The sequence below is a fragment of the Tahibacter harae genome (assembly GCF_024437735.1).
Lineage (GTDB): Bacteria > Pseudomonadota > Gammaproteobacteria > Xanthomonadales > Rhodanobacteraceae > Tahibacter > Tahibacter harae.
Window position 1 is genome coordinate 1 of the sequence record NZ_JANFQO010000010.1, and the last position, 209,495, is coordinate 209,495.

The 209,495-nt window shown below is 68.9% G+C and carries 159 protein-coding genes and 1 pseudogene; 96 read left to right on the plus strand and 64 right to left on the minus strand.

What is annotated here, in order from left to right; genetic code table 11:
• Positions 1 to 9,141 (minus strand): SDR family NAD(P)-dependent oxidoreductase (locus tag NM961_RS12045; protein WP_255914630.1); only part of this gene is annotated, 9,141 nt, incomplete at its 3' end.
• A 289-nt stretch (positions 9,142 to 9,430) separates the two neighbouring features.
• Here NM961_RS12045 and NM961_RS12050 point away from each other — a divergent pair.
• The gene (locus NM961_RS12050) at positions 9,431 to 9,604 is read left to right on the plus strand and encodes a hypothetical protein (protein ID WP_255914632.1); all 174 of its coding nucleotides are present in this window, start codon (positions 9,431 to 9,433) and stop codon (positions 9,602 to 9,604) included.
• 94 nt (positions 9,605 to 9,698) lie between these two features.
• Here the strand turns inward: NM961_RS12050 and NM961_RS12055 are convergent, their stop codons facing one another.
• From NM961_RS12055 to NM961_RS12115, 13 genes are all read right to left on the minus strand, one after another.
• Positions 9,699 to 10,931 carry an ABC transporter permease gene (locus NM961_RS12055; RefSeq protein WP_255914786.1) on the minus strand — a complete coding sequence of 411 codons (1,233 nt, stop codon included), beginning with the start codon at positions 10,929 to 10,931 and terminating at the stop codon, positions 9,699 to 9,701.
• A gap of 2 nt (positions 10,932 to 10,933) precedes the next feature.
• Entirely contained in the window at positions 10,934 to 11,707 is a 774-nt protein-coding gene (locus NM961_RS12060) for an ABC transporter ATP-binding protein (protein WP_255914634.1), read from the minus strand.
• Positions 11,704 to 12,909 (minus strand): efflux RND transporter periplasmic adaptor subunit, encoded by a 1,206-nt coding sequence (locus NM961_RS12065; RefSeq protein WP_255914635.1) that lies wholly within the window; start codon positions 12,907 to 12,909, stop codon positions 11,704 to 11,706. Before NM961_RS12065 ends, NM961_RS12060 begins: the two co-directional genes overlap by 4 nt.
• Before the next feature lie 9 nt (positions 12,910 to 12,918).
• Positions 12,919 to 13,632 (minus strand): YIP1 family protein, encoded by a 714-nt coding sequence (locus NM961_RS12070; RefSeq protein WP_255914636.1) that lies wholly within the window; start codon positions 13,630 to 13,632, stop codon positions 12,919 to 12,921.
• A gap of 3 nt (positions 13,633 to 13,635) precedes the next feature.
• Positions 13,636 to 13,887 carry a hypothetical protein gene (locus NM961_RS12075; protein WP_255914638.1) on the minus strand — a complete coding sequence of 84 codons (252 nt, stop codon included), beginning with the start codon at positions 13,885 to 13,887 and terminating at the stop codon, positions 13,636 to 13,638.
• 54 nt (positions 13,888 to 13,941) lie between these two features.
• Positions 13,942 to 14,676, minus strand: a complete 735-nt coding sequence (locus NM961_RS12080; protein WP_255914639.1) for an SDR family NAD(P)-dependent oxidoreductase — start codon at positions 14,674 to 14,676, stop codon at positions 13,942 to 13,944.
• Positions 14,666 to 16,105 (minus strand): class I adenylate-forming enzyme family protein, encoded by a 1,440-nt coding sequence (locus tag NM961_RS12085; RefSeq protein ID WP_343231914.1) that lies wholly within the window; start codon positions 16,103 to 16,105, stop codon positions 14,666 to 14,668. The genes NM961_RS12080 and NM961_RS12085 overlap by 11 nt, the downstream gene beginning before the upstream one ends.
• Before the next feature lie 55 nt (positions 16,106 to 16,160).
• Positions 16,161 to 17,084, minus strand: a complete 924-nt coding sequence (locus NM961_RS12090) for a beta-ketoacyl-[acyl-carrier-protein] synthase family protein (RefSeq protein WP_255914641.1) — start codon at positions 17,082 to 17,084, stop codon at positions 16,161 to 16,163.
• 24 nt (positions 17,085 to 17,108) lie between these two features.
• On the minus strand, positions 17,109 to 18,686 hold the full coding sequence (locus NM961_RS12095; RefSeq protein WP_255914642.1) for a GMC oxidoreductase: 1,578 nt from the start codon (positions 18,684 to 18,686) through the stop codon (positions 17,109 to 17,111).
• Between the two features lie 396 nt (positions 18,687 to 19,082).
• On the minus strand, positions 19,083 to 20,276 hold the full coding sequence (fabD, locus tag NM961_RS12100; protein ID WP_255914643.1) for an ACP S-malonyltransferase: 1,194 nt from the start codon (positions 20,274 to 20,276) through the stop codon (positions 19,083 to 19,085).
• 195 nt (positions 20,277 to 20,471) lie between these two features.
• On the minus strand, positions 20,472 to 21,314 hold the full coding sequence (locus tag NM961_RS12105) for a metallophosphoesterase family protein (RefSeq protein WP_255914644.1): 843 nt from the start codon (positions 21,312 to 21,314) through the stop codon (positions 20,472 to 20,474).
• Entirely contained in the window at positions 21,302 to 22,105 is an 804-nt protein-coding gene (locus NM961_RS12110) for a 4'-phosphopantetheinyl transferase family protein (RefSeq protein ID WP_255914645.1), read from the minus strand. The genes NM961_RS12105 and NM961_RS12110 overlap by 13 nt, the downstream gene beginning before the upstream one ends.
• A gap of 4 nt (positions 22,106 to 22,109) precedes the next feature.
• Positions 22,110 to 24,734, minus strand: coding sequence for a methyltransferase domain-containing protein (locus NM961_RS12115; RefSeq protein ID WP_255914646.1), 2,625 nt, complete (start codon positions 24,732 to 24,734; stop codon positions 22,110 to 22,112).
• Between the two features lie 679 nt (positions 24,735 to 25,413).
• Between NM961_RS12115 and NM961_RS12120 the strand changes: the two genes are divergently transcribed.
• From NM961_RS12120 to NM961_RS12135, 4 genes are all read left to right on the plus strand, one after another.
• On the plus strand, positions 25,414 to 26,370 hold the full coding sequence (locus NM961_RS12120; protein ID WP_255914647.1) for an ABC transporter ATP-binding protein: 957 nt from the start codon (positions 25,414 to 25,416) through the stop codon (positions 26,368 to 26,370).
• Complete coding sequence (locus tag NM961_RS12125; RefSeq protein WP_255914648.1) at positions 26,367 to 27,635, plus strand: ABC transporter permease; 1,269 nt, start codon at positions 26,367 to 26,369, stop codon at positions 27,633 to 27,635. Before NM961_RS12120 ends, NM961_RS12125 begins: the two co-directional genes overlap by 4 nt.
• A 154-nt stretch (positions 27,636 to 27,789) precedes the next feature.
• Positions 27,790 to 29,103, plus strand: a complete 1,314-nt coding sequence (locus NM961_RS12130; protein WP_255914649.1) for an aminotransferase family protein — start codon at positions 27,790 to 27,792, stop codon at positions 29,101 to 29,103.
• A gap of 29 nt (positions 29,104 to 29,132) precedes the next feature.
• Complete coding sequence (locus tag NM961_RS12135) at positions 29,133 to 30,707, plus strand: GMC family oxidoreductase (protein WP_255914650.1); 1,575 nt, start codon at positions 29,133 to 29,135, stop codon at positions 30,705 to 30,707.
• Positions 30,708 to 30,763: 56 nt separating this feature from the next.
• On the opposite strand, the gene NM961_RS12140 is transcribed toward NM961_RS12135, so the two are convergent.
• Both NM961_RS12140 and NM961_RS12145 read right to left on the minus strand, forming a co-directional pair.
• Positions 30,764 to 31,045 (minus strand): 2TM domain-containing protein, encoded by a 282-nt coding sequence (locus NM961_RS12140; protein ID WP_255914651.1) that lies wholly within the window; start codon positions 31,043 to 31,045, stop codon positions 30,764 to 30,766.
• A gap of 20 nt (positions 31,046 to 31,065) precedes the next feature.
• Positions 31,066 to 31,344, minus strand: a complete 279-nt coding sequence (locus tag NM961_RS12145) for a 2TM domain-containing protein (RefSeq protein ID WP_255914652.1) — start codon at positions 31,342 to 31,344, stop codon at positions 31,066 to 31,068.
• 269 nt (positions 31,345 to 31,613) lie between these two features.
• On the opposite strand from NM961_RS12145, the gene NM961_RS12150 reads away from it, so the two are divergent.
• Positions 31,614 to 31,874 carry a hypothetical protein gene (locus NM961_RS12150; protein ID WP_255914653.1) on the plus strand — a complete coding sequence of 87 codons (261 nt, stop codon included), beginning with the start codon at positions 31,614 to 31,616 and terminating at the stop codon, positions 31,872 to 31,874.
• 148 nt (positions 31,875 to 32,022) lie between these two features.
• Here the strand turns inward: NM961_RS12150 and NM961_RS12155 are convergent, their stop codons facing one another.
• Entirely contained in the window at positions 32,023 to 32,262 is a 240-nt protein-coding gene (locus NM961_RS12155) for an SDR family oxidoreductase (RefSeq protein ID WP_255914654.1), read from the minus strand.
• Between NM961_RS12155 and NM961_RS12160 the strand changes: the two genes are divergently transcribed.
• From NM961_RS12160 to NM961_RS12255, 20 genes are all read left to right on the plus strand, one after another.
• The gene (locus NM961_RS12160) at positions 32,249 to 33,733 is read left to right on the plus strand and encodes a glycosyltransferase family 4 protein (protein WP_255914655.1); all 1,485 of its coding nucleotides are present in this window, start codon (positions 32,249 to 32,251) and stop codon (positions 33,731 to 33,733) included. The two genes, NM961_RS12155 and NM961_RS12160, sit on opposite strands and share 14 nt — an antisense overlap.
• Complete coding sequence (locus NM961_RS12165) at positions 33,726 to 34,520, plus strand: tyrosine-protein phosphatase (protein WP_255914656.1); 795 nt, start codon at positions 33,726 to 33,728, stop codon at positions 34,518 to 34,520. The genes NM961_RS12160 and NM961_RS12165 overlap by 8 nt, the downstream gene beginning before the upstream one ends.
• 92 nt (positions 34,521 to 34,612) lie before the next feature.
• Positions 34,613 to 35,260 (plus strand): polysaccharide biosynthesis/export family protein, encoded by a 648-nt coding sequence (locus NM961_RS12170; RefSeq protein WP_255914657.1) that lies wholly within the window; start codon positions 34,613 to 34,615, stop codon positions 35,258 to 35,260.
• Between the two features lie 55 nt (positions 35,261 to 35,315).
• Complete coding sequence (locus NM961_RS12175) at positions 35,316 to 37,565, plus strand: GumC family protein (protein ID WP_255914658.1); 2,250 nt, start codon at positions 35,316 to 35,318, stop codon at positions 37,563 to 37,565.
• 12 nt (positions 37,566 to 37,577) lie between these two features.
• Positions 37,578 to 38,930: a DnaJ domain-containing protein gene (locus NM961_RS12180; RefSeq protein ID WP_255914659.1), complete on the plus strand. Its 1,353-nt coding sequence runs from the start codon at positions 37,578 to 37,580 to the stop codon at positions 38,928 to 38,930.
• On the plus strand, positions 38,930 to 40,189 hold the full coding sequence (locus NM961_RS12185) for a hypothetical protein (protein WP_255914660.1): 1,260 nt from the start codon (positions 38,930 to 38,932) through the stop codon (positions 40,187 to 40,189). Before NM961_RS12180 ends, NM961_RS12185 begins: the two co-directional genes overlap by 1 nt.
• Positions 40,190 to 40,290: 101 nt before the next feature.
• On the plus strand, positions 40,291 to 40,758 hold the full coding sequence (locus NM961_RS12190) for a FecR family protein (protein ID WP_255914661.1): 468 nt from the start codon (positions 40,291 to 40,293) through the stop codon (positions 40,756 to 40,758).
• Between the two features lie 6 nt (positions 40,759 to 40,764).
• Positions 40,765 to 42,222, plus strand: coding sequence for an O-antigen ligase family protein (locus NM961_RS12195; protein ID WP_255914662.1), 1,458 nt, complete (start codon positions 40,765 to 40,767; stop codon positions 42,220 to 42,222).
• The gene (locus NM961_RS12200) at positions 42,174 to 43,106 is read left to right on the plus strand and encodes an FkbM family methyltransferase (RefSeq protein WP_255914663.1); all 933 of its coding nucleotides are present in this window, start codon (positions 42,174 to 42,176) and stop codon (positions 43,104 to 43,106) included. Before NM961_RS12195 ends, NM961_RS12200 begins: the two co-directional genes overlap by 49 nt.
• 39 nt (positions 43,107 to 43,145) lie before the next feature.
• Positions 43,146 to 44,627, plus strand: a complete 1,482-nt coding sequence (locus tag NM961_RS12205) for an oligosaccharide flippase family protein (protein ID WP_255914664.1) — start codon at positions 43,146 to 43,148, stop codon at positions 44,625 to 44,627.
• A complete protein-coding gene (locus tag NM961_RS12210; RefSeq protein ID WP_255914665.1) occupies positions 44,624 to 45,442 on the plus strand; it encodes a glycosyltransferase family 2 protein in 819 nt (272 codons plus the stop codon). Before NM961_RS12205 ends, NM961_RS12210 begins: the two co-directional genes overlap by 4 nt.
• The gene (locus tag NM961_RS12215) at positions 45,439 to 46,338 is read left to right on the plus strand and encodes an FkbM family methyltransferase (RefSeq protein WP_255914666.1); all 900 of its coding nucleotides are present in this window, start codon (positions 45,439 to 45,441) and stop codon (positions 46,336 to 46,338) included. Before NM961_RS12210 ends, NM961_RS12215 begins: the two co-directional genes overlap by 4 nt.
• Positions 46,326 to 47,414, plus strand: a complete 1,089-nt coding sequence (locus NM961_RS12220) for a glycosyltransferase family 4 protein (RefSeq protein ID WP_255914667.1) — start codon at positions 46,326 to 46,328, stop codon at positions 47,412 to 47,414. Before NM961_RS12215 ends, NM961_RS12220 begins: the two co-directional genes overlap by 13 nt.
• Entirely contained in the window at positions 47,411 to 48,496 is a 1,086-nt protein-coding gene (locus NM961_RS12225) for a glycosyltransferase family 4 protein (RefSeq protein ID WP_255914668.1), read from the plus strand. Before NM961_RS12220 ends, NM961_RS12225 begins: the two co-directional genes overlap by 4 nt.
• The gene (locus tag NM961_RS12230) at positions 48,480 to 49,688 is read left to right on the plus strand and encodes a glycosyltransferase (RefSeq protein ID WP_255914669.1); all 1,209 of its coding nucleotides are present in this window, start codon (positions 48,480 to 48,482) and stop codon (positions 49,686 to 49,688) included. Before NM961_RS12225 ends, NM961_RS12230 begins: the two co-directional genes overlap by 17 nt.
• Positions 49,685 to 50,995, plus strand: coding sequence for a glycosyltransferase family protein (locus NM961_RS12235; protein ID WP_255914670.1), 1,311 nt, complete (start codon positions 49,685 to 49,687; stop codon positions 50,993 to 50,995). The genes NM961_RS12230 and NM961_RS12235 overlap by 4 nt, the downstream gene beginning before the upstream one ends.
• Before the next feature lie 6 nt (positions 50,996 to 51,001).
• Complete coding sequence (locus tag NM961_RS12240) at positions 51,002 to 52,177, plus strand: carboxylate--amine ligase (protein WP_255914671.1); 1,176 nt, start codon at positions 51,002 to 51,004, stop codon at positions 52,175 to 52,177.
• Positions 52,174 to 53,034 (plus strand): carbohydrate deacetylase, encoded by an 861-nt coding sequence (locus NM961_RS12245; RefSeq protein WP_255914672.1) that lies wholly within the window; start codon positions 52,174 to 52,176, stop codon positions 53,032 to 53,034. The genes NM961_RS12240 and NM961_RS12245 overlap by 4 nt, the downstream gene beginning before the upstream one ends.
• A complete protein-coding gene (locus NM961_RS24295) occupies positions 53,034 to 53,609 on the plus strand; it encodes an acyltransferase (RefSeq protein WP_305119148.1) in 576 nt (191 codons plus the stop codon). The genes NM961_RS12245 and NM961_RS24295 overlap by 1 nt, the downstream gene beginning before the upstream one ends.
• On the plus strand, positions 53,606 to 54,766 hold the full coding sequence (locus NM961_RS12255; RefSeq protein WP_255914673.1) for a glycosyltransferase family 4 protein: 1,161 nt from the start codon (positions 53,606 to 53,608) through the stop codon (positions 54,764 to 54,766). The genes NM961_RS24295 and NM961_RS12255 overlap by 4 nt, the downstream gene beginning before the upstream one ends.
• Positions 54,767 to 54,854: 88 nt before the next feature.
• On the opposite strand, the gene NM961_RS12260 is transcribed toward NM961_RS12255, so the two are convergent.
• Genes NM961_RS12260 through NM961_RS12275 form a run of 4 tightly spaced genes read right to left on the minus strand, consistent with a single transcriptional unit; the run spans position 54,855 to position 60,794 of the window.
• Positions 54,855 to 55,883: a hypothetical protein gene (locus NM961_RS12260; protein WP_255914674.1), complete on the minus strand. Its 1,029-nt coding sequence runs from the start codon at positions 55,881 to 55,883 to the stop codon at positions 54,855 to 54,857.
• 55 nt (positions 55,884 to 55,938) lie between these two features.
• The gene (locus NM961_RS12265; RefSeq protein WP_255914675.1) at positions 55,939 to 57,693 is read right to left on the minus strand and encodes an amidohydrolase family protein; all 1,755 of its coding nucleotides are present in this window, start codon (positions 57,691 to 57,693) and stop codon (positions 55,939 to 55,941) included.
• A 21-nt stretch (positions 57,694 to 57,714) separates the two neighbouring features.
• Complete coding sequence (locus NM961_RS12270; protein ID WP_255914676.1) at positions 57,715 to 59,766, minus strand: S8 family serine peptidase; 2,052 nt, start codon at positions 59,764 to 59,766, stop codon at positions 57,715 to 57,717.
• Positions 59,754 to 60,794, minus strand: coding sequence for a trypsin-like serine peptidase (locus NM961_RS12275; RefSeq protein ID WP_255914677.1), 1,041 nt, complete (start codon positions 60,792 to 60,794; stop codon positions 59,754 to 59,756). The genes NM961_RS12270 and NM961_RS12275 overlap by 13 nt, the downstream gene beginning before the upstream one ends.
• Before the next feature lie 499 nt (positions 60,795 to 61,293).
• Here NM961_RS12275 and NM961_RS12280 point away from each other — a divergent pair, with 499 nt between their 5' ends.
• From NM961_RS12280 to NM961_RS12310, 7 genes are all read left to right on the plus strand, one after another.
• The gene (locus NM961_RS12280; protein WP_255914678.1) at positions 61,294 to 61,536 is read left to right on the plus strand and encodes a hypothetical protein; all 243 of its coding nucleotides are present in this window, start codon (positions 61,294 to 61,296) and stop codon (positions 61,534 to 61,536) included.
• On the plus strand, positions 61,493 to 62,020 hold the full coding sequence (locus NM961_RS12285; protein WP_255914679.1) for a hypothetical protein: 528 nt from the start codon (positions 61,493 to 61,495) through the stop codon (positions 62,018 to 62,020). The genes NM961_RS12280 and NM961_RS12285 overlap by 44 nt, the downstream gene beginning before the upstream one ends.
• A 138-nt stretch (positions 62,021 to 62,158) precedes the next feature.
• Complete coding sequence (locus NM961_RS12290; RefSeq protein ID WP_255914680.1) at positions 62,159 to 63,598, plus strand: serine hydrolase domain-containing protein; 1,440 nt, start codon at positions 62,159 to 62,161, stop codon at positions 63,596 to 63,598.
• Positions 63,599 to 63,717: 119 nt separating this feature from the next.
• A complete protein-coding gene (locus NM961_RS12295) occupies positions 63,718 to 64,254 on the plus strand; it encodes a MarR family winged helix-turn-helix transcriptional regulator (RefSeq protein WP_255914681.1) in 537 nt (178 codons plus the stop codon).
• A 38-nt stretch (positions 64,255 to 64,292) separates the two neighbouring features.
• Complete coding sequence (locus tag NM961_RS12300) at positions 64,293 to 64,826, plus strand: arsinothricin resistance N-acetyltransferase ArsN1 family A (RefSeq protein ID WP_255914682.1); 534 nt, start codon at positions 64,293 to 64,295, stop codon at positions 64,824 to 64,826.
• Positions 64,827 to 64,840: 14 nt separating this feature from the next.
• Complete coding sequence (locus NM961_RS12305) at positions 64,841 to 66,289, plus strand: NAD(P)-binding domain-containing protein (protein WP_255914683.1); 1,449 nt, start codon at positions 64,841 to 64,843, stop codon at positions 66,287 to 66,289.
• Positions 66,286 to 67,233, plus strand: coding sequence for a sterol desaturase family protein (locus NM961_RS12310; protein WP_255914684.1), 948 nt, complete (start codon positions 66,286 to 66,288; stop codon positions 67,231 to 67,233). The genes NM961_RS12305 and NM961_RS12310 overlap by 4 nt, the downstream gene beginning before the upstream one ends.
• On the opposite strand, the gene NM961_RS12315 is transcribed toward NM961_RS12310, so the two are convergent.
• The 3 genes from NM961_RS12315 to NM961_RS12325 are packed head-to-tail and all read right to left on the minus strand — an operon-like array spanning position 67,230 to position 68,748.
• On the minus strand, positions 67,230 to 67,910 hold the full coding sequence (locus NM961_RS12315) for an aquaporin (protein ID WP_305119149.1): 681 nt from the start codon (positions 67,908 to 67,910) through the stop codon (positions 67,230 to 67,232). The two genes, NM961_RS12310 and NM961_RS12315, sit on opposite strands and share 4 nt — an antisense overlap.
• Before the next feature lie 5 nt (positions 67,911 to 67,915).
• A complete protein-coding gene (locus NM961_RS12320; RefSeq protein WP_255914685.1) occupies positions 67,916 to 68,410 on the minus strand; it encodes an arsenate reductase ArsC in 495 nt (164 codons plus the stop codon).
• Entirely contained in the window at positions 68,407 to 68,748 is a 342-nt protein-coding gene (locus tag NM961_RS12325; protein WP_255914686.1) for an ArsR/SmtB family transcription factor, read from the minus strand. Before NM961_RS12325 ends, NM961_RS12320 begins: the two co-directional genes overlap by 4 nt.
• Before the next feature lie 649 nt (positions 68,749 to 69,397).
• Between NM961_RS12325 and NM961_RS12330 the strand changes: the two genes are divergently transcribed.
• From NM961_RS12330 to NM961_RS12365, 8 genes are all read left to right on the plus strand, one after another.
• On the plus strand, positions 69,398 to 72,328 hold the full coding sequence (locus NM961_RS12330; protein WP_255914687.1) for a TonB-dependent receptor: 2,931 nt from the start codon (positions 69,398 to 69,400) through the stop codon (positions 72,326 to 72,328).
• 66 nt (positions 72,329 to 72,394) lie between these two features.
• A complete protein-coding gene (locus NM961_RS12335) occupies positions 72,395 to 74,122 on the plus strand; it encodes an IlvD/Edd family dehydratase (protein ID WP_255914688.1) in 1,728 nt (575 codons plus the stop codon).
• Positions 74,122 to 75,051, plus strand: a complete 930-nt coding sequence (locus tag NM961_RS12340) for a 2-dehydro-3-deoxygalactonokinase (protein ID WP_255914689.1) — start codon at positions 74,122 to 74,124, stop codon at positions 75,049 to 75,051. Before NM961_RS12335 ends, NM961_RS12340 begins: the two co-directional genes overlap by 1 nt.
• Positions 75,051 to 75,704 (plus strand): 2-dehydro-3-deoxy-6-phosphogalactonate aldolase, encoded by a 654-nt coding sequence (locus tag NM961_RS12345; RefSeq protein WP_255914690.1) that lies wholly within the window; start codon positions 75,051 to 75,053, stop codon positions 75,702 to 75,704. The genes NM961_RS12340 and NM961_RS12345 overlap by 1 nt, the downstream gene beginning before the upstream one ends.
• A gap of 3 nt (positions 75,705 to 75,707) precedes the next feature.
• On the plus strand, positions 75,708 to 77,267 hold the full coding sequence (locus NM961_RS12350; RefSeq protein WP_255914691.1) for a sodium/sugar symporter: 1,560 nt from the start codon (positions 75,708 to 75,710) through the stop codon (positions 77,265 to 77,267).
• An 8-nt stretch (positions 77,268 to 77,275) separates the two neighbouring features.
• Positions 77,276 to 78,139: an SMP-30/gluconolactonase/LRE family protein gene (locus NM961_RS12355; RefSeq protein ID WP_255914692.1), complete on the plus strand. Its 864-nt coding sequence runs from the start codon at positions 77,276 to 77,278 to the stop codon at positions 78,137 to 78,139.
• A complete protein-coding gene (locus NM961_RS12360) occupies positions 78,136 to 78,924 on the plus strand; it encodes a FadR/GntR family transcriptional regulator (RefSeq protein ID WP_255914693.1) in 789 nt (262 codons plus the stop codon). The genes NM961_RS12355 and NM961_RS12360 overlap by 4 nt, the downstream gene beginning before the upstream one ends.
• Positions 78,921 to 79,898, plus strand: a complete 978-nt coding sequence (locus NM961_RS12365) for a Gfo/Idh/MocA family protein (protein ID WP_255914694.1) — start codon at positions 78,921 to 78,923, stop codon at positions 79,896 to 79,898. The genes NM961_RS12360 and NM961_RS12365 overlap by 4 nt, the downstream gene beginning before the upstream one ends.
• Positions 79,899 to 79,928: 30 nt before the next feature.
• Here NM961_RS12365 and NM961_RS12370 read toward each other — a convergent pair whose 3' ends face one another.
• Both NM961_RS12370 and NM961_RS12375 read right to left on the minus strand, forming a co-directional pair.
• A complete protein-coding gene (locus NM961_RS12370; protein WP_255914695.1) occupies positions 79,929 to 81,242 on the minus strand; it encodes an aminotransferase class III-fold pyridoxal phosphate-dependent enzyme in 1,314 nt (437 codons plus the stop codon).
• Positions 81,243 to 81,264: 22 nt separating this feature from the next.
• Positions 81,265 to 82,272, minus strand: coding sequence for a phosphotransferase (locus tag NM961_RS12375; protein WP_255914696.1), 1,008 nt, complete (start codon positions 82,270 to 82,272; stop codon positions 81,265 to 81,267).
• 81 nt (positions 82,273 to 82,353) lie between these two features.
• Here NM961_RS12375 and NM961_RS12380 point away from each other — a divergent pair, with 81 nt between their 5' ends.
• Positions 82,354 to 84,501 (plus strand): beta-galactosidase, encoded by a 2,148-nt coding sequence (locus NM961_RS12380; RefSeq protein ID WP_255914697.1) that lies wholly within the window; start codon positions 82,354 to 82,356, stop codon positions 84,499 to 84,501.
• Positions 84,498 to 86,876: an alpha-glucosidase gene (gene ygjK / locus NM961_RS12385; RefSeq protein WP_255914698.1), complete on the plus strand. Its 2,379-nt coding sequence runs from the start codon at positions 84,498 to 84,500 to the stop codon at positions 86,874 to 86,876. The genes NM961_RS12380 and ygjK overlap by 4 nt, the downstream gene beginning before the upstream one ends.
• 30 nt (positions 86,877 to 86,906) lie before the next feature.
• On the opposite strand, the gene NM961_RS12390 is transcribed toward ygjK, so the two are convergent.
• Genes NM961_RS12390 through NM961_RS12400 form a run of 3 tightly spaced genes read right to left on the minus strand, consistent with a single transcriptional unit; the run spans position 86,907 to position 93,212 of the window.
• Positions 86,907 to 90,179, minus strand: coding sequence for a DEAD/DEAH box helicase (locus NM961_RS12390; RefSeq protein WP_255914699.1), 3,273 nt, complete (start codon positions 90,177 to 90,179; stop codon positions 86,907 to 86,909).
• Positions 90,172 to 91,938: a phospholipase D-like domain-containing protein gene (locus NM961_RS12395; protein ID WP_255914700.1), complete on the minus strand. Its 1,767-nt coding sequence runs from the start codon at positions 91,936 to 91,938 to the stop codon at positions 90,172 to 90,174. The genes NM961_RS12390 and NM961_RS12395 overlap by 8 nt, the downstream gene beginning before the upstream one ends.
• On the minus strand, positions 91,938 to 93,212 hold the full coding sequence (locus NM961_RS12400) for a DUF6361 family protein (protein WP_255914701.1): 1,275 nt from the start codon (positions 93,210 to 93,212) through the stop codon (positions 91,938 to 91,940). Before NM961_RS12400 ends, NM961_RS12395 begins: the two co-directional genes overlap by 1 nt.
• A gap of 225 nt (positions 93,213 to 93,437) precedes the next feature.
• Here NM961_RS12400 and NM961_RS12405 point away from each other — a divergent pair, with 225 nt between their 5' ends.
• From NM961_RS12405 to NM961_RS12435, 7 genes are all read left to right on the plus strand, one after another.
• The gene (locus tag NM961_RS12405) at positions 93,438 to 94,808 is read left to right on the plus strand and encodes a M12 family metallo-peptidase (RefSeq protein ID WP_255914702.1); all 1,371 of its coding nucleotides are present in this window, start codon (positions 93,438 to 93,440) and stop codon (positions 94,806 to 94,808) included.
• A gap of 152 nt (positions 94,809 to 94,960) precedes the next feature.
• The gene (locus NM961_RS12410; protein WP_255914703.1) at positions 94,961 to 95,665 is read left to right on the plus strand and encodes a hypothetical protein; all 705 of its coding nucleotides are present in this window, start codon (positions 94,961 to 94,963) and stop codon (positions 95,663 to 95,665) included.
• Positions 95,666 to 95,923: 258 nt separating this feature from the next.
• A complete protein-coding gene (locus NM961_RS12415) occupies positions 95,924 to 96,568 on the plus strand; it encodes a response regulator transcription factor (protein WP_255914704.1) in 645 nt (214 codons plus the stop codon).
• A 19-nt stretch (positions 96,569 to 96,587) separates the two neighbouring features.
• Positions 96,588 to 98,372, plus strand: coding sequence for a sensor histidine kinase (locus NM961_RS12420; protein ID WP_255914705.1), 1,785 nt, complete (start codon positions 96,588 to 96,590; stop codon positions 98,370 to 98,372).
• A complete protein-coding gene (locus tag NM961_RS12425) occupies positions 98,372 to 100,222 on the plus strand; it encodes a sensor histidine kinase (protein ID WP_255914706.1) in 1,851 nt (616 codons plus the stop codon). Before NM961_RS12420 ends, NM961_RS12425 begins: the two co-directional genes overlap by 1 nt.
• Before the next feature lie 247 nt (positions 100,223 to 100,469).
• Positions 100,470 to 102,056 (plus strand): hypothetical protein, encoded by a 1,587-nt coding sequence (locus tag NM961_RS12430; RefSeq protein ID WP_255914707.1) that lies wholly within the window; start codon positions 100,470 to 100,472, stop codon positions 102,054 to 102,056.
• Between the two features lie 46 nt (positions 102,057 to 102,102).
• Positions 102,103 to 102,495 (plus strand): hypothetical protein, encoded by a 393-nt coding sequence (locus NM961_RS12435; RefSeq protein WP_255914708.1) that lies wholly within the window; start codon positions 102,103 to 102,105, stop codon positions 102,493 to 102,495.
• 63 nt (positions 102,496 to 102,558) lie between these two features.
• Here NM961_RS12435 and NM961_RS12440 read toward each other — a convergent pair whose 3' ends face one another.
• The 3 genes from NM961_RS12440 to NM961_RS12450 all read right to left on the minus strand — a co-directional run bounded on the left by NM961_RS12440 (position 102,559) and on the right by NM961_RS12450 (position 107,167).
• Positions 102,559 to 103,890, minus strand: coding sequence for an MFS transporter (locus tag NM961_RS12440; protein WP_255914709.1), 1,332 nt, complete (start codon positions 103,888 to 103,890; stop codon positions 102,559 to 102,561).
• Positions 103,891 to 103,944: 54 nt separating this feature from the next.
• Positions 103,945 to 104,640, minus strand: a complete 696-nt coding sequence (locus NM961_RS12445) for a PadR family transcriptional regulator (protein ID WP_255914710.1) — start codon at positions 104,638 to 104,640, stop codon at positions 103,945 to 103,947.
• A gap of 325 nt (positions 104,641 to 104,965) precedes the next feature.
• Positions 104,966 to 107,167, minus strand: a complete 2,202-nt coding sequence (locus NM961_RS12450; protein WP_255914711.1) for a winged helix-turn-helix domain-containing protein — start codon at positions 107,165 to 107,167, stop codon at positions 104,966 to 104,968.
• Between the two features lie 125 nt (positions 107,168 to 107,292).
• Between NM961_RS12450 and NM961_RS12455 the strand changes: the two genes are divergently transcribed.
• Positions 107,293 to 109,554: a right-handed parallel beta-helix repeat-containing protein gene (locus NM961_RS12455; protein ID WP_255914712.1), complete on the plus strand. Its 2,262-nt coding sequence runs from the start codon at positions 107,293 to 107,295 to the stop codon at positions 109,552 to 109,554.
• Positions 109,555 to 109,678: 124 nt separating this feature from the next.
• Here the strand turns inward: NM961_RS12455 and NM961_RS12460 are convergent, their stop codons facing one another.
• Positions 109,679 to 110,620, minus strand: a complete 942-nt coding sequence (locus NM961_RS12460) for a M23 family metallopeptidase (protein WP_255914713.1) — start codon at positions 110,618 to 110,620, stop codon at positions 109,679 to 109,681.
• Positions 110,621 to 110,674: 54 nt separating this feature from the next.
• A complete protein-coding gene (locus NM961_RS12465) occupies positions 110,675 to 111,367 on the minus strand; it encodes a hypothetical protein (RefSeq protein ID WP_255914714.1) in 693 nt (230 codons plus the stop codon).
• A 215-nt stretch (positions 111,368 to 111,582) separates the two neighbouring features.
• Here NM961_RS12465 and NM961_RS12470 point away from each other — a divergent pair, with 215 nt between their 5' ends.
• The 3 genes from NM961_RS12470 (at position 111,583) to NM961_RS12480 (ending at position 116,533) form a co-directional block, all read left to right on the plus strand.
• Entirely contained in the window at positions 111,583 to 112,587 is a 1,005-nt protein-coding gene (locus tag NM961_RS12470) for a ligase-associated DNA damage response exonuclease (RefSeq protein ID WP_255914715.1), read from the plus strand.
• Positions 112,587 to 114,188 carry an ATP-dependent DNA ligase gene (locus tag NM961_RS12475; RefSeq protein ID WP_255914716.1) on the plus strand — a complete coding sequence of 534 codons (1,602 nt, stop codon included), beginning with the start codon at positions 112,587 to 112,589 and terminating at the stop codon, positions 114,186 to 114,188. Before NM961_RS12470 ends, NM961_RS12475 begins: the two co-directional genes overlap by 1 nt.
• A 161-nt stretch (positions 114,189 to 114,349) precedes the next feature.
• Complete coding sequence (locus NM961_RS12480) at positions 114,350 to 116,533, plus strand: fibronectin type III domain-containing protein (protein WP_255914717.1); 2,184 nt, start codon at positions 114,350 to 114,352, stop codon at positions 116,531 to 116,533.
• Positions 116,534 to 116,629: 96 nt separating this feature from the next.
• On the opposite strand, the gene NM961_RS12485 is transcribed toward NM961_RS12480, so the two are convergent.
• Complete coding sequence (locus NM961_RS12485) at positions 116,630 to 117,529, minus strand: hypothetical protein (protein WP_255914718.1); 900 nt, start codon at positions 117,527 to 117,529, stop codon at positions 116,630 to 116,632.
• A 349-nt stretch (positions 117,530 to 117,878) separates the two neighbouring features.
• On the opposite strand from NM961_RS12485, the gene NM961_RS12490 reads away from it, so the two are divergent.
• From NM961_RS12490 to NM961_RS12505, 4 genes are all read left to right on the plus strand, one after another.
• Entirely contained in the window at positions 117,879 to 118,271 is a 393-nt protein-coding gene (locus NM961_RS12490) for a hypothetical protein (RefSeq protein ID WP_255914719.1), read from the plus strand.
• 44 nt (positions 118,272 to 118,315) lie between these two features.
• The gene (locus tag NM961_RS12495; RefSeq protein ID WP_255914720.1) at positions 118,316 to 119,137 is read left to right on the plus strand and encodes a DNA-formamidopyrimidine glycosylase family protein; all 822 of its coding nucleotides are present in this window, start codon (positions 118,316 to 118,318) and stop codon (positions 119,135 to 119,137) included.
• A 277-nt stretch (positions 119,138 to 119,414) separates the two neighbouring features.
• On the plus strand, positions 119,415 to 120,356 hold the full coding sequence (locus NM961_RS12500; protein ID WP_255914721.1) for a hypothetical protein: 942 nt from the start codon (positions 119,415 to 119,417) through the stop codon (positions 120,354 to 120,356).
• Between the two features lie 466 nt (positions 120,357 to 120,822).
• Complete coding sequence (locus NM961_RS12505; protein ID WP_255914722.1) at positions 120,823 to 121,302, plus strand: VOC family protein; 480 nt, start codon at positions 120,823 to 120,825, stop codon at positions 121,300 to 121,302.
• Positions 121,303 to 121,657: 355 nt separating this feature from the next.
• On the opposite strand, the gene NM961_RS12510 is transcribed toward NM961_RS12505, so the two are convergent.
• The 4 genes from NM961_RS12510 to NM961_RS12525 form a co-directional block, all read right to left on the minus strand.
• Positions 121,658 to 125,236 carry a S8 family serine peptidase gene (locus NM961_RS12510; protein WP_255914723.1) on the minus strand — a complete coding sequence of 1,193 codons (3,579 nt, stop codon included), beginning with the start codon at positions 125,234 to 125,236 and terminating at the stop codon, positions 121,658 to 121,660.
• Between the two features lie 253 nt (positions 125,237 to 125,489).
• Positions 125,490 to 128,405 (minus strand): TonB-dependent receptor, encoded by a 2,916-nt coding sequence (locus tag NM961_RS12515; protein WP_255914724.1) that lies wholly within the window; start codon positions 128,403 to 128,405, stop codon positions 125,490 to 125,492.
• Positions 128,402 to 129,388: a FecR family protein gene (locus NM961_RS12520; RefSeq protein ID WP_255914725.1), complete on the minus strand. Its 987-nt coding sequence runs from the start codon at positions 129,386 to 129,388 to the stop codon at positions 128,402 to 128,404. The genes NM961_RS12515 and NM961_RS12520 overlap by 4 nt, the downstream gene beginning before the upstream one ends.
• Positions 129,385 to 129,957, minus strand: a complete 573-nt coding sequence (locus tag NM961_RS12525; RefSeq protein ID WP_343231916.1) for an RNA polymerase sigma factor — start codon at positions 129,955 to 129,957, stop codon at positions 129,385 to 129,387. The genes NM961_RS12520 and NM961_RS12525 overlap by 4 nt, the downstream gene beginning before the upstream one ends.
• 291 nt (positions 129,958 to 130,248) lie before the next feature.
• Here NM961_RS12525 and NM961_RS12530 point away from each other — a divergent pair, with 291 nt between their 5' ends.
• A complete protein-coding gene (locus NM961_RS12530) occupies positions 130,249 to 130,908 on the plus strand; it encodes a TetR/AcrR family transcriptional regulator (protein ID WP_255914726.1) in 660 nt (219 codons plus the stop codon).
• Positions 130,909 to 131,325: 417 nt separating this feature from the next.
• Here the strand turns inward: NM961_RS12530 and NM961_RS12535 are convergent, their stop codons facing one another.
• The 3 genes from NM961_RS12535 to NM961_RS12545 are packed head-to-tail and all read right to left on the minus strand — an operon-like array spanning position 131,326 to position 133,564.
• Positions 131,326 to 132,126: a LytR/AlgR family response regulator transcription factor gene (locus NM961_RS12535; RefSeq protein WP_255914727.1), complete on the minus strand. Its 801-nt coding sequence runs from the start codon at positions 132,124 to 132,126 to the stop codon at positions 131,326 to 131,328.
• Positions 132,126 to 133,265 carry a sensor histidine kinase gene (locus NM961_RS12540; RefSeq protein ID WP_255914728.1) on the minus strand — a complete coding sequence of 380 codons (1,140 nt, stop codon included), beginning with the start codon at positions 133,263 to 133,265 and terminating at the stop codon, positions 132,126 to 132,128. The genes NM961_RS12535 and NM961_RS12540 overlap by 1 nt, the downstream gene beginning before the upstream one ends.
• Positions 133,262 to 133,564: a hypothetical protein gene (locus NM961_RS12545; RefSeq protein WP_255914729.1), complete on the minus strand. Its 303-nt coding sequence runs from the start codon at positions 133,562 to 133,564 to the stop codon at positions 133,262 to 133,264. Before NM961_RS12545 ends, NM961_RS12540 begins: the two co-directional genes overlap by 4 nt.
• Before the next feature lie 139 nt (positions 133,565 to 133,703).
• Between NM961_RS12545 and NM961_RS12550 the strand changes: the two genes are divergently transcribed.
• Positions 133,704 to 134,099: a four-helix bundle copper-binding protein gene (locus NM961_RS12550; protein ID WP_255914730.1), complete on the plus strand. Its 396-nt coding sequence runs from the start codon at positions 133,704 to 133,706 to the stop codon at positions 134,097 to 134,099.
• Positions 134,100 to 134,205: 106 nt separating this feature from the next.
• Here NM961_RS12550 and NM961_RS12555 read toward each other — a convergent pair whose 3' ends face one another.
• Entirely contained in the window at positions 134,206 to 134,808 is a 603-nt protein-coding gene (locus NM961_RS12555; RefSeq protein WP_255914731.1) for a hypothetical protein, read from the minus strand.
• 221 nt (positions 134,809 to 135,029) lie between these two features.
• On the opposite strand from NM961_RS12555, the gene NM961_RS12560 reads away from it, so the two are divergent.
• The 7 genes from NM961_RS12560 to NM961_RS12590 all read left to right on the plus strand — a co-directional run bounded on the left by NM961_RS12560 (position 135,030) and on the right by NM961_RS12590 (position 143,247).
• Positions 135,030 to 135,608 (plus strand): hypothetical protein, encoded by a 579-nt coding sequence (locus tag NM961_RS12560; RefSeq protein ID WP_255914732.1) that lies wholly within the window; start codon positions 135,030 to 135,032, stop codon positions 135,606 to 135,608.
• Between the two features lie 722 nt (positions 135,609 to 136,330).
• The gene (locus NM961_RS12565; protein WP_255914733.1) at positions 136,331 to 136,561 is read left to right on the plus strand and encodes a hypothetical protein; all 231 of its coding nucleotides are present in this window, start codon (positions 136,331 to 136,333) and stop codon (positions 136,559 to 136,561) included.
• A gap of 36 nt (positions 136,562 to 136,597) precedes the next feature.
• The gene (locus NM961_RS12570; RefSeq protein ID WP_343231917.1) at positions 136,598 to 137,758 is read left to right on the plus strand and encodes a radical SAM protein; all 1,161 of its coding nucleotides are present in this window, start codon (positions 136,598 to 136,600) and stop codon (positions 137,756 to 137,758) included.
• A gap of 8 nt (positions 137,759 to 137,766) precedes the next feature.
• Positions 137,767 to 139,668: a RiPP maturation radical SAM C-methyltransferase gene (locus NM961_RS12575; protein WP_255914735.1), complete on the plus strand. Its 1,902-nt coding sequence runs from the start codon at positions 137,767 to 137,769 to the stop codon at positions 139,666 to 139,668.
• The gene (locus tag NM961_RS12580; RefSeq protein ID WP_255914736.1) at positions 139,665 to 140,831 is read left to right on the plus strand and encodes a radical SAM protein; all 1,167 of its coding nucleotides are present in this window, start codon (positions 139,665 to 139,667) and stop codon (positions 140,829 to 140,831) included. The genes NM961_RS12575 and NM961_RS12580 overlap by 4 nt, the downstream gene beginning before the upstream one ends.
• Entirely contained in the window at positions 140,828 to 142,420 is a 1,593-nt protein-coding gene (locus NM961_RS12585) for a class I SAM-dependent methyltransferase (protein ID WP_255914737.1), read from the plus strand. Before NM961_RS12580 ends, NM961_RS12585 begins: the two co-directional genes overlap by 4 nt.
• Positions 142,417 to 143,247, plus strand: a complete 831-nt coding sequence (locus NM961_RS12590) for a Rossmann-like domain-containing protein (protein ID WP_255914738.1) — start codon at positions 142,417 to 142,419, stop codon at positions 143,245 to 143,247. Before NM961_RS12585 ends, NM961_RS12590 begins: the two co-directional genes overlap by 4 nt.
• A gap of 226 nt (positions 143,248 to 143,473) precedes the next feature.
• Here the strand turns inward: NM961_RS12590 and NM961_RS12595 are convergent, their stop codons facing one another.
• Entirely contained in the window at positions 143,474 to 143,896 is a 423-nt protein-coding gene (locus tag NM961_RS12595) for a universal stress protein (RefSeq protein ID WP_255914739.1), read from the minus strand.
• A 475-nt stretch (positions 143,897 to 144,371) separates the two neighbouring features.
• Between NM961_RS12595 and NM961_RS12600 the strand changes: the two genes are divergently transcribed.
• The 7 genes from NM961_RS12600 to NM961_RS12630 all read left to right on the plus strand — a co-directional run bounded on the left by NM961_RS12600 (position 144,372) and on the right by NM961_RS12630 (position 152,271).
• Positions 144,372 to 144,779 (plus strand): GFA family protein, encoded by a 408-nt coding sequence (locus tag NM961_RS12600; RefSeq protein ID WP_255914740.1) that lies wholly within the window; start codon positions 144,372 to 144,374, stop codon positions 144,777 to 144,779.
• Positions 144,780 to 145,061: 282 nt separating this feature from the next.
• On the plus strand, positions 145,062 to 145,418 hold the full coding sequence (locus tag NM961_RS12605) for a DUF488 domain-containing protein (protein WP_255914741.1): 357 nt from the start codon (positions 145,062 to 145,064) through the stop codon (positions 145,416 to 145,418).
• 253 nt (positions 145,419 to 145,671) lie between these two features.
• Positions 145,672 to 146,064 (plus strand): hypothetical protein, encoded by a 393-nt coding sequence (locus tag NM961_RS12610; protein ID WP_255914742.1) that lies wholly within the window; start codon positions 145,672 to 145,674, stop codon positions 146,062 to 146,064.
• Positions 146,065 to 146,301: 237 nt separating this feature from the next.
• Positions 146,302 to 146,805, plus strand: coding sequence for a hypothetical protein (locus tag NM961_RS12615; protein WP_255914743.1), 504 nt, complete (start codon positions 146,302 to 146,304; stop codon positions 146,803 to 146,805).
• A 264-nt stretch (positions 146,806 to 147,069) separates the two neighbouring features.
• Positions 147,070 to 148,056, plus strand: a complete 987-nt coding sequence (locus NM961_RS12620) for a TetR/AcrR family transcriptional regulator (RefSeq protein WP_255914744.1) — start codon at positions 147,070 to 147,072, stop codon at positions 148,054 to 148,056.
• Positions 148,053 to 149,153 carry an efflux RND transporter periplasmic adaptor subunit gene (locus NM961_RS12625; protein ID WP_255914745.1) on the plus strand — a complete coding sequence of 367 codons (1,101 nt, stop codon included), beginning with the start codon at positions 148,053 to 148,055 and terminating at the stop codon, positions 149,151 to 149,153. Before NM961_RS12620 ends, NM961_RS12625 begins: the two co-directional genes overlap by 4 nt.
• A 28-nt stretch (positions 149,154 to 149,181) precedes the next feature.
• On the plus strand, positions 149,182 to 152,271 hold the full coding sequence (locus NM961_RS12630) for an efflux RND transporter permease subunit (protein WP_255914746.1): 3,090 nt from the start codon (positions 149,182 to 149,184) through the stop codon (positions 152,269 to 152,271).
• Between the two features lie 79 nt (positions 152,272 to 152,350).
• On the opposite strand, the gene NM961_RS12635 is transcribed toward NM961_RS12630, so the two are convergent.
• The gene (locus NM961_RS12635) at positions 152,351 to 153,211 is read right to left on the minus strand and encodes a hypothetical protein (RefSeq protein WP_255914747.1); all 861 of its coding nucleotides are present in this window, start codon (positions 153,209 to 153,211) and stop codon (positions 152,351 to 152,353) included.
• Positions 153,212 to 153,787: 576 nt separating this feature from the next.
• Between NM961_RS12635 and NM961_RS12640 the strand changes: the two genes are divergently transcribed.
• The 3 genes from NM961_RS12640 (at position 153,788) to NM961_RS12650 (ending at position 159,898) form a co-directional block, all read left to right on the plus strand.
• Positions 153,788 to 157,306, plus strand: coding sequence for an NHL repeat-containing protein (locus tag NM961_RS12640; RefSeq protein WP_255914748.1), 3,519 nt, complete (start codon positions 153,788 to 153,790; stop codon positions 157,304 to 157,306).
• Between the two features lie 13 nt (positions 157,307 to 157,319).
• Entirely contained in the window at positions 157,320 to 159,068 is a 1,749-nt protein-coding gene (locus tag NM961_RS12645) for a pentapeptide repeat-containing protein (RefSeq protein WP_255914749.1), read from the plus strand.
• Between the two features lie 152 nt (positions 159,069 to 159,220).
• Complete coding sequence (locus NM961_RS12650) at positions 159,221 to 159,898, plus strand: hypothetical protein (protein ID WP_255914750.1); 678 nt, start codon at positions 159,221 to 159,223, stop codon at positions 159,896 to 159,898.
• Between the two features lie 146 nt (positions 159,899 to 160,044).
• Here NM961_RS12650 and NM961_RS12655 read toward each other — a convergent pair whose 3' ends face one another.
• From NM961_RS12655 to NM961_RS12665, 3 genes are read right to left on the minus strand one after another with little or no spacing between them, the layout of a single operon-like run.
• A complete protein-coding gene (locus tag NM961_RS12655; protein ID WP_255914751.1) occupies positions 160,045 to 160,344 on the minus strand; it encodes a 2Fe-2S iron-sulfur cluster binding domain-containing protein in 300 nt (99 codons plus the stop codon).
• On the minus strand, positions 160,341 to 161,525 hold the full coding sequence (locus NM961_RS12660) for a hypothetical protein (RefSeq protein ID WP_255914752.1): 1,185 nt from the start codon (positions 161,523 to 161,525) through the stop codon (positions 160,341 to 160,343). The genes NM961_RS12655 and NM961_RS12660 overlap by 4 nt, the downstream gene beginning before the upstream one ends.
• Positions 161,526 to 161,529: 4 nt before the next feature.
• Positions 161,530 to 162,246, minus strand: coding sequence for a sterol desaturase family protein (locus tag NM961_RS12665; RefSeq protein WP_255914753.1), 717 nt, complete (start codon positions 162,244 to 162,246; stop codon positions 161,530 to 161,532).
• A 157-nt stretch (positions 162,247 to 162,403) separates the two neighbouring features.
• On the opposite strand from NM961_RS12665, the gene NM961_RS12670 reads away from it, so the two are divergent.
• From NM961_RS12670 to NM961_RS12700, 7 genes are read left to right on the plus strand one after another with little or no spacing between them, the layout of a single operon-like run.
• On the plus strand, positions 162,404 to 163,024 hold the full coding sequence (locus NM961_RS12670) for a YybH family protein (RefSeq protein WP_255914754.1): 621 nt from the start codon (positions 162,404 to 162,406) through the stop codon (positions 163,022 to 163,024).
• A 10-nt stretch (positions 163,025 to 163,034) separates the two neighbouring features.
• Positions 163,035 to 165,149: an Mpo1-like protein gene (locus tag NM961_RS12675; protein WP_255914755.1), complete on the plus strand. Its 2,115-nt coding sequence runs from the start codon at positions 163,035 to 163,037 to the stop codon at positions 165,147 to 165,149.
• Positions 165,149 to 165,748: a phosphatase PAP2 family protein gene (locus tag NM961_RS12680; RefSeq protein ID WP_255914756.1), complete on the plus strand. Its 600-nt coding sequence runs from the start codon at positions 165,149 to 165,151 to the stop codon at positions 165,746 to 165,748. The genes NM961_RS12675 and NM961_RS12680 overlap by 1 nt, the downstream gene beginning before the upstream one ends.
• Positions 165,741 to 166,508: a hypothetical protein gene (locus NM961_RS12685; RefSeq protein WP_255914757.1), complete on the plus strand. Its 768-nt coding sequence runs from the start codon at positions 165,741 to 165,743 to the stop codon at positions 166,506 to 166,508. Before NM961_RS12680 ends, NM961_RS12685 begins: the two co-directional genes overlap by 8 nt.
• Positions 166,505 to 167,551: an aromatic ring-hydroxylating dioxygenase subunit alpha gene (locus tag NM961_RS12690; protein WP_255914758.1), complete on the plus strand. Its 1,047-nt coding sequence runs from the start codon at positions 166,505 to 166,507 to the stop codon at positions 167,549 to 167,551. The genes NM961_RS12685 and NM961_RS12690 overlap by 4 nt, the downstream gene beginning before the upstream one ends.
• Positions 167,548 to 168,381, plus strand: coding sequence for an SDR family NAD(P)-dependent oxidoreductase (locus NM961_RS12695; protein ID WP_255914759.1), 834 nt, complete (start codon positions 167,548 to 167,550; stop codon positions 168,379 to 168,381). The genes NM961_RS12690 and NM961_RS12695 overlap by 4 nt, the downstream gene beginning before the upstream one ends.
• Positions 168,378 to 169,262, plus strand: coding sequence for a hypothetical protein (locus NM961_RS12700; protein WP_255914760.1), 885 nt, complete (start codon positions 168,378 to 168,380; stop codon positions 169,260 to 169,262). The genes NM961_RS12695 and NM961_RS12700 overlap by 4 nt, the downstream gene beginning before the upstream one ends.
• A 143-nt stretch (positions 169,263 to 169,405) precedes the next feature.
• Here NM961_RS12700 and NM961_RS12705 read toward each other — a convergent pair whose 3' ends face one another.
• From NM961_RS12705 to NM961_RS12730, 6 genes are all read right to left on the minus strand, one after another.
• Complete coding sequence (locus NM961_RS12705) at positions 169,406 to 169,804, minus strand: hypothetical protein (RefSeq protein WP_255914761.1); 399 nt, start codon at positions 169,802 to 169,804, stop codon at positions 169,406 to 169,408.
• An 84-nt stretch (positions 169,805 to 169,888) separates the two neighbouring features.
• Complete coding sequence (locus tag NM961_RS12710) at positions 169,889 to 170,386, minus strand: immunity protein RhsI2 family protein (RefSeq protein WP_255914762.1); 498 nt, start codon at positions 170,384 to 170,386, stop codon at positions 169,889 to 169,891.
• Between the two features lie 237 nt (positions 170,387 to 170,623).
• Positions 170,624 to 172,618, minus strand: coding sequence for an amidohydrolase family protein (locus NM961_RS12715; protein WP_255914763.1), 1,995 nt, complete (start codon positions 172,616 to 172,618; stop codon positions 170,624 to 170,626).
• 54 nt (positions 172,619 to 172,672) lie between these two features.
• A complete protein-coding gene (locus NM961_RS12720) occupies positions 172,673 to 175,123 on the minus strand; it encodes a hypothetical protein (protein ID WP_255914764.1) in 2,451 nt (816 codons plus the stop codon).
• A 112-nt stretch (positions 175,124 to 175,235) separates the two neighbouring features.
• The gene (locus NM961_RS12725) at positions 175,236 to 178,058 is read right to left on the minus strand and encodes a serine/threonine-protein kinase (protein WP_255914765.1); all 2,823 of its coding nucleotides are present in this window, start codon (positions 178,056 to 178,058) and stop codon (positions 175,236 to 175,238) included.
• 5 nt (positions 178,059 to 178,063) lie between these two features.
• On the minus strand, positions 178,064 to 178,639 hold the full coding sequence (locus NM961_RS12730; protein WP_255914766.1) for an ECF-type sigma factor: 576 nt from the start codon (positions 178,637 to 178,639) through the stop codon (positions 178,064 to 178,066).
• A 283-nt stretch (positions 178,640 to 178,922) separates the two neighbouring features.
• Here NM961_RS12730 and NM961_RS12735 point away from each other — a divergent pair, with 283 nt between their 5' ends.
• The 6 genes from NM961_RS12735 to NM961_RS12760 all read left to right on the plus strand — a co-directional run bounded on the left by NM961_RS12735 (position 178,923) and on the right by NM961_RS12760 (position 188,495).
• Positions 178,923 to 180,917: an esterase/lipase family protein gene (locus NM961_RS12735; RefSeq protein WP_255914767.1), complete on the plus strand. Its 1,995-nt coding sequence runs from the start codon at positions 178,923 to 178,925 to the stop codon at positions 180,915 to 180,917.
• Positions 180,918 to 181,105: 188 nt separating this feature from the next.
• A complete protein-coding gene (locus tag NM961_RS12740) occupies positions 181,106 to 181,564 on the plus strand; it encodes a (2Fe-2S)-binding protein (RefSeq protein WP_255914768.1) in 459 nt (152 codons plus the stop codon).
• A gap of 69 nt (positions 181,565 to 181,633) precedes the next feature.
• Positions 181,634 to 183,778, plus strand: coding sequence for a xanthine dehydrogenase family protein molybdopterin-binding subunit (locus NM961_RS12745; protein WP_255914769.1), 2,145 nt, complete (start codon positions 181,634 to 181,636; stop codon positions 183,776 to 183,778).
• A 9-nt stretch (positions 183,779 to 183,787) separates the two neighbouring features.
• The gene (locus NM961_RS12750; protein WP_255914770.1) at positions 183,788 to 184,366 is read left to right on the plus strand and encodes a hypothetical protein; all 579 of its coding nucleotides are present in this window, start codon (positions 183,788 to 183,790) and stop codon (positions 184,364 to 184,366) included.
• 480 nt (positions 184,367 to 184,846) lie between these two features.
• Positions 184,847 to 185,884, plus strand: coding sequence for a sialidase family protein (locus NM961_RS12755; RefSeq protein ID WP_255914771.1), 1,038 nt, complete (start codon positions 184,847 to 184,849; stop codon positions 185,882 to 185,884).
• A 217-nt stretch (positions 185,885 to 186,101) separates the two neighbouring features.
• Positions 186,102 to 188,495: a PAS domain S-box protein gene (locus NM961_RS12760; RefSeq protein WP_255914772.1), complete on the plus strand. Its 2,394-nt coding sequence runs from the start codon at positions 186,102 to 186,104 to the stop codon at positions 188,493 to 188,495.
• Between the two features lie 156 nt (positions 188,496 to 188,651).
• On the opposite strand, the gene NM961_RS12765 is transcribed toward NM961_RS12760, so the two are convergent.
• From NM961_RS12765 to NM961_RS12785, 5 genes are all read right to left on the minus strand, one after another.
• On the minus strand, positions 188,652 to 189,773 hold the full coding sequence (locus tag NM961_RS12765) for a hybrid sensor histidine kinase/response regulator (protein WP_255914773.1): 1,122 nt from the start codon (positions 189,771 to 189,773) through the stop codon (positions 188,652 to 188,654).
• The gene (locus NM961_RS12770; RefSeq protein WP_255914774.1) at positions 189,770 to 190,363 is read right to left on the minus strand and encodes a chemotaxis protein CheB; all 594 of its coding nucleotides are present in this window, start codon (positions 190,361 to 190,363) and stop codon (positions 189,770 to 189,772) included. The genes NM961_RS12765 and NM961_RS12770 overlap by 4 nt, the downstream gene beginning before the upstream one ends.
• The gene (locus NM961_RS12775) at positions 190,360 to 191,202 is read right to left on the minus strand and encodes a CheR family methyltransferase (protein WP_255914788.1); all 843 of its coding nucleotides are present in this window, start codon (positions 191,200 to 191,202) and stop codon (positions 190,360 to 190,362) included. Before NM961_RS12775 ends, NM961_RS12770 begins: the two co-directional genes overlap by 4 nt.
• On the minus strand, positions 191,199 to 194,618 hold the full coding sequence (locus NM961_RS12780) for a response regulator (RefSeq protein ID WP_255914775.1): 3,420 nt from the start codon (positions 194,616 to 194,618) through the stop codon (positions 191,199 to 191,201). The genes NM961_RS12775 and NM961_RS12780 overlap by 4 nt, the downstream gene beginning before the upstream one ends.
• A 216-nt stretch (positions 194,619 to 194,834) precedes the next feature.
• Positions 194,835 to 195,137 (minus strand): KGG domain-containing protein, encoded by a 303-nt coding sequence (locus NM961_RS12785; RefSeq protein ID WP_255914789.1) that lies wholly within the window; start codon positions 195,135 to 195,137, stop codon positions 194,835 to 194,837.
• A 762-nt stretch (positions 195,138 to 195,899) separates the two neighbouring features.
• Between NM961_RS12785 and NM961_RS12790 the strand changes: the two genes are divergently transcribed.
• From NM961_RS12790 to NM961_RS12800, 3 genes are all read left to right on the plus strand, one after another.
• Positions 195,900 to 197,234, plus strand: coding sequence for a sigma-54-dependent transcriptional regulator (locus NM961_RS12790; protein ID WP_255914776.1), 1,335 nt, complete (start codon positions 195,900 to 195,902; stop codon positions 197,232 to 197,234).
• A 264-nt stretch (positions 197,235 to 197,498) separates the two neighbouring features.
• On the plus strand, positions 197,499 to 198,113 hold the full coding sequence (locus NM961_RS12795) for a GIY-YIG nuclease family protein (RefSeq protein WP_255914777.1): 615 nt from the start codon (positions 197,499 to 197,501) through the stop codon (positions 198,111 to 198,113).
• Between the two features lie 334 nt (positions 198,114 to 198,447).
• On the plus strand, positions 198,448 to 199,182 hold the full coding sequence (locus tag NM961_RS12800) for a BON domain-containing protein (protein WP_255914778.1): 735 nt from the start codon (positions 198,448 to 198,450) through the stop codon (positions 199,180 to 199,182).
• An 83-nt stretch (positions 199,183 to 199,265) separates the two neighbouring features.
• Here NM961_RS12800 and NM961_RS12805 read toward each other — a convergent pair whose 3' ends face one another.
• From NM961_RS12805 to otsB, 5 genes are read right to left on the minus strand one after another with little or no spacing between them, the layout of a single operon-like run.
• Positions 199,266 to 200,252 (minus strand): putative bifunctional lysylphosphatidylglycerol flippase/synthetase, encoded by a 987-nt coding sequence (locus NM961_RS12805; protein WP_255914779.1) that lies wholly within the window; start codon positions 200,250 to 200,252, stop codon positions 199,266 to 199,268.
• Complete coding sequence (gene clsB, locus NM961_RS12810; protein ID WP_255914780.1) at positions 200,239 to 201,429, minus strand: cardiolipin synthase ClsB; 1,191 nt, start codon at positions 201,427 to 201,429, stop codon at positions 200,239 to 200,241. The genes NM961_RS12805 and clsB overlap by 14 nt, the downstream gene beginning before the upstream one ends.
• Positions 201,426 to 202,223 carry an endonuclease/exonuclease/phosphatase family protein gene (locus tag NM961_RS12815; protein ID WP_343231918.1) on the minus strand — a complete coding sequence of 266 codons (798 nt, stop codon included), beginning with the start codon at positions 202,221 to 202,223 and terminating at the stop codon, positions 201,426 to 201,428. The genes clsB and NM961_RS12815 overlap by 4 nt, the downstream gene beginning before the upstream one ends.
• Entirely contained in the window at positions 202,216 to 203,514 is a 1,299-nt protein-coding gene (locus NM961_RS12820) for a mechanosensitive ion channel family protein (protein ID WP_255914781.1), read from the minus strand. Before NM961_RS12820 ends, NM961_RS12815 begins: the two co-directional genes overlap by 8 nt.
• Positions 203,501 to 204,280 (minus strand): trehalose-phosphatase, encoded by a 780-nt coding sequence (gene otsB, locus NM961_RS12825; RefSeq protein WP_255914782.1) that lies wholly within the window; start codon positions 204,278 to 204,280, stop codon positions 203,501 to 203,503. The genes NM961_RS12820 and otsB overlap by 14 nt, the downstream gene beginning before the upstream one ends.
• A 147-nt stretch (positions 204,281 to 204,427) precedes the next feature.
• Between otsB and NM961_RS12830 the strand changes: the two genes are divergently transcribed.
• The 3 genes and pseudogenes from NM961_RS12830 to NM961_RS12840 all read left to right on the plus strand — a co-directional run bounded on the left by NM961_RS12830 (position 204,428) and on the right by NM961_RS12840 (position 209,371).
• Positions 204,428 to 205,891: an alpha,alpha-trehalose-phosphate synthase (UDP-forming) gene (locus tag NM961_RS12830; RefSeq protein WP_255914783.1), complete on the plus strand. Its 1,464-nt coding sequence runs from the start codon at positions 204,428 to 204,430 to the stop codon at positions 205,889 to 205,891.
• Positions 205,888 to 207,948, plus strand: a pseudogene (treS, locus tag NM961_RS24380) (maltose alpha-D-glucosyltransferase); the annotation flags it as partial. The gene NM961_RS12830 and the pseudogene treS, both read left to right, overlap by 4 nt.
• 1,210 nt (positions 207,949 to 209,158) lie before the next feature.
• Positions 209,159 to 209,371 carry a hypothetical protein gene (locus NM961_RS12840; RefSeq protein ID WP_255914785.1) on the plus strand — a complete coding sequence of 71 codons (213 nt, stop codon included), beginning with the start codon at positions 209,159 to 209,161 and terminating at the stop codon, positions 209,369 to 209,371.
• Positions 209,372 to 209,495 lie beyond the last annotated feature (124 nt).

Consider the following 209,495-nt stretch of genomic DNA (forward strand, 5'->3'; position numbering starts at 1 on the left):
GCTGCCGCGAATCACCGCATGGATCGCATCGCCTTCCGCCTGCGCCTGCGACAGCCGCTTCACCACCACCGCCACCACCGCCTCGCCCGGCACCATGCCGTCCGCCTTGCGGTCGAACGCCTGACAGCGTCCGTTCGGCGACAGCATCCCCGCCTGGCTCATCGTCCAGTACGACTGCGGCCGCAGCAGCAGATTCACACCCGCCGCAATCGCCGTCTCGCACTCGCCCGTACGCAGCGCCTGACAGGCCTGGTGCAGCGCCACCAGACCCGACGAACACGCCGTGTTGATCGCCATGGTCGGACCGCTCAGGTTCAGCGCATAGCTCAACCGCGCCGCCAGGATGCCGTCGTGGTTGCTCGTCACCGCCCCTTCGCCGCCCACCAGCTCCTGGTAGTCGCCCTGCTCCACGCCCACGTACATGCCGATGCGCTGCCGCGCCAGCGCCTCCGCGCCGTAACCCGCATCCTCCAGCGCCCGCCACGCTTCCTGCAGCAACAGCCGCTGCCGCGGATCCATCAGCTCCGCTTCCCGCGGCGAGATCTCGAAGAACAGCGGATCGAACTCCGCCACACCCGGCAGCACACCCAGCCAACACCCTTCGCCGTCGCGCGAGGCCCCCGACCACGCATAACGCGCCGCCGGCATCGGCGTCACCACATCGCGGCCATCTGCCAGCACCTGCCAAAATTCCGCCACATCCCGCGCACCCGGGAAACGCCCGCTCAGGCCGATCAGCGCGATCGGTTCGGCAGCACCGGTCGCGACCGCCGTCGCCGCCGCGGTCGCCGCACGCCGCCGGCGACGCGGCGCACTGACCGGCGCAGCCTCGTCGCGGTCCTCGCCATAGAACGCCTGCAAGGCCGCGCTCTGCGTGGCCGCCAGATGCGCCGCCAGCTTGCCCAACGTCGCATGGCTGAAAAACAGCGACGGCGTGATCGTCAGCCCGTAGTAGCGGCTCAGCGCACTCGCATAACTGGCCAGCGTGATCGAATCAAACCCGAACCCGGCCAGGTTCTCCTGCGCATCCAGCTGCGCCCGCGGCACGTGCACGATCTCGCTCGCCTGCGCCGTCACATCCCACAGCACGCACTGCTCCAGGCTCAGACCGCGCAACTCCGCCCGCCGCACCGCACCCGCCGCCACGCCGGCCAGCCGCCGCAGCCGCGCCGCCTCGCCGCGCAACACCAGACACTGCGCCGCGTCGCTGGCCAGCACCTGCTCCAGCACGCCCAGGCCGACCGCCGTCTCCAGCACCTGCTGCCCGCTCGTCGCCAGGTACAGCTGTGTGGCTGCGGCTTCCTCCAGTCCCATGCCCCCCTCGGCCCACAGCGGCCATTGCACCGCCACCTGCCGCACGCCGTCCTGCCCGTTGCGCCAGCTCGCATACGCCGACTGGTAGCGGTTGCCGATCGCATAGTCGCAGGACCCGAAATCCCCCAGCACCGCCGAGGACGACGAGAAATAGCAGACAAAATCCACCGCCCTTCCCGCCAGCGCCGCCTGCAGCGCCCGCGTGCCGGCCAGCTTCGGCTTCAGCACCTGCGCAAACCCCGCCGCCGTCGCCTGCGGCAGCGGCGCACCGGCACCCAGGCCCGCCGCGTGGAACACGCCGTTCAACGACGGCAGCGCGCCGATCAGCGCGCGCACCGCGGCCGCGTCGCTGATGTCCAGCGCCACGTAGCGCACGGCCGTGGCGCCGGCCGCTTCCAACGCGCGCAGCGCGGCCGCGCGGCTCGCGTCCTCGGGCGAACGCCCCACCAGAATCAGTTCGGCGGCGTACTGCGTCGCCAGATACCGCGCCAGATGCAGACCCAGCCCGCCGGCACCGCCCGTAATCAGGTAGACGCCCTGGCGGCGCAGCGGCGAACGCCCTGCCGCCGGCGTCCACGCGCGCACCCGCGCCACCTGGCGCACGCCGCCTTCGTGACGCTCGCTCTCCAGCCGCACCGATTGCGTCGCCGACCACAGCCGCGCGATCCAGCGCGGCCAGTCCACCGCGGTGGATGTGTCGCGCGCGGCGATCACTGCCACGGCCGTATCCGGCTGCACGCGCGGCAGCGACCGTGCAAACCCCACCCACGCATCGGTCAGGCAGCGGGTGTCCTCATCGGCGTACGGCGCGGCGAGCACGAGGCGCGCGCCGGTCACGCCCGAAGCCGCGAGGGTCTGCAGCACCGCGGCGATCTCGCCCGTTCCCGGCAGACCCCCGTCCAGCGCGCCGAGGTACCACAGGGCGTCAATGCGCACGCCCTCGGCCTGCAGCGCCGCCAGCTGCGTGCGCAGCGCAGCCGTGTCGACGGCAACCGGCTCGCAGGTGAACCACCGCGCCTCGGCCGCATCGTGGCTGGCTGCCCCCATGACCGGCGGCACCACCACACCGACCACCCGCGTCTGCGGCGATACCGCCCGCACGGCCGCCTCGACCGCCGCGATCGACGCCGGCTGCGCCAGCACGCACACCAGCGTGCCCACCGGCCGCGGGGTCAGCGGTGCAACCGCCGCTTCGGCTTCCCAGTGCTCCTGGAACAGCGCCGTCGCTACCGCGGACGGTGCCGCATCGGGAACGGCGTCGTCCCACAGATCCTCGTCCGTCAGCAGCTCCGGCGTATCGGCCGCCCGCACCGGCAGCGCCAGCGGACTGCGCGCACCGAGCGCCTGCTCGCCGCGCACCGCGACCCAATGCCGCTCCGCCGCGAACGCATACGTCGGCAGGCTGATGCGGCGTCCCCGGGCCAGGCCCGGCAATCCGCTCCAGCGCACCGGCAGGCCTTTCACCCACAGCTCCAGCACCTTGCCGAACTTGCCCTTGGCCGCCCAGGCGGCCACGGTGCCGTCCATGTCCTCGTCCAGAACGCCGAGCACGTCCTTGTTGCGCTTGACCTGGCCGTGGTGCACGCCGGCCGCTTCGCCGTGGTCGCACCAGGCCGACAGCTGGCCGATCGCTTCCGACAGGCTGGTCGCGATCAGCCCCAGGCGTTCTTCCATCGCATCGCGCCCCACCTGCAAGGTGTAGGCGATATCCGCCAGGGCCGCGTCGTCGTGGCGGCCCGAACGCAGCTCGCGCAGCAGCTGCTGCGCCTGGGCTTGCAGCCGCTCCGGCGTGCGCGCCGACAGCACCAACAGCGTCACGCCGCCTGCCGCGGCCGCACGGGTATCGCGGTATTCCTCCAGCACCACATGCGCGTTCACCCCGCCGAAGCCGAACGAGCTGACGCCGGCGCGCCGCGGCAGCGCCTGGCCCCGGGCATCGTGCAGCACCGGCCAGGGCTGTGCCTCGCGCACCAGCCGGAACGGCGTGCCGTCCAGTTCGATGTACGGATTTATCTCGGCACAATGCAGGCTCGGCGCCAGCTGGCCGTGCTGCAACTGCAGCAGCACCTTGATCAGGCCGGCCGCGCCGGCCGCCAGTTCCAGGTGGCCGATATTCGTCTTGACCGAACCCAGCGCGCAGTGCGCCGCGGTAACGTCAGCGCTGCCGCTGTCCAGGTACAGCGAGGCAAACGCGCTCTTGAGCGCGTTGATCTCGATGGGATCGCCCAGCGGCGTGCCCGTGCCGTGGGCTTCGATATAGCCCACCGTGCGTACGTCGATGCCCGCGTCGCGGTAGGCCTGGCGCAGCAAATCCGCCTGCGCGCGCGGATTGGGCGCCGTCAGCGAATTGGCGCGGCCGCCATGGTTTTCCGCGCTGCCGCGGATCACCGCGTAGATGCGGTCGCCATTAGCCTGCGCCGCACTCAGCCGCTTGAGCAGCAGCACGCCCACGCCTTCGCCGCGCACATAACCGTTGGCCTGCGCCGAGAAGGTCTTGCAGCGGCCGTCCTCGCTCAGCATGCCGGCCTTGCTGAAGCTGATATGCAGCGTGGGTGTCAGCAACAGCTGCACACCGCCGACCAGGGCTTGTTCGCACTGCCCGGCGCGGATCGCCTGCACGGCGCGATGCACGGCGACCAGCGCGGATGAACACGCCGTCTCTATCGGTTCGCTGGGGCCGTGCAGATTGAGGAAATAGCTGATGCGGTTCGGCCCTACCGAAGGCACGGCCCCCGTGGACGAATAGCCTTCGATCATGAGTTCGGACTGCGCGATCAGCTCGCCGTAGCCGCTGCTCGCGGTGCCTATGAACACACCGGTCGCCGTGCCCGACAGGCTGCCCGGCGCGTGCCCGGCGTCTTCGATCGCGGCCCAGGCATGCTGCAGCAGCAGACGCTGGTGCGGGTCCATCAGCATCGCCTCGCGCGGCGAGATGCCGAAGAACAGCGGGTCGAATTCGTCCACGCCGGCGATGAAACCGCCCCACTTGGACTGGCTGCGGTTGGCTTGTGCCTGTGCGTCGCCGTAGATCGCCTGCCAGTCCCAGCGCGAGGACGGAATTTCTTCGATGCTGTCGCGACCGGAAATCAGGTTCTGCCAGAACGCCGCCAGATCGTCCGCCTGCGGGAAGCGGCCGCTCATCCCGACAATCGCGATGCCTTCGTGCTCGGCAGCGTGAGGCGCGGCGGCGGCCGGTGCCGCCGCGCTCAACGGCCAGCGGCTGCGGCGGCGCGGTCTGTCGGACAGCGCCGCCGTTGAAAAAACCGAAAGCGGTTCATCGGCGGCAGTGCTCGCATTCGCTGCATCGGCAGCCTGCACCGCGGCCGAGGCATCGTGCTCAGCCGGCGCGGCGACCTGCTCCGGCGGCGCGACCCAGCGCTGCGCCCAGCGCCCGCCGTCGATCCGGGCCAGATGCTGGGCCAGACTGCGCAGGCTCGGGTATTCAAAGAACACCGTCGGCATCAGGCTCAGGCCGAACTCGCCGTTGAGGCGGTTGGTCAGTGCGGTCAGGCTGATCGAATCGAAGCCGTATTCGCTCAGCTCCGCATCGGCATCGAGATCGCCGCGCGAAACACGCAGCAAGGCTGCCACTTCGTCGAACAGGCGGCCCAGCAGCCAGTCCGCGACCACGGCGGCGGGTGCCGCATCCGGCGCCGCTGCGGCGCTGGTTGCGGCAGCTGTTGCGGCGATTGCCGCAGCGGCGGCTACTGCGGGGCGTGCCTGGTCCGGCGCCTCGGCGCCCGCCGGCATTGCGCGTTTGCCGGCGGAACCCTCCGTCGCCGCGCCACGGAAGGCACCATCCCGCCAGCCCTTTACCGCCGCGCGCACCAGCACCTGCGCGGCACCGCTGGCCAGCGCCTGGTACAGCGCGACCCAGCCCTGGGCTGTAGAAAGACTCAGCGAACCGTGGCGTTCTTTCAGCAGGACCTGCGTCGCCGCATCGATGCGCATGCCGCCGTCGGCCCAGTACGGCCAGTTCACCGACACCGTACGGCCCCACCGTTCGCCGCGCGCCACGCGCTGCTGGCGCTGCTGCGCGAAGCCGTCCAGGTAACCATTGGCCGCGGCGTAGTCGGCCTGGCCCGCATTGCCCAGCGCCGACAGCGACGAGAACACCACGAACAGATCCAGGTCGACCGGGGCCGTCGCCGCATCCAGCGCCTCGACACCGGCGACCTTGGGCCGCAATACCTGCTGCCATTCCGCCGCGGTCTTCTTCAGCACGAAGCTGTCCTTGACCACACCGGCCGCGTGGATCACGCCGTGCAGCGCACCGTGTTCGGCGATCACCGCGGTCACCAGTGCCTGCACGGCCGCCGCATCGCCGACATCGACCGCGTGGTAGCGCACCGTCGCCGCGGGAATCGCCGCGCTCAACGCCGCCTGTGCCGCCGCATCCAGCATCGAGCGGCCGGCCAGCACCAGGGTCACGCCTTCGGCCTGCTGCGCGATTTCCTGCGCGAGCAAGCGGCCCAGGCCACCGGCACCGCCGGTAATCAGATACACACCGCCGGTTTTCCACGGCGTTGCCGCCGGCAGAGCCGGGGTAGTCGGCAGATCGCGCAGGACACGCTGCTGCACGGCACCGTCCGCCCAGCGCAACTCCACCGCGTAATGCGCCGCCGCATCCTGCAGCGCCGCGGCCACCTCGGCCGGTTCCAGCGACGCCACTTCGATCACCTGACCGCGCACCTGTGCGTGTTCTTCCTGCACCGTGCGCAGCAAGCCCGCCACGCCCAGCGCGGGCGCCGCTGCACCCGACAGCACCACCTGCAGCCGCAGCGGCACGCGCTCGCGCACCGCCGCCTGCGCCGCCGCGAACACGGCCAGCGCCACGTCTCCGAACGCCTGCGCCGCGCCGCCTTCCGTCGCCACGGCGGCGCAGTCCACATCGCCCAGTGCGGCCGATACCGCGGCCGCCTGCACCGCTGTCGCACCGACCAGCAGCACCTGCCGGCGGCCAGCGGCCTGATCCAGCGGCGCGGCAGCGGCGGCCGCCCACTGCGGCTGCTGGAGAACTATCTCGACTTCATCCACAGCAGGAGAAGATATGGACAAGGCGCGTTCCGCCGCATTGTCCATATGCGGCGATTCCGCCAACACCCGCGCCGTGAATCCGCCGAAGCGCACACAGACACGTCCTGAGTCGTCGCAGATGTCCACGTCCAGCACTTGCAGCACGGGGCTGCGGCGGCGCACATGCACGCAAGCCCAGGCCTGCGCCGGGCACGGCTGCAGGATGTCGACTGTTTCCACCGCGAACGGCAACGGCGGCCGGTCGGCCACGGCGCCGGGCTGGCTGACCGACCACAGCATGCCGGCCTGCAGGGCGGCGTCCATCAGGCTGGGATGCAGGACAAATGCATCCTTGTCCGCGGCGACAGCCGCAGGGATGCCTATGCGGGCGATCGCGCAGTGGGCGCCGAGCCAGACCTGCTCCAGGCCGCTGAAGGCCGCGCCGTAGGCGAAGCCGAGCTGGCGGAAACGCGCGTAGCAATCGGCGGCGGAAAAGACCGCCTGCCCGCACTGCGCACGCTGTCGGGCCAGGTCGATATCGGCAACGGCCGCCACATCGAGCGCGAGCACGCGCCCCTCGCAGTGCAGGATGCCGTCGGTGTCATCGCCGTCGCCGCCGGCAACCTCGAAGCTGAGTTCTGTTTCGTCTTCCGGGAACAGGGCCAGGCGCACGGCCGTTGCTTCGGAACCGACCGCGAGCGGCCGCGACCAGACCACGCGCCGCAAGGCCAGCCCGCGGCCGTCGCCGGCGCGCAGGCGCAGTACCCGCTGCGCCGCGGCACGGACCATTTCCAGGTAGGCGACACCGGGCAGGATGCGCTGCCGGCCGACGACGTGGTCGCGCAGGAAGAATTCATCGCCGTGGAAGCGGCTGCCGAACACCAGCCCGGCGATATCGGACAGGTTTTCCTGCAGCAACGGATGCAGCACGGCGGCGCCCGGCGGCGGCACCGGAGCAAGGACCGGGACGGCGGCTTTTGCCGGCGCGACCTGCAGCGGGAAGCGGCGCCGCTCAAACGGATAGGTTGGCAGGCGGATGCGGCGGCCGTTCCAGGCCGCGGAGAGTTCCGCCAGCGGCAGTTCCAGGCCGCGGCAGAACAGGTCGGCCAGCGCGACCAGCTTCTGCTTGTAGTCGGCCTCGGCCAACGGCGGCGTGCGCGCCAGCTGCTGCAGCAGATAATCGAGGAATTCGCGCAAGCCGACGCTGGCATCGCTGCCCCGGCGTGCTTCGGCGGCGACGAAGCAGTCGTCCGCGCGGCGTTTCTCCAGCAGCCGCGCGAGCTTGGCGCGCAGGTCCTGCGCATCGCGCACGACCAGCGCAATGCGCAGGGCAAAGCGGCTGCGCCCGCGGGCGAGCGTGAAGGCCAGGTCGGCCAGGTTCGGATCCGGCGTCGCCGCGCTCCATTCGGCGAGCTGGCTGACCTTGCGCCACAACGCGCCCTCGCTGCGCGCGCTGAGCAGCAGCAGATGCCAGGGCTGTGCCGCCGCCGGCGCGGCCGGCCGCGGCGGCGCTTCTTCCAGGATCAGGAAGGCGTTGGTGCCGCCTATGCCCAGGCAGTTGACCGCGGCGCGGCGCGGCTGCGTGCCGCGCTGCCAGTCCAGCGGCGCCGTGTTGATGAAAAACGGACTGGTAGAAAAGTCGATCTTGGGGTTCGGGCTGCTGAAGTTGATGCACGGCGCTATGGTCGCGTGGTGCAGGGTCAGCGTGGCCTTTATCAGGCTGGCGATGCCGGCGGCGATGTCGAGATGGCCGATGTTGTTCTTGAGCGAGCCCAGCGCGCAGCTGCCCTGCTGCGGATCGTGCTCGCGGAACACGCGCGACAGGGCCAGCACCTCGATCGGATCGCCCATGGCGGTGCCGGTGCCGTGGGATTCGATATAGCCCAGGCTGGCCGGCGACACGCCGGCCGCAGCGAAGGCGCTGCGCATGCAGTCGATCTGGCCCTCGACGCGCGTGGCCATGAAGCTCATCTTGTTGCTGCCATCGTTGTTGATGGCGGAGCCCTTGATGACGGCGTAGATCGCGTCCGCATCCGCCAGCGCGTCGGCCAGAGGCTTGAGCAGCACGAAGCCCACGCCGCTGCCGAACACGACGCCGTTGGCCTGGGCATCGAATGCGCGCACGTGGCCGTCGGAGGAATAGATGTTGCCGCTTTCGTACAGATAGCCGACCCGGTGCGGAATGCGCACGCTGACCGCACCCGCCAGCGCCATGCCGCATTCGCCGCGGTGCAGGCTCTGGCAGGCCAGGTGTACGGCGACGAGGGCGGTGGAACAGGCCGTCTGCACGGCGACGCTGGGACCGCGCAGGTTGAGCTTGTAGGAGACGCGGGTCGGCGCGAAATCCTTGTCGTTGCCCAGGTGCCAGCTGCCGCCGGTCTTGCCGATGACGTCGTCGAAGTCGGCAGAGCGCGAGACCAGGTGGCTGGAGACCACGCCGCCGCTGCCGGCGAACACGCCGACCTTGGCCTCGCAGGCATCCGGCGCGTAGCCGGCGTCTTCCAGCGCGCTCCAGGCGGCTTCGAGCAGCAGGCGGTGCTGCGGGTCCATGATTTCCGCATCCTTGGCCTGGATGCCGAAGAACACGGTGTCGAAGCAGTCGTAGTCGGCCAGCACCGGCGCGGCGGGCACGTAGTTGGGATCGCGCAGCAGCTCTTCGCTGACGCCTTCGGCGCGCAGTTCGTCCGCGCTGAAAAAGCTGATGCTGCAGCGGCCGGCCAGCAGGTTGTGCCAGAACTCCTGCGTGGAACGGGCGCCGGGGAAGCGTCCCGCCATGCCGATGATCGCGATGTCGCCCTGCCTGATGTCCATGCCCGCGCCCCGGATGAGCCTGTTTTACGATGAGATCGCGCGCCGCGCCGCGACGCAGGGCATCGCTGCGGACACGGCGATACGGTTCGGCCGACTGCAGGCCGGCTGCCCCGCCGGACCGCCATCGCAGACCGGACATTCGTAGGCATTGGGCACACGACCGCACGCATTCACGCCGCGGCCTGCACCCGCCATGGCGCGCCGCGCGCCGCGACAGCGCCGACTCCGGCGCCGCTCGCGCCGTTCCCCTGTTCCTGCCAAGTCCGCCAACCCGCGCCCCCGATTGCCCATGGTCAGTCCCACCGCCAGCCACCTGCCGGAACAGGCGGCGACCGGCGTGATCGTGCCAGCCAGGCGCCTGAAAAAAGGCCGCACGCGCTACCTGCGCAACATGCAGCGAATGCCAACATTCCGCAACCTGTACAGGCGATTTCCAGGCCTGCAGCACGACCTTGCCCGATGATGCCACGACAAGGTCAACACTCGCCTACACGCCGGTGGCAACACGCAGCTGCCTGCGCACAGGCCGCACGGGACCGCGCCGCCCGGGCGCCGGATCACTCGTAGCGCAGCGCGACGATAGGATCGAGGTTGGCCGCCTTTGCCGCCGGCAGCATGCCGAACACCACGCCGACGACGCTGACGAATCCGAAGGCCAGGCCGATAGCCCAGGCCGGCACGCCGCTGAGCGGGAAGTTCATCGCATGGGCTGCGGCCGTGCCTATGCCGTAGCCGAGCAGGATGCCGATGAGTCCGCCAAGCAGGCACAGGATCAGGGCTTCCAGCAGGAATTGCAGCAGGATGTGGTGGCGCTTGGCGCCGATGGCCTTGCAGATGCCGATTTCGCGCGTGCGCTCGTTCACCGAGACCAGCATGATGTTCATGATGCCGATGCCGCCGACCAGCAGCGAAATGCTGACCATGCCGATCGTGAAATAGGTGATGGCGTTGATGAAATCCGAGAAGCTGGACAGCAGCTGCTCCGGGCTCTGGATCTTGAAATCGTCTTCCTGGTTGTCTTCCAGCTTGTGCGAGGCGCGCAGCAGCCGGGTGATTCTCTGGCGTATCTCACCGGCGGCGGTCAGGTCCTCCACCGTGAGCAGGATCTGGATATCGGACTGGTTCTGGTTGCCGATCAGGCTCTGCATGGTGTCGTAAGGCAGCAGGACGTAGTCGTCCTGGCTCACGCCGAAGGCGTCGCCCTTGGGCTCCATCAGGCCGACGATCTTCACCCACTCGCCGTTGATCTCGATGTATTCGCCGACCGGGTTGGCCGGCATGCCCATCTTCTGGCGCACTTCCTCGCCGACCACGGCGACGCGGCGGCGGGTGCGGTTGTCGCTGTCGGTCAGGAAGCGCCCGTGTACCGGCACCATCTGCGACAGCTTCTGGTAGGTGTAGGTGGTGCCCAGCACGCGGCTGTAGCCCTTCTTCGACGAATAGCTCAGCGCCGACATCGAGCTTGCGTTCGCCACCGAGATCAGTACCGGCGTGATCGCCGAGATGCCGCCGACCTTTTCCCGGATCAGATTCAGGTCTTCCGGATTCAGGCGCGCGAACTGGCCGCTGAGCTGCTTTTCGTTCGAGGTGAACGAGGTGATGGCGAGGTTGTTCGTGCCCAGGCCCTGGAACAGCCGCGTGACGCTGCCGCTGAGCCCCTGGATCACGCAGACCAGCGCAATGATGGACGCGACGCCGACGATGATGCCCAGGCTGGTCAGGAACGCGCGGAAACGATGTGCATTGATCGAGTTCAGCGCGGCGCGGATGCTTTCGACGAGGATGAACATGCTCAATGGGCGTTCTGGTAGTCCTGCACGATCCGGCCATCCTTGAGCTGGATGACGCGGTGGCAGTGGGCGGCGATGTCCGGCTCGTGGGTGACCACGATGATGGTCTGGCCGGCTTTGTGCAGCTCGTCGAACAGCTGCATGATCTGGTCGGCGGTGGACGAATCCAGATTGCCGGTGGGTTCGTCGGCAAGCAGGATCGACGGCGTGGTGACCAGCGCGCGCGCGATCGCGACGCGCTGGCGCTGGCCGCCGGACAGCTGGTTGGGCATGTGCTGCAGGCGGGCGCCCAGGCCTACGCGCTCCAGTGCCTGGGTGGCCAGGCGCTTGCGCTCGGCATGCACCACGCCGCGGTAGAGCAGCGGCTGCATCACGTTGCCCAGCGAACTGATGCGCGGGATCAGGTTGAAGCTCTGGAAGATGAAGCCGATCTCGCGATTGCGGATCTCGGCCAGCTCGTTCTGGTTGAGGCCGGTCACGTCGGCGCCGTTGAGCAGGTAGCGGCCGTCGCAGGGCCGGTCCAGGCAGCCCAGAATGTTCATCATGGTCGACTTGCCGGAGCCCGAGGCGCCGGTCACCGCGACGTATTCGTTCTGGCGTATGCGCAGATCCACCGCATCGAGCGCGCGCAATTCCTCGCCGCCCATGACGAAGCGCTTGACGACCCGGTCCAGCACGATGACGTCCTTGCGGCCCGCCTGCGGCGGCCTGTCGGCGCCCCGGGGTGTGTCCGGCGCGGGCGCGTCCGGCACGGCGGCATGACGCTCGGGATTCATCCGGAAACCGGCGCTGCCGCGGGCGCGGCCGGACGCTCCGGCGCGATGGCCTTGACCGGATCGCCCTGGCGCAGGCTCTGCAGCACCTTGTCCGGGCCGGTGATGATCTGCTCGCCGGCGCTGGCGCCCTTGGTGATCTCGTAATAGTTGTCGTCGGAAATGCCGGTCTCGACCGCGACCTTGGTCGCGACGCCGCCGCGGTTGACGAAGACGTGATGGCTGGACTTGTTGCTCTTGCTGTCGGACTCGACCAGCACGGCCTGGATAGGCGCGGCCAGCACCTCGCTCTTGCTGCGGGTGAAGATTTCCGCGCGGCAAGACATGCCGGGCTTGAGGTCGACCGTGGTATTGCTGCGGTCCAGGCGGATCTTCACCGCGAAGCTCAGACCCTGGCGGCCTTCCGCCACCTTGGCCGAGGTGGCCATGGATTCGATCTGGCCTTTGATCGGGCTGTTGCGGTAGGCGACGGCGACGACTTCAGCCTCGTCGCCGACCTTGACGTTGCCGATGTCGGCTTCGTCGACGTTGACCTCGGTGTAGATGCTGTCCGGGTTGGAGATCACCATGAGGGTGGAACCCGGGATGCCGCCGGCGCTGGGGATCGCCGTCTCGCCGACGCGCAGGTCCACCGAGGTGACCACGCCGTCGATCGGCGAATAGATCCGCGTCTTGCCGAGCTGGCGCTCGACCTGGGCGTACTGGGCGCGCGCCTGCAGCAGCGCCGCGTTCGCCGCACGCAGCTCGACCTGGGCCAGGTTGCGGGCCAGCTCGCTTTTCTCGTAGGCATCCTTGGCGACCAGCTTGGCCTCGATCAGGCGCTTGCTGCGCTCCCATTCGCGCTGTGCGTTCTGCACGTTGAACTTGGCGCGCTCGATATCGGATTCGCGCTGGCGCACCAGGGCCAGGCTCTGTTCCACTGCCGCGGCGTATTCCTCGTCGCGCAGCTCCATCACCAGCTGGCCCTTGGTCACGCGGCCGCCTTCGGTGGCATGGACGGTGCGCACCATGCCGACGATTTCGGAGGTCAGGCTGACCCGCTCGTCATAGGTGATCTTGCCCGAGGCCAGGATCGACGAGCGGATCGAATGCAGCGCAAGTTCCTGCACCTGCACGCCGACAGCATCGCGCCGCCCCAACCGGGTCATGAGACTGGCCAGTACAACCAGGGCGACTATGCCCAGCAGAACGAGCGCTTTCTTCATGGGCCGTGGCTACTTGAACAGTGCCCAGGCGATCCAGGCTCCGTAGATGATGGCAACAGGACTCAGCACGACCACGGCGGAGCTGACCCAGGAACGGCCGGTCCAGAGCTGGTAGCCGATGACGAGCAGCACCCAGGACCAGATGATGGTCAGGTCCAGGCCATCCGCCAGTCCCTTGAAGTTGCTTTCGCTGCCGACATGGAAGAACAGGTTGTTCAGGGTCAGCGGATTGAGCTTGTCCGGCGCAACCTGGTTGGTGCCGCCGACGACGAAGTTCACCGCCATCGCCAGCACCGTGACCAGGGCCGGCATCAGCGACCACACTGCCAGCGAGAACCAGTGCTTGAAGCGGTACTTGTCGTCGAACACCGCGCCGACGATCAGCAGGTATACCGCCAGCAGCAGCGAAATGCCGATCTGGATGACGCCGACCGAAGCGGTGGAAAGAAAGATGAAGGCGCCGGGACGCATGGCCGAAATGGCCTGGCCGGTGGCCTCGCGCTGCTCCGGCGCGACCTTGGCGGTTTCCTGCGCGACCAGCTGCGCCTTCATCCAGGCGAAGTCGACCGCATTGAAGTACCAGAACCACCAGCATACCCACACGACGAACATGACCAGCAGCGGCAGGAAGATCATCGGCCGCTCGCGCAGGTTGCGGAACGCGGCGGCCGGCGCCGCGAAGATGTTGAGCAGGTTGGAAGCGGCTTCGCTGGTATAGCTCATGGCTCAGCCCGCACCGGCATAGGCGTTGCAGAGGTCACCGACGGTGCGCACGTTCGTGATGGGCAGTTCGCCGCTGGCGAACGGATCGACGTCCAGCTCGATTTCGAGGATGGCGAGGATGCGGGCGATGTGCAGCGAGCGGAAGCCAAGTTCGTCGACGAGGCTCTTGTCGTCGGACAGCGGCGGCAGTTCGAGATGTTCGTCCTCGGCCACGCGCTTCAATGTATCGTAGATGACATCCCGGTGATCAGCCATTTCGCATGTCCCTGTATACAAAAGTGTTCATGAAGCGCACGCGGGCGGGAGAGCCTAGCACGAAAAGCCACCATCGACGACTAGGGTCTGGCCGGTGATGGAGCGCGTGGAAATCAGGAATCCGACGGTCGCGACAAGGTCTTCGATACTGCACAGCCGGCGCATCGGCGTACGCCGGATGATGCGCGCGCGCTGGGCGTCGCTGAGGTGTTCGACCATGTCGCTGTCGAAGAAGCCCGGCGCGATGGCGTTGACGCTGATGCCTTGGGGACCGACCTCGCGGGCCAGGCTCTTGGTGAAGCCGATCAGGGCGGCCTTGGTCGCGCTGTAGACCGACAGCCCGTTGTGTCCGAGCACGGCGTTGACCGAGGAAATATTGATGATGCTGCCGCGCCGCGCGCTGAGCATGCCCTTGAGACTGGCCCGGGTCAGCACGATGGCCGACTCCAGGTTCAGGGTCAGCGCCGCACTGATGTCCTTCTCCGGCGTCATCGTCAGCAGGCCTTCGATGCCGGTGCCGGCATTGTTGACCAGGGTGTCGATACGGCCGTAGCGGCGGATCACGTTCATGGCGAACTTGCGCACGGCGGCGAGGTCACGTCCGTCGACCGCCTCCCAGTAGAAACGGTCGCCGGACGGATCCTCGGCCCGGCGCCGTTCCACCCACGCGCCCGGACTGCGGCTGTAGGTGGCGACGATGTCGCCGGCGGCGAGCCGCGCTTCGACCAGGGCCTGGCCGAAGCCGCGGCTGCCGCCGCTGATCAGCGCAACCGGCGCCTCAGGCGACATTGGCTTCAGCCGCCGGCGCGGCTGCCGCAGCAGTACCGCTGCGCTTGCGCATCTTCTTGAAGCGCGAGCTGTGCATGGTTTCGTAGGTGACCTTGATCGCCGCCGGCACCTTGAACGCCGGCAGGTGCTGCTGGCAGTGGCGGCGCACGCGGCGCTCCACCGCAGCCGCCTCTTCCGGCGACTTCAGCAGCACGGTGGCGATGACCAGCTGGCCCGTGACGGCGCTCTTCTTGCCGCTCACCACCACGTCGCCGATGTTGCTGACGCCGAGGATGATGTTCTCGATCTCGGTCGGATAGACCTTCTCGCCGCCGACGTTGATGATCTCGGAATCGCGGCCGAGGATACGCATGAAGCCGTCGCGCATCTCGACACGGTCGCCGGTGTTGAGCCAGCCCTCCTCGCAGAACGGCGAGGGAGCGTTGAGATAGCCCAGCATGGCCGAGTCGGAACGGATGTGCAGGATGCCGTCGACCACCTTGGTCTCGTAGTTCTCGCCGCCGACCTTCATGAACAGCGAGCCCTGGCCTTCGGACTGGGTCGGCAGTATGCCCGCTTCGGTCAGGCCGTAGGTCTGCTTGCAGCGCACGTTCGGCAGGGCGATGTTCAATGCGCTCAGCGTGGCCGGCAGCATCGGTTCGGTGCCGTAGGTGACCATGCGCAGCGAGGACAGATCGTACTGACGGTACAGCTCGGAGATCAGCACCATGTTGAGGAACGTCGGCGTGGTCGGCAGCAGTTCGACCTTATGCTGCTCGATCGCCCGGCAGACGGTGTCGACGGAACGGTCCGGCACGAACACGGCGGTGCCGCCATGGCAGAGCGTGTGCAGCAGGGTATTCATGCCGCCGATGTGATCGAACATCAGGAAGATCAGCGCACGGAACGAACGACGGTCCTTGCGGGTGACATTGGAGATCAGGCGGGAGAAGCGGTGCACCGAGGCCTTGTTCTTGCCGGTCGAGCCGGAGGTGAACAGGATCAGGCCGGCTTCCGGCACGTCGCCGCGCAGCTGGTCCAGCAGCGGGTGCGCACGGCCGTGGCCACACGCGGAGAATTGCGCTTCGCCAGCGGCGTCGAATTCGATCAGGTAATCGACACAGGCGGCTTCCAGCGCCTCGCCGCGATCGACGTCGTTGGCGGAAAGAAACGGCACCACGATACAGGCATGCTGAACCAGGGCAATGACCAGGGCGATCATGTCAATGGAGATCGTTCCGGCCATCGCGACGCAGTCACCCGGCTGAAGGCCCTTCTGCTGCAGGTATGCGCTCCAGCTGTCGACCGTTTCGGCCAGCTCCGCATAGCTGAAAGTCTTGTCGTCACAAACAACTGCAAGGTCATCCTGACGTCCGCGCCACTGCTGAACAAAGTGCGAAAAACTCACGAAAAAGCCTCCCACGTTGAATTCAAACCAGTCGAAATGCACGGCCAGCTGGCGCAGCCCGTCGGGCTGACCCGCTGCTGGTCGAAACGCCTGTTACCTACCGCTTCTGGAGCATGATCAGGCCGAAGTGGCCATGGGCCGTCGATGCAAGCATTGATGTGCCTACATCGGCGTTCTCGGGCTGCGAATAGAAGTCGACCAGATTGATGATCGGATCCGCAGCGTAGCAATGCCCATAGCGAGCGGTGTTGCCCTGATAGGCAAGCAGGCCGTCGACAGGCATGACTGACAATTCAATCTCTTGGATAGGAATGAAGATGTTGCTGCCGAAAAACGCCGTGGTCTTCGCCAGCTCCGCCAATCCTTCGCGCTTGAGTTCATCGAAAACGGAATAGATCAGCTGACACTTCTCCTGGAAATTCGCGCCGCCGTTCTGCAGGGACGACGGGCAAGACATCACTTTCACGGCACGGATCGAGTAATCCGCCGCATCCGACCGCATGACGACAAAACTGCACGAACCGTCGCTGAGGACGCCGTAACGCTGGAAGCGCTCGACATCGCGTTCGATCTTGTCGACGGTCACCACCAGAACCGTGCGACTGGTGCCGCTCTCCACCAGGGCATTGGCCAGCTTCGCCGCCGAGAACAGCGAGGCACAACCCGCCCCGCCGACCCAGCTGACGAAGGTGTAGCCCAGCCCCAGCGTCGTGGTCAGCTCTCCCAGATAGCGATTCTGCGCGTGATAGTTGAAGCCACCGTTACAGCAAAGCACCAGCGCATCGACTTGCGTCGGCTGCAGGCCTGCCTTGTCCAGCGTTGCACGCACCGAATCGCACGCGAGCGCGGCCGCGCTCCTGTCCGATTTGCGATACGTGTCCCAACCCCACAGCTCCTTGACATCGGGCATTGCGAATTCATTGAGAACGGCGACCTTGTTGCTCAGCGTGTCGACGTCACCCTCGATTTCACCTACCACATAGCTCGGCGCCAGCAAACCAACACCACCCCGCATACGCATCCCACTCCTGCACCATTCGACTGCTCAGTACGCCGTGCTTCGCAACCACCGCGCCGCATAACTACTGCTTCGCCGCGCCAATGCCATCATTGTCAATGTCGGGTTCTGGAATGCCGATGTGGTCCAGCAGGCTCCGTCGGGGACGAACAGGTTCGGTAAATCCCAGCTTTGGGCGTAGGCGTTACAGAACGAACTCGCCGCTTCCTTCCCCATACGTGCAGTGCCGACCTCATGGATCATCGAACCTGGCAATCCGCCGACAGGCGGCAGCGCCAGTGTCATTCCAGCCGCCCGCGCCACCTCGACCAGGGTCGATTTCTGGTGCGCTTGCATCCGTTTTTCGTTGTCGCGCAGGGAACACTCGATCCGGGGCACAGGCAGCCCCCAGCGATCCACTTTCGCCGGATCCAGCGTTATCCGATTGTCGGCATAGGGCAGCATTTCGCCGACTGCGACCAGCAGCGCATTCGCGCCATTTCCCGCAGGCCGCCCCAGGGCGGCCCAGACACTGTAGCTGCGCAGGAAATCCGGTCGACCACAAGCGCGCTCGAAACGCGGCAGGAGCAGACCGTTGGCTCCCGCATGAAACGTCGATTCATCGCTGCCGCCCCCGGTCGGCACCGACCCGACGGCAAAACTGGCGGTGTGGTCCATCAGGAAGCGTCCGAGCGCTCCTGAGGAATTTCCCAGGCCTTCGGCGTGCCGCCGCGGGCTGCGGGAGTTGAGCAGAATGCGCGTCGATTCCACGGTCGACGCACACAACATCACCGCCTTGGCCCGGATCCGCGATTCGCGGCCAGTTGCGGCATCGATATATCCGACTGTCTCAACTCGCGCACCCGCCTGGTCGGTATCGATATGGGATACGACGGCGTTGTAGACAATCTTCAGACGACCGCTGGCCAAAGCGGCCGGCAAGGTGGATCCCAGACTCGATGAGCGCGGCCATTTGCCGGCACCGGGAAATTCGCAGCGCTCGCTGCTCGCCACCCGGCCCGCTATGGCCTTGCGTCCCCACCGTTGCTGCACTGCCTGGACCAGACCCCGCTCCGCATCGCTGAGTACAGCAGCGGAATGAACGATCTGATCCGGAATCTCGGCGATGCCGTCACGACTGCCGCTGAGCGCATGGAAGCGCTCCACCTCGTCGTAGTCAGCTGCCAGATCTGTATAACGAACGGGCCAGCGCATTCCGAACCCATCGAGATCCGGCGCAGCGAACTCACGTTCGCTTATTCGCCAGCTCTGCCCCGCCCAGAGATTGCTTCTGCCGCCGGCGCTGCGTGATCGCAGCCACACGAAGGGAGAACCATCTCCGGAAAGATACGGGTTCTCTACATCGTCGACCCACAAATGACTGTTGGATGTGCGGTAAGCAGGCTCGGTCTGCTGGACAAATTGCCGACCGTTCGGACTGGGCGCGCTTTCCAAGCGGCTGCCAGGTTCATACCACCAGTCCGCCGGACAATCCTGCGCCCTCGGTTGGGCGCCGGCCTCCAGCAGTATTACGTCTATGCCCGCTTCAACCAGCGTTTTGCATGCCCAGCCTCCCGTCGCCCCCGACCCAACGACTACGATTTCGGTATCGAATTCATGTTTCAACGGCAACACCGCAGGGACACGATGCTGTCCCTCCCCCTTGAAACTGCGGACATGAAAACCCCTGTGGCGGGAGTACCTCACAGTATACCGTCGCACAAACAAATTTCGTCAAGTAACCCACATTTTCGAAAAACAGGGGTTGACAGACGATTTCACATCCATGAATAAACGAAGTTGTAATTCTTACCGTGGAATTACTGAGCAGTGACTCAAGTTCTTGCAGGCTCCCGCGCAAGCGTCCCACGCCCTGCGACACCGCAGAAAAGAATACCGTACAGGACCCGCAGAACCCGGACCGACCGCCCGAAAGCACTAACTGCCTCACAAAATTCCGAGGCAGGTTCCTCTGCTTAGCCTTCGTCTCACACGCTACTCGTAATCACAAAGACCAACGGCTCACGTGTTACCGGCTGCAGCGCGAATTTCCTTGACCATCTTGGTCAGGATCGTGCTGCCGACCTCAACAAATTCGACCTCGCCTGCCTTGAGCACTTCGCTGATGCTGGCCGTCCAGAGCACGGGGCTGGCGATCTGGGACGCCAGGGTCGCGGCGATCGAGTCGGCCTCGTACGGGCGCGCGGTTGCATTGGCGATGACGGTTGCGCGCGGCGGCCGCAGGGTGAAGCCGTTCAGGAACGTGGCGAACTCGTTCTGCGCATCGCGCATGTAGCGCGAATGGAAAGCCGCGCTGACCTTGAGCGGCATGGCGAGGATCTTTTCCTTGCCGAGAATCTCCACCGCGCGGCCCATCGCATCGGCGGGGCCGGAGATGACCGTCTGCGTCGGCGTATTGAAGTTGGCCAGGTCGATCGCGTCGAGGCCGTTCGCCGCGAGCACCTGGCGGATGCGTTCGGCATCCACGCGCACGACCGCCGCCATGGCGCCGCCACTGGCGGCAGCCATGAGTTCGCCGCGCTTCATGACCAGGCGCAGGCCGGTCTCGAAATCGAACACATCCGCAGCGAGCAGGGCGTTGTATTCGCCCAGGCTGTGTCCGAGGTAGAACGCCGCGTCGGCGCTGGGATCGTTGGCGTCGCGGCGCTGGAAATAGCCGAGCGCACCGACCACGTACAGCGCCGGCTGTGTGAACTGGGTCAGATTGAGCTGTTCCTTCGGGTCGTCCAGGCACAGCGTCTGTATGGAATAGCCGAGGATCTCGCTGGCCTTGCGCGTTTCTTCCGGATACGCCTCGAACAGCGCCTTGCCCATGCCTTTGCTCTGCGCACCCTGCCCCGGAAAAAGCAGGGCGATGCGCTTGGCGGAGGCAGCGGCCGCGGGAGCCGGACTTGCAGCCGGAGCCGCCACCGCCGGCGCGGCGGGTGCGGCGGGTGCGGCGGGTGCGGCGGGTGCGGCGGCAGGAGCAGCGGCGGACGCCGCTTCATTCACCGGACGGACCTCGGCCAGATCGAAATAGCCGTTGAAGCCTTCCAGGTAGATCACGGCCTTCTGGTCGAAGAGGGTCATCGCCTCGGTCCGTGTCTTGAGCACCCGGTCCGGGTACAGCTGGCTGTTGACCGCGGTGCCGACCGGGTGCTGCCGGTTCCAGGCGCCGATCTCTGCCAGCAGCTTCTCGTGCGATGCCGTCTTCATGCTCCCCTCCTCAACCTCGGAAAATTACGTAATCAGCGGCCGGGGCGATGATTCCGCGCACCGGACGACGCCACCGGATTGTTCGTCGAACAATCGCAAAACTGCGAAGACCGATCAACTGCACCGTTGCCGGCTTTGTCCACTCCGTCTGCGCCGGCGCAGACCTGCACGATGAAACTGACAGGGCCATGATCGCTACCAATGTATCGGCGCGCGCCCCGGCCGTTGCGGTCCCGGCAGGATCTCGCGCAGACAGGAATCGATGCCGCCCCGGCGCCGGCGCTGGCGCGGATAGCCGAAGGAAACTTCCTCGAAGCGCACGCCGTCGATCCAGTGCGTCGAGGGCATGTGCAGATGACCGGTCACGACCACATTGGCGCGGTACAGACGATGCCAGTTTTCCGTGCGCGTGGTCCCGCACCACAGCGAGAAGCGCGGATACAGCGGCACATAGGCGAGATCCTGGCGCATCGGAAAATGGTTGACCATGACCAGCGGCGCTTCACGCGCCGCCTGTTCGAGCCGGGGCTGATGCAGCGCGCAGCGCGCCGCGCACCAGGCCTCGCGCGAGGGATAGGGCTCGTGGTGCAGGTACAGCTCGTCGGCGCACACCACGCCGGTTTCGCGCGCCCAGTCCACCGCCTGGGCCAGCGGCACCTGGGGCGGACGAAAGCTGTAATCGTAGAGAAGGAACAGCAGCGCAATGTAGTGCGCTCCGCCGGGGCCCGGCCACAGCACGAAAGGATCCTCCGGCGTGAGCACGCCGCGGGCGCGGCAGGTCTGCACCAGTTCCTGGTACTTGGCCTCGCCGCGCGCTTCGCCGGCCGAGATGCTCCACAGCTCGTGATTGCCCGGCACCCAAAACACGCGCGCGAAACGCTTGCAGACCAGGTCGAGCACCTCGCCCAGCTCCGCCGAGGTTTCGCAGATGTCGCCGCCGAGGATGAGCCAGTCGTCGCCATGGTCGGACAGCTGGGCCAGGGCTTCGCGGTTTTCCGAATGGCGCACGTGCAGGTCGCTGATGGCTAGCAGGCGCACGCAAACGTCCTGGCAGGCTCTGCCGCATGCGGCAACGATTCAAACAAAGTCACGCGGCAATCGGCCGCCCTGCCCCGGCGCAGCCCCAGCGCGAGCAGGTGGTTGGGATCCGGACGGAACAGCTCGAACTGCCAGTCTTCGGCCGTGTCGGGCAAGGCCGGTGCAAATGCGATACGGATGGGGCGCTCCAGCGGCGAGAACGAGAAATCCTTGAGCGGAATCGAGAGACCCATGCCTCGGGCCTTGATGTAGGACTCTTTCAGCGTCCACAGCTGGAAGAAATGATCGGTCTGCTCGGCCGAGGGGCGTGCGCGCAGGACCTGCAGCTCGTCGGGCGAAAAATAGTGATCGGCGATCGAAACCACGTCGCCGCGCCGGTCCAGCGCTTCCACGTCGACGCCGGCATCCAGATCCCGCGTGACCACGCAGGCGACCAGGCTTCGCGAATTGGACAGATTGAAGCGCAGGCCCGGCGCCATCGCAGCGTCGGCGATCTCCGGCCTGCCGTAGTCATTGGCGCGGAAGGTCCAGTGCGCCGGCGCGGTACCGGCATAGCGCGACAAGGTGTAGCGGCACAGCGCCCGCGTGACCAGGTATTCCAGTTTCAGATAGTCGAACGCGAAGCGCTCCAGCCGCGCGGCTTCCTCGGCCGAAAGCAGGCTGCGATAGCTGGCGCGCAACGTCTCGGAATCGCAATCGCGCGTCCAGCAATACCAGACATGCGCCTCGCCCGGCTCCAGGTTCAGGCGCGGCAAGGGCGCGCTGCCGGTCGGCGCTCGCTGCGGCAGCATCGCCTCAGCCCGGCAGGAACGAGGCGAGGAAGCGTTGCGCGATGCGCGGATCCAGCCCCTGCGCCGCCGGGTCTGCGGCGAACTGCGCCGCCAGCCGCGCGACCTTGGCGTATTCGTCGGCATTGCCATGGCAGTGCTGCATCAGCTGCTGGGTCTGCGCCTCCAGCTCGGTCACCTCCTGCCACCAGCGCGGGTCGAAACGCGGCAGGCGCGAGAATGCCTCCTTGGGCAGTTCGGCGTCCTTCCAGCGCAGGTTCAGCGCGCTGCCGTTGTGGCGCGCCAGCAGCGGCAGGAGCATGTCCTGCTCGACCCGCAGCTCGGCCAGAAACTGCAGGCCCTGCTTCCAGTGCAGCGAACTGCCCGGCGCGTTCGACAGCCAGGTATCGGCATCCATCTGCAGCTCGAACCAGAACAGCACTGCACCGGCCGTGCCTGCGGCGCTCGCCGGCACTGCCAGTTCCAGTTCCTGCGCCGCCGGCGTCGCCGTGGCGAAGTCGAAGGCGAAAAGATCGAACGGCTCGCTGAGCGGCCGGTAGTCCAGCCGGCGCGTATCGACATTGATGAACGAGGCGGAGAAACGATAGGGATTGAGCAGGTTGGCGTCCTGCTCCAGCACCTGTTCCAGGCGGTACTCGATCACCTGGGCACGCAGACGCGCCGCCAGCGGCAGGTAGCGCGCATCGGCCGTCGCCAGATGCTCGCGCACGTAGGCCAGGAAATGCAGCACACCTTCTCCGATCAGGCTGCAGTCGAACATCTCGAACAGGACCAGGTCGGCCCGCTGCGGCAGATCGGCCGGTACGCCGAGCTGGCGGCAATCCTTGTTGATGACCTGGATTTGCTGTGCCAGGCCGTTGTCGCCGATGACGGCCTCGGCAACACGGTGTATGGCCGGAGAGATCTCGCAGCCGACGACATGTCCGACGCCGGCCGCGGCGGCGTACATCGACAGCAGGCCGCAGCCGGCACCGATGTCCAGGGCCAGCGATACCGGCGCTTCCGCCGTCAGCCGCTGCAAGGCGCCGGCGTAAGCCGAGTTGCGCTCGGCATCGAGCAGCATGGGGATGTACCAGCTCGGCAGCAGCGCCTCGCGCAATTGCTGCGCCGCAGGCCGGGTGCGGAAGTGCAGGCGCGTGTCGCTGAGGCAGGCATCGATCTCCAGCACCTCGCCCGCGCGCACCGGCTGGGCATCGGTGTACTGCAGCGCCGGCGGCAGACGGCCGGCGCCGCGCTGCGGCGCGTTGCCGAATCCGGCACCGAGATCCAGCTCGAACCAGTAGAGCACGGCATTGAGCCGGCCCGATGCCGTGACGGGCAGCTGCAATGGATGGGTTGCCGCCGCGAAATCTGCGAAATCCACGGTGCCGACTTCCACCGCGGCGGTCAGCTCGCGCCAGCCGCCGGGGCCGAATTCCGGCGCTTCCGGTACCGCGCTCCAGCGCAGCGTGTCCAGTGCGTCGAGGTTGAACGGAATGTGCGGATAGGCCCATTGCACACCCTGGGCGAACAGCCGCGCGCGCGCCGGCAGCACCCGCGCGTCCGGCCGCAGTCCCTGCTCGCGATAGCGGCGCACCTGCGCGGCGATACCGGTGCCGAGGAGCGAGTGATCGATGCCCGGAAGCGCCACCACGTCGACCTCGGCGAGCAGTTCCGGCAATGCATCCGGCGGCGGCAGCTGGATGCGCTGCTGCAGCGGCTCGAACGAAGCCTGGCGCTCCTCTTCATTCATGGACGCCAGACGGTCGGCGAACTGTTCGCGCCACTGGCGCAACTGATTCTTCTGCACCATGCCGCCGCTGATGCGCGTCTCCAGCGCACCCGGCGCAACCACGTAGGCGCGTGCCGCGCCGTGGGCGATCGCGCGCAACGGCAGCAGGCCCAGTTCGGCGCCGTGAAAGAGTACGGTCGCGCCCGCAGTCTGCTTCAGGGCTTCGTCCCAGGCCGCGAGCCAGGCCGGATCATCAATGCGCTGTAGCGCATTGCGTACCGACTGGTGCGCGCTGTAGCGCAACAGATGCTGGCGCAGCCCGGCGCGCATGGCCTGCCCGGCTTCGGCCGCTTCCGGTACGACGGCAAACACCTGCGGGTCGAACGGCACCTGCGGCAGCGGCGGCAGTTCGATCGCCGGTTGCGGCGCGTCCGGGTCGGTCACGCGCTGCAACAGGGCCTGCCGGTGCAGCACATCCTCCAGCGCCGCGATGCGCGCCTGCAGCGCGGCCGCATCGCCGCCCAGCTGCAGCGCCTGCCGGGTCGCGGCCAGCGCCTGTGCGGCATCGCCCAGGGCTTCGTATACGCGCGCCAGCAGCGCGACGGCGGCGGCATCGGCGGGTGCGAGCACGGCGGCCTGGCGCGCATCTTCCAGCGCCGCGTCGGCGTCGCCGAGCTGCAGCAGAGCCTCGGCCCGCTGCCGGCGCCATTCGGCCGAGTCCGGCACACGTTCGATCAGCTGGCCGTAGTAGACCAGCGCCAGCTCCGGCTTGCCCTGCGCCAGCGACTCCCGCGCCATGGTCGCAATGGCCGGAAACGCCAGCTGCAGGATGTTTTCCGGCACATCGGCCAGCGCCGCGCGCATGTACTCCGGCTGACCCGAGGCGAGTGCCCGGCTCAGCGACTCCGACCAGTTGCTCATCCATCCCCCGGCGCGCGACGGCTCAGGGTTTCCGCCGCGCCGCGAATTCAACAAACAGGTCGGTGATGCTAGCCTGCGCCTTGCAAGGACAGCAACCGATGCCGGGCGCGATGCCGGCCTGTGCGGTCCGGACGGGGCATATTTTTTTCGAGAAAATAGCTAGTTGCATTCGTTATGCACGCGGCCTAGACTGCTTTGGATACGTCTACAAAATCGTCGGCGCCCGGTCGGACTGCCTACTGAACTCAATGAGCGCCCAGTCCCGCCACGTCCGCGCCGTACCGAGCCGTGTCACACAGACGCAACACGGCGCAGCGCCGCCACGGCATCACAGGACAGTCCTGCCCCCGGCCGCCGCCCGACGGCCTGCAGGGTTTCGGTCATCATCGCGGTCTAGACTCCCGCCCGGCGCCGCCATTCCCGGCGGCGGATCCGCCTGGACATACTGGACACCGGTCGCCAATTCGCGCGATAACATCCGGCGCAGCCGGTTCGCGAGCTTTCCACTTTGCGTTGTGCCCGGGAACCCGCCGACCTCCGTTCCTGGTAGCTGTTCCACGCCAGCCGGGGAGTCCATCTGGCGCAGGATCGGAGGGGAGTAACCGGTCCCGAATCCTCATCAAGCTGCCCTGGCCTGCCCCCGGGGCGAAAGACCGCGTATCTAGCTCAGGAGCAACACGTGAGGAAACTCGAGGTAAAGAATCTCAAGAAGATGTTTGGTGAGACCAAAGCCGTAGACGACATCAGTTTCTCTGCGCAGAGCGGCAAGGTGTTCGCCCTGGTCGGCCGCAACGGCGCCGGCAAGACCACCACGATCCGCATGATCACCGACATCTACGTGCCCGACTCCGGCGAGATCCTGTTCGACGGGGGCAAGCGCGGCGATGATTTCCACAAGCGCGTGGGCTACCTGCCGGAAGAGCGCGGCCTGTACAAGTTCATGAGCGTCATGGACAACCTGCTCTTCCTGGCCGAGATCAAAGGCATAAACCCGGCCACCTCGCGGCCCAAGGCGCTGCAATACCTCAAGCGCTTCGACCTGACCGACAAGGTCGACTTCCCGCTGGATGCGCTGTCCAAGGGCAACCAGCAGAAGGTGCAGTTCATCGGGACCATCCTGCACGACCCGGATCTGGTCATTCTCGACGAACCGTTCTCCGGTCTGGATCCGGTCAATACGAACCTGTTCAAGGACGTCATCCTCGAACTGCGCCAGGCCAACAAGATCGTCATTCTGTCCACCCACCAGATGGACATTGCCGAAAAGATCTGCGACCAGATGGCGCTGGTCAACCGCGGCAAGCTGATCCTGAATTCGACCGTATCGGAGATCAAGCAGCGCTATTCCGCCAGCATGGTCACGCTGCGCGCCGAGGGCGACCTGGCGTTCCTCGATTCGCTGGACTATGTCACCGCGGTCGAGCACTTCGGCGTGAACAAGACCATCCAGGTCAAGCACGACACCGACATCCAGCGGCTGCTGCAGGAACTGCTGCGGCACAACATCATCATCAAGCAATTCGTGGCCAATGAAATGTCCCTGCACGATATCTTCGTCAGTCTCACCCGTACCAAGGAAGAAATGGCTCTGGACGCCGAAGCCCGCCTGAAAGTCGCCACGGAGGATGCAGCATGAGTTCCAACCGCATCATTCCGGTCATCAAGCGCGAAGTCCGGGTCAAGCTCGGCCTGCGCTTCATCGTCGCGACCATCTTCATTCCGATGGTCATGGCGGCCATCGTCGGCATCCAGTTCGTGCTGACCAACATGAAGTCGCAGGACAAGGCCGAGGTCACCCTCGTGCTGGAGCAGAATCCCGCCGTCGAAGGCCTCATCAAGCAATCGCTGGAGCAGGCGGATTTCATGAAATCCGGCCTGTATACGGTCAATTACGAGCAGCTCGCCGGCGACAAGTTCCAGGAATACCTCAACAGCAAGACGCCGGAGCTGCTCAAGGATGACAACAAGAGCATCATCTACGTTCCCGCCAGCGCGCTGACCGACAAGAAGATCGGCTTCTACTCGGCCAACGTCGCGAATGCCGACGTCCGCACCAAGTTCGGTGGCATCGTCAGCAAGGCGCTGAACCTGAACTACTTCGCCCAGAACAATATCCAGAACGTCGACATAGGCTACATCCAGACCGACATCTTCATCATCGGCAACAAGGTGTCCGCGAGCGGCACCCGTACCGAGAGCTGGGGCCCGATCATCATTGGCGGCGTGCTCGCGCTGCTGCTGAACCTGGGTATCACGTTCAACGCGATGCCGCTGATGAACGTGGTGGTCGGCGAGAAGGCGAACCGCCTCTACGAGGTGCTGCTCACGTCGCTGCGGCCCACCGATATCCTCTGGGGCAAGATCATCGGCACGGCGATCGTCGCCACATTACAGATGCTGATATGGGTCGCGACCTTCGTCTTCTTCGTGTTCATCATGGACACGTTCAGCGAACAATCGGTCGCGTTCCGCATGGATTTCCAGCCCTTCGTGATCGGCTACTACCTGGTCAACTACGTCGTCGGCATCCTGATCTTCCTGACGCTCTACGCCGGCCTTTCGTCGATGTACGACAACCAGGGCGCGGCCAGCACGGCGCTGACGCCGCTGTACTTCCTGCTGCTGCTGCCGATGTATACGGTGTTCTCGCTGGTTTCCAACCCGGCCAACACGGTCGCGGCGATCCTCTCGATCACGCCGTTCACCTCGCTGTACGTGATGCCGGCGCGCATGTCGCTGATCGATGTTCCGGTGTGGCAGCCGCTGCTCGCGCTGGCGCTGAACCTGGCGGTGCTGTACTTCGCCAACTACGTATCGAGCAAGATCTATCGCGTCTCGGTGCTGGCCACCGGCAACAATCCTTCGCTGCGCCAGATCTTCACCTGGGTCAAGAACCACTGAGCACAGCTTCGGGAGTTTGCCCGCCGCCGGCCCGGGCCGGCGGCGGGGAGCAGCTCGCAGGGGCGATATGCACGCGCACATCGCCCCTTTTCGTTTCCGGCCGGGCCGGATCAGCGGCGGGGCTGACCTTGTCACCGCATCAGGGGAGTAGCCGATGGCCAGCGCTCTGGTTCGCGTAGGATTGCGCGAGAACAACACGCCGGTCGCCGTGCGCGGCCAGGGCGTCTACGTATTCGACAACACCGGCAAGCGCTACCTCGACGGCAGCGGCGGCGCACTGATCGTGACCATAGGCCATGGCGTGGCGGAGATCGGCGAAGCCGTGGCCGCGCAGATGAAGAAGCTGTCCTATGTGTTCCGCGCCCACTTTTCCAACGAGCCGGCGGAAGAACTCGCCCAGATGCTGGTGAGCGAGATGCCGGTGGGCTTTTCCCGCGTGCTGTTCACTTCCAGCGGTTCGGAAGCGGTCGAAGCCGCGATCAAGGCCGCGCGCCAGTACCACCACGAACGCGGCGATCATGGCCGCCACAAGATCATCAGCCGGCTGGACTCCTATCACGGCGTGACCCTGGGGGCGATGTCGGCCACCGGCATGCACGCGATGAAGGACGCCGGCAGCTGGCGCCCGCTGCAGATTCCGGTGCGCCATATCAACACGGTCCGCTGCGACGACTGCCCGTTCCATCTGAAATACCCGTCCTGCCAGACCTTCTGCGCCACCGAACTCGAACGCGCGATCATCGAGGAAGGCCCGGGCAGCGTCGCGGCCTTCATCGCCGAACCGTCCCGCGGCGAGGAACCGCCGCCGGATTACTGGCCGACCATCCGCGAGATCTGCGACCGCTACGGCGTGCTGCTGATCGCCGACGAAGTGGCCTGCGGCCTGTGGCGCACCGGCCGCGCCTACTGCGTGGACCACTGGAACATCGTTCCGGACCTGCTCACCTTCGGCAAGGCCACCGCCAGCGGCTACGCGCCGCTGGCCGGCCTGGCCATGAGCGACAAGGTGCTCGACGCCCTGGTCAACGGTTCCGGCGTGTTCCTGCACGGCCACACCCATTCCGCCAATCCCATGTCCTGCGCGGCCGGCCTGGCGGTGCAGCGCCACGTCCGCGCCAACGGCTTGGACCGCGGCGTCGCCGGCCGCGGCGAAATACTGGACCAGGCCCTGCGCCGCGTGGTCGCGAAACACGAGATCTGTGTCGCCACCAGCGGCCTGGGCCTGCTGCGCCAGCTCGCGCTGCGCCCGCCCCGCGGCACCAACCTGACCATCGCCAGTCTGGTACTCGAAGCGCTGTCGATGCGCTTCGGCCTGATTTCCCAGTACTGGAAAGCCGGCGACCGCGTCGGCTTCCAGCTCGCACCGCCCTACATCATCAGCGACAGCCAGATTCTTGAACTCGAAGAACGGCTGGACCGCATCATTCCGGCCTTCGCAGGCTGGCTCGCGGCCAACCGCACCAGTTGATCCAGCCGGCACAGCTCAAGTACACAGCGATGGAATCCAGCGAATACGACTACATCATCATCGGCGGCGGCAGCGCCGGCTGCGTCCTGGCCAACCGGCTCTCGGCCGATCCACAGACGCGCGTGCTGCTGCTGGAATCCGGCCCCACGTATCGGGACCACCTGCTCGGCGTGCCGCTCGCGAGCTATCTGCAGGTGTTCCGGCATGCCTGGAACTACAGCACCGTTGCGCAGCCCGGCTGCAACAACCGCGAGGTGTCCCTGCCCTGCGGCCGTGTGATGGGCGGTGGTTCCTCGGTCAACGGCATGCTGTACACGCGCGGCGAACCGCACTGCTATGACGGCTGGGCGGCGCAGGGCAATCCAGGCTGGAGCTACCGCGAGGTGCTGCCGTATTTCCGCCGCTCCGAAAGCTACGAAGCCGGCGCCACGCCCTTCCACGGCGGCGACGGCACCATCCATGTCAGCAAGGTCCGCTTCCGCAGCGCCTACGACGACGCCCTGCTCGCCGGCTTCCAGGACCTGGGCCTGCCGTACAACCCGGATCTCTGCGGCGAAAGCCAGTTCGGCGCCGGCTGGCTGGACGTGACCCAGCACAAGGGCTGGCGCTGCAGCGCCAGCCGCTTCGTCAGCGAGGTTTCCTCGCGCAAGAATCTCACCGTGCGGGTCAGCGCCCACGTCGGGCGCATCGAGCTGAGCCAGGGCCGCGCCACCGGCGTGCGCTACCAGTACGAAGGCAAGCCGCAGCAGGCCCGCGCCGCGCGCGAAGTGCTGCTCGCGGCCGGCGCCATCGCCAGTCCCAAGCTGCTGATGCTCTCCGGCATAGGCCAGGCCAACCACCTGCGCAGCCTGGGCATCGAGGTCGAACACCATCTGCCCGGCGTCGGCGAGAACCTGCAGGACCACCTGCGCGCGCCGCTGTACTACCGCCGCAAAGTGGATTTTGCGCCCGTGCCGCAGCAATTGCTCGGCAAGGGCAAGCACATGCTCGAATTCCTCGCCACCGGCAGCGGGCTGATGTCTTCGCCGATCATTGCGGCCGTGATCGCCTTCGCCAAGATCCTGCCCCACGGCGCCGGCGTCGACTGTCAGTTCACCCCGACCATCTGGGGCACCGACATCGAGAACCGCTACCTCGACTGCGTCAACCTGCAGCCATGCCTGGTCGGCACGCGCAGCGTGGGCCGGCTGCGCCTGGCCGGCACCGATCCGCTGGCCGCGCCGCGCATAGATCCCGGCTATCTCACCCACCGCGACGATGTCGCCGTGCTGCTCGGCGCATTCAAGCTGGCGCGCGAACTGGCGCGGACCAGCGGCCTGCAGGCGCTGCTCGGCGAAGAAGTGAAGCCGGGCATACAGATGACCAGCGATGCGGAACTGGAGAACTACATCCGCCAGACCGTGGAAACCTGCTTCCACCCGGTCGGCACCTGCCGCATGGGCCAGGACGACATGGCCGTGGTCGGCCCCGACCTGCGCGTGCGCGGCCTGGACGGCCTGCGCGTGATCGATGCGTCGATCATGCCCAGCATCGTGAACGGCAATACCAATGCGCCGACGCTGATGATCGCGGAGAAAGGCGCCGATCTGGTATTGGCCGGCTGAAACAGCAAGCGCCCCGGGCGGCGAGGCCCGGGGCGCGGATTGACGTCAGGGCCTGCTCACACCTCGCCCTTGCGCAGCATTTCGTCGATCTTGCGCCGTTCCCAGTCCTTGCTGAGGAACCAGACGCCGCCGAACACGCGCATCCAGTGCAGGAACAGGCCGAAGCCCCAGGTGAGCAGCGGGAATACGAACCAGATCTGGTCGCGCACGAACAGCAGGTTAATCAGGATCAGCAGCACATTGACGACGACGTAAATGATCAGGTGCTGGTAGAAACCACGCATCGCGGCCACGTAAAACTTGGCCCAGAGCAATCGGCTCTTCTCGTCCACGGTCATGACCTCGGCAAGGGCGGCGCTCAGGCCGACTCGGAATCGTCCAGGATTTCGCGAATCTTGCGCTTCTCCCACTCGTCGCCAAGGAAGCGGGCGCCGAAGAAGATGGACGCGCCGTGCGCCGCCAAGCCCACGCCCCAGCCCAGGATCGACCAGTGGAACCAGATCAGGTTGGGAGTCGTCAGCAGATTGACGACGATCAGGAAGATATTGACCAGCACATAGGCGGTCGCATGAATATAGAAGCCGCGCAGCAGACCTACCTTGCGCTTGGCCCGTGCATAACGTTCGGACTCTTCCACCGCAAACTCCTGTCGTCTGAAAAGATGCCCGCCGTTGCAGCGGTTCCGCCGGCGACTGGGGCGGGCGTATTGTCCGGCCCCGCGGAGCCCGGTGCAACGTCGCCTGGCGGCCTCGTCGGTGCTCCGGCGCGGCGCGCGCCGCCCGATGCTTCAGGAATGCCGGCAATTTGTTGCAAAGCCGTGAAAACCGGCCCGCCCCGGTCGCGAACGACTGCGCCCCGATGGTAGTCTGCCGCCCATTCCCCCCAGCGACACCGGCGGTTACTGCCATGAGCGACAACAAGCTGCTGCTGCTCCGCGGCCATATCGATGCGATGAAATGCATTGGTGGCGATATGGAGAAAATCTCCACGCCCGCCAAGGCCGTGGAATTGCTGCGTACCACCGAGCACGACGAAGCGCGCAGCGAGGGCAATGCCAAGCCCTACCGCGTGGGCTTCGAGACCACGGTGCTGGTCGTCTCCTGTTTCAACTACGTGGCCGGCGCGATCAAGGCCGCCTCGCAGAAGAAAGCCCTGACCAAGAACTGAGCCTCCCGCTGCATTGCGACGGAAGTCACGCTCGCCCAGGTGCGCCTCACCTGGGCGCCAGCCAGGGCCAGATCGTGATATGGCCTCTCGCTGAGCGAGAACACCGCACGTCCTGAAACATTGCATACGCCGGGCAGCGAGGGTGAAATCAGCCCGCCATCGACGCCGTGTTGGTACATGGCCACGGTAGCCTCCCGCGGCCGCTGCCGCCTCCTGCGGCAGCGGCACGGGGGACGCGCATGCGGGGCGTCATGCCTCCCAGATTCACGCCCAGGGTCCGGGTCCATTCCTGCACCGTGTTTTCCCGGGCCAGGCCGGCACTGCCGATCCCGGCCTTGTCGAGCACGTTATTCACGCCGCCGAAGCGATCCGGAGTGGCCGCCGCCAAGGCCTCTTTCCTCGTGCCGTGCCAGCCGGCTGCGGAAGCGGACTTCAGTGCCTCCTCTCCATCGAACTACGAACGCATTGACCGCTTCCTGCGTGCCCGGCACGGCGGGCAGGCATCCAGCAGCAGGGCTTCACGTCCTTGCATCCGAGTTCCTGCCGCGCGTCTCACGGCCCCTGCGCAGTCCACTCCGCCAAGCACAGTAGCAAGTCGCGGCGCTTGGCCATTGCTACGGCCGTGGGTTTCCCATACCGCAAGCTCGTACCTGATCACGGCATTGGGACCACCAGGCGCAACAGCGCCACAATACTTGGAACTGTTTACTTTTGGTGCTAAGTTCGATCCGCCCACATTGCAGCATCGGGAGGCGCGTCCAATGACGTTGACCGGCTTGATTTGCGCTGTCGCAGGTATCTTCGCAACGGCTGCGGTCGCCTGGCTGCTGATACCCTGGGCGCATGCGCACCGCCTCGTGGACAGGCCCAACGGGCGGCACGATCACAGCGCCCCCACGCCGGTGGTCGGCGGCCTCGCCATCTGGTTCGTGGTCACTGGCTTGGGGCTTGCCGGCGAAGGCGCGGACTCGCGCGGCTTTCTCGCCTACGTGGTTTCCGGCGCATTGCTGGTCGGTGTCGGCATACTCGACGATCTGCGCAACCTGCCCTGGCGGCTGCGTCTTTTTTTCCAGGCGCTGGCCGCGCTCATTCTTTTTTCTGGCGGCGCCTATGCGCGCAGCGTGGGCAATCTGCTGGAACTGGGCGTCTGGGCGCTGCCGTTCAGCGTCTTTGCCACCGTAGGCGTCATCAATGCGGTGAACATGATCGACGGCTCGGACGGCCTTTCCGGCACCCTGGTGGGAGTCGCCCTGGCGTTCTTCACGCTCGAAGCCGTCCAGGCCGGTCATCCGGTGTTGGCCGCGCAGCTGGCGCTGATGCTGGGCTGCGTTGCGGGCTTTCTGGTGCTCAACCTGCGGTACCGGGGCCAGCCTGCCGCGCGTGTCTTCCTGGGCAATTCCGGCAGCGCCCTGCTCGGCCTGACCATCGCGTGGGGCGCGTTCGAGGTGGCAAGGATTCCCGGACATGGCTCGGCCGGCATACTCGCGCCGTGGGTGATTGCCATTCCGCTGATCGACTGCGTAGTGCTGATGGCGCGGCGCCTGCTGGACGGACGATCGCCATTCAAGGCCGACCGCAACCATATCCACCACCTGCTGCGCGATGCCGGCTACAGCCCGCAGCGCATCGTCGCGTTCGCCGCGCTGCTGTCCCTCTCGGCCGGCGGCGCGGCGAAACTGTGGCTGAGCGCCGGCTGGCCGGAGCTGCCGCTGGTCGTTCTTTTCCTGGCTCTCGTGGCCCTGCATTTTCTCTGGAGCAGCAAGCGCGAACGCAGCGTGGCGCAATTGCGGCGCGAGCACCGCATGGCCTATCCCCGCCAGGGCGAGGTGACGTCCGTGGCGCGGGATTTCCATGATTGACCTGCACTGCCACCTGCTGCCCGGCATCGACGACGGCGCCGCGGACCTGGCGGCGTCGCTGGCGATGGCGCGGGCGGCGGTGGCCGACGGCATCCGCATCGTCGCCTGCACACCGCATATCTATCCGGGTCTGTACGAGAACACCGCTGCCGGCATACGCGCCGCGACGCGGCGCCTGGCGCAGGTACTACGCGAGCACGACATAGACTTGAGCCTGGTATGGGGTGCCGACATCCATTTAGTGCCCGGCCTGCTTTCCCTGCTGCGCGACGGCAGCGTGCCGACGCTGAACGACTCGCGCTATTTCCTGCTGGAACCGCCGCACCACGTGGCGCCGCCGCGGTTCGAGGAATCGGTGTTCGAACTGATGACAGCGGGCTACCTGCCGGTCATCACGCACCCGGAACGCCTGAGCTGGATAGAGACCCATTACGAAGTCATGCAGCGGCTGGTCCGGCGCGGTGCATGGATGCAGGTCACTGCCGGATCGCTCGCCGGCCGCTTCGGCAGGCGGCCGCGTTATTGGGGGGAACGCATGCTGTCCGAAGGACTGGTCCATCTGCTGGCCACGGATTCGCACGGCGTCAGCCCGCGGCCGCCCCATCTGGCCGAAGGGCGCGAGCTGGCGGCGCGGCGCATCGGCGAGGCCCAGGCCACGCTGCTGGTGCGCGACCGCCCGCGGGCGGTGCTCATGAACCTGCCGCCGTCCGCGGTGCCGGCGCCGCTGATTCCCGCCCGCGGCGAAAGCGCGTGGAAACGCATGCAGGAGATGCTGCCATGGCGCTGATGCCGCATCGGCTGATTTCGTGGCAACACTGTTTGCTCGCCCTCGCCGTTCTACTGTGCGTCTGCGCGCTGCACGGCTGCGGCAGCCCGAACGTGCGTCCGCACGAGGCCAGGCCGGTGGCCAAGGGCGGTGCCGGCACCCTGCCGCCGCCGGATTCCATCAACGCGGAAGGCGAATACAAGGCCGTCTCCGAATACCGCATCGGCGCCAACGATCTGCTGGAAATCAATGTATTCCAGGTGGAGGAACTGGCCCGCACCCTGCGGGTGAACACGCAGGGCCAGATCTCGCTGCCGCTGCTGGGCCAGATCCAGGCCGGCGGCAGGACCGTGAGCGAGCTGGAGCGGGAAATCGCGGCGCGTCTCGCGCAGAAATACATGCAGAACCCGCAGGTGAGCATTTTCGTCAAGGAGTTCACCAGCCAGCGCGTCACGGTCGAAGGCGCCGTGCGCAAGCCGGGCATCTACGCGCTGACGGGCAAGACCAGCCTGCTGCAGGCGCTGGCGATGTCCGAGGGACTGGATCCCCTCGCCAATCCGCAGGGCATCGTGATTTTCCGGATGATCGGAGGACAGAAGATGGGCGCGGTATTCGATATCGCGGCGATCCGCGCGGGACGCATGGAGGATCCGCTGATCTACGGCGACGACATCGTCGTGGTGGACCAGTCCGGCCCGCGCACCGCGCTGCGCCGGTTCGTCGAGTCGATTCCCGTATTCGCGTTGTTCAGGCCATTTTGACCCGCCTCCGCGCGGATGCGCCACGTTCACGCCCGGCGGCAGGGGTGAGGCATCCATGAGTAATCCGCAAGCCAGCAGTCCTCCCGGCGGCGCTATCGCCAAGCGCGCTTCCCCGCCGGTCCCGCAGCCCGCCGCCGCCGCCGCGCCGCCGCAGGCGCTCAGCGTACGCAGCGTCGAGGACGCCGAACCGGCCGAGGCCAGCCTGCTGAATTACTGGCATATCCTGGTGAAGCGCAAATGGCTGGTGTTATCCGTGCTGGTCACCATCATGACCGTCGTGCTGGTCGCGACCCTGCTCACGCCGCCGGTGTACCGCGCCACGGCGACGCTGCAGATCGACCTGGAGACAATCAAGGTCATCCAGACCGAGGGCATCACGCCCGGCGAGGGGATGAGCAGCCGCGACTACTACCAGACCCAGTACGAGCTGCTGAAGACCCGCGCCCTGGCCGAACGTGTCGCGGCCAGGCTGCCGGAGGAACTGCTGCCCTCGGTGCATGAAAGCCTCGCGCCGAGCGCGCTGGCTCGGCTGATGGGCATGCTGCGCGGCCGGCCCGCTGCCGACCCGGCCGCGGTCCCGCTCGACAAGGACCGGCTCGCGGCGTTCGTGCAGAACAACATGCGGGTGGAGCCGGTGCGCAATTCGCGCCTGGTGCGCTTGCATTTCGACAGTCTGCAGCCCGGCTTCTCGGCGACCATGGCCAACACCATCGCCGATGCCTTCATCACTGCCAACATCGACCGGCGCTTCGATGCCTCTGCCTATGCCAAGCAATACCTGGAGGAACGCCTGCAGCAGCTCAAGCTGAAGCTGGAGGATTCGGAAAAACAGCTGGTCGAATTTGCCCAGCAGGAAGGCATCGTGAGCGTGGACGAGCAGCAATCGCCCGCGGCACAGGAGCTGCAGCGCATCAACGAAAGCCTGGCAGCGGCCCAGCAGCAGCGCATCGAGGCCGAGGCGAAGCTGCACCGCGCCCAGCAGACGGCGCCGGAGGCGCTGCCGGAAGTCCTGCTCAGCAGCATCGTCAGCCAGCTCAAAAACCGCCGCACCGAGCTGATGAGCCAGTACCAGGACAAACTGCGCATCTTCAAGCCGGACTATCCAGCCATGACCCAGCTCCAGGGCCAGATCAACGAAGTGGACCAGCAACTGGGCCAGGAGATCAGCCGCATCAAGCAATCGGTCAAGGCAGAATACGAAAGCGCCCGCAACACGGAATCCATGCTGGCTTCGCGCCTGGCCCAGCTCAAGCTGCAGCTGCTGGACCTGCAGGGCCGCAGCATCCAGTACAACATCATCCGGCGCGAGGTCGACACCAACCGTCAGCTCTACGACGGCCTGCTGCAGCGCTACAAGGAAATTGGCGTCGCCGGCGGCATCGGCGCCAACAACATTTCGGTGGTGGACCGGGCGCGGGCGCCGCGCGGCCGCTACAGCCCCAGCCTGACGCGCAACCTGGCCCTGGGCCTTCTGGTGGGCCTGGCGGCGGGCTTGTTGCTCGCGCTGATGATCGAGCGCCTGGACGACACGATCAAGATGCCCGAAGACGTGGAGCGGCAGTTCGGCCTCGCCGTGCTCGGCGTGATCCCGCGCATCAGGCGCGGCTCGCCGCTGGCGGAACTGAAGAACCCGCGCTCGGCTTTCTCGGAATCCTACCGCTCCGTGCGCACGGCGCTGCAGTTCTCCACCGATACCGGCGTGCCCAGGACCTTGTTCATCACCAGCTCCACGCCCGGCGAGGGCAAAAGCACCACGGCGCTGACCTTGTCCATGCATTTTGCGCAACTGGGAAAACGTGTACTGCTGATAGACGCAGACCTGCGCAATCCCAGCCTGCATCATCTGCTGTCGGTGTCCAACGAGGCTGGCCTCAGCAACTACCTCTCCGGCGCGAGCCGGCCGCTGCGCAACCTCTGCCGCACGCGGGTGAAGAACCTGACCTGCCTGTGCTCGGGGCCACTGCCGCCCAATCCAGCGGAACTGCTGGCCGGGCCGCGCATGGTCAGCCTGCTGCAGCTAGCCGCCGCGTCCTTCGACCAGGTCATCATCGACGGGCCGCCAGTGCTGGGCATTGCTGATTCCGCCATCCTGTCCAATCTCTCGGGCGGCACCGTGCTGGTAGTCGAGTCCGGCAGCACGCGGCGCGGCTACGGACGGACCGTGCTGCGGCGCCTGGTATCCGCACGCGCGCGCGTGCTGGGCGTGGTGCTGACCAAGCTGGATCCGCGTTCGCAAGGAGCCGGCTACGGCTACGGCTACTACGCCTATGCAGAAGGCGCGCCCAAGAAACTCGGCCACGCCTGACGGAGACGCAGCGTGAGCGACGCCGTCGACCTGATGCTGGGTGTGTTCCGCTCGCCGGCGCGCTCGGCGGGGCTGCGCATGCGCGAACTGCCCGACGGCCTACTCGATGTAATCCGCATCGCCGCCGGTGACGAGGCCGCCACAGCCGCGGCAAGCGCCAGCACCAGCCTTGATGACGCCGACCTCCACCTCGCCGCCGGCCTGCTGCTGCATAACCTGTGCTTTTTCGACGGCGCTGACGCTTACCGCACCCTGGGGGTGCGCCCGCAGGACGACGCCGCGCAGATCAAGCAGCACTATCGCTGGCTGGTGCGCTGGCTGCATCCCGACCGCGACCCGGACAATCTGCACGGGGTGTTTGCCGACCGCATCAACCGCGCCTGGAATGCGCTGCGCACACCGGAGCGGCGCGCCCGCTACGACCAGGACCTGCACGCGGCCGGCGACGTAGGCACGGCCGGCATCCGGGTCGTAGACACCTCGGCGCTGCTGCGCGCATGGGCCGAGCCCTCGCCGGGGACGCTGCTGTCGGCCCGGGCGGTGCAGCGCCTGCCGCGGTTCGTGGCGGCCGGCGCGGGCGCCTTCGCGCTAGCTACGGTGGCCCTGGGCGCCTGGATGGCATCACTGGAAATGGAAACGGCGCCACCGGGACCGGCGACGCACTCCGCACCCGAGGCGCGCCCGGCCGGCGGGCTGGAACGCGCATCGCTCGCCGGCGCTGTCGCCACGTCGCCGGTGCCGGCTTCGACGTTCGGGCCGCCGAACGGGGCACCGCCGCCGATGACGCCGCCGATCATTGCCGCACCGCCGCGACAGACGGCTGCGGCCGGCACGCCTAGACCTGCGGCGGCGCCAGAACCGGCGGCACGGTCCCGCGAGCCGCCGCCGCGGTACAACCGCAATGCCGCGGTCGCAGCAGCGCCGCCCACGTCCGCAGCGCCGCCCCGCCCATCCGCAGCAATTCCGCAGCCTGCCACCGCACCGGCTGCCGCGGTCGCGGTTCTTTCCAGCAGCGAGCTGCGCGAGTTCGTCGAGCGCTTCGAGCGCCTTTACACGGCCGACGATGTCGAGCGATTCCTCGCCCTGTTCAGCCCCGGCGCGCGGGGCAACAAAGGCAACTATGCCGACCTCGCCGGCGACTATCGTCGCCTCTTCGAGCAGCGCCGCCACCGCCGGCTGTCCCTGTCCGACCTGCGCTGGGAAATTGACGGCGACCGCGCCGCGGGCAACGGCCGCTATGCGGCCTGGGTCGGCCCCGGCGTGGGCAAGCCCGAAAGCCATACCCACGGCCAGATCCTGCTGCAGCTCACGCGGGACGCACACGGACTGCGCATCACCCGGCTGCATCACACGGTGAGCCCGTAGTGGTTGCCCCAAGGCCGGATTTCCGCCGGCATCTGGCCAAGGCCGTGCTGCTCGCGGCCGCCGCGGCCACCGCCTGGAAAGCCCTCGTCCTGGGCCTCGGCGCGCTGTATCAGGCAGACCCCGGCCATGCGACGACGCTGGACCAGGGCAATGCCAGCGCCGCGCTGGCCCTGGCGAAACAGGCCGCTGCCAGACCGGACCTGCGTCAGCGTGCAGGCGACGCCGTGCGCCGCGCTCTCACGCAGCGGCCGGTGGACGGGCGCCTGTTCCGCGCACTGGCGCAGCTGGACCAGGGCGATGCGACAGCAGCGCGCCGGCGGTGGCAGGCTGCCGCGCTGCTGCGTCCCGCCGATGTGCAGGCACGCGCCTGGCTGGCGGACGAGGCCGTGGCCCAGGGCGATTTCATCGCCGCGCTGGAGCACACCGACGCGCTGCTGCGCGTCGCGCCCGCCCAGACCAAGAACCTGTTTCCCATCCTCGCGCAGTGGCTCAGCAGCGGCGAGCACACCGCGGCCTTCGCGCAAACATTGGAACAGCGCCCCCCCTGGCGACGCTCCTTCGCCGACTACCTGGCGCGGGAAGGCACCGCGGCGTCGCTTTATTCCTTTGCGCAGGTGGCACAGCGCCTGCGCCGCGGCCCCGCACCGCTGGATCCGCAGGAAGCCCGCGGCCTGGTCAACCGGCTGGTGCAGGAGCAGGATTTCGAGCGCGCCTACCTGCTCTGGCGTTCCGTGTTGCCGCCACTGCAGGAAAGCGCCGGCATGCTCTACAACGGCGGCTTCGAAATGCCGGCCAGCGCCGCGGCTTTTGACTGGACCCTGCGCTCCACTCCCGGTGCCGGAGTCTCGGTGGAGGATGGCGGGACGTCCCGTGGCAAGGTCCTGCGCCTACGTTTCAGCGGCGTGCCGGTGACCGGGATCGGCGTGGAGCAGACATTGCTGTTGCCCCGCGGCGTGTATCGCTTCCTCGGTCAGGCACGACAGCAGGACCGGCACGGTACACCGCTAGAGTGGCGTATCTATTGCCTGGCCGGATCGTCGCGCCTGGTCGCGACCGGACCGCTCGCGCAAGACGACCACGACTGGTCAAGCTTCGATTTCCGCCTGGCTGTGCCCGCCGAGGACTGTTCCGCCCAGCGTCTGCAGCTTGCCGCGAAACGCGACGCGGCCGGGCGGCCGCTTGCCGGCACAGTCTGGTTCGACGATCTCGCAGTCCAGGCGCAGGCCTCTCCCGGCGGCCCGCCACCCGCGCACCGCTAACCCGCGTCGCCTTGCCTGGGGTGCGGAAGCGGGTCTAGACTGGCGCCCGGTCGCTACTTTTTAGCGTTCTGGCTTATTGCCAAAAGCGACGGGAGACCTGCATGAAGTTCCATCTCGTTCTCGCGCTCGTCCTGCTCTGTCCGCTGGCCCATGCCCAGGCCGTTGCGCCCGATGTTCCGATAGCCACCATCGCCGCCGTCACCGGCGAAGTGATGCTGGCCCAGGGTGCCCAGATAGCCCCCGCCAAAGCCGGCGCCACGCTCCAGGCCGGCGACCGCGTCATGACCATGGACGACGCGGACGTGCTGATCGCCTTCGCCGACGGTTGCAACCAGCGCCTGCCTGGCCAGTCGCTGCTCGCCATCGGCGAGACCTCCGGCTGCGACCAGGGCCCCGGCCGGCTGCGTTCGTTCCGGCAAGCCATCGGCGAACCCGGCGGAGGCGCAGCCGCGCCGCCCCGCCTGAGCACCGGTGAAAAAGTCACCGTCGCCGCCGCCGTGCTGGTACCGCTGCTGTGGCTGTGGGATCACAACCGCGACGACGACGGGCGCGAGCCGGTCAGCCGCTGAGTGCCATTGACCGCCCTGCGCACGGATCGCACCAGTTCATGGGAAGCGACGCACCGCGCCGCTACGGCGCCGGTGCCGGTCCACCCACTGGAATACGCCTGCTGGCTGCTGCTCGCGCTGGGCGCGATCATGGGCGGCCTGTCGTTCTTTTCCTGGCGCGACGGCGCGCTGGCCCTGCTCGCGCTGCCGGTGCTGCTGCTGGCGCTGTGGCCGTGGCCGCCGCAGCGACCGGATCGGGCGCTGCGGCACCGGACAGCGGCCGCGCTGATGCTGGCCGCCCTGCCCCTGATCTACCTGCTGCCGCTGCCACTGGAACTAGCGGCGCATCTGCCGGGCCGCACCGTACGTCTGCAGGCGGCGATCGAGGAACTGGGACCGGCGGCCTGGACGACCGTATCGCTTGCCGCGGATGACACGTGGCAGGCCTGGCTCAAACTGGTTCCCGGCCTTGCCCTGTTCCTGGCGGCACTGCGCCTGCCGGATACGCGACAGCGGCGCCTCCTCGGCGCCATCCTCGCTATCGTGATGCTGCAGGCGCTCTGGGGCCTGGCTCAGGTATCCGGCGACACCGACAGCAGCCTGTTGTTCTACGGTGCCGCGGACGATCACCGCGCCAGCGGCAGCTTCGCCAACCGCAATCACTTCGCCAGCCTGCTGCTGCTCGGTCTGCCGCTGCTGGCCGTGCTGTCAGCCGGCGGCGGCTGGGATTGGCGGCAGGCGCCGCAGGCCGGCTGGCGCCTGATGGGCGCCACAGGGCTGCTGCTGGTGACGACGGCCCTGCTCGCGTCACGTTCGCGGGCGGCCGCAGGCCTGCTGGTGCTGGAGGCCGGTCTCTTTTGCTTGTGGCTACTGCGCCGGCGCGGCCTGTCGCCGCGGCTGCTGGGTGGAGGCCTGGCGCTGGGTCTGGCGGCGGGGCTGTATTTCGCGGCATATCTGGTGCCGGGCGGACTGGAGCTGGACAGCGCCGACGGGCGTCTGGGCGTGCTGCAGCGCTCGCTGACGGCGGCGCTGGCATTTTTCCCGCTGGGTGCCGGGCCCGGCACGTTCGGCAGCGTGTTTCCCGGCTTCGACACCCTGGCTACGCTGGACAAGGTCTACATCAACCACGCCCACAACGATCTGCTGGAGCTGCTGTTCGAACTGGGCATGGTAGGCGCGGCGCTCTATGCGGGCGCACTGGGGCTGCTGGCTGCGGCGCTCTGGCGCCATGTGGTCCGGCGCGGCGGCGACGCAGTGGAATGGGCCTGCGTGCTGGGGCTGTGCGCCGTGGCGGCGCATGGCGCGGTGGATTATCCGCTGCGCGTACCGCTGGTCGCGATGGTGACGCTGACATTTCTGGGCGTGGTGCTGCGGCCGGCCGCCACGCCGCCTCCGCGCCGGAATGGCGTGGACGCCAGGGCCGCGTCTGCCAAGGCGTGGCCCTGGCCCACGCAGGCAGGGCCCGGCCCACGGAGCGCCCCTTGAATCATTCCCGCTTCGGACCAGGGCCATGCGGGTATCTGCGCCGCCGCCTGCGCAACGCCTGCGCAGAACGGCTGGCGCGCAGCAATGCTGCCGTCGCGGCACCGCAGATCGCCTGCTTTCCCCGCGACTATATCGGCCGGCTCATCGTCGCGAACGGGTTCTACGACGATCTCGCCCTGCATTGCCTGTTCACGCGGACCTTCGCCGGCCGGCTGGAAACCTTCCGCGACGGCACCGCCCTGGACGTTGGCGCCAACATCGGCAATCACAGCCTGTGGTTCGCGCGCTTCTTCCGCCGCGTCATCGCCTTTGAACCCAATCCGGTCTGCGTACGCCTGTTCGAAGCCTCCGTCCTGATGAACCAGCTGCACCACGTGACCCTGGTGGCACAGGGACTGAGCGATCACGCCGGGCCGGCACTGCTGCACTCCAACCTACAGGGTAACCTCGGTGGGTCCAGCCTTTCCGCGGCGGGCCGCGCCGGCGCCACACAGTCGTTTCCGATACGCCTCTCGCGCGGCGACGATGCGTTGGCGCCGATCACGGATGTACCGCCCGTGCGCCTGGTCAAGCTCGACGTCGAAGGACACGAACACGCCGCGCTGCGCGGGCTCCAACAAACCCTGCGACGCGACCAGCCGCTGGTGCTGTTCGAGAGCATGCAGGCCTCCGGGCCCGACGGCAGTGCGGCGATTCTCGACACGCTGCGTCAGCTGGGATACCGGCACACCTACGTCATGCAAAGCGATACCGCGCCGCGCTCCAACGCGCTGTTCCGCCTGCTGCGGCGGCTGACGCGCGGGTACCAGCTCACCGTGCTGGAGGTGGACCAGCCGGACGACCGCTTTCACAGCCACATCATTGCCGCGGCCGATGCGCTCTGAGCGGGAAGCCCCCGTTTCCCTGCGGCGCGGGCGCGGACCGTGAAAGCGTTCGCCCGAGCGATCGCGCTGTTCTTCACCGGCTCGGTGGTCGGCACCCTGACCCAGGTCGCCAAGGGCAAGCTCGCTGCCATGGTGCTCGGCCCCGAAGGCACCGGCGTGATCAATCAGCTCACCAATGCGTGGAACCTGCTCTACGCGCTGACCGGCCTGGGTTTCTACAACGGCATCGTGCGCCGCGTTGCCGAAGCGCACAGTGGCGGCGACCGAGAAGCACTGGTACGGCAGCTGTCGACCTCGCTCCTGTTTCTCACCGCGGTCGCAAGCCTCGGCGCCGCGGCCAGCGTGGTGCTGGCGAGGCCGCTTTCCGAGTGTCTGTTCGCCGATGGCGGGCATCACGCCCCGCTGGTCGCCATCACCTTGCTCAGCGTGCCCTTCGCGATCGTGGCGCAAACCTACAAAGGACTGCTCAGCGGCTGCCGGCTGGTCCGCCCCATCGTCAGCGCCCAGATCGCCTCCGATGTGCTGGGCCTGGTTCTCTTCGTGATCCTGGTGCTGCAGATGCAGCTGACCGGCGCGGCACTGGCGTTCAGCGTGCTGCAACTGCTCAAGCTGGTGCTGCAGATCGCCACCGTGCGCCGCGCGGTGCCCGGCGTGGTCACTCTGCCCCGTGCCGCAGCGTTTTCCTGGCGCGAGGTCCGCATCAATGCAAGCTTCGGCATCAATGGCCTGTTCATGGCGGCGCTGGCCGTGCTTACGACCGTCGTCGTCTCGCGCTGGATCATCGCCACGCACGGGCTGGACGCCAACGGCATATTCTCCGTGGCCTGGAAAGTCGCCAGTGTCTACTTCGGCGCCATCTACGCATCCGCCGGCAGCTTCTATTTTCCCAGCCTGGTGGCCTGCCGCGACGACGCCGACCTGCGCCTGCGGGTCAACGAGGCAATCAGCCTGTATCTCTATCTGCTGCCTCCGCTGATCATCGCGCTGATGACCGCGGGCGAGAACCTGATGGTACTGCTCTTCAGTCCCGAGTTCGGCGCCGCGGCCGGCCTTCTGCTGCTGCTGCTGCCCGGAGACCTGTTCCGCGTGCTGGCCGAGGCCATGGGCATGGCCTTCCTGGCGCGCCGCAGGCTGCTGGCCTATACGCTGAGCTACGTGCTGTGGGCGGTAACGTTCCTGGCTCTCAGCCGCGCCGCACTGCCGCGCTATGCACTCACCGGCGTGGCAGGCGCCTATCTGGTATCGCAACTCATCAACGCAGCCGCGGTATACCTTTGCGCGCGGCGCCATTTTCGCTTCACCGTCGCCCGGCCTACCCTGCGGGCGCTAGGCGCAGGCGTCACCGCCGTGGCCGCGGCGGCGCTGTCGCTGGCGCAGGCGTCGGACTGGCCGCTGCGCTGTGCCAAGGGCGCAGTCATCCTGGCGCTGTGGTTCGGATTCGCCTGGACCGATCCCCGCTTCCGCACACTCGCGACGCAGGCCTGGTCGAAAGCGTTCCGGCGCGCGGAGCAGCGCACATGAAAACGCCGCGGCTGGCCATACTCACCGCCAGCTACAACCGACGCGACAGCCTGCGGCGGCTGCACCGCGCGCTGGCACGGCAGGCCTGCGCGCTGGACTGGCTCCACGTCGTCGTGGACGACGCATCCGATCCGCCCATCACCGAAGCCGATGTAGGCGCCCAGCCGGGGCGCCTCGTGTTCCACCGCAACACGCGCAACCGTGGTCCGCTGGTCACTCGCAACACCGGCCTGGACATAGCACTCGCGGAAAATGTCGAACTCATCGCCTTCGTCGACGACGACGACACGGTCACGCCGGATTTCTTTTGCTATGTTACGGACATGTGGACAAATCACCACGACGTGGGCTGGTATGTCAGCCGCTGCCGCTTCACGGGCGAGACGCCGGGCTCGGCCGTGTGGCCGGAGGCCGACGGCGTCTACGATTGGTTTGACGACATGCAGTTGCGCCGCCGGTTCGGGGCCGACGTAATGCACGTGGTTGCCGCGCGGCGCCTGCAGGGCGTGCGCTTCTCCACCTGGGGCAGGCATCAGCGCGAATGGACGCTGCTTGCCCGGCTCGCCCGCGGCGGCGGGTTCTACGCGACCGACCGAATCACCAAGATAGCCACGTATTCGCCCGACGGCCTGACCCTGCGCAAGCGCGGACCGGCGCCTGATCTGGCGACCTGCGCGGGCTACGTGGCCAAACCTGCGGTCATCGCCCTGCGCCGGCCGCGCTCGCTCACGGCCTGGCGCGCACTGGCGCGCCAGCTGGTCCGCTTTCCGCTGCGCCTGGGCCTGCTCGCGCTGCGGCGCCTGGGGCTGGCGTGACGCCGCGGCTCCTGCATCTGAAGCCCGCCGCCTACTTCGCGCGACTGGCGCGCGCCGCCCTGGCGCGCCTGCTGTCGCGCCACCGCCGCCGGACGGGCGCGGCACGCATCGCCTGTTTTCCCGGCGACGACATCGGCGACCAGATCATCGCCCACGGCTGGTACGAAGATCTGCTGCTGCCGGCGATCTTCGACGGTTTCCTTGGCGCAGAAGCGGACGCCTTCCGCCGCGGCGCGGCCCTGGACGTCGGCGCCAATATCGGCAATCACTCGCTGTGGCTGGCGCGGCGTTTCGCCCAGGTGTACGCCTTTGAACCCAATCCGGTCTGCCTACGGCTGTTCGAGGCGAACCTGCTGATGAACCAGGTGGACAATGTGCACCTGTTCGCCCAGGGCCTGAGCGACGCCGCGGTGGAGATGACCTTTCACGCCGACCTCGACCGCAATCTCGGCCGCTCGGGCGTGAGCCCGGCCCTGGCCCCCACAGCGACGCGCCGTTTTCCCGTGCAGTTGGAGCGCGGCGATCATCTCCTTGCCGGCAGAGTGCCGGAAACCTTGCCAATCCTGCTGGTGAAGCTGGACATCGAAGGCCACGAACTCCAGGCCCTCGCCGGCCTGGAGGAAACGCTGCGACGGCACCGGCCGCTGGTGCTGTTCGAGTCGCACCGCGCCGGCGGCCCTGGTGGCAGCGATGCCATCGTCGGCCTGCTCGGGCAATGGGGCTATGCCCATTTCTATGTGCTGGAGGCAAACGCCTCGCGCTGGCGCAACCGGCTGGCCAAGCTGGCCCATCGCCTGATCCGGGGCTGGCGGCTGAGCGTGCGCGCCGTGGCCCGGCCCGAGGACCGCCGCCACAGCCTCGTCATTGCCTCGGTGCGGCCGCCATGCGGGTATTGATCCTTGCCAAGCATCTCAGCCACGCCCTGGGCGGCATCGAGATCCAGTGCGAGCTGACGGCGCGCCAGCTCGCGGCACTCGGCCACGACGTGTGCTATGGCGCGGCCGGGGGTATCTGCGCCACGCTGCCCGCCGTCCCTTATGCAGTCGATCGCTGGACACCCGGCAATGCGGCGCAGACGGCGGCGCTGATCGCCCGCGCACGCCCCGACGTGATCTACCTGCGCCACAACAAGGTCGGCCTGCGCACTACCGCGCGCACTGCCGCGCGCGCCGGCGTGCCGCTGGTGTTCGCCGCGTCCAGCCTGCAGGACGTTCAGGCGTTCAGCTATCACGCCAAGCATGCGCGCTGGACCCCGCGGCGCTTGGCCTCGGTCGCTTGGCAATGCCTGCGCAGCCGCTGGAACTGGAGCGGCTTCCGCTGGGTATCCGCGGCCGTCTCGCTCAATGCGGACTACACGCGGCACCTGCCGGTGGCGCGGCGCTGCCATATCCCGGATTCGATGGAAGCGGCCGCGGAGCCATTCCGCTGGCCGCGCCGCTTCGTCGCCTGGGTGGCCCAGATCAAGGACTACAAAAACCCCGGCGCCTATGTCGAACTGGCGCGGCGCTGCGCCGATCTGGAGGTCGATTTCCTGATGGTCGGCGAGGTGATAAGCCCGCGCTACGCCTGGATCGCCCAGGGCAAGGACCTGCCGGCGAATCTCCGCTACCTCGGCGTGCGCACGCCGGCCGAAGTCAACGGCATCCTCGCCGCGGCCGCGGCCTTGGTCCACACCTGTGATCCGGAAGGCTTCGGCAACAACTTCATCCAGGCGTGGCTGCAGGGAACGCCGACGCTGTCACTGTATTTCGATCCGGGCGGGCTGATCACGCGCGAGCGTCTCGGCAGCGTGCCGGGCGACCTGCCCGGACTGGAGCGCGACCTGCGCGCGCTGTTGGCGGACGAGGACGTGCGAGCGCAGACGGGAGCGCGGGCGCAGGACTATGCGCGCCGGCAGCACGACCCCGCCGTCAATGCGCGCCGCCTGGCGCAGCTGCTGGAGGAAGTCGTCCACGGCGCGAGGGCACCGTGAAGGTGCTTTTCCTCACCAAGTACCCCCGCGACGGCGCGAGCAGCCGCTACCGCGTGTATCAATACCTGCCCTACCTGGAGGCAGCGGGCATCGCCTACCGGGTGCAGCCGTTCATGACGCCGGCAATGTACCGCGCAATCAACCGTCGCGGCGCTGCGCCCGCCAAGGCGCTGCACACGGGCTGCGCCGTGCTGCGCCGCGCTGCCGCCGTGCTTGGCGCGGGCAGCTACGATCTGGTTTTCCTGCAACGCGAGTGCCTGCCGTTCGGCACGCCCTGGCTGGAGCGCGCGCTGCGCCGTCGTGCGCCGCTGATCTTCGACTACGACGACGCCCTGTTCCTGTTCAAGCCGAGCACGCATACGCCGCTGGCCGACGCACTCAAGCGCCCGCAACGCATCATCGAGATCTTCCGCCTGGCCGATTGCGTACTGGCCGGCAACAGCTGGTTGTGCGCGCGAGCAGCCGAACACGGCGCAGACGCGCGCACCTTCCACGTGGCGGAAGACCTGCAGCGCTACACGCCCCGGCCCGCACCACGCGGCGACGGGCCGCTGGTGCTGGGCTGGCTGGGCTCGCCCAGCACGGAAAAATACCTCGACGCCATCCGCGAACCGCTCCGCGCGCTGTGCCGCCGGCATGAGCGGCTGCGGCTGCGCATCGTCGGCGGCGGGCATTTCTCTGACCCGGAGATCCCGGTCGAGCACGTGCCCTGGCACCTCGATACCGAAGTGGCGCAGTTGCACACCTTCGACATCGGCCTGATGCCGCTGCCGCTGGAGGAGTGGTCGCTCGGAAAATCCGGCGGCAAGGCACGCACCTACATGGCCGTCGGTCTGCCGGCGGTATGCACCGGCATCGGCTTCAACTGCGAACTGATCAACGATGGCGAGACCGGCTTCCTGGTGCGCGAGCCTCAGGAATGGCAGGCCGTGCTGCAGCGGCTGATCGAGGACCCGGGCTTGCGTGCGCGCGTGGGCGCGGCCGCGCGGCGCACCGTCGAAGCGCGCTTCTCCCTGCAGCAGCAGGGGCCGCGCTTCGTCGAAATCCTGCGCGAGGTGGCCGCCCGTGGCCGACGCCATTGACGTACTCTACATTTCGTACAACGGCATCGACGAGCCGCTGGTGCACTCGCAGGTGCTGGCCTATCTGCAGGGCCTGTCGCCACGCGGCTACCGCTTCAGCCTGCTGACATTCGAACGCTCTGCGGCCGCCGCCGCGGATATCGCGGCCACGCGCGAACGCCTTGCCGCGCAGGGCATCGACTGGCATTGCGTGACGGCCCACCGCGGCTGGGGCGCGCTGTCCTCCCTGCGCGACCTGTGCGCCGGCCTTGCCGTCGCGCGGCGGCTGCAGCAGACCCGGCCCGCGCGGCTGATCCATGCGCGCAGCTTCATTCCCGCGCTGATCGCCTGGCGGCTTGCGCGTCACGGGCCGCCGTTCCTCAACGACCTGCGCGGTTTCTGGATCGACGAAAAGGTCTATCGCGGCCGCCTGCGCGAAAACGGCCCGGCCTATCGCCTGGCCAAGCAGCTGGAAGCCCGTGTGCTGCACGCCAGCGACGCCATTGTTTCGCTCAGCGAACGCGGCGCGCAGGCGCTGCAGGAATCCGCTGCCTCGCGCGGCCAGCCACTGCCGCCGCTGGTCACCATCCCGACCTGTGTCGACACCGCCCGCTTCGTCCCGGCCGCCCGCCCGCAGACTCAGCCGCGGCTGTTCGGCTACGTAGGCTCGCTCGGGGCGGAATACCTGCCCGAACGCATCATCGGCTACTTCGCCGCTGCGCGGCGACATTTCCCCGGCTGCCGCCTGAAGCTCATCTCGCGCAGCAGCGCAGCCCCCCTGCGGGCACTGGCGGCGCAGCAGGGCCTGCCGCCGGACAGCATCGCCATCGTGGCGCTGCCGCCGGAGCAGGTGCCGGCGGAGGTCGCTCGCTTCGACGTGGCGATGTCCTTCATACGGCCGCATTTCTCCAAGCTGGCCAGCTGCCCGACCAAGGTCGGCGAGTACCTGGCCGCGGGCGTGCCGGTGGTAGGCAACGCCGGCATCGGCGATATGGACGCCCTGCTCGGCGACGGCCGCGTCGGCTTCCTGCTGCGCGACTTCGACACCGGCAGCCTGGAGGATTCGTTCCGCCACCTGCGCCGGCTCTGGGGTGATGCCGGGCTCGCGGCGCGCTGCCGCGCTGCCGCCCTGGCGCAGTTCTCGCTGCGCGAAGGTATCAATCGCTACGATGCGATTTATCGCATGTTGCTCGCCCGGGGCGGGCTGCCATGATCGAGACCGTGCTGGAGGTCGCAGCGGTGCTGCTGCTGTGCGCGCTGGGTGCGGCATGGGCGCTGGACCGCCGCGGCGCGCCGCGGCAGCTTGCGGCTGTCCTGCCGAACAACGCGCCGCCGCAGCTCACGGCGGCGGCGCGCCGCTTCCTGGGCCGGCTATTCGTCGCCGCCTTCCTGGTGCGGTTCGGCGGCGTGCTGCTTATCAGCCTCACCGACGCCATCCGCAGCTTGAGCCTCAGTCCCGACTCCCTGCGCTATCACGAGGAGGCGCTGGCCATCGCCGAAGAAATGCGCGGTGGATTTTTCAACGCACCCAACTGGATCGACAACGGTTGGTTTCAGTTCACCGGCCTCATCTACTACCTGCTCGGGCCCAATCCGCTCTATATCCAGCTGATCAATATTCTGTTCGGCGCGCTCACACCGCTGGTGGTGTTCCGCCTGGTGCTGGAGGTCTACGGAGTGGAGAAAATCGCCCGCGTCACCGCCATGCTTGTTGCATTTTTTCCTTCTTTCATTTATTGGTCCTGCCTCATGCTCAAGGACCCGCTCTCGATCTTCAGCCTGTCCCTGCTGGTGCTGGCCGTCGTGCGCCTGCGCCGGGACTTCAGCGCCGGCGCGCTCGCGGCGATGGCGTTCAGCCTGATGATGCTGCTTGGCGTACGCGAGTATTTGTTCTTCGTGAGCGTATTTCTGATCGTGATTTCGTACGTTCCGGTGGAGGGACGGCGCACGGCACCGCTGCTGGCGACCATGGCCGGCGTCGTCGTGCTGATCGGCGCGGCCACGTATTCCGCCGGCTTCGGCGTATTCGGTTCGGACTACATCCGCCAGTCGCATTACTTCGACCTGGAGTACATCAACCAATCGCGCATCAACATCAGCCACGGTACCGGCGCCTTCTTCGACGAGCCGGAAACCGCGGCATGGGGCGAGAGCGCGGACTCGACATTTCGCGCCCTGGCCGCAGCGATCTACTTCTTCTTCGTCTCCATAGACCTCACCCAGATCGGCAGTCTGCGCCAGCTGATGGCGCTGCCGGAGGTACTGGTCTTCCTGCTGCTGTTGCCCAGCCTGATGCGCGGCCTGGGCCAAAGCTGGCAGCAGGCGCGGCAGGCATCGTTGCCACTGGCGGTGTTTGCCTTCGGCCTGCTCGCGGTATACGGCTCGGCGGCCACCAACATGGGCGCGATGTTCCGCTGGCGCATGCAGGCATTGCCGCTGCTGCTGGCATTCATGGTGTACGGCGCCTTCGTCCACGGACGGGGGCCGGTGTTCAACGCGCTCAAACGCCTGGATTTCTAGCACCGCATGCCTGGCCCCGTCGATGCCATCGTGCTGGGCCTTTCGCCGACCGGGCTGTTTGCCTGCCGCGAACTGCACCGCGCAGGCCGGCGCGTGCTCGGGGTGGATTCGGGTCCGGCCTGCGGCGCGCGCTCGGCGACGCTGGCGGCACGCTGGCAGGCGGAAGATGACACGGACCTGCGGCATCGCCTTGCGGATCTCGCTGGCCGCCAGCCGCGGCCGCCGCTGCTGCTGCCGACGAACGACCGCTACATCGAATTCGTGGGCCGGCACGCAGCCACGCTTGCGCGGGACTTTTGCTTTGCCGATGCCTACCGCGGACTTGCCGAAACGCTGCTGGACAAGCGGCTTTTTCACCGGTTGTGCCAGGAACACAACCTGGCCACCCCCAGCGTCTGGGAACTGGCGGACCGGACGGCGCTGCCGGCGCTGGCCGGGCAGATCGCCTTCCCCTGCCTCGTGAAACCGGCGCTGATCCACCGCGCGCGACGCTACCTGCGCGGCCACAAGCTACTGCTGGCGCGCACGCCGGCGGAGTTGCAGGACTTTCTCACCGGCGTGCCCGACGATGTCGGCGGCTGGCTGTTGCAGGAGCTGATCCCCGGCGCGGAATCCCGCATCACGCTCTGCGCCGGCTACATCAACCGCGCTGGCGAACTGGTGCAGGCTTTCACCGCGCGCAAGCTGCGCCAGTATCCGCCGGGCTTCGGCTCGGCCAGCCTGGCCATGAGCGAGACCTGCGCGGAAACCGCAGCGCTGACCACCGATTTCCTGCGTGCGATCGGCTTCCGCGGCATCTTTGGCGCCGAATTCAAGCGCGATCCGCGCGACGCCCGGCTGAAGATCATCGAGATCAACCCCCGGCCTACCCTGTGGTTCCAGCTCAGCCATGCGGCGGGCAAGCGCATCGTCGACGCCGCCTGGCGCGACCTCGGCGGTGCCGAACCCGCGCCCGACCGGCCGCAGCGCAACGGCGTGCTCTGGCGCTACGCCCTCAAGGATCTCGCCGCCGCCCTGTTCTACCGGCGGCGCGGCGGCGATTTCGTATTCCCGCCGCCGGATCTCGCCGCGTCCGGCCCGCGCCGCAGTTCGACCTGGGCGGTACACGACTGGCGCGACCCGCTGCCGGCCTGGGCCGAGCCCCTGCTTTACCTGCGCAAATGGTGGAAGGAGCGGCGATGAAGACGCTCATTGTCAATGCCGATGATTTTGGTCTCTGCGACGGCGTGAACGCGGCCATCATTGATGCCTACGGTGCCGGCGGACTGTCCAGCGCCACATTGCTGGTCAACGGCCGCGCGGCCGCGGCGGCGGCGGCGCTGGCGCGGCACCATCCCGGCCTCGGCGTGGGCCTGCATTTCAATCTCACCCTGGGCCAGCCCAGCGCCGAGCCAGCCGAGGTGTCGGATCTGCTGGATGCCGCAGGAGCGTTTCCCTCGCGCACCGAACTGGCGCGGCGTCTGCTGCGGGGCCGCGTCAGCGCGGCGCAGATCGGCCGGGAACTGGAAGCGCAGCTGGCAGCATTCGCACGGCTGGGCCTGCGTCCCACCCATATCGACAGCCACCAGCACGTACATGCCTTTCCGCCGGTCTTCGACGTGCTCGCACGCGTCTGCGCGGAACGGTCGCTGCCGCTGCGCCAGCCCTGGGTGGCGCGGCCCGGCGGCGCGCGTGCGCGCCTTGGCCGGACTCTGCGCAGCGCCGCGCTGCGCTGGATGAACTGGCGCAACCGCCGGCACTGGCACGGCCGCCTGCGCAGCAACCGCGCCTTCACCAGCGTGTTCGACCTGGGCCTGCCGCCAGCGCGGCTGGATGCCGGCCACTATCGGAGCCTGCTGGGCGCCGTGAGCGCATTTCCCTGTGAACTCATGGTGCACCTCTCGCGCCGGCCCGAGGACGTCGACGGGCTCACCCGCATCGGCGGAGTGTCGTACGCGGAATGGCGATGTCTCGCGAGCGGGGCGCTCGCCGAGGTCATCGCCGAACAGGGATGGCACCTGCGCAGCTACGGCAACGCTTTCGACGGCGGGCCGGGCTGATGTACCGCGACATGCACGAAGGCCGGCCCTCGGCGCTGCGGCGCTGGGCTCTGCGCGAGATGGTGTTCCTGCCGCTGGCCAACCACCTGCCGCGGCTGTGGATACTGGATCGCTACCGCTACCTGCTCTACCGCCTGGCCGGCGTGCGCCTGGACGGGCGCTGCACTATCCATGGCCCGCTGAGCGTGCGCCCTTATGGCGCCTGCCCGCAGATCCGCATTGGTGACGGTACCTTTCTCAATGTGGACACGGCGTTCACCTGTGTCTACGACGGCGTACGAATCGGCGCGCGCGCGCAGATCGGCCCGCGCGTCAGTTTCGAGACCATGGGGCATGGCCTGTACTACGTGCCGGGCAAAGGGCGCGGCCGCACCTCGGCACCGATCGTCGTAGAGGATGAAGTGTGGATCGGCGCCAACGCCGTGATCCTGCCGGGCGTGACCATAGGCCGCGGCGCCGTGGTCGCAGCCGGCGCCGTCGTGCACCGCGACGTCGCGCCCTACACCCTGGTCGGCGGCGTGCCGGCTCGACTGATCCGGGCGCTGCAGCAACCCGAACCGGAGGGAAGCGAATGAAGATCCTTCTGTTTGCCAACAGCGACTGGTATTTGTACAACTTTCGCCTCGGCCTGGCACTGGAACTGCAGCGCCGCGGCATTGAGGTGGTGCTGGTCTCTCCCGACGGTCCGTACGGCGCGCGGCTGCGCGCGCGCGGCCTGCGCTGGATAGTGGCGCCGCTGCAGCGGCGCAGCCTGGATCCGCTGCGGGAAGTGCGCGTCATAGCCTGGCTGTGGCGCCTGCTGCGCCGGGAGAGGCCGGACCTGATGCACAGTTTCACCATCAAGTGCGTGGTATATGCCTCGGTGGCCGCACGCCTCGCGGGCGTGCCAGCCCGCGTGGGCGCGGTGACCGGCATGGGCTATGTGTTCACCAGCACCGACCTGCGTGCGCGCCTGCTGCGTCCGCTGGTCCGGGGGCTGATGCGGGTGGCGCTGGGCGGCAGTCACCTGCGTCTGGTGCTGCAGAATGCGGACGATGTGGCGCTGTTTCGCCACAGCCGGCTGGTGGATGTCCGGCGCATCCGTCTGATCCCCAGTTCCGGAGTGGATGTTTCGCGCTTCACCGGCTGTACCGCGCCGGCAGATCACGGCGACCTGCGCGTGTTGCTGGCGGCGCGGCTGCTGTGGGACAAGGGCATTGCCGAATACATCGGGGCGGCGCGCCAGCTGCGCGCCGCAGGCCGGCGCATCCGCTTCCAGCTCGCCGGCGCCCTGGACGAGGGCAACCCGGCATCCGTGCCGCACGCCAGCGTCGAAGCCTGGGCGGCGGAAGGCGTGATCGAGTGGCTGGGCCACGTGGAGGACATGCCCGGCCTGTTCGCCCGCACCGATGTCGTGGTACTACCCAGCTATCGCGAAGGCTGTCCAAAATCGCTGATCGAAGCTGCCGCCTGTGCCCTGCCCCTGATCACCACGGACGTGCCAGGCTGCCACGACGTGGTGCGCCACGCAGTGGACGGGCTGCTGGTGCCGGCGCGAGACGCTGCGGCACTGGCCGAGGCCGTCGCCCGTCTGGACGATGACCGCGCGCTGGCGCGCCGTCTTGGTATCGCCGCGCGGCAGCGCGCCCTGGCCGAATACGACGAACGCAGCGTGATCGCCCGCACCCTGGCGGTCTACCAGGAGCTGCTGCCGGCTGCCGCCACGGCGCGGCTCGCCGATCTCGTCCATTGAGCGCCACGCGTCGCATCGGAACGACGCGACTCGCCTGCGTACGGGCCTGGACGGCAGCGCATCGCCCGCCCGTCATCGAGGCAACGCCTCAGTCATCGTCATCCACATCGTCGATCGCATCGAGGAAGCAGGCATCGTCCGGGGCGTTCTTCGGCGGCACGATGTAGGCGTTTTCCCGCGCCGGAACACGCCAGGCCGGCGGCAGCGCCGGCGCCTTGCCGTTGAGCAGATCGTGTACCACGGTGCAAACGTAAGGATTTCCGTTGGCGCCTTTCTTGGTAAATACCCGGTGCCGTTCTCCCGCGGCCAGCTGGATGTAAGTGACGCCGGGCACCAGCGCCGGTGCATCGGAAAGCGACAGCGTGCCCAGGCGCGGCCCTGTTTCCGGCCTGCCCTCTTTGTCGCAGCGCGTCGAGCGGGCGAGCGTGCTGTCGTCGGGATTGGACAGGACATACGTGGTGCCGGCCGGCTGCGCGGGCAGCCACTGCGCGTGACCGGCCAGCGGCACGTCGGACTCGGAAACCACCCGGATATCGAACAGCCGGGCCATGGCTTCGTCGCCTCCCGGCTGGGCCATGGCACTGCGCAATACGAATCCGCCCATGCTGTGCACCAGCAGCACCACCTTGCGACCACGCCATTGGGCCGGATGCGCCTCGCGGTGCGCCGCCAGCGCGGCGGTCAGCCGGGCCAGCAACGGTCCGGCGGCGGCGGCCTTGTCGAATGGCCGGCTGCACAGCGGAGCCAGGAGCCGGGGCTTCGATTTCCAGTTCACGCCCAGCACGAGTACGCCGTGCTGTTCGATTTTCTCGATCACCCGGTTCTTGCTGCCCAGGAGCGAGTCCTCGAAGCTCTTCTTGGGTTCGTGCCCGCGGCCGTGCACGTAGACGACCAGCGGCCTGGGCGTACTGCCCGTATCCGCGGCGAAAAGCGCCTGCAGCACGGCATCGAGTTCGTTTTCCGCATGCTTGCGCAAGGCGGTATGCAGGCTGAGCAGCGGCCGCTGCGCATCGTAGTCGAGGCTCTCTTTCCTCGCGGCTGCCGGGGAAAACGGAAACCCGATGCCGACCGCCAGCAGCATCAGGCCTGCCGTACGCGCGCATCTCATCGTGTGCATGGCTGCTCCCTGTGCAGTATCTGGCCAATGGAAAAAACACTGCGCCGGCACCGTCTCAGCCGGCGGCGAACACAGGCAGCCGGGAAGCAGGCAGGCGGTGTGCGGCGTAGAAATCCAGGAGACGCCGGCGCGAGCTGTCGCCTTCGCGCAAGCCCAGGAAGCGTCCCGCATTCAGCTCGAAGATGCGGCGCAGCGGTTCGGCGCCGAGACCGACGCGGTCCCTGAAGAAGGCGTAGACGCTGCGCGCGTAGTCGGCATAGCCCGCATCCACGCCCAGCATGATCCAGTCGGTGCCGAACACGATATGCCGGCAATCCGGATCGAAGGCAGCGATCCAGGCGCGGAATGTTGCCGCGTAGGCATCGAGTTCCTGCGGCGACTTGTGCACGACTTCGCTCAGATAGCTGAAGTCGGCGAACACGGGCGCATCCGGATGGTCGCGGAAATGACGGCCCAGCGTCCATTCCCAGGTCCGCTCGTTACCCGTCGCGCCGGGCGGCGCAGCCTGCGAGACGAATTCGAAATTGCCGAAATGCGCCAGCATCACCGGCAACGTGGGCCAGCGCGCAAACACATCGAGCCAGAACGCGGGATCGGCCCTGGCGCCATAGCCGTCGCCCGAGCCGTTGCTGTTGTTGGCATGCGCCAGGATGCACACGCCCTGGCTGGCGCAGTAGTCGTAGAGCTGGGCCAGCGCCGTGTCCAGCCGGCGCCCCAGTCCGATGGCTTGCCCGGCACGGCGGGTTGCCTCGTCGGCCTGCGCGGTGGACTGGGCTATGGCCTGCTCCAGCCGCTCCACGGCGGGTTTCGGATAGGTCTGCGCCGGCGCCGTTCCATTGCCGAATGCGCGGAAGCCCATCGGCGGATACATCTTCACGCCGATGAACCCTTCCTGCTGTATGCCGCTGCGGACCAGTTCCAGCGGATCGAAACCCTCGCGCGAGACGTCGTAGATGGCCTTGCGCAAGGGATCGAACGCCACGTAGCCGTGAACCACCGGCCCCTTGGCGCGGCGTGCGATACGTCCCATCACGCGGATCTGCCTGGGCAGCGGCGTCTGGTACGGCCCGTCCTCGATGAACTGGCCCAGCCAGTGGTCGAAATCCACCGTCGCCGGACACAGCAGCCGCGCGTCCATGCCCTGGCAGCGCAGGTCCGCGGCCAGTTGCTCGGCCAGCGAATAACGGTAGCGCGTGAACAGGGAAAACCAGCGCAGCAGAACGCCCAGGTCGTACTTGGAACGGTAGGCCTTGGCCGCGACTTCGCGCGCCGCGGCCGGCTCCACCTCGGCGCTGGAAACCGCGATGCCGTCCTCCCCCGCGGCCCTGAAGATCGCCCCGCGGACCTTGCGCAAGCCGGCGGCACCTTCGTCGGCGGCGACAGCCAGGCCGTTTTCGCCGACGAAGCCGGCAAGGGCGTCGATGAAGAGCGACTCGTTCTGCGCCGGATCCGCATTGCCCGGCTGCGGACGGGCTTCCCGGTCCAGCACCTGGATTTCCGCATCCGCATTCGGTGTGCGCGTACGGCCCACCAGGCGCGTCAGCAGCTTGACGAAGCCGTCGAGCACGTCTTCATCCTCGATATCCAGCACGCTGACCGCCTGCCGCGGATAGTGCTTGAGCAGCACGACCTTGATGAACCGCTCCTGCGCCAGGTCGCTGCCGTTGAATACGTGGCAATGCGCGTCGACGACATGGGCGTATACCGGCGGCGGCGCCGTGCAGCGCACCATCGAATCGCGGCAGGCAGTCTGCAGCAGCGCCAATTGAGCGAGGCTCGCACTGGCAACGACGAACTCACGTCTTTTCATGGCTTCCCCCGGTGTGCGCACTCAGAACGATCGCAGGACGACCTCGCGGATCCGGCCTATGGCCAGCGGTTCGTCGAACAGCGCCACCGGCCCGGCGGGCTCGATGGCGCCATCGACGATGCGGAAATTCGCCGTGAACTCCAGCGTCGCCGTGCTGAAGTCATCCGCCTCGCAGGGCGCGAACATCTTTTCGTTGTTGCGCCCCTCGTACAGCCAGAGCTTTTCCGCGTCCCGCTTCAGCGACCAGACCACGGCGAGGTCCTTGCTGCTGCCGGCCATGTCGTTCTTGCAGCGGATGCCGTCCAGGCGCGTGATCTCGCCCAGATAGCGTCCGCCGTCCGGGCCGTCGACCTGCACGTAGTCGTCGAACAGGAACAGGGCCTTGGCCACATCCACGCTGACGCGGAAAGCAAGCTGGTCCTGGTCGGCTCTCTCCGCCAGCAGGTTGCCGCTGGCGATCAGCCGCGCCTTCAGCTGGCCCGGCTCCGCATCCGGCGCCACATGGCGCAGCAGCGATGCGGCGAACGTCACGATCGGCGCGGCCTGGGATGTGCCGTCCAGGCGCGCCACAGTGGCCGTGTTGTCCAGCCACGATTCGATGCCGCAGCCCGGTGCGGCCAGGTCCACCGACGATGCGCCGCGATTGCTGAAACCGGCCAGCCGCCCGCGGCCGTCCAGGGCTGCGACGGAAATGACGTTGCCGGCCGTGACACCGCCCAGCGACGCGGGAACGATGGATTTGTCGGCCGGGTTCACGCCGCGGTCGTTGCCCGCCGCCACGACGAAGACGCTGTTCTGGGATTTGCGGAACAGGCCGCGGAAGGTGGCGCCGATGTCGGGCGAGGCCTTGCCGTCGTAGGCGATGCTCATGTTGACGATGGCATCGCTGTATTTGGAATCGTTGGACAGGAAGGTCGCAAGCGTCTGCTCCGCGCCGCGCAGCAGCGTCTTGCGTCCCTCGGCGATATTGAGGATGGTCAGGCGCAGCCAGGGATTGCTCTCGTGCGCGCTGCGGAAGGCGGCAAAGCCGGGGCCGCCGAGCACTATGCCCGCGACATGGGTGCCGTGTCCGGCATCCTGATCGATGGCGGTCTCGCCGCGGCGATTGATCGGGGGAATCTCGTGTCCCACGGACAGCGAGCGGGCGATGCGTGAATTCGGATCCTGCTGGAAATAGCGGATATTGAACGCGCTGCCGGCAAACGGCGCCGCTGCATTGGCGATCAGGTCGGCGCCAAAGAAGCCATTGTCGACAATGACGACATCGGTGCGCGCCGGGCTGAGATTGTGCTCGGGCGCCTGCGCACGCTGCAGCGCAAAGCGCAGCGCCTGTTCGGTGGCCGCCGCATCGAAGGCCGTGTCGACCGGCGCGCAGGCAGCGCCGGCGCTGCCGGCCGGTTCAGCCACCACGATCCGCCCCTGCGACTCGTCGATGCGCCGCACCTTCGCATCGGCGTTGTGCGCCAGCAGCTGGTTCAGCTCCAGCAGGAACTGGTCTTTCGGCAGCAGCGGATAAACCGTGGTCGGCGTGGTCTGCGCCGCGCCGTACAGCACCTGGCCCGGCTGCAATGTGTTGAGCTTTGCCAGCGGCAGGCCGAAGAAATTTTCCAGATCATTGGCCTGCGCGGTCGCACCGGTGAGCCGCGTGAATATCTTCGCCGCGTTGTCCGTCTTTCCCACCACGACCGGCACGCCTTCGTCCACGGCCGCCGCGAACAGGCAGGCCGGAAAACGCAGGGTCTGCGCGCGTGCGCCCGTCGGCGTATCGAGGTCCAGTTGTTCCGGTTGCAGCGCGTTGATCTGCAGCAGCGCGGCGAAATAGGCCTCGTGCACCCTGCCGCAGCGCTGCTGGATCAGCTCCCTGGGCGTCTTTGCGGCAGCGGCGTCCACGTCCGCCGCATCCAGCGTCTGCGCCTTCGCCTTCGTGGCGATGAAATGGATGACATCGGCGTTGAGCTGATCGGTTCCCGCGCGCAGGATCACCGCTTCCTGGGCAATCGCTGCCGATGCCGCAAGGCCCAGCCCCGCCAGCGCGGCCAGGCGACGCAGCCAGGTGCTGCTCACGCGCGGCATGAGCGGCGTCCCGGCTCCGCATTCAGTCCGCAGATGACCGGTTTGTCGCCCTTGTTCCGGTTGAGCCAGGCTTTTGCCCAGTCATGGAAAGTCTTGTTGCCGGTGGCGGCGATGCGCGAAATGATGTCGTAGGCGCCGTCCTGCCGTCGCGCCACCGCGACGGACGAGTTGACGCCGATGATGCGCCGTCCGCTGTCGGGCGCCAGCACGCTTGCGTGCGAAAACAGGGGAGCGCCGGAGTCGCCGGGACAGACGGCCGGCGTCAGCCCCTGCGCCGACCGTATCGAGAGATAGGTCGGCTGTTCCGAACGCAGGTCGGCGGGCTGGTCGACGACGGCATTGCCTATGCGCAGGATCGCCGGCTCGTGCGAGTAATCCAGCGCACCGTCGACGATGCGAAGCTCCGAGCAGCCGTAACCGCTCATCAGCACCGCCGTGCCGGCCTGCGCAGGCCGCTGCGTATCCACCACGTCGAACTGCATCGTGCGCAGCCGCGGCGGCAGCGGCCCGTGGTAATCGACCAGGCACAGGGCGAAATCCTCGCTGCCGCGGGCATCGAAGAACTTCGGTTCGCGCTTGAGGTAGGCCGGGTGGATCTCGCAGCGCAGTTCGGCCTCGGCCCCGCCCGGCAGGGCCAGCGTCGCCTTGCGCGGCCTGGTGCCCAGCGGGTTGTCGACGCAGTGGGCGGCAAACAGGATGACATTGGGCCCGACCAAGGTCCCGGTGCAGGTGGGCGTGCGTTCCGGCGGCGTGTTCGGCCGGGGGATCTTCGCCACGATCAGCGTCGGCCAGTCGCTGGGCGTCACCTCGACACCGTTGGACAGCGTGGTCTTGCCGCCGAGGACATCGGTGGCAAAGGCGAAAACCGCCGGTTCGGCAGGCTCGTCGGCGGGCGTGGGTGCATCGGCGGCTGCCGGCGGCGGCGCCGCTGCCGCGCCGCAGCGTTCGTCCATCCGCGCCGCGAAGGCGGCAACGCCGCACAGGACGCCCAGGCACAACGCCAGTCCACACCTTGCGAATGCGTTCATCCCCACTCTCCCGTCAGCGGACGCGCAAGCGGTGCAGCCGACACCTGCTCAAGTGTCGGGAAAAACACGAATCTCTCACCAGCCGGGCGAGGTCCCGGTCATTGGTCCGCCGCGGCGGCGGGATGCTCCGCCCCTGCACGGTGGCAATCGGGCCTCCCCAAGCCCGGCAAGTCCTTTTCAGGCGCGGTGCAAGAGTAGCCGCGGCTCCTGCCGTTGCCAACTGCAATTCCGGCATTTTTCCAATCATCAGGCCAGGAGATCCGGGAAGCGGCTGCGGCGATACGGATGGCTTCCGCCATTTCTCGCCGGACGGCGGAAGTACATCCGTGCAGGTTGCGCCAATCGGCGCATCAGCACCTTTTTCCGGCCTGCCGATAGCGGCTTTGTACACAGTTACTTTCGGTTACAGGCCGTTGCAGCTGCGTTGTCGTGGCCGGGCGGACGATGGGTAAGGTGGCGCCATCCGGTCCTCGCGGGCTGGCACCTGCGGAGTAGCGCCATGAGCCTCGCCCTCGCCCTCGCCTATGCCGATCCGTCCGCCCGCCGCACCGCTGCGCCCACACTGCGCGCCGGTGCCCGGTGCGCCTTCCGCAAAACCCTGGCGCAGTGCACCGCTCCCTGGAACTGGCCGCCGATGCTGATACCGGACGTTTTCTTTCGCCTGCGTCCCGACGGCTGCGGCACCGGCAGGGACCTCCATGCGCTGGGCGCCCGCGACATTCCGCGGCTTCCCGCGCACTGAGCAGGCCCGCCGCGCCGCGGCGAATTCATCTGTTGCGCGACTGATCCCGACGCCGTGCGCGGCGCCGCAGGAGGGTCTCATGTCTACCCATGCCTTCGTTTCGCGGTTCGTGTATTGCCTCTTCCTCGCAGGCGTCGTGCCGGTCGCAACGCCGGCGGCCGCGCAGTCGGGCGGCGTGCGCCTCGGCATCCGCATCAGCGCGGATACGCCCGAAGCCTTGCAGGCCTGGCGCCGGGCCATCGGGCTGGAGGCGCCGGATCCGGCGGCCGATGCAAAGTGGCGCAACCAGGCCGCCCGGCAGCCCGGCGCCGATGCCGCGCGCGAACGGCGGCGGCGGCGGACACTGGAACTGATTCCGCGCGATGGCGTGGCGGCAGGCATCGGCGAGGCAGAGTGCCTGCCGCTGCCGGCCGTCAGCGATCCCTGCACCCGGGTTGTCTCCTACGATCCACAGGCGCGGATCATCTCCGTTACCGAACGCTGAGCCGCAGCAGCAGCGACGGCGCTGTTTCCGCGGCATTCCTGCCGCAGCGGAGCAGGCCATCCGACAGGCGAAAGCCGGCCGTGGAACCTCGCCGCGGAAACAGGGAAACTTCCGCCGCCTTTCTCGCCGAGAATCTGCGTGTCCATCCGACGTCACGGCTTTTTCCTGCTCTGCCTGCTCGCCAGCGTTCCCTTCGCCGCCGCCGCCGCGGCAGATGAGACGGCCGCGCGGCTGGCGCAGCAAGTACAGGCCAATCAGCAGCGCTACGGCATCGTCGGCCAGGCTGTCGCGATCAGCCACAACGGGCGCGAACTGTTCCGCGCCGTCGCCGGCCTTGCCGATGCGCAGAGCGGCCGGCCGGTCAGGGCCGACGACATCTTCCCGGTGTTTTCGCTGAGCAAGCTCTTCGTCAGCACACTGGTCATGCAACTGGTCGAACAGGGCAAGGTCGGGCTGGATCAGCCGGCCGGCCGCTATCTGCCGGACCTGCCGCAGCGCTGGCACGCGATCACGCTGCGGCAGCTGCTCGATCACAGCTCAGGGCTTCCGGAGTATTTCGACGACGCGCAGATGGCCGGCACCGCGCAGGCCAACGCCTCATTTGCGGCCGGCCTGCCGGCCGTGTACGCGCAGCTGGCGGACAAGCCGCTCGTATTCCCCGCCGGCAGCCAGACGCGCTATACCCAGACCAATTACCTGGTACTCGCGCACCTGCTGGAGACGCACTACGGCAAGCCCTACCCCGCCATCGCCGCCGAGCGCATCATCAAGCGGCTGCGGCTCAGGCACACCTATCTGGGTGACGAGACGCTGCCGCAACAGGGCGTGGTCACCGCCTACCTGAGCAGCAACGGCCAGCTGCAGCGGCAGCCGGATATCGCCTGGCCGCGCTATGCGCTGGGTCATGCGGGGCTGTACATGAGTCTCGGCGATCTGACGGCCTTCCTGCAGGCGGTGCGCAGCGGCACGCTGGTTTCCAAGGCCACGCTGCAGCAGCTGTGGCAGCCGCAGACCCTGGCCAACGGCCAGACCGGCTGGTTCGCCACCGGCTGGGAGGTCGGCGAAAGCGGCGGATACCGCATGGCCGGCCATGACGGCGGCGCGCGGGTGCGGGTGCGCCTCCTGTTCAAGGACACGCTGGACGGCGACAGCTACAGCGTGATTTATCTGACCAATGGCAGCCGCCGCGGTGTCTGGTCGCGCACCCTGGTGGACAGTCTGCTCGCCGCCGCGGCGCCGCAGCAGTTCCGTGCCGAGGCGCTGTCCGAGCAATTGATCCGCTTTGCGCTGCAGGCACCCGACGACACGGCGGTGCAGCAGTTCGCCGGCGCGCTGCGCGCGGGCGGCGGCTTGCAGGGGCCCGCGCTGGAGCGGGCCGTCAACAACAGCGGCTACGCGATCCGTTCCAATTTCGGCGTCGACCCTGCCCTGCCCGTCTTCCGCGTCAATACCCTGCTGTTTCCGGCATCGGCCAATACCTGGGACAGCCTGGCCGAAGCGTATGCGGCCAAGGGCGATACCGCCCGCGCCGCAGCGGCTCGCGCGACGATGAGTGCGCTTTCCGGCGGCCGCCGTTGAACGCGGTACGCCGCGAACAGGCAGGCGCCGCGTTCGCCGGACTGGCGCCTTGACGGCCGCCCTGGCGAAACGCCACCCGCGACTTGCACCGGCCGCGGCAGCGGGCATATAGTTGTCACATGCAACCTAAATCCTCCTCCGCGCGTTCGCCCCAGGCCGAGCTGCTGGCCGATGCCACCGCCCTGCATGCCGCGGTTTCGGATCTGGTGCGCATCTATCAGTTCCGCGATCGCGACAAGATCTGTTGCTACGACATTTCCGTTACCCAGTGCTATGCGCTGGAAGCCCTGGCGGGGCGGGGCCCCATGCGCAGCCAGGCGCTGGCGGAACTGCTGCTGCTGGACAAGAGCACGACTACGCGCGTGGTCGACGCGCTCGAACGCAAAGGCTATGTGGAACGCCGCGCCGACGCGGCCGATGCGCGCGCGCTGTCGCTGCAGATCACCCGCAAGGGCCGCACGCTGTACGAAACCATCAACCGCGAGCTGATCGCCCAGCAGGCCGAGATCGTCGCCGGTTTCGACCGCGAAGCCTGCGCGATGGCGACCGAGGTGATCCGGCGGCTGGCCCGGGCGGCCGAGGCGCGCTTCGTTTCCGGAATCAGTGTCGGCGACTGCGCCCCGGGCACGGGCTGCAGTCCCAGACGCCGCGACTGATATTTTTTTGTCCCTATAGTTGCAACTGACAACATACCATGCCAACTTCCATCCATATCAGAACCGCCGGCGTCGCCGATGCGCCGGCCGTCGCGGCGATCCACAACCAGGGCATCGCCGAGCGCTCGTCCACCTTCGAGACCACGCCACGCACGGTTGCCGAACTGGAAGCACGCCTGCGCGATACGCACTACCCCGTGCTGGTGGCCGTCGACGCCGACGGTCAGGTCGTCGGCTGGGCGGGACTGAGCAGCTACCGGCCGCGCGCCTGCTATGCCGGCATCGCCGAATTCTCGATCTATCTGGACCGCGCCGCGCGCGGCCGCGGCATAGGCCGCACGCTGCTTGCAGCCCTGATCGACACCGCCGCCGCGCGCGGATTCAGCAAGCTGGTCTCACGCATCTTCCCCGACAACAGCGCGAGCCGCCGCCTCTGCGCGGCCTGCGGCTTCCGCGAAGTCGGCGTCTACGAAAAGCACGGCCGGCTCGACGGCCGCTGGCTGGACGTGGTGATCGTCGAACGCCTCATTCCCGCCAACCTTGCCGGCGCTGCCGCCGGCGCTTCCTGCTGACAGCGAGGTTCCTCATGACTGCTCAATTGCCCGTCGTCGTCATCGGTGCCGGCCCGGTCGGCCTGGCCGCCGCTGCCCATCTGCTGGCCCGCGGCCTGGTGCCGCTGGTGCTGGAAGCAGGCCCGGAAGCCGGCGCCGCCATCCGCCGCTGGGCGCATGTGCGCCTGTTTTCGCCGTGGGAATTCAATGTGGACCGCACCGCGGCCGCGCTGCTCCAGGCACAGGGCTGGCAACCGCCCGATGCCACCCATTTCCCGACCGGCCGCGAACTCATCGAACACTATCTGCAGCCGCTCGCCGCGACGCCGGCGATTGCCGCGCAGCTGCGTCTGGGCGCGCGGGTCGTCGCCGTCACCCGGCAGCGCCGCGACCGCATGAAGAATACACAGCGCGAGCACGCTTCCTATGTCGTGCGCTACGAACAGGACGGCACGGAACATGAAGTGCTTGCGCAGGCCGTGATCGATGCCTCCGGCACCCTGGACCGGCCCAACCCGGTCGGTGCCGCCGGAATACCCGCGTTGGGCGAACGCGCGGCCCAGGCGCAGATCGCCTACGGCATACCGGATGTCGCCGGCAGCGAGCGGTCCCGCTATGCCGGCCGGCGTGTACTCGTGGTAGGCAGCGGGCATTCGGCGCTGAACGTCCTGGCCGATCTGTCCCGCCTCGCGCGGGACGGCAGCGGCACGCAGATCCATTGGGCGATCCGGCGTCCGTCCCTGCGCCGCGTGCTGGGCGGCGGCGAGAACGATCAGCTCAAGGAGCGCGGCCGGCTGGGATCGCGCATAGGCCGGCTGATCGACGCCGGCATCATCGCCGTCCACACCGGAACCCACCTCGACCGGATCGCGCGCACGGCGCAGGGCTGGGTCGCCAGCGGCGATGGCAAGACGCTGCCGCCGGTCGACGAGATCGTCGCGGCGACCGGCTTCCGGCCGGATCTCGGTTTCCTCGACGAAGTCCGCCTCGATCTGGATCCGGGCACCCAGGCGCCGCGCGCGCTGGCGCCGCTGATCGATCCCAACCTGCATAGCTGCGGCTCGGTGCCGCCGCACGGTGCGACTGAACTGCAGCAGCCGGATGCCAACCTCTACCTCGTCGGCATGAAGAGCTACGGCCGCGCGCCGACCTTCCTGCTGCTCACCGGCTATGAACAAGTGCGCTCCGTCGCCGCGGCGATCGCCGGCGACTGGGAAGCGGCGCGGCGCGTCGAACTGGTGCTGCCGGAGACCGGCGTGTGCAATACGCAGTTCAGCGACGAGGAAATTCCCGCCGCCCCGTCCGCATGCTGCGGCGGCCCGGCGCCGGCCCAGGCCGATGCCTGCTGCCGCGCCGATGCCGAGGCCAAAGCGGAAGGCACCGGCGGCTGCGGCTGTGGGCCTGCAACGGACGAAGTTCCCGCACCGGCGATCGGTGCCGCAACGGTCCGCCGCAGCGCGTGCTGCGATCCGGCGCGCCCGTGAGCAGCGGCAGATCCCGCCTGTGCCCTTGTCTCGTCGCCGGCTTGCAGCGCCTGAGTTTTCCGTTTCTGTTCGGCGGCGCGGGCTCCGCCGCCGCAGGGGCGTATACGCCGGCGAACAGCGGCTGGCTGATGCCCTTGGTCGTGGTCGCAGTCGGTTTGCTCACCTATGCCCTGGAACGTCTGCTGCCGTACGCGCCGGCCTGGAACAACGGCACCGGAACGCGATCCGATGCGGGCCATCTGGCCGCCACCGCGGTCTTTGCGCACCTGGGCGAGTCGCTCGCCTGGTCCGCCGCCGTCGCGATCGCCGGCACGCTGCCGTTCTCGCAAGGGGTCTGGCCGCGGGACTGGCCGCTGCCCGCGCAGATCGTGCTGGCGCTCGCGGTCGGCGACTTCCTGCCCTACCTCTACCACCGCGCCAGCCATGAAACGCAGGGGTTCCTCTGGCGCGTACATGCGATCCATCACGCGCCCGAGCGCCTCTACACGCTGAATTTCGCGCGGTTCCATCCGCTCAATGCCGCCCTGACGGCCGGGCTGACGCTGTTGCCGCTCGCCGCACTGGGCGCCGGGCCATTCGTGCTGTTCGTGGCCGGCGTCCTGCACAACGTGCACGGCGTACTGAGCCACGCGAATGTGGATTTCCGGCTGGGGCCCTTGAATGCCGTCTTCAGCATGGCCGAGCTGCACCGCTGGCATCATGCGCGTGATCCGCGCCTGGCCAACGGCAATTACAGTGCAACGCTGACCGTATGGGACTGGCTGTTCCGCACACGCCGCAATCCCGGCCGCGGCGTGGCGCGCGACGGTGTCGGGCTGTGGCACGGCAGCGCGCTGCCGCCGCGCCTGTTGCAGCAATGGATCTACCCGTTTGCGCAATTGCGCCTGCGGCGTGCGCAGCACCGCCGGCCGCCGCGACGCTGGCGCTGCTGCCAGCCGGCCTAGCGGCGCTCCGGTGCGCGCGCTGGCGCAAACAGCCAGCCGCCCAGCCCTAGGCCGAGGGCCGCACCGGCGCACTGGGCCAGGACGAAGCCCGGCACGTCCGCCGGGCGGATGCCGGCAAAGGTATCGGTGAGGCAGCGGGCCAGCGTGATCGCCGGATTGGCAAAGGAAGTCGACGCGGTGAACCAGTACGCCGCGCCGATCCAGGCGGCCACCAGCCAGGGCGCATCGGCGCTGCGCCGATGGCCGATCACGACGGACAGCAGGCCGAAGCTCGCCACCGCCTCGGCCAGCCATTGCGCCGGCCCGGTGCGGACATGGGCCGAGGTCTGCAGCAGCGGCAGTTCGAACATGGCATGCGCGAGTACGGCACCGGCGCAGCAGCCGGCGGCCTGCAGTGCGATGTAGACCGCACTGTCGCCGATGGCAAGCCGCCGGCGCAGCACCGCGACGGCGGAAACCAGCGGATTGAAATGCGCGCCGCTGACCGGCCCCAGCAACGCGATCAGCACCACCAGCACGGCGACTGTCGCGGCGGTATTGGCCAGCAGTGCGACGGCCAGGTTTCCGCCGGCAAGGCGCTCGGCCATGATGCCCGAGCCGATGACGGTCGCTGCCAGCAGCGCCGATCCCAGGGCTTCGGCCGCGCCGCGGCGCGCCAGCGAAGGCTGCGTGTGCATCGGGCTCAGGCCTTGCCGATGTCGCGCAGGCGGTCGTGCAGCGCCATGCGGTCCAGCGCAGCGAACGGCAGGCTGGTGAACAGCTCTATGCGCCGCTGCAGCGTGGTGAAGGCTTCGCGGAAGGCATTGGCTTTCTCCTGCCCGGTGCCCTCGACCGCTGCCGGATCGGGCACGCCCCAGTGCGCGGTAACGGGCTGGCCCGGCCACACCGGACACGCTTCGCCGGCGGCGTTGCCGCAGACGGTAAACACGAAATCCAGCGCCGGCGCGCCAGGCTGCTCGAACTCGTCCCAGCTTTTGCTGCGCAGGCCATCCGTCGCGATTCCCAGGCGCTGCAGCAGCGCGAGCGCGTGGGGATTGACTGCGCCGGCAGGATGGCTGCCGGCGCTGAAAGCGCGGAAACGGTCCTTGCCTATGTGCCTGAGGATGGCCTCGGCCAGGATGCTGCGGGCCGAATTGCCCGTGCACAGGAACAGGACGTTGAACACGCGATCGGTCATGCGGAGGCTCCAGGTTTCTGCCGGCGGGATACCAGCGCAGCGGGTGTGCACGGGCGCCCGCCGCAGCAGTTGTCGGTGAGGAAGGCGACCAGCGCGTTCATGCGCGCGAAATTGGCCGAGTAATAGATGAAGCGCCCCTGGGGCTGCGCCGACAGCAGATCGGCCTGGCTCAGCGTCTTCAGATGGAAGGACAGCGTATTGGCCGGAATACCCAGACGCTCGGCGATCGCCGTCGCCGGCAGGCCTTCGGGACCGGCTTCGACCAGCAAGCGGTAGACGGCCAGCCGGCTGTCCTGGGCCAGCGCGGCAAGGGCCTGTACGGCGGATTTCGATTCCATGGATCCAGAATAATCGAATCATGTGACGGATTGAAGACGGATTCCGGGGCCTCTACTGCGGCGTGCCGCGGCGTCGGCGGTCCCGCGGCGCCATTCGCTGCGCATCCGGACGACAACGCGCTTCGCCGCACGCACGCGCTGTCGCGGCACACCCGCACCATTGCGCGCGCAGTTTGCGCAATGCACCGCGACGGCCCGCCCCGCCGCGCGGCAATGCCGAAACGGGCAGTCGCGGCACCGAGAACCTTCTTTCACCGGCTTTCGCCAGGTTGCAGAAATTGCTGCCGCGACACGCGCTTGCGCCGCCGCAGCGCGCTCGCGGCCGCGCGTGCGCGATGCCGCAGCGCAGCACCCGCAGCGGACTGCGCGCAATCGGCGAATTCGGCGAATCACCCCGGCGTGCCGCAGGATTCGGTCAATACATATATATGATAAATCGACGAGCATCCCCGCCACTGGAAATGCGATCCGCGCGAGCGGCCTGTCGCAACCGTGACCCGGAGGGAAGCCGGGAGCCTGTGTCGCCGGCGCCCTGCGCCGGGCGGCCGGCTGCGCCAAAGCGCCGCACATCAATTGACGCCGATGTTCTGCAGCACGCGCTGCGGATCGGGCGTCGTCGTCTGCACCAAACCGTCAAGGGGAAAGCTGGGTGAACAACTTGCATCAGAAACTCGCGCTCGCGTCGCCGCGCAGCGTCCTTTTCCTGGCTCTCAGCCTGGGCCTGTATTCGCAGGCATACGCGCAAAGCAATACGGTCGGCTCGATCTACGGTTCGGGCAAGGCCGGCGCCACGATCAGCGTGGAAAGCATGGACACCGGCCAGAAGCGCGAGGTCTCGGTCGACGACAAGGGCCGCTACCGCGTCAACTCGCTGCCGGCCGGCCGCTACCGCGTATTCGATTCCGGCGCCAGCGGCGACGTCGACCGCGTGGTCACGGTCAGCCCGGGCGTTGGCACGGAGCTGAATCTCGACGCCAGCCAGGAAATGGAAACCATCCAGGTGACCGCGTCGGCGGCCGCCAACCCGGTGGACGTGACCAGCGTGGAACTGGTCAACGTGGTGCGCGCGGAAATGGTGAACAAGCTGCCGGTGGCGCGCGACATTTCCTCCACCGCGCTGCTCACCCCGGGCACGGTGCAGGGCGATTCCACCTTCGGCAACCTGGCCTCCTTCGGCGGCGCCTCGGTGGCGGAGAACGTCTACTACATCAACGGCTTCAACGTCACCAATATCCGCAACGGCATCCAGTTCACGCAGATTCCGTACGAAGCGGTGGAATCCACCACGATCAAGAACGGCGGCTACGGTGCAGAATTCGGCCGCTCCACCGGCGGTGTCATCGACATCACCACCAAGCACGGCACCAACACCTGGGAATTCGGCGGCAATGCCTACTGGCAGCCGCGCCAGCTGCGCGAAAGCTCGCCCAACGTGTATTTCCCGGACGGCCGCATCTACATCTACAACAAGGATGACGAAGCCTCCGACCTGTACTACAACGCCTACGCCAGCGGCGCGCTGGTCAAGGACAAGCTGTTCATCTACGCCCTGTACCAGGGCAACGAGGTCGAGGCGCGCAACTATTCCAACGGCAGCGTATCGCCGAGCAAGCGCACCGATCCGCTGGGCCTGTTCAAGCTGGACTGGTTCATCACCGACCGCCACCGCTTCGAACTGACCGCGCTGACCGACAAGCGCAAGACCGAATACACCGCCTACAAGACCAACGGCTACAGCACCGAGATCACCGGCAAGACCGGCACCGGCAGCACCACCCGCGGCGGCGAGAACTACATCGGCAAGTACACGGCCAATCTCACCGACGACTTCTCGCTGTCGGCTTCCTACGGCTATGGCAAGTACAGCCAGGCCGATGCGGCCACCGGCGCCGACTGCCCCTACGTGATTGACGCCCGCGGCGGCACCACGCAGAACCTGGGCTGCTGGGTCAGCTCCACCGCGCCCAGCAGCGAGAACGCCGATACGCGCAAGGCCAGCCGCGTGGATCTGGAATGGCACCTGGGCGACCACAGCCTGCGCGCCGGCCTGGACAACGAGACCATACTCACGGTCAACGAAGTCAATCTGTCCGGCGGCATAGGCTGGCGTTACATCGACGTGGTGCCCGGTGCCGTCCTGCAGAACGGCGCCGCGGTACCCGACGGCGTGACCCAGGCCGTGCGCACCCGCGTGCGCATCGAAGGCGGCTCGTTCAAGTCCAAGAACACGGCGCAGTACATCGAGGACAACTGGCAGGTCACCGACAACCTGCTCGCCTACATCGGCGTGCGCAACGAGACCTTCGACAACCGCAACGACCAGGGCAAGTCCTTCATCAAGGCCGACCGGCAGATCGCGCCGCGCCTGGGCCTGAGCTGGGACGTCAACGGCGACAGCAGCGCCAAGGTCTACGGCACACTGGGCCGCTACCACCTGCCGATCCCGACCAACATCAACTACCGCGTCGCCGGCTCGCTGACCGACCTGGCCAACTGGTACGTGTTCGACCCGGCCAGCTCGCGCATCGACCCGGTCACCGGCGTGCCGACCAACCTGGGCCCGCAGATCGGCGGCACCTATGCCTACGCCGACGGCGTGGCGCCGGATCCGCGCACCGTGTCGGCGCAGAACATCCGGCCCATGTATCAGGACGAGCTGACCCTGGGCTACCAGCAGATGCTGACGGACACCTGGTCGCTGGGCGTGCGCGGCACCCATCGCCGCCTGAAGTCGCTGATCGAGGACACCTGCCAGAGCGCCGGCATCGCGCGCTGGGCCGAGGACAACGGCTACACCAATTTCTCGCCCGACAGCCTGCCGCCCTGCATCCTGCTCAATCCGGGCTTCGATTCCACCATCTACCTGGACATCAACAACGACGGCAACCTGACCAAGCACACGATCCCGGCGCACTACTTCGGCCTGCCGCGCGCCAAGCGCAACTACAACTCGGTGGAATTTGCGCTGGAGAAAGCCTACGCCGACAACTGGTACCTGCAGGCCTCGTACACCTGGTCGCGCAGCTACGGCAATACCGAAGGCTTCGTGCGCACGGACAACGGCCAGGTCGACGCGGGCAATACCACGTCCTTCGACCGTCCGGGCCTGATGGACGGCAGCTATGGCCTGCTGCCCAACGACCATCCGCACTTGCTCAAGGCGCACGGCTTCCGCGACCTGAATGAAGAATGGCGCCTGGGCTTCAACTGGTGGTCGCAGGCGGGCCGCCCGCTCAACTGCTTCGGCGTGTATCCGGAAGACGGCAGCGATCCGGAAGCCGCCGGCTACGGCGCAGCCTCGTTCTACTGCGGCGGCAGGCTGCAGCCGCGCGGTTCCCGCGGCCGCATTGGCTGGGCCCACAACCTCGACCTGGGCCTGCAATACACGCCCAAGTGGGCCGACGAACGCCTGACCTTCTCCGCCGACGTGTTCAATGTGTTCAACTGGCACAAGGTGCTGGAGCGCCAGGAAACGGCCGAGACCGACGACCGCACGCCCAATCCGAGCTACATGCTGCCGCTCACCTACCAGGCTCCGCGCATGGTGCGCTTCTCGGTGCGCTACGAGTTCTCGCTGTAATCCACGCGGTCAATACGGCGGGCCGGCACAGCTGACTGTGCCGGCCCGCCGTCCATCGGAAACGGTATGAGCGAAAAGAAACGGCTGCGCAGCCAGCACAGTTACGGCGCGCGCAACAAGGACGGTTTCATCCACCGCAGCTGGATGAAGAGCCAGGGCCTGCCCGACGATGTTTTCGACGGGCGGCCGGTCATCGGCATCTGCAACACCTGGTCGGAACTCACGCCGTGCAATGCGGGCCTGCGCGAAATCGCCGACCACGTCAAGCGCGGCGTGTGGGAAGCCGGCGGCCTGCCGCTGGAATTCCCGGTGATGTCGCTGGGCGAGACGCAAATGCGCCCGACCGCGATGCTGTTCCGCAACCTTCTGTCGATGGATGTGGAAGAGTCGCTGCGCGGCAATCCCGTGGACGGCGTCGTACTGCTCGGCGGCTGCGACAAGACCACGCCGGGACAGCTGATGGGCGCGGCCAGCGTGGACCTGCCTACGCTGGTGGTATCGGCCGGGCCCATGCTCAACGGCAAGTTCCGCGGCCGCGACATAGGCTCGGGCACCGACGTATGGAAATTCAGCGAAGCCGTGCGCGCGGGCAGCATGCCGCTGCGCGACTTCTTCGCCGCCGAACGCGGCATGTCGCGCGGCCCCGGCACCTGCATGACCATGGGCAGCGCCTCGACCATGGCCTGCCTGGCCGAGGCCCTGGGCGTGGCCCTGCCCGGCAACGGCACGGCGCCGGCGGTGGACGCCCAGCGCCGCCTGATCGCGCATGAAAGCGGCCGCCGGATCGTCGATCTGGTACAGCGCGACGTGCGCCTGTCGCAGCTGCTCACCCGCGCCGCGTTCAGGAACGCGATCCGCGTACTGGCCGCCATCGGCGGTTCCACCAACGCCGTGCTGCACCTGCTCGCGCTGGCGCGCCGCCTCGGCGTCGAACTGCAGTTGCAGGATTTCGACACGCTGACCGCCGACGTGCCCCTGCTGGTAGATCTGCAACCCTCCGGCCGCTTCCTGATGGAGGAACTGCACTATGCCGGCGGCCTGCCGGCGGTGATGAAGAACCTCGCGCCGCTGCTGGATCCCGCCGCGCCGTCGGCGGCGACCACGACCATCGAAGGCCACTACCGTGATGCGGAATGCTACGACAGCGACGTCGTGCGCACGCTGGAAGCGCCGGTCAAGCCCGTTTCCGGCATCTGGGTGCTGCGCGGCAATCTCTGTCCCAACGGCGCGGTGATGAAGCCCAGCGCGGCCAGCCCGGCGCTGTTCAGGCATCGCGGCCGCGCCGTGGTGTTCAGCTCGATCGAGGATCTGCGCGCGCGCATAGACTCGCCCGATCTGGATGTGGACGAAAACAGCGTGCTGGTGCTGCAGGGCTGCGGCCCGCGCGGCTATCCCGGCATGCCCGAGGTCGGCAATATGCCGCTGCCGCGCAAGCTGCTGGAGCGCGGTATCACGGACATGCTGCGCCTGTCCGATGCGCGCATGAGCGGAACGGCCTTCGGCAGCGTGATCCTGCATGTGGCGCCGGAAGCCGCCGCGGGCGGACCGCTGGCCCTGGTGCGCGACGGCGACGAGATCGAATTCGACGGACCGGCACGGCGGCTGGACCTGCTCGTCGCGCCCGCGGAACTGGCCGCGCGCGCTGCGCAATGGCAGGCCGAAAAGGCCGCGGCGCCGCAGGTGCGCGGCTACGCCAAGCTGTATGTGGATCATGTGCTGCAGGCCGACGAAGGCTGCGATTTCGATTTCCTGGTCGGCGCCAGCGGCAGCGAAGTGACGCGGGAATCGCACTGATGCGCCGCGCACGTTTCATCGCCGGCGACTGGGGCACCAGCCATCTGCGCCTGGCCCTGTGCGCCGAGGACGGCGCCGTGCTGGCCGAGGCCCGCGGCCCCGGCGCCGCGGCCTGCAACAGCCGTTTCGCCGAGGTGCTGGCGCAGGCGGCCGCCCCCTGGGCGGAGCACGGTCGGCTGCCGGCGCTGCTTTGCGGCATGGTCGGTTCGCGCCTGGGCTGGAAGGAGGCGCCGTACCTGCCCTGCCCCGCCAGCCTGGAACAGCTGGCGCAGGGCTGCATCGCGCCGGGCATGCCGGACGTGCGCATCCTGCCGGGACTGCGCTGCACCAATCCGCTGGGCGCGGCGGATTTCCTGCGCGGCGAGGAAACCCAGGTACTGGGCGCGCTCGCGCTCGATGCGCGCCTGCGCACCGGCCGCCATCTGCTGGTACTGCCCGGCACGCACAGCAAATGGCTGCAGCTCGATGCGGCGCAGGTGCGGCAGTTCCAGACCTTCGTCACCGGCGAGATCTACGCCGCGCTGCACGCGCACAGCGTGCTGGTGACACCGGCGGCAGCGGCCGGCGAAATCGCCCTCGACGGCGCCTTCCTGCGTGGCCTGCAGCGCAGCGTGGCCGCGCCGCCGGATGCGCTGCTGGCGCAGTTGTTTGAATGCCGCGCGCGGCGCCTGGCCGGCGAGATGGCCGAGGACGAGGCTTCCGAGTTCCTCTCCGGCCTGCTGATCGGTCATGAGTTGCGCCAGGGCCTGGCGCAACACGCGGCCGCGGCGCATGCGCCGCCCTGCCTGATCGGCACGCCGGCGCTGACCCGGCGCTATGCCTACGCCCTGTCGGTGTTCGATATCGACAGCACCTGCATGGACGGCGGCGCGGCCGCCATCGCCGGACTGGCCGCCGTCCACCGGCAACGCTGTCTGGAGCAAGCCTGATGGGATTTGAGATCGACAACGGCATCATCGCCATCCTGCGCGGCCTGCGGCCGGAACGTGCGGTGCAGACCGCCGCGCTGTGCTACCGGCACGGCATCCGTGTCATGGAAGTGCCGCTGAATTCGCCCGAACCGCTGCGCAGCATCGAATATCTGGCCGCCGCCGGCCTGCCCGGCTGCCGCATAGGCGCAGGCACGGTGCTGAGCGCCGCCGCCGTGGACCGGGTGCGCGGTGCCGGCGCGGAATTCATCGTCACGCCGAACGTGGATGGCGCGGTGATCCGCGCCGCGCGGGATTCCGGCCTGGCGGCCATTCCCGGCTTCGCCACACCGACCGAAGCCTTCGCGGCCCTGGCGGCCGGCGCCGATATGCTCAAGCTGTTCCCCGCGGCAAGCTACGGCCCGGGCCATCTCAAGGCCCTGCGCGCCGTGCTGCCGCCGGCCGTGCGCGTGTTCGCAGTCGGCGGCGTGGTGCCAGCGCAGTGCGGGCTGTGGCGGAATGCCGGCGCCGCGGGCTTCGGCTTCGGTTCGGAGCTGTTCCGTCCCGACGAGGACGATGCGCAGCTCGATCAGCGCATAGGCTCACTCATGCAGGCCTACCGCGCAGCCGGCGGCGTCTGCTCCGATTCCACCCAACCCCTTTCCGCGGAGTAAGGCATGCGCCTCTCAACCCTGGACGCCGTCATACTCGCCGTCTACGTCGTGAGCATCTTCGGCCTGGCGCAGTGGGTTTCGCGCGAGAAGGCCGGCCATACCAAGGATGCGCAGGACTATTTCCTCGCCGGCCGCAGCCTGCGCTGGTGGGCCATCGGCACCTCGCTGATCGCGGCGAACATTTCCGCCGAGCAGATCATCGGCATGTCCGGCGCGGGCTATGTGATCGGGCTGGGCATCGCCTCCTACGAATGGATGGCGGCGGCGACGCTGATCCTGGTCGGCAAGTATTTCCTGCCGATCTTCCTGAAAAATCAGATTTACACCATGCCGGAGTTCCTGGAGCGGCGCTACAGCCCCATGGTGCGCACGGTAATGGCGGTGTTCTGGCTGGGCGTGTACGTCTTCGTCAATCTCACGGCCATACTCTGGCTGGGCGCCACCGCCGTGCATACGGTGACCGGGCTGGACCTGACCTGGGGACTGGTGCTGCTGGGCGTGTTCTCCGGCGCGTATACGCTCTACGGCGGGCTGAAAGCGGTGGCGCTGACCGATATCGTGCAGGTCAGCCTGCTGATCGTCGGCGGCCTGCTTATCACCTGGCTGGCGCTGGACAAGGTTTCCGGCGGCGCCGGCGTGATCGCCGGACTGAACAGCCTGTTCGCGCTGCATCCGGAAAAATTCCACATGATCCTGCCGGCCGAAAGCCCGCACTACAAGGACCTGCCGGGGCTGTCCGTGCTGCTGGGCGGCATGTGGGTGATGAACGTGTCCTACTGGGGCTTCAACCAGTACATCATCCAGCGCACGCTGGCTGCGGAAGACCTGCGCCAGGCCCAGGGCGGCATCCTGCTGGCGGCCTTCCTCAAGCTGCTGATGCCGCTGATCATCGTGCTGCCCGGCATCGCCGCGGTGGCGCTGGCGCCGAACCTGGCGCGGCCGGACGAAGCCTATCCGCACCTGATGGCCATGCTGCCGCCGGGCGTGCTGGGCCTGGTGTTCGCCGCGCTGGTCGCCGCCATCGTCGCGTCCACCGCGTCCAAGGTGAATTCGGTCGCGACCATCTTCACCATGGACCTGTACCGCCCCTGGCGCCCGGCCACTTCGCCGGAACGCCTGGTCGGCATAGGCCGCGGCTGCGCCATCCTGTCGCTGCTGATCGCCATGCTGTGCGCGCGGCCGCTGCTCGGCAGCTTCGACCAGGCCTTCCAGTACATCCAGGAATTCACCGGCTTCTTCACGCCCGGCATCTGCGTGATCTTCCTGCTCGGCCTGTTCTGGAAGCGCGCCAGCGCGGCCGGCGCACTGGCCGCGGCGATTGCCTCGGCCGTGCTGTCGCTGGCGCTGAAGCTGCTGTGGCCGGCGCTGCCGTTCATGGACCGGGTCGGCCTGGTGTTCGTGGCCTGCACGGCGATCGCGATGATCCTCTCGCTGCTGCGCCCCGGCGCCGGCACTGCGCTGGTGCACCACGCGCCGGGCGATTTCGTCACTTCGCGCGCCTACAACCTTGGCTCCGTCGTGGTGATCGCACTACTGGCCGCGCTGTACGCGATCTTCTGGTAAACCCGCCAATGCAGCCGCTCGACATCCTGCGCGCCGGCGACAGCCTCGGCGAAGGCCTGGTCTGGGACAGCCGGCGCCGCCGCCTGTGGTGGACGGATATCGCCGGGCGCCGGCTGCACTGCCTGCACGATGACGGCCGCCGCGAGATCCTGCCGCTGGCGCAGCGCGCGGCCTCGCTGGCGCTGGTAGAGGGCAGCGAGCAGCTGCTGGTGGCCTTCGCCGATCAGCTGGCGCTGTTCGATCCAATGGACGGACAACACCAGACCGTATGGAAGCTGCCGCAGGATTCCAGCGGCGTGCGCCTCAACGACGGCCGCGTCGATCGCGCCGGCCGTTTCTGCTGCGCCAGCATGGTCGAAGACGGCAGCGGCCTGGCCAAGGCCAGCCTGTACCAGCTTGAACGCGGCGCGCTGCGCACGCTGCGCGAGGGGGTGCATATCGGCAACGGCCTGGCCTTCAGCCTGGACGGCCGCACGCTGTATTTCGCCGATTCGGCGCGCCATGCGATCTGGCGCCACGCGCTGGACGAGGACGGCCGCCTGGGTCCGCCGGTACTGTTCGCGCAGACGCCGGCGCACAGCTTCCCCGACGGCGCCACGGTCGACAGCGAGGACTGCCTGTGGATCGCGCACTGGGGCGGCGCCCAGGTCGCGCGCTACACGCCGCAGGGCCGCCTGGACCGGGTAGTGAACGTGCCGGTGACCCAGCCCAGCTGTGTCTGTTTCGGCGGAACCCGGCGCGATCTGCTGTTCGTGAGCAGCGCCCGCATCGGCCTGGCGCCGGAGGTGTTGGCGCGGGAACCCCACGCCGGCGATGTTTTCGTCTATCGTGTCGGAATTTCCGGTGTGGAAGAGCCCGAGTACCGCCGATGACTGACCGCCGCGACGGCAAGAATCTCACCCATGGCATCGTCCAGGATCTAGGCACGGCCATCGTGACCGGCGTGTATTCGGACAAACGCCCCTTCCCCACCGAATCGGAGCTGTGCGAGCAATACCAGGTCAGCCGGCCGGTATTGCGCGAAGCGGTCAAGATGCTGACCTCCAAGGGCCTGCTCGCGGCGCGGCCGCGCCGCGGCACCTGGGTGCAGTCCGAGGCGCAGTGGAACCTGCTCGATCCGGATATCCTGGGCTGGATCCTGGAACGCAAGTTCTCCACCCGCCTGCTGCAGGAATTCACCCAGGTGCGCGCGGCGATAGAACCAGCCGCCGCGGCACTGGCCGCGCAGGTGACCGAGCCCGCCCAGCTGCGGCCCATCACGCTGGCGCTGGAGCGCATGCGCGCCGCCGAGCGCGGCAAGGACGATCCGCTGGAATCCGACATCGCCTTCCATGTCGCCATCTTGCAGGCCACCAACAACCGCTTCTACGCCCAGTTCACCGACCTGATCGCCACGGCACTGCGTTTCAGCATCCGCGCGACCAACCGCTACAAGGGCGTGCGCCAGGCCAGCATCCCCGATCACAAGGCCGTCGCCGACGCCATCATCGCGCAGCGGCCCCAGGCCGCCGCCAAGGCCATGAGCGCGCTGATCCAGGAAGTGCTGGATCTCACGGCGGCGGCGCAGACCAGACCCGCGGCGCCGCGCACGAAGGCACCGGCCAAACCGGCCGCAGCGCGTTCCGCCGCCAGGAGCGCCCCACGGAACAAACGATGACGCGCATAGGCCTGGCCCTGGTCGGCCTGGGCAAGATCGCCCGCGACCAGCACCTGCCCAGTCTTGCGGCAAATCCCGCGTTCCAGCTCGTCGCCACGGCCAGCCCGGCGGAAAGCCTCACAGGCATTCCGGCCTATGCCGATCTCGACGCGGCGCTGGACGCGCATCCGCAGATCCAGGCCGTCGCGCTGTGCACGCCGCCGGCCGTGCGTGCGGCGCTGGCGCGGCGCGCGCTGCAGCGCGGCTGCCATGTGCTGCTGGAAAAGCCGCCTTGCGTGGTTGCGCAGGATCTCGCGGCGCTGGACGGACTGGCCGCAACCCAGGGCCTCACGCTGTTCGCGGCCTGGCATTCGCGCTACGCCGCCGCGGTGGAAACGGCCCGCCGGATACTCGGCGCGACGCCGCCGCTGCGCGTGCAGGTGCGCTGGAAGGAAGATCATCGCGTCTGGCATCCCGGCCAGGCATGGCTGTGGCGCGAAGGCGGCTTCGGCGTGCTGGACCCGGGCATCAACGCGCTGTCGATACTCACGCATATCCTGCCCGCGCCGCTGGAATTCATCGACGCGGAACTGGACTGCCCGCAGGACAGCGCCATGCCGGCCGCGGCCCGCATCAGCCTGCGCAGCGGCGCCGCCGGCGTGGCCATGCAGCTGGATTTCCTGCATGCGGGCGAACCGTGCTGGGACATCGTCGCCGATACGGCGCAGGGACAGCTGGTGCTGAGCCAGGGCGGTGCGCAGCTGAGCCTGGACGGCCGCGCGCAGCGGATCCAGGAACAAAGTGAATATGCTGCCATTTACACTTATTTTGAAAACCTGATCCGCCGCGGCGCCCGCGACGCCGACGGCGCGCCGCTGGAAATCGCCGGCGCGGCGCTGCGGCACGGCCGCCGCCGCCGGCTGCCGTTGCAGGTATTGCCGCCGGCGCCGACCGCCGGCGCAGCCGCAACCGTGCCGGATCCGCTGCCCCGCTGAGCCGCGGATCCGCAATCCCGCCGCACCGCCTCAGGCCGGCCGCAGCAGCGCCAGCACTTCCGCCAGCTTGTGCAGGAACTCGGCCGCGTTGTCGCGGCTGAACACCAGCGGCGGCTTGATCTTGAGCACGTTGTCGTCGGGGCCGTCGGTGGACAGCAGCACCTGGCGGTCCTTCATCTGCTCCACGATGGCACGGGCCAGGGTGCGGTCCGGCGCGCGGCTGGCGCGGTCGGTGACGATCTCCGCGCCGATGAACAGGCCGCAGCCGCGCACGTCGCCGATGGGCTCGTACGCCTGCTGCAGCGAACGCAGTCCGTCCTGCAGGAACGCACCGACCTCGGCCGCCTGCTGCTGCAATCCTTCCTCGGCGATCACCTCCAGCACCGCCAGCGCGATCGCGCAGGACACGGGATTGCCGCCGAAGGTGTTGAAATATTCCATGCCGCTGACGAAGCTCGCGGCGATCTCCGGCGTGGTGACCACCGCGCCCATGGGATGGCCGTTGCCGATGGGCTTGCCCAGGGTGACGATATCCGGCACCACGCCCTGCTGCTGGAAGGCCCAGAAATGATCGCCGGCGCGGCCGAAGCCGACCTGCACTTCGTCGGCCAGGCACAGCCCGCCCGCGGCGCGCACGGCCGCGTAGGATGCCGCCAGATAACCCTGCGGCAGCACGATCTGGCCGCCGCAGCCGAGCAGGGATTCGCACAGGAACACACCGGCGCGCTGTCCGCGCCCGGCCAGGCGCGCGACGGCCGCGTCCACCGCGCCGGCGTAGTACGTGCCGGCCGCCGCCGCATCGCGGCAGGGGCCGCGGTAGCTATCCGGCATCTGCGCCACTTCCACGTGCGCCGGCTTGCCCTGCCCGCCCTTGCCGTTGAACTTGTACGGACTCAGCTCGATCAGCGAGGAAAGGTTTCCGTGGTAGGCATGATCGACTACCACCGCGCCGCGCGCCCGCACATGCGCCTGCACCAGGCGCAGCGCGAGGTCGTTCGCCTCGGAACCGGAATTGGTGAAGAACACCACCGACAGCGGCTCCGGCAGGGTCGCCGTGAGGCGCAGCGCGTACTCGACCAGGTTGTCGTGCAGATAGCGCGTATTGGTATTGAGCCGCGCCATCTGCTGCTGGCCCGCCGCGACCACGCGCGGATGGCAATGGCCGACATGGCAGACGTTGTTGACCATGTCGAGATAGCCGCGGCCGCTCTCGTCGTAGAGCCAGGCGCCGGCGCCGCGGACGATCTTGAGCGGCTCGCGATAAGCCACGCTCAAGGTGGGATTCACATGCCGCTTGCGCAGGCGCAGCAGTTCCTCGGTAGTGCGTGCAGGTATCGTGTCCAAAGCGGTTTCCGATGAGGTTCGATCAGGAGACAAGGGCATCTTCCGGTGCCAGCAGCGCCGCGGCAGGCACCGCGTCCAGCGTGCGCAGCAGGGCACGCACCCCGTTCTGCGACACCAGGACATAGTCGTTGTCCGGCTGGCGCCGGAACGCGCGCGTGGCCATCAGTATGCTGTGGCACAGACGCGCCACGATGAAGGCGTGCAGCTGCCCGCGTTCCTCGGCGAGCAGTTCGGCCTCGGCCAGGTAGCCGTGCAGTATCTGCCGCGCACAGCCGACCGGATCGTCCTCATGCTGCATCGCATAGGTGCAGGCGACGGCCAGCTCGGCCAGGCGGAAACCCGTGCACATGTCGCCGAAGTCGATCACCGCACTCACTTCGCCGCCGGCGCCGACGATGACATTCAGGTCGTTGGCATCGTTGTGCAGCACGCACTGCGGCAGGCGTGCGGCCAGTTGCGGCAGCGCCGCGCAGAACGCGGTGGCGCGGCGCTGCACGATCCCGCGCAGCGCGGCATCGTCGATATGCGCGATCTCGTCGAGCAGATCCGGCAGGTTCAGCAGGTTCCACGCCTGCGCGCGGCCGGCCGCGGGATGGTGCAGATCGGCCAGGCCGCGGTTCATGCAGGCGACGGCGCGGCCCAGGCTCGCCTGCAAGACCCGGCGCTGCGCCGGATCGAGACCCGCTACCGCGTCCGCATAGACCCGCCCCGGCACGTAGCTGAGCAGGCGCACATGACGTGCTTCGCCGTCGATGGGCAAGGTCAGCAGATACTGGCCATCGACGGCGGGCTGCACGCGCGGCCAGCCGTAGTGCGGCGCCGTGCGTGCGAGCTGCAGCATGGCCTGGTTTTCCAGATCCAGGTCGGCATGGCTCCAGGCCGGGTTGGCCAGCTTCAGCACGAATTCGCCGGCCTTGCCGCGGATCAGGAAATTCTGGTCCGCATACGAAGGCAGCGCCTTGATCGTGCCGTCCAGTTGCCAATGTTGCCTGGCCAGTTCCAGCGCATCCTGCATGGCCAAAAGCTTCATGGGTACGATGCCATATGCATAGCGGCTGCACTGCGCGGCGGGGTATGTTCGCGGGGTCGTTCGTACCTGGAGTGGCGTTTCATGCGGGTTTTCCCGGGGTTGCTGGCTTTTATCATACATATTTCCGTGCTGGCTGCGGCCGCCGGCGGCAGCGCTGCCGCGGCGCCGGCCAAACCTGCACCGGCGCCGGCCGCGGCGGCCCGCGTCGATCTCGATGCGGCCCTGCCGGCGACCGGCATGAGCGTCGGTGCGTTCTACTATCCCGAGCAGTGGCCGCAGCAGCAGTGGTCGCGCGACCTGAACAATATCGCCAGGCTGGGCTTCGACTTCACCCATTTCGGCGAATTCGCCTGGACTTATTTTGAACCGGAGGAAGGCCGCTTCGATTTCGCCTGGCTGGACCAGGCCATAGCCCTCGCCCACCGCGCCGGCCTCAAGATCATCCTGTGCACGCCGTCGGCCGCCGTGCCCAGCTGGATGGGCGAACGCTATCCCGAAGTGTACCGGGTGGACGAAAACGGCAAGCGCCACGAACACGGCATCCGCGCCGACCTGTCGCTGGCCAATCCGCGCTACCAGGCATTCGTCAACCGCATCGTCAAGGCGCTGGGCGAACGCTACGGCCAGGACAAGCGCATCTGGGGCTGGCAGCTGGACAACGAGCCGGGCAGCTTCCCCGACTACAGCCCCAGCGCGCAGCAAGCCTTCCGCACCTGGCTCAAGCAGCGCTACGGCACGATAGACGCCCTGAACGCGGTCTGGGCCGGCTCGTTCTGGAGCACGCGTTACGGCCATTTCGACGAAGTGCGCCTGCCCAATCCCACCCTGGCCGCGGAAGACAAGCTCAGCCCGCACGCCTTGCTCGACCTCGCCCGCTTCCAGGCCGATACCACGGCGCAGTTCCTCGACGGCCAGGCCACGCTGCTGCGCCGGTACACGCGCAACCAGTGGATCACCACCAACTACACCAATGTCACCACGGGCACCGACCCGCGCCGCGCCAAGGCGCTGGATTTTTCCACCTTCACCCTGTATCCCGTGGCCGGCGCCAATATCCTCGGCGGCGACAGCTACAAGCTGGGCAATCCCGCACGCCTGATGGAAGCCATCGGCTACTACGGCAGCCTGGGCAAGCGCTTCGGCCTGATGGAGCTGCAGCCGGGTCAGGTGAACTGGTCGGAAGTCACGCCGCAGCCGGGCGTGGGCGCAATCCGCATGTGGATGTGGCATGCCTATGCGGGCGGCGTCTCCCTGCTCGGCACCTACCGCTACCGCCATCCGCTGCGCGGCAGCGAGATGTATCACGAAGGCATCGTCGGCACCGACGGCGTGACCTTGTCGCGCACCGGCAAGGAATTCACCGACACCCTGCGCGAGATCGGCCAATTCAGCGCCAAGGCGCAGGCGCGCGCCGTGCCCGCGAAGATGGCCGCGCGCAGGACCGCCCTGCTGTGGAGCCACGATGTGTACTGGGACCTGGAAATCCAGCGCCAGACCACGAAATGGCAGACCTGGCCGCACCGCAACCTCTACAGCCAGGCGATCAAGAGCACCGGCGCGCCGCTGCAATTCGTCAGCGAGGCGGATGATTTCTCCGCCTATCCCTTCCTGGTGGCACCGGCCTACCAGATGGTCAGTCCGGAGCTGGTGCAGAAATGGCGCAGCTACGTGGAACACGGCGGCCATCTCATCCTCACCCCGCGCACCGGCCACAAGGATGCCAACGGCCATTTCCCCGAAACCCGCTTCGGCGGCCTGATCGCGGAGCTGATCGGCGCCGATATCGACGCCTTCGATGTGCTGCCGGGCAGCGTCACCGCCACGGTGAAGATGGGCGAAGCCACGCACGTCTGGCAGCGCTGGGCCGATCTGCTGGCGCCGCGCGAGGGCACCGAAGTGCTGGCGCGCTATGCCGGCGGCGATCACGAAGGCAAGGCCGCCGCGGTCACGCGCAAGCTGGGCCGCGGCAGCGTGACCTATATCGGCGTATGGACCGACGAAGGCGCGCTGGAGAGAAGCGTGGTGCGCGAGGTCTACCGCCGCGCTGGCGTGGCGATAGAAGACCTGCCGCCGGGCACCTATCTCGAATGGCGCGACGGGCGGTATGTCGCGGTCAACTACAACCCCCGGCAAACCCGCCTGGCGCTGCCGGAAAACGCGAAGATCCTGCTGGGCAGCAATCCGCTGGCCCCGGCCCAGGTGCTGGTATGGGAAGAGAACACGCGATGAGCCGGCGCCTTGCAGCGGTACTGCTGTGCGCGCTGGCGGCGGCCGGCCCGGCCTGCGCGGAATCCACTTCGCTGCAATGTAACGCAAGCGGCATAGACCGCAGCGGTACGCCGCAGGCGCTGCAGGATTTCGACGCCGCCGGCAACCAGCGCTACAACCCGCTGTTCGACGCGGGCGCCTGGCATGGCTTCCTGCTGCCTGGCGATGCCGCCGGCGAAGGCGGCTTCGCCGGACCGCTGGTAGTGGCCGAGGAATACGCCGTTTTCCTGGCGCAGGGGCTGGACAGGCTGGAATTGCGCGATGCCGCCGGCCAGCGCATCGATCTCGCCGCCGGCAAAACCGAACGCTGCGCGGCGCCGGGACGGCTGCAGTTGCGCTATCGGCTGCCCACGCTGGAACTCGATCTGGAACTGCGCTTCACCGGAGCGCGCAGCGCCGCCGTGCGCACGCGGCTGCACAATACCGGCACGCAGGCACTGCAGCTCACGCCGAGCTGGCACGGCGCGCTGCTGCAACGTTTCAGCACGCGCAGCGGCGAGACGGTGCAGGCACGCTATCCGCAGTGGCGGCCGCGCTGGTCCGCCAGCCCCGGCGGCGTACAGCTGGCGCTGGAGGGTGTGAGCGATCCCGCCGCGCTGCGCTTCGGCATCGGCGCGGCCTATCGCATCGCACGCAGCGAAGCGGCCGAAACCACCGTCGAAGGCCAGGTCTATGTTGCCACCGGCACGCCGTGGCAGATCGCACCGGGCGCGGCGCATACCGTGTGGACCGTGCACAGCTACTACCTTGCCGGCGACAAGGCCGAAGACCTCGCACCGGCCGCGGCCGCCGCAGCCTTCGACGCCAGCGCGCAACGCTGGCAGCGCTACCTCGGCGCCATCGGGCGCAAGGTCGCGCCGGGCGAACGCCCGATCGCGATCAAGGCGGTGGAAACCCTGATCGGCAACTGGCGCGCACCCGCCGGCGCGCTGCGCCACGACGTCATCGTGCCCTCGACCACGGCGCGCTGGTTCAACGGCGCCTGGTCCTGGGACAGCTGGAAGCATGCGGCCGGCGTGGCCCTGGTCGATCCGGCGCTGGCACGCAACAGCGTACTGGCCCTGTTCGACTACCAGATCGGCGCCGACGATCCGCTGCGGCCGCAGGACAGCGGCATGATCGGCGACAACGTCTTCTTCCGCCGCAGCGCCGAGCGCGGCGAGGACGGCTACAACTGGAACGAACGCAATTCCAAGCCGGCCCTGGCCACCTGGGCGGTGTCGGAGATCGAGCGCCAGGCCAGCGATCCCGCCTGGCTCCAACGCATGTATCCCAGGCTGCTGGCCTATCACCGCTGGTGGTACCGCAACCGCGACAGCGACCGCGACGGCCTGGTGGAATACGGCGCCACGCGCCATCCCGCGCACGAAGACGAACACGGCCGCCTGCGCTTCAGCGTGCTGCAGGCGGCGCAGGCGCCGGATCCCGCCTGCACGCCGGGCGAAGCCGCGCAGAGCTACGACTGCGCAGGCTACGACCTTTACCGCCGCCTGCTGCAAGGCCGGCCCGGCCTGCAATTGCAGGTGCCGGTGATCGAGGCCGCCGCCTGGGAATCGGGCATGGACAACGCAGCGCGCTTTTTCCCCGGCGATGCGCAGGGCCTGCCCACGGCCGTACTGGAAAACCGCGATGCCCAGGGCCGCCTGCTGGGCTGGTCCATCAACCAGGTATCGGTGGACCAGAACAGTTTCCTGGCGCAGGAAAAAGTCCTGCTCGCCGGGATCGCGCGCCGCATCGGCCTTACGGACGATGCGGCCGTGCTCGAACAAGAAGCGCGCCAGCTGGGCGAGCGCATCCGCCGCTGTTTCTACGACGCGCAGACCGGCTATTTCTACGACCGCGCACTGCCGCTGGCCGCCGCCGGCCCGGCGCAGGAAAAACACGCGGCCGCTGCCCGGGCCGATTGCCCGGGAACGCTGCTGACCGCGCGCGGCCGCGGTCCCGAAGGCTTCGCTCCGCTGTGGACCGGCATCGCGACGCGACACCAGGGCCGCGCCGCCATCCGTGCGCTGCGCGACAGCAAGGAATTCGCCACGCCGCTGCCCTTCCCCACCCTGTCGCGCAGCGCAGCCGACTTCGATCCCAAAGGCTACTGGCGCGGCCGCGTCTGGCTGGATCAGTACGACTTCGCCCTGCGCGCACTGGCCAGCCAGGGCAGCGCGCGCGAAGCCGACCGCTTCTGCCGGCAACTGGTGCAGCAAGCCGACGGCCTGGCCGGAACCGCCCCCGTACACGAGAACTACAACCCGCTGGACGGCACGCGCCAGGGCGCGTCCAACTTCAGCTGGAGCGCGGCGCACCTGCTGCTGATGCTGCAGCGCTTCCGCTGCCAGTGAGGCGAAGGAACACGGCGCGCCGCCGCGGGCCTAGCAAAGCCCGATGTATTTGACCGGCGCCAGTTCCACCAGCAGCGCGCGGCGGATTTCCGCCAGATCCGCGCTGCTGTAGTCGCGCCGCAGCAGTTCCTCGATCAGTTCCTGCTGGCGCGGCTGGCCGAAGGAAAGGCGGTACAGCGAGAGGATGCGCAGCAGTTCATGACGGCGGCGCACCTCCCGGCTGAACGGCATGCGCGGAATCAGGCGTTCCACGCAGGCATCGCCGCCCGGCACGTGCCAGCAGGGAATCAGGTCGCCGCCGCCGGAATCCTGCTTTACCTGGGCGAAGACGGCGTCCCAGATATCGCCGTCGGACCAGCGTCCGCCGCGATAACACTGCGCCGCGCGCTGCCGCACCACGAGCGATTTGTAGCGGTTGACGCGGCCTTCGCGCTGCTCCAGGTCGATGGGATTGGAAGGCAGGCTCCAATGCACGACGCGGCGGCAGTACCAGTGGAAATCCAGACCTTCCTGGCCGATGGAGGTGGAATTGAGCATGAAAGGCCAGAACGGCGAATTGAACGCGGCGCGCAGATTGCTGATGCGCTCCACGCCCTTTTCGTCGGTGCCGCGCTGGTTGCCCAGCGGCACGGCGTAATGGCAGTGGAAGCGCACGTCCGCGTCCAGCGACTGCTCCTTGGGCGGCAGCTGTTTCTGTGCGACCACGGAGACCGCGGCCGCGCCGGCCGCAACCTTGAAAGCCGCGACCGCCTCCCCGGGCTGGCCGCAGGCGCCGCGCAGCAAATGGAAATATTCGTCCAGCACCGCCTGCAGATTGCCCATCGCCGCATAGGCGGCGACCGCCGGCGCCGGCCTTCGCCGGCCGCAGACCGCGCGCAGCACCAGCCGGGACTCGGCCCGATTGAATTTGTGCAGCAGGGCCAGGCCGGCATCGGCACCGCAGCCCAGCAGGTGCTGCCGTTCCGCGTCGGGCCACAGCCGGCTCAGGCTGCGCCATAGCGCGACGCCGGGGCCGGCGATGGCGAGATCGGCCAGATAGTCCAGCAGGTCGGCCGGCGGCGGTCCCAGGGCCAGTTCCTGCGCACGCACGGCCTCTCCAAGATGCTTGAACTGTTTGCTTCGTGCATCCGAGAGTTCCTGCTTCGGCACCGCCTCCAGCCATTCGTCGAAGCGCTGTCGGCCGGACTCGCCCGCAGCCGTCAAGTCCAGCAGGAACGGAGCGAGCGCGTACCAGCGCGCGGTCTTGGGACCGGAGCTGCGCCTGGACTTGGACTTGCGCCTGGAGCGGCCCGGGCCGGCATGGCGCTTCTTCAGTTCCAAACAGGGCTTGCGCAGCGCGGCTCTCGCCTGCCGGCGCACTTGCGCCAGCGTGTCCGCCTGCAGCCCGGAAACCGCGGCGGCAAGGCACAATCCCGGGTAGATCAGCCCCCAGCCAGTGGAAATGCCCTCGCCATCGAGACGGAAGCTGCCCTGCCGTTCTTCGCGCGCATCGAAGTAATTCCTTTCCCCCAGCAGACCGGCTTCGTGCACCAGGCGGCGTTCGCAGGCATAGGACACATAGCTGCTGAGCGCGCGCGGCGCCAGCACCAGCGAGGAAAACAGCAGGCTCTTGCTGAAACCGTGCAGGCCGGCGAAGGGGCCTTCGCCCGGGTAATACGGAAGACTCGGCGGCAGCCAGAGCAGTTGCTCGGCGCCCGCGGGCGCAACGCTCTGCAACAGGCGGCGGAAGCGTGCGCCCGGCGCCGCGCCGGCCAGATCCAGACGGTAGCTGTTGAATGCTTCGTGAGGAATCCAACTGTGCCGCAGTGCGTCGAGTTTGCGCGCGCGTTCGCCGCCGGGATCGTCGCACCATTTCTGCAGCTGCTGGCGGAACTGGTAGCCGCCTAGGAAGGAAAGACACCAGGGCGCGGCCTTGAAGAAAGCCATGACATCGCTGCCGTGGCTGCCGGACAGCGCCTCCCTGACCTGCCGCGCCAGGCGGTCGAGTTCCACATAGGCGTCGATTTCCTCGCGCAGCGGCGCCAGCGGCGGTTCCGCCACTTCGTGCAGCGCCTGTTCCTCGTGCGCAAGCAGTCCGGCACGCTCGGTGCGGCAGATCAGGCCGCGCAGCAGGGCCTGCAGTTCGCGCTTGGCCGTGTCGTCCAGGCCGCGGCCGGGATGAGCGGTCAACGGAAGCTTCAGCACCTGCGCCAGCAGCGCCGCGCGTTTCTGCTGGAAGCGTTCGATCAGCGGCTCGTCGGCACCGCACAGGTAACGCAGCACTTCGCTGAATTCGTGCAGATGGGCCTTGCCCTCGTCTTCCTCGTCCACCTGCGACAGCGCCTTGAACGGCGTCGCCGACAGCAGCAAGGCGGCGCGGTCGCGGTGCAGCACATGGCGGGCGATGATCTGCTGTTCGGAAACTTCCTCGCCTTCGGCGGCGACGATGACCAGGTCCTTGAAACGCTGGAACTCGTCCAGGATGAACAGATCGGCTTGCAGATTCTGCGCGCAGCACTCGACGTAGACACGGCGCAGGCGGCTGAGCAGGAACAGGCTCAGCAGCCTGCCCTCGCCATCGGACTCCCAGGTTATGCCCTTCTCCAGCAACGAGCACACCAGGCTTCGCCAGGAGCGGCCGTCCAGAGCCAAGGCCGTCGCCGCCGCCTGGTGCCGGGCATCCAGCGGCGGCGCCTCGTCCAGCCGCGCCTGGAAGCGCTGCAGCGTTTCCGGGTTGAGGCACCGTTTGCGGTACTGGGACTCTGCCGCATCCCAGGCACCATGGACGCCTTTGCGGAAGAACGGATCCAGCTGGTCTTTCAGTCCGGCATCGCGCTGATCCTGCGTAAACGCACGCCAGAGCAGATAACGCTCCACCGCATTGCCATGGCCCTGGGTCAGCGCGAACGATGTCGCCGGCGTCAGCGAAAGCAGGCTCACCAGCAGTCCCGTTTCCGGCGCTGGCTGCAGGACGCCCAGCTCGGCCAGGCGTCCGAATTCGGGGGTGTGTACCCATCCATCCGATGCCTTGCCGCTGAAGACTTCCAGCTTCTTCAGGTTTTCCCGCGCCAGCGCCTGGTTCGAACAGATGTAGGCCACGCGCAACGGACCGGCATCGGCACCGCGCTCCAGCCGCTGCTTCAGCAAGGTGGCGATCACGCCGCGGGCGATCAGGGTCTTGCCCAGTCCCACTTCGTCGGCGACCAGCATGCGCCGCGCAGGTCCGGCTGACTGCAGGCGCGCGCAGACCACCTGCACGGTCGCGCGCTGGAAATCGGTCAGCCGCCGCAGTACCTGCTCCAGCTGGCCTATCGCCTCATGCATGGCCCTGCCCCTCGACCGCCGACGAGAACCCGCGGAACAGGGTTTCCAGGTTTTCGGGCAAGGGTGCGCCGTTCTGCTGCAGGCGCTGGAACACCTCCAGCGCGCGGATCAGGCGCTGCGGCTCGCGCGCGGCGGCGCGCAGCAACAGTTCATACAGACCTTCATGCCCGCCGGCGTCGAACATGTCGACCGCGCCGCCCTCGCTTTTATGCCCGCTGCCGCCGGTCTTCACCGCCTCGGCATCGAGGATCAGCCGCAGGTAATGCAAGACTTTCTCCGGGCTGTCGACCAGTCCCTTGAACACCGCACTGCGCCGTTCGGCCAGGAGATCGGCGGCGAAGCGGGTCTGCACGGCGAAAGCGTGAGTGGTCTGCGCGACCGTGATCTCGATGCGGATGTAGGCGCTGAGATCGCCCAGCGCCAGCCCGTTCCAGCGCAGCCTGGCCGCCAGCGGCTGCGGCGCAGGCAGCGCCAGCGGGCTGACGCTCACCGCATGGCCCGGCGGCAGCGCTGGGCAGTCCACGCTCAGGTCGAGCTGGAAAGCTGCATTGCCGTCGCTGGAAACGGTCTGAATCCAGTTGGCGCTGCCCAGCGCATGGACGAGCTGGCGCATCACCTGATCCTGCTGCAGATCCAGCTCCGGCGCATCGCTGAACTCATGCGCGACGAAGATGTCGGCCGCCGTCCACTGCTCCAGCAACGGTGCCGGGCCTGCCGCGGCACTCTCGCCGTGCAGACACAGCATCACTTCGGTATTGCGCGGCGCATCGCCGCCGCCGCCGAAGGCCGCATTCGTCATATTGGCCGAACCGATATGCCACACCGCCGCGTCGCCCTGGCGCGCCACGATCAGCTTGGCGTGCAGATCCTGCGGCTGGGGCTGTTTCTGCTCCAGCTTGTCCTCGCCGTTGACGATACCCAGGGGCACCGACAGACAGCGCCAGCCCTCAAGCGCGGCCGCGCCGACACGGTCCAGCGTATCGGCGCGGCTGATGAGGGTCCTGGCCGCCGCAGGGCGGCAGCGCCGCTGCAGCGATTGCAGCAGGCTGCCGTCGCCGGCGTCGAGGAAAGGCGACATCACGAGCAGTTCGTCGATCGGCCCCTGCAAGGCGAACGGAGCAGCGCCGTTGGGGGCGCCGTGCAGCAAGCGCAGCGCAGAGAAGCGTTCCGGCAGCTGCCACTGCACCTGTTTCAGGGCGTCGCGCATTTCTCCGACGCGAGAATTGCGCCCCGCCGCGGGCAGGCTGTCCAGGAACGCCAGCAGCGCGGGGTCGGTATTGCCGCGCGGCGCCCAGCTTCCCTCGATGCAGACCGCCAGATCCCAGCTGCGGTCGAACGTAAGATTGCGCGACAGCACCAGCAGGCGGAAATGTTCGGGCTTGTCCGTGTCCAGGGGCTGGTAGCGCAGCAGCCAGAGCTTGGGATGGAAGGCGCCGAAGGCGCTCGCCGCGGGTACCGCGACGGTCAGCGGTTCCAGCAAGGTATACAGGCGGTTGTAGCGCGGCGGCGCCGCGATCCGGCCGCTCTGGTAGAACACCAGCAGCTTGTCGCGCAGCCGGTCCAGGGATTCCAGCAGCGCGAGCGGCTCGTCCCCGCTGTCGCCTTCGAGGGTCTGGTCCAGCACCAGTGCCAAGGAAGCCGCCATCAGCGCATCCAGCTCCAGCGAATACGATGCGGCGACGGCGCTGTGCAGCACATGTCCCGGCGGCGGGCGCAGTTGTTCGCCGTAGTCCAGGCGCTGCTTGCAGGGATCCAGCATCAGCCGGCCTTTTCGATATCGAGGAGCATGCGCCGGGCGACAGGCCAGCGGTATTCCAGCGCGCGCATGCCGTACCACGGCAGCGGACTGAGCTGCCGTTGCATCAGCAGCGAGCGATTGCCCTTGTTGGACTTTGCCTGGTCCACGACCAGCCTTATCAGCGATTCGACACTGTGGCCGGCGCACAGCGCCTGGTTCCAGCGCTCCAGGAACTCGCAGCTCTTCGGTTTCATCGATCGGACGGCGACGGCCTGCAGCCACTGCTGCTGCGCCTCGGGGTAGAACACGCCCTCGCCCAGGGCCTGCTCGCGCCAGCGCGGGAAATCCTGTTCGCAGGCGGCGCGCAGCGCGTCATGCTTGCCGTTGCCGCCGCGCCCAGCTATCGCCTGGTTGAAAAGAATATGCGCGCCTTCAATGGCCAGGCTGAAGCGCGCCGCCGCCGCGATGGTCTGGAGGCAGGCTTCGCTGAGCGCGGTCTGCCCGCGCGCCCAGACGCTGAAGGCGGCGAAGGAGTCCAGTGCCGGATCCAGCGCCTGTTCCTGCGTCGCCAGTCCCTTCCCCAGCAGCTGGGCCACGACCGTGTCCTTCCTGTCGTGGGCCGGCGCGCCGGCAGACGCCATGCCGGCCGGCACCGGATGCGCCAGGCGCTCGGCAAGAAAGCGCGCTTCCGGCGGCGACAGCGCCAGCGTGAGATCCCCGCTCCATTCGCCGCGCGAATCGGGCGGGCGCCGCACGCCGTGATTGATAGATACGGCGGCATCGTCGTCGTCGTCGTCGGACTGCACCGCCGTCAGCGGCCCGGCATCGTCGCCCCAGGTTCTGAGGAACTCGCCCAGCGATTTGGTGGTGCGGACCAGCCCGAACACGCGCAGGCCGGCCCAGTAGGCATTCGACGGCGGCCGCTTCACGCCGCCGCGGCCGGCCAGGGTGTGGCCGATGATGCCCTCCAGCGACAGATTCCTGTCTTTGTGGTTTTTGGTCAGCTGCTCCGCGAGGCGGTTTTCCTCGCGCGCGAGATAGTCCTCCAACCGCAGCCTGCGCCGCTGCGCCGGCGGCTGCTCGCGCCAGTCGCACAGGATCTTGGGTAAGGCCAGGAAATAGCGCGCCCGGGTCTGGATGGTGGAAAAGCCGGGAAACAAGGCTTCCGCATAGGCGTCGCGCAGCTGGCCTATGCCCAGTTCGTCCAGCGTACCCGGTTCCTTGGCCAGGGCCAGCACATCCAGCGCGCGCCGGCGGTCGTCCGAGGAAAAGTCGATCCAGCCTATTCCGCCCATGCCCTGCCCACGCCGGATGCTCCCGTCCTGCGGCACGGCGCAGCGGCGCCGGCACCGTTGCTGCGCGGTCCCGCGGAAGGCGCGCGGCGCAGCAAACCCGGCGGCATTGTGTCATTGCCGCGCCCGCTCCAGAAACCGTCCGGCCCGCCTGCGACCCGCTTCACTCCCCCGCCCTGGCGAAATTGCTTACCATCCCCGGTCACTGCCCTCAGGGGGGAGCACAAGATGATCCGCAGAATCCGATACGCCGGCGCATTGCTGTGCCTGCTCGCCGCCGCCGATGCCTTCGCCGCCGCTACCGTCGATGCCGGCAAGTTCCTGCGCGAGGGGGGCCGCCATTCCGGCGCGCTGCGCCTGACCGGGGTCAAATCCGGCGCCACCACCGTCAGCCTGGATCTGCACCGTTTCGAGGTGTTCGCCCGCGACGTGCAGCTGCTCGCCGAAGACGGCCAGGGCAAGGCGCAGAAACTGCCGCGGCCGCATACGCGCTATTACAGCGGCAGCGTGGTCGAGACCGGCGCGGCGGTGTTTCTCGCGGTGGAGGAAGACGGCAGCGCCCGCGGCCTGGTCGATACCGACGGCCAGGCTTCCTCGCTGGACGCCGCCGCCGGCGGCGCGCTGAGCCTGAGCCCCATCGACGTGGACGCACCCAGCCGCGACGGCGGCTTCCGCTGCAGCGCCGACGAGCTGGCCCAGGCGCGCAACGTGATCGAGGACGCCCGCGCGTCCGTGCAGAACCAGGCGCAGCCCGCACCGCGCGGCACCCTGCCCTACCGCGCCCGCGCGGCGATAGAAACCGATTACCAGTTCTACCAGCGCTTCAACAACACCACCAACGCCACGCGCTATGTCGGCGACCTGATGGCCTATGCCTCGACCAAGTACCTGGCCGAAGTCAACACCCGCATCGAGATCGCGTTCCTGCGCCTGTGGACCGATGCCAACGATCCCTGGAACGAAACCACGTCGAACTGCAGCCTGTACGAGTTCGGTTCCTACTGGAACACGAACATGACCGGCGTATCGCGCACCTTCGCGCACATGCTCAGCGGCCGCACCACCGGCGGCGGCGTGGCCTGGGTGGGCACGCTGTGCTCGGCGCCGTTCAATACCACGGTTTCCGGCTGCACCTTCGGCAATGGCACCCTGCGCGTGGGCGGCGACTACGGTTTCACCGGCAATATCAGCGGCGGCTTCAACGCGGCCAATCCGCAGGTGGTCTGGGATATCGTCGGCACCTCGCACGAAATCGGCCACAACTTCAATTCGCCGCATTCCCATTGCTACGCCAACGTCGGCGGCAATGCCGAGCCGGTGGACAAATGCTACGCCGGCCAGGCCGGCCAGACCGGCTGCTACAGCGGCTCCACCCAGCTGCCCGGGCCGGCCGGCCAGGGCAGCGGCACCATCATGAGCTACTGCCATCTGCTGTCGCCGGGCCTGTCCAATGTCAGCCTGAAGTTCGGCGCCGGCCATCCCTACGGCGTCGCGCCGGAACGCATACCTTCGCGCATGAGGGCGCGGATGGACAGCCTGGCCCAGTCCAATCCGGCCTGCGTGATCGACGATACGGTATTCGCCGACAGCTTCGACTGAGGCCGGTCGGGCGCCGCCGGGCACAGCCCGGCGCGCTTTCCGCATCGCCGGACGCCAGCCACGTCCGCCTCCGCGGATTTGGGGATGCGCACACGGCACGCCGCTGCGACGCTGCGCGGCGCAGTCCTGCCATCCGTCGAGTCCCGTATCCCATGGCCGCCTTCGCCCTGTCCCGCCAGTCAGGCCGCGTCCTGCACTGCCTGGCAGCTCTGCTGCTGGCGCCGCCGGCTGGCGCGAACCTGCCGCACGACACGCTGTACCTGAATGCCTGCCGCAGCACCTGCCCGTTGCAGCCCGGCGCGGACGATGCGGTGGCGCGCCGCTCCTCGGTGCTGTCGCAGGCGGTGACGGTGCCGCCCTTCGCGCAGCCGGATTCCGACTTCCAGCAGGTGCAGGCCTGTCTGCGGCAGGTGTTCGCCCGCTATGACATCACCGTGGTCAGCACCGACCCGGGCGCGCAGCCGCGACGCGAGGTGATCGTCACCACCCGGCCGGCGGTGCTGGGGCTGCCTGCCGGCATCGCCGCCGTGGCGCCGTTCTACGGCCTGCCGCGGGACAACGCCATCGCTTTCGTGTTCGCGGCGGAACTGGCCACGGTGCAGGAGATTTGCGAGGCCGCGGCACAGCAGCTGGGCGTGCTCTACGGCCTGGACCTGGTCACGGCCGCGCCGGACATCATGGCGTATGCGGCCTACGCCGGACGCAAGCAGTTCACCGACAGCGAGGCCCCCTGCGGCGAGTACACGCCGCGGGCCTGCGCCACCCAGGCTGGCGGCAACACGCAGAACAGCCATGCGCGCCTGTCGCAGATCCCGGGCCGGGTCGATGTGATCTTCCGCAGCAGCCTGGACTGGTAACCCGGCGCACCGTGCAGCGGACCTGCGCCGCCCGGCACGGCTCCCCAAATTTGCGGATGACCGGCCGCCGCACCAATGCAATACAGGCAGCACCCTGCGCCGCGTTTTCCTGCGGCCGGGGACGCCCGCGATCCGCTGCGCGGCCTGCACCATGACATTTCGGCATGAGGCTCCGATGTGCGCGGCGGCGATGTCATAACCAGCCCCGGCCGGCCGGCGTCAGCGTTGCACGCACCGGGAAAACGACCGGGGAGAACCATGGGTCTGCTGCGAGTACTGCTGCTGGAGGACGACGCGCAGAGCCGCGATCTGCTGCGCGACAGCCTGGCCGCGCTGGAACGCGACGTGCACATCATCGAGGCAGCCAGCATCGCCGAGGCACGCCAGTGCCTGGCCCAGGCCCGCTTCGACCTGTTCCTGGCCGATCTGCGCCTGCCCGACGGCGAAAGCCTGGAGCTGGTCCGCCGGGTGCGCAGCCAGGCGCAGGCGCCGGCGGTGCTGGTGGTTTCGTCGCTGGCCGACGAGACCACCGTGGTGCGCGCCATCCTCGCCGGCGCCGGCGGCTATGTGTGCAAGCACGACCCCTTTGCCGAGATCACGCGGGCGCTCGCCGTCGCGCTGGACGGCGGCGCCTCCATCAGCCCGACCATCGCCCACCGTCTGCTCGTCCTGGTGCGCAGCCAGTGCGCCGACGTGGATGCCCTGGGCCGTATCGACCTGACGGCGCGGGAGAGCGAAGTGCTGCGGCTGGCCGCGCAGGGAAACACCTACCGCCAGATCGCCGAGCTGGCGGGCATCTCGCCGAGCACGGTGTACACCCACGTGCGCCACATCTACGAAAAGCTGCACGTCTCCAGCCTGCAGGAGGCGCTGTATCAGGCGCGGCTGCGCCGGCTGGTATGAAGCCCTGCGGAGCGCCCGGATGAACGCCGCCCGCCACGCGAGCTGCCGCCTGCTGCGCCGCCTCGCCTTCGGCCTCAGCCTGGTATTCGCCATCGCGGCGGTGCTCGCGGCGTATCGCTACCGCGTTCCGGAAGGCGCCGTCTGTGCGATCGCGCCTCAGCGCATCGAGGCCGCGCCGGACAGCGCGCCGAGTGCCGTATCCGTGACGCGCTACCGCTTCGAATTCACGGCCCTACGCGCCGGCGACGCCGGGCTGGCCATTTCCATCGGCGAGGCCGTGCCCTTCTACCGGCTGCAGCTCAACGGCGCCGACCTGACCCCGCAGATCCTGCTCGAACGGCGCGACCTGCGCGATCTCGCGCCGCATTTCCACCGGCTGCCGCCCGATGTCGTGCGCGCCGGCCGCAATGTCGCCGTGCTTGAGCTGCCGGACGACAGGGCGCTGGGCCGCCAGCGGCTGAGCCAGCTGTGCGCCGGCGACGCGGTCGCGCTGTACGCGGCGTTCCGCGCGAACTGGTGGCGCATGGTCGGCATTCCGCGCCTGTGCGCGCTGGTACTCGGCATGCTGGCGCTGCTGGCCGCGGCGGGCTGGCTGCTCAGCGCCAGGCACACGGCCTATGCCTGGTATTTCGCCTGCATCCTGCTGATGCTGGTGCGCACGATCTACGTCTCCACCGGCGAGCGCCCGGGCACGCCGCTGCTCTGCGCCGCGATCGACTCCGTCGCGATCGCGCTGCAGCCGTATTTCTTCTATCGCTTCATGCGCGACTACTGGCATCTGCTGCTGCCGCTGCCCGCGGCCGTGGTGCGGATCGGCACCCTGCTCGCCCTGTGCAGCTGCGTGCTCATGGCGCTGCTGCCGCAGCTGCCCGGCGGCAGGCTGGTCTATCTCGGCGCGGTTCTCGTTTCCACCGGCGCCAGCCTGTTCGCGGTCGGCGCCGTGAGCTGCGGCGTGGGCCGGCTGCAGGGACGCGAGCACGGCGTGGCGTTGTGGACAGCGGTGTTTGCCTACGCGGTGGCCCTGCCCGAGATCGCCAATCTGTTCCTGCCCTTCGAGCAGCGCTGGATGTGGACGGCGCCGGTGGCCCATGTGGCGCTGGCCGTGGGTTTCGGCCACCTGCTGCTGCGCCGGCTGGTGCTCGGCGCCGATCTGCTGCGCCACGCCGCCCGCGCCGCCGCCGACGACCTCGACGGCGACGCCGCGCCGGCCGAGGCCTGGACCCACCTGTCGGCGCGGCTGCGGCGGCGCGAGCGCGGACGCCTGATCCGCGACATTCACGACGGCTTCGGTTCGCGCCTGGTCGCGATCCTGCAGCGGGCGCGGCGCGAGGTGCCGCAGGCGGAGATCCAGCGCAGCCTGCAGCGCGCACTGCTGGACATGCGCCTGATGATCGACGCCCTGGATGAAAGCTCGCGCTCGCTGGGCGTGGCCCTGGCCGGCCTGCGCCACCGGCTGGAGCCGGTGCTCGCGCTGGCCGGCATCGCGGCGGACTGGCAGCTCAGCGGCATCGACGATGTACGCATCGACGACCGCCGCTGCCTGATCGGCCTGTTCCGCTGCGTGGAGGAACTGCTGGGCAATGCCGCCGTCTACGCCGGCTGCCGCGTGCTCGCCGTCGAAGTGCGGGTGATCGACGAGGAACTGATGCTGCGCGTGAGCGACGCGGACAGCGGCGGCGACCGGCCGGTGCGCGGCGACATCGCCCCGCTGCGCGCGCTGGTGGAGCGCTACGGCGGCCGCTGCTATGTCGCCGCGGCGGACGGCCGGCAGTTCGCCTGCACCCTTCAGTTTGCGCTGTTCTGATGTGCGGACTGCGGCCGGCGCGGGAAGCTGGCACGGCCGCGGCCGGGCCGCTGCCACGGCGCAATTCGCTGACGCCGGCCGTCTGGTGGGGCAGCCTGCTGCTCGCACTGGCGCTGCTGGTGCTGGTCTACCGCCCCGCGCTGCCGCCGGGCTGCATCCGCCTGCTGCACGATGCCGCCGGCGTGCCGGTCACGCTGCCGCTCGCCCGCTTCGCCCGCGACACCGGGCGCGAAGTGATCAGCCTGCGGCACCGCTTCGACGCCGCCGCCGGAGCGCCGCAGCGCCCGGCGCTCTACCTGGGCGAAGCCGCGCCCTACTACCGGCTGGAGGTCAACGGCCGCGACCTCACGCCCGGCACCGACCTGGCGCAGGCCCGGCGCCGCGACCTGGCACCGCAGCTGCACGCGCTGCCGCGCGACCTGCTGCGGGTGCGCGGCAACGAACTGCTGCTGCAGGTGCCGCTGGACCGCCGCCTCAGCGAGACGCGCGTGGATACGCTGTGCCTGGGCGACTACAGCCTGCTCGCCGCGCTGCACAGCGCCAACTGGTGGCGGCGCAGCGGCACGCCGCGGGTGGCGCTGTGCCTGTACGCACTGCTGGCCGGCATCGTGTTCGCCCTGCGCGGCGTCTACCGCAACGCACCGCTGTACCGCTGGTACCTGGCCTGCCTCGCCCTGATGGCGCTGCGCTGCAGCTACCTCGCCGGCGGCGACATGCCCGGCGCGCCGGAATACTGGCGCGCCGCCAGCGACAGCAGCGTCGTACTTCTGGTTTATGCCATCTACCGGCTGCTGACGACGCTGTGGCAGATCCGCGAGCCGCGCCGCCACGAAGCCGCCCTGCTGCTCACCGCGGCACTGCAGGTGGCTGCGCTGTGGTCGGGCTGGACGCTGGCGCTGCCGGCGGCGAACCTGCTGCTGTGGATCAGCGTGTGCGCCGGTGCGGGCTGGATGATGGCGCGCATCGCCGCCCGCGCCAGCCATGTGCCGGCCGTGGAGAAGCATCTGCTGCACTGGGCCATGCTGTTCGCCGTCGTCAGCGGCATGCTGGAGGCGGCGACCTACCGGCTGGATCCGGCCTGGCGGCTGATCTGGCTGTATCCGGTGGGCACGGCGACGCTGGCGCTGGCCTTCGGTTTCCTGCTCACGCGCCGCGCACTGCTCGGCGGACGCCTGCTCGCCCATGCGCGCCAGTCGCTGGGGCGCGATCTGGATCTCACCCTGCTCGCCTGCGCCGACCGGGCCGACGCGGTCTGGGACAGCCTGAGCACGCGCGTGGCAAGCCAGGAACGCGAGCGCGTGCTGCTGGACATCGGCGCCGGCTTCGGCGCGCGCATGGCGCGCATCGCCCAGGAGCTGCGCCGCCTGCAGCCGCAGTCGCGCCTGCCGCTGGATATCCACCGTGCCCTGCTCGACCTGCGTCTGATGATAGACGCCACGGACCTGGACCTGACCAGCGCCGACGATGCCTTCGTCCTGCTGCGCCGGCATCTGGATCCGGCGCTCGCTGCCGCCGGAATCAGTGCACATTGGGATTTGTCCGCACTGCGCGAACTGCGCCTCGGCGACCGCCGCCGGCTGATGGAACTGTTCCGCTGCCTGGAGGAACTGCTCAGCAACGTCATGCAGCACTCGGCGGCGCGCCAGGTCGCGGTTACCTGCGGCTTCGCCGGCGGCTGGCTGCGCGTCGCGGTCACCGACAACGGCCGCGGCCTGCCGGAGGGCGCCACGCAGGGCCGCGGCCTGGCCAATGTGGCAGCGCGCCTGCGCGCGCTGGACGGCGAGGCCGCATTCTCCACGCCGCCGCTGCATCCGGGCACGCAGGTGGAAATCGCCGTGCCCTGGCGCTGAACGGTGCCGCGGCGTCTTTCCGGCGCGACTTGAACCGGCCGCGCCGCACGCACGCCGGGAACGTCTGGCCGACAGCGTGCGCAGCCCGCGCCGGGCTCTCGCCAGATTTGCGGATGGCGCCGGCGGGTGCCGCGGCTAGGCTCCGGCACGAATGCGCTGCAGCGCCAGCGCGCCACCCCGGCGGCAGTCGCGCTCAGAGCGGCCGCCGCCGCAATCCCGCTTCCTGTCCCGATTCACTGGAAACCCTATGCCCGCCTGTCGCCTGCACCCCATCATGGCCGTACTGCTGCTTACGACCGTCCCGGCGCAGGCCGTGGTGGTGGACAGCGGTCCCGTCGCCATCCCTGTCACCGCAGACGCGAACGGCATCCATCTGAACCTGGTCGACGGCAGCACACTGCCGGCGGGCAGCGATCTGCATATCGTCGCCGACGCCGGCGGCCGGCTGAGCTTCGCCGCCGGCGCGGCGGCGGCCGTCCTGGTCCGCGACGGTGCCGTGGCCTCGCTGGACGAAAGCCTTGCCGTCGCCCCGGCCGCCAGCTACGCCAGCAGCGGCATCCTTGCTCCGGGCCGGCTGCTCGCCGGCGGCGTGCACCACATCGGCCTGCGCTTCGTCGACGAAGCCGGCGGCGCGACGCGCTACGGCTACGTGCAGCTGCGCACCACCGCGCCGCTGGGCTATCCGGCCACACTGCTGCGCTACGCCTATGAAACCGCGGGCGCCGCGATCACGGTGCCGGGCGAATCGCGCCTGTTCAGCGATACCTTCCAGACCTTCACGGCTGATTCCTGCGAGCCCGCCGCCGTGGCCGAACAGGCCGGCAAGGCCGTGAACCCCGGCAGCACCGTGCTGATTCCGGCCGGCGACTGCGAATGGCAGGACGAACAGGTCACCTTCGCCCCCGGCGTCAGCGTGCGCGGCGCCGGCCGCGGCCGCACGATCCTGCGCCGCAAGCTGGCCATGCCGGACTGGACCAATGCTCTGCTGCACCTGCGCTGCGACGGCGGCCGCGCCGGCGGCGTGGCCGACCTTACGCTCATCGGCAATGCCATCGAGGCCGATTTGGACAACGGCATCTGGCTGGACGGCCGCTGCCTGGATTTCACCGTGCGCGATGTCCGCGCCAGCGGCTTCTCCAATGCCGGCATCCAGGTCAGGGGGCACGACCCGCGCGGCGTGATCTACCGCAGCGAGCTGCTGTCGAATTTCCGCTGCGCCGGCGGCTGCTACGGCTACGGTGTGGTGGTCTACAGCGACGCCGATCCGGAGGGACCGCCCATGCCGCCGCTGGCCCTGGGCAGCGCCGACGCGGTATTCATCGAAGACAGCTATTTCGCCGACAACCGCCACGCCGTCGCCTCCAACCACGGCTCGCGCTACGTGTTCCGCCACAACACCGTGCTCACCACGGCACGCACGCGCGGCACCGGCATGATCGACGCGCACGGCGCCGGCAATACCGGGGAACACGGCTCGCGCAGCTACGAGATCTACGCCAACTACCTCGGCGTGGATACCCGCGTCATGCAGACCGCCGACGGCATCGTCATCCGCGGCGGCGACGGCGTGGTATTCGACAACGTGATGCCGTGGATGCCGTACGAGCTGCGCCTGCGCAACGAGGTGTGCAGCGGCACCTACCCGCTGCACGACCAGCCGCGCGAAGTCCACCTGTGGAACAACCGGTTCACGCCGCGGCCGGATATCTACGGCCCGACCGGAGCGGTCTGGGTCGATGCCGCCTGCGTGCCCTACATCGTGGAGAACCGCGACTATTACCGTTTTCCCCGGCCGGGCTACCTGCCCTACGCCTATCCCCACCCGCTGCGCTGAACGCGGCGGTTTTCCTGGGCATCCCGCCCCTCACCGGAACCCGCGCATGAAAATCCGCACTGCCGTTTCTCTCTTCTTCCTGTCCCTGGCCGGCCTCGCGCCGGCGCCCCAGGCCGCAGCCCGGCCCGGCGCGGCGCTGCCCGCTGCCGCGCCGGCGGCGACTTATCCGCTGGTGGTGTCGTTCATCAGCGTCGGCGCCGGCGTGCCCTGGAATTCGGTCGCGCGTTTCAACGTCGTCGTGAACGAGTACGACCAGATGCTGGGCACGCTGGAACGCACAGTCGTGCACTGGGGCCGCGAGGGCGAGTTCGACGTCTGTTTCACCCTGCAGGGACTGCCCGGCGCGCAGGTCCGCGCGGAAATCATCGAGCAGATGCTGTGGCTGGGCGACGACGATCCCTACATCATCGCCACCGAAAACAACCGCTGCGGGCCGTGAAGAGCAACGGCCGCGACCGCCGCAAGGAAGCGGCGGCCGCGGGTTCGGCCGCCGGCCCGCCGCTCAATCGCCGGCAGCGGCCGCTTGCGCCGCCGGCGCGGGGCCGGCGGCAGCTGCCGCCTTTGTATCCCTCTGTGCATTTGCATCATTCACAGCAACCGCGTCCGCAACCGGCGCCGGCCGGCGCTCGTCGGCCGCCGTCACCCGTCCCACCCACAGGGCCGAAGCCAGCGCCAGCGCCGCGGCGATCCAGCCCGCCGTGCCGTAGCCGGCGATCTGGCCACGCGCGCCGGTGCTCAGCAGCAGTCCGCCCAGCCAGGCGCCCAGGCCGGTACCCAGGGACATGATCGCGCTGTTGGCGCTGAGGAAGGCGCCGCGCCGTTCCGGCTGCGGCACGGTGGTCTGCAGCGCCTGCAGCGGCACCATGCGGCTGTTCATGGACACCATGAAGAACGGGAAGAACAGCAGCATGCCGATGAAGCCCACCGCCGCCGGCAGATGGGTCATGAACAGCACCGGCAGCAGCGACAGCGCCACCGCGATGCGGTAGACGCGGTGCTTGCCGTGGCGGTCGGCCAGGCGGCCGACCTGGCGCGAGGTGAAGAACGCCGCCACGCCGCCGGCCATGTACATCCACGACAGTTGCGCCGGATCGATACCGTGGTTGGCCACCAGCACCGGCGAGATGAACGGGATCACCAGCATCTGCGACACCATCAGCAGCAGGGTCAGCGCGAACGCATTGAGATGGCGCGGATGGGTGAACAGCGCGACCAGGTTGGGCAGCACCTCGGCCAGGCTGGCCGGCTGCTGCGCCAGATGCCGGTCCAGCGGCGGCACCAGGCGCGCGGCGCCGGCCAGCACGATCAGCGACAGCGCGGTCAGCAGCCAGAACGGCGCCGACCAGTGGAAATGCGCGCCCAGCAGCACGCCGACCGGCACGCCCAGCACCGAGGCCATGGCGAAGGCCGTCATCACCGTGCCCGTGGCCGCGCCGCGGCGCTGCACCGGGATCACGTCGGCGATGATGGCCATGACGATGGAGCCGAGCACGCCGCCGCCGATGCCGGCGAAGGCGCGCGAGAGCAGCAGCAGCGTGTAGCTGCCGGCCAGCGCACACGCGAGGTTGGACAGGGCGAACAGCGCGTACATGGCCAGCAGCAGGCGGCGGCGGTCGAAGCGGTCGATATAGGTCGCCGCCAGCAGTCCGGAGGCGCCGGCGCAGAGGGAATAGGCCGAGACCGCGGCGGCGAACTGCGCCGGCGAGATCTGCAGCGCCTGCATGATCTGCGGACCCAGCGGCATCATCACCATGAAATCCATGATGAGGGTGAACTGGGTCAGCATCAGCAGCCACAGGAGACGGCGCTCCTGGGCCTGGGGTAATGCGTACATGGGAATCCTTGCGGCGCAGGGCCGCGATGAAGGGGGTTGAGTGAGGCGCGGCGTCTATTTGCCTTCGATCTCCTGCGCCGCGCGGCGCAGGATCGCGGCGATGCGCCGCTGCTCGGCGACGGGCATCACATCGTGCCGGTACAGCGCTGACTTGATCGCGCGGCGGGCCTGGATCAGCTCGGGTATCCAGCCACCGTCGTCGGCTTCCAGCGGGTCCTCGCCGGCCATGGCGCGGCGCACCGAGTCCATGCGGCGCGCGATATGGCGCAGCCGGGCCAGCATCAGGTCCACCTGTTCGCGCTGGGCGGCCAGATGTTCCCGGCCTGCCTCGTCCAGTGCATAGCGCTTGCGGTTGCCTTCCAGCTCGACCGTGACATAGCCGAGTTCCTCGAGATAGGTCAGCGCCGGATAGACCATGCCGGGACTGGGCGTGTAGTAGCCGTTGGAGCGCGTTTCCAGCGCCTTTATCAGCTCGTAGCCATGGCTGGGTTTTTCCTCGATCAGCGCCAGCAGCAGCACCTGCAGATCGTCGGAGCTGAACTTGCGCCCGCGCGCAAAGCCCTCGCCGCCGTCGAAGCCGCCGGGCATGCCGCCGCCCGGTCCGGGCCGGTAGGCACCGCGCCCGCCGCGGCCGCCGCCGGGACGGCCCGCGCAGCGCCGCCAGGCTTCGGGCGGGAACGGCCCCGGCGAAAAAAAGGCGCCGCAATCCTGCGGCCAGCGGCGGTCGTGAGGAAAGAAAGGGTGCGGCATGAGCGGCTTCTGCATATCGAAAGATATATCGAAAGATATATGTCTTACGATATAGCGTCAAGCGCTTCGACAACGCCCGGGCACACGATTCCCGCCACGGATGGGCGTGCTTCCCGGTCGTTGCCACCGTCCGCGGAAGGATTGGCCTGGCGCGCCGCTTCGCTCCGGCATGCATCGGATCGCGCAGGCAGGACCCGCAGGAGCGGACGGCCGTGCCGCCGTCGTGCGTGTCATCGCGAACGGGAACGCCGGCGCCGGCTGCTTGCCCGCGTTGTTTCCGCCCCGGCAAAAAGCGCACCTGCGGAGCCGTGCCGGATACGGGCAGCTAGCGCCGCGCCAGATCGATCTGCACCAGGTCCGATTCCTCGCGCACTTGGTCGAAGACAATCTCGCGGCCGTCCGCAGAAACGTCGAAGTTGTCGATCGCGAAGCCGGAATCGAAATCGGTGAGCTGGCGCTCCTGGCCGCTGTCGAGGTCCACCAGCCAGAAATTGCGGTCGCGCGCGTCGCCCTTGAGTACCACCAGCGCTGTGCTGCCCGGCAGGAACACCAGCCGGCGGGCGCCGCGCGGCAGGACGATATCCGGCAGCGTGCGCACACGCCCATCCGCCGACAATGCGCGGACCGGAAACTGCGGCCCGACCTCGGCACCGTTGTAGACCAGGAAACTGCCATCGGGCGACCAGGCCGCATCGCGTGAATGATCGGCGGTGTAGGGAACGATGGGCGCGCCGTCCAGCGGCACCGTGAACAGCCGGGTGTCATGCCCCTGCTCCGCCGCAATCAGGATCGCCCGGCCGTCCGGCGACCAGGCCGGCGCGCCTTCCACATCGAGACCGGCGGCCAGGATGCGCAGGCCGCTGCCGTCGGCGTTCATCACATGCAGCCGCGTCGCGCCGTCGCGCGCCGCGGCGAAGGCGATGCGCCGCCCGGCGCGGTCCAGCGCCGGGCCCGCGACCAGCCGGCTTTCCCTGTCGTTCCAGAGTTCGGTGACGGTGCCGTCGCGCGTGCCCCGCCGGCGCAGGCCGCTGCCGTTGCCGGCAACGAACAGGAGATAGTCCGGCCCCAGGCGCGGCATGCGGCCGCCGGAGGCCGGCAGCGGGAGGCGCTCGGCGTCGGCCTCGCGCGCGGCGCGCTCCAGCACGGGGACCCGCCACACGCTGGTCCGGGGCGTGGTCCGCGTGGCGATCAGGCGCCGTCCGCCCGCGCCGACGGCCAGCGAGGTGTACTGCTCCAGCCCCTGGCCTATGCGCTGCGGGACGCGGCGGCGCAGGTCCAGGCCGTACAGCCACGGGCCGGAACCGTCCTGCGCCGTGGCCAGGTAAAGCAGCGTCGTCGCATCGATGAACACCGGGTAGGAAACCCGCGCATCGTGCGCGGTGATGCGTTCCGGCGCGCCGCCGCCGGCCGCGATGCGCCAGAGATCCAGCTTGTCCGGCGGGTGGCCCTGGACGAAATAGATGAAATGTCCGTCCGGCGACCAGATGGGAAAGTGGCAATGCACGCCGTAGGGCGCGACGTGGATCTGCCGCCGCGCGGTGCCGTCGATATTGGCCACGAACAGCGGATCGCCGGGTGCGGCCGGGTGAAAAACCAGCTGCTTGCCGTCAGGCGACCATTCCACCTCCGAAGCATCGTCGACAACGTAGGGATGCGGCTCCCCGCCGGCCGCGGCCACCGCCCAGGTATGGATGGATTCCTTGCCGGCGGCATCCCGCAGGCGCCCCCAGACCGTGACTTGTGCCGCGTCGGGCGTGAAGCCGAGCGAACGCGCGGGGTTGTCTATCTCGGGAACCCGGCCCTGGGTGAGGTTGCGGAACTCGCCGCTGCCGACCCGGCCGATCCAGGCATCGACGCGGCCGTCGAGGCGGGCCAGGTAGGCAATCTGGCTGCCGTCGCGCGACAGGGCGACGCCGGGCACCACGCCTTCGGAATCGGTGATGCGGGTGAACTGCGCGCCGGCCAGCGGGTCCTGCCGCACGGGCTCTCCTTGCCGGAAGAAGGCTGCGGCGGCAGCGATTGCGCCAACTGCGGCGGCCGCAACCGCGGCGAGCAGCCGGCGGCTTCGCGCCGGCCTCGGGGTCGCGTCCGCCGTCGCCGCGCGCGCCGCTGTATCGGCCAGCGCTGCAGCGCGCGCGGCCACATCGGGCGCCGCTGTCCCGGCGGGATTCCCCGGCACGAGGTCGGCAACAGGTGCGGACGGCGCCGCAGCCGGCTGTACGCCGTTCAGCCGGTAACCGCGCTTGGGCAGCGTTTCCACCAGGGCGGCATGGCGTTCGTCGCCGCCGGCCCGGCGCAGGTGGCGCCGCAACTGGTAGATGCAGCGCGAGACCGCGTCGTCGCCGACCACCACGCCGGGCCAGGCCTTCTCCAGCAGCTCCTGGCGGGTGACGACGCGGCCGGCCGCCTGCGCCAACACCAGCAGCACCTGCATGACCTTGGGATCCAGCTGCTCGCGGCCGGCGGGGCCGGCCAGCTCGCCAGCGGCCGGGTCAACCTCGAAATCACCCAGGCGATGGCTATGCACGCATGCACTCGATGGTGGGGCGCCGCGGAGGCCGTTATCAGCAGAATATCAACATTCGATCATGGGCACGGACGCCGCCGCCATGCAGCCTGTTGCGCGGGAAAAACCGACAGCAGGAGCGCCCCATGCAAGCCTCGCGTCTGAACAAGCGGCCCCAGGCCATCGCTGCCGCCGTGCTGGCCGTTACCACGGCCGGCACCGCCCAGGCCCTGGTCTTGACCGTAGGCACGCCCATCGGCGCCTGCACCCACGGCACCATCCAGGCCGCCATCAACGCGGCAGAAACCAGCGCCGGCGCCGACACCATACGGCTCACGCGCTCGCTGACCTATGGACCGGAAGCCAACTCGGTCACCACCGGCCAGGAACTCACCATCGAAGGCGGCTATCTCGACTGCACGGCCGCCGCGGACGCGACCAATACCGTGGTCAGCGGCACCGGCGGCGTGACCGACCCGGTCTTCCGCATCACCGCCAATACCGGCGCCATCGTGCGCCTGCGCCGGCTCACCGTGAGCGGCGGCGACGAAGACGGCGCAGGCAGGGGCGGCGGCATCTATTTCCGCGGCGGCGGCATCCTGGAGATCAGCGACAGCCTGATTACGCAGAACAGCGCCGGCTACGGCGGCGGCATCTACGCCGAAGGCACCGACTCGACCACGGAACTGGTGATCGGCGCCAACGTGGCCATCAGCAACAACACGGCGCGCTACAGCGGCGGCGGCGTGGTCGCCGACGGGATCGAGATGTCGATGCTGGAAGCCAACAGCATCCTCACCGGCAACCATGCGCTGGGCAACGGCGGCACCGGCGGCTACGGCGGCGGGCTGCATATCTACTCCGGCAACCGGGCCAGCTACGCCTACATCGGCAGCGGCGTCCCCGCATTCGGCGCGCTCTACGACAACGACGCGATCTACGGCGGCGGCGTGGCGATCGACGGGGCCAACACGGCACGGCTGCAGTTCTACACCACGGATCCGTCGCGCCAGGCCGGCATCCGCTACAACACCGCATCGCTGCGCGGCGGCGCAATCCACGTCAAATCCGCCAATTCCGCCGCCGAGCTGTGGAACGTAACGCTGGACAACAATTCGGCCCCCGACGGCGGCGCGGTCTACGTCGGCGCCAATGCCGGCTTCTTTTTCAATTTCGGCAGCAAGCCGGCAGCGGCGGCGGACTGCCCGATCGGCAAGCATTGCGGCCGCATCGTGCAGAACACCGCCACTACGGGCGCCATCATCTACGGCGAAGACGGCGCGACGCTGCAGCTGGGTTATCTGCCGTCCTCGGCGCCGCCGGATCCGCGCGGCGGGGTGCTGATCCAGGACAACAGCGCGGCCTCGGTGATCGGCGGCGCGGCCGATACCCAGCTGCACCGCGCCGTGTTCAGCGGCAACCAGACCGCCAGCGACCTGATCCAGCAGACAGACGGGCCGCTGCTGCTGTCGGATTCCACCATCGCCGGCAACAGCATCGGCGGCGGCAGCGCGGTCCTGCGCGGCGTGAACAGCGCGCTGAGTCTCCAGCGCTCCATCCTGTGGCAGCCCGGCACTGCGATCCTGTCGCGCGCCGGCGGTTCGGTGACGGCCGAATACCTCGATGCCAGCGAAAACGGCAGCATCGGCGATCCCTTCACCGCGCTCAGCTTCAATCCGCGCTTCATCGACCCGGCGCATGACGACTTCCGCCTGCGTGCCGGCTCCGGCGCGGTCGACCATGCGCCCAGCCTTCCGGGCGACGACCGCGATGCCTATGCCCAGCCGCGCGACGTCGACTTGCCGGCAAAGTTCAACCTGGTCGGCGCGCGCGACATTGGCGCCTTCGAACGCGGCAGCGTGCAGCCGCTGGTGCTCAGCGGCGACTTCGACTTCGCCGACCTGCGCCTGTGGACCAAACTCGCCGGCGAGTGGGACGGCACGCAGAATGTCACGCTCAACGCCGGCTCCGGTTCATGGATGTACAGCAGCAACAGCGCCCCGTCCGACCGGGTGGTGCTGGGGCAGCAGTGCATCCACCTGCCCGGCCCTGGCCGCTACCTGCTCAACGGCCGCGGGCACGCCGGCGGCAATACCTTCGCTTCGCGCGACTACGCGGTGCTGGGCTGGGAATTCCGCAGCGCCGGCACGGAGAACTGCACCAGCGGCGTGGTCAGCGCCGCCGGCGAACTGCGCATAGGCTCGGGAACCAGCTGGGGCACGGCGGCGGCAGCGGCGGTGATCGAAGTGCCGGCAGCGCAGTTCGATTTCGCATCCGCCAGCTCCATCACGATCACGCTGATCGCCGAGGACGGCGGCGTCACCACCGCACACGCGATCAGCGCCTGGTTCGATGACATCACGCTGGAATACCAGGGCGATCTGATCTTCGCCAACGGTTTCCAGTAGACGCTGCACGCGCATGCGCGGGCAGCACCGGGCATTGCTGCTGCTCACCGCAGCAATGCCGCAGTGGCGCAAGTCGCCGGGTGTGGTGATGGCGGCCTGCGGCGTTTCCGCTGGCCGCTGCCGCTCAGCCCTCGTCATCCAGCGGTGCATCCGATTCATCCGGCTCCCTGCCTTCGGCGGCGCGGATCTTTTCTTCCGCCTCGCCATGCGTATCGCTGACGCTGGGCAGCGTCGACGGCGCTTCCAGCAGCAGCGCCGGGTCGATGCGCTTGCCCAGCCAGCGCAGGCCCAGATGCAGATGCGGGCCGGTTGCACGGCCGGTGGCGCCGATCTTGCCGATGGGCTGGCCGCGCTTGACCTCATCGCCGGCGGCGACGTCCAGCGATTTCAGATGGAAGTTCATGCTGACCAGGCCGCCGCCGTGGTCGATATAGACGGCGTTGCCAGTGAAGAAATGATCCGCCGCCAGCACCACGCGCCCATCGGCCACTGCACGTACCGCATTGCCGTCGCCCACCGGATAGTCGCGCCCGCTGTGCACGCTGGCGTGTTTGCCGTTGAAGAGCCGCCGGCTGCCGAAATCGTCCTCGCTGCGCGGCAGGCTCTGCGCCGGCTTGCCCAGCGGCAGGGTGAAGCGCGGCGCGCTGTCGGAGCCCGCCAGCACCTTGCGCACCGCGGCGCTTTCGCGGCTGGCGCGGGCGCGGTCCTCGGCGGAAACCTCGACATAGCGATTGAGTTCCGCCGGAAGCTCCATTTCCACTTCGGGAAACCTGGCATCTTCCACCACCAGCGTGCCCAGATGCTGGCGGCCCTCGCCGTCCCACAGCGCGATCTCGTAGCGGCCCGGCCGCGCGCGGATATCCACCGGGTAGTAGCAGCTGCCGGCAATGGCCGCGTAGCGTTTGCCGTAGATGCCGCAGGTCCTGGCCTGCAACCCGTCCCAGCGCGCCACGCCGCCCTGCGGCGCGGTGACCAGCGACGCGGCGGCCCGCGCCGGCGGCTCGGCCATGGACAGGACCGCGACAAAGGCAAACAGCGGCAATGCGGTATTGCGACTGACAGACATGGCACTCTCCCCTCGCTGGAAATCCTGCAACGTCGAAACCGGCTCCGCCGCGCCTCAGCGGCTGTCCCAGGCCAGCGCGGTGCCGCCGCCCTCCGCGCCGGCCGCGGCGCTGTGCGGCGCGTCGGCCAGCCACGCCGCCGGCGCCAGAGTCAGCCAATAGCAGCCGTGGTCGCGGGTCACGCCGAAACTGCGCTCATTGCTGCGCAGCGCGTCGCGCCGCTGATCGAGCGAGGTGATGACCAGGGCGTATTCGTGGTCGGAAGCTGCTGCGGGCCTGCGGCCGGCCGCGAACGCCGCCGCATCGTCCTGCGGCAGGTCCGGCACTCCGGGCCGCTGCAGCAGCTGCACATCGGCGAAACCCGAGCGGATCACCTGCAGCAAGCCACGCACATCGCCGCGCACGCCGCCGCTGGACCTGCCGCGCCACAGCGCATAGCCCGACAGGCGCACGCCGTTGCGCGCATGGATCGCCGCCTGCACCTGCGCGGCCAGCGCCTGCGGCGAACGCGCGCAGAATGCCGCCGCCGGGCTGCGCGCCGCCGTGCGCGGTGCCGTGGGCGGCGCGGCCTGCAAGCCGGCATCGCGCGGCCGCGCCGCCGCCGGCAGCCCCGGACACTGCTGGGTAAACATAGGCTCGCCGTAGGCGCCGACGCAGCGCGCGAGGTTCGCCGCCGCGGCGCCGCCCGCGCACGCGGCATACAGCACAGCGGCAGCAAGCACGCTTCTGACGATGACGCGCAGATCCATGGCGGCGCAGTGCTCCGGCGGAAACTGCCGGGAGATCCGCAAAGCCGATGCCAGCCGGAAACCGCGCCGCGGCGCGCTTCGGCACGGTCAGGTCCGTGCAGTCTGCCGGACGGCGCGATGCCGGGAAGCGCAAATCGCAAGATCGCGGACCGGGTTCACAGCGGTCTCACCGGCCGCATGTTCTGGTGGCCGCATCCTTAGCCCGGAACGCCGCCGTGCCCGCCGACGCCGACGACCTGGTCATCGCCACTCCCGCCGGCCTGTATTGCCCCGCCGGCGATTTCCATGTCGATCCGTGGCAGCCGGTGGCCCGCGCGGTCATCACGCATGGACACGGCGACCACGCGCGGCCGGGCATGGGCTGCTACTACACCAGCGCGGCAGGCCTGCCCATCCTGCAATGGCGGCTGGGGGCGCAGGACTACCGCGCGTTCGACTACGGCGAACCGTTCGCGCTGGGGCGCACGCGGGTATCGCTGCATCCGGCCGGGCATGTGCTGGGATCGGCCCAGGTGCGCATCGAGTGCGGCGGCACGGTCTGGGTGGTTTCGGGCGACTACAAGCGCCAGCCCGATCCGACCTGCGCGCCGTTCGCACCGCAGAGCTGCGATGTGTTCGTCACCGAAGCCACTTTCGCCCTGCCCGTCTACCGCTGGCCGGAGACGGCCGCGGTGGCGCGCGACATCGTCGCCTGGCGCGAGGAATGCGCCGCGCGCGGCGAGGCGGCCGTGCTGTTCTGCTATGCCCTGGGCAAGGCGCAGCGGCTGCTGGCGGAGCTGCGCGCGCATACGGACCAGCCGGCGCTGCTGCATGGCGCCATCGCTGCGGGTGTGGAGGTCTATCGCGCGGCCGGTGTGGAGCTGCTTCCGACCGGGACCGTGGCCGAACAGGCCCCGCGCGGCGGCGGTTACGCCGGCGCGCTGGTACTGGCGCCCCCCTCGGCCGCGGGCAGCCCGTGGATGCGCCGCTTCCGCCGCGTGCAGACGGCATTCGCCTCGGGCTGGATGCAGGTGCGCGGCAACCGGCGCCGGCGGCATGTGGAGCGCGGCTTCGTCGTATCCGATCACGCCGACTGGCCAGCCCTGCTGCAGAGCATCGAGCAGAGCCGCGCCCGGCGCATCATCGTCACCCACGGCGCCGGCGACGCGCTGGTGCGCCTGCTCGGCGAACGCGGCCTCGCAGCCGGCACCTTCGACACACGCTTCGGCAGCGAAGACTGATGCGCCGCTTCGTCGCCCTCTACCGCCGTCTCGACCGCAGCACGGCAACGTCCGACAAGCGCGCCGCGCTGGTGGACTATTTCCGCACCGCGCCGCCGGCCGATGCGGCCTGGGCGCTGTGGCTGCTGGCCGGCGGCAAGATCGGCGGCGCCGGGGCGCGCATCGCCGGCAGCGGCGAGCTGCTGGCCTGGATCGGCGAAGTCGCGAATCTGCCCGCGTGGCTGGTCGAGGAATGCCGCGCGCACGTGGGCGACCTCGCCGAAACCCTGTCCCTGCTGCTGGACGATCCCGCCGCCCACGACGACACGCCGCTGCATGTGTGGATCGAGGACCGCCTGCTCGCCGTGGCCGGCCAGGATGCGGCGGCGCGGCGCGAACTCGTGACCGGCGCCTGGGCCGTGCTGGACAGTGAACAACGCCTGGTTTTCAACAAATTGCTCACCGGCTCCCTGCGCGTCGGCGTATCGCAGCGGCTGGTGCAGCAGGCGCTGGCCGAACTCGGCGGCATCGACATTGCGCTGATCGCCCAGCGCATGCTTGGCGCCTGGCAGCCCGGGCCGGGTTTCCTCGCCCAGTTGCTGTCGCCGCAGCAAACCGCCGCGGACCGCGCCCAGCCCTATCCGTTCTTCCTGGCTTCGCCGCTGGAAGCGCCGGCCGGGACGCTGGGCGACATCGGCGACTGGCTGCTGGAATGGAAATGGGACGGCATACGCCTGCAGCTGATCCGCCGCGGCGCGGAGATCGCGCTGTGGTCGCGCGGCGAGGAACGCCTGGACGGCCGCTTTCCGGAAATCGAGGCAGCAGCGCGGCAATTGCCGCACGGCTGCGTGATCGACGGCGAACTGCTGGCCTGGCCGGCCGAAGCCGCGCAGCCGCTGCCGTTCACCGCACTGCAGACCCGCATACAGCGGCGCAAGCCCGGCCCCAAGGTGCTGGCCCAGGCGCCGGCGCGGGTGCTGGCCTACGACCTGCTCGAATGCGAAGGCGAAGACTGGCGCGCGCGTCCGCTGCACCAGCGGCGCGACGCGCTGCAGCAGATTCTCGCCGCCTGCGCCGACCCGCGCCTGCAGCTGTCGCCGGCAGTGGCGGCTGCCGACTGGAGCCAGGCCGCCGCACTGCGCGACAGCGCACGCGAACGCGGCGTCGAGGGCCTGATGCTGAAGCGGCGCAGCTCGCCCTACCAGGCCGGCCGCCGCCGCGGCGCCTGGTGGAAGTGGAAGCTGGATCCGCTCAGCGTCGATGCCGTACTGCTCTACGCCCAGTCCGGCAGCGGCCGCCGCAGCACCTTGTATACCGACTACACCTTCGGCCTGTGGCGGGACGATGCGCTGGTGCCGGTGGCCAAGGCGTATTCCGGCTTGTCGGATGCGGAAATCCTCGAACTCGACCGCTGGATCCGCGCCCATACCACCGAGCGCTATGGCCCGGTGCGCGCAGTGCAGCCGCTGCAGGTGTTCGAGCTGGGCTTCGAAGTGGTCAATCGTTCCAGCCGGCACAAGTCCGGCATCGCCGTGCGCTTTCCGCGCGTCCTGCGCTGGCGCCGGGACAAGACCGCGGCCGAGGCGGACCGGCTGGAGACCTTGCAGGCGCTGGCGCGCTAGCGGCGGCGGCCTGCGCCGCGCCCGCCTGCCATCCCGCGGCACGCCGGCGCAGCGGCACGGCCCAGGCAAGTGCGCAGTCCGTGACAGTCGGCCCCTCGCGAAAACGCTAAAGGCGCCATGCCGGAACCTGCCGGCAGCCAGCTCCCAGCGAGGAAACCGCCATGTCCCTGCCTGTCCGTCCGCGCGCGCAGCGCGCCCTCGCTGCCGCGCTGCTGAGCGTATGCGCCAGCTCGGCGTGCGCGGCGCCGTTCATCTATGTCGCGAACAACCTGACCGACGATATTTCCGTGTTCGACGCCGCCACGCGCCTGCTGGTGGCGACGGTGCCGGTCGGCGACCAGCCGTTCCCCGTCACCATCACCCCGGACGGCGGCCGCGCCCTGGTCGGCAACCGCGGCAGCGGCACGGTCAGCGTGATCGAGACCGCCGGCAACAGCGTGGTCGCGACAGTCACTGTCGGCCAGGGCCCCTACGGCATCGCGGTCAATCCGGCCGGTACGCGGGCCTATGTGGCCAACGTGGACAGCAACGATGTCAGCGTCATCGACCTCGCCGATTACAGCATCGTCGCCACCATCGCCACGCCGGATGCCTCCTTCGTCGCCGTCAATCCCGCCGGCACCCGCGCCTATGTCAGCAACGGCGCAGCCAATTCGATCAGCGTGATCGACACGGCCAGCAACAGCGTCGTCAACACGATTGCCGATGTCGGCATCAGCCCCTGGGCCATCGTGTTCAGCCCCGACGGCAGCCGCGCCTACGTGACCAATTTTTCCGGCGCCAACGTCTCGGTGATAGACACTGCCAGCGACAACGTGCTCACGCGCTGGCCCGTGGGCAACAGCCCGGTCGGCATTGCGCTCAACGGCGACGGCTCGCGCCTGTACACGGCCAACAGCGCCTCGGATACGGTCTCCATCGTCGATACCACGATGGGCTTCCCGCTCAACAATCTGCCGGTGGGCCACCGGCCGTTCGGCGTCGCCGCCGATCCGGACGGGCGCATGCTCTACGCGCTGAATGCGGGCAACTTCGGCAATCCCGGTTCCATCAGCGTGTTCGACGGCGCCGCGAACGTGGTGGTCGCGACCCTGCCGACCGCGGTGTTCTCCGGCGGCGTGACCAACTTTGTCACGCCGTATACGCCGCCGGGCACTCCCACCCATATCAGCGTCATGCCGGGCGACCGGCGCGTGACCTTGAGCTTCAATCCGCCCTTCTCCGACGGCGGCCGGCCCATCACCGGCTATACCGCCACCTGCGGCGCGCAGAGCGGCAATGCGCCGGTCCCGCCCGTGGTCGTGACCGGGCTGACCAACGGTATCGCCGTCACCTGCCAGCTCTACGCCAGCAACGACCGCGGCAATGGCACGCCTTCACCGCCGTATCTGGTGACGCCGGCGGCGGTGCCCGGCGCACCGACGATCACCGATGTTGCTGCCGGCAATGCCAGCGTGACGGTCGCCTTCGATACGCCGGCAAGCAACGGCGGCGCCGCGATCACCGGCTACACCGCGAACTGCGGTGCCGGCAGCAGGACCGGCCCGGCATCGCCGCTCACCGTAGAAGGCCTGCCCAACGGCCAGGCCGTGCAGTGCAGCGTGTACGCGAGCAATGCCAGCGGCAACGGCCCCGCTTCGGCGCCGTCCGCCGCAGTGACGCCCATGACCGTACCCGCCGCGCCGGTTATTGCCGCCGCCGTGCGTGGCGACGGCACGGTAAGCCTGTATTTCGATCCGCCGGATGCCGGCGGCGGCGATATCAGCGGCTATCACGCCTATTGCCAGCCCGGCGACCTGATGCTGGTCGGCATACAGCCGCCGCTGGTGGTGGAAGGCCTGGACGACAACAGCGTGTACAGCTGCACGGTCAGCGCCTACAACCAGGTCGGCATCGGTGCGGCATCCGCGCCCGTGCTGGTGCAGCCGCGGCCGGCGACGGATCTCGCCGTCAGCGTCAGCAACGAGGTCGACTTCATCCGCGGCGGCAGCAACATCGTCTACCACATTGCCGTAGCCAACCAGAGCACCACCGGCGTGACTGGCGCGCGCATCACGGACAGCACCGCAGCCGACGTGGGCGCGCTGCAATGGACCTGCGCCGGCAGCGGCGGTGCGCAATGCCCGGCCAGCGGCACCGGCGATATCGACTTCAACGCCGACCTGCCCGCCGGCAGCAGCCTGCTGATCGCGCTGAGCGTGAACGTGCCGGCGCTGCCGGAAAGCGCGCTGACCAATACGGCGACAGTCAGCGTACCGCCCAGCTGGCGCGATACCGACAGCAGCAACGATACGGCCAGCGACGGCCCGGATGTGCGCGGGATCTTCCGCGGCGGGTTCGACTGAGCCGCTGCCCGGCGTCCAGGCGGGCGACGGGCAGCGGCTGGCCCGGGCGCTGGAGAAACTGGCGGGCGGCCCGGCCTGACCTTGGTGCACCGGGCGTCATTCCGGCGCGCGCTCCGCTCCGGGCGCAAACACCGCTTCGGCCAGCTGCCGCAGACGGATGCGCTTGCCCACGCTGCGGCAGAAATAGCTGATTTCCAGTTCGCGCTCCTGCCGCAGCAGGACATGGCGTTCGGGCTCCGGTGCGCCCGGCTGGTGAATCGTCTCCTCGATCACCAGGGTCATTTTCTGCGTATGGCCCTGCCCCGCTTTTTCTATCCTGTGCGCGGTCACGTAGAAGCCCAGCGTCGCCTTGACCCCGGTCACGCGCCTGACCACGCCGTCGACGACGCGGAAGTTTTCCGACGTCTCCACCGCGCTGCGGAACGGCGAATCCGGCGTGACGCGGGGCTGGAACAGGCGCTGGTTGCCGGCCATGTACAGCAGCGCGTAGGGAAGATTCGAGGTGCTGACCTCGCGGTAGAACTGGCCTTGCTGCTGGCGGAAGGCCTCCAGGATCTTGCTGAATTCGCTGTCGGACAGGCGCAGGCCGAGGAAGCGTTCGGCCTGCCATTGCACCAGGTCGGCGAATTCCACCAGATGCGCGATGATGGCCTGTGCCGAGGCGGACGGCCGGGTCTTGCTCTTGCCGCCGAAACTCTTCGGATTGGCCAGCGTGCAGGCTTCGTATTCGGCGGCGTCGTAGTCGGCTATGCCGGCGACGGACGTGGAAGCATGCCGGGCGTAGAGCGGCATGGCGCGGCCGGCCGCATCGACTTTCCGGTCCGAATCGAGATTGATGATATGCAACGGGTTGTCGCACTCGGGACAGACGGCGTAGTGCCTGGGGCCGTTGTTGTTCTGGTACCACGGCCATTTCTTGCCAGTCGCGTCGTGGAATTTTTCGGCGGTCAGCTGCAGGGGCGGCTCGCGGCCCTGGCGCAATTTGAAAATATCCACTGATTGATTCCGTGGTCCGGTCCGGGATCTGCGTCTGCGCGGCATCTTAGCAGGCATGGAACAGCCCGCCGGGCGCAGTTTCGCCGCGGCGCGGCGCGCATGCCGGCACGGGCATATCCGCCGCAACCGGGCAGGGTTTCGGTCGTTGCCCATGCCGTGCAGCCCGCCAGCGCATTTTGCAATTGGGCGACCGCGACATCGTGCACTGGCGTCGCCGCGACAACGCGCTGCGGCGGCACACACCGCCGGCTGCGCTGGCACGGCCTGTGCGGGAATTCCGGCATGAGCCCGCAGCAGTCCGCCACGCAAGCGCCGCACCGCAGCGCCGCCAAACCCCAGGAGATACGCCATGCCCCGCCTGTCTGCCATCGCCCTGCTCGCTGCACTGGCCGGGCTGGCCGCCTGCCAGCCCGAGCAGCCGAACGATATGCCGCGGTCCCGCTCGCCGCTGGCCAGCGACAACACTCCGAGCAAGGCTGAACCGCCGCAGTCGCCCGCGCCGTCCAATGACAATCCCAATCCCCAGGGCCAGGTCGGTCTGGTACCGCGGGCGCCGCCGGTGAACGAATCCCGCGACAGCGATCCGGCCGACAATTCGCGCAACCCACCGCAGCAGCAGCGCGAAGATGCGCTGGCCGCCTGCCGCCGCCAGCCGACGGAACAGCAGGAAGCCTGCCGCCAGCGCGTGGAACAGGCGCTCACTACCAGCAATTCCCGGAACGCGGACGAGCAGCAGCGATGAGCGGCGCAAGCACCGCGGCGCGCGGCTGAAAGGCGCAAACGCCCATGCCGGAAGGCCCCTCCATCGTCATCCTGCGCGAGGAGGCCGCGCATCTGGCCGGCATGCGCATCACCCATGTCTCGGGCAATGCGCGCATTGACCTCGGACGGCTGCAAGGACGCACCATCGTCGCCCTGCGCTCCTGGGGCAAGCATTTCCTGATCGAACTGGACGGCTTCAGTGTGCGCGTGCACTTCCTGCTGTTCGGCAGCTACCGCATCGACGAGCGCCGCGACAATATGAAGCCGCGCCTGAGCCTGCGCGGCGCCGCCGGCGAGCTGAATCTGTATGCCTGTTCGGTGCGGCTGATCGAAGAACCGCTGGACCAGGTCTACGACTGGCGCGTCGATATTCTTTCCGAGCGCTGGGACGCCGCCCTGGCACGGCGCAAGCTCGCCGCGCAGCCGGCGCTGCTGGCCTGCGACGCCGTGCTGGACCAGGACATTTTCGCCGGCGCCGGCAACATCATCAAAAACGAGGTGCTGTTCCGCATCCGCCTGCACCCGCTGTCGCAGCTGGGCGCGATGCCGGCGCGGCGGCGTGCCGAGCTGGTGCGCGCGGTGCGCGACTACGCCTTCGATTTCCTGGCCTGGAAGAAGGCCTATGTGCTCAGGAAACACTGGCAGGTGCATGCGCAGCGCCGTTGTCCGCGCTGCCAAATACCGCTCAGCTTGGCCGTGCTGGGCAGGACGCGGCGGCGTTCGTTCTTCTGTGCGCAGTGCCAGGTGCTTTATGCGGATTCTTCACACGATGCGCCACCAGACGCGGCACAGCCGCGGTCCGCAGCCGTGCGGCGGAACCGGTCTGCGCCGCGCCAATCGTCCTGAGCGTGCGAAGCACAGACGGCGCCGCTGACGCGCTGCACAGAGTGCGATACGCAATCGCACGCCTGCAGGCACTATCGCGGCGGCAGCGCAGAGCACCCGCTCCGTACCTGCGGAGCATGCGAGAAACCGGCTGCCGATACGGCGAATCAGGCGACTTGCACGCCCGCCACGCAACAAATGCCGCTACGCAAGCCAAACCGGCACAGGCATGGAATATGCCCTGCTCTGCGCAACGGGCTGGACGCGGTGTCCGGCTCGATTGTGCTGGGGAGACATCATGGAACGAAGCTACAGCTCTGCACCGCTCGCCGTCGAAGCAGCTGCCGCCGTCACGGCCGCGCCGCTTTCCGCCGTGTCCTGGGGCGCCGTACTCGCCGGCGCCGCAGGCGCGGCCTCGCTGTCGCTGGTGCTCGCGTTTCTCGGCGTGGGCCTGGGCATGTCCAGCATCTCGCCCTGGGCCGGCAGCGGCGCCAGTGCCGAGGCCCTGGGCGTGGGATCCATCCTGTGGATCACGCTGACGCAGATTGCCGCGGCAGCCGTAGGCGGCTATCTGGCGGGACGGCTGCGCACGCGCTGGCGCAGCACTCACGGCGACGAAGTCTTTTTCCGCGATACCGCGCATGGCTTTCTCGCCTGGTCGGTGGCGACCCTGGCCACGGCGGCCTTGTTTGTCTCGGCTATTGGCGGCATCGCCGGCGCGGGCCTCAAGGCCGGCGGCGCGGCCCTCGGCGGTGCAGCAGGCGCGATGGGCGGCGCTGCGACCGCCATGGCCGCCGATGCAACAAACGGCACCGATCCCACCCGCGACTATCTGCTGGATACCCTGTTCCGCCCCGGCGCCGCTGCACCCGCCGCTGTGCCCATGGACGGCAGCACAGCGGCGGCGCCTGACAGCGGCGCAATGCGCCGCAACGGCGAGGCCGCGCGCATCTTCGCCAACGCCGCGCGCAACGGCGCCCTCAGCGCCGAAGACACGCGCCATCTCGGCCAGCTGATCGCCGAACGCACCGGACTCAGCGCCGCGGAAGGCGAGCAGCGCGTGCGCGATGCCTACGCAGCCTGGGAAAAGACCAAGGCTTCGGCCAAGGAAGCCGCGGACAAGGCGCGCAAGGCGGCTGCCTACGCCGCGCTGTGGCTGTTCATCGCGCTGCTGGGCGGCGCCTTCTTCGCCAGCTATTTCGCCACCTGGGGCGGCCGCCGCCGCGATGTGGTGGACTGAAACGGCGTAAATCGCCGCCTATTTTTCAACGAGTGGAGAAAGCCAATGCGATCCATCCTGCTGCTACTGCTGGGCGTGCCGCTGCCCATCGTCATCCTGATCGCGCTGTTCGTGCGCTGATCCGCGCCGCCGGCCGGGCCCGCCATCCTGCGGGCCCCGCCGGCACCGTTTCGGCAACAAGCCGGCATCTGCACACGGCTGCGCCGTCATCGGACACGGCTCTGCGCGCCGCGTGGCTGTTGCGCCACCGGCGCAACTCGCACCAGCGCTGATTTCCGCGAGTACCGCATAGCCACGCTTCTCGGTCCGGCCGGCCGCCGCAATACTCCAGCCCGCACACACTCCGCGCTTACAACCCGCGCGCTAGATTGCAGTGTCCCTGGCGACCCGCAGGACTGCCCCCGGGCTTGCGCCGCAACGGTCTCGGCTGTGCGCGCGTATCCGTCTCAGCTACAGGAGCCTCCCCATGGTGAACAAGAACACGATCTGTCTCTGGTACGACAACGACGCCCTGGACGCCGCCACCTTCTACGCCAGCCTCTTCCCGGACAGCGCCGTGGGCGCGGTGCACCGCGCGCCGGGCGACTATCCTTCGGGCAAGCAAGGCGATGTGCTCACCGTCGAGTTCACCGTGCTGGGCATTCCCTGTATCGGGCTGAACGGCGGCCCGGTGTTCAAGCACAGCGAGGCGTTCTCGTTCCAGATCGCCACCGAGGATCAGGCCGAGACCGACCGGCTGTGGAACGCCATCGTCGGCAACGGCGGCCGCGAGAGCGAATGCGGCTGGTGCAAGGACAAATGGGGACTGTCCTGGCAGATCACGCCGCGGGTGCTGATCGAGGCCATCGCCAATCCGGACCCGGCCGCGGCCAAGCGCGCCTTCGACGCCATGATGACCATGCGCAAGATCGATATCGCCACGATCGAGGCGGCGCTGCGCGGCTGAGCGTCCGGCCGGATGCGGCGGCCGGCTCCGGCATGGCCGCACCGGCCGCCGGTGCGATGCGATCCATCGTCGCTTCGCCATCGGCGCAGCGGCAGCCAGCGGCATGTCTACAAAACCATTTTGCAGCCTTGTCCCTGGCACGGGCGCAGCACAACGAAGCCGCTTCGTTTACGGCTGCGTACAGAAGCCCGCAACGCCACCGCACTCCGCCGCCAGCCTGTAGCCGTCTCCGCGGCGGATCAGTACCGCAACGCCTGTCGCCGGCACGCAGCAAAAAGCAACAGCACGCAAAAAAAAAAACCGGGCGGCGTCTCGCGACGCCGCCCGGCCGGGCGCTACCAGCTAGCGCCGCGTCTTATTGGCAGACGTACGGCGACGGCTCGAACTTGTCGCCGAACACGTAGTCTGCATCGCCCACGCGCACCGTATCCAGCCAGAAGCCGCCGTAATCGGTGTTGGCATCGCTGGATACGCGCCAGCGCACGATCACGTTCTGGCCGGCATAGGCCGCCAGGCTGCTGCTGAACGGCTTGAACACCACCTGGCCCGCCGGCGTGTCGTTGGAGCCGGAGTTGGAGCTGGCCGTGCTGGCGCCGTTGAACGCGCCGTGCGAGGCGGCGTAGCCGCACAGGTTGCCCGGCGGGTTGCCGGTCTGGGCGAAGGTGCTGGGATAGCCGCCGGCCGGCGGCAGATCGGTCCAGGTCGCGCCGTCGTCGCTGGAGACTTCGACCACCACGCCATCCCATTGCGATTCGAGGTTGTAGCGGGCGTTGTAGGCCAGCACGGTGTTGGCCGTCACGGCCAGCTTCTCGGTGTGGATGGCGGCGCAGTTCGGGCCGCTGGAGCCGGCCGGACCGCTGTGATAGCTGTGCGTGCCATCGGCGGCGGCGGTGTCGGCGATGATCCAGGAACCTTCCAGGCGGGCGTAGACCTTGGTGTCCGCGTCGTCGAGGTAGCTGCGCGGATCCGGACCGGCGGCGCCGCTGGGCGTGGCGCCGATGATGCCGGAGGAACGATCGTTGCCGAAGGCGTCGGTCGCCACCGCCTTGTAGAAGTACGGATGGCCGTTGTCGACGGTGGAGTCGGTCCAGTTCGGGCTGGCCAGGTTGGAGACGATGGTCTGCGGCGCGGTGAACGCGGGCGAGTCGCTGCGCAGCAGCCTGTACGTGATCGCGCTGGACGCCGGGCAGGACGAAGTACTCGCCGCCCAGTTCACCGTGACGCCGCAGGTTGCGCTGCGGCCGTTGGCACCGGTGATGCCGAAGCTGGATGGCATCAGGCTGCAGGTATCGGCCGAGATCACATCCACGCAGGCCGAGGCCGTGCCTTCGACATCGTTGCTGATGCCGCGCACCTTGTAGGCGTACTGGTAGCCGCCGATGGTGCGGTCATCCAGCAGCGGCGAAGCCGCGCCGCTGGCGACCAGGCGGAAATCGCCGGCGGCCGCCGTGGCGCAGGTGCCGTTGGCGCGATACAGCTGGAAGCCCTGCGCACCGCCCGCGGCGGCGAAGCCGATGCCGACACCGGCGGCGCCGTTGCTGGCCACTGCGACGCTGGTCGGCGCGGCGAAGGCCGCGCCGTCAGGCAGGCCGAAGGCGCCGGACACGGCCAGGCCGTAGCCCTGGCGGTCGGACAGTTCCGAGCCGTTGCCCGGCACCGCCGTGCCGATCACGCGGAAGGTGTAGGCGCCGGCCGCCGGCGCAGTCAGGCGCACCTGCTCGACCGTGTTGACCGCATCGGCGCTGCCGCCGGTGGTGGACACGCCGCCGGCGAACACGTTGCCGCGGTAGACGGTGCCGCCCGGCCCGGTCACTTCCAGGTCAAGGTTGTTGACCAGCATCGCGGCCGAACCCGGCACGCCCGGCAGGTCGTACCAGGTTAGGGTGGCGCGCAGCTCGGCGCCGGCGGCCACGTTGTTGATGGTGTAGCTGTGGCTTTCGCCGGTGCTCAGGCCGCTGGCGTTGGTGCGCTCGAACAGGCGCAGGCGGCGCGTGTCGTCGCCACCGGTCAGGGTGTTGGAGAACCACAGGTTGCCGTCCAGCCAGGCGCGGCCCCAGCCGGTGTCCATGGTCGGCCAGTTGTCCAGCACGCGCGTGCCGTTGAGCAGCACGGCCTTCATCACCACGCCGCTGGGATTGAGCGTGTCGTTGGGATTGCGCGCACCGCGCGGATAGAAGCCGTCGGTGAAGAACTGGCGCACCAGGGCGGCGTTGCCGGAGATGGTCGGCGTGGCCATCGAAGTGCCGCTCTTGGTGCTGGTCACCGGCGCCTGCACGGTCGCGGTGATGCTGGTGTCGCCGGCGGAGGAGACGATGGACGTGCCCGGCGCCATGATGTCGGGCTTGATGCGGCCGTCCAGCGTCGGACCGCGGCTGGAGAAGGCCTGCAGCGAGGTGCTGCCGCCGTGCAGCAGCGCGCCCACGGTCAGCGCATTCTTGGCGTTGCCGGGCGAGCCGACCGAGCTTATGCAGACCGCGCCGACGACGTTCTCGGCCGGACAGCCTTCGGCTTCGCTCAGGTCGCCGTCATTGCCGGCGGCGATCACTACCAGCAGGTCTTCCTTGTCGCGCGTGACCAGGTCGACGTCGGCATCGCTGCTGTCGTAGTCGCCGAAGGTGGTGCCGCCCCAGCTGTTGCTGTGGATGCGTGCGCCGCCGGCGTTGGCCTGGCGCAGCGTATTGGGCCAGTCGTTGATCTGCAGGCAGCCGGTGGAATCGTTGCCGATGTCCTGGAACAGAAGCTGGGCATTGGGCGCCATGCCGTCGGCGAGGTCATGGTTGGCCGCCAGCGGCGTGGACGCAGTATAGGTATTCGCACCGAAGGTGCCGGCGGCATCGCCGGCAACCGAACCGTTGACGTGGGTGCCGTGGAAGCCGGTGGGCGCGCTGGTCGGACGGCAGCGCAGGTTGTTGTCGCCGGTGGTCGCGCCGGGCTGCACCCAGTAGGCGAACACCTTGTTGTTGGCGAAGGTCGCGCCGGTCGCCGGCGGCACCGGGGAGCTGCCCGGCGTGATCGCGGTGACCGGGCCGCTGCCCTTGTCCAGGGTGGTGAACCAGGCTTCGTCGGCGTCCAGGCCGGAGTCGGCCACGGCGACGATCTGGCCGCTGCCGAAGATCTGGTGATCCCACAGCGGCGCCGGGCCGCAGATGGCGCCGTTGCCGGCGCAGGCGCCGGTGGCATTGCCCTGCAGCGCGGCGACGGAGCCCGCGTTGCGCAGCTGCGGTTCGGCCCAGGGCGCGATGAACTGCACCGCATCCAGCGCGCTGGCGGCGACCAGCGCCGCGTCGATGTCGCCGGCCTTGACCGAGAAGCGCACGCGGCGCGGCGCATGGGCGTCGTTGCTTACGTTGAGCACTTCGACATCGGCCACCGCGCGGCGCAGCGCCGCGGTCACTGCGGCCGGGTCTTCGCCGAGGAAGGTTTCGATTTCGAGGTTGTAGCGCGCGTCGCCGCGGTCGCGCAGGCCGGCGCGCTTGCTGCTCCACAGGCGCGGATCGATCTTCAGGCCCGGCGCGACCGCGCCGGCCCAGCGCACGCCCGCCGCGGCGCGCACGCCGCCGAGGTCGGCGCCGTTGAGGCGCACGTAGTAGGCATTGTTGGGCACATAGCCGAGGAAGGTGACGCCGGCGGCTTCCAGCGCGCGGCGCGCCTCGGCGTCGGCCTTGCCGAACTGCACGATCGCGTAGCGCGGCTGCGCCGGTATGCCGGCGAGGCCGTCCACCACTGCGGCGGCGTCGATATGCTGGCGCAGCGGATCGAAGATGCCGGCGCGCAGCAGCAGGCGGCTGGCATCGCCGGCGGCGGCAGCCACGGCCTGGGGCGACGGCGGCGACGGCGCGACGGCGCGGGTTTCGACGGTGGCGGCCTGCGACAGGCCCGACAGGACTAGCCCGACCGCGAGGGCCAGGGACTTTTTCGCGAACGACGAGGACATTTCGACTCCTGCTACTACAGTGCGGCAACGGCACGGGAATGCTGGCGCGACACGCGGTGGTCGCCTCATCCGCGCCAGAAGAGCCGGAATCTAGCCGCGCGCGGCAGCGCCGCCCTGGACGGCGGCGGACAGGAGCACAGTGGACTGAACAAAGCCCTTGCCGCGTCCAGTAAACGGGTATCGCAGACGAAAGCGGCCAGCCCGGCGACCGAGGCGAGAGCGGCGCATGGCCGGGCCCGCAGACGGAGCGGACTCAGAAACGGTAGCCGAGGCTCAGCGAGTAGTAGCGTCCGACGGGATCGTCGAACAGCACATTGTAATTTGCGGAATCCGCATTGTTGTATACCGGCTTGCGGTCCAGCGCATTGAGCACGTTGAAGGCGGCGTTCCAGTGCGCCGAGCCTTCGTAGCGCAGGCCCAGGTCCAGCGTGGCGAAGCCCGGCGTGCGGCAGGGGGCGTCCTGTGCGCAGCTGAGCGTGTCGCCGGCGAATTTGGTGTTGCGGTAGGCGCCGATGTAGGTGACGTTGGCCGTCGCCGTCCACGGTGCGCGGCTGAAGTCCAGGCCCAGCCGCGCGCGCAGGCGCGGGTTGGAGTCGTAGCCCAGCAGATGGATGGGCGCGGCGTCGTCGCGGGTCTGCGCTTCGCGCCGGTCGGCGTAGGTCGCGTCCAGGCGCGCGATCCAGTCCGCGCCGCCGCTCTGCAGGAAACGGTACTGGCTGGCCAGGTCCACGCCGCGGGTCTGGGTGCGGCCCAGGTTCACCGGATAGCGCCGCAGCCCGATCAGGCGCCCTTCCTTGTCGTGCTGCAGGAAACCGGGGAACTGCTCCGGCTGCTGCAGCGCATATTCCAGCGGCAGCACGCTGATCTCCTGCTGGCGCCGGATGTCGTAGAGATCCACGCCCAGGCTGAAATCCTCGTTTGGCGTGTAGACGAAGCCCAGCGTGTGGCTGCGCGAGGTCTCCGCTTCCAGCCCGCGCGGATTGCTGCCGGAAAAGATGCGCAGGCGGCATTCGATGCTGTTGCTCTCCAGCGCGAACGGCGTGTCTATCACCTCGGCGCAGGGTCCCAGTTCCGCCGGCACCTGCAATTCGCGCTGCTCGCTGAGCACGGTGGGACGGTTCAGATCCAGCAGCGACGGCGGCCGGTAGCCCTCGGCCGCGGTCGCGCGCAGCAGCAGCGACTCGGCCGCGCGCCAGCGCAGGCCCAGCTTGGGCGACACGGCCGAGCCCACCTGCTGGCTGCGGTCGAAGCGCCAGGCCAGCTCGCCGCTCAGGCGCGGACTCAACGGCAGCTCCAGCTCCGCATAGGCCGCTGCGCTGTTGCTGCTGGCGCGCTGCACGTAGCTGCGCTCGCCGAACAGGCGGTCGTCGGATTGCAGCAAGGGATCGGGCACGTCCTTGACCTGGGTGTGGCGCGCCTCGGCGCCCAGGCCCAGCATCGCCGCGCCGGCGGGCATTTCCCACAGCGGACCGCTGGCGCTGACGACGAACTCGGTCAGGGTGGAACGTCCCTTGCGCCGCAGCGTCGGCGACAGCTGCGCCAGCGCGTCGGCGGCGTTCGGCCCGCCCAGGCGGTAGCGGCCCTCGTCGAACAGGCGCAGCACTTCGCTGGGCTTGAGGAACCCTTCGATGCGGTCGCTGACACCGTTGCCCTGCAGCGAGAGATCCGCATTCCACTGCCAGTCGCCCCAGCGCCATTTGCCGCCCAGGTCCAGCGCGTGCGACAGCGATTCGGTGGTCTCGCGGATGGGCCCCACGTCGGCGAAGGAATACAGCACCAGCACGGTCGCATCCGGCCGCGGGCTGCCGTCGGTGCCGGGCGGCAGCAGCAGGCCCAGCGCGAACGGCGCGGCTTCCTGGTGCTGATCGACCTTGGCCAGGCGCATTTCCGCATGCAGTTCGGCTGCGGCATCCAGCTCGCGGCTGGCGCGCAGGAACAGCGAGCGCACGTTCTGGCCGGTCTGGATGGTGGTGTATTTGGCCTCGTCCAGGCGGCACAGGCCGTCCTCGTCCTGCAGCCGCGGCGCGCAGCCGGGCACCGGCGCCAGGCCGGCCTCGCCCTTGGAATCGACGTAGAGGTAGTTGCCCGGAAACGAATACAGGCTGCGGCTGTCGCCCAGGCCCTGGCCGCGCCGGTCCAGCGTGTACCAGTCGCGCCCGGCGCCGGTCAGCGGCTCGCGCTCGGACCAGTCCGCATGCAGCAGTACGCGCACCGGGCCCTGGCCTGCGCCCAGCGTGGCCGAGGCGCCGCGGCGCTGGGCGTCGCCGCGGCTGGAGACGCCGTAGTCGACGCTGGCCTGGGCGCCGTCGAAGCTGCGCCGCAGGATGATGTTGATGACGCCGCCGATGGCGTCGGCGCCGTAGATGGCCGAGGCGCCGTCGCGCAGGATTTCCACGCGCTCGATCAGGCTCAGCGGGATCGCGTTCAGATCGACCACCTGCCCTGCCCCGCCCAGGGTCAGGCCGTAGGGCGCGAGGCGGCGGCCGTCGACCAGCACCAGGGTGGCGCGCGCGCCCAGGCCGCGCATGCCCACGGTGGAGGCACCGGCCGCACCGCCGTAGGCATAGTTCGCCGCCGGCGAGGCCGCCATCACTTCCGGCCGCATCGCCACCTCGATCGCCGGCTGGGTGCGCAGCACGTCGATCAGGCTGCGCAGGCCGCTGCGCTCGATTTCCTCGCGCGTGATGACGCTGACCGGCGAGGCGCCCTCCCATTCGGCGCGGCGGATATGCGAGCCGGTGACCTGCACCGGCGTCAGCGCCGTGGCGGCCGCGGCGGTCGTCTCCGCCGTGCGTGCGCGCGGCGGCACCTGGCGCGGCGGCAGCAGCGGCTTGGCCGCGGGCCGCGGCTTGAGCACATAGGTATTGGCATTGACCGGCTCGGCGATCAGCCCGCTGCCGTTGAGCAGGGCGGCGAGGGTTTCCCGCGCCGGCGTGCGCGCGGCGACGCCGCTGCTGCGGCGGCCGGAGACCAGGGCGGCGTCGAACAGGATTTGCAGCCCGCTCTGGCGCGCGAACGCCGTCAGCGCATCGCCCAGCGGGCCGGGTTCGATGCGGTATTCGATCGCCGCCGGCACGTTTTCCGCGCGCAGGGGCACCACCGGCGCTGCGCACAGCGCCGCCAGCAGCAGTCCCTTGCCGTGGCCCGTCCGGAAGCGGCGTCGTGTCACCGGGTCATTGGCGCTCGCAGCACGATTTCGCCCTCAGCCTCGCGCTCGGCCCGCAGCGACCAGCCGCTCTGCAGGGCCTTGATCAGCGCCTCCTGGTCGCCCGCATGGAACACGCCGCTGACGGCAATGCGGCCCAGGGCCGGCTCGCCCAGGCGCACCTGCACGGCGGAATAGCGGTTCATCTCGCCGACCAGGTCGGCCAGGGCGCGGTCCTTGAACACCAGTTCGCCGCGCGGCCAGCCGCGCGCCGCGTCGATGTCGGCCTTGCCCGCGGCGATGCCGCCGGCGGCGTCGATCTGTGCCTGGGCGCCGGGCTTGAGCACGGTCGGCGCACCGGCGCTCTGCGGCGTCTCTATCGCCACCTCGCCTTCGAGCAGGGTGACCAGCACCTGGTCCGGCTGGCGGCTGACCTGGAAGCGCGTGCCTATGTCGTGGATGGTGCCGTTGGCGGCATAGGTGACGAAAGGACGGCCGGGCTCGGCGGCCACGTCGATCTCCACCCGGCCGCGCTCCACCGTGAGCGCGCGCCGCTGCGCGCTGTAGCGCACGCTGATGGCCGAGTCCGTATCCAGCAGGGCGCGCGTGCCGTCGTCCAGGCGCACCTCGCGCCGCTCGCCCAGGCGCGTGTCGTAGCGCTGCTCGCCGGCGCCGCGCCAGTACACACCGGAGACCAGCGCGGCCAGCGCGACCGAAGCGGCCAGCGCCGCCCAGCGCCAGCTCCGCCGCGAACGCTGCGCCGCGGCATCGCGCAGGGCGGCGCGCGCGGCGGCACCGATCAGGGCGTCCTGGGCCAGTTCGCGCACGCGGGCGTGCAGGTGCTCGGCGCGGACGTAGCCGGCGCGGTTGTCCGGGCTGGCCTCGCACCAGGCCTCGAACGCGGCCTGATCGGCCGGGCCGGCCTCCGGCGAGGCCAGACGCGCCACCCAGCCCTCGGCGCTGTGCGGCAGGTCCGCGGCTTCCGTGCTGATGTACTCCAGTTTCATGTCGTCTCCGCGGCGCGGGCCGCCTTCTTGTCCACCCGTTCGCGCAGGGTCGCCAGCGCCTTGGTTATCTGTTTCTCGACCGCCTTGACCGAAATGCCGCAGTGGCGGGCAATCTGGGTATAGCTCAGCCCCTCGATGCGGTTGAGCAGGTAGATCTGCCGGCAACGCTCGGGCAACTGCAGGATAGTTTCGCGGATCAGGGCCAGTTCCTGTTGGTCCGCAATGCGCTTTTCGTGCGGTACATCGGACGATGGCAGGTCGACGATCCCATCGTCCAGGCTCAGGTGGGCGCCGTCGGCCCGGGTCGCGCCGCGCCGGCTGCGGTCGTTGAACGCATTCAGGGCGATGCGGAACAGCAGCGGCCGCCAGGCCTCGACCGGCTCGGACTCGCGGTAGCGCACCAGGCTGAGGAAGCTTTCCTGGGCGATGTCCTCGGCATCCGCCTCGCACGGGGTCAGGCGGCGCAGGAAACCCAGCAGGGCCGCGCGCTGGTCGGAGACGAAACGTTCGAACTGCGCCGTTTTCGGCAGCGACGGGATCAGCGCGAGGGTCGGTTCGGGACGGCTCATCGATCAGCTGGGAAGAGGCACGGCGGCGCAGGGTGCGGCAAGGGAGCCTAGCGGCTCGGTCCGGCCGGATCCAGCAAGAATAACCGCAGTCGAGACACTTGTTCACTGCCGCAGCGGCGGCGGCCTGCCGGGCCTGCCCGGCGGCGGCTGTACGTACCGGAGCGTCCGGTACGGCCGGAAAATTGTCCGTACAGCAGAGGTAGGGGGGTAGGCCCTGTGCTGCGTAGTACCCGCCGAGGACGCCGATCGCCGCGGAGCGTGGGGCTTCGTGATCCGTCCAGAGGGAAAGCCATGAGTGCCAGCGACAAGATTTCCGACCTGACCGGCAAGGCGCGTATCCGCAACGCCGCCCTGCACCTGTTCTCGGTGCGCGGCTATGCCAACACCTCCCTGCGCCAGATCGCGCACCGCGCCGGCGTCTCGCTGTCCCTGGTCACGCATCATTTCTACAGCAAGGAACAGCTCAAGCTGGCCGTGGACCAGGCCGTGATCGCCAGCTTTGAACAGGCGATCGACTGGGTGCTGTCCATCACCCTGCGCTCGGCCGACGAAGTGGCGGCACAGATGGCCGAGGCCCTGGGCGAAATCATCGATACCCGCCCGGAAGTGCGCCTGTACATCCGCCGCGCCGTGTTCGAGCAGACGCCAGCCAACGGCAGCTCGCTGATGGAGCGCCTGCTGGAGCTGATGGATGCGACCCTGGCGCGCATGTACCGCGCCGGCGTGCTGCGGCGCGACGCCGAATCGCAGTGGCGCCCGGCGCAGATGCTACTGCTGACCTTCGGCCCGGTCCTGTTCGACTGGCTGGTCAAGCCCAATGCGCCGGACGCGGCCAGCCCGGATACGCTGCGCACGCGCTGCCATTCCGGCCTGCGCCTGCTGATGCACGACCTGTCCGCGCCCGCGCCGTTCTTCGGCGCCGACGGCCGCGGCGTGCGCGGCGCCGCCTGAGCGCTGCGCTGCAGGCCGCACGGCTGAGCGGCCGCAGGCTTTCCATCCTGGTTTGATTGCCCGCCGCAGTGCGCAAGCGCTGCGGTTTTTTTCGCGCCGCCAAACGCGCGCCGGGCAAGACGCCTCCCTTCGTCCTGGGGTAGGACGAAGGGAGGCTGCGGCGTCCGGCTGCCGCAACCGGCCGGTGCGAGCCGGCGAGAGCGCCGGGGGGACGGTGCTCCCGCCGAGGGCCTTGTTCGCCACCAGCCGGCGCAGCCACTCTACGTCAGCGCGTCGGGCGCCGGCCTGCACGAACACACGCCGCTTTTGCAACGGACTGCACCCTGCGCAGCAATCGGACAGGCGGCTGGATCGCGGCCGCGCGTCCTGACAGGGCCGCTGCGTTCGGCGCAGTGGCGGTGCGCCGCAGGCCGGCTGTCAGGTCCGAGCGCTCACCCGGAAGCGCTGCGCCTGCAATGTTTCCAGCACGCTCTCCACATGGCTGGGTCCCACCGCCAGCACGGTATGCGGCGCCAGTACCAGTTCCAGCGCGCGCGGCCCGCGCCGGCGCAGCGACTGCACCCGGGACAGGTTGACGATGGTGCTGCGGTGGATGCGCAGGAAGCGGGCCGGGTCCAGGCGTTCCTGCAGCGAGGCGATGGTGTCCTTGTGCAGCAGCGGCGATCCGGGCCGGTGCAGCAGCACGTAGTCGCCCTCGGCCGAGATGTAGTCGACCGAGTCCAGCGCGACCTGCACCAGGTCGTCGCGCACACGCACCCACAGGCTGTGCTCATAGCTGCCGGCCGCGCGCGGCCGCGCTTGCTGCAGGGCCGCGAACAGGGCCTGCAATTCGTCATAGCGGGCCTGCGCCGTGCGCGCGCCCAGGCGCTGGCGCGCGCGTTCGACGGCCTGGGCGAAACGCTCGAAGCTGACCGGCTTGAGCAGATAGTCCAGCGCCTGGAGTTCAAAGGCGCGCACGGCGTATTCGTGGAACGCGGTGACGAAGATGATTTCCGGCAGCGGGCCTTCCGGCCGCAGCGCCTGGGCCACGGCCAGGCCGTCCTGGCCCGGCATCTTGATGTCGAGCACGGCCAGGTCCGGCGCCCGTTCGCGGATCATGGCGATGGCCTGGCGGCCGTTGGCGGCACAGCCGACCAGTTCCACGCCGGGCGTGCGCGCCGCGGCCAGTTGCAGGCGCTGCAGCGCCAGCGGTTCGTCGTCGGCCAGCAGCACGCGCATCAGGCGCTGCCCTCGCCGGCCAGCTGCGCCCAGGGAATACGGATCTCGCTGCGCCAGCCGCCGCCGCCGCCGCCGGCGCAGGGGCCGGCGGCCAGCTGCGCCGCTTCGCCATAGGTCGCCTGCAGGCGCTGACGCACATTGGCCAGGCCCAGGCCCAGGCCGCCGCGCGCCGGCACGGCACCGGTGCCGTCGTCCTGCACCCACAGGCGCAGGACTTCGCCGTCGCGCGCGGCGCCCAGCGTCAGCGTGATGCCGTCCTCGGATTCGGCCAGGCCGAACTTGATCGCGTTCTCCACCAGCGGCAGCAGGATCAGGCTGGGCACCGGCAGCGCGGCGCAGTCGTCGGCGATGCGGTACTGCACGCGCAGGCGGTCGCCAAAGCGCAGGGTTTCCAGATCCAGGTATTCGCCCAGCGCGCGCACTTCCTCCGCCAGGCTCAGGCTGTGGTACGGCAGGTTGCTCAGCGTATGGCGCAGGAAGCTGGACAGGGTCAGCACGGCTTTTTCCGAATCCTCGTTGCGTCCCAGGGCGATCAGGCTGGCCAGGCTGTTGAGCGTGTTGAACAGGAAATGCGGATGGATCTGCAGGCGCAGCGCGAGCAGCTGCGCCGCCTGGGCGGCGGCTTCGGCCGCGGCCAGGCGCTGGTCGCGCCGGCGCACCTCGATCGCGTTGGCCGCGCCGACGTAGAGCGCGCTCCAGGAGACGAACACCCACAGATAGGTGAGGTAGTCCTCGATCAGCTCCTGCGGATGCAGCCAGCGCTGCGGGTTGTTGAGGTAGTGGCTGCTGAAGACGCGCCAGATCGCCGCGCCGGCCAGATCCAGCAGCGCCGCGGCCGGCAGCGCCAGCGCCAGCGCGTACAACAGCATTTTCCACGGACTGTGCCCGCCGCGGCGCAACAGCAAGTGCATGCCCAGACACAGCAGCGCACCGCAGACGCTGGCCAGCACGCGCGAGGCCTGCGCGCCCCAGTCGAACACGGCGCCGGGCGCGTACAGCAGCAGGCTGCTGCGGATCAGGAAAAACGCGCTCCACACGCCGGCGGCGAGCAGCAGCGCGGTGCGCTGCAGCGACAACGCCGCCGGCGGCCGCGGCGCCGCGGCGGATTGCCCGTGCCGTAGCGCACTGCCTGCCGTCATCGCGCGGTCTTGTCCGTCATCGGAGCCATGGCGGAATCATCGCCGATTCGCGCCGGCACGCTGCGGGCCGGCTGGCAAACCCGTCCGGCGTGATCGGCTGTCAACGAACTCTGCCGCAAGGGGAGCAGCACGCCAGCCCATCGCCAGGCCGCCGTCCGGCCGACGGCGGCGACGACGGAAAAGCAGGCAGCCTGCTCGCTCATTTCCGCGCTTGCGGCACTGTGCACGACCAGCGGCACGGACGCGAAGCGGGTGGTGCGGACGATATCCCGCAGCGCCCAGCCGCGGCGTCGCATCACGCGGCGCGAAAGCCAGCGGCACGCCTCCTGCAGTCCCTCTGCGCCCGGCACGGCCGGACAGCGCGGGCAGCGGGCCTGCGGCCGTCCATTGCCGCGACCGGCAGCGTGATCCCTTTTCCTTCGCAACCGGAGAACAGCCATGCCGCACAAGACCGCGATTTCCACCGAAATGACCCGGTGCATAGAGCAATGCCTGGCCTGCTATACCACCTGCCAGCAGACCGCGCTGCAGCACTGCCTGGAACTCGGCGGAGACCATGTCGAACCGGGTCATTTCCGCCTGATGCTGGACTGTGCCGAAGTCTGCCGCGCCAGCGCCGCGCTGATGATCAACGGCTCGCCCTACCACACCGAGCAATGCCGTCTCTGCGCCCAGATCTGCCGCGCCTGCGCGGCGAGCTGTGCGGAGCTGGACGACATGGAAGACTGCGTGCAGGCCTGCGAGCGCTGCGCGGAATCCTGCGAGGCCATGGCGGCGCAGGGACCGCAGGCGGGCAAGGCACGGCACCGCGGCGCGGCAGCGCGCACGCAGTAATTCCGCGGCAACGCCGCAGCAGTTGCTGCAACCCGGCGCTGCGGACGCGACGCCGGTTCCGCCGTGGCCGGGCAATGGCGCAGCCGCGCCGCGGACCGGTTGCGCCTCAGCGCCGCGGCCGGCCGTCACGGCAGTTCCGCTGCGCATCGGCGCGCGTGAAGTCGGCGGTCCAGTTGGTTTCCCAGCTGCGGCCGTCGTAGGAAAACGCCTGCTCCCAGCGCGCGTGGTCCTGGTCCAGCTTGTGCCAGCGGTAGCGCACTTTCACCGCGCGGCCGGCATCGCTGTCCTCGCCGTAGAACTCGCCCAGCGCACCGTCGAAGCCGCCGACCACGGGCGCCTCCAGCCGGCCGCTGCGGCTGTTGATCCAGTAGATCGACCACTGGCGTTTCTCCAGGTCGAAGGTACGCACAGTGAAGCCGGCCCAGCCCTTGGTCGGAAAGACCAGTTCGTCGGCGGTGACCAGGCCGTCGAGGTAAGGCGTCATGCACAGCGTGGCCGGAAATTCCTCCCAGTCCGCGCTGCCGCGGCCGCGCTCGCGCAGGCGCCGCTGCTGCGTGCTCCAGGCACCGGCGAAATAGTCGAAATCGCCGCGGCTGCCGTGGCGCTGCAGGGTATAGCCGGGCGGATCCGGCAGCGGTGTCTGCGCCGCCGCGGCACCGCCGAACGCCAGCGCCGCGCACACGATCAGTCCACCGCGTCGACTGGCCATGCCGCAACCCGAATTCACTCTCCCATCGCGCATCACACACCTCGCAGCCCCCGGCCGATCGCCGGCCCGTCCAGGCTAGGCAATCCGCCGCGCCGCGGCATGGTTAGCGGCGCGGTTTTTCGATGAAAGCGGCAATAGCGTCGCCGAAGCTGCGCCGACGGCGCCGGCTGGCTGCCACGCTTGCGCCGCGCCGGATCCTCCGCGCCTGACAGGAGCCTTTCATGCACCACGACGCCGATCGCCGCACGCTGATCCAGTTTTCCCTGCTGGCCGGACTGGCCGGCCTGCTGCCGCCGGCGCGCGCCGGCGAAGCCACCGCCGCGACCGGCACGGCGACACCGCAGGATTTCGATTTCCTGGTGGGCACCTGGCGCATCGCCCACCGCAAGCTCAAGGACCGCCTGGTCGGCAGCCAGGAATGGCTGGAATTCGAGGGCAGCTGCCACATGCACAAGCTGCTCGACGGACTGGCCAATGTGGACGACAACCTGTTCGAGGTGCCGGGCGTGCCCTATCGCGGCGTGACCCTGCGCGCCTACGACGCGCAGACGCGCAACTGGCGCATCTGGTGGCTGGACAGCCGCTTCCCGCAGAAGATCGACGTGCCGGTGGTCGGCGGCTTCGCCGACGGCGTGGGCACGTTCCTGTCCGACGACGAATGGAAAGGCACGCCGGTCAAGGTGCGCTTCCGCTGGTCGCATATCACGCCGACCTCGGCGCGGTGGGAGCAGGCCTTCTCCACCGACGACGGCAAGAGTTGGGAAATCAACTGGAGCATGCGTTTCACACGCACGGCCTGAGCGCCTGCCGGACCGCGGAGATGCCTTGCGGCAAAGGCAGGCCGCGGTGTCCCGGCGAACCTGCCGCCGCCCTGCCTGCCGTCCGCAGCAGGCGGCGCATTTCTGCAACGGCTGCGACGGTGCGCCGCGCGGACTGCTGCCGACCTGTCCCGGACACTGGCCGTAAAGACGGCTATGCGCCTGTACTCCCGTGCCGCACAGGCCGACCTCGGTTTCCTGCCCGTCCGATCGGGACGGGCCACCGCCGCCGCGGCAATCTGCCGGATTGCCCATGCAAGCAGCTCCGCCGGGCGGCGGAACAGCACACCGCCGCACGCACGATCGACGCCGCGCACCGGCTGCCGCAGCGACCATCTTTACCTTGCGCAATTTCGCCACTTTTCCCATCGCGCCGGCAGCGGATTGTCCGCGCGAGGATGCAGGCGGCGGAACGCGCTTTCCGTGCACGCCAGGCCGGCACCTATCTTTTCCCCTAGCGCAATTGCGCAGCCTTTCCCATCACCGCCGCATGCCGTCCGCAGCCGCGCCGCAGCCACCTGCGCCGCATTCCGCCGCACCTTCTCGACGCCGCCGCAGCATACGCCGCCAGCCCCATGAATTTGCTGGTTATTCCTGAAACATAGTAGATAAATATTTATGTTTACTTATCAAGTCACATGTGTACCATTTGCCAAGAGGCGCAACGCCTCATCCGACCAACACGTCACACGGGAGTACTTAAGATGGGTACTGCAACTGTCACGAACGTCGCTCTGGATACCAACAAGCTGCAGGCGGCCGCCGTAGCGCTGAAAGCGGAAAAGGATGTACTCGGCCTGCTCGAAGCCGATGCCAAGGGCTTCCTCGCCCGCTTCGGCGTCACCGTCGATGACGCCACCGCCCAGTCCATCCAGCAGCGCGTCGCCGGCCGCAGCGAGGCGACGCCGGCCGCCGTGGTGCATATCGACGTCTGAGGCAAGCCACAGGCAGAACGAAACGGGGGGAAGCGCATGAGCGATGAGCTGAAACTCGGCCGGTCGGCCGCGCCGGGCAACTGTGTCGCTCCACGCAGCCTCGTGCTCAATCTGACTCTGCAGTGCCCGCTCCGTTGCGGGCACTGTTGCTATCGCTCCGACATGGGCCAGCACGGCTGCCTGGATCTCGCCGCCGCCTGCCGCGCCATCGACGACGCGGCGCGCATGGACAGCGTGCAGCAGGTTTCTTTCGTCGGCGGCGATCCTTTCCTGGTCCCCGATCTCATGCGCCAGGCGCTGCAGCATGCGCGCGGCCACGGCCTGCAGGGCACGGCGACCACCAGCGCCTTCTGGGCGCGCTCCCCGGCCCGCGCCCGCGCCATCCTTGAACCGCTGGTGCAGGCCGGGCTGGGCGAACTGGTCGTCAGCTACGACGACGCCCATGCCGAATTCGTGCCGCTGCGCAATGTGGAGAACGCCGTGGCGGCGGCGCGGGAATTCTCCCTGCGCCTGTACGTAGCCGTGACGCTGGACGCCGGCGCGCGCATCGACGCGGCCTACCTGCGCCGGCTGCTGCATATCGCCGAGGGCGATCCGCGCGAGACGGTCTACGAAGTCCTGGTCAACGCCACCGGCCGCGCCGCCGACAACGCCGCGGCCGATGCCGCGACGGCGCGGCGCGCGGACAGCCGCGTCTACCGCGGCGCCTGCCATTCCGCGCTGCAGAACATCCAGGTCACTCACACCGGCCAGATCCTGCCCTGCTGCGGCGTGCTGCCGCACGATGCGCGCATGGTCATCGGCGACGTGAGCCGCGGCGACCGCGTCGACGAGGCGGTGGCAGCGGCCTACCAGGATCCGCTGTGGAGCTGGATCGCGCTGGAAGGCCCGGTGCAGGTGCTGGTACAGGCCACGGCCGGCTCGGCACAGCCGCTGGCGGCGACGGATTTCGACGGCATCTGCTCGGCCTGTTCGCGCCTGTTCGGCTCGCCCGAGCTGCTGGCCGCCGCGCGCGCGGCGGCGCAGCGCAAGCGCGCCGATCTGGGCGTACATACCAGCGTGCTCGCGGCGCTGGGCCTGTGGCGGCCGCCGCAGCCTGCCGCGGCGTCGCCGCCTGCCGCGACCGCCGCGGCCGCAACCGCAGCCGCCCCGCCCTCGCCCGCCGCGGCGCAGGCCGCCGGCACGGCAACCGTCTGAGGCCGGCCGTGCGTCCCGCCGTCCTGCTCTGCGTCGCACCGGTGCTGTCGGTACTGCGTCCGGCGCTGGGTCCCAGCACGCTCAAGGCCGCGCTGGAAAGCGCCGGCATCGCGGCCGAAGTGCTTTATCTCAACCTGCACTTCGCCGAAGCCTGCGGCGTAGAGACCAACGAGTGGCTGGCCGAGGACGTGCCTACGCACCTGCTGGTCGGCGACTGGCTGTTCGCCCATCTGCTCGCCGGCGCCGAACCCGCCGGGGCCGCGGCGCACGCGCAGACCCTGCGCGAACACGCCGGCCCGGCACGCTGGCGCGAACTGCTGCGGCTGCGCGCGCGCAGCGAAGGCTTCATCGCCGGGCTGGCCCGGCATGTCCATACGCGCGGCGCGGCCGTAGTCGGCTTTTCCAGCATGTTCCAGCAGACGGCGGCTTCGCTGGCGCTGGCGGCACAGCTCAAGCGTCTGGCACCGGATACCCATATCTGTTTCGGCGGTGCCAACTGCCACGGCCCCATGGGACCGGCCCTGCTGCAGCGCTACGGCCAGATCGACAGCGTGTTCACCGGCAATGCCGAAGCCGTATTCGCCGCATTCACCCGCGGCGTGCTCGACGGACGGCCGCGGCCGGTGCCCGGCGCCGTGCTGCGCGGCGGCAGCGAAGCCGCCCGGCCGGCGCCGCCCGCGCGCCTGGACCAGGCCCCGGTGCCCGATCACTCGGACTATTTCCGCTATCTGCGCGGCAGCACCCTCGGCGCGCAACTGCGTCCGGCGGTGCCGTTTGAGTCCTCGCGCGGCTGCTGGTGGGGGCAGAAACACCACTGCACCTTCTGCGGCCTGAATTCCGATTCCATGGCCTTCAATGCCAAGCCGGCGCCGCAGGTGCTGGACGAGCTGGCGCAACTGGCGCAGCGCCACGGCGTGGCGCGCTTCTGCGCCGCCGACAACATCATGGCGCTGGAACATATCGAACAGGTGTTCGGCGTGCTGGAAAGCCGCAGCCCAGGCTGGCGCTTCTTCTACGAGATCAAGTCCAACCTGTCCGAGGCGCGCCTGCGTACGCTCGCCCGCGGCGGCGTGACCTGGGTGCAACCGGGCATAGAAAGCCTGGACGACCGCGTGCTGCAGATCATGCGCAAGGGCGTCACCGCGCTGGCCAATATCCGCCTGCTGCGCAATTGCACCGAACTGGGCATGGGCGCGGTGTGGAACATCCTGTACGGCTTCCCGCACGAGCCGGCCGATGCCTATGCGCGCATGGCGCGCCTGCTGCCGCTGCTGCAGCACCTGCGCCCGCCGACCAGTTGCTCGCGCATACGCATAGACCGCTTCAGCCCGAACTACGAGCAGTCCGCGGCCATGGGCTTCAGCCAGGTGCGCCCGGCACCGGCCTATGCCGCGCTGTATGGCGGGGATGCGGCCTGGCTGGAGCAGGTCGCCTACTTCTTCGAGGGCACGCCGCCGCAGGGCGAGCAGTTCGGCTATGCCGACGCGCTGCGCGCCGCGGTGCAGGACTGGCGCGACAGCTGGTACCGGCACGAGGAAGTGCCGGAGCTGCGCCTGGAGCGCCTGGGCCCGGCCGCCCTGGTCAAGGACACGCGGCGCTGCGCCGTGCAGGCGCTGCATCTGCTGCCGCCGGCGGCGGTCGCGCTGCTGGACGGCTGCCGCGATCCGGCGCCCGTCAGCCGCCTGCTGCAGCACAACGCCGCAGCACATCCGGACAGCGATGCGGAAGCGGATTTCGCCCGCCTGGTGGAACTGGGCCTGGTCCTGGTCGACGGCAACGCCGCCCTGTCCCTGCCCGTGGACGGCGCCGACACGGTGATAGACGCGGCCGGGCGCGCGGACTTTCCCTGGGGCCATGTACTGCCCGCGCCCGCGGATGCCGCCGCCCGCCGTGCGGAGCTGCCCACATGAGCGTGGAGCTGCGCCCCCTGGGCGACCGCTGCAATATCCAGTGCCGCTACTGCTACCAGGAAGGCACGCGCCACGCCGCCGCGGCCGCGCCGCGCTACTCCCTGCCCGGCATGCTGGCTGCGCTGGAGGAATTGGGCGAACCCTTCGTGCTGTTCGGCGGCGAAGCCCTGCTGGTGCGCGACGAGGATCTGGAAACCCTGTTCGCCTACGGCCTGGAACAGCACGGCATCAACGCGATCCAGACCAACGGCGCGCTGATCGAGGCGCACCATATCGACCTGTTCCGCCGCTACCGCGTGCGCGTAGGCATTTCCCTGGACGGCCCGGGCGAACTCAATCTCGCGCGCTGGGCCGGTTCCGCCGGCCGCACCCGCCGCGCCACGGCGCGGGCCGAAGCCGCGCTGGACCGGCTCTGCCGCGAAGGCCTGGCGCCCAGCGTGATCGTCACCCTGCACCGCGGCAACGCCGCGGGCGAGCGCCTGGCCCTGCTGGCCGGCTGGATACGCCACCTGCACGCGATCGGCGTGCAGCGCGTGCGCCTGCACCTGCTGGAAGTGGATACGCACAACGACTCGCAGGGACTGCGCCTGAACGATGCGGAAAACCTGCACGCGCTGCGCAGCCTGCGCCAGCTCGAAAGCGAACTGCCCGGCCTGCGCTTCGACCTGTTCCGCGAAATGCGCGACATGCTGCTGGCGCGCGACGCGGTCAGCTCCTGCGTCTGGCAGGCCTGCGACAGCTACGCCACCCGCGGCGTGCGCGGCGTCGAAGGCGGCGGCGAACGCAGCAACTGCGGCCGTACCCACAAGGGCGGCGTGGCCTACCTGGCCGCGCCGCGGCGCGGCTACGAACGCCAGCTCGCCCTGTACGCCACGCCGCAGGAACGGGGCGGCTGCGCCGGCTGCCGTTTCTTTCTGATGTGCAAGGGCAACTGTCCCGGCACCGCGCTGGAAGGCGACTGGCGCCTGCGCAGCGAACACTGCGCCACCTGGTACGGCCTGTTCGAGGATCTCGAAACCGAGTTGGCGGCCGCCGGCGAACAGCCGCTGTCGCAATCGCCGCGGCGCGCGGCCTGCGAAGCCGAACTGACTGCGCTGTGGCAGGCCGGCCTGGACGAGAGCCTGCAATCGCTGACCCGCCGCCTGGGCGTGGCCGCCGCATGAGCCTGCGCCTGCTGCGCCTGCCGCTGGCCATCGGTGCACCGGCGCCGCGGCTGCAGCTCGCTGCGCCGCGCCTGGCCTGGGCCGGCCGCGTGATGCAGGCCACCTGGACGCCGCGTTTCGAGGCAGTGCGCGCTGCGCTGCTCGCCGTCGAACTCGAACAGCTGGCACAGGGCGCGATCAGCGCCAGCGCAGTCGACTGCCTGGCCGGCGACGTATCCGCGCTGACCGCACTGCTGCGGCCCCGCGAGCTGGCTGCGATCCCGCTGGGTGCCTACGCCGCCGCGCCGCCGGACAGCGCCGATCCGGCCGCCGTCGTGCTCAACTACCGTTTCGCCCTCGTCCGCCGCGAACGCCTCCCGCTGCTGGTGGAAGCGCTGGCCGCCGACGATCTCGAACGCCTGCTGCAACTGGCCGCCTTCCCCGCGTGCTGCCGCGCGGCGCTGGTGCGGGCACTGGCGGCGGGCGAGGATTTGCCGCTGGCGATCCATGCGCATGGCGCGGCATCTGCCGCCGGCCCGGCCTCCTGGGACAGCCCGGCCTTTTCCGCTGCCGGCGCAGCATCCGGCAGCGGCCCGGCTTCCGCTGCCAGTTCGGCGCTCGCGGCCGGCCCGGCCGCTGCGGTCAATGCCGCAGCGTCGCCCATCGAAGCCAACGCCCTGCTGCAACCGCTGGGCATCGCCGCCGTGGCGCACGTCCCTTGCAGCGCGGCCTGTACGGCCTCGCAGGCGCTGGGGTGCGAGCGGCTGGAACGCGGCAGCGCGGCCGGCCATGCGCAGGCCATGGCCCATCTGCGCGCGGCGCTGGCCTGGCCGGCCAGCTATTCGCAGCGCAACGGCATTGCCGAAGTGCAGACCGCGGCGCTGCGCCTGGTACAGGAAAGCGCACGACGCGAACCGCAGCTGACGTATCGCTGGCACCCGGCGGCAGCTGCGTCCATCGCGGCCGGCGGCGGCGCCGATGCCGCAGTGGCGGATCGCACCGCGGACACAGGCTCAGCCAGCCCCATTGCAGCAGGCCATAGTGCAGGTGTCGCGGCCATCGCAGCCGACACCGACCTGGACAACCCCGCTGCCGCCGACTACGGCTTCGCCTCGCTCCACGCCTGGCGCATGCGCCAGGCCGCGGTGGTGTGGGAACAGTCGCGCCGGCTGCGCGGCGGCGGCAGCTTCATCGACTTGGCCTGCGGCGACGGCTATCTGCTGCAACTGGTGGAAGCCGAGACACGGCGCCTCAGCGTGTTCGGCCTGGACCGCAGCGAGGCCCAGATCGCCCGGGCGCAACGGCGCCTGCCGCACCGCAGCCTCTGCCTGCGCCACGGCGATATCGCCGGACTGGCCGCCCAGGCCCCCGCAGGCGGCTACGATTTCGCGCTGTTGCGTCCGGAGGACCTGCTGCCGTTGCCCGAACCGGAACGCCGGCACAGCCTGCGCACCGTCTTCGGCGCTGCGCGCCAGGTGCTGGCCTATGCCAGCGACCAGGCCTTGCGCCGCCACGGCAGCCTGGGCGGGTTGCTCACCGCGGCCGGCCTGGCTGCAACGCGCACACCGGCTGCCGCGGATATTTCCGCCGAGGTGCAGCCATTGCCGTGAACCTGGCCCTGGACTGCCTGCGCCACCTCGGCGACGCCGGCCTGCTCGCCGGCCGCGAACTGGAAGAAATCATCTTTACCGATTTCTACAGCGCCGCCGTGCTCGACAACGGTGCCGCCGGCTGGGCGCTGAACTATGCCGCGGCACGTCCCTGGCGCCGGCGCGAACGGCGCTGGCTGCACCGCGCGCGCCAGGACAGCCTGCTGCGCCGAACCCTGTTCAGTACCTCCGTGCCGGCCGAAGCCGCCGGCCTGCGCGCCGCACTGCTGGCCGCCCTGTCGCTGCCGGCGCTGCAGGCGCCGACCCGCTACGGTTTCCGCAGCGAAACCGATCTGCCGTCCCCGCTGCTGGACAAGGCCTGCCATGCCGCGGTGATCGGTTTCGGCGGACTGATGTGGCGCCTGTTCGGCGTGCCCGGGCTGCGCTCGCTGCGCATACTCGACCTGGGCCTGCAGCGGCGCCGCGGCGAAATGGAAAGCGTTGCCGCAGCGATGCGCCTGGCCCGGCCCGCACTGCGCATCGAACTCGGCGACGGCCGCGAGCTGGCCCTGCACGACTGCGACACCGTCAGCATCACCGGCTCGGCCCTGTGCAACGGCAGCCTCGACAGCCTGCTTGCCGCGACCCGGACCGGGCAGCAGGTCATCGTGCAGGGACAAAGCATTGCCGTGCATCCGCAGGCCCTGTTCGACCGCGGCGTCGCCGCGGTGCTGACCACGCGCAAATCGTCCGCGCTGCTGCCGCTGGCCCGCGCCGACCGCAGCGGCGCGGCGCTGCGGCCGTGGTTCGAGGGCGGCAATGAACGGCTGTGCCTGTTGCCGGCGTGATCGCCAGCCTGTCGCCGCAAAGGGCTGCGCGGTCGCGGACGCGAATCTGGATTCGCTATCCGCCCTTGCGGCAACTCGGATAAGCGCGGCAGCCTACACGCCCACAGCCTGTATCCAGACGGGACCGCCGCGGGCTGTCAGCCGGCGCCCCCGCGCCGGCGCCCATCGGCGCCGGCAGCGGCAGGCGCAACCCAGTGCTACATACCGCCGTGACCGGCGGCGGCGCTCAGCGCACCACCAGCACCGGCACCGGACTGCTGGCCAGCACCTTGGTCACCACCGACCCCAGCAACAGGTTGCGCAGGTTGCCGCGCCCGTGGGAGCCCATGACGATCAGGTCGGCCTGTACGGCCTTGGCGCTGTCGCGGATGACTTCGGCCGGATCGCCGACTTCGGCGCGCACCTGCACAGCGACGCCGGTGGCTTCGAGGGTTTCGCGCGCGCGGCGCGTGGCTTCGGCGGCGTTGTCGGCGTGGTAGCTGTCTTCCTCGGTCCGGCCCAGGGCCGAGGCCACGTGCGGCGGCAGCGGCGGATCGCCATGGCAGAGCACCACCTGCAGCGCCGGGTCGAGCCTGGACCAGTGCGTGATTACGTAGTCCACGGCGCGGGCGCTGTGTTCGCTGCCGTCTACGGCGATCAACAGTTTCATGCGGGCTCCTCTGGCTGAGTCGTTGGGAAAGCATGCGCCGCGGGGCGGCGGGGCTTCTTGATCCGGATCAAGCGGGGGCATCGGGGATCCGCGAGATGCAGGTGCGGCGGCATTCGGTGCTGCTGCTTTCCGCTGAACACCCGCACGCGCGCCGGACCCGCCCGGCACGAATCCCAATTCCGAATCGCCATCCCTGCCCCATTTATCCCGCCAAACGTTTGCCCCACGTGAAATGCGCTGTTGCGGACAGGCGCGGTACGGACAGTTTTTCCGGCCCCGCGGCCATACCGGCCACGTGCTGGCTTGTCGTTCCGTCACCCTGCAGCGCGCAACCGCAAAACCGGTTGCGGCATCTGCACACGCCAGGTGCCGGCCGTGCTATTCACTGCGGCTGTCGCGCGTTCAATGCGGGCAAGTCTTGCCCTCATTGCGGCCTAAGCTGCACACCTGCATCGATTTCCCGGAGGAGAGCATCATGAGCAAGAAGACCTATACCGGCAGCTGCCACTGCGGCGCCGTGCGCTATGAGGCCGATATCGACCTGGAGGCCGGCACCGGCCGCTGCAACTGCTCCATCTGCAGCAAGCTGCGCAAATGGGGCGTGACGATCAAGCCGGAGGACTTCCGCCTGCTGTCCGGCGCGGACGACCTCAGCGACTACCAGTTCAACACCCGCTCCGGCCATCACCGCTTCTGCCGCCATTGCGGCGTGCATGCCTTCGGCGACGGCTATGTCGAGGAAATCGGCGGCGCCTATTACTCGGTCAACGTGGCCTGCCTGGACAATATCGACCATGCCGTGCTGGGTACGCTGCCGGTGCAGTATTTCGACGGACTGCACGACAACTGGTTCAACACGCCGGAACACACCAAACACCTGTAAGCCTGCGGCGCGGGGCGCGAGCCACGCCCTCGCCGCCGCTGCGCCGCCGGCACACGGCGGCGCAGCCGGTGCGCAGCAACGGTGTCCTGCGCGGAAACCTTCGGCGCGAAGGCGAACAAGACGGCACCGCTGCATGGATTGCCCACGCCGCAGCGACGGCGCCCGCGTAACCGGCCCTGAGCATCCGCACCGCCGCACAACCCGCGCCGCTTGAAGCGCATCGCCCAGACCTTATGCTCAGGCGCAGGCAGCGCCGCCTCGTCACTTCAGGCGAGTTCCGCAATGGGCACACCCCGACTGGCGATCAAACGCATCTACGAACCCGCTGCGGCCGGCGACGGCCTGCGCATCCTGGTGGACCGCATCTGGCCGCGCGGTATTGCCAAGGCCGAGGCCGGACTGGACGACTGGTGCCGCGAGATCGCGCCCAGCACCGGACTGCGCCGCTGGTTCGGCCATGAGACGGAGCGCTGGGAAGAATTCCGCCGGCGCTACGCGGCCGAACTGAAACAGAACCACGCCGCCGTCGAAGCCCTGCGCGCCCAGCTGCGCGGCCGCCATGCCACCCTGCTCTACGCGGCGAAGGACGAGAACCACAACAACGCGGTCGTGCTGCGCGAGTTCCTGCTGCGGCATTGAGCCGTCCGGAAACAGACGCGGACTGGGCACCCGTGTTTCAGATCAAGCGCTTTGAGCGCGGATCCCGAGGCTGTCCGCCTCCGGTCATGGCCCCGAGCACAGGCTCTGCTGCCGGCCGGCGGATTGCCTCAGCCTGGACAGCCGTCCGCTACACTCTGCGACGCTCGCGGCCGCCGCCGCGTACTTCCCTGCATGCCGGCCCAAGCATGGCCGCCGCGGCCGCAGCGCCGGGCCGGCGAAAAGGAGATCCCCCATGCGTACTACCCTGCTTCCCCTGGTCCTGCTGGCCCTGGCCGGCTGCGCCACGCGGCCGGCGCCCGCCGACCGGCTGGCCCGGCTGCTTGACGGCCGCAGCCCCGGCGAACCGGTCAAATGCCTGCAATTGCGCGATATCCGCTCCAGCCAGGTCATCGACGGCATCGCCATCGTCTACACCACCCAGAACGGCACCCTCTACGTCAACCAGCCCAAGGCCGGCGCCGCCTTCCTGCACAGCGACACCATCCTGGTTACCGACACCCACACCTCGCAGCTGTGCGATATCGACACGGTCAAGCTGATGAACCCGGGTTCGCGCATGATCACCGGCAGCGTGGGGCTGGATCTGTTCGTGCCGTATCCCAAGCCGAAATCCACCAGGCACTGAAACCGCAGCGGCGGAAAAGCACGAGATCGGAAATCCGGCGCGGCAATGATCGGCCGCGCCGGCGGCGCGCCGCCTTCGCGGTCAGCGCGATCGCCCAGACAGCACGGCGTGGCGATGCCGCAAGTCATCTCGGCGCTCAACGCTGTCCGCTCGACGACAACCGTAGAAGCGCCCACGCCAGAATCAGCCCGCCTCTGCCATCATCACCGGCCTCGCCTAGCCAGTGCCGGCTCTGCCATGTCCGACAGCAATTACACCGACTACCTCAAGCGCCAGTATCCGCAGATCGAATCCGTCGCCACGTTTTACGCCGAACAAGGCGCGGCCAATCCGCTGAACTGGGCCGTGGCCGAATGCAAGGGCGAGCCGGCCCTGGCTACGTTCGTGCTCGTCCAGGCGCTGCGCGCCGAGATCGCGCCGGAGGAATCGCTGGACTGGGCCGAACAGGCGCTCCAGGGCAATCTCAATGTCGAGGACGCGCCCTTGCTGCAGCAGGCCGCCGAAGCGCTGCGGCATTTGCAGGAACGCGGCGTGGATCTCGCCCGGCTGACGCCGCTGGTGCGTGCCCTGCAGACTCACACCGTACGCACTATCGCCGCGCTGCTCGACCAGGGCCCGGCCATTTCCTGCCTGCCGCTGCCGGCGGACCGCCCGGCGCACTGGGCGCTTTACGCCGTCGATGCGCAGGACCGGCCGCAGGCGCCGCTGGCCGGCCTGCATGGGTTGGTCGACGGACGCTAGCGGCGCGCAATCCGGAACCCTGACCGGCGGAACTCGACGGGGCTGCGCGCAGTCCGCTGCATGCGGATGCGTCCGGCAGCCTGCCATGGGTCCGTCGCTGCGCAAAAGCAGTCGCGCAATCAGGGCGTTTACTGACCGCTTTGACGCGCAGGATGCGGGCGTTCCCCGCCCGTCTTCCGCGGACCGCCGCCCCTCCCGGTTCCGAGCCAAAAAAAGACCGGCCGGACGGTTGAAAGAAAACCGTCCGGCCGGTATGTTCCGACGATGGTCAGACCCGATGCCACGCTGTTGATCAACAAACTCCTCGACGCCGCCGAAACCGTGGTCGAGCGCCAGGGCATAGCCAACCTCACGCTGGATGCCGTCGCGCTGGAAGCGGGCCTCAGCAAAGGCGGCCTGCTCTACCACTTCCCTTCCAAGGACCGCCTGGTCGAAGCCCTGGTCGCGCGCTCCGCACGCGGCTGGCGGCAGTGCTTCAGCGAAGGCTACGAGCGCGCGGAGCCGGGACCGGGCCGCCAGTCGCGCGCGCTGCTGAATCACTGCCTCTCCGATGCCGCCGGCTGGACCCGCGAGCTGCGCCGCAGTTCCTCGGCCTGCTTCGCCGCGCTGGCGCAGAACCCCTCGCTGATGCAGCCCATGCGCGAGGTTTATGCCGAACTGCACCGGCGCGTCGCCGACGACGGCCTGCCGCCGGGCGTGGGCGAAGCCGTCGCCGCGGCCATAGACGGGCTGTGGCTGTACTGGGTGCTGGGCCTGGCCGAGGTCAACCAGGATCTGGTCGTGCGCGTGCGCGGGGCGCTGGAAGATCTGCTCAAGCGTTCGCTGCCGGCGGAGCAGGCAGCGAACGCAACCGTCTCTGCCGATGGCAGCAACCGCGCGATTGACGGCGCCGGCGCAACAGCGTCCGCCTCTGCGGCAGCAAGCGCCACCGCAACGCGGACCGCTGCCGCTGCCGCAAAAACCCCACCGCGGCCCAGCGCCAGGCGCTCGGCCAGCACCGCTTCCGCCGCGACAAGCAACGTCGTTGCGGACGTCTCCGCAAGCCATGGCGCGGCCAAAGCCGTCCGTAATGCCAGACCCGCGGCTGCCGGCAGCAAACCCGCCGCCACGGAATCCGCCGCGGCCCAAAACGCCAAATCCGCAACCGCCGCAACTCGCTCCGCAGCCGCCGCCAAGGCCACCCAACCCGCTGCCCGCCGCGCCGCCGCCAAGGCCGGCGCGGCACGCCCCAAGAAAGGACTCCGCCCATGAATGCCCGTCGCTGGATCGCTCCCGCCCTGCTGCTCGGCGCTCTCGCCGCCACAGCCGCAGGGCTCGCCCTGTGGAAATCCTCCGCCAACCGCGCGGCCGCCGCCGCCGCAGCCAGCCAGCCCGAACCGGTGGAATCGGTCGGCAGCGCGCTCGCACGCGAACTGCAGCACCGCGGCGCGGCCAGCGCCATCGGCACCGTGCACGCGCTGCGCTCGGTGCAGCTGCGCAACGAGGTCGCCGGCACCGTGCGCGAGGTTGCGCTGAAACCCGGCGCCGTGGTCGAAGCCGGCACCGTGCTGGTCGCGCTGGATGTCGCCGTGGAACAAGCCGAACTCAAGGCGCAGCAGGCCCAGGCCGCCCTGGCCCAGAGCATGCTCGACCGCGCCCAGCGCATGAACGAGCAGCGCGCCATCTCCCAGTCCGAACTGGACCGGGTCAAGGCCGAGCGCGACGTGGCCCTGGCGCAGATCGCACGCAGCCAGGCGCTGATCGCGCGCAAGACCCTGCGCGCACCGTTCCGCGCCCGCATCGGCATCGCCGACGTGCATCCGGGCCAGTTCCTGCAGGAAGGCACCGAGCTGACCACGCTGCAGGGCGTGGACGATGGCGCGCATGTGGATTTCGCCGTATCGCAGCAGGTCGCCGCCGGACTCAACGCCGGCGACAGCGTGCAAGTACAGGCCGGCGACGAAACCGCGCCGCTGGAAGCGCGCATCGTCGCCATCGACGCGCGGGTGGATCCGTCCACGCGCAATGCGCTGGTGCGCGCGCGCATCGACGGCGCCGCGCCGGCGCCGGGCGCCTCGGTGCGCGTGCGCCTCGCGGTGGGCGGCGCCCGCGCCGCGGTGGCGGTGCCGGCCAGCGCGCTGCGCAAGGGACCGGCCGGCGATCACGTCTTCGTGCTCGCCGCCGATGCCCAGGGCCAGGTGCGCGCGCAGCAGCGCAAGGTGCAGGTCGCCGCGCTGCTGGGTGAGGAAGTGGTGCTCGAATCCGGCCTCAGCGCCGGCGAGCGCGTCGCCGCCGCGGGTTCGTTCAAGCTGCGCGACGCCGCCCTGGTCGCCGTCGCCGAGCCGGCCAGCGCCGGCGGCACCCGTTGAAACACAGCGCTCAACAAGGACAGCCCGCATGCGCTCGTTCACGGACATCTTCATCAAGCACCCGGTCCTCGCGATCGTCGTCAACCTGATCCTGGCGCTGGCCGGCTGGCGCGCCCTGACAGCGCTGCCGTTGCAGCAATATCCACAGATAGAAAGCACCTCCATCCTGATTACCACGGTCTATACCGGCGCCAGCGCCGAGACCGTGCGCGGCTTCCTGACCACGCCGATCGAGCGCGCCGTGTCCGCCATCGGCGGCGTGGACCACATCGAATCGAGCAGCCGCGCCGGGGTCAGCACGGTCACAGTGCGGCTCAAGCTCAACCACGACAGCACCAAGGCCCTGGCCGAGGTGACGGCGCGCCTGCAGCAGGTGCGCTCGGAGCTGCCGCAGGAAGCCGAGCCGCCGGCAGTGGAAGTGCAGCGCGCCGACCGGCCCTATGCCAGCTTCTATGTCGCGTTTTCCTCCAGTGAACGCTCGCTGCCGGCGGTGACCGACTGGCTGGTGCGCACGCTGCAGCCGCAGTTCTCCACCATTCCCGGCGTGCAGCGCGTCACCGTCGAAGGCGGCCGCCAGCTGGCCATGCGCATCTGGATAGAGCCCGAGCGCCTGGCCGCGCTGAACCTTTCGCCGGGCGATGTGCAATCCGCCCTGCTGCGCAACAACTATCTCGCCGCGGTCGGCCAGACCAAGGGCGAACTGGTGCAGATCAACCTGCTGGCCAATACCGACCTGCGCACCGCCGAGGAATTCCGCAACCTGATCGTGGCCGAGCGCGACGGTGCCGTGGTGCGCCTGTCCGATGTGGCGCGGGTGGAGCTGGGCGCCGAGGAGGCCGAACTGGTCGGCAAGTACAACCAGCGCGAGGCGGTCTATCTCGGCGTATGGCCGCTGGTCGGTTCCAACGAGATCGAGGTCGCGCACCAGCTGCGCGCCGAGATGGAACGCCTGCGCGCCACACTGCCGCGCGACATCGATATGCAGATGGCCTACGACGGCACTGTGTTCATGGAGGCGGCGCTGGGCGAGATCGTCAAGACGCTGGCGGAAACCGTCTTCATCGTCGCCCTGATCGTGTTCCTGTTCATGGGATCGGTGCGCACCGCGCTGGTGCCGCTGATCGCCATGCCGGTGTCCCTGCTCGGCGCCGCGCTGGTGATGCTGGGCCTGGGCTTCAGCCTGAACCTGCTGACCATGCTGGCCATCGTGCTGTCGGTAGGCCTGGTGGTGGACGACGCCATCGTCGTAGTGGAGAACGTCGAACGCCATGTCGGCGAGGGCAAGTCGCGCATCGAGGCCGCGTTGCTGGGCGCACGCGAGCTGATCGGCCCCATCATTGCCATGACCATCACCCTGGCCGTGGTCTACGCGCCCATCGGTTTCCAGGGCGGCCTGACCGGCGCGCTGTTCCTGGAGTTCGCCATCACCCTGGCGGTGGCGGTGATCGTCTCGGGCGTGGTCGCAGTGACCCTGTCGCCGGTGATGAGTTCGCGCTTCGTGCACGCCCACGGCCACGAAGGCCGCCTGACCCGGCTGGTCAACCGCGCCTTCGAGCAGGTGCGCGCGGTCTATGCCTGGCTGCTGGACCGGGCGCTGGAAATGCGCGCCGCCATCGTCATCGCCGCGCTGCTGGTGACTGCGGCGGCCTGGCCGTTGTATACCTTTTCGCGCCAGGAGCTGGCGCCGGTGGAGGACCAGAGCCATATCAGCCTGTTCTTCGAAGCCTCCCCGGACGCCTCCATCGCCGCGGTCGACCGCGAGGCGCAGAACGTGGCGCAGATCGTGCGCGGCTTCGCCGAGACCCGCTCCACCTGGGCCCTGATCGCGCCCTGGGGCGGCTTCGGCGGCCTGGACGCCAAGCACTGGCACGAACGTGGCCGCACCACCGAGGACATGTACGGCGAAGTCTACGGCGCCGTGTCCCAGGTGCCCGGGCTGCGCGTGTTCCCGCGCCTGGATCCGCCGCTGCCCACGCCGGGCCAGTACGACGTGGAGCTGGTACTGCAGAGCGAAGCTTCGCCGCAGCAGCTGCTGGAGACCGTGGGCGCGGTGCTGGATGCGGGCTGGAAGAGCGGCAAGTTCCTGTATGTGGACACCGACCTGAAGATCGACCTGCCCGAGGCGCGCGTGGTCATCGACCGCGAACGCATCGCCGACCTGGGCCTGGACCTGGCCACCGTCGGCCAGGAACTGGGCACCCTGCTCGGCGGCGGCTATGTCAACCGCTTCAATTATTTCGACCGCAGCTACAAGGTGATCCCGCAGATCGGGGAGAAGGACCGCGCCTCGGTCAATGCCCTGCTCGATCTCAAGATCAAGACGCCGGACGGCCAGATGGTGCCGGTATCCACCTTCACCCGCATCGAGACCGCGACCGCGCCGCGCAGCCTCAACCGCTTCCAGCAGCGCAACGCCGTGCGCGTGTTCGGCGGCGTCAATCCCGGCGTGACCAAGGCCGAAGGCCTGCAGGTGCTGGAAGATGCGGCACGTGCCGCCAGCGGACGCCTGGTCAACCTGGACTACGCCGGCGAATCGCGCCAGATCCGCCACGAGAGTGCCGCGCTTACCGTCACGCTGGGCTTTTCCATCGTGCTCATCTACCTGGTGCTGGCCGCGCAGTTCCACAGCTTCCGCGATCCGCTGATCGTGCTGCTGGGCTCCGTGCCGCTGGCGATCTCCGGCGCGCTGCTGTTCAGCTTCCTCGACCTCACCACCATCAACATCTATTCGCAGGTCGGCCTGATCACCCTGGTCGGCCTTATCGCCAAGGGCGGCATCCTGATCGTGGAATTCGCCAACGCGCGCCAGCAGCGCGGACTCAGCCGCGAGGCCGCACTGCGCGAGGCGGCGCTGACGCGGCTGCGCCCGGTGCTGATGACCTCCGCCGCGATGATCTTCGGCCAGCTGCCGCTGGTGCTGGCCACCGGCCCGGGTGCCGAGGCGCGCAACAGCATCGGCATCATCCTCGTCGCCGGCATGGTGGTAGGCACCTTGTTCACCCTGTTCGTGGTGCCGGTGTTCTATTCGCTGCTGGCTTCGGAACATCACGACGCGCCCGAGACGGCCGCAGCCGAGCGCTTGCCGCAACCGCCGCACGGGGCGCTGGGCACAGCCTGAGGCGGCAACGGAAAACGCCCATTGGCAAACGGCGCGGGTCGTCCCACCGCGCCGTTTTTTTTTGCTGCGCGGCAGCGGCCTAGGGCACGAAATCCGCGCTGGCCAGGTCGTAGCGGCGCAGGCCCAGCGTGCCCTCGGCAACCAGGGCCTTGATCTCGCGGCGCAAGGTTGCGATGCGCTCGCCGAAGCTGTCCTCGCCGATGCGCAGCAGCGCGGCGAAGGGATCGGCGCTGGCCAGCGCATTCACAATGACCGGCGCCCGCGCGCGGCCCTGGTGGCTGATATCGGCGACGAGCAGGCAGATGCGGTCCTCGGCCCCGTCGAGGTTGTAGCGCTGGGCCAGGCGGCGCATCTTGGCGCGGATATGCGCCAGGCCCACGTCGACCTGTACCTGGCGATGCAGCGGATCGTTCTGCACCCAGTGCACGAATTTCGCCGCCTGGATCACCTCGGTGTCCTCGACTTCCGCCGAGCCGGGATTGAGATAGTCCAGCAGGCCGTCGGTGGAGGTGTCCGATTCCAGCGGCACCAGCGCATCGTCGCCGATGCGGCAGATGCGCCCGCCGCTCACGGTGAGGTCGGGGAAATATTCCGGTGCCAGCGGCAGCTGCAGCAGGGCGCGGAGATAGGCGACGAAATCGCCGTTGGGCACGTGCGCGGCGAACTGCAGAAAGGCGAAGGTAAAGCGCGCGCGGTCGTAGGTATTGAGCGTGTGGAACAGCGCGCCTTCGGCCGTCGCGGTCGGATGGATGAAATCCGCCCAGAAACCGTGCTGGCCGCGGAACTGGCTGCGGTCGTAGCGCTGGGCGGCCGTGCCGCTGACATTCATCAGCCCCTTGCGGCCCTGGTAGCTGACCCGCCGCCCGATGGCGAAACGCTGGCCGTCGATGCGGCCGAAATAACGGTTGCCCTGCTCCAGCGAAAAACTCACCACTTTCATCGGCGCTCTCCCGGTGTGTCGTATGACCCTGGTCCCGCAGCAATTGTGTAAAACGCCTCACTGCCGTGCAGGCGAACGGCGCAGGCCGCATCGCACGCCGCCCGGCCGCACGCGCAACGCCCGGGCCCTCCTTCCCGCGGTATTTCCTGCGGATTGCCGATCGCCGGCATCCGCCGCAGACACACAGGTGCCGGCAGAGGCGGAAACCTCTCACCGGATGCGCAGACCGGGGCGCGGGCCTTTCGGGAAAAAGCCGCCGCGGCGCAAGCACGCACGCACGGAAATACCGCGCGGCACTTCTGCACCAGCGCAACATTGCGACAAGGCAATTGTCCGCCGCAGACACCGTTTTCCCCTGTGCGAACACTGCTGCAACACGCCTGATAGGCCCCGCCCTGTCTTGCCGCTAGGCAAAACTGCAGCGCTCGCGTTGCAGCGTCAGGGGGAAATCCAGCGTACCGCCGTGTCCCGTTTCCCCGGGACGCGACCGCCATTCCGTACCCGCCTGTTCCCCCTGTCCGCACCGCGCGCCGCTGCTGCACTGCCACGGTCGGTTTCTCCAGACAAGGAACAGCCATGCCATCGATCCCAGCGACAGAACCGCATTTACTGCATTTCGACCTCGCCGAAGCCGAGGCGCCGTATACGCTGCATGTCGCGCAGCGCGAGTTCGTGCTGAACCCGCACAGCCGCGCCACCCGCGCCGACGCACGCGCCGAGAACGGCTTCCTGCGCCTGCTCGCCGACGACGCGGTCAGCCATTACGTACAGCTGGCGCTGCCGTCCGACGCCGTCGCGCTGATGTGGGTGACCCAGCCGGTGCAGGTGGACGGCCATGGCGCCGAGCGCATCGTCTCCATGGGCATACACCTGCCGCGCGAAACGCGCCTGCGCGACGTGCGCGGCGAACTGCTGCGCGGCAGCGGGGATGACGCCGCGCCGCATCCCAAGCTGGCCTTCCGCAAACTGGAAAAATCCCTGCTGCACAGCGATCTCGGCGCGCTGCGCAGCATTCCCGACCAGATCGCCGATGTGCAGGATCCGTACGAAAGCGCGGTCGCCCTGCTGTTCAAGCACCCGGAGCTGATCAACCTGAACTCCACCGCCAGCAGGGGCGGCCCCACTGTCGTGATCGAAGCCTGCATACGCCGCGCACTGAGCGAAAGCAGCCTGCTGGTCGAGGCGATACGTGCCAATCCCGGCACCTGGGCACCGACCGAGCGCGCGCGGGACGTGGACGGCTCGCCGCTGCTCGACGACGAAGGCAAGCCGGTGTTCGTCACCGGCCTGCACCCCGACGTGCTGGCGACGCTGCCCAATGTCATCGGGCGTGCCCTGGTTCTGGCCAACCAGAACGAAGACCTGCGCGGCCAGGCCTGGTCGCTGCAATACGGCAATACCATCGCCGACTACGCCGGCCGCGTCGCGCCCAGGACCCAGGCCGCGGCGCCGAAACTGCGCGGCGCCGGCGACGTGAAATGGCGGCTGAAGAATCTCACGCCCAGCAGCGGCCTGGAATTTGAATCCGACGTGCGCTTCACGCCGGCCGTTCCCGGCGCCAACTGGCGCGCCGAAGGCACCTGGTCGGACAGCGACGCGGCGAACCTGGGGCCGTTCGACGATGCCGCGCAGAAAGCGCTGGCCGCCGGCAACCTGCATGTGAAGTTCGGCAGCATCAGCGGCCGGATCAGGCCGGTGGGCGGCAAGGAACGCAGCTACGAGGTGATGCTGGAGGGCCAGCAGGGCAAAGGCGAGCTGCTGCTCAATGCCGAAGGCACCGCACTGCAATACCTGATCACCGCCAGCGGCGGACCGTTCGGCGATGCGTACTTCGCCATCGGCAGCGGCCCGGCCCTGCGCAAGGTGCACAACATCGCCGTACGCGATGCCGGCACCAACGGCAATCTCACCGTGGTGTGCAAGAACCACTGGCTGCGTCATCTCTCGGCCTACGTGGAATTCCTCGACAGCGCCGGCCAGCCGTTGCCGCCGCGGGGCTGGGTATCGCGCTTCCCGCTGCCCCTCACCACCGCCGGCTTCGACGACCACCCGACCCGGCGATTCGTCGACATCGTCAGCCCGGTGGAAACCATGATGGGCATTCCGTTGCCGGCCGAGTCCTCGCATTTCAATGTGCCGGTGCCGGCCAATGCGGCGACCATCCGCTTCACCTGGGGCGGCATGGGCCAGGGCCGCTATGACGAAGTCGCCTGTCCGGTCGGCGCCATTCTCACCACCGTGATCGAGATGGCCCTGCCCATGGTGCTGCTCGCGGCCTCGGCCTCGCCGGGCAAATCCGGCGGCCTGCTCGGCCTGGTGCGGCGCAAGCCCATACTCGGTGCGCTGCTGGTGGGCTTCGCCGGCGTGGTGATCGGCAAGAGCGACGACCCGGCGCGCATGGCCGGCATGATCGCGAAGAAGCTGGTGCCCATGATCGCCAAGGCCGGCCTGAAGGAACTGGGCCAGTACATCGCCGAGAAAATCATCGAAGGCGGCGCCAAGAAGGCCCTGCCCTTCATCAACATTGCCCTGCTGCTGGCCGACGTGGCCGCGACCGTGGCTTCGCTGGCGCAGACCACCAGCGCAATCCGCCAGTCGCCGCGCGCCCAGGTCACCGAGATCACGCGCAGCATAGACCTGCGCATCACCATCACGTCGAGCAAGCTGTACAAGAAATTCCCCGATCACCACCATCACCTGGGCATCGTCGTCGCCTATGACAGCGGCGTCACTCTGCCCAAGCTGATCAAGCCGCTGCCGCCGGAAACCCTCAGCGACGATATCGTGGTGGATTTCAGCGATGTGCCCGCCGCCGGCAACCTGCGCGTGCTGGTGTTCTTCTATGCGGAGAACGATTGGCAATCAGGCCAGGGCGCCAGCCGCTGGCTCAAGGCCGAAGGCCAGGCCGGCAGCCATCTGCTGGTGGTGCCGCCGATCGAGATTGACGTCAACGAAGTGCCGCTGGGGCGCTGGTCGGTCTACGAACATCTGCAGAAGATCACCCTGGAGAACGGCCGGCGCGTATGGAAAGCCGGGCCGCCGCCGCAGGCGACCAAGACCACGCCGTCGCCGGTACGCGGCGTAATCAGCAAACTGCACGCCATCACCATGGCGCAGTATTCGCAGATGATCGGCTACTGCTGGGAAGCCAGCGACCTGAACCTGCCCCCGGACGACGCCGCGCATCCGCCGAGCAGCAGCAGCCTGTATACCTTGCAGAACCTGTCCGTGCTGCAGCGGCCGCAGGACGGCTTCAGCGCCGCCGCGCTGGGTTTCAGCGGCGGCAGCAGCATAGCCTACGATCTGGTCTCGCCCGACGATGGCAGCGGCCGCAGCTTCTTCATCGATCCCACCCGCGGCGTCTACCACGAAACCAACAATCGCGCCGGCGGCTACCACCTGCGCCGCATTGCAGTCGATTACAAAAAGCCGCCGGATTTCAAACCGCGCCGCAATGAATCCTGGGGCCGCTTCCCGGATGCGGTCGACGGCATGGTGCTGCATCCGCACGGTTATCTGTTCGCGATCCGCCGCGGCACGCACAAGCTGTACCGCATCGCGCTGCCGGATATCGCCACCAGCGACGAAGACGCGCCCATGGCCACGCTGTGCTCCGGCGAAGGCAGCCGCCACGGCCTGATGAAATCACCCATGGCTGTGGCGCTGGCGCTGGACGGCCGCGTGCTGGTGCTGGAATCGGGCAACGGCAGGCGCGTGCAGTGCTTCGACGTCAACGGCAATCCGGTCGCCTATTTCACCGATCCGGTCAGCAAGACCCGCACGCCGGTACTGCCGCTGCGCAGCGACGGCAAAAACCTGACCCTGCTCGACATGGCGGTGGAAGCCAAGGGCCATATTTTCATCCTGGGCCATACCGGCGCCGGCCAGGCACCGGGAGACTACCGCCTGGACCTGTACGACCCCGCCGGCACCTACCTCACCACCACCAGCAATTTCACGGCCGCGCGCATCACCGTCGACCTGCTGCGCAATGTGTTCGCGCTGAACTACGAAGTGCTGGATACCAACGGCCGCCGCCCCGAACCGGGCGTCAGCCAGTGGCGACCGCCCGCGCCGTCGAAACCGCGCGCCTGAAAGGAATCCGACCATGAATCGTTTCTACGGCAAATACCGCTTCATCATCAACGGCCGCAAGCTGGTGTTCTGGGAAAACCGCATCGGCCTGATCAGCAAGGACCGCACCACCATCCGCGAAATGGGCCGGAACCATGTGCCGCTGCCGCCGGAATGCTGCATGTTCCTGGTCGTGGGGCCCGGCGACGGCACCTGCTGGCTGCAGGCCTGCAATGGCGAAACCTTTGCCAGCAACGAGGGCGCGCTGGGCATTCTCACCACCACGCCCACCGGCCTGCCGCGCTACCTGACCCGGGTGACGGGCATGCGCTTCGACCTCGCCTCCCTGCGCGCCGGAAGCACGGGGAAACTGCGCTACTACCGCGAGGACCGGCCGGGCATCTGGGCCGACATCGGCTACCAGCGCGCCAGGGCGCTGGAGGTCGACGATATTACCGAGACCCCCTATATCACGAACGTGGCGAGCACCGATCTGGCGGGCAGCGACTGGACGCTGGAACAGCTCGGCGACGGCATCGACCAGATGACGGCGGGCAGCAAGAAGGTCACGCATTTCGATTTCACGCCGGCAGGCAAGGCCGTGGTCAACCTGAGCGGAGAAAACCTCGCCGGCGTGGATTTCGGCCGGGCCGATCTCAGCGAGTGCCTGCTGACCGGCGCCACGCTCACCAACACCACCTTCGACGGCGCGCGCCTGCGCAAGGCCGGGCTGGACCGCGCCAACTTCAGCGGCGCAACGCTCAACAACGTCATCTTCAGCAAAGCCAGCATGAATTCGACCAACCTCAACGGGGTCAAGGGCGTCGGCTGCGATTTCTCCGACTGCGATCTGCTGAGCGTCATCTGCGCCGGCCAGCTCGGGCTGACTTCGCCGGAGAACGCGCCCATGCGCTTCTCCCGCGCCAAGTTCAACTATGCGCTGATCGGCACGGACTGGAAGCACCGGATCATGGACTGGGCCGAGATCCGCGCTATCAGCAGCGGCGCGCGCATCGACGCGACCAAGGCCAATCTCACCGGCGTGGTGCTCAGCGACCTGAATCTCGCGTCGAGCTGCAAATTCGACAACGCCATCCTGCGCAATGCCAGCCTGGCCGAGTCCCGCATGCCTTTCGCCTCGTTCAAGGGCGCGTTTCTCGACGGGACTGTCGCGCCGGACCTGGCCGGCACCGACTTCGCCGGCGCGCGCCTGCAGGGCAGTTCCTTCGAGGACGCCCACTGCACCCGCGCCAATTTTTCCGGCGCACGGCTGGACGAGGCGAATTTCAGCAAGGCGCGCCTGCACAAGGCCAATTTCACCAATGCCTATCTGCGCCGGGTGAATTTTTCCGCGGTGGAGCAGCGCGGCATGAGCGGCGCCTCGTTCAACCGCGCTTTCCTGGTCGGCTGCAATTTCAGCGGTGCGGACCTGTCCACCTACCAGACCGACACAGTGAACATGACCCAGGCCTATCTGCACGGCGCAGACTTCAGCGGCGCCAATCTCGCCGGCACGCTGATGACCGGGGCGGGCATCGCCTTCGAGGAAGGTTCGCTGTCAGTGCGCATCGACAGCGAGACAGCCAATCCGGTGCCCTACGAAGCGACCCTCATAGACCCGGAAGACACCACCACCCGCGAGACCTCCTGCCCCAACGGCGACAAGGGACCGTGCAGCCTGGGCCAAATGCACAGCAAGCAGCCCTTCCCCACCGTATGGCCCTGGCCGCGCGGCGCCAGCGACCCCGAGCAGGAGGTGGAGGAGGTCCGGCAAGCGGACTGAGCAAGCGCCAGCCTGGAGAACGAAAGCAGCACTGTACGCCAGCGCCGCAACCATGCAGACTCGCCGTTCCCGCCGCCCCAGCCGGCGGCGGGAACGGAGCCAGGGGCCGTGTTCGCTATCCGACAGCAACCAGCAGCCAGCGGGAGTCTCGCATGATCCGTCGTGCATCTTTCTTTATTTTTTCCTTTGTTTCACTTGCCTGCGGCGGCGCCCAGGCGGCGCAATTCGCCGGCACGGGCACCGGCCCCATCCCGGATGCCGGCACCACCGGCACCTACGGCACACCGCTGACGGTCAGCTTCACGGTCAGCGGACTGTCCGGCCCGGTCACCTCGGTGGGCTTGCGCGCGGCCATGTCGCATACGTGGATCGACGATCTGGACGTGGAACTGTTCGCCCCGGGCGGCGCGCCTTCGCTCAAGATCTTCAGCCGCGTCGGCAACACCACGGCCAGCCCGCCCGGCAGCGCCACGGCCAATACCGGCTGCCAGACCGACCTCGGCGGCACCTATGATTTCGCCGACGGCCAGAGCGGCTCGTTCTGGGCCGGCGCCGGCTTCCTCACCTCCCAGAGCGAATGCCTGGACGCCAGCGGCATCACCGTTCCCTCCGGCGGCTACCGCACCTCGGCGCCGGGCGGCGTGGGCAGCACCGGCCAGGCCACCTCGCTCAATGCCATATTCGGCGGCCTCAGCGCCGCCCAGGCCAACGGCACCTGGACGCTCGTCGCCCGCGACCGCGGCCTGCAGGACGAGGGCGATATCTCTTCGGCGACGTTGTTCATCAATGAATCGCTGCCGGTGAGCTTGCAGCGTTTCAGCGTGGATTGATAAGCGACGGGATTCGGGATTCGAGCCCGCGACGGCGAAGTCGCGGCTCGAATCCCGGGCTGCCTTACGGACAACGGGATTCAACATCCGCAGCGCGGCGGCAAACGCGCCCTGCGAATCCCCAATTCCGACTCCCGAACCCCGACTCACACACTCTCGATCTTGCGCACCCGCAACGCCCCCAGCGGCACCAGCTGGCAGGCCAGGCGCGCGCGCGGATTGCCGGGCGCATAGATTTCCAGCGCTTCGCGTTCGTCGTCCGCCGGCGGTTCCACCGCGTCGGCGGCGGCTTCGACTTCGATCAGGCAGGTGCCGCACAGGCCGCTGCGGCAGCCGAACAGCAGCGGCGAGTTCTGCACGCTCAGATGCAGCGGCAGGCAGCCGCGCAGCGGGATTTCCTGCGGTGGAAACGCGGTGTCCGGGAACTCGATGCGCACGGTGCTCATTGCGGACGGAAGCGGGCCAGCGCGGCGCGGTTGCGCGCGAGATAGCGCTGCGCGCCGTTGCGGCGCATGCCGCGCATCTCGCGGTTGTGGGCGTCGAGCCAGGTCACCGGTTCGACGAAGGCAACGTAGGAATCCGCTGCCGTCGCATGCGTCTGCAGCGCAGCCTGCAGGCCTTCGCTGTCCTGAGTGAAGCAGGCGGCGAGCATGGCCATGGCCTGGCCGTGGTCCATGCCGAACACGCCCGACCGGAACAGCTTGTAGATCACGCCGTAGGCCGCCGGATCGTGCCAGAAGATGCCGTTGACCACGACCGAGGCGTTGGCGTGATCGGCCTGGCAGCCGGCGACGCCGCGGTTCACCACCCAGCGCTCGAAACGGGTCGGCGCGGCGATGGAGCGCGGCACTTCCAGCCCGACCAGGCGCGAGGTGTTGAAATGGAAGGACTCGTCCATGAAATGGTAGTAGCTGATCAGTGACGGTATCGGCGCATTGGCCTGGTCCGGATGATCCAGGTAATGCCGCGACAGGCGGTGCTGGATCAGCTTGCCGTTGAGCGTGCGCAGGCCGCGGATCAGCAGGTACTGGCTGGCCAGAAAAGCATTGTTGGACGACAGCAGCAGGAAGCCGCGGATCTGCAGCCGGCGCCAGAAATCCTTCGCCGCCGAGCTGTCGGCGAAGATCATGGTGTGGTCGAACAGGCTGCGCATGGGATAGGTGAACAGGCGCTCGCCGAACAGGCTGTGTTCGACGTCCTCGCTCACTTTCTTGAACGCGGCGATATGGGCGCGTTCCTGGCGCGATTCCAGATCCAGGTTGTCGCAGACCAGGCGAAAATCCTCCAGCGCGTACAGGCCGGCGGCAGATACCTGGTTGAGGAAGATGGTCGCGATCTCGGCCGAGACGATCTGGGCGTAGTACGCCACCCAGTACAACTGGTTCAGCACCACGCGCTGGGCCGGCGTGGCCTGGTCCCACACCGGCGTACCCCAGAGCAGCGAGAACGCTTCCGGATTCCAGTAGACGTCACGGCAATCGGCATAGCTGAAGCGCTGCGCCGCGGCGTCGATGGCCGCGGTGTGGTCCAGCTCCGTGTTGCGGCGCAGGTTGAATTCCAGCTTGCGGCAGGTGGAAGCGTCGTCGAGCAGGCTGTGGGTCTGGCGCTGGGCTAGGCCGGGATGCATGGGATTACCAGGGAAAAAGGAATTGGCGCCAGGCGGCCGGCGCCTGGTCCACACCGTAGCGCGCCGGATAGCCGCGCGCCTCGCGCGCGGTGCCGAACAGGCGGTCCCACAGCATCAGGTTGGCGCCGTAGTTGGTGCCGTGCCCGGCCGGACTGTGGTGCAGATGATGCTGCCAGGGCGTCACCAGCACCCGCCCCAGCCAGAACGGCGCCGGCACGCGCGAATGGCGCCAGACATCCAGCGCCGCGGTCAGCCCGGCCGCGGCGAAGAAGCCCGCCGGCGCATCGCAGAGAAAACCCAGCACGGGATTGAGCAGCAGGTAGACGAACAGGAAATTGATCGCCAGCGCATTGCGCGAGGTGGCCCAGACATTCAGCGTGGGCGAGGCGTGATGGCACTGGTGCAGCGCCCAAAGGAAGGGCACACGGTGGAACAGGCGGTGCTGCCAGTAGTAGAAAAAATCCACAACAATAAAATTCAACAGAAATGCGCCCAGCCAGCCCAGCGGCAGCACGCCGGCCAGCCGCGGCAGCCCCGGCGCCAGCAGGCGCGTTGCGATCAGGTAGCCCGCCAGCGGCACCGCCACGCCCTGCACCAGCAGGCCGGCGAGGTTGAGCGCGTGATCGGCCGGGCCGTAGCGCGCCGGCATGGGCGCGCCGCGGCGCTCCAGCACGGCCAGCACGACGAAGGCGATCAACGGCAGATACCAGCCCTCATGCATGTGGCGATTGTCCGACCCGGCCGCGGAAACGAGCCGCACCAGCATACCGGCGCCGCGCGAAGCGGCGCAAATTGCACCTGAATGCGCTTTAACATCACCCTGGCCGCGCCGCGACAGGCTATGCTGCGCGCCGGCTCATACGCCATGGGAGGAGCGCATGAAACGTCTGCTGAGTTGGGTAGCCACACTGCTGCTGTGCTGCACTGTCCTGAACCCTGCCCCGGCGCAGGATGCCGCGGAGCGCCAGGCCGACCACGAAGCCCTGCGCGAACTGCTGCGCACCGCCACCGAAGCCATCAACACGCGCAAGTTCGACCTGGTCGCGCCGCGCCTGCACAGCGGCTTCACCGTGATCGCGGTGGACAACACCAAGCTGGTCGGCATCGAAGCCTTCCGCAACTACTGGAACGCCCTGTTCGACGGCGCCAACGCGCCGCTGATCGCGGTGGAGACCCGCCCGGTCGCCGACGAACTCACGTTCTTCCTTTCCGACACCGTCGGCGTGGTCTACGGCACCTCGCAGGACACCTATACCTTCCACAAGAACGCCGTATTCGCCGAAGGCGACAAGCGCAGCATGAACACGCGCTGGAGCGCCGCGGTGATCAAGGAAGGCGAGGTCTGGAAGCTGGTCAATGTCCACTTCTCGGCCAATCCCTTCGATAACCCCATGCTGGACGTGGCCGCGGGCGCGCTGAAGAAGACCGCCCTCCTGGCCGGCGCCGGCGGCCTGGTGCTGGGCCTCTTGCTGATGGCCCTGCTGCGGCGCCGCCGCTGAGGCAAACACCGTGTTCGACCTGCTGCTGCGCGGCGGCCTGCTGTTGGACGGCAGCGGCGCGCCGCCACGCCGCTGCGACGTGGCTGTGCGCGACGGCCGCATCGCCGCGCTCGCACCGGAGATAAGCGCACCGGCGCGGGAAGTGCGCGACGCGCAGGATCTGTGGATCACGCCGGGCCTGGTCGATATCCACACGCATTACGACGTCGAGGTCGAGATCGCGCCCGGCCTGGCCGAATCCGTGCGCCATGGCGTCACCGCGGTGGTGCTGGGCAATTGCAGCCTGTCGCTGACCGCCGGCCGCGCCGCGGATCTGGCCGATATCTTCCTGCGCGTGGAAAGCCTGCCCGCGCCGCTGGTGCGGCGCTGGCTGGCGCAGGCCCTGTCCTGGGATTCGCCGGCGGCCTATATCGAACACCTGCGCAGCCTGGCGCTGGGGCCGCACGTGGCCGCGCTGGCCGGCCACAGCGCGCTGCGCGTGGCGGTGATGGGGCTGGAGCGCGCCCTGGGCGCACGCGCCAGTGCGGCGGAGCTGGAAGCCATGCGCCAGCTCGCCCATGCCGCGCTGGACGCCGGCTGCTGCGGCATTTCCGTCGACATGGTGCACTGGCACAAGGTCGCCGGCGTGTACGCCGGGCGCAGCGTGCCTTCGCACTACGCCGACCTGCGCGAATACCGCATGCTGGCCGAGGTCTGCCGCAGCCGCGACGCGGTGTTCCAGGTCACGCCGAACCCGCAGCGGCCGGCGAGCTTCCTGCATATTCTCGGCATGGGCCTGGCCGTGTTCCGCCCGCCGCTGCGCCTGACCGTGCTCTCGGCCATGGACATGAGCGACTACCCGGCGCTGTGGCGCGTGTTTCCGCTCGCCGCCTGGCTGGTCAACCGCCTGGGCGGCGGCAATCTGCGCTTCCAGACCCTGGGCGAGCCCTTCGCCATCCACGCCGACGGCCCGCTCACGCCGCTGTTCGAGGAATTCCCCGCCGGGGTGGAACTCAACAGCTGCGCCGATGCCGCGGCGCGGCGCGCGCTGTGGGCCGATGCCGCGTTCCGCACGCGCTTCCGCCGCGACTGGCTGCGCCGGGAACGGCGCACCTTCCACCGCGATCCGGCGCGCATGACGGTGCTGGCCTCGCCCGATCCGGCGCAGGTCGGCCACAGCATCGCCGCCATCGCCAAGGCCGAGGGCAGCGACCCTACCGACCTGCTGATGCGGTTGCTGCAGCAGCACGACGAAGCCCTGCGCTGGGTTGCCTGCGGCGCCAACGAACGCCCGGCGATAGTCGAACGCCTGCTCGCGCACAGGCACATCCTGCCCGGCTTCAGCGACGCCGGCGCGCATTCGCGCAATATCGCCTTCTTCGACAATTCGCTGAACCTGATCCGGCGCGCCGTAAGCACGGGCTTCATGACGCCGGAACGCGCGGTCGCCCGGGTCAGCGGCGAGGCGGCGCGCTGGTTCGGCATCGATGCGGGACTGATCCGCGTCGGCGCCCGCGCCGATCTGCTGCTGCTGCGGCCCGAGGCACTGAAACACGCCACTCAACTGGTGGAGATAGCCGACCCGCTGCTGGACGGTGCGCGCCGCTGCGTGCGCCGCGGCGGCGAGGCCGCGCTGGCCGCGGTCTTCGTCAGCGGCCGCGAAGTCGTGCGCGACGGCGCGCCGCTGCCGGTGCTGGGCACGCAGCGCTGCGGCAGCGTGCTCACCCCGGCCGCGCCGCTGCGCGACCGCGCCGCCGTGCAGGCGCGCCACCGCAACCGCCTGGACGACGATACTTACGACCATCCGTTCCAGGACTACTGGGACATTTTTGTCTACAAACACCAGGCGCAGGGCAATATCGCCCTGCACTGCCTGGGCGTGCTGCTGATGCACGGTGCGGCGCTGGCCGCCGTGCTCAGCCTGAATCCCTGGTTCCTGCTCGGCATACCGCTGTCGCAGCTCACCGGCCTGGCCGGCCACCTGATCTATGAACGCTCCCATGTGGATATCCGCGACCTGGTGTTTTCCTGGCGCGCCTCGCGCAGCCTCAACCGCCTGTTCTTCAGCGTGCTGCGCGGCCGCTACGGCGCCGAGGTACGGCGCGTGCGCGAACGCTATGCCCAATACCGGCAAAGCGCGGCCTGATGCGCGTACCGGCGCTGACCCGCGCGCGCCTGCTGCCGGCGATGGCGCTGGGCTATGCGGCGTTCTGCCTGCTGTACCTCGGCAGCCATGCCCTGCGCCTGGGCGCGCCGCTGGAATTGCAGCGCAGCGGCCTGGACGCGGCCCTGCCGCTGCTGCCGGCGACCATCTGGATCTATCTGTCGCAGTTCGTGCTGCTGCCGCTGAGCCTGTGCCTGGTGCGCGATACCGCCACGCGCAGCCGCCTGTTCTACGCCTGCCTGCTCGCAACCCTGGCCGCCGCGGCGGTATTCCTGTGCTGGCCCACCCGCCTGCTGCGGCCGGAAATCGCGGCCGACGGCCTCACCGGCCTTGCCTGGCGGCTGCTGTTCGCCAGCGACGTGGACGGCAACTGCTTTCCCTCGCTGCATGTGGCCCTGGCCGGCCTCTGCGGCATCGCGCTGTGGCGGCATGGCTGGCGTACGCTGGCACTGCTGTGGCCGGCCGCGATTGCGCTGGCCACGCTGACCACCTGGCAGCATGTGGGCGCCGATGTGATCGGCGGCGCGCTGCTCGCCGTGCTGGCCTGGTGGGCCGAATCGCGGCTGCTGCGCCATGACTGAAACTGCGCCGCTGCACAGCCAACTGCTGCCGGCCGAAGCGCTGGACAGCGCCGCGCGCGCCGAACTGTTCGCGCTCTACCGGCGCCATTTCGACGCCGCCGACGCCGGCCGTTTCGCCGCCGACCTGGCGGAGAAACAGCAAGTGCTGACCATCCGCGACGCGGGCGGCCGCCTGCACGGTTTTTCCACCCTGGCGCAGTACACGCGGATCTTCGACGGCCTGCCGCTGCGCGTGCTGTTCTCCGGCGACACGGTGATGGACGAAGCCAGCTGGGGCCAGCAGGCGCTGGCCTTCGCCTGGATACGCCTGGCCGGGCAGATCCAGGCACAGAGCGACGATCCGCTGTACTGGCTGCTGATCTCCAAGGGCCATCGCACCTACCGCTATCTGCCTGCCTTCAGCCTGGACTACGACCCGTCGCCGCAGCGCCCCACCGCGCCGGAACGCCGCCGGCTGATGGACTTCCTCGCCCGCGACCGCTTCGGCGAGGCCTACGACGCCGCCCGCGGCGTGGTCAGCTATCCCGAATCGCACGGCCATCTGCGCGCCGACCTGGCCGAGGTGCCGGCCATCCACGCCCATCTGCCCGAAGTGGCGTTCTTTCTCGAACGCAATCCCGGCTACCGCCGCGGCGAGGAACTGGTCTGCCTCTGCCCCATTACCGCCGATACGCTGCGCCCGCTGGCGCGGCGCGCCTTTCTCGCCGCCCGGCGCGAAGCACGCGCCGCCGCCGCAGATCTGCGGGTGGCGCAGTCATGAACGAAGCGCAGTTCAACCATCCCGAAGCGGTCACCCGCGGCTGGTACTGGCTGTGCCGGTCGGACGAGATCCGCCGCGGCCGCGTCAAGGCGCTGCGTCTGCTCGGCCGCGATCTCGCCGTCTACCGCGGCGAGGACGGCCGCGTGCACGCGCTGGACGCCTACTGCGCCCACATGGGTGCGCACCTGGCCGAAGGCCGCGTCGAGGGCAATTCACTACGCTGCTTTTTCCACCATTGGCGCTATACCGCGGAAGGCCGCTGCGACGACATTCCCTGCCTGGCCGCGACACCGCCGCCCGGCGCGCGCGTGCGGCGCTGGCCGGTGGCGGAAAAGCACGGCCTGGTCTGGCTGTGGACCGGCGCCGAGGCCGCCCATGAAGTCCCCGAAGCGCCCGAGCTGGCCGGCCAGGACTGCCGCATGCTGCTGGTCAGCCGCTTCCGCAAGAACTGCCATCCCAACGTGGTGCTGATCAACGCCATCGACGAACAGCACTTCCGCAGCGTGCACCGCCTGCCCGGCGAAATCCTCAGCATGCAGCCGCTGCCGCGCGACCAGGCCAATATCGAATTCCACAATACCGGCAAACTGCCGCGCAGCCACTGGCTGGGACGGCTGCTCGGCCGCTTCTACAAGGATGCGCTGACCTACCGCCTGAGCTACTGGTACGGCAGCTGCGGCTTCGTCACCCTGGGGCCGGATTTCCTGCATTGCCATATCCTGTTCGCGCTGCGCCGCGGCGACGACGGCGAGACCGAGGGCCAGACCATTGCCCTCACGCGCCGGCGCAAGGGGCTGTCCGGCTGGATCGCCGACAAACTCATACTCTGGACCACGGCCGCCATCGGCTGGTATTTCGCCAACGGCGACACGCGCGTATTCCAGACCATCCGTTTCAACCTGCGCACGCCCATAGGAGCCGACCGCGCCGTGCTTGCCTTCATCCGCCACTACGAACAACAGCCGCTGGCCGAATGGAACGACGAAGCCGACGACGCCCGGCCGCGGCGCCATATGCGCGGCGTCAGCGGCAAATCCGCATGAAGCGCCGGGTGCTGGTCACCGGCTGTTCCTCCGGCATAGGACTGGAACTGGCGCAGCGTTTCCTGGCCCAGGGCTGGCAGGTCATCGCCGCGTTGCGCGATGCGACCCACGCACCGGCCGGGCTGGCCGGTTGCGCCATAGTCACCCTGGACCTGACCGATCCCGCCCAGATCGCCGCAGCCGCAGCCGATATCGAAGAACTGGACTGCCTGGTCAACAATGCCGGCTACGCCCTGGTCGGCAACTTTTCCGGCTACAGCGAAACGCAGATGCGGCGCCAGCTGGACACCAACCTGCTCGGCCCCGTGCTGCTGACCCAGGCCCTGCTGCCGGCCCTGCGCCGGCGCCGCGGCCGCATCATCGTGCTCTCGTCCATGGCCGGCGAGACCGGCCTGCCGCTGAACTCGCTGTATTGCGCCAGCAAATTCGCCCTGGAAGGCTGGGCCGAAGCACTGCGCCACGAGCTGGCGCTGCAAGGTATACAAATTTCACTCGTCGAGCCGGGCGGCCACCGCACCCGCTTTGCCGCCAACCTCGACTGGGCCGCCGACAGCGGCCTGGATGCCGTCGAACAACAGCAACTGGCCGCGTACAAGGGCATGCTCGCCCACCGCCTGAGCCAGCCCGCGCCAGGGCCGCAGGCCGTCGCCGCCGCCGTGCTGGAACTGGCGACAGCGGGGCACATGCCGCTGCGCACCCGGGTCGGCACCGACGTGCGCGCCATCCACTGGCTCAAGCGCCTGCTGCCGGAACGCTGGGCCCAGGCCCTGCTCGCGCGGCGGCTGCGGCAGTTGCTTGACGCGCACGCGCCGGAGCAGAAGAAGCCGTGAGCGAACGCGAAGCCGACATCCAGCGCACCGCCGCCCGCCTGCTGCGCCGCCGCGCGGCCGCCGGTACGCCGCAGACGGATGCGCCGCTGTGGCCGGCCGAGCACTTCGGCCTGCATCGGCTGCGCGTCTACAGCGACGCAAGAACCGAACAACAACGCGGGATCCTCAATCACTGCGCCCAGGGCCTGCTGCGCGAATCCTGGTTCGTCGAACGCGGCGGCATGGAATTCTGCGCGCGCATGGTATTGGCGGCCGACTCCGCCGGCGAACGCCAGCTCTACAGCCTGATCGGCGCCGACGAAGCCGCCCACTACGCCTGGCTGCAACCCTGGCTGCCCGCCGGCAGCGGCGCCATGGATACCTTCAACCGCTTTCTGGCCGACTGCGTCGCCCAGTCCACGCCGCAGCCGCTGGCGTATCTGATGCAGGTGGTGCTCGAAGGCTTCGGCATCGTGCACTACGACGGCCTTGCCGCGAACTGCAACGATCCCGCACTGGCCGATACCCTGCGCCGCATGGCCGAGGACGAAGCACTGCATCATGCCGCCGGCCTGGCGGCCTTCCGCGCTGAACGGCTGGGACGCGCCGAGCGCGAATTCCTGCTGGATGCGTCGTATGCGTTTCTGCAGATGATGCGCAGCGGTCCGCAGGCCGTCGTTGCAGCACTGGACCAGGGACTTGAAGGACTGGATATCACGGCCGCGCAGGCGCTGTTTGCGATGCTGGACGACGGGGCGACTACGGCAGCCAAATTGCAGCGCCTGCGGCGGCTCATGGATCAGCCGGGAATGGGCTGGCTGCTGGAAAACCTGGAAGCCCGCGGTGCGTTCAACCCCTGTGATGCGGATGAAATGGCGGCGGTCTACCGGGCGTCGCGCTGAGACCGCAACCGGCGGCGCACGGCATGCCACCCGCTTGCCGCCGCGCACTTTGCGTATCCGAGGCGTGAATGTGTGCTGCCCGCAAGAACGCAGGGACATGGTGGAACGAACCATCCGGCTTCGCGCGACAGACCAGCATGCGATCAAGGGCTGTAGCTGTGAACGACAACGTCGGAGCAGTCCTTGTGCAGGCCGCGCTCCAGAAACTTCACCCAATCGGAAACAATGCGCAGGAACAGGCCGGTTTGAATGGTCTCGCCGCTGTCCGGTTCTGATGTAATGAAATGGATCGAGGTCCACTCGCGTTCAATACAGGCGGCAAAAACTTCGGTAGTGAAATCTTCGGAAACGGACTCTCCCCGCAGGACGTTTCCGCACAGGACGATGCACTGCCCCAGCCAGGGGATGTGACGATCCAGCCCAAGACCACCGTCATCGGCCAGGATGCCGAGAAGAAGATGCCCGGCGTACTGGTCTTCGAGACGTTCGCAGACGGGGTAGAAACGTCCATTGTGCTCGTGCCAGGAAAATCTAAGCTCCAAAGGACTGCCCCGGAGAATTCTGACGCCCGGACCATGCCGCCGGACGAATCGGCCTGGCCTGAATGATGGGCCGGCAAGCAGGGATCATGCTGAAACCGCCATCTCAAGCAGGGTCCTGGCGTAGTTGACGCCGCCGTCCGCAGCCGGCCGGGATTTCAATTCCAGCAACGCAAACCAGCAGGAGCCCCTGGCTCCAGCACGGAACGGCTCGCGATCCTGCTTGTTGCCGGCATGGATGCTTTCCAGACATACGCTGCCGTCGTCCTGCTCAAGATGAAAAGCGTTGACGCTGTCGCCCCAGCGGGAGTCCTGCCCGGCGTGCGCCCGATCACGGATGGTTCCGGTCACGTGGACCGTGCGGATAAGCCTTGAGTGGATGCGCTCCCACCATTCATCCGAACCGAACAAGCCATGTACCGGTTTCAGGCCTGCGTGGGGCTTGTCGTTGTCCAGGCTGGGAGCCTGGACGATCTGGACCTGCTCCGGGTCGTCCCTGAGTTCATCGGCCCGCCGATAGACGACCTTCAATGCCGGATCCTTGCGGTCGAGTGCGCGATGCAGGTTGCGGTCGTCAGCTTCCATTCGGTTCCTGTCCATAGACCGATCTGCCGCGCAGTCTGGCCCCGAAGACGCCGGCTGTCGGAGTCCTGCACGAATCGACGGCATTGGCTGGTGGTGCGGCCTGACCTGTCCGCGGAAGGTGCGGTCTTTCAACGTGGCGGAGACAGGCCGCTACGATGCTCTCACCCGTACCTCAGGCAGGCAAGCGCGGACAGGCAGCTCAGTCGCCGCTTCCGACTCTCGCACCCGCCTCAGAACCTAATCCCGCCGCGCCGCAATCCCCAGCGCCGCCTCGATCCGCGCCGGCTCGTACAGCGTGCCGCCCTTCATCACCAGCCGGACGCGGCGGATATCCTCGATGCGCTGCGTGGGATCGCCGTCGACCAGGATCAGGTCCGCCTGCTTGCCCGCCGCAATCACGCCGCGCTGGTTGTCGACCCCCATGACCTGCGCCGAAGTCAACGTAGCCATGCGCAGCACTTCCGCCGCCGGGATGCCGGCGCGGGCGTAGAGTTCAAGTTCGTGATGCAGCAGATAGCCGGCCAGTCCGTCGGTGCCGGGTACGATGGTGACGCCGGCGTCGTATGCCGCCTTGAGCAGGCGGTACATGGCCGGCAGTGCTTCGCGATAGGCCGCTGCTTCGCCCTTGGGTATTGCATAGGCAGCACTGCGCAGGCTGCGGCGCACCGCCGGCGGGAAACGCGGCACCACGTCTTCCAGTCCGGGAATCGGCTTCTTCGGATCGCCGGACAGACGCATCTCGAACAAGCCCAGGGTCGGATCGAGCACCGTGTGATGCTTTTTCAGGAAGGCAATGAATTCGCGCACGCGCGGCTGATCCGGCGAGAAGTCGCGTACCCGCGCAGCCACCTTGCCGAAGCGTTCGCTGTGCTGGTTGGTGGCCTTGACCTCGGGCCACAGCAGGGCGAGCACGAAATAATTGAAATGCTGGATCTCGTCGGCACCCGCTTCGACAAACTGTTCCGCCGACATGTAGGCAGGCACATGACCGGACACCCGCAGGCCACGCGCATGCGCCCGGTCGGCGATCAACGGCACCAGCGCCGGCTTGATCGACATATAGATCTTGACCTGCTGATAGCCGTGGTCGGCCAGCCAGTCGACGGCTTGTATCGCCTCTTCCGGGGTATCCACATGCAGCTTGGTCGGCCCGGAATATTGGCCGCGGCCATCGATCATGCCGGCGCGCACGACGCGCGGGCCGATCTCGCTGCCGGCGTCGAAGCGCGCCAGGCGCGCAAGGAAAGCATCGGTGTCGTTGGCGAGGTCCCGGGCGCTGGTCACGCCGCAGGCAATATCGAGCAGGCCGTCGACGCCGGTGATGTGCTGATGGTTGTCCCACAGGCCGGGCATCAGGAAGCGGCCCTGGGCGTCGATCACTTCGGCACCGGGCGCGAAGACCTGTGCATCGGGCCCTGCGCGCACGATGCGTTCGCCGCGCACCAGTACGCTGCTGCCGGCGGTCACGCTGAGATCGCGCGCATCGAACAGGCGCGCATTGCGTATTACCAGGTCGCCGGCCGGCCGGCGCGCCAGTTCGCGGGCCAGCCGGGCGTTCCACGCGCTTTCGGCGCTGTCCTGTGCGGCGATGAGTCGGGACACGGCCGCCTCGTTGCCCTTGGGCACGGTCGAAGCCCATAGCGAGGCCTGCCAGGTATCGCCGTTGGGCGCCAGCCACACCGGCCAGGCGCTGAAGCCGATGCCGTTGATGCGATAGTGCCGCAGCGTGATCTGCGCCGCGCCTTCCCCGAGGCTGAGTTCACCCGCCTCCTCGATGCTGGCCTTTCCGTCCGGCAGCAGGTCGAGGCGGCGGCCGGGTGCTTTCAGCAATGCGCGCGCCAGTACGCCGAAGTATTCCGGCGGCGGATTGGCGGGCAGGAAGAAGGCGGCGGTATCGTTGCTCTGGCCGGACTCGGTCAGCGATTTCCAGCGCGCCTTGCCGCCTTCGACCCAGTAGCGCTCGTCCACCGGCGCCTTCATGTAGTCGTTGCCGCTGCCGTGGTAGCTCAGCGGGACGCCGTTGGCGGCCAGCACCCAGACGGCGCTGATGCGGTCGCCGTGATCGCGGTCGTCGTAGGCATATTCGGCCTGCACGCGGCCGTCGTCGCGTACGGTCACCGTCTGCGCCCCGACAATATTGTCCAGCATGAGGTAGGTGTCATTGCGCACGCGCGGTGCGGCGACGGCGGACACGGCGTACAGCAGCACAGCCAGGGCAAAGGACGTGCGCATGGTGCTCTCCAGGCGGTCGCGCGGGGACGACGAACGCAGCAGCAAACGGCGCCGCTACTGGAACCCGTCGGCAAAGATCGCATCCCCGCCGACACGGAACGTGCGCACCTCGCCAGGATACAGGTCGAAGCGCAGCTGCGCCGAGGCCAGCGCGGTGCCCGCGAGCAGATCCTGCACGGGGCCGCTGCCGCCCAGTTGCACGGACACGGCGGTTTTCGTGCTCATGGCAGTATTGATCACGGCGTAGTAGTTGCCTTGCGCCGTGACGATCTCGCGCACGACCACCGCACTGTCGCTGGCCGCGCCCGCGCGGGTGGTTGCCGCCAGGGCCGGCAGCGACAGCAGGGCGCGGTTGAAGCGCCGCACATAGGCGGGCTCGCCGCGGGAAAAGCTGGACGATTCCAGATAACCGATATTCACCGGGTTGCCATTGGCCAGCGCGCGCGCCTCGGCCAGGGTGACGTAGGGGCCGGCGCGGTCCACCGCGACGGCGGTGTAGCCGACGCGGCCCTGGAAAGGCTCGGTCGCACTGACGCTGTAGTGCGTGGTGCAGGCGGCGTCCTCGAACGCGGCGCCATTGTCCTCGTTGAGCGGATAGAAATGGGTCAGGGTCTGGCCGGCGTCGTTGCTGAACTCATTGAACAATTGCACATCGCCAACCGTATACAGGCCGCTGCCGAACGGCAGGGTCATGCTGACGCCGTTGGTGGCGGCGTAGCGCTGCGGGTCCGGCGGCGGCGCGGCATGGGTTTCCTCGGGACGTTCGCTGCCGCTGGCGGGGATGGCGAAGGTCTTGAACACGCCATTGGCATGCTGGCGCTGGGCCAGGGCCTGGGCCGGCGTATAGCCGCCCCATTGCCAGCGGTACCAGTTGGCCACGTCGGGATCGGGGTTGCCGGACAGCGTCGCGGCATAGCTGTTCCACCAGGCCACGTCGTCAGTGACCAGGTTGGTGAGATTGGCCTCGGCCGGTGTCGTGTAGGCCGGCGGCGGCGGTTCCCCGGGATAGGCGGTGAAATGCACCTGGGCCTGGGGATTGGCCAGCCCGGTGCGCAGATAGTCGCGCAGCGCCACCAGCAGCGCGCGGCGGCGGGCGTACCACCAGTCGTAGTAGCTGGCACGCGAAGCTTCGTCACTGCGCAGCTGGGCCAGGGTGCGCGGCTGCGCCGGCACCTCGGCGTTGTAGCGCGCCAGCGTTGCGGGCGCGAAGCTGATCGGCAGCTTGGTCTGGCGCGTGCGCAGCCAGATGCCGGCGAAATCGGCCACATGGCGATGGGCCAGCACCGTACGGTCGATAAGGTGTTGCAGGTCCGTCAGCGTGTCCGGGTCGGTCACATCGGCGGAATAGCCCTCGGTCCACCACACACAGGTGTAGTAGCTCAGGTTGCCGCAGGTCGCATAGGTGCCGTCCCAGAGTTTTTTTGTACGCCGCTGCACCCCCAGCGAGCGGTAGCCGCAGCCCGCCCCGCTGCAGCCGCCTATGCTGCCGCCGTATTCGAAATACGGCAGCAGCGGCAGGCCGGCGGCGCCGGCACGCGCGACGATCTGGCTCCAGATATCCACCAGCGGCGGCTGCGCATTCCATAGCCACTGCGCATCGCCGCCGTCGAAGCCCTGGTTGTGGCCCCACTCCATCAGATCCTTGCCGACGGTGTTGAAGCCGTAGAACTTTGCCAGGCGGATCTTGGCCTCGAACCAGTCGATGGGCTGGGCGAAGGCGCGCTGGACGGCGTTGTTGGACTGTACGGCCTCGTCGGCCATTTCCTCGCGCCAGAACAGGTGCCGCCGCGGCAACGGCGCCGGCGGATAGGCGATGGACGCGGACAGTGCGGCGGGATTGGCCACGGCGTAGAGGCGGATCTTGCCGATGGCCACGCCGTTGCCGGCCGGATCGTCCCACTGCTTGTTCTGGAAAATCATCACATCGAAGCCGTCGGCCGGCAGCAGGTTGCGGTTGGCGCAGGCGGCGTTGCGCTCGGCCTTCAGTGTGCTTGTGCGCTCGTGCAGGTAGAACAGGCTGCGGAACGCCGTCCACTGCTGCGACTGGGGATAATCCAGCGATTCCAGGGTCGAGCGTGTGAACTGCCGGCGCGCATCGCCGACCGATCTGCCGGTGGCGAAGCCGCGCACGAAGTCGGCGCCGCGATTGGCCACGAAGATCGTGCGCGGCACATCGTCGGGATATTCCACTTCCAGCACGTAGGCGCCGCCGGCGACCAGACCGCGGCCGGCGCCGATGCGGTAGGCCAGGGCCTTGGCATCCGGCGACATGGACATCACGCGCGCGCTGCGCCCCAGCCGCGCTGCCACACTGCTGGCGCCGGCGGGGCTCTGGAAGCTGGGCGCGACCGCGGCCGTGTCGATTTCCTCGACCAGGGTCAGCGCACCGAAGGGCTGGGTTTCCAGCGGCAGCGGCGCATCGACCAGGTTGCCGGCCGATACTGCGGCCGCGGCAAGCAGGGTGAGCAGGCAACCGGCCAGGCAAGGCAGCAGATGGCGGGGCATGGCGCAGATCCGCAACGGGCGGGAAATCAGGCTAGCACGGGCCGATGACGGGAAAATTTGATCAAAGGCGTATTTTTGCAGCCGTCCCGGGAGCTGGCTCGGCGGGCAGCCGTCAGCCCTTCGCGCCGGCCGGCACCGCGCGGCGGGCCGCCGCCGGCGGCGCCGTACCCGCGGCCCGTGGATTTTTCCTTTCTTGAATTTTTGCCAAATTCTTCAGTTCATCCAGACGCTGCGCCCGCGCACTTCCCGGCGCGATGCTGTCCCCGCCCTTTTCCGCTATTTCGCGCGCCAGCGCCGCCGCGGCCTGGGTCTCGCCGCGGCCTGCCAGCAACGCGGCGCGGTCCAGGCGCAGCAGCCACAGGTCCGGATGCTGCGCGCCCAGGCTTTCGGCGTAGCGGGCCTCGGCCTGCAGCAACAGCGCCTCGGCAGCGGCCGCATCGCCGCGGGCCTGCAGGAGCCGGGCGCGCTCGGCGTCGATCAGGCCCTGGCGCCAGGCCGCCTTGCCGCAGGCCTGGGGATCGATGGCATCGAGCAGCGTCTGCGCCTGCTCCAGCCTGCGCTGCTGGCGCCACAGCGCCGCCATTTCCAGCTGCGATTGCAGCAGGCGGCAGGGATGCGTCGCCGGATCGGCGCTGCGCTGGCGCAGGCTTTGTTCGAGCAGCGCCTGGGCCTGGAGCAGATCGCCGCGCTGGCGCCGGATGCGGCCGGCCTGGGCGTCGAGATCGACGGTCTCGCGGCTGGCCTCGGGCAGCAGCCGCGCGCGGATCGCAGCGACCTGATCCAGTACGGCCAGGGCCTGGTCGTAGTCGCCCAGCCCTTCGTAGACCCGCGCCAGCAATTGCAGCGGCGGCGTGCTGGAGAGCGTGCCCACGCCGTCCAGTTGCTCCTGGATCCGCAGGCAGCGCTGCAGCAGCGGCACCGCCTGCAGGCGCTGGCCGGCATCGTTGAGCAGGTTGGCATAGGTATACAGGCCGTAGCCGCCCTGGTAGCTGATCTCGCCGTAGAAGCGCAGGCGTTTTTCGCTGAGTTCGCGCGCCAGCGGCAGCGCCTCGTCATAACCCTGGGTGGTGCTCAGGCCCAGCACCAGGATTTCCAGCGCATCGGCGTACAGCGGATGATCCCGGCCCAGGCGCTGTTCGATGATCTGCCGCGCCCGGCGGGCGTGGGTGACGGCGCCGGTGGCGATGGGATCGAGATAGCCATGGAAGCGGCCCAGGTCCAGATGCACGCGCGCGGTTTCCACGCTGTCCGCGCCGCTGATCCGGACGGAAAGCGCCAGCGCGCGCGCAAGCAGGGTGCGGGCTTCCTCGCGCTGCTGCTGGTAAAGCAGGATGGTGCCCAGCAGGCGCAGGCTGTCGACCAGCTGCGGCGAATCCGCCGCCAGGCGCTCGCGGATCTGCAGCGCCTCGCGCGCGATGGGCTCGGCCTGGGGAAAATCTTCCCTGTCGTAGCTGGTATAGGCGCGCTGGTGCAGCAGCGCGGCCAGCCGGAGCGGGCGCTGGTTGCCCCGCTCCAGCGCGATGGCTTCATCGAACAGGCGCAGGGCCTGTTCGCGCTTGCCTATGGTCTGGTAGACGCCGCCGAGTATGCCGCTGATCTCGGCTAGCACCAGCGGCTGGTCGCGCAGGCGCGCCGCAAGGCCGTCGCGGCCCGCATCCAGCAATTCCGAGACGGGCAGGTCGCGCCGGCCGGAGATCTCCGGATCGGCGCCCTGGAATACCGAGATCATGTAGTCCTTGACCGCCAGCGCCGCGCGCTCGGCGGCGAGCGCGTTGTCGCGCTCCACGCGCATGCGCCAGGAAAAAGCCATTATCACGGCCAGGAACAGCGCACCGGCGGCGAGCCAGGGCCAATGCCGCAAAGTCCATTTCTGCGCAAGGTACAGCGGCGTGGCCGCACGGGCGGCGACGGCCTGGCCGCGCCGCCAGCGGCCCAGGTCCGCGGCGAAGGCGGCGACGCTGGCATAGCGCGCGGCCGGATCGGGCCGGGTCGCACGTATCAGGATGGCGCCCAGGTCGCGCGGCAGCGCATGCGTCTGCAGCGTTTCTGCGTCGTTGTCGCTAGCGCAGTCGGCCGCCGCCGCACGGGCGCCGAGCAGCTCGGCCAGCACCAGTCCCAGGCTGTAGATATCCGTCGCCGTGCCGCTGCGCAGCCCGGCCTTCTGTTCCGGGCTGGCATAGCGCGGCGTATAAGCCGGCGCACTCTCGCGCAGCGCCGGCAGGGCCTCGCCGGCACCGGCCGCCGCTTCGCCAAGCAGGCTGGACACGCCGAAATCCAGCAGCACCGGCCGCCCGGCCGGCGTCACCAGAATGTTCGACGGCTTGAGGTCGCAGTGCACGACCAGCTGCTGGTGGGCGAAGGACACCGCCGCGCAGACCGCGTCGAACAGGTTCAGCAGCGCCGCAGTCGCCAGGCGCTGCTGCGCGCAGTAGCGGTCTATGGCCACGCCGTCCACATATTCCATCACGAGGTAGGGCTGCCCCTGCGGCGTACTGCCGCCGTCGAGCAGCCGGGCGATGTTCGGATGCGACAGCGAAGCCAGGATCTGCCGCTCGCGCGCCAGATAATCCAGCGCCGCGCGGCTGCCCAGGCCGGACAACAGCTTGACGGCGGCGGTCTGGACGAAATGACCGTCGCTGCGCCGCGCCCGGAATACCCGGCCCATGCCGCCGCGGCCTATCTCTTCCTCCAGCGTCCACGCGCCCAGCACCGTGCCGTGCAGCGGCTGCCCGGCGGCGACCTGCCGCAGCGCCGTCAGCACCGGCGCGGCGACGCGATCGGTCGCCGGACTGCCCGCGCGCAGCAGCTTGAGCACTTCCGCGATGATGGCGGCATCGTCGCCGGCGGCGTGCAGCCGCGGCAGGTAATCGTGCTCCGGCAGGTCGCAGAGCTGGCCGAACAGCGCCTTGACGCGGGCGAACTGGGCCGGCGTCATACGGGCTACAGCGCCGTGCCCAGCTGCGTGTTCAGCCAGGTCTTGGCGAAGCGCAGCTCGCGGTCGACGATCTGCACCGAGACCTTCAGCACCTCGGCGATCTCATGCCGGCTCAATCCGGCGAAACAGGTCAGGTGCAGGACGGCGCTGCTGCGCGCGTCCAGGATTTCCAGCCGGGCCAGCGCATCTTCCAGTGCCAGCAGCTCGGCGATGCCGGATTCGTCGCCCGCCTCCACGCCGCCGAGGCTCAGGTGCAGCTGCGCGCCGCCGCGCTTGTCGGCCAGCCTGGCGCGCGCGTGGTCGACCAGTACAGCGCGCATATACAAGGACATGGACGCGAAGAAATGCGCGCGGTTGTGCCAGTCCACCGGAGCATCCAGCACGCGCAGGGCGGCTTCGTGCATCAGCTCCGTCGGCGCCAGGGTGGAACGCCCGTCCACCTGGCGCAGGCGGCCGGCGGCGATGCGGCGCAGCTCCGCGTAGGCCTGCTCGAAGACCTGGTTCAGCGAGGCGCCGTCGCCCTGCCGCCACGACTGCAACAACGCGGTAAGCGGTGCATTTTGCGCAATAGGTGCCTGCATCGTCGCAGCTGTTGGACGGCGGAGCGGCCGATCATACCGTTCCGCCGCGCGGCCGCGGCAACATTCCCCCGCGCCGTTCCGCACCGTGGCGCCGACCCGGCGCAGATGCCGCAAGTTTGATTTTTCCCGCCTGATAAAACGCCCGCCGGACTGCGTTAGACCTGCCAGGTGCCGCCCGCCTGCGCGCGCGGCGCCGTTCCGCCGGTGCCGGCGGAAGCAGGCGGCATTCCCGCCCGCTGCCGGCGCGGCGCCGTCCACCGATCAATTCCCTGGGGAGAATCCCGTGAACGACACCAGTGCCAGCAGCGCTTCCGTAGTCACCGAAACCCATGCGCCCTCGCCGCGCGAACAGCTGCTGCAGCAGGTATTGCAGCACGCCGACGCGCGCACCGTGCCCAGCGGCATCCTGCACCGCGTTGCGCCGGCGCGCTCGCTGCTGCTGCGCGCGGACGGCGGCGAGGACGCCCCCGTACTGGGCCAGGAGGAATGGGAGCAGGCCCTGGCCGAACTCGACCAGGGCCGCCTGACAGCGGCACCGACGCTGCGTGGCCTGTTGCAGACCCTGGCCGCGGACTACCACCAGCGCGGCGAAGTGCCGGTATGCATCGCCGCGCTGGATTACCAGACTGTGCGCGGCCGCGTCTGGAGCACGATCGAGCGCCTGCAGCAGTCCGGCGCCGCGGTCGCATTGCCGTTCGACGCGCCGGAACAGCTGTTTGAATCGCGCCGCGCCTTCCTCGCCTCGGCCCTGCTGCCGCAGGAGTACAGCGCCTTCGTCGCCCAGCCGCCGGTGCACTACGGCCAGGACGTGAAATTCGTATTCCCGGCCCAGGGCCTGCTCGGCCACGCCTGCTTCCACGAAGCGCTGCAGGTGGATTTCGGCGATGGCCAGGGCTGGCGCAACGTGGCCTACGATCAGCCGGTGACGGTGCGCTATCCGCAGACCGGCAGCTGGACCGTCAGCCTGCAGCTCAGCGGCAGCGCCGGCCTGCGCCGCGCGGCATTCCAGATCAATCTGGTCGAGGATCCGCTGCTGTCGCTGGAATGCCTGCCCTTCATCCGCGAGGAACGCGCGCCGGTCACGGCCACCCTGCGCCGCCCCGGCATTCCAGTAGTCCGCGCCCAGGCCTTCGTCTTCCGCGACCGCAACAAGCCGCGCATTACCCGACCGCTGCTGATGGTGGAAGGCTTCCCGGGCAACTATCCCTGGCCCACGCTCACCCGCTACGCGGCCCAGTCGGGCTTCCTGTGCAAGCTGTTCAACCGCGGCCACGACATCGTGCTGGTGCGCTTCCCGGACGGGCCGCAGCGGCTGGAAGCCAATGCCTACGCGCTGATCGCGCTGATCGAATCCATCATCGCCGAGCGCGAAGGCAATCAGCCGCTGATCGTCGGCGGCTTCAGCATGGGCGGCCTGATCGCACGCTACGCCCTGGCCTTCATGGAACACGAACGCCGCGCCGACCCGACCCGGCCGCACCACCAGACCAGCCGTTTCTTCACGGTGGATACGCCGCATGAAGGCGCCAACCTCGCCGTCGCGGTACAGGCGCTGGCGCAGGGCCTGCGCGGCGAGGAGAAGGAAGCCAAGCAGATGGCCACGCCCGCCGCGCAGCAGCTGCTGCTGACCTGGATCAACCCACTGCCGTGGAGCAACGGCCAGCGCTTCGGCCCCAGCCCGCTGCGCCTGGAATTCCTGCGCGAGCTGGAGCGCGTGGGCTCCATGCCGCGCGAACTGCAGGACACCATCGCCATCGCCAACGGCGCCGGCAATGGCCTGCGCCAGTCCGCCCCGGGTGCGCTGGCGATGAAATACGCCTGCACGCTGTGGTACTACGCCGACTGCTACACCCAGCCGCTGAATGCCGCCGGCACCACCGTGGTGCAGTTCCGCAATGGCGGCGACACCTACCGTTTCATTTCCGCCGACGGCGGCCGCGGCGTGGACTCGGCGCCGGGCGGCGTGCCCGAGGATGCCATCTACCGGCGCGTGTTCGACGCCGTGCCGCGCGGCGTGGTGAAGAACCTGCACATAGAGAACGCCTGCTTCATCCCGACCACCAGCGCCCTGGCCATCAGCGGCAGCAATTACTTCCAGGCACCGGACCTGAGCCAGAGCAAATTCGGCTCGGTCACCTACAGCCACGAAGGCAACCTGCCCCACGTCAAGCTGACGCCGACGCTGGCGGATTTCCTGGTGCACTTCATCACCCGGCCGCTGGGTGCCGATGCGGGCGCCGCCTCGCCGGCCGAAGCCGTGGCCGAACAAACGGCCTGAGCCTTGCGAACGCAGTCCGCGGTGCTCGTGCCGCGGACTGCGCCAGCCCCCGTCGCGCACAGGCCGGAACAGCTCCCCGTTGACGCCATGCCCCGCAGCTACCAAGCTAGCCCGGCAGACCGGCCCGCCCTACCCGTCCGGCACTGCCGCACTACCGAGCCACCCTGAAGGCAGCATCGGGAGTTTCCATGGTCAGCTTGAACCTCAACGGCAAGACCGCGCAGTTCGACGTCCCTGACGACATGCCCCTGCTCTGGGTCATCCGCGACGTCGCCCATCTCACCGGCACCAAGTTCGGCTGCGGCATGGCCCAGTGCGGCGCCTGCACGGTGCATGTGGACGGATCGCCGCTGCGCGCCTGCATCACGCCGGTGGCCGCGGTCGCCGGCAAGGCCATCACCACCATCGAAGGGCTGTCGCCCGACGCCTCGCATCCGGTGCAGCGCGCCTGGGCGGAGCTGGACGTGGTGCAGTGCGGCTACTGCCAGTCCGGCCAGATCATGTCGGCAGTGGCCCTGCTCAAGGCCAAGCCCGATCCCACCGATGCCGATATCGATGCCGCCCTCAGCGGCAATATCTGCCGCTGCGGCACCTACCAGCGCATACGCGCGGCGGTGCACCGCGCGGCCGAGCTGGCCAAGACCTGATACCGCCACCGCAACCGGCGTGCCGGCCGCGGCCGGCCTGCTGGCGAACTGCTGCAGCGCGAGGTGCGCATGAACGCCCGATTCGATTCGTCGCGACGCGATTTTCTCAAACAAGGCGCGCTCACCGGCGGCGCGCTGGTGGTCGCCTTCTTCGTGCCCGGCGCCCACCGCCTGGCCCAGGCCACCGAAGCCCCGGCCGAGTTCGCTCCCAACGCCTTCCTGCGCATCAGCGCGGATGAAAGCATCCGTGTGCTGCTGGCGCATTCGGAAATGGGCCAGGGCATCTGGACCGCCCTGCCCATGCTGATCGCCGAGGAACTGGACGCGGACTGGAGCAAGATCCAGGTCGAACATGCGCCGGCCGCACCGGCCTATTTCGCCAATGGCATGCCCATGCAGTTCACCGGCGGCTCCATGAGCACCTGGACCGAATTCGAGCGCTACCGCCAGGCCGGCGCCATGGCGCGGGCGCTGCTGATCCAGGCCGCGGCACAGCGCTTCAAGCGCAAGCCGGCCGACTGCCGCACCGAGAACGGCTACGTGATCGTCGGCGAGGAACGCGCCAGCTACGGCACGCTGGCGCCGGCGGCGGCGAAGCTCGCGCCGCCGAAAACGGTGGCGCTGAAGGAGCCGAAAGACTGGAAGCTGATCGGCCAGCCGACCAAGCGCCTGGATTCGCCCGAGAAGATCAACGGCAGCGCGCGCTTTGGCATGGATGTGCAGTTCGACGGCCTGCTTACCGCCGTGGTAGCGCGCGGTCCGGTATTCGGCGCCACCGTGCGCGCCTTCGATGCGACGGCGACCAGGCAGGTGCCCGGCGTGCGCGACGTGGTGCAGGTGCCCAGCGGCGTGGCCGTGATCGCCGATCATTTCTGGGCGGCCAAGCGCGGCCGCGATGCACTGCGGGTGGACTGGGACCTGGGTGCCGGCGCCGCGCTCGACAGCGATGCCGTGCGCACGGATTTCCTGGCCAAGGCGGCGACCGAAGGCCTGGTCGCGACCCAGGCCGGCGACGCGGCGGCGACGTTGAGCGGTGCCGCCAAGCGCATCGAGGCCGAATACAGCGTGCCCTTCCTCGCCCATGCGCCGATGGAGCCGCTGAACTGCACGGTGAAGATAGACGCGGACCTGTGCGAAGTCTGGACCGGCACCCAGTTCCAGACCATGGACCAGGCCGCGGCGGCGCGCATCACCGGGCTCAAGCCCGAGCAGGTGCAGATCCACACCCTGTTCCTCGGCGGCGGCTTCGGCCGGCGCGCCACGCCGACCAGCGATTTCGTGGTCGAAGCCGTGCACGTGGCCAAGGCCGCGGGCAAGCCGGTCAAGACGGTGTGGACGCGCGAGGACGATATCCGCGGCGGCTATTACCGGCCGGCTTTTGTGCACAAGGCGGAAATCGCCATCGGCGACGACGGTAAGCCCGCAGCCTGGCGCCAGCGCATCGTCGGCCAGTCCATCCTGGGCAATTCGCCGTTCAAAATGATGATAAAGAACGGCATCGACGCGACCTCGGTCGAAGGCGTGGCCGATTCGCCCTACATCAAGGACCTGGCCAACCACCGCGTCGAGCTGCATTCGCCCGAGCTGCCCGTGCCGGTGCTGTGGCTGCGCTCGGTGGGGCATACGCATACCGCCTTCGTGATGGAAAGCCTGATCGACGAGCTGGCCCATGCCGCCGGCAAGGATCCGCTGGACTACCGCCGCGACCTGCTGCAGCAACATGCGCGCCATCTGGGGGTGCTCAATCTGGCCGCGGAAAAGGCCGGCTGGGGCACGCCGCCGGAAAAAGGCCGCGCGCGCGGCCTCGCCGTACACGAATCCTTCGGCAGCTATGCCGCGCAGGTGGCCGAAGTCTCGCTGCAGGGCGGCGAGATCCGCGTACACCGCGTGGTCTGCGCGGTGGACTGCGGCATCGCGGTGAACCCGGCCGGCATCACGGCGCAGATGGAGTCGGGCATCGTGTTCGGCCTCAGCGCCGCACTGTTCGGCAACCTGACCCTGCGCAAGGGCGAGGTGCAGCAATCCAACTATCACGACTACCGCGTGCTGCGCATGAACCAGACGCCGCAGATCGAGGTGCATATCGTGCCCAGCACGGCCAAGCCCGGCGGCATCGGCGAAGTCGGCGTGCCGCCGCTGGCCGCGGCCGTGGCCAATGCCCTGTTCGCCCTGACCGGCAAGCGCCAGCGCAACCTGCCGCTGAGCGCCGCCTAGGAGGCCGCCATGCACAATGTCCTTGCCGTCCTGCTCTGCCTGCTGCTCGCCGCCTGCGGCAGCAGCAGCAACAGTCCCGATGCCGCCCAGACCCAGGCCGCCGTCGCCGCCTTCGCCACGGTGCAGCAGGTATTCCAGCATCTGCGCTGCCAGAACTGCCATATCCCCGGCGACGCACCGCTGCAGTTCGATGCCGGCCTGCCGCACCAGATGGGCGTGGTGCGCGGCCCCGCCGGCCACGGCGCGCCGGGCCTGCCCTGCTCCAGCTGCCACGGCGAAGCCAATCCGCCGGAAAGCTACGGCCCCAATGCACCGCCGGGCGCTCCGCACTGGGCCCTGCCGCCGCCGGAGAAACGCATGGTGACCAAGGACCTGTCCGCGCCGGCCCTGTGCAAGATGATCCAGGACAAGCAGGAAAACGGCGGCCGCGACTTCGCCGCCCTGCTCAAGCACGTCAGCGAGGACAAGCTGGTGCTGTGGGGCTGGAACCCCGGCGGCAACCGCGCGCCGGTGCCGGTGCCGCATGCGGAATTTGTCGCAAAGTTCAAAACATGGAGCGATGCGGGCGGGCCTTGTCCGGCCAGTTGAGCCGAAACTCTTTCGGGCCCGTGCCCCGCGGCGGCGGCGCCCGCAATGCGGCCGCCGGCCGCGTTGCGTGCACCGGCGGCACAAGCGCGGCGGGAAGCGCCCGAACGCCGTCGCCGCTCCGTATCGGGCCGGCGGCCACGCGGCGCGGCTTGGCGCTCCGCCGGTCGGCGGCGCGTCGCCGCTGCGCAGCATTTGCGTTGCGTCCAGCGGATTGCGGTGCGCGCCGTGCAGGCCGTCGTACAGCACGATCCGCAGCAGGCCCAGCGCCGGCAGGACCAGCGCAACGCGCGCCTCTGGCCGCCGGACGGCGCATTCCTGCGAAAGAACTGGACTGCACCGCACGGCCGCGGGATCCGGCACGCGGCCTGGGTGGCGCAGGCCGCGACCTTACATGAGGAGTAGTTCTTGTCTGCGGGCGATAGTGTTCAGCCGCACGCTTTTACGTACGCAGAGATTCCAACGCTCCCAACGAGGCTCTCCGTGCGGTCCATCCCTGCCCTCTTCTCCTTTCTGCTGCTGATCGCCCCGGCGCTGCACGCCGCGCAGGCCGTCACCAGCGGCGCCGGCCACGACTATCAGCCGGCCATACTGCGCGCTGCCGACGGCAGCCTGCTGCTGGCCTTCGAGCGGCTCAACGCCAGCTTCAGCGGCGACCTGTGGCTGAGCCGCTCCACGGATGACGGCGCCAGCTGGAGCGCGCCCGCGCCGGTGATCGGCAGCAGCGCGAACGAACGCCATCCGGCCCTGCTCCAGCTCGGCGACGGCAGCTTCGTGCTGTTCTATCTCAAGGGTACCGGCGCGACGTCCAGCTACCGGCTGTACCGCGCCACTTCGGCTGACGGCCAGAGCTTTGCCGAACAGGGCGCGCTCAACCTGGGCTGGGCCAGCGGCGGTGAAGTCAATCCGCACGTGATCCGCCATCCCGACGGCACCTTGACCCTGAGCTACCAGCGCCTCAGCGGCGGCAGCTACGTGGCCCAGTCCGGCGACAACGGCCTGAGCTGGGACCAGCAGAAGACCGTGATCGCCGCCGACGGCCTGCTGCCGCGCATCGCGTTCCGGCCGTCCGACGGACGCTACCTCGCCACCTACCAGGTCGGCCCGTCGCCGCTGACCCTGTACAGCAAGACCACTACCGACCTGCGCAACTGGCCGGCCGCGCCCGACCTGCTCGCCGACGGCGCCGACAGCCACGATTCCCTGCCGGTACTGATGCCCGACGGCGCCTTCGTCGTGTTCTACATCGCCGCGGTCGACGGCGGTCCGTTCGATGTGTTCTCGCGCCGCTCCGGCGACGGCACAACCTACGAGGCGCCCTGGCCCCAGGTGCAAAGCCCCGATGCGCTGGACGTGGAGCCGCATCCCCTGGTCGGCGACTCCGCCGGCACGGTGCAGCTGTACTGGGGCCGCAGTCCGGCGGCAAGCCAGGATTACGACATCTGGCGCAAGGCCGCCGCTCCCGTGCGCGATGCCATCTTCCGCGACGGCCTGGACGCCGCCGCGCCGGGCAATGGCTAAATGGTGCAATTTCCATCTTGCGCCGCGCGCCGCGGCAACAGCGTAAACCCCGCGTGAAGAAGCGCAGCGGCGCATATTTTCGTTGCTAGAATCCGACCAGTACGGTGTGCCGGCGCCGCTGCGGACCGGCGCCCGGCACTGCGGATCGTGCAGTTCGGATTCCCGCGCGAAACTTCCAAACCAGGAACACGCGACAGCGCCACGGATACGCCTACCGATGAACGCTGGCATGGACATAGGCCTGATCGGCGGCGCCGCCACGCTGCGGGCGCTGACCGGCCTGCTGCGCGGCATCGACGGCCTGCGCGCCTCGCCGCTGGGCGATCTGGCCAGCGCGCTGCGGGCGCTGCCGGCGATTTCCTGCGACCTGCTTTTGGTGGAAGCCACCGATCCCGCCGAAACCGCCTATGCCGAACTGGCTCTGCTCGCGCCCGGCGCCGCCTGGGTCGCGCTGGATCCCAGCGACGATCCGCAGCGCACGGCGGCCTGGATCGAGGCCGGCGCCAGCGCCTGCCTCGCCCTGCCCGGCGCCGACAGCCTGCAGCTGCAGCACGCCATGGCCCAGGCTATGGCCGTGCATGCCAGCCACGCAGCCCTGCGCCGGCGCCACGACGACCTGCGTGGCGTGTTCGAGCGCGCGCCGCTGCCGATGTGGGTCTACGACCTGGCCACGCTGCGCTTCCTCGCGGTCAACGACGCCGCGCTGGAAACCTATGGCTATAGCCGCGCCGCGTTCCTGGCCCTCACCCTGTACGACATCCGTCCGGCCGAAGACCACGCCGCGCTGCGCCAGCACCTGCAGGCGCTGCCGCCGGGCCCGGTCGACGCGGGTCTGTGGCGCCACCGTGCCGCCGACGGGCGCCTGCTCAATGTGGAGATCAGCTCGCAGCCGCTGCATTTCGCCGGCCGCAGCGCGCGCCTGGTGCTGGCGCGCGATGTCACCGCCCAGCGCCGCGCCATGCACTCGCTGGAGGCCAGCGAGCGGCGCTTCCGCGATCTGTTCGAGCAGAGCCTGGGCCTGATCTGCACTCACGATCTGGACGGCCTGCTGCTGTCGGTCAATCCGGCCGCGGCCAATGCGCTGGGCTACCGCGTGGCCGACCTGGTCGGCCAGTCCATGTACAACGTCATCCCGCCATCGCTGCATGCGCATTTCCGCGAGTACCTCCAGCGCATCGCGCGCCAGGAGGCGGACTCGGGCCTGTTCTACGTGCTGCACCGCGACGGCGAACAGCGCATCTGGGAATACAACAACCGCGTGCTGCAGGACGAGGCCGGCAACCGCTTCGTCATGGGGCATGCGCTGGACGTGACCGAATACCGCGTCTACGAACACCGCCTGCGCCAGCAGCAGGCCGAGCTGGAGGCGGTCAACGACGGCTCGCCGCTGGGCCTGTTCCGCGCCGATCCGCAGGGCCGCTACACCTATGTCAACCGCGCCTTTGAACGCATGACCGGCCTGCGCAGCGACGAGGCGCTGGGCCAGGGCTGGCTGCGCGCGCTGCACGCGGACGACCGCGACCGCGTCGCGGCGCAGTGGCGCGAAGCCGTGGCAGCGCGGACGCGCTTCCAGTCGCGCCACCGCTACCGGCCGGATACGGGCCAGACCGTGTGGGTCTCGCTGCAGGCCGCGCCGCTGGTGGTCGAGGGCGAAATCACCGGCTACGCCGGCAGCATCGAGGATGTGACCGCGCGGCACATGGTCGAGGAACAGCTGCGCCGCAACGAACAGCGCCTGCGCACCATCGCCGACGCGCTGCCGGCCATGATCGCCTACGTCGATGCCGCGCAGCGCTTCCAGTTCGTCAACAGCGCCTACGAGCACACCTACGGCGGCGGCCGCGGCCGCATCGTCGGCCGGCATGCCCGCAGCGTGCTGGGCGACGCCGCCTACCAGCGCCGCCTGCCGTTCATCGAAGCCGGCCTGCGCGGCCAGCACGTGGTGTTCGAGGACGAGGAAGAACGCGACGGCGGATACACCTGCCTGCAGATCACCTACATCCCGCAGTGGGACGACGACGGCCGCCAGGTGCTGGGCCTGCATGTGATGGCGCAGGACATCACGCGGCAGAAGATCGAGGAACGGCGCTGGATACAGGCGGCCGAGCGCGACAGCCTGACCGGCCTGACCAACCGCGCCGGCTTCCTGGTGCGGCTGGAACGCGCCCTGGCGCGCAGCCGCGACCAGCGCTCGCTGCTGGTGGTGATGTACCTGGACATCGACCGCTTCAAGCAGATCAACGACAGCCACGGCCATGCCGTCGGCGATGCCGTGCTCAAGACCTTCGCCCAGCGCCTGCTCGCGGTGCTGCGGCCGTCCGACGTGGTCTGCCGCCTGGGCGGCGACGAATTCACCATCATCATCGAAGGCATGCGCCGGCCGCAGTACGCCTCGGCCGCCGCGGCCAAGATCGTCGCGGCCATGCGCAAGCCGTTCCTGCTGCCCAACGACCTCACCCTGGCGGTGAGCACCAGCGTCGGCGTCGCCGTCACCATGAACGAGGCCGATCTCAGCCCGGCCCAACTGCTGGAACGCGCCGACGCCGCGCTGTACGAGGCCAAATCCGCCGGCCGCGACGGTTATCGCGTGCGCGGCGCGGCTGCGGCCTGAGCGCAGCGGTACTGTCCGCCGGCCGCTTTTCCCGGCTGCACGAAGCGCGCCTGCGCCATCGCGCATTCCGCAATGCGTCAGACCATATCCGTACCGGCCGCCGCTACCGGCACGGCGAAACCCACGCCGGCGACCCAGCCTCAGCGCCTCAACGCCTCAGCGCCGCGGCGCCGTGCGCGGCAGCTGCAGCGCGAACACGCTGCGGCCGTCCTCGTTGTAGGCGCGGATCTCGCCGCCGTGGGCGTCGACGATCTGCTTGACGATGTACAGGCCCAGCCCCAGCCCTTCGCCCCGGCTGCGCAGGCGGCCGCCGCGGAACGGCGTGAACAGGCTGCCCAGCACGTCCTCGGCGATGCTGCCGGCGTTGCTGACGCGGATGCCGATATGCTCGGGCGCGGAACCGTCCAGATGCAGCTGTATGGGGGCGCCGGCCTCGCCGTGTTCCACCGCGTTGCCGATCAGGTTGTTCAGCACCTGCTCCAGGCGGTCGCTGTCCCAGCAGCCGCGCAGGCTGCCGGTGCAGTGCAATTCCAGCGCACAGACCGGCTTGAGCTGCTCGCGGTCGGCCTGCAGGCGGCGGGCGATGATTTCCAGATCGGCCTCTTCCGGATTGATGGCGATGCCGCCGGCCAGGCGCGCCCGCGCCAGATCCAGCAAATCAGCGATCATGCGGTTCATGCGCCAGCCGGTGGACACGATCAGCTCGGCGCTGTTGCGCGTGGACGGATCGGCTGAGCGCTGCAGCACCGAGCCGGCGAAGATCATCGCGCTGAGCGGATTGCGCAGGTCGTGCCCCAGCACCGCGACGAACATCTCGTTGAGCTGCAGCGTGCGCGTGCGCTGTTCCAGCTCGTAGGCCAGCTGGCGCTTCTGCCGGTACAGCTGGAAGAACACCTCGGCCTTGCTGCGCAGCACGTAGGGCTCGATCGGCTTGTGCAGGAAATCCACCGCGCCGGAGCCGTAGCCGCGGAACTGGCGGCGCGCATCGGACAGGCCGGCGGTGAGGAAAATGATGGGCACGTGGCGGGTGCGTTCGCTGCCGCGCATGAGTTCGGCCAGCTCGAAGCCGTCCATCTCCGGCATCTGCACATCGAGCAGAGCCAGGGCTACGTCGTGGACCAGCAGCAGCTCCAGCGCCTGCGCGCCGCTGCGCGCCAGCAGCAGTTCCACGCCGGGCCCCTGCAGCAGGGCCGACAGGGCGAGCAGGTTTTCCTCCAGATCATCCACCAGCAGGCATTTGACAGTCTCCTGCTCGCGCGGCGCTTCGGCCAGGTTCATGCGGAACTCCGCGGCAGTTGCCGGAACAGGCTCATGATGTCTTCCAGGGTCAGTACGAAATCGGCGCTGGTGCGCTGCAAGGCGGATGCCGGCATCTGCGGCACGCTCGCGTCCGCCGGCAGCTGCACCACGCAGCAGCCGCCGGCGCGCTGCACCGCGGCCAGGCCTTCGGCGCCGTCGGCGCCGGCGCCGGTGAGGATCACCGCGAGCAGGCGCGGGCCATACAGCGCGGCGGCGGACTCAAACAGCACGGTAATCGACGGACGCGAATATTCCACCGGCTCGTCCATGGACAGGGCCAGCTGCGGTCCGCTGTCGAGCAGCAGGTGATAGTTGGGCGGCGCTACATAGACCGTGCCGGGCAGCACTGGATCCTTGTCCAGCACCTCGCGCACGGGCAGCGCGCAGACGCGGCCGAAGATCTCGGCCAGCAGGCTGCCGCGCCCGCGCGGCAGGTGCAGCACCACGAACACGCTGGCGGCCAGGCCCGCCGGCAGCGCCGGCAGCAGGCGCCTGAGCGCTTCCACCCCGCCGCTGGATGCGCCTATCACCACGGCCTCGATCGCCGCAGGCAGCGTGAGGCCGCTCATGCCCGGTCCACCTTCTGGTAGATGCGGTCCTCGCGCGCGACTTCGACGAAAGCATCGGCGTGGCTGGAGAAGCGCAGCGACTCGCGCAGGCCTATGCCGAGAAACCCCTTGCGGCATAGCGCTTCGTGGAACAGGTCCAGGGCGCGGCTCTGCAGCGCGCGGTCGAAATAGATCAGCACATTGCGGCAGGACACCAGCTGCACTTCGGCGAACACGCTGTCGGTGGCCAGGCTGTGGTCGGAGAACACAATGTTGCGGCGCAGGCTCTTGTCCAGGATCGCCCGGCCGTAGGCGGCGGAGTAATAGTCCGACAGCGAGGAACGCCCGCCGGAACGGCGGTGGTTCTCGGTGTATTCCGGCACCTTGGCCGCATCGTAGATCCCGGCCTCGGCCTTGCGCAGGGCGTTCGGGTTGATGTCGGTGGCATAGATCAGGCTGCGTTCGAGCAGGCCTTCCTCGCGCAGCAGGATGGCCATGGAATAGGCTTCCTCGCCAGTGCTGCAGCCGGCGACCCAGATCTTCAGCGAGGGATAGGTGCGCAGCAGCGGCACCACTTTCTCGCGCAGGGCGAGGAAATAGCCCGGATCGCGGAACATCTCGCTGACCTGCACGGTGAGGTATTCCAGCAGTTCCCCGAACACCGCCGCCTCGTGCAGCACGCGGCTCTGCAGCTGCGACAGCGTGGCGCAGCCGAAGTGATGCAGCGCCGCTTTCAGGCGCCGGCGCAGCGAGGCGCGCGCATAGCCGCGGAAATCGTAGTGGTAGGTGTGGTAGATCGCCTCCACCAGCAGGTTCAGCTCGATATCGCCGACCGCGCCGTCGTCGCCCTCGCCCTTCATCGCGGCATCCACACCCGCACCAGCGACACCAGCTTGTCCACGTCCAGCGGCTTGGCGATGTAGTCGCTGGCGCCGGCGGCGAGGCACTTCTCATGATCGTCCTTCATCGCCTTGGCGGTCAGCGCGATGATGGGCAGCTTGCGCCACTGCGGCTGCTCGCGGATGCGGCGCATCGCGGTAAAGCCGTCCATCTCCGGCATCATGATGTCCATGAGCACCAGGTCTATGGCCTGGTCGGCGGATTGCTCGGCGCGCTGCAGCGCCTCCAGCGCCTCGCGCCCGTTGCGCGCGATCTCGATGCGGGCGCCCTTGGGCTCCAGCACGCTGGAGACGGCGAAGATATTGCGCACGTCGTCCTCCACCACCAGGATGCGGCGGCCCTCCAGCACGGTATCGCGGTCGCGTGCGGCCTTGAGCATGCGCTGCTGGTCCGGCGGCAGGCTGGATTCCATCTGGTGCAGGAACAGGGTGACCTCGTCCAGCAGGCGTTCGGGCGAGCGTGCGTCCTTGATGATGATGGACTTGGAGAAGCGCCGCAGCGCCTGTTCCTCGTCGCGGCCCAGGGCGCGGCCGGTGTAGACGATGACCGGCGGGAAGGCCACGTCCTCGCTCGCCGCCATCTGCTGCAGCAGGTCGAAGCCGCTCATGTCGGGCAGGTTGAGGTCCAGCACCATGCAGTCGAAGGTGGACGATTGCAGCGCCGCCAGCGCGCCCTGGGCCGAATCCACGCCGACGATGGTCACATCGTCGGCGCCCAGCAGCCGGCGCACGCTTTCCAGCTGCACCACGTTGTCCTCGACCACCAGCACGCTGCGGATGCGGCTGGCGCTCTTGGCCTCCATCTGGCGCAGGGCCTCGACCAGCTGCGCACGCAGCACCGGCTTGACCGCGTAGCCGAAGGCGCCGCGCTCCAGCGCCTGCTGGGCGTAGTCGGCGACCGAGATCACGTGCACCGGGATATGCCGCGTGCGCGGATCGCGCTTGAGCTGGTCCAGTACGCCCAGGCCGGACTGGTCCGGCAGGTTGATGTCCAGCAGTATCGCCAGCGGCAGGTGGCGCGCGGCGCAGGCCAGCCCGTCGCCGCCGTCGTGGGCGACCACGCAGGCGAAGCCCATCTCGTGGGCCACGTCGCGCAGGATCGTGGCGAAGGCGACGTCGTCCTCGATCACGAGCACGCAGCGGCCGTCGCCGGACAGGCGCACGCGGTCGTCGTCGATGGCCGCGGCAGCCGGCGGCGCGCTGTCGCGCACGGCGCGGCGCAGCGTGGGCGTGCCCGGCACGCGCTCGGCGGGTTCGGCCGCGCCGGTAAGCGGCAGGCTGAGGGTGAACACGCTGCCCTGCCCCGGCCGGCTGCGCAAGGTGATGTTGCCGCCAAGCAGGCGCGCCAGATCGCGCGAGATGGACAGGCCCAGGCCGGTGCCGCCGTACTTGCGGTGCATGCTGCCATCGGCCTGGCGGAAGGCCTCGAAGATCACTTCCTGCTGCGCTTCGGCGATGCCGATGCCGGTGTCGTGCACGGCGAAGTCGATGCGCGCTTCGCTGTCGCTGGACACGCGCAGGGCCACTTCGCCGCGGTCGGTGAATTTCAGCGCGTTGGACAGCAGGTTGCGCAGGATCTGGCCCAGGCGCAGCGGATCGGTTTGGAATTCCGCCGGCACGCCGGGCTCGATCTCGCACAGCAGGCGCAGGCCTTTTTCCTGCGCCAGCGGCCGCAGGGTACGCACCAGCGCATCGGTGGTGGCGGCGATGCTGGTTTTCTCGCGGCTGATCTCGACCCGGCCGGATTCGATCTTGGCCAGGTCCAGCACGTCGTTGATGATGGCGAGCAGGTCGCGCCCGGCGGAGGAAATGGTCTGGGCGAACTTGATCTGTTCCTCGGTCAGGTTGCCGCTCTTGTTGTCCTCCAGCAGCTTGGCCAGGATCAGGGTGGAATTCAGCGGCGTACGCAGCTCGTGGCTCATGTTGGCCAGGAACTCGCTCTTGTAGCTGTTGCTGCGCTCCAGTTCCGCCGCCTTGTCGATCAGCACGATCTGCGAGCGCGCCAGTTCGTCGCGCTGGCGCTCCAGCTGCTGCGCCTGTTCCTCCAGCTGTACATTGCTTTGTTCCAGCTCGGCCTGCTGGTTCTCCAGCTGCAGGCGCGAGGCGCGCAGTGCATTGCTCTGTTCTTCCAGTTCCTCGTTGCTGACGCGCAGTTCCTCCTGCTGCGTCTGCAGTTCCTCGGCCTGCTGCTGGGTCTCTTCCAGCAGCTCGAGCACGCGCGCACGGTCCTTGGCGGTGCGCAAGGCGACGCCGAAGGCTTCGCTCACGCGCCGCAGCAGCTCCAGCTCCGCCGGCTGCACCGGCCGCAGGAAACCCAGCTCGATCGCGCCGTGCACCACGCCGTCGACCTGGGCGGGCAGGATCACCACTTCGCGCACGTCGCCGCGGCCGCTGCCCGAATCCAGCGCCAGATAGCCCGGCGGCAGGTCGCGCACATGCAGCAGCCGCGCCTCCTTGATCGCCTGGCCGACCAGCCCCTGGCCGGCGCGCACCTCCGCGCCGCCGTCGGGGCTGAGCGCATGCCCGGCCACCGGCACATGGCGGCTACCGCCCGGCGCCACGTAGGCCACGCCTATGGGTGCCTCCAGCCGGCGGGCGAGGAAGGCCAGCGCGTTCTCGCCCAGCGCCTGCAGGCCCTGCTCGCCCCACAGGCGCCGGTTGAAGCCAGCCAGGCCGGCGCGCAGCCAGGTCTCGGTCTCGCGCAGACGGTAGTCGCGCGAGGTCATGTAGGCGGCAAAGAGAATCAGCACGAACAACAGCAGCGCGCCACCCAGGGTGACGTAGACGGTGCGCTCCGACGCGGCGTTCCATTCCATCTCGCGCTGCTGCAGCGTAAGCAGTTCCATCTGTTCCATCTGCGCGATCAGCTCGCGCAGGCGGTCCATGAGGGCGCGACCGCGCGTGGTGCGCACCAGCACCAGCGCGCCGTCGCTGTCGCCGGACTGGCGCAGCGCTATGGTCTGTTCCAGCTCATCCAGCTTCTGCCGCACCAGATCGGCCACCTGGCCGGCGCGCCGGCTCTGTTCGGGGCTGGCCTCGACCAGCCTGCGCAGCGTGTCCAGCTGCGTGCCCAGGGTCGACTTGGCGCTGAGAAAGGGGCCGAGGTAATCCGCTTCGCCGGTAAGCAGGTAGCCGCGCTGGCCGGTCTCCGCATCTTTCATCGTGGAAGCCAGCTGGCGCAGTTCCTCCAGCACCTGCTGGGTGGCCTGGGCGCGCAGCGAGGTCGTCGTGCGTTCTGCCAGTGCATCGTAGGACAGCCATGCAATCAGCACGACAGCGCAGACCGCCGCCACGAAACATAGGCCGGCGCGCAGAGGCAGCAGCGGCAGCGCGCGCAGCGAGCGCAGTTCGTCGGACGGCTCCGGGGTGTTGCTCATGCATGGTCCAATGGCAGGGAGGATCGCCGCGCGGCCGGGCGGCCGGCGGCAGTCGCCTTTCTAGCAACGTACCCTTTCGAATGCCACCCCTAAATCATGTCCCGCGCCGGCGATCCTGCATCACGCGGCCTGCCATTCTGCGCGGCCGCGCGTGATCCCGCGGTGGAAAGCGCGGAGGGCTCAATTCACATCGATCCGCTCCGCGCTTCCAGGTCTTCATTCCCGGCCCGGGGTCCCCATGCGGCTGCTGTCGGAATAGCTGCGTTCCGGACGGCTGCTGCGCTTGGATTCCTCTTCCGCCGCGGCGCGCGCCGCCAGGGCGCGCCGGTGCGCATTGCCGCGGGCCTCGCCGCCGCGGCGGCCGATCTCGGCCATGTGTTCGCGGTTCTGGCTCACCGCCTCGCCGCCCTTGCGGCCGGCCTCGCGCGCTTCTTCGGAGGTGAATTCATGTGCCGTGCCGCGGGCGTGGGCCGCGCGTCCGCCTTCACTGGCGATGGCGCGCTGACGGCCTTCGTCCATGGAGGCGAAGCCGCGCCGGCTGGTACCGCTGCGGGGCTTGGCATCAGCGTTGTCCAGGGGCTGGTTGGAACCTGCTTGCTCGTCTCGATTCATTTGCTTTCTCTCCAGGTGACACAAACATCTTCCCCCCTGCTGCAGCCGCCCATCGTGTATGCGGAAGATGTTGGAATAAACAGACGGCATGGAATGCACCGCAACGAACGTGCCAACCGCGCTCTGCGTTGCGCTTATCAAAGACTTCACGCCTGCCTAACTTCATATCTGCGGCGTGTCCGCGCAACTGAACAAAACTCCCGGTGTGTACCGACAACATCCGCTGGTTTGTCCGTATTGTCCAGCGCACTGCGCGTCAAGATTCCATAAAAAGATACTAGTACACATACAATCCGGCCGGTGCCGCACCGGTCCGCACCGGAAAACTGCTCAACGGCACGCGCATCTTCAACCCGGCCGCGCCATCGTCCCGTGAAGCCGCCGCAGGCCGCCTGTCCACGACGGGAGTGCCTCCCTGCGGCAAGGCCCGCGGCGGCGCGGCGGCATCAAAATTCACCGCGTCCCAAATTCATGCGCCGTCGCTGCCGATTTTTCAGGCACGGCCCGCGGCGCCAACATGGTTTGCAATTCACGGCCTGTCCCGTGCGGAAAATTTGCCTTCCCATACACGTCTCTGTAAGTTTTTCACTGTTTATTTGGGGTGGATGAAACTTAAGATCACGACAGTGAATCATTCGTCATTCCGGATATCGGCGCAGAGGCTTTGCCATGGAAACTTCCGCTAATCCTTCGCTGCTTATCGTGGATGACGATGTCAGTTTTGTGCGTGCCGCCGCGGAAATTGCGCGCAGCATTCCCTTCGACATCACCGTCGCCGGCACGCTGCAGCAGGCCGAGACCTGGCTGCGGCGCGAGCGCTTCGACCTGGCCATGATCGATCTGTCCCTGCCCGACGGCTCGGGCCTGGACCTGATTCCCGCGTGCAGCGAGAACGGCACGGAAGTGGTGCTGGTCACCGGCTATCCGACGGTGGAATCCGCGGTGCAGGCCTGCCGCACCTCGCTGCTGGACTATCTGATCAAGCCGATCGAACCCTCGCGCTACCGGGCTCTGCTGGAACGCGCGGCGCAGCGCCGCGCCCTGCCCCTGCCGGTGCTCGACGGCGGCTGGCACGGCCTGGTCGGTGCATCGGACGCCACGGCCCAGCTCGTCACGCAACTGCGCCGCGTGAGTCCCACCGATGCCTCGGTACTGATCCAGGGCGACAGCGGCGTGGGCAAGGAAATGACCGCCCGCGCCATCCACGCCGAGAGCGGCCGCAGCGGGCCCTTCATCGCCTTCAACTGCGGCGCGGCCGCACCGGATCTGCTCGCCGGCCTGCTGTTCGGCCAGGAGCATGACGCCGGCGGCAGCCGCCACGCCGGCTGCTTCGAGCAGGCCGCTGGCGGCACGCTGTTCCTGGACGAAGTCGCCGAACTGCCGGCACCGCTGCAGGTCGATCTGCTGCAGGTGCTGGAAAGCCGCCGCCTGCGCCGCACCGGCGGCAACCAGGAGGTGGCCGTGGATGCGCGCGTGGTCGCGGCGACCAATACGCCGATCAGCCGCGTCCTGGCCGACGGCAGGCTGCGCGAGGACCTGTTCTACCGCCTGGGCGAATTTCCCATCGTGATCCCGCCGCTGCGCGAGCGGCCCGAGGACGTGACGCCGCTGGCCAACCTGTTCCTGGCACGGCTGAACGAACGCCACGGCGGGCGCAAGGCCTTCACCGGCACGGCGCTGGAACAGCTGCGGCGCTTTCCCTGGCCGGGCAATGTGCGCGAACTGCGCAATGTGGTCGGGCGCGCCTACATCATGGCCGGCGGCGATGTGATTTCCGATCCGCTGGGCCAGATCCGCGTCACCGCGCCGCTGGACGAGACGCCCAGCACGCTCACCGTCGCCGTGGGCACCACCTTCGAGGAAATCGAGCGGCGCATGCTGATGAAAACGCTGGAATTCTTCAGCAACGACAAGACCAAGGCGGCGCGCGCGCTGGGCGTCAGCGTGAAGACCATCTACAACCATCTGGCCAAGCACCAGCAGAACCCGGCCGAGACCGGCTGAGCGGATACGGCGGCGGATGGCGCGCATGCAGGCGCAGCCCTGAAGATGTCGACCGCTTCCTGGAACGTGAGCCCCTGCTGGCGCGCGCAGGCACAGCCGCGAAGTCTGCATACGGCCGAGGCCGTCAAAGCGGCGGTACATCGCGCCGCTCCGCACGGCATGACAATACGGCGCACGCGGCTGAAGCAGCCCGCATGTGCCACCGTGGCCGATCACTGCTGCACCCTGGCGCCGCGCCCCCGGCCGCGCCATGATCGCCGCGCCATGGAATTCGATGCCGCGTTTCCGCTGCCCTCGACCGCCAGCCAGGCCACGGCCTTCCTGTACGTGCTGCCCTGCCACGGCGAAGACCTGCTCAAGCTGGGCCACAGCCGCGATCCGCTGGCGCGCATGCAGTCGCTGCATCCGCGCTTCTACGAATTCTTCGACCTGGACCAGGCCTTCGCCCTGGAAACCGAGACCGTGCGCGAGGCACGCACGCTGGAAACCCGTTACGGCCGCGCCCTGGCCGAGCATTCGGCCGCGGCGCCGCTGACCGTGAATCCCGCCGCCGGCGGCCATACGGAGTGGTATCGCGGCGCCTATGCCGTACTCGCCGCACTGGCCCAGGCGCAGGCGGCAGCCGGATTCACCCTGCATGCGCCGCTGCGGCCCTGGCTGCGCCAGCGTCTGGCAGCCTCCGGCGAGCTGCTGTACGCCTGGACCCGCCTGCTCGACCCGCTGCACTTGCAGGCCCGCGGCCCCGATGCCCGCGCCAGCCCAGCCCAGCGCCGCGTCGCCGATGTGCTGGACGCCTACCGCAGCGAACAGCTGGACCTGGCGCGCTGGCTGCCGCCGGATGTACTGGACTGGCATGCGGCGGCGAGCTTGTGCCGTTGATGTTCGCAGGCGCGGGGCGCTGCAGGATTGGTGATTCGAGATTCGGGATTGGTCCGCAAGTCGCCCGCTGCTGATTGCCCGGCGCGAATCCCCAATACCCGATCCCGAATTGCGTCCCTTCCCTGCAGACTGCAACGACAGCCGGCCGCCACCGGCAGACTGCACAGTCGCGAGGCTCCGCGGCGGCACAATGGCGACACCGCATGCGACCGGCCGCTGCCGGGGAATTCCCGCCCGGCCCGCTTGCGCCCGCAGGCGCCGGTCCATGGCATATGGCTTGCTCCCGAAGCTCTGTGGCCGGCCAGTTCCGGACCGGCCGCGCAAGGAGCAGCCGATGAACCGAAACGACACCGACCAACACCGGCGCGGCCGCGGCCAGTCCGACGGCGATCCGTCCCGCGCGCGCGGAGAGACAACGCAGTCCCCGGCGTCTGCGACGGACCCGGCCGAGCGCCAGCGCCATCCTTCCCTGCGCTGGCGCGCGGCGGACGACCGCCGCGATCCGCGCGATATCGCCGCCTATGCCGGCGTACAGCGCGGCGCCTACGGCCGCTACGACGAGGACGACTGGCAGCCGCGCGACCACGATCGCGGCTATGGCGAATACGAGGCCGAGCGCCGCCTGTCCGTGGCCGACGAGCGCCAACAGCGCGCCCAGCTCGGCGTCTATGACGAAGACCCGCGCGGCCGCTACGCCGGCGGCCCGCCGCACTACCGCGCCGGCTACGCCGAAGCCATCGCCGGCGCGCCCGGCGCGGGTGCCTACGGGCGTCCGCGCGGCCGTCCCGGCGAGGATTTCCGCGGCCGCGGCCCGCGCGGCTATGTGCGCTCGGACGAGCGCGTGCGCGAGGACGTCAGCGAATGCCTGGCCGAGGATCCCTATGTCGACGCCAGCAATATCGACGTCGTGGTGCGGGAGGGCGTGGTCACGCTCAGCGGCAGCATCGCCCAGCGCCGCCTCAAGCACCGCGCCGAAGACCTGGCCGGCGCCTGCCGCGGGGTGCGCGAGGTCGACAACCGCCTGCGCGTGGCGCCGTATCCCGAAACGGGACCGGTGGAAAACACTTGAAGGCGCAGGCCGCGTTCAGGCCGCCCCGGCAATTCGCGTTCGTGGCAGCAAATTGGTGGACGCAAACCCGCATCACCATCCGCTCAGGCCGGCCCTGCATCACCGCCCGCACGGCGTGCGGGCGGTGATGCATCGCGGCGCACGGCCCGGCGCGGAAAGCTCAGGCGCAGCAGACTGAAGCTGGCCAGCGCCAGCGGCAGCAGGTAATACGCCGCGCGATACACCAGCACGCCGGCGATCAGCAGCGAGCCCTGTTCCGCGCCGCCGGCCAGGCTTTTGACGATGACGAAATCCAGCACGCCCCAGCCGCCCGGAACGTGAGTCACCGCGCCGGCGACCGCGGCGACCAGCAACGCGCTGAGCACCGGCGCATAGCCCAGGCCCTGCCCCAGGCAGTGCTGCAGCACCAGGCCCATCAGCGCCCAGTTGAGCGCGGCCACGCCGATCTGGGCCAGGGCCGCGGGCCAGGCCGGAAACGCGAAGACGTGGCCGCGCAGGCGCCAGCGCAGCTGCGCGGCGCAGGCGTACAGATAGCCCGCCACGACCAGGGCCGCGCCCAGGCTCAGCCACGGCAGCGCGCCGCCGGTCCAGCGCGTCAGCGCAGGCGTGGCCGCCCATAGCGGCAGGCTGGCGATCAGCAGCAGATAGCCCAGCCAGTTCGACGCCATGCTCAGCACGATCAGCCGCGACACATCGGCCGTGGCCACGCCCTGGCGGCCGTACAGGCGGTAGCGCAACGCCGCCGCGCCGACCAGGCTGCCGAGATTCAGATTGCAGGCGTAGCTCGCCGTCGCTGTGAGCCAGGTGCGCCAGTGCGGCAGCTTCAGGCCCAGGCTGTGCGCGCCGATCAGGTCCAGCAACCCGTACAGCGCGTGACTGGCCAGCGCCAGCGCGGCGATCAGCAGCAGCTCGCCGCTGCCGCGCGCGGCCAGGGCGCGGCGCACCGCGGGCCAGTCGGTCTCGTGCAGCAGATGCCAGATCAGCCAGGCGGCCAGCAGCGCCATGCCCAGCCACAGCCCGCGCCGCAGCCAGCCGCGCCAGCGCCGCGCTGCAGACTCAGCGCCGGGCACGGCCGTCCAGCTCCGAGGACGCATCGACGATCAGCGGCCGGTTCGCGCGCAGACGCCGCGCCCATTCGGGGAAATGGCGCAGGAAATGGAAAACCAGCAGGCCGGTGAAGGTGCGCCACACCGTGCGCGGCGGCACCCGCGCCGGCGTGACCGTATGGCAGCCCGCCTCGATCAGCCGGCACAGGCGCGCCTTGAGCAGGCCGGCGAATTCCGCGTCGTCGATCAGCACGTTCGCCTCCAGGTTCAGCGACAGGCTGAGCGGATCCAGATTGCTCGACCCCACCGTGGCCCAGTGGCCGTCTATGACCGCCACCTTGGCGTGCATGGGCCGCTCGCGGAATTCGTGGATGCGCACCCCGGCCGGCACCAGGTAGTGATACAGCCAGCGTGCGATAACGGTGACGATGGCCAGGTCCGGATTGCCCTGTACCACCAGGTTCACGCGCACGCCGCGCCGGGCCGCGTCGCGCAGATCGCGCAGCAGGCGGTAGCCGGGAAAGAAATACGCATTGGCAATCAGGATCTCGCTGTGTGCGGCGCGGATCGCGGCGCGGTATTCGCGTTCGATATCGGTGGGATGGCGGTGGTTGTCGCGGGTGACGAAGCAAACCCGCGCGGTACCCACGGCGGGCGAAGGCGCCAGCTCGCGCGGCTGCGGCGGCGGATGCGCCGCACTCAGCGAACGCACGGCGAAGGCCTGAATATCGTCAACCACCGGCCCTTCCAGGGCGACGGCGTAATCATGCAGCGCCTTGGGGCCGGCGCTGAGCATCTGGTCGTTGCAGAAATTGATGCCGCCGATATACGCCAGGCTGCCGTCGATCAGCACCAGCTTGCGGTGCAGGCGGCGGAACAGATTGACGCGCATGCCGAACAGGCGCGCCCGCGGCTCGTAGATGTGCAGGCGCACGCCGGCGGCGGCAAGACAGGCGCGGTAATCCGCGCCCAGCGGTTCGGAACCGAAGCCGTCGGCCAGCACGTCGACCTCGACCCCGCGCGCCGCCGCGGCGACCAGCACATCGCGCAGCTGCAGCCCGACTTCGTCGTCGGCCAGGATGAAGGTCTCGATGTAGATGCGCGTGCGCGCGCCGGCCAGAGCGGCGAACACGTGCGGAAAGAATTCCTCGCCGTTCTCGAACAGCTGGATGCGGTTACCCTGGCGCCAGGCCGGCTTCATGGCGCCACCTCCGCCAGCAGCGGCAGATGGTCCGACAGATGCGGCCACGGCAGCGCCGACAGCACGCAGGCCGACTGCACGCGCAGATTGCGCACGTAGATGCGGTCCAGCGGCAGCAGCGGCAGACGTGCGGGAAAGGTGCGCGGCTGGGCCACGCCGGCGCGCTCGAACGCCGAATGCAGCTCCGCGCCGCGCCGCAGCAGCCCGTCGGCGCGGCCGCGCCAGTCGTTGAAATCGCCGGCCACGATCAGCGGCGCGGCGGGCGGGATCTCGCCGCGCACCAGTTCGTTGAGCAGGTCGAGCTGGCGCCGGCGCTGCAGCTCGCTCAGGCCCAGATGGACGCAGATCGCGTGCACCTCGCCCCAGCGCGGCACGTCCAGCACGCAATGCAGCAGGCCGCGCGGCTCCGGGCCGCGGATGGAGATATCGTGGTTGCGCTCGCGCAGGATGGGAAAGCGCGACAGCAGTGCATTGCCGTGGTGACCGTGCGGATAGACGGCGTTGCGGCCGTAGGCGAACTGCGGCCAGAGCTGGTCGGCGAGGAATTCGTAATGCGGCCCGCCGAAGCCGCGGCCGCGCCGGCTGTCCGCACCGCTGACCTCCTGCAGGAACACGATCTCCGCCGCCGTGGTGCGCACCGCATCGCGCAGCTCGGCCAGCATGAAACGCCGGTTCCACGGCGCCAGGCCCTTGTGCGTGTTGATGGTCAGCGCGCGCAGCGTGCAGGCCTCCGCCTGCGGCGCGGCCTGGGCGCGCGCTTCGCGCTGGCGTTCCAGCGTGCGCACCTCAGCCACTGCGGCGCTCCTTAAGCAGGTCTTCCTCGCCCATCTCACGGCGCGCCTGCGCCACCGCCGCGGCGACGGCCTGCTGCGGCGGCGCGGCGTCATTGGTGGCGGCCGCGGCATCGGCGGGTGGCGCGGCTTGCACCGACGGCGCGGCGGCGGCGCGCGGCGGCGTCCCCAGGTGTTCCACCCCGGCGCGCGGCAGCGGCGTATCGCCGGCGATCAGGCGCAGCGCCGGCGGCCGGAAGTCCACGCCCAGCTCGTGCAGGCGCTGGCGCACCGCGCGCAGGGCCTCGCTGCGCGCAGCGCCGAAATTGCCGCTGCGCTGGTCCACCCAGGCGAAGAACTGCACGCGCATTTCCTCGCGCGTGATCTCGGCCAGCTGCACGAACGGCGCCGGCTCGGGCAGCACATCGGGCGTGGCGCGCAGCGCCTGCAGGCCTTCGCGCAGCACCAGGGCGGCGTCGGCACTGGGCTCCACCGCCAGCACGAAATCGAAACGGCGCCGGCCGTTGCTGGTGAAATTGATCATCACCGACTTGAACACCAGCGCATTGGGCAAGCTGAGCTGGTTGCCGTCGTAGGTCATCAGCAAGGTGGCGCGGGAATTCATGCCAACCACCACGCCCTGGTGACCGTCGATGGATACCATGTCGTCCGGCGCGAACGGCCGGCGCAGGCTGAGCAGCACGCCGGCGATGTAGTTTTCCAGCAGGTCGCGGAACGCAAACCCCAGCGCAATGCCGGCCACGCCGGCCGATCCCAGCAGCGCCGTGGCCAGGGTCATCGCATCCAGCACTTCCAGCGCGAACAGCAGGCCGGTCACGGCCATCACCAGGCGTATCGCCTGGCGCAGCAGTTCGCCCACGAACGGGTTCTGCCGCGCGCGGCGGCCGATCCAGGCGCGCTGCGCCAGCCATCGTCCGCTGCGCCAGAACAGCCAGAACACCAGCGCGGCGACCAGCAGCAGCGGCGCCGAGCCGAGAATGCGCGAGAGCTTTTCCGCGCTTACGCGCAAGGTGGGGATCACGCGCTCCATCAGGCTGGTGCTGACCGTGATCTGGTTGACCACGGTGCCGCCGCTGCTGTTGGCCTGGGCGATCTTCTCGGCCAGTTCGCGGTCGGCTTCGCGCACCACGGCGCCGTCGAGGATCAGCGCCTTGCCGTAGCTGCGCACCTCGACCCGCTCCAGCCCGGGCACACGATGCAGCACCTGCTCGGCGGCCGGCGCGTCCTGGGCGCCGGCGCCGCTGCAACAGCAGGCCGCCAATACGATGAACACCCCGCGTTCAATCCAGCGCATCGGAATCTCCTGCCAACTGCTGCAGCCAGCGCTGCACCGCAGCCGTGTCGGCGAGATGAAATCCGGCCTGGACCGAAGCACGCCCGCCGACGGCGACGCCGAAGCCGCCCAGCGCCCTGGCTGCGGCGAAGGCGTCTTCGTCGGTCACGTCGTCGCCGACGGCGACAGCGACGCGGCCGCGGAACGGCGCGGTCTGCATCTGCGCGCGCAGCGCACTGCCCTTGTCGCTGCCGCGCGCGGCGAATTCAAAGACGCAGACGCCGTCCAGACGGCGCAGGCGGTCGAGCGACGCATCCAGCCCAGGCAGACGCGCCGCAAGGCATTCTGCAAGCTGCGGTACGCGCCGGTAATGCAAAACGCATGAGCTGGGTTTGCGTTCGACCCAGGTGCCTGGAAAGTCCGTGCTGAGCGTGCGCAGGGCGGCTTCGACGCGGGCGAGCTGGGCGAGGAACAGCACATCCGCCGCGGCCGCCGCAGCGCCGTGCTCGCCCACATGGGCAATCTGCAGATCGCCGAAGATGCGCGCGAGATCGGCCGCGCTGCGGCCGCTGAGCACGCACAGCGCGCCGTGCAGACGCTGCTGCAGCCGGCGCAGCAGTGCGCGCTGCGCGGGCGTCAGCGCGACTTCCGCCGGATCGTCGCGATACGCGCACAGCGTGCCGTCGAGATCGAGAAACAAGGCCCAGGGCTGCGCCGCCGGCCAGTGCGAAGGCGGCGGTGCGAGCATGGTGGATGGAGCACTTCTTGCGATTGCAGACGACGTCATGCGCTTCCCTGTCCGTTGGATACGAAGCGCCGCAGCCGTTGCCGCCGGAATCCGCAGCGCCCGCAGCGGGCTGCAGAAGCCATGCCATCGCCGCCGCATGGCATACGACTTGCTCCATCACTGCGGATAAGGAAGCGAGGACCCGTGATGGATGCAGACATTCCTGTGCGCCACGACACCGGCAACATCGACGAATTGCGCGGCGGCGCGGCGGGAGGCGGCAGATTGCTGATCGTATCCAATCGCGTGCTGCTGCCCGGCGCGACCCAGGCCGGCGGCCTGGCCCAGGCGGTGCTGCAGCTGCTGCAGCACCGAGGCGGCAGCTGGCTGGGCTGGAGCGGCGGCATCTCCAGCGATACCGCCGTGCATACGCGCCGCGCCGGCGCCATCGAATACCGCACCTGGAGCCTGACGCGCCAGGAACACGAAGAATACTATGCGCAATATTCCAATCGTACACTCTGGCCGCTGCTGCACGGCCGCACCGACCTGATGGCGTTCGAGCGCAGCGCGCTGCACGGCTATCTGCAGGTCAACGAACGCTTCGCCGACAACGTCGCCCGCGCCGCGGATCCGGACGACCTGATCTGGATACACGACTACCACCTGCTGCCGCTGGCCTCGCTGCTGCGTGCCCGCGGCCTGCGCAACCGCATCGGCTTCTTCCTGCATACGCCGCTGCCGGCACCGCGCACCCTGGTCACCCTGCCGCAGCACCGCACCATGCTCGGCCTGCTCGCCGCCTGCGACCTGATCGGCCTGCAGACCGCGAACGACAGCCGCGCCATGCAGAACTACCTGATCGGCGAGCTGGGCGCCGTGGCCGCCGGCGATACGCTGCGCCTGCCCGGCGGCGAGGTCACCCGCGTGCGCACCTTCCCCATCGGCATCGATCCGGCCGCCATGGCGGAAATGGCGCGGAGCGCCGAGGACGCGCCGGAAACGCGCCAGCTGCGCAACAGCCTGGGCCGCAGCCGCCTGATCATCGGCGTGGACCGGCTGGACTATTCCAAGGGCCTGCCGCAGCGCCTGCGCGCGTTCCGCCATCTGCTGGGCAACAACCCCGAGCTGGCCGGCCGCGCCACTTATCTGCAGGTCACGCCCGAATCGCGCCGCGAAGTCGGCGAATACCGCCAGCTCAGCCGCGAGGTGCAGCGCCTGGTCGGCGACATCAACGGCCATCACGCCGCACCCGCGTGGACGCCGGTGCGCTACGTCAACCGCGGCTATCCGCATCAGATACTGGCGGGCTTCCACCGCCTGGCCAAGGTCTGCCTGGTCACGCCGCTGCGCGACGGCATGAACCTGGTGGCCAAGGAATTCATCGCCTGCCAGGATCCGCTGGATCCCGGCGTACTGGTGCTGTCGGAATTTGCCGGCGCGGCGGCGGAACTCGGCGACAGCGCACTGATCGTCAACCCCTACGATATCGAAGGCTGCTCGCGCGCCATCGCCCGTGCGCTGGACATGCCGCTGGAAGAGCGCCGCCAGCGCTGGCAGCGCGCCATGCACGTGCTGGAACAGGGCAATGTGCGGCACTGGTGCGACCAGTTCCTCGCCGCATTGCGCGCGGCGGCGCCGGCGCACGGCGGCAGCGAGGTGCGCCCATGATGTCCGCCGCGGGCGCAGCGCCCGCAGTGCGCAACGGACTGGACTGGTACAAGGAAGCGGTCATCTACCAGATCCATGTCAAATCCTTCAGCGACGGCAACGGCGACGGCATCGGCGACTTCGCCGGCCTGCTCGCGCGCCTGGACTACATCGCCGGGCTGGGCGTGGACACCTTGTGGCTGCTGCCCTACTACCCCTCGCCGCGGCGCGACGACGGCTATGACGTGGCCGACTATTACGGCGTGCACGCGGACTACGGCACGCTGGAGGAGCTGCGCCGCTTCCTGGACGCGGCCCATGCGCGTGGCCTGCGCGTGATCGGCGACCTCGTGCTCAACCACACCTCCAGCGACCATCCCTGGTTCCAGCGCGCGCGCCGCGCACCGCGGGGCTCGCCCGAGCACGAGTTCTACGTCTGGTCCGACAGCGACCAGGCCTACGCCGGCACGCGCATCATTTTTCCGGATGTGGAGAAATCCAACTGGAGCTGGGACGCGGAGGCCGGGCGCTACTACTTCCACCGCTTCTACGCCCACCAGCCCGATCTCAACTTCGACAACCCGCTGGTGCTGGAAGCCATGCTCGACGTGGCGCGCTTCTGGCTGGACCTGGGCCTGGACGGCTTCCGCCTGGATGCCGTCGCCTACCTGGCCGAGCGCGAAGGCAGCAGCAACGAGAACCTGCCGGAAACCCATGCCGTGCTGCGCCGCCTGCGCGCGGAGATCGACGCCCATTATCCCGGCTGCCTGCTGCTGGCCGAAGCCAATCAATGGCCGGAGGACATGCTGGAATACTTCGGCCGCGACGACGAATGCCAGATGGCCTTCCACTTCCCGCTGATGCCGCGCATGTACATGGCCATCGCCCAGGAAGACCGTTTCCCGGTCAGCGACATCCTGCGCCAGACCCCGCCCACACCGCCGCTGTCGCAATGGGCCATCTTCCTGCGCAACCACGACGAGCTGACCCTGGAGATGGTCACCGACGCCGAGCGCGATTACCTGTGGGACACCTATGCCGCCGACCCGCGCGCACGGCTCAACCTCGGCATCCGCCGGCGCCTGGCGCCGCTGCTGCAGCGCGACCGCCGCCGCATCGAGCTGATGACCGCGCTGCTGCTCACCCTGCCCGGCACGCCGGTGCTGTACTACGGCGACGAGATCGGCATGGGCGACAACGTGCACCTGGGCGACCGCGACGGCGTGCGCACGCCCATGCAATGGTCGCCGGACCGCAACGGCGGCTTCTCCCGCGCCGAGGCACAGCAGCTGGTGCTGCCGCCGATCACCGATCCGCTGTACGGCTACCAGGTGGTGAATGTCGAGGCGCAGGAAAGCGATCCGCATTCGCTGCTGCACTGGACCCGCCGCGTGCTCGCGGTGCGGCGCCGCTACAGCGCGCTGTTCGGCCGCGGCGAATTGCGCTTCCTGTATCCGCGCAACCGCAAGGTGCTGGCCTTCCTGCGCGAATGGCAGGGCGTGAGCGTGCTCTGCGTGGCCAACTTCGGCCGCACCCTGCAAGCGGTGGAGCTGGATCTGGCCGAATTTGAAGGCCGCGTGCCGCTGGAAATCGTCGGCGCCTCGGCCCTGCCCGGCGTGGGCCGCACGCCGTATCTGCTGACCTTGCCGCCGTACGGCTTCATCGCGCTGGAACTGGCCGGGCGCGAACGCCTGCCGGACTGGTACGTCCCCGAGCCCGAGCCGCTGCCCGAACTCACCACCCTGGTGCTGCGCCACGAACTTGCTGTGGACCTGGCTCAGGTGCACCGCGCGCGGCTGCAGAACGAACTGCTGCCGGCCTGGCTGCAACGCCGCGACACCCACGCCGACAGCGTGCAACTGGGCCGCGTCCTTGCGGCGGCGCCGGGCAGCGCCGATACGGCCCTGCTGCAACTGCACGGCAGCAGCAGCGGCGGCAATCACCTGCTGCCGCTGGCGATCAGCTGGGAAGGCGGTGCCGATGCGAGCAATCCCCCGACGCTGGCGCTGGCCCGCGTGCGCCGCGGTGCGCGCGCCGGGGTACTCGGCGACGGGCTGGCCACGCGCGAGCTGCTGCAGATCTGGCGCGAAGCCTGGCAGGCGCAGGCCAGCTGGAACAGCGACGGCGCCAGCCTGCATTTCCGCCGCGAACCCGGCGCCGAACTGCCGCCGCCGCGCGGCCGCGACCTGATCGCCGGCAACAGCGCGCCGGACATACAGCGCACGCGCCTGGATGCATCGCTCGCCGTCAGCCTGGCCCGGGGCGACCTGCGCGCGCTGCTAGGACCGCTGCGCCTGGCGCGCAGCCTGCGCGAACGCGCGCCCGGCCTGGCCGCGCCGCTGATCGGCGTGGCCGAACTGGAGGCCGACGGCCGGCGCGATGTCTTCGCCCTGGCCCACGAATGGCCGGCCAACCAGGGCGATGCGCAGAACTGGACTCTCGATTTCCTGCGCCGCAGCCTGCACGAATACCGCGCCACCGGCGTCGAGCGCCAACGCCAGCTGGTGCAATCCTGCCGGCCGCTGGCGCAGTTGCTCGGCCGCCGCCTGGGCGAACTCCACTGCGCGCTTGCATCCGATGCGCAAGCAGCACCGCCGCTCGGCGGCGACTGGCTGCGCCAGGTGCTGGTCGACGCCTTGCGCCGTTTCCGTCAGCTTTCACCCCAGCTTGCGGCCGAGCTGGGCCTTGGCCGCGACGTGCTGGCCGCCACCGCGCGGCGCATCCGCGGCCTGGACGATTCGCTGCGCCAGGCCCAGGCCGGTCCGGCCCAGCCCGTGCACGGGCGCCTGAGCCTGGATCATGTGCTGCTGGTCGGCGGCGATATTTGCTTTGTGGATTTTGCCGATCCGCCGGAAGTGCTGCGCCTGCCCGGCAGCAGCCACGGCTGCCGCCTGGCCGACGTAGCCGCCCTGCTGCATGCGCTGGACCTGGCCGACGCCAGCATCGCGCGCGAATCCGACAGCGCCGACCTGGCCGCCGCGGAGTTCAGCCAGGCGGTACGCGCGCAGATGCGCGAAGCGCTGCTGGGCGGCTATTTCTCCGCCTGCGACGGCCTGCAGGAACCCGTCGAACCGCGCCGGCGCCGCCACCTCCTGCGCCTGCTGCAGACCTGGCACGCCGTGCAGGAACTGGCCGCCGGCCGCCGCCGCGAATCGCAGCAGGCCGCCTGGAGCGCCCTGCTGCGCGCGCTGAACCTGTCCTCCCGCAGCCCGTACAACGGCACGGGCGCGGCTGCCGCAACTGCGGCAGGATAAGAACCGCACCGCCGTTCCCCAACCGGAGAGCGCCATGAAGACCACACCCGCCCGCGCCCGCGACGCCAAAGACCCGCCGCAACCCGGCACCCGGCCGGTCAGCGACGAAAAACCGCAGGAAAAAAAGCAGCGCAAGCGCCACGCCGACGACAACCTCGACAAGGCACTGCGCGAAACCTTCCCCGCCAGCGACCCGATCTCGCCATTCGTCCCGGCGGTGCCGCGGGAGAGGAAGACGCGGAAGTAGCCGGGATTCGGGATTCGGGATTCGGGATTCGGGATTCGGGATTCGGGATTCGGGATTCGGGATTCGGGATTCGGGATTCGGGATTCGGGATTCGGGATTCGGGATTCGGGATTCGGGATTCGGG

Excerpts from the sequence above, each read along its gene's own strand:
- NM961_RS12655 (WP_255914751.1), bottom strand. The coding sequence starts at position 160,344 with ATGAGCACCGTGCGCATCGAGTTCCCGGACACCGCGTTTCCACCGCAG.
- NM961_RS12050 (WP_255914632.1), top strand. The coding sequence starts at position 9,431 with ATGGTCAGTCCCACCGCCAGCCACCTGCCGGAACAGGCGGCGACCGGC.
- NM961_RS12415 (WP_255914704.1), top strand. The coding sequence starts at position 95,924 with ATGGGTCTGCTGCGAGTACTGCTGCTGGAGGACGACGCGCAGAGCCGC.
- NM961_RS12645 (WP_255914749.1), top strand. The coding sequence starts at position 157,320 with ATGAATCGTTTCTACGGCAAATACCGCTTCATCATCAACGGCCGCAAG.
- NM961_RS12345 (WP_255914690.1), top strand. The coding sequence starts at position 75,051 with ATGGGATTTGAGATCGACAACGGCATCATCGCCATCCTGCGCGGCCTG.
- NM961_RS12625 (WP_255914745.1), top strand. The coding sequence starts at position 148,053 with ATGAATGCCCGTCGCTGGATCGCTCCCGCCCTGCTGCTCGGCGCTCTC.
- NM961_RS12435 (WP_255914708.1), top strand. The coding sequence starts at position 102,103 with ATGAAAATCCGCACTGCCGTTTCTCTCTTCTTCCTGTCCCTGGCCGGC.
- NM961_RS12750 (WP_255914770.1), top strand. The coding sequence starts at position 183,788 with ATGCACAATGTCCTTGCCGTCCTGCTCTGCCTGCTGCTCGCCGCCTGC.
- NM961_RS12695 (WP_255914759.1), top strand. The coding sequence starts at position 167,548 with ATGAAGCGCCGGGTGCTGGTCACCGGCTGTTCCTCCGGCATAGGACTG.
- NM961_RS12585 (WP_255914737.1), top strand. The coding sequence starts at position 140,828 with ATGAGCCTGCGCCTGCTGCGCCTGCCGCTGGCCATCGGTGCACCGGCG.
- NM961_RS12615 (WP_255914743.1), top strand. The coding sequence starts at position 146,302 with ATGTCCGACAGCAATTACACCGACTACCTCAAGCGCCAGTATCCGCAG.
- NM961_RS12680 (WP_255914756.1), top strand. The coding sequence starts at position 165,149 with ATGCGCGTACCGGCGCTGACCCGCGCGCGCCTGCTGCCGGCGATGGCG.
- NM961_RS12400 (WP_255914701.1), bottom strand. The coding sequence starts at position 93,212 with ATGGGCGGAATAGGCTGGATCGACTTTTCCTCGGACGACCGCCGGCGC.
- NM961_RS12620 (WP_255914744.1), top strand. The coding sequence starts at position 147,070 with ATGGTCAGACCCGATGCCACGCTGTTGATCAACAAACTCCTCGACGCC.
- NM961_RS12210 (WP_255914665.1), top strand. The coding sequence starts at position 44,624 with ATGAAAACGCCGCGGCTGGCCATACTCACCGCCAGCTACAACCGACGC.
- NM961_RS12465 (WP_255914714.1), bottom strand. The coding sequence starts at position 111,367 with ATGGATCTGCGCGTCATCGTCAGAAGCGTGCTTGCTGCCGCTGTGCTG.
- NM961_RS12245 (WP_255914672.1), top strand. The coding sequence starts at position 52,174 with ATGAAGACGCTCATTGTCAATGCCGATGATTTTGGTCTCTGCGACGGC.
- otsB (WP_255914782.1), bottom strand. The coding sequence starts at position 204,280 with ATGACGTCGTCTGCAATCGCAAGAAGTGCTCCATCCACCATGCTCGCA.
- NM961_RS12405 (WP_255914702.1), top strand. The coding sequence starts at position 93,438 with ATGATCCGCAGAATCCGATACGCCGGCGCATTGCTGTGCCTGCTCGCC.
- NM961_RS12775 (WP_255914788.1), bottom strand. The coding sequence starts at position 191,202 with ATGAAGGGCGAGGGCGACGACGGCGCGGTCGGCGATATCGAGCTGAAC.
- NM961_RS12140 (WP_255914651.1), bottom strand. The coding sequence starts at position 31,045 with ATGACCGTGGACGAGAAGAGCCGATTGCTCTGGGCCAAGTTTTACGTG.
- NM961_RS12455 (WP_255914712.1), top strand. The coding sequence starts at position 107,293 with ATGCAAGCCTCGCGTCTGAACAAGCGGCCCCAGGCCATCGCTGCCGCC.
- NM961_RS12780 (WP_255914775.1), bottom strand. The coding sequence starts at position 194,618 with ATGAGCAACACCCCGGAGCCGTCCGACGAACTGCGCTCGCTGCGCGCG.
- NM961_RS12560 (WP_255914732.1), top strand. The coding sequence starts at position 135,030 with ATGCACCACGACGCCGATCGCCGCACGCTGATCCAGTTTTCCCTGCTG.
- NM961_RS12220 (WP_255914667.1), top strand. The coding sequence starts at position 46,326 with ATGCGGGTATTGATCCTTGCCAAGCATCTCAGCCACGCCCTGGGCGGC.
- NM961_RS12425 (WP_255914706.1), top strand. The coding sequence starts at position 98,372 with ATGTGCGGACTGCGGCCGGCGCGGGAAGCTGGCACGGCCGCGGCCGGG.
- NM961_RS12745 (WP_255914769.1), top strand. The coding sequence starts at position 181,634 with ATGAACGCCCGATTCGATTCGTCGCGACGCGATTTTCTCAAACAAGGC.
- NM961_RS12610 (WP_255914742.1), top strand. The coding sequence starts at position 145,672 with ATGCGTACTACCCTGCTTCCCCTGGTCCTGCTGGCCCTGGCCGGCTGC.
- NM961_RS12235 (WP_255914670.1), top strand. The coding sequence starts at position 49,685 with ATGATCGAGACCGTGCTGGAGGTCGCAGCGGTGCTGCTGCTGTGCGCG.
- NM961_RS12060 (WP_255914634.1), bottom strand. The coding sequence starts at position 11,707 with ATGAATCCCGAGCGTCATGCCGCCGTGCCGGACGCGCCCGCGCCGGAC.
- NM961_RS12055 (WP_255914786.1), bottom strand. The coding sequence starts at position 10,931 with ATGTTCATCCTCGTCGAAAGCATCCGCGCCGCGCTGAACTCGATCAAT.
- NM961_RS12175 (WP_255914658.1), top strand. The coding sequence starts at position 35,316 with ATGAGTAATCCGCAAGCCAGCAGTCCTCCCGGCGGCGCTATCGCCAAG.
- NM961_RS12375 (WP_255914696.1), bottom strand. The coding sequence starts at position 82,272 with ATGAAGCTTTTGGCCATGCAGGATGCGCTGGAACTGGCCAGGCAACAT.
- NM961_RS12335 (WP_255914688.1), top strand. The coding sequence starts at position 72,395 with ATGAGCGAAAAGAAACGGCTGCGCAGCCAGCACAGTTACGGCGCGCGC.
- NM961_RS12190 (WP_255914661.1), top strand. The coding sequence starts at position 40,291 with ATGAAGTTCCATCTCGTTCTCGCGCTCGTCCTGCTCTGTCCGCTGGCC.
- NM961_RS12440 (WP_255914709.1), bottom strand. The coding sequence starts at position 103,890 with ATGTACGCATTACCCCAGGCCCAGGAGCGCCGTCTCCTGTGGCTGCTG.
- NM961_RS24295 (WP_305119148.1), top strand. The coding sequence starts at position 53,034 with ATGTACCGCGACATGCACGAAGGCCGGCCCTCGGCGCTGCGGCGCTGG.
- NM961_RS12660 (WP_255914752.1), bottom strand. The coding sequence starts at position 161,525 with ATGCATCCCGGCCTAGCCCAGCGCCAGACCCACAGCCTGCTCGACGAC.
- NM961_RS12540 (WP_255914728.1), bottom strand. The coding sequence starts at position 133,265 with ATGACGGCAGGCAGTGCGCTACGGCACGGGCAATCCGCCGCGGCGCCG.
- clsB (WP_255914780.1), bottom strand. The coding sequence starts at position 201,429 with ATGAAGCCGGCCTGGCGCCAGGGTAACCGCATCCAGCTGTTCGAGAAC.
- NM961_RS12130 (WP_255914649.1), top strand. The coding sequence starts at position 27,790 with ATGGCCAGCGCTCTGGTTCGCGTAGGATTGCGCGAGAACAACACGCCG.
- NM961_RS12495 (WP_255914720.1), top strand. The coding sequence starts at position 118,316 with ATGCCGGAAGGCCCCTCCATCGTCATCCTGCGCGAGGAGGCCGCGCAT.
- NM961_RS12305 (WP_255914683.1), top strand. The coding sequence starts at position 64,841 with ATGACTGCTCAATTGCCCGTCGTCGTCATCGGTGCCGGCCCGGTCGGC.
- NM961_RS12605 (WP_255914741.1), top strand. The coding sequence starts at position 145,062 with ATGGGCACACCCCGACTGGCGATCAAACGCATCTACGAACCCGCTGCG.
- NM961_RS12070 (WP_255914636.1), bottom strand. The coding sequence starts at position 13,632 with ATGAGCTATACCAGCGAAGCCGCTTCCAACCTGCTCAACATCTTCGCG.
- NM961_RS12730 (WP_255914766.1), bottom strand. The coding sequence starts at position 178,639 with ATGCAGGCACCTATTGCGCAAAATGCACCGCTTACCGCGTTGTTGCAG.
- NM961_RS12490 (WP_255914719.1), top strand. The coding sequence starts at position 117,879 with ATGCCCCGCCTGTCTGCCATCGCCCTGCTCGCTGCACTGGCCGGGCTG.
- NM961_RS12650 (WP_255914750.1), top strand. The coding sequence starts at position 159,221 with ATGATCCGTCGTGCATCTTTCTTTATTTTTTCCTTTGTTTCACTTGCC.
- NM961_RS12535 (WP_255914727.1), bottom strand. The coding sequence starts at position 132,126 with ATGCGCGTGCTGCTGGCCGACGACGAACCGCTGGCGCTGCAGCGCCTG.
- NM961_RS12840 (WP_255914785.1), top strand. The coding sequence starts at position 209,159 with ATGAAGACCACACCCGCCCGCGCCCGCGACGCCAAAGACCCGCCGCAA.
- NM961_RS12295 (WP_255914681.1), top strand. The coding sequence starts at position 63,718 with ATGCAACCTAAATCCTCCTCCGCGCGTTCGCCCCAGGCCGAGCTGCTG.
- NM961_RS12135 (WP_255914650.1), top strand. The coding sequence starts at position 29,133 with ATGGAATCCAGCGAATACGACTACATCATCATCGGCGGCGGCAGCGCC.
- NM961_RS12090 (WP_255914641.1), bottom strand. The coding sequence starts at position 17,084 with ATGCGTATGCGGGGTGGTGTTGGTTTGCTGGCGCCGAGCTATGTGGTA.
- NM961_RS12670 (WP_255914754.1), top strand. The coding sequence starts at position 162,404 with ATGAAACGTCTGCTGAGTTGGGTAGCCACACTGCTGCTGTGCTGCACT.
- NM961_RS12725 (WP_255914765.1), bottom strand. The coding sequence starts at position 178,058 with ATGACGCCGGCCCAGTTCGCCCGCGTCAAGGCGCTGTTCGGCCAGCTC.
- NM961_RS12800 (WP_255914778.1), top strand. The coding sequence starts at position 198,448 with ATGAACCGAAACGACACCGACCAACACCGGCGCGGCCGCGGCCAGTCC.
- NM961_RS12785 (WP_255914789.1), bottom strand. The coding sequence starts at position 195,137 with ATGGACGAAGGCCGTCAGCGCGCCATCGCCAGTGAAGGCGGACGCGCG.
- NM961_RS12390 (WP_255914699.1), bottom strand. The coding sequence starts at position 90,179 with ATGCATGAGGCGATAGGCCAGCTGGAGCAGGTACTGCGGCGGCTGACC.
- NM961_RS12665 (WP_255914753.1), bottom strand. The coding sequence starts at position 162,246 with ATGCATGAGGGCTGGTATCTGCCGTTGATCGCCTTCGTCGTGCTGGCC.
- NM961_RS12480 (WP_255914717.1), top strand. The coding sequence starts at position 114,350 with ATGTCCCTGCCTGTCCGTCCGCGCGCGCAGCGCGCCCTCGCTGCCGCG.
- NM961_RS12260 (WP_255914674.1), bottom strand. The coding sequence starts at position 55,883 with ATGCACACGATGAGATGCGCGCGTACGGCAGGCCTGATGCTGCTGGCG.
- NM961_RS12765 (WP_255914773.1), bottom strand. The coding sequence starts at position 189,773 with ATGAACCTGGCCGAAGCGCCGCGCGAGCAGGAGACTGTCAAATGCCTG.
- NM961_RS12240 (WP_255914671.1), top strand. The coding sequence starts at position 51,002 with ATGCCTGGCCCCGTCGATGCCATCGTGCTGGGCCTTTCGCCGACCGGG.
- NM961_RS12350 (WP_255914691.1), top strand. The coding sequence starts at position 75,708 with ATGCGCCTCTCAACCCTGGACGCCGTCATACTCGCCGTCTACGTCGTG.
- NM961_RS12340 (WP_255914689.1), top strand. The coding sequence starts at position 74,122 with ATGCGCCGCGCACGTTTCATCGCCGGCGACTGGGGCACCAGCCATCTG.
- NM961_RS12445 (WP_255914710.1), bottom strand. The coding sequence starts at position 104,640 with ATGCCGCACCCTTTCTTTCCTCACGACCGCCGCTGGCCGCAGGATTGC.
- NM961_RS12640 (WP_255914748.1), top strand. The coding sequence starts at position 153,788 with ATGCCATCGATCCCAGCGACAGAACCGCATTTACTGCATTTCGACCTC.
- NM961_RS12795 (WP_255914777.1), top strand. The coding sequence starts at position 197,499 with ATGGAATTCGATGCCGCGTTTCCGCTGCCCTCGACCGCCAGCCAGGCC.
- NM961_RS12270 (WP_255914676.1), bottom strand. The coding sequence starts at position 59,766 with ATGCCGCGCGTGAGCAGCACCTGGCTGCGTCGCCTGGCCGCGCTGGCG.
- NM961_RS12075 (WP_255914638.1), bottom strand. The coding sequence starts at position 13,887 with ATGGCTGATCACCGGGATGTCATCTACGATACATTGAAGCGCGTGGCC.
- NM961_RS12410 (WP_255914703.1), top strand. The coding sequence starts at position 94,961 with ATGGCCGCCTTCGCCCTGTCCCGCCAGTCAGGCCGCGTCCTGCACTGC.
- NM961_RS12360 (WP_255914693.1), top strand. The coding sequence starts at position 78,136 with ATGACTGACCGCCGCGACGGCAAGAATCTCACCCATGGCATCGTCCAG.
- NM961_RS12770 (WP_255914774.1), bottom strand. The coding sequence starts at position 190,363 with ATGAGCGGCCTCACGCTGCCTGCGGCGATCGAGGCCGTGGTGATAGGC.
- NM961_RS12395 (WP_255914700.1), bottom strand. The coding sequence starts at position 91,938 with ATGCTGGATCCCTGCAAGCAGCGCCTGGACTACGGCGAACAACTGCGC.
- NM961_RS12635 (WP_255914747.1), bottom strand. The coding sequence starts at position 153,211 with ATGAAAGTGGTGAGTTTTTCGCTGGAGCAGGGCAACCGTTATTTCGGC.
- NM961_RS12460 (WP_255914713.1), bottom strand. The coding sequence starts at position 110,620 with ATGTCTGTCAGTCGCAATACCGCATTGCCGCTGTTTGCCTTTGTCGCG.
- NM961_RS12285 (WP_255914679.1), top strand. The coding sequence starts at position 61,493 with ATGCGCTGGGCGCCCGCGACATTCCGCGGCTTCCCGCGCACTGAGCAG.
- NM961_RS12790 (WP_255914776.1), top strand. The coding sequence starts at position 195,900 with ATGGAAACTTCCGCTAATCCTTCGCTGCTTATCGTGGATGACGATGTC.
- NM961_RS12275 (WP_255914677.1), bottom strand. The coding sequence starts at position 60,794 with ATGAACGCATTCGCAAGGTGTGGACTGGCGTTGTGCCTGGGCGTCCTG.
- NM961_RS12500 (WP_255914721.1), top strand. The coding sequence starts at position 119,415 with ATGGAACGAAGCTACAGCTCTGCACCGCTCGCCGTCGAAGCAGCTGCC.
- NM961_RS12065 (WP_255914635.1), bottom strand. The coding sequence starts at position 12,909 with ATGAAGAAAGCGCTCGTTCTGCTGGGCATAGTCGCCCTGGTTGTACTG.
- NM961_RS12685 (WP_255914757.1), top strand. The coding sequence starts at position 165,741 with ATGACTGAAACTGCGCCGCTGCACAGCCAACTGCTGCCGGCCGAAGCG.
- fabD (WP_255914643.1), bottom strand. The coding sequence starts at position 20,276 with ATGAAGACGGCATCGCACGAGAAGCTGCTGGCAGAGATCGGCGCCTGG.
- NM961_RS12630 (WP_255914746.1), top strand. The coding sequence starts at position 149,182 with ATGCGCTCGTTCACGGACATCTTCATCAAGCACCCGGTCCTCGCGATC.
- NM961_RS12430 (WP_255914707.1), top strand. The coding sequence starts at position 100,470 with ATGCCCGCCTGTCGCCTGCACCCCATCATGGCCGTACTGCTGCTTACG.
- NM961_RS12315 (WP_305119149.1), bottom strand. The coding sequence starts at position 67,910 with ATGCACACGCAGCCTTCGCTGGCGCGCCGCGGCGCGGCCGAAGCCCTG.
- NM961_RS12325 (WP_255914686.1), bottom strand. The coding sequence starts at position 68,748 with ATGGAATCGAAATCCGCCGTACAGGCCCTTGCCGCGCTGGCCCAGGAC.
- NM961_RS12600 (WP_255914740.1), top strand. The coding sequence starts at position 144,372 with ATGAGCAAGAAGACCTATACCGGCAGCTGCCACTGCGGCGCCGTGCGC.
- NM961_RS12580 (WP_255914736.1), top strand. The coding sequence starts at position 139,665 with ATGAGCGTGGAGCTGCGCCCCCTGGGCGACCGCTGCAATATCCAGTGC.
- NM961_RS12820 (WP_255914781.1), bottom strand. The coding sequence starts at position 203,514 with ATGCGCTGGATTGAACGCGGGGTGTTCATCGTATTGGCGGCCTGCTGT.
- NM961_RS12255 (WP_255914673.1), top strand. The coding sequence starts at position 53,606 with ATGAAGATCCTTCTGTTTGCCAACAGCGACTGGTATTTGTACAACTTT.
- NM961_RS12505 (WP_255914722.1), top strand. The coding sequence starts at position 120,823 with ATGGTGAACAAGAACACGATCTGTCTCTGGTACGACAACGACGCCCTG.
- NM961_RS12520 (WP_255914725.1), bottom strand. The coding sequence starts at position 129,388 with ATGAAACTGGAGTACATCAGCACGGAAGCCGCGGACCTGCCGCACAGC.
- NM961_RS12570 (WP_343231917.1), top strand. The coding sequence starts at position 136,598 with ATGAGCGATGAGCTGAAACTCGGCCGGTCGGCCGCGCCGGGCAACTGT.
- NM961_RS12760 (WP_255914772.1), top strand. The coding sequence starts at position 186,102 with ATGAACGCTGGCATGGACATAGGCCTGATCGGCGGCGCCGCCACGCTG.
- NM961_RS12550 (WP_255914730.1), top strand. The coding sequence starts at position 133,704 with ATGCCGCACAAGACCGCGATTTCCACCGAAATGACCCGGTGCATAGAG.
- NM961_RS12420 (WP_255914705.1), top strand. The coding sequence starts at position 96,588 with ATGAACGCCGCCCGCCACGCGAGCTGCCGCCTGCTGCGCCGCCTCGCC.
- NM961_RS12690 (WP_255914758.1), top strand. The coding sequence starts at position 166,505 with ATGAACGAAGCGCAGTTCAACCATCCCGAAGCGGTCACCCGCGGCTGG.
- ygjK (WP_255914698.1), top strand. The coding sequence starts at position 84,498 with ATGAGCCGGCGCCTTGCAGCGGTACTGCTGTGCGCGCTGGCGGCGGCC.
- NM961_RS12555 (WP_255914731.1), bottom strand. The coding sequence starts at position 134,808 with ATGGCCAGTCGACGCGGTGGACTGATCGTGTGCGCGGCGCTGGCGTTC.
- NM961_RS12300 (WP_255914682.1), top strand. The coding sequence starts at position 64,293 with ATGCCAACTTCCATCCATATCAGAACCGCCGGCGTCGCCGATGCGCCG.
- NM961_RS12530 (WP_255914726.1), top strand. The coding sequence starts at position 130,249 with ATGAGTGCCAGCGACAAGATTTCCGACCTGACCGGCAAGGCGCGTATC.
- NM961_RS12355 (WP_255914692.1), top strand. The coding sequence starts at position 77,276 with ATGCAGCCGCTCGACATCCTGCGCGCCGGCGACAGCCTCGGCGAAGGC.
- NM961_RS12715 (WP_255914763.1), bottom strand. The coding sequence starts at position 172,618 with ATGCGCACGTCCTTTGCCCTGGCTGTGCTGCTGTACGCCGTGTCCGCC.
- NM961_RS12595 (WP_255914739.1), bottom strand. The coding sequence starts at position 143,896 with ATGAAACTGTTGATCGCCGTAGACGGCAGCGAACACAGCGCCCGCGCC.
- NM961_RS12525 (WP_343231916.1), bottom strand. The coding sequence starts at position 129,957 with ATGAGCCGTCCCGAACCGACCCTCGCGCTGATCCCGTCGCTGCCGAAA.
- NM961_RS12830 (WP_255914783.1), top strand. The coding sequence starts at position 204,428 with ATGGATGCAGACATTCCTGTGCGCCACGACACCGGCAACATCGACGAA.
- NM961_RS12710 (WP_255914762.1), bottom strand. The coding sequence starts at position 170,386 with ATGGAAGCTGACGACCGCAACCTGCATCGCGCACTCGACCGCAAGGAT.
- NM961_RS12165 (WP_255914656.1), top strand. The coding sequence starts at position 33,726 with ATGATTGACCTGCACTGCCACCTGCTGCCCGGCATCGACGACGGCGCC.
- NM961_RS12110 (WP_255914645.1), bottom strand. The coding sequence starts at position 22,105 with ATGCTGCCGCAGCGAGCGCCGACCGGCAGCGCGCCCTTGCCGCGCCTG.
- NM961_RS12320 (WP_255914685.1), bottom strand. The coding sequence starts at position 68,410 with ATGACCGATCGCGTGTTCAACGTCCTGTTCCTGTGCACGGGCAATTCG.
- NM961_RS12510 (WP_255914723.1), bottom strand. The coding sequence starts at position 125,236 with ATGTCCTCGTCGTTCGCGAAAAAGTCCCTGGCCCTCGCGGTCGGGCTA.
- NM961_RS12380 (WP_255914697.1), top strand. The coding sequence starts at position 82,354 with ATGCGGGTTTTCCCGGGGTTGCTGGCTTTTATCATACATATTTCCGTG.
- NM961_RS12280 (WP_255914678.1), top strand. The coding sequence starts at position 61,294 with ATGAGCCTCGCCCTCGCCCTCGCCTATGCCGATCCGTCCGCCCGCCGC.
- NM961_RS12265 (WP_255914675.1), bottom strand. The coding sequence starts at position 57,693 with ATGAAAAGACGTGAGTTCGTCGTTGCCAGTGCGAGCCTCGCTCAATTG.
- NM961_RS12475 (WP_255914716.1), top strand. The coding sequence starts at position 112,587 with ATGCGCCGCTTCGTCGCCCTCTACCGCCGTCTCGACCGCAGCACGGCA.
- NM961_RS12115 (WP_255914646.1), bottom strand. The coding sequence starts at position 24,734 with ATGAGCAACTGGTCGGAGTCGCTGAGCCGGGCACTCGCCTCGGGTCAG.
- NM961_RS12150 (WP_255914653.1), top strand. The coding sequence starts at position 31,614 with ATGAGCGACAACAAGCTGCTGCTGCTCCGCGGCCATATCGATGCGATG.
- NM961_RS12080 (WP_255914639.1), bottom strand. The coding sequence starts at position 14,676 with ATGTCGCCTGAGGCGCCGGTTGCGCTGATCAGCGGCGGCAGCCGCGGC.
- NM961_RS12740 (WP_255914768.1), top strand. The coding sequence starts at position 181,106 with ATGGTCAGCTTGAACCTCAACGGCAAGACCGCGCAGTTCGACGTCCCT.
- NM961_RS12365 (WP_255914694.1), top strand. The coding sequence starts at position 78,921 with ATGACGCGCATAGGCCTGGCCCTGGTCGGCCTGGGCAAGATCGCCCGC.
- NM961_RS12565 (WP_255914733.1), top strand. The coding sequence starts at position 136,331 with ATGGGTACTGCAACTGTCACGAACGTCGCTCTGGATACCAACAAGCTG.
- NM961_RS12125 (WP_255914648.1), top strand. The coding sequence starts at position 26,367 with ATGAGTTCCAACCGCATCATTCCGGTCATCAAGCGCGAAGTCCGGGTC.
- NM961_RS12720 (WP_255914764.1), bottom strand. The coding sequence starts at position 175,123 with ATGCCCCGCCATCTGCTGCCTTGCCTGGCCGGTTGCCTGCTCACCCTG.